The sequence below is a fragment of the Pleomorphomonas sp. T1.2MG-36 genome (assembly GCF_950100655.1).
Classification (GTDB): domain Bacteria; phylum Pseudomonadota; class Alphaproteobacteria; order Rhizobiales; family Pleomorphomonadaceae; genus Pleomorphomonas.
This window is the reverse complement of sequence record NZ_CATNLY010000012.1, coordinates 739,077-969,762: the sequence shown is the minus strand read 5'-3', so window position 1 is coordinate 969,762 and position 230,686 is coordinate 739,077. Positions and strand designations below refer to the sequence as shown.

At 64.6% G+C, this 230,686-nt stretch carries 193 protein-coding genes (2 of these 193 only partly in view); 84 read left to right on the top strand and 109 right to left on the bottom strand.

Features of this window, described 5'->3' with window-relative positions:
- Together QQZ18_RS11310 and QQZ18_RS11305 are read right to left on the bottom strand one after the other, a co-directional pair.
- Positions 1-598: the start of an ATP-binding cassette domain-containing protein gene (locus tag QQZ18_RS11310; protein ID WP_284540989.1), read on the bottom strand. 1,196 nt of this gene lie to the left of the window's left edge; 598 of the gene's 1,794 nt are visible here — the first part of the coding sequence; its start codon is at positions 596-598; its stop codon lies beyond the left edge, outside the window.
- On the bottom strand, positions 595-2,565 hold the full coding sequence (locus QQZ18_RS11305; protein ID WP_284540988.1) for a cysteine peptidase family C39 domain-containing protein: 1,971 nt from the start codon (positions 2,563-2,565) through the stop codon (positions 595-597). Before QQZ18_RS11305 ends, QQZ18_RS11310 begins: the two co-directional genes overlap by 4 nt.
- Before the next feature lie 203 nt (positions 2,566-2,768).
- Here QQZ18_RS11305 and QQZ18_RS11300 point away from each other — a divergent pair, with 203 nt between their 5' ends.
- From QQZ18_RS11300 to QQZ18_RS11245, 12 genes are all read left to right on the top strand, one after another.
- Positions 2,769-4,154, top strand: a complete 1,386-nt coding sequence (locus tag QQZ18_RS11300) for a tetratricopeptide repeat protein (RefSeq protein WP_284540987.1) — start codon at positions 2,769-2,771, stop codon at positions 4,152-4,154.
- Position 4,155: 1 nt separating this feature from the next.
- A complete protein-coding gene (locus QQZ18_RS11295) occupies positions 4,156-6,747 on the top strand; it encodes a FecR domain-containing protein (RefSeq protein ID WP_284540986.1) in 2,592 nt (863 codons plus the stop codon).
- On the top strand, positions 6,701-8,998 hold the full coding sequence (locus tag QQZ18_RS11290) for a CHASE2 domain-containing protein (protein WP_342398920.1): 2,298 nt from the start codon (positions 6,701-6,703) through the stop codon (positions 8,996-8,998). Before QQZ18_RS11295 ends, QQZ18_RS11290 begins: the two co-directional genes overlap by 47 nt.
- Positions 8,999-9,015: 17 nt before the next feature.
- Positions 9,016-10,278, top strand: a complete 1,263-nt coding sequence (locus tag QQZ18_RS11285; protein WP_284540984.1) for an NHLP bacteriocin system secretion protein — start codon at positions 9,016-9,018, stop codon at positions 10,276-10,278.
- Positions 10,275-12,449, top strand: coding sequence for an NHLP family bacteriocin export ABC transporter peptidase/permease/ATPase subunit (locus tag QQZ18_RS11280; protein ID WP_284540983.1), 2,175 nt, complete (start codon positions 10,275-10,277; stop codon positions 12,447-12,449). Before QQZ18_RS11285 ends, QQZ18_RS11280 begins: the two co-directional genes overlap by 4 nt.
- Positions 12,449-15,328 (top strand): NHLP bacteriocin export ABC transporter permease/ATPase subunit, encoded by a 2,880-nt coding sequence (locus QQZ18_RS11275; RefSeq protein ID WP_284540982.1) that lies wholly within the window; start codon positions 12,449-12,451, stop codon positions 15,326-15,328. Before QQZ18_RS11280 ends, QQZ18_RS11275 begins: the two co-directional genes overlap by 1 nt.
- Complete coding sequence (locus QQZ18_RS11270; RefSeq protein WP_284540981.1) at positions 15,328-15,873, top strand: cyclic nucleotide-binding domain-containing protein; 546 nt, start codon at positions 15,328-15,330, stop codon at positions 15,871-15,873. The genes QQZ18_RS11275 and QQZ18_RS11270 overlap by 1 nt, the downstream gene beginning before the upstream one ends.
- The gene (locus tag QQZ18_RS11265; RefSeq protein WP_284540980.1) at positions 15,870-16,211 is read left to right on the top strand and encodes a DUF3307 domain-containing protein; all 342 of its coding nucleotides are present in this window, start codon (positions 15,870-15,872) and stop codon (positions 16,209-16,211) included. Before QQZ18_RS11270 ends, QQZ18_RS11265 begins: the two co-directional genes overlap by 4 nt.
- Before the next feature lie 105 nt (positions 16,212-16,316).
- The gene (locus QQZ18_RS11260) at positions 16,317-17,351 is read left to right on the top strand and encodes a helix-turn-helix domain-containing protein (protein ID WP_284540979.1); all 1,035 of its coding nucleotides are present in this window, start codon (positions 16,317-16,319) and stop codon (positions 17,349-17,351) included.
- Between the two features lie 137 nt (positions 17,352-17,488).
- Positions 17,489-18,547 carry a GNAT family N-acetyltransferase gene (locus QQZ18_RS11255; RefSeq protein WP_284540978.1) on the top strand — a complete coding sequence of 353 codons (1,059 nt, stop codon included), beginning with the start codon at positions 17,489-17,491 and terminating at the stop codon, positions 18,545-18,547.
- 97 nt (positions 18,548-18,644) lie between these two features.
- A complete protein-coding gene (locus QQZ18_RS11250) occupies positions 18,645-18,941 on the top strand; it encodes a Nif11-like leader peptide family natural product precursor (protein WP_284540977.1) in 297 nt (98 codons plus the stop codon).
- Positions 18,942-19,179: 238 nt separating this feature from the next.
- Positions 19,180-19,461, top strand: a complete 282-nt coding sequence (locus QQZ18_RS11245; RefSeq protein ID WP_284540976.1) for a Nif11-like leader peptide family RiPP precursor — start codon at positions 19,180-19,182, stop codon at positions 19,459-19,461.
- A gap of 335 nt (positions 19,462-19,796) precedes the next feature.
- Here the strand turns inward: QQZ18_RS11245 and QQZ18_RS11240 are convergent, their stop codons facing one another.
- Positions 19,797-20,522 (bottom strand): cyclic nucleotide-binding domain-containing protein, encoded by a 726-nt coding sequence (locus QQZ18_RS11240; RefSeq protein ID WP_284540975.1) that lies wholly within the window; start codon positions 20,520-20,522, stop codon positions 19,797-19,799.
- Between the two features lie 171 nt (positions 20,523-20,693).
- Here QQZ18_RS11240 and QQZ18_RS11235 point away from each other — a divergent pair, with 171 nt between their 5' ends.
- The 18 genes from QQZ18_RS11235 to QQZ18_RS11150 all read left to right on the top strand — a co-directional run bounded on the left by QQZ18_RS11235 (position 20,694) and on the right by QQZ18_RS11150 (position 44,002).
- Positions 20,694-23,429 carry a nitrate/nitrite transporter gene (locus QQZ18_RS11235; protein ID WP_284540974.1) on the top strand — a complete coding sequence of 912 codons (2,736 nt, stop codon included), beginning with the start codon at positions 20,694-20,696 and terminating at the stop codon, positions 23,427-23,429.
- A gap of 20 nt (positions 23,430-23,449) precedes the next feature.
- On the top strand, positions 23,450-27,193 hold the full coding sequence (locus QQZ18_RS11230) for a nitrate reductase subunit alpha (protein ID WP_284540973.1): 3,744 nt from the start codon (positions 23,450-23,452) through the stop codon (positions 27,191-27,193).
- Positions 27,194-27,196: 3 nt separating this feature from the next.
- Positions 27,197-28,723, top strand: a complete 1,527-nt coding sequence (gene narH / locus QQZ18_RS11225; protein ID WP_284540972.1) for a nitrate reductase subunit beta — start codon at positions 27,197-27,199, stop codon at positions 28,721-28,723.
- Positions 28,723-29,400 (top strand): nitrate reductase molybdenum cofactor assembly chaperone, encoded by a 678-nt coding sequence (narJ, locus tag QQZ18_RS11220; RefSeq protein WP_284540971.1) that lies wholly within the window; start codon positions 28,723-28,725, stop codon positions 29,398-29,400. The genes narH and narJ overlap by 1 nt, the downstream gene beginning before the upstream one ends.
- The gene (gene narI / locus QQZ18_RS11215; RefSeq protein WP_284540970.1) at positions 29,393-30,130 is read left to right on the top strand and encodes a respiratory nitrate reductase subunit gamma; all 738 of its coding nucleotides are present in this window, start codon (positions 29,393-29,395) and stop codon (positions 30,128-30,130) included. Before narJ ends, narI begins: the two co-directional genes overlap by 8 nt.
- 5 nt (positions 30,131-30,135) lie before the next feature.
- Entirely contained in the window at positions 30,136-31,032 is an 897-nt protein-coding gene (locus QQZ18_RS11210; RefSeq protein WP_284540969.1) for a peptidylprolyl isomerase, read from the top strand.
- A gap of 7 nt (positions 31,033-31,039) precedes the next feature.
- The gene (locus tag QQZ18_RS11205) at positions 31,040-31,330 is read left to right on the top strand and encodes a hypothetical protein (RefSeq protein ID WP_284540968.1); all 291 of its coding nucleotides are present in this window, start codon (positions 31,040-31,042) and stop codon (positions 31,328-31,330) included.
- Positions 31,327-32,580, top strand: coding sequence for a molybdopterin molybdotransferase MoeA (locus tag QQZ18_RS11200; RefSeq protein ID WP_284540967.1), 1,254 nt, complete (start codon positions 31,327-31,329; stop codon positions 32,578-32,580). The genes QQZ18_RS11205 and QQZ18_RS11200 overlap by 4 nt, the downstream gene beginning before the upstream one ends.
- Positions 32,577-33,575 (top strand): GTP 3',8-cyclase MoaA, encoded by a 999-nt coding sequence (moaA, locus tag QQZ18_RS11195; RefSeq protein ID WP_284540966.1) that lies wholly within the window; start codon positions 32,577-32,579, stop codon positions 33,573-33,575. The genes QQZ18_RS11200 and moaA overlap by 4 nt, the downstream gene beginning before the upstream one ends.
- A 300-nt stretch (positions 33,576-33,875) precedes the next feature.
- Positions 33,876-34,583, top strand: a complete 708-nt coding sequence (locus QQZ18_RS11190; RefSeq protein ID WP_284540965.1) for a helix-turn-helix domain-containing protein — start codon at positions 33,876-33,878, stop codon at positions 34,581-34,583.
- Positions 34,580-36,166, top strand: coding sequence for an ABC transporter substrate-binding protein (locus tag QQZ18_RS11185; protein ID WP_284540963.1), 1,587 nt, complete (start codon positions 34,580-34,582; stop codon positions 36,164-36,166). Before QQZ18_RS11190 ends, QQZ18_RS11185 begins: the two co-directional genes overlap by 4 nt.
- Positions 36,167-36,222: 56 nt before the next feature.
- Positions 36,223-37,248, top strand: coding sequence for an ABC transporter permease (locus tag QQZ18_RS11180; RefSeq protein ID WP_284540961.1), 1,026 nt, complete (start codon positions 36,223-36,225; stop codon positions 37,246-37,248).
- Positions 37,245-38,078, top strand: coding sequence for an ABC transporter permease (locus QQZ18_RS11175; protein ID WP_284540960.1), 834 nt, complete (start codon positions 37,245-37,247; stop codon positions 38,076-38,078). Before QQZ18_RS11180 ends, QQZ18_RS11175 begins: the two co-directional genes overlap by 4 nt.
- The gene (locus QQZ18_RS11170) at positions 38,075-38,965 is read left to right on the top strand and encodes an ABC transporter ATP-binding protein (protein WP_284540959.1); all 891 of its coding nucleotides are present in this window, start codon (positions 38,075-38,077) and stop codon (positions 38,963-38,965) included. Before QQZ18_RS11175 ends, QQZ18_RS11170 begins: the two co-directional genes overlap by 4 nt.
- Positions 38,962-39,774 carry an ABC transporter ATP-binding protein gene (locus QQZ18_RS11165; protein ID WP_284540958.1) on the top strand — a complete coding sequence of 271 codons (813 nt, stop codon included), beginning with the start codon at positions 38,962-38,964 and terminating at the stop codon, positions 39,772-39,774. The genes QQZ18_RS11170 and QQZ18_RS11165 overlap by 4 nt, the downstream gene beginning before the upstream one ends.
- On the top strand, positions 39,761-40,273 hold the full coding sequence (locus QQZ18_RS11160; RefSeq protein ID WP_284540956.1) for a GAF domain-containing protein: 513 nt from the start codon (positions 39,761-39,763) through the stop codon (positions 40,271-40,273). The genes QQZ18_RS11165 and QQZ18_RS11160 overlap by 14 nt, the downstream gene beginning before the upstream one ends.
- Positions 40,266-42,335 carry a hydantoinase/oxoprolinase family protein gene (locus QQZ18_RS11155; protein WP_284540955.1) on the top strand — a complete coding sequence of 690 codons (2,070 nt, stop codon included), beginning with the start codon at positions 40,266-40,268 and terminating at the stop codon, positions 42,333-42,335. Before QQZ18_RS11160 ends, QQZ18_RS11155 begins: the two co-directional genes overlap by 8 nt.
- A 17-nt stretch (positions 42,336-42,352) precedes the next feature.
- Positions 42,353-44,002, top strand: a complete 1,650-nt coding sequence (locus QQZ18_RS11150) for a hydantoinase B/oxoprolinase family protein (protein ID WP_284540954.1) — start codon at positions 42,353-42,355, stop codon at positions 44,000-44,002.
- A 51-nt stretch (positions 44,003-44,053) separates the two neighbouring features.
- Here QQZ18_RS11150 and QQZ18_RS11145 read toward each other — a convergent pair whose 3' ends face one another.
- From QQZ18_RS11145 to QQZ18_RS11125, 5 genes are all read right to left on the bottom strand, one after another.
- Positions 44,054-45,151, bottom strand: a complete 1,098-nt coding sequence (locus tag QQZ18_RS11145; protein ID WP_284540953.1) for an ABC transporter ATP-binding protein — start codon at positions 45,149-45,151, stop codon at positions 44,054-44,056.
- A gap of 73 nt (positions 45,152-45,224) precedes the next feature.
- On the bottom strand, positions 45,225-46,235 hold the full coding sequence (locus QQZ18_RS11140) for an aldo/keto reductase (RefSeq protein WP_284540952.1): 1,011 nt from the start codon (positions 46,233-46,235) through the stop codon (positions 45,225-45,227).
- 17 nt (positions 46,236-46,252) lie between these two features.
- Positions 46,253-47,353 carry a carbohydrate ABC transporter permease gene (locus QQZ18_RS11135; protein WP_284540951.1) on the bottom strand — a complete coding sequence of 367 codons (1,101 nt, stop codon included), beginning with the start codon at positions 47,351-47,353 and terminating at the stop codon, positions 46,253-46,255.
- Complete coding sequence (locus QQZ18_RS11130; RefSeq protein WP_284540950.1) at positions 47,353-48,444, bottom strand: carbohydrate ABC transporter permease; 1,092 nt, start codon at positions 48,442-48,444, stop codon at positions 47,353-47,355. The genes QQZ18_RS11135 and QQZ18_RS11130 overlap by 1 nt, the downstream gene beginning before the upstream one ends.
- 112 nt (positions 48,445-48,556) lie before the next feature.
- Entirely contained in the window at positions 48,557-49,891 is a 1,335-nt protein-coding gene (locus QQZ18_RS11125) for an ABC transporter substrate-binding protein (RefSeq protein ID WP_284540949.1), read from the bottom strand.
- Between the two features lie 274 nt (positions 49,892-50,165).
- On the opposite strand from QQZ18_RS11125, the gene QQZ18_RS11120 reads away from it, so the two are divergent.
- Positions 50,166-51,185 (top strand): LacI family DNA-binding transcriptional regulator, encoded by a 1,020-nt coding sequence (locus QQZ18_RS11120; RefSeq protein WP_284540948.1) that lies wholly within the window; start codon positions 50,166-50,168, stop codon positions 51,183-51,185.
- 152 nt (positions 51,186-51,337) lie between these two features.
- Positions 51,338-51,937, top strand: a complete 600-nt coding sequence (locus QQZ18_RS11115) for a class I SAM-dependent methyltransferase (protein WP_284540947.1) — start codon at positions 51,338-51,340, stop codon at positions 51,935-51,937.
- 57 nt (positions 51,938-51,994) lie between these two features.
- Here the strand turns inward: QQZ18_RS11115 and QQZ18_RS11110 are convergent, their stop codons facing one another.
- From QQZ18_RS11110 to dsbD, 3 genes are read right to left on the bottom strand one after another with little or no spacing between them, the layout of a single operon-like run.
- Positions 51,995-52,615, bottom strand: a complete 621-nt coding sequence (locus QQZ18_RS11110) for a L,D-transpeptidase (protein WP_284540946.1) — start codon at positions 52,613-52,615, stop codon at positions 51,995-51,997.
- Positions 52,612-53,241 carry a DsbA family protein gene (locus QQZ18_RS11105; protein WP_284540945.1) on the bottom strand — a complete coding sequence of 210 codons (630 nt, stop codon included), beginning with the start codon at positions 53,239-53,241 and terminating at the stop codon, positions 52,612-52,614. Before QQZ18_RS11105 ends, QQZ18_RS11110 begins: the two co-directional genes overlap by 4 nt.
- A 21-nt stretch (positions 53,242-53,262) precedes the next feature.
- Entirely contained in the window at positions 53,263-55,017 is a 1,755-nt protein-coding gene (gene dsbD / locus QQZ18_RS11100) for a protein-disulfide reductase DsbD (RefSeq protein WP_284540944.1), read from the bottom strand.
- Positions 55,018-55,135: 118 nt separating this feature from the next.
- On the opposite strand from dsbD, the gene QQZ18_RS11095 reads away from it, so the two are divergent.
- On the top strand, positions 55,136-55,798 hold the full coding sequence (locus tag QQZ18_RS11095) for a response regulator (RefSeq protein WP_284540943.1): 663 nt from the start codon (positions 55,136-55,138) through the stop codon (positions 55,796-55,798).
- Positions 55,795-57,156, top strand: coding sequence for a sensor histidine kinase (locus tag QQZ18_RS11090; RefSeq protein WP_284540942.1), 1,362 nt, complete (start codon positions 55,795-55,797; stop codon positions 57,154-57,156). The genes QQZ18_RS11095 and QQZ18_RS11090 overlap by 4 nt, the downstream gene beginning before the upstream one ends.
- Positions 57,157-57,337: 181 nt before the next feature.
- On the opposite strand, the gene QQZ18_RS11085 is transcribed toward QQZ18_RS11090, so the two are convergent.
- The 10 genes from QQZ18_RS11085 to QQZ18_RS11040 form a co-directional block, all read right to left on the bottom strand.
- Positions 57,338-58,912 (bottom strand): FGGY-family carbohydrate kinase, encoded by a 1,575-nt coding sequence (locus QQZ18_RS11085; protein ID WP_284540940.1) that lies wholly within the window; start codon positions 58,910-58,912, stop codon positions 57,338-57,340.
- 514 nt (positions 58,913-59,426) lie between these two features.
- Positions 59,427-60,503 carry a DUF917 domain-containing protein gene (locus QQZ18_RS11080; RefSeq protein WP_284540938.1) on the bottom strand — a complete coding sequence of 359 codons (1,077 nt, stop codon included), beginning with the start codon at positions 60,501-60,503 and terminating at the stop codon, positions 59,427-59,429.
- 4 nt (positions 60,504-60,507) lie between these two features.
- Positions 60,508-61,617, bottom strand: a complete 1,110-nt coding sequence (locus QQZ18_RS11075) for a DUF917 domain-containing protein (protein ID WP_284540937.1) — start codon at positions 61,615-61,617, stop codon at positions 60,508-60,510.
- Positions 61,607-63,154 (bottom strand): hydantoinase/oxoprolinase family protein, encoded by a 1,548-nt coding sequence (locus tag QQZ18_RS11070; protein ID WP_284540935.1) that lies wholly within the window; start codon positions 63,152-63,154, stop codon positions 61,607-61,609. Before QQZ18_RS11070 ends, QQZ18_RS11075 begins: the two co-directional genes overlap by 11 nt.
- Before the next feature lie 3 nt (positions 63,155-63,157).
- Positions 63,158-64,063: an ATP-binding cassette domain-containing protein gene (locus tag QQZ18_RS11065; RefSeq protein WP_284540934.1), complete on the bottom strand. Its 906-nt coding sequence runs from the start codon at positions 64,061-64,063 to the stop codon at positions 63,158-63,160.
- Positions 64,060-64,905: an ABC transporter ATP-binding protein gene (locus QQZ18_RS11060; RefSeq protein WP_284540933.1), complete on the bottom strand. Its 846-nt coding sequence runs from the start codon at positions 64,903-64,905 to the stop codon at positions 64,060-64,062. The genes QQZ18_RS11065 and QQZ18_RS11060 overlap by 4 nt, the downstream gene beginning before the upstream one ends.
- Positions 64,902-65,789, bottom strand: a complete 888-nt coding sequence (locus QQZ18_RS11055; RefSeq protein ID WP_284540932.1) for an ABC transporter permease — start codon at positions 65,787-65,789, stop codon at positions 64,902-64,904. Before QQZ18_RS11055 ends, QQZ18_RS11060 begins: the two co-directional genes overlap by 4 nt.
- A complete protein-coding gene (locus QQZ18_RS11050; protein ID WP_284540931.1) occupies positions 65,786-66,811 on the bottom strand; it encodes an ABC transporter permease in 1,026 nt (341 codons plus the stop codon). The genes QQZ18_RS11055 and QQZ18_RS11050 overlap by 4 nt, the downstream gene beginning before the upstream one ends.
- Positions 66,812-66,949: 138 nt before the next feature.
- Positions 66,950-68,515, bottom strand: coding sequence for an ABC transporter substrate-binding protein (locus tag QQZ18_RS11045; RefSeq protein WP_284540930.1), 1,566 nt, complete (start codon positions 68,513-68,515; stop codon positions 66,950-66,952).
- A gap of 207 nt (positions 68,516-68,722) precedes the next feature.
- Entirely contained in the window at positions 68,723-71,080 is a 2,358-nt protein-coding gene (locus QQZ18_RS11040; RefSeq protein WP_284540929.1) for a helix-turn-helix transcriptional regulator, read from the bottom strand.
- Positions 71,081-71,451: 371 nt separating this feature from the next.
- On the opposite strand from QQZ18_RS11040, the gene QQZ18_RS11035 reads away from it, so the two are divergent.
- Genes QQZ18_RS11035 through QQZ18_RS11020 form a run of 4 tightly spaced genes read left to right on the top strand, consistent with a single transcriptional unit; the run spans position 71,452 to position 74,651 of the window.
- Positions 71,452-72,261 (top strand): UDP-2,3-diacylglucosamine diphosphatase, encoded by an 810-nt coding sequence (locus tag QQZ18_RS11035; protein ID WP_284540928.1) that lies wholly within the window; start codon positions 71,452-71,454, stop codon positions 72,259-72,261.
- Complete coding sequence (locus tag QQZ18_RS11030) at positions 72,258-73,400, top strand: ceramide glucosyltransferase (protein WP_284540927.1); 1,143 nt, start codon at positions 72,258-72,260, stop codon at positions 73,398-73,400. The genes QQZ18_RS11035 and QQZ18_RS11030 overlap by 4 nt, the downstream gene beginning before the upstream one ends.
- On the top strand, positions 73,393-73,971 hold the full coding sequence (locus tag QQZ18_RS11025; protein ID WP_284540926.1) for a DedA family protein: 579 nt from the start codon (positions 73,393-73,395) through the stop codon (positions 73,969-73,971). The genes QQZ18_RS11030 and QQZ18_RS11025 overlap by 8 nt, the downstream gene beginning before the upstream one ends.
- The gene (locus tag QQZ18_RS11020; RefSeq protein WP_284540925.1) at positions 73,968-74,651 is read left to right on the top strand and encodes a glycosyltransferase family 2 protein; all 684 of its coding nucleotides are present in this window, start codon (positions 73,968-73,970) and stop codon (positions 74,649-74,651) included. Before QQZ18_RS11025 ends, QQZ18_RS11020 begins: the two co-directional genes overlap by 4 nt.
- A 45-nt stretch (positions 74,652-74,696) precedes the next feature.
- Here the strand turns inward: QQZ18_RS11020 and QQZ18_RS11015 are convergent, their stop codons facing one another.
- From QQZ18_RS11015 to QQZ18_RS10985, 7 genes are all read right to left on the bottom strand, one after another.
- A complete protein-coding gene (locus QQZ18_RS11015; protein WP_284541032.1) occupies positions 74,697-75,749 on the bottom strand; it encodes an AI-2E family transporter in 1,053 nt (350 codons plus the stop codon).
- A gap of 257 nt (positions 75,750-76,006) precedes the next feature.
- Positions 76,007-76,600: a nucleoside 2-deoxyribosyltransferase gene (locus tag QQZ18_RS11010; RefSeq protein ID WP_284540924.1), complete on the bottom strand. Its 594-nt coding sequence runs from the start codon at positions 76,598-76,600 to the stop codon at positions 76,007-76,009.
- Positions 76,597-77,178, bottom strand: coding sequence for an AAA family ATPase (locus QQZ18_RS11005; protein ID WP_284540923.1), 582 nt, complete (start codon positions 77,176-77,178; stop codon positions 76,597-76,599). Before QQZ18_RS11005 ends, QQZ18_RS11010 begins: the two co-directional genes overlap by 4 nt.
- A 110-nt stretch (positions 77,179-77,288) precedes the next feature.
- Positions 77,289-78,044, bottom strand: coding sequence for an ABC transporter permease (locus QQZ18_RS11000; protein WP_284540922.1), 756 nt, complete (start codon positions 78,042-78,044; stop codon positions 77,289-77,291).
- Positions 78,041-78,793 (bottom strand): ABC transporter permease, encoded by a 753-nt coding sequence (locus tag QQZ18_RS10995; RefSeq protein ID WP_284540921.1) that lies wholly within the window; start codon positions 78,791-78,793, stop codon positions 78,041-78,043. Before QQZ18_RS10995 ends, QQZ18_RS11000 begins: the two co-directional genes overlap by 4 nt.
- The gene (locus QQZ18_RS10990; protein ID WP_284540920.1) at positions 78,790-79,569 is read right to left on the bottom strand and encodes an ABC transporter ATP-binding protein; all 780 of its coding nucleotides are present in this window, start codon (positions 79,567-79,569) and stop codon (positions 78,790-78,792) included. The genes QQZ18_RS10995 and QQZ18_RS10990 overlap by 4 nt, the downstream gene beginning before the upstream one ends.
- Before the next feature lie 237 nt (positions 79,570-79,806).
- A complete protein-coding gene (locus QQZ18_RS10985) occupies positions 79,807-80,760 on the bottom strand; it encodes an ABC transporter substrate-binding protein (RefSeq protein ID WP_284540919.1) in 954 nt (317 codons plus the stop codon).
- 195 nt (positions 80,761-80,955) lie between these two features.
- Between QQZ18_RS10985 and QQZ18_RS10980 the strand changes: the two genes are divergently transcribed.
- Positions 80,956-81,873, top strand: a complete 918-nt coding sequence (locus tag QQZ18_RS10980) for a MurR/RpiR family transcriptional regulator (protein ID WP_284540918.1) — start codon at positions 80,956-80,958, stop codon at positions 81,871-81,873.
- A 7-nt stretch (positions 81,874-81,880) separates the two neighbouring features.
- On the opposite strand, the gene QQZ18_RS10975 is transcribed toward QQZ18_RS10980, so the two are convergent.
- The 7 genes from QQZ18_RS10975 to QQZ18_RS10945 all read right to left on the bottom strand — a co-directional run bounded on the left by QQZ18_RS10975 (position 81,881) and on the right by QQZ18_RS10945 (position 88,593).
- Entirely contained in the window at positions 81,881-82,636 is a 756-nt protein-coding gene (locus tag QQZ18_RS10975) for a phosphodiesterase (RefSeq protein ID WP_284540917.1), read from the bottom strand.
- Between the two features lie 10 nt (positions 82,637-82,646).
- Positions 82,647-83,462, bottom strand: a complete 816-nt coding sequence (locus QQZ18_RS10970; protein WP_446728628.1) for an inositol monophosphatase family protein — start codon at positions 83,460-83,462, stop codon at positions 82,647-82,649.
- Positions 83,459-84,511 carry a LacI family DNA-binding transcriptional regulator gene (locus tag QQZ18_RS10965; RefSeq protein ID WP_284540916.1) on the bottom strand — a complete coding sequence of 351 codons (1,053 nt, stop codon included), beginning with the start codon at positions 84,509-84,511 and terminating at the stop codon, positions 83,459-83,461. The genes QQZ18_RS10970 and QQZ18_RS10965 overlap by 4 nt, the downstream gene beginning before the upstream one ends.
- A 9-nt stretch (positions 84,512-84,520) precedes the next feature.
- The gene (locus QQZ18_RS10960; protein ID WP_284540915.1) at positions 84,521-85,375 is read right to left on the bottom strand and encodes an ABC transporter permease; all 855 of its coding nucleotides are present in this window, start codon (positions 85,373-85,375) and stop codon (positions 84,521-84,523) included.
- Positions 85,372-86,190, bottom strand: a complete 819-nt coding sequence (locus QQZ18_RS10955; protein ID WP_284540914.1) for an ABC transporter permease — start codon at positions 86,188-86,190, stop codon at positions 85,372-85,374. The genes QQZ18_RS10960 and QQZ18_RS10955 overlap by 4 nt, the downstream gene beginning before the upstream one ends.
- A gap of 72 nt (positions 86,191-86,262) precedes the next feature.
- On the bottom strand, positions 86,263-87,402 hold the full coding sequence (locus QQZ18_RS10950; protein ID WP_284540913.1) for an ABC transporter substrate-binding protein: 1,140 nt from the start codon (positions 87,400-87,402) through the stop codon (positions 86,263-86,265).
- 36 nt (positions 87,403-87,438) lie between these two features.
- Entirely contained in the window at positions 87,439-88,593 is a 1,155-nt protein-coding gene (locus QQZ18_RS10945) for an ABC transporter ATP-binding protein (protein ID WP_284540912.1), read from the bottom strand.
- A gap of 303 nt (positions 88,594-88,896) precedes the next feature.
- Between QQZ18_RS10945 and QQZ18_RS10940 the strand changes: the two genes are divergently transcribed.
- A complete protein-coding gene (locus tag QQZ18_RS10940; protein ID WP_284540911.1) occupies positions 88,897-89,862 on the top strand; it encodes a glutathione S-transferase family protein in 966 nt (321 codons plus the stop codon).
- 75 nt (positions 89,863-89,937) lie between these two features.
- Here the strand turns inward: QQZ18_RS10940 and QQZ18_RS10935 are convergent, their stop codons facing one another.
- The 5 genes from QQZ18_RS10935 to QQZ18_RS10915 form a co-directional block, all read right to left on the bottom strand.
- Positions 89,938-90,228, bottom strand: a complete 291-nt coding sequence (locus tag QQZ18_RS10935; RefSeq protein ID WP_284540910.1) for a copper-binding protein — start codon at positions 90,226-90,228, stop codon at positions 89,938-89,940.
- A 4-nt stretch (positions 90,229-90,232) separates the two neighbouring features.
- Positions 90,233-93,406, bottom strand: a complete 3,174-nt coding sequence (locus tag QQZ18_RS10930) for an efflux RND transporter permease subunit (RefSeq protein WP_284540909.1) — start codon at positions 93,404-93,406, stop codon at positions 90,233-90,235.
- Positions 93,407-93,411: 5 nt separating this feature from the next.
- Positions 93,412-94,692, bottom strand: coding sequence for an efflux RND transporter periplasmic adaptor subunit (locus QQZ18_RS10925; RefSeq protein WP_284540908.1), 1,281 nt, complete (start codon positions 94,690-94,692; stop codon positions 93,412-93,414).
- On the bottom strand, positions 94,692-95,945 hold the full coding sequence (locus QQZ18_RS10920) for a TolC family protein (RefSeq protein ID WP_284540907.1): 1,254 nt from the start codon (positions 95,943-95,945) through the stop codon (positions 94,692-94,694). The genes QQZ18_RS10925 and QQZ18_RS10920 overlap by 1 nt, the downstream gene beginning before the upstream one ends.
- 213 nt (positions 95,946-96,158) lie before the next feature.
- Entirely contained in the window at positions 96,159-96,551 is a 393-nt protein-coding gene (locus QQZ18_RS10915; RefSeq protein ID WP_284540906.1) for a hypothetical protein, read from the bottom strand.
- Positions 96,552-96,742: 191 nt separating this feature from the next.
- On the opposite strand from QQZ18_RS10915, the gene QQZ18_RS10910 reads away from it, so the two are divergent.
- Positions 96,743-97,648 carry a DUF72 domain-containing protein gene (locus QQZ18_RS10910; RefSeq protein WP_284540905.1) on the top strand — a complete coding sequence of 302 codons (906 nt, stop codon included), beginning with the start codon at positions 96,743-96,745 and terminating at the stop codon, positions 97,646-97,648.
- 292 nt (positions 97,649-97,940) lie between these two features.
- Here the strand turns inward: QQZ18_RS10910 and QQZ18_RS10905 are convergent, their stop codons facing one another.
- Complete coding sequence (locus QQZ18_RS10905) at positions 97,941-98,288, bottom strand: hypothetical protein (protein WP_284540904.1); 348 nt, start codon at positions 98,286-98,288, stop codon at positions 97,941-97,943.
- A 412-nt stretch (positions 98,289-98,700) separates the two neighbouring features.
- Here QQZ18_RS10905 and QQZ18_RS10895 point away from each other — a divergent pair, with 412 nt between their 5' ends.
- Entirely contained in the window at positions 98,701-99,003 is a 303-nt protein-coding gene (locus tag QQZ18_RS10895) for a general stress protein (protein WP_446728627.1), read from the top strand.
- A 148-nt stretch (positions 99,004-99,151) separates the two neighbouring features.
- Here the strand turns inward: QQZ18_RS10895 and treZ are convergent, their stop codons facing one another.
- Together treZ and glgX are read right to left on the bottom strand one after the other, a co-directional pair.
- Positions 99,152-100,936: a malto-oligosyltrehalose trehalohydrolase gene (gene treZ, locus QQZ18_RS10890; RefSeq protein ID WP_284540903.1), complete on the bottom strand. Its 1,785-nt coding sequence runs from the start codon at positions 100,934-100,936 to the stop codon at positions 99,152-99,154.
- A gap of 80 nt (positions 100,937-101,016) precedes the next feature.
- A complete protein-coding gene (gene glgX, locus QQZ18_RS10885; protein WP_284540902.1) occupies positions 101,017-103,137 on the bottom strand; it encodes a glycogen debranching protein GlgX in 2,121 nt (706 codons plus the stop codon).
- Positions 103,138-103,663: 526 nt separating this feature from the next.
- Between glgX and QQZ18_RS10880 the strand changes: the two genes are divergently transcribed.
- From QQZ18_RS10880 to QQZ18_RS10845, 8 genes are all read left to right on the top strand, one after another.
- Positions 103,664-104,701, top strand: coding sequence for an NAD(P)-dependent alcohol dehydrogenase (locus QQZ18_RS10880; protein ID WP_284541029.1), 1,038 nt, complete (start codon positions 103,664-103,666; stop codon positions 104,699-104,701).
- A gap of 377 nt (positions 104,702-105,078) precedes the next feature.
- The gene (gene xylB, locus QQZ18_RS10875; protein WP_284540901.1) at positions 105,079-106,569 is read left to right on the top strand and encodes a xylulokinase; all 1,491 of its coding nucleotides are present in this window, start codon (positions 105,079-105,081) and stop codon (positions 106,567-106,569) included.
- A 54-nt stretch (positions 106,570-106,623) separates the two neighbouring features.
- The gene (locus tag QQZ18_RS10870) at positions 106,624-108,126 is read left to right on the top strand and encodes a sugar ABC transporter ATP-binding protein (protein WP_284540900.1); all 1,503 of its coding nucleotides are present in this window, start codon (positions 106,624-106,626) and stop codon (positions 108,124-108,126) included.
- A 91-nt stretch (positions 108,127-108,217) separates the two neighbouring features.
- A complete protein-coding gene (locus tag QQZ18_RS10865) occupies positions 108,218-109,225 on the top strand; it encodes an ABC transporter permease (RefSeq protein WP_284540899.1) in 1,008 nt (335 codons plus the stop codon).
- 80 nt (positions 109,226-109,305) lie between these two features.
- Positions 109,306-110,262 (top strand): sugar ABC transporter substrate-binding protein, encoded by a 957-nt coding sequence (locus tag QQZ18_RS10860; protein ID WP_284540898.1) that lies wholly within the window; start codon positions 109,306-109,308, stop codon positions 110,260-110,262.
- 163 nt (positions 110,263-110,425) lie between these two features.
- Positions 110,426-111,136: a 3-keto-5-aminohexanoate cleavage protein gene (locus QQZ18_RS10855; protein ID WP_284540897.1), complete on the top strand. Its 711-nt coding sequence runs from the start codon at positions 110,426-110,428 to the stop codon at positions 111,134-111,136.
- A gap of 64 nt (positions 111,137-111,200) precedes the next feature.
- Positions 111,201-111,617 carry a VOC family protein gene (locus tag QQZ18_RS10850; RefSeq protein ID WP_284540896.1) on the top strand — a complete coding sequence of 139 codons (417 nt, stop codon included), beginning with the start codon at positions 111,201-111,203 and terminating at the stop codon, positions 111,615-111,617.
- Positions 111,618-111,708: 91 nt separating this feature from the next.
- Positions 111,709-112,707 carry a Gfo/Idh/MocA family protein gene (locus QQZ18_RS10845; RefSeq protein WP_284540895.1) on the top strand — a complete coding sequence of 333 codons (999 nt, stop codon included), beginning with the start codon at positions 111,709-111,711 and terminating at the stop codon, positions 112,705-112,707.
- Between the two features lie 75 nt (positions 112,708-112,782).
- Here the strand turns inward: QQZ18_RS10845 and QQZ18_RS10840 are convergent, their stop codons facing one another.
- The 3 genes from QQZ18_RS10840 to QQZ18_RS10830 form a co-directional block, all read right to left on the bottom strand.
- Positions 112,783-114,132 (bottom strand): gluconate:H+ symporter, encoded by a 1,350-nt coding sequence (locus QQZ18_RS10840; protein WP_284540894.1) that lies wholly within the window; start codon positions 114,130-114,132, stop codon positions 112,783-112,785.
- 218 nt (positions 114,133-114,350) lie between these two features.
- On the bottom strand, positions 114,351-116,327 hold the full coding sequence (locus QQZ18_RS10835; protein WP_284540893.1) for a YjhG/YagF family D-xylonate dehydratase: 1,977 nt from the start codon (positions 116,325-116,327) through the stop codon (positions 114,351-114,353).
- Positions 116,328-116,354: 27 nt separating this feature from the next.
- Positions 116,355-117,263 carry a dihydrodipicolinate synthase family protein gene (locus QQZ18_RS10830; protein WP_284540892.1) on the bottom strand — a complete coding sequence of 303 codons (909 nt, stop codon included), beginning with the start codon at positions 117,261-117,263 and terminating at the stop codon, positions 116,355-116,357.
- 329 nt (positions 117,264-117,592) lie between these two features.
- On the opposite strand from QQZ18_RS10830, the gene QQZ18_RS10825 reads away from it, so the two are divergent.
- A complete protein-coding gene (locus QQZ18_RS10825) occupies positions 117,593-118,345 on the top strand; it encodes an IclR family transcriptional regulator (RefSeq protein WP_284540891.1) in 753 nt (250 codons plus the stop codon).
- Between the two features lie 99 nt (positions 118,346-118,444).
- Here QQZ18_RS10825 and QQZ18_RS10820 read toward each other — a convergent pair whose 3' ends face one another.
- The 5 genes from QQZ18_RS10820 to QQZ18_RS10800 form a co-directional block, all read right to left on the bottom strand.
- On the bottom strand, positions 118,445-119,032 hold the full coding sequence (locus QQZ18_RS10820) for an NADPH-dependent FMN reductase (RefSeq protein WP_284540890.1): 588 nt from the start codon (positions 119,030-119,032) through the stop codon (positions 118,445-118,447).
- 261 nt (positions 119,033-119,293) lie between these two features.
- Positions 119,294-121,114 (bottom strand): phosphogluconate dehydratase, encoded by a 1,821-nt coding sequence (gene edd, locus QQZ18_RS10815; RefSeq protein ID WP_284540889.1) that lies wholly within the window; start codon positions 121,112-121,114, stop codon positions 119,294-119,296.
- Positions 121,111-121,623, bottom strand: a complete 513-nt coding sequence (locus QQZ18_RS10810) for a gluconokinase (RefSeq protein ID WP_284540888.1) — start codon at positions 121,621-121,623, stop codon at positions 121,111-121,113. Before QQZ18_RS10810 ends, edd begins: the two co-directional genes overlap by 4 nt.
- Positions 121,624-121,643: 20 nt before the next feature.
- Positions 121,644-124,007, bottom strand: coding sequence for a GH36-type glycosyl hydrolase domain-containing protein (locus QQZ18_RS10805; protein ID WP_284540887.1), 2,364 nt, complete (start codon positions 124,005-124,007; stop codon positions 121,644-121,646).
- 50 nt (positions 124,008-124,057) lie between these two features.
- Positions 124,058-125,065, bottom strand: coding sequence for a LacI family DNA-binding transcriptional regulator (locus tag QQZ18_RS10800; protein WP_284540886.1), 1,008 nt, complete (start codon positions 125,063-125,065; stop codon positions 124,058-124,060).
- A gap of 242 nt (positions 125,066-125,307) precedes the next feature.
- On the opposite strand from QQZ18_RS10800, the gene QQZ18_RS10795 reads away from it, so the two are divergent.
- From QQZ18_RS10795 to QQZ18_RS10780, 4 genes are all read left to right on the top strand, one after another.
- Positions 125,308-126,549: an ABC transporter substrate-binding protein gene (locus QQZ18_RS10795; protein WP_284540885.1), complete on the top strand. Its 1,242-nt coding sequence runs from the start codon at positions 125,308-125,310 to the stop codon at positions 126,547-126,549.
- Between the two features lie 61 nt (positions 126,550-126,610).
- Positions 126,611-127,507: a carbohydrate ABC transporter permease gene (locus tag QQZ18_RS10790; RefSeq protein ID WP_284540884.1), complete on the top strand. Its 897-nt coding sequence runs from the start codon at positions 126,611-126,613 to the stop codon at positions 127,505-127,507.
- Positions 127,507-128,403: a carbohydrate ABC transporter permease gene (locus tag QQZ18_RS10785; RefSeq protein WP_284540883.1), complete on the top strand. Its 897-nt coding sequence runs from the start codon at positions 127,507-127,509 to the stop codon at positions 128,401-128,403. Before QQZ18_RS10790 ends, QQZ18_RS10785 begins: the two co-directional genes overlap by 1 nt.
- Positions 128,404-128,406: 3 nt before the next feature.
- Positions 128,407-129,486 (top strand): ABC transporter ATP-binding protein, encoded by a 1,080-nt coding sequence (locus QQZ18_RS10780; RefSeq protein ID WP_284540882.1) that lies wholly within the window; start codon positions 128,407-128,409, stop codon positions 129,484-129,486.
- Positions 129,487-129,558: 72 nt separating this feature from the next.
- Here QQZ18_RS10780 and QQZ18_RS10775 read toward each other — a convergent pair whose 3' ends face one another.
- Positions 129,559-130,401 (bottom strand): IclR family transcriptional regulator, encoded by an 843-nt coding sequence (locus tag QQZ18_RS10775; RefSeq protein WP_284540881.1) that lies wholly within the window; start codon positions 130,399-130,401, stop codon positions 129,559-129,561.
- Between the two features lie 316 nt (positions 130,402-130,717).
- Between QQZ18_RS10775 and QQZ18_RS10770 the strand changes: the two genes are divergently transcribed.
- The 4 genes from QQZ18_RS10770 (at position 130,718) to QQZ18_RS10755 (ending at position 134,428) form a co-directional block, all read left to right on the top strand.
- Positions 130,718-131,518, top strand: coding sequence for an HpcH/HpaI aldolase family protein (locus QQZ18_RS10770; RefSeq protein WP_284540879.1), 801 nt, complete (start codon positions 130,718-130,720; stop codon positions 131,516-131,518).
- A gap of 161 nt (positions 131,519-131,679) precedes the next feature.
- A complete protein-coding gene (locus QQZ18_RS10765) occupies positions 131,680-132,498 on the top strand; it encodes an SDR family oxidoreductase (RefSeq protein ID WP_284540878.1) in 819 nt (272 codons plus the stop codon).
- Positions 132,499-132,656: 158 nt separating this feature from the next.
- Entirely contained in the window at positions 132,657-133,331 is a 675-nt protein-coding gene (locus QQZ18_RS10760; RefSeq protein WP_284540877.1) for an RraA family protein, read from the top strand.
- 194 nt (positions 133,332-133,525) lie between these two features.
- Positions 133,526-134,428 carry a dihydrodipicolinate synthase family protein gene (locus QQZ18_RS10755; protein ID WP_284540876.1) on the top strand — a complete coding sequence of 301 codons (903 nt, stop codon included), beginning with the start codon at positions 133,526-133,528 and terminating at the stop codon, positions 134,426-134,428.
- Here QQZ18_RS10755 and QQZ18_RS10750 read toward each other — a convergent pair.
- The 4 genes from QQZ18_RS10750 to QQZ18_RS10735 all read right to left on the bottom strand — a co-directional run bounded on the left by QQZ18_RS10750 (position 134,421) and on the right by QQZ18_RS10735 (position 137,433).
- Positions 134,421-135,152 (bottom strand): amino acid ABC transporter ATP-binding protein, encoded by a 732-nt coding sequence (locus QQZ18_RS10750; protein ID WP_284540875.1) that lies wholly within the window; start codon positions 135,150-135,152, stop codon positions 134,421-134,423. The genes QQZ18_RS10755 and QQZ18_RS10750 overlap by 8 nt on opposite strands.
- Positions 135,133-135,789 carry an amino acid ABC transporter permease gene (locus QQZ18_RS10745; protein WP_284540874.1) on the bottom strand — a complete coding sequence of 219 codons (657 nt, stop codon included), beginning with the start codon at positions 135,787-135,789 and terminating at the stop codon, positions 135,133-135,135. Before QQZ18_RS10745 ends, QQZ18_RS10750 begins: the two co-directional genes overlap by 20 nt.
- Complete coding sequence (locus QQZ18_RS10740) at positions 135,786-136,508, bottom strand: amino acid ABC transporter permease (protein ID WP_284540873.1); 723 nt, start codon at positions 136,506-136,508, stop codon at positions 135,786-135,788. Before QQZ18_RS10740 ends, QQZ18_RS10745 begins: the two co-directional genes overlap by 4 nt.
- A 103-nt stretch (positions 136,509-136,611) precedes the next feature.
- On the bottom strand, positions 136,612-137,433 hold the full coding sequence (locus tag QQZ18_RS10735; RefSeq protein ID WP_284540872.1) for a transporter substrate-binding domain-containing protein: 822 nt from the start codon (positions 137,431-137,433) through the stop codon (positions 136,612-136,614).
- Positions 137,434-138,053: 620 nt separating this feature from the next.
- Between QQZ18_RS10735 and QQZ18_RS10730 the strand changes: the two genes are divergently transcribed.
- From QQZ18_RS10730 to QQZ18_RS10720, 3 genes are all read left to right on the top strand, one after another.
- Positions 138,054-139,652 carry an FGGY-family carbohydrate kinase gene (locus QQZ18_RS10730; protein WP_284540871.1) on the top strand — a complete coding sequence of 533 codons (1,599 nt, stop codon included), beginning with the start codon at positions 138,054-138,056 and terminating at the stop codon, positions 139,650-139,652.
- A 25-nt stretch (positions 139,653-139,677) separates the two neighbouring features.
- On the top strand, positions 139,678-141,327 hold the full coding sequence (locus QQZ18_RS10725; protein WP_284540870.1) for a signal transduction protein: 1,650 nt from the start codon (positions 139,678-139,680) through the stop codon (positions 141,325-141,327).
- Positions 141,328-141,513: 186 nt separating this feature from the next.
- Entirely contained in the window at positions 141,514-142,512 is a 999-nt protein-coding gene (locus tag QQZ18_RS10720) for a LacI family DNA-binding transcriptional regulator (protein ID WP_284540869.1), read from the top strand.
- A 19-nt stretch (positions 142,513-142,531) separates the two neighbouring features.
- Here QQZ18_RS10720 and QQZ18_RS10715 read toward each other — a convergent pair whose 3' ends face one another.
- The 5 genes from QQZ18_RS10715 to QQZ18_RS10695 form a co-directional block, all read right to left on the bottom strand.
- A complete protein-coding gene (locus tag QQZ18_RS10715) occupies positions 142,532-143,632 on the bottom strand; it encodes an ABC transporter ATP-binding protein (RefSeq protein WP_342398919.1) in 1,101 nt (366 codons plus the stop codon).
- Positions 143,632-146,211 (bottom strand): GH116 family glycosyl-hydrolase, encoded by a 2,580-nt coding sequence (locus QQZ18_RS10710; RefSeq protein ID WP_284540868.1) that lies wholly within the window; start codon positions 146,209-146,211, stop codon positions 143,632-143,634. The genes QQZ18_RS10715 and QQZ18_RS10710 overlap by 1 nt, the downstream gene beginning before the upstream one ends.
- A 21-nt stretch (positions 146,212-146,232) precedes the next feature.
- Positions 146,233-147,084, bottom strand: a complete 852-nt coding sequence (locus QQZ18_RS10705; protein ID WP_284540867.1) for a carbohydrate ABC transporter permease — start codon at positions 147,082-147,084, stop codon at positions 146,233-146,235.
- Positions 147,081-147,992: a carbohydrate ABC transporter permease gene (locus QQZ18_RS10700; protein ID WP_284540866.1), complete on the bottom strand. Its 912-nt coding sequence runs from the start codon at positions 147,990-147,992 to the stop codon at positions 147,081-147,083. Before QQZ18_RS10700 ends, QQZ18_RS10705 begins: the two co-directional genes overlap by 4 nt.
- A gap of 118 nt (positions 147,993-148,110) precedes the next feature.
- Positions 148,111-149,391 (bottom strand): ABC transporter substrate-binding protein, encoded by a 1,281-nt coding sequence (locus tag QQZ18_RS10695; RefSeq protein WP_284540865.1) that lies wholly within the window; start codon positions 149,389-149,391, stop codon positions 148,111-148,113.
- A 178-nt stretch (positions 149,392-149,569) separates the two neighbouring features.
- On the opposite strand from QQZ18_RS10695, the gene QQZ18_RS10690 reads away from it, so the two are divergent.
- Complete coding sequence (locus tag QQZ18_RS10690; RefSeq protein ID WP_284540864.1) at positions 149,570-150,577, top strand: LacI family DNA-binding transcriptional regulator; 1,008 nt, start codon at positions 149,570-149,572, stop codon at positions 150,575-150,577.
- 24 nt (positions 150,578-150,601) lie between these two features.
- On the opposite strand, the gene QQZ18_RS10685 is transcribed toward QQZ18_RS10690, so the two are convergent.
- The 6 genes from QQZ18_RS10685 to QQZ18_RS10660 all read right to left on the bottom strand — a co-directional run bounded on the left by QQZ18_RS10685 (position 150,602) and on the right by QQZ18_RS10660 (position 158,145).
- Positions 150,602-151,663, bottom strand: a complete 1,062-nt coding sequence (locus tag QQZ18_RS10685) for an ABC transporter ATP-binding protein (protein WP_284540863.1) — start codon at positions 151,661-151,663, stop codon at positions 150,602-150,604.
- A 22-nt stretch (positions 151,664-151,685) separates the two neighbouring features.
- Complete coding sequence (locus QQZ18_RS10680) at positions 151,686-153,794, bottom strand: ADP-ribosylglycohydrolase family protein (RefSeq protein ID WP_284540862.1); 2,109 nt, start codon at positions 153,792-153,794, stop codon at positions 151,686-151,688.
- Between the two features lie 36 nt (positions 153,795-153,830).
- Positions 153,831-154,664, bottom strand: a complete 834-nt coding sequence (locus QQZ18_RS10675) for a carbohydrate ABC transporter permease (RefSeq protein ID WP_284540861.1) — start codon at positions 154,662-154,664, stop codon at positions 153,831-153,833.
- A complete protein-coding gene (locus tag QQZ18_RS10670) occupies positions 154,661-155,506 on the bottom strand; it encodes a carbohydrate ABC transporter permease (protein WP_284540860.1) in 846 nt (281 codons plus the stop codon). Before QQZ18_RS10670 ends, QQZ18_RS10675 begins: the two co-directional genes overlap by 4 nt.
- A gap of 150 nt (positions 155,507-155,656) precedes the next feature.
- On the bottom strand, positions 155,657-156,976 hold the full coding sequence (locus QQZ18_RS10665) for an ABC transporter substrate-binding protein (RefSeq protein ID WP_284540859.1): 1,320 nt from the start codon (positions 156,974-156,976) through the stop codon (positions 155,657-155,659).
- Between the two features lie 167 nt (positions 156,977-157,143).
- A complete protein-coding gene (locus tag QQZ18_RS10660; protein ID WP_284540858.1) occupies positions 157,144-158,145 on the bottom strand; it encodes a LacI family DNA-binding transcriptional regulator in 1,002 nt (333 codons plus the stop codon).
- A gap of 197 nt (positions 158,146-158,342) precedes the next feature.
- Here QQZ18_RS10660 and QQZ18_RS10655 point away from each other — a divergent pair, with 197 nt between their 5' ends.
- Positions 158,343-158,615: a PepSY domain-containing protein gene (locus tag QQZ18_RS10655; RefSeq protein ID WP_284540857.1), complete on the top strand. Its 273-nt coding sequence runs from the start codon at positions 158,343-158,345 to the stop codon at positions 158,613-158,615.
- 65 nt (positions 158,616-158,680) lie between these two features.
- Here the strand turns inward: QQZ18_RS10655 and QQZ18_RS10650 are convergent, their stop codons facing one another.
- Together QQZ18_RS10650 and QQZ18_RS10645 are read right to left on the bottom strand one after the other, a co-directional pair.
- On the bottom strand, positions 158,681-158,968 hold the full coding sequence (locus QQZ18_RS10650; protein WP_284540856.1) for a DUF2934 domain-containing protein: 288 nt from the start codon (positions 158,966-158,968) through the stop codon (positions 158,681-158,683).
- A gap of 166 nt (positions 158,969-159,134) precedes the next feature.
- The gene (locus QQZ18_RS10645; RefSeq protein WP_284540855.1) at positions 159,135-160,154 is read right to left on the bottom strand and encodes a substrate-binding domain-containing protein; all 1,020 of its coding nucleotides are present in this window, start codon (positions 160,152-160,154) and stop codon (positions 159,135-159,137) included.
- Positions 160,155-160,439: 285 nt separating this feature from the next.
- Here QQZ18_RS10645 and QQZ18_RS10640 point away from each other — a divergent pair, with 285 nt between their 5' ends.
- Together QQZ18_RS10640 and pgmB are read left to right on the top strand one after the other, a co-directional pair.
- Positions 160,440-161,594, top strand: a complete 1,155-nt coding sequence (locus tag QQZ18_RS10640) for an amidase family protein (RefSeq protein WP_284540854.1) — start codon at positions 160,440-160,442, stop codon at positions 161,592-161,594.
- 84 nt (positions 161,595-161,678) lie between these two features.
- A complete protein-coding gene (pgmB, locus tag QQZ18_RS10635) occupies positions 161,679-164,678 on the top strand; it encodes a beta-phosphoglucomutase (protein WP_284540853.1) in 3,000 nt (999 codons plus the stop codon).
- Between the two features lie 48 nt (positions 164,679-164,726).
- On the opposite strand, the gene QQZ18_RS10630 is transcribed toward pgmB, so the two are convergent.
- From QQZ18_RS10630 to QQZ18_RS10610, 5 genes are all read right to left on the bottom strand, one after another.
- Positions 164,727-166,208 (bottom strand): sensor histidine kinase, encoded by a 1,482-nt coding sequence (locus QQZ18_RS10630; protein WP_284540852.1) that lies wholly within the window; start codon positions 166,206-166,208, stop codon positions 164,727-164,729.
- Positions 166,205-166,495, bottom strand: a complete 291-nt coding sequence (locus QQZ18_RS10625; protein WP_371875408.1) for a circadian clock KaiB family protein — start codon at positions 166,493-166,495, stop codon at positions 166,205-166,207. Before QQZ18_RS10625 ends, QQZ18_RS10630 begins: the two co-directional genes overlap by 4 nt.
- 6 nt (positions 166,496-166,501) lie before the next feature.
- Complete coding sequence (kaiC, locus tag QQZ18_RS10620) at positions 166,502-168,193, bottom strand: circadian clock protein KaiC (RefSeq protein WP_284540851.1); 1,692 nt, start codon at positions 168,191-168,193, stop codon at positions 166,502-166,504.
- A 279-nt stretch (positions 168,194-168,472) separates the two neighbouring features.
- Positions 168,473-168,646, bottom strand: a complete 174-nt coding sequence (locus QQZ18_RS10615) for a hypothetical protein (RefSeq protein WP_284540850.1) — start codon at positions 168,644-168,646, stop codon at positions 168,473-168,475.
- A gap of 52 nt (positions 168,647-168,698) precedes the next feature.
- Positions 168,699-169,712 carry a LysR family transcriptional regulator gene (locus QQZ18_RS10610; protein ID WP_284540849.1) on the bottom strand — a complete coding sequence of 338 codons (1,014 nt, stop codon included), beginning with the start codon at positions 169,710-169,712 and terminating at the stop codon, positions 168,699-168,701.
- Positions 169,713-170,005: 293 nt separating this feature from the next.
- Here QQZ18_RS10610 and QQZ18_RS10605 point away from each other — a divergent pair, with 293 nt between their 5' ends.
- Both QQZ18_RS10605 and QQZ18_RS10600 read left to right on the top strand, forming a co-directional pair.
- Positions 170,006-171,055: a GNAT family N-acetyltransferase gene (locus QQZ18_RS10605; protein ID WP_284540848.1), complete on the top strand. Its 1,050-nt coding sequence runs from the start codon at positions 170,006-170,008 to the stop codon at positions 171,053-171,055.
- Positions 171,052-171,291, top strand: a complete 240-nt coding sequence (locus QQZ18_RS10600) for a hypothetical protein (RefSeq protein ID WP_284540847.1) — start codon at positions 171,052-171,054, stop codon at positions 171,289-171,291. Before QQZ18_RS10605 ends, QQZ18_RS10600 begins: the two co-directional genes overlap by 4 nt.
- Positions 171,292-171,306: 15 nt before the next feature.
- On the opposite strand, the gene QQZ18_RS10595 is transcribed toward QQZ18_RS10600, so the two are convergent.
- The 3 genes from QQZ18_RS10595 to QQZ18_RS10585 form a co-directional block, all read right to left on the bottom strand.
- Positions 171,307-171,738 (bottom strand): helix-turn-helix domain-containing protein, encoded by a 432-nt coding sequence (locus tag QQZ18_RS10595; RefSeq protein WP_284540846.1) that lies wholly within the window; start codon positions 171,736-171,738, stop codon positions 171,307-171,309.
- A 318-nt stretch (positions 171,739-172,056) separates the two neighbouring features.
- Complete coding sequence (locus tag QQZ18_RS10590; protein ID WP_284540845.1) at positions 172,057-173,331, bottom strand: glycoside hydrolase family 130 protein; 1,275 nt, start codon at positions 173,329-173,331, stop codon at positions 172,057-172,059.
- Positions 173,328-175,616 (bottom strand): glycosyltransferase family 4 protein, encoded by a 2,289-nt coding sequence (locus tag QQZ18_RS10585; RefSeq protein ID WP_284540844.1) that lies wholly within the window; start codon positions 175,614-175,616, stop codon positions 173,328-173,330. The genes QQZ18_RS10590 and QQZ18_RS10585 overlap by 4 nt, the downstream gene beginning before the upstream one ends.
- A 586-nt stretch (positions 175,617-176,202) precedes the next feature.
- Here QQZ18_RS10585 and QQZ18_RS10580 point away from each other — a divergent pair.
- Positions 176,203-178,590 (top strand): methyl-accepting chemotaxis protein, encoded by a 2,388-nt coding sequence (locus tag QQZ18_RS10580; protein WP_284540843.1) that lies wholly within the window; start codon positions 176,203-176,205, stop codon positions 178,588-178,590.
- A gap of 250 nt (positions 178,591-178,840) precedes the next feature.
- Here the strand turns inward: QQZ18_RS10580 and QQZ18_RS10575 are convergent, their stop codons facing one another.
- The 6 genes from QQZ18_RS10575 to iolG all read right to left on the bottom strand — a co-directional run bounded on the left by QQZ18_RS10575 (position 178,841) and on the right by iolG (position 187,321).
- Positions 178,841-180,385 carry a CoA-acylating methylmalonate-semialdehyde dehydrogenase gene (locus QQZ18_RS10575; protein WP_284540842.1) on the bottom strand — a complete coding sequence of 515 codons (1,545 nt, stop codon included), beginning with the start codon at positions 180,383-180,385 and terminating at the stop codon, positions 178,841-178,843.
- Between the two features lie 81 nt (positions 180,386-180,466).
- Positions 180,467-181,294, bottom strand: a complete 828-nt coding sequence (iolB, locus tag QQZ18_RS10570; RefSeq protein WP_284540841.1) for a 5-deoxy-glucuronate isomerase — start codon at positions 181,292-181,294, stop codon at positions 180,467-180,469.
- 25 nt (positions 181,295-181,319) lie between these two features.
- Positions 181,320-183,173 (bottom strand): 3D-(3,5/4)-trihydroxycyclohexane-1,2-dione acylhydrolase (decyclizing), encoded by a 1,854-nt coding sequence (iolD, locus tag QQZ18_RS10565; protein ID WP_284540840.1) that lies wholly within the window; start codon positions 183,171-183,173, stop codon positions 181,320-181,322.
- Between the two features lie 74 nt (positions 183,174-183,247).
- Positions 183,248-185,179, bottom strand: coding sequence for a bifunctional 5-dehydro-2-deoxygluconokinase/5-dehydro-2-deoxyphosphogluconate aldolase (locus tag QQZ18_RS10560; protein ID WP_284540839.1), 1,932 nt, complete (start codon positions 185,177-185,179; stop codon positions 183,248-183,250).
- 154 nt (positions 185,180-185,333) lie between these two features.
- Entirely contained in the window at positions 185,334-186,197 is an 864-nt protein-coding gene (locus QQZ18_RS10555; protein ID WP_284540838.1) for a MurR/RpiR family transcriptional regulator, read from the bottom strand.
- A gap of 128 nt (positions 186,198-186,325) precedes the next feature.
- Positions 186,326-187,321 carry an inositol 2-dehydrogenase gene (gene iolG, locus QQZ18_RS10550; protein WP_284540837.1) on the bottom strand — a complete coding sequence of 332 codons (996 nt, stop codon included), beginning with the start codon at positions 187,319-187,321 and terminating at the stop codon, positions 186,326-186,328.
- Positions 187,322-187,898: 577 nt separating this feature from the next.
- Here iolG and QQZ18_RS10545 point away from each other — a divergent pair.
- Entirely contained in the window at positions 187,899-188,795 is an 897-nt protein-coding gene (locus QQZ18_RS10545; protein WP_284540836.1) for a MurR/RpiR family transcriptional regulator, read from the top strand.
- A gap of 284 nt (positions 188,796-189,079) precedes the next feature.
- Positions 189,080-189,961 carry a myo-inosose-2 dehydratase gene (iolE, locus tag QQZ18_RS10540; protein WP_284540835.1) on the top strand — a complete coding sequence of 294 codons (882 nt, stop codon included), beginning with the start codon at positions 189,080-189,082 and terminating at the stop codon, positions 189,959-189,961.
- A gap of 189 nt (positions 189,962-190,150) precedes the next feature.
- Here the strand turns inward: iolE and QQZ18_RS10535 are convergent, their stop codons facing one another.
- From QQZ18_RS10535 to QQZ18_RS10485, 11 genes are all read right to left on the bottom strand, one after another.
- On the bottom strand, positions 190,151-191,155 hold the full coding sequence (locus QQZ18_RS10535; RefSeq protein ID WP_284540834.1) for a Gfo/Idh/MocA family oxidoreductase: 1,005 nt from the start codon (positions 191,153-191,155) through the stop codon (positions 190,151-190,153).
- A gap of 219 nt (positions 191,156-191,374) precedes the next feature.
- The gene (locus tag QQZ18_RS10530) at positions 191,375-192,340 is read right to left on the bottom strand and encodes a sugar ABC transporter substrate-binding protein (RefSeq protein WP_284540833.1); all 966 of its coding nucleotides are present in this window, start codon (positions 192,338-192,340) and stop codon (positions 191,375-191,377) included.
- A 136-nt stretch (positions 192,341-192,476) separates the two neighbouring features.
- Positions 192,477-193,490, bottom strand: a complete 1,014-nt coding sequence (locus QQZ18_RS10525; RefSeq protein ID WP_284540831.1) for an ABC transporter permease — start codon at positions 193,488-193,490, stop codon at positions 192,477-192,479.
- Positions 193,491-193,551: 61 nt separating this feature from the next.
- Positions 193,552-195,063: a sugar ABC transporter ATP-binding protein gene (locus QQZ18_RS10520; protein ID WP_284540829.1), complete on the bottom strand. Its 1,512-nt coding sequence runs from the start codon at positions 195,061-195,063 to the stop codon at positions 193,552-193,554.
- Between the two features lie 548 nt (positions 195,064-195,611).
- Complete coding sequence (locus QQZ18_RS10515) at positions 195,612-196,451, bottom strand: metal ABC transporter permease (RefSeq protein WP_284540827.1); 840 nt, start codon at positions 196,449-196,451, stop codon at positions 195,612-195,614.
- On the bottom strand, positions 196,448-197,308 hold the full coding sequence (locus QQZ18_RS10510; protein ID WP_284540825.1) for a metal ABC transporter permease: 861 nt from the start codon (positions 197,306-197,308) through the stop codon (positions 196,448-196,450). The genes QQZ18_RS10515 and QQZ18_RS10510 overlap by 4 nt, the downstream gene beginning before the upstream one ends.
- Positions 197,305-198,201 carry a manganese/iron ABC transporter ATP-binding protein gene (locus QQZ18_RS10505; protein WP_284540823.1) on the bottom strand — a complete coding sequence of 299 codons (897 nt, stop codon included), beginning with the start codon at positions 198,199-198,201 and terminating at the stop codon, positions 197,305-197,307. The genes QQZ18_RS10510 and QQZ18_RS10505 overlap by 4 nt, the downstream gene beginning before the upstream one ends.
- A gap of 42 nt (positions 198,202-198,243) precedes the next feature.
- Positions 198,244-199,089, bottom strand: a complete 846-nt coding sequence (locus QQZ18_RS10500; RefSeq protein WP_446728637.1) for a metal ABC transporter substrate-binding protein — start codon at positions 199,087-199,089, stop codon at positions 198,244-198,246.
- Positions 199,090-199,408: 319 nt separating this feature from the next.
- A complete protein-coding gene (locus tag QQZ18_RS10495) occupies positions 199,409-200,065 on the bottom strand; it encodes a methionine ABC transporter permease (RefSeq protein WP_284540819.1) in 657 nt (218 codons plus the stop codon).
- Complete coding sequence (locus QQZ18_RS10490) at positions 200,046-201,137, bottom strand: methionine ABC transporter ATP-binding protein (RefSeq protein WP_446728636.1); 1,092 nt, start codon at positions 201,135-201,137, stop codon at positions 200,046-200,048. Before QQZ18_RS10490 ends, QQZ18_RS10495 begins: the two co-directional genes overlap by 20 nt.
- Before the next feature lie 113 nt (positions 201,138-201,250).
- Positions 201,251-202,090 carry a MetQ/NlpA family ABC transporter substrate-binding protein gene (locus QQZ18_RS10485; protein WP_284540802.1) on the bottom strand — a complete coding sequence of 280 codons (840 nt, stop codon included), beginning with the start codon at positions 202,088-202,090 and terminating at the stop codon, positions 201,251-201,253.
- Positions 202,091-202,384: 294 nt separating this feature from the next.
- On the opposite strand from QQZ18_RS10485, the gene QQZ18_RS10480 reads away from it, so the two are divergent.
- A complete protein-coding gene (locus QQZ18_RS10480; RefSeq protein WP_284540800.1) occupies positions 202,385-203,704 on the top strand; it encodes an NAD(P)/FAD-dependent oxidoreductase in 1,320 nt (439 codons plus the stop codon).
- A 16-nt stretch (positions 203,705-203,720) separates the two neighbouring features.
- On the opposite strand, the gene QQZ18_RS10475 is transcribed toward QQZ18_RS10480, so the two are convergent.
- The 5 genes from QQZ18_RS10475 to QQZ18_RS10455 all read right to left on the bottom strand — a co-directional run bounded on the left by QQZ18_RS10475 (position 203,721) and on the right by QQZ18_RS10455 (position 211,503).
- Positions 203,721-204,209, bottom strand: a complete 489-nt coding sequence (locus tag QQZ18_RS10475; RefSeq protein WP_284540798.1) for a GFA family protein — start codon at positions 204,207-204,209, stop codon at positions 203,721-203,723.
- A 109-nt stretch (positions 204,210-204,318) separates the two neighbouring features.
- Positions 204,319-205,248 carry an aldo/keto reductase gene (locus tag QQZ18_RS10470; protein ID WP_284540796.1) on the bottom strand — a complete coding sequence of 310 codons (930 nt, stop codon included), beginning with the start codon at positions 205,246-205,248 and terminating at the stop codon, positions 204,319-204,321.
- Positions 205,249-205,464: 216 nt separating this feature from the next.
- Positions 205,465-208,611 (bottom strand): efflux RND transporter permease subunit, encoded by a 3,147-nt coding sequence (locus QQZ18_RS10465; protein WP_284540794.1) that lies wholly within the window; start codon positions 208,609-208,611, stop codon positions 205,465-205,467.
- Entirely contained in the window at positions 208,608-209,759 is a 1,152-nt protein-coding gene (locus QQZ18_RS10460; RefSeq protein ID WP_284540792.1) for an efflux RND transporter periplasmic adaptor subunit, read from the bottom strand. The genes QQZ18_RS10465 and QQZ18_RS10460 overlap by 4 nt, the downstream gene beginning before the upstream one ends.
- Positions 209,760-210,051: 292 nt before the next feature.
- The gene (locus QQZ18_RS10455) at positions 210,052-211,503 is read right to left on the bottom strand and encodes a 4Fe-4S binding protein (protein ID WP_284540790.1); all 1,452 of its coding nucleotides are present in this window, start codon (positions 211,501-211,503) and stop codon (positions 210,052-210,054) included.
- Positions 211,504-211,767: 264 nt separating this feature from the next.
- Between QQZ18_RS10455 and QQZ18_RS10450 the strand changes: the two genes are divergently transcribed.
- From QQZ18_RS10450 to QQZ18_RS10430, 5 genes are all read left to right on the top strand, one after another.
- The gene (locus QQZ18_RS10450; protein WP_284540788.1) at positions 211,768-212,310 is read left to right on the top strand and encodes an iron transporter; all 543 of its coding nucleotides are present in this window, start codon (positions 211,768-211,770) and stop codon (positions 212,308-212,310) included.
- A 52-nt stretch (positions 212,311-212,362) separates the two neighbouring features.
- Positions 212,363-212,671 (top strand): cupredoxin domain-containing protein, encoded by a 309-nt coding sequence (locus QQZ18_RS10445; protein ID WP_284541027.1) that lies wholly within the window; start codon positions 212,363-212,365, stop codon positions 212,669-212,671.
- Positions 212,672-212,709: 38 nt separating this feature from the next.
- The gene (locus tag QQZ18_RS10440) at positions 212,710-213,546 is read left to right on the top strand and encodes an FTR1 family iron permease (RefSeq protein WP_284540786.1); all 837 of its coding nucleotides are present in this window, start codon (positions 212,710-212,712) and stop codon (positions 213,544-213,546) included.
- 280 nt (positions 213,547-213,826) lie between these two features.
- Positions 213,827-213,973, top strand: coding sequence for a hypothetical protein (locus tag QQZ18_RS10435; protein ID WP_165790838.1), 147 nt, complete (start codon positions 213,827-213,829; stop codon positions 213,971-213,973).
- 88 nt (positions 213,974-214,061) lie between these two features.
- A complete protein-coding gene (locus tag QQZ18_RS10430) occupies positions 214,062-214,277 on the top strand; it encodes a hypothetical protein (RefSeq protein ID WP_284540783.1) in 216 nt (71 codons plus the stop codon).
- 74 nt (positions 214,278-214,351) lie between these two features.
- Here the strand turns inward: QQZ18_RS10430 and QQZ18_RS10425 are convergent, their stop codons facing one another.
- Positions 214,352-215,419, bottom strand: coding sequence for a zinc-binding metallopeptidase family protein (locus tag QQZ18_RS10425; protein WP_284540781.1), 1,068 nt, complete (start codon positions 215,417-215,419; stop codon positions 214,352-214,354).
- Between the two features lie 417 nt (positions 215,420-215,836).
- On the opposite strand from QQZ18_RS10425, the gene QQZ18_RS10420 reads away from it, so the two are divergent.
- From QQZ18_RS10420 to QQZ18_RS10405, 4 genes are all read left to right on the top strand, one after another.
- The gene (locus QQZ18_RS10420; RefSeq protein ID WP_284540779.1) at positions 215,837-215,998 is read left to right on the top strand and encodes a DUF1328 domain-containing protein; all 162 of its coding nucleotides are present in this window, start codon (positions 215,837-215,839) and stop codon (positions 215,996-215,998) included.
- A gap of 120 nt (positions 215,999-216,118) precedes the next feature.
- The gene (locus QQZ18_RS10415) at positions 216,119-217,627 is read left to right on the top strand and encodes a sensor histidine kinase (RefSeq protein ID WP_284540777.1); all 1,509 of its coding nucleotides are present in this window, start codon (positions 216,119-216,121) and stop codon (positions 217,625-217,627) included.
- A gap of 29 nt (positions 217,628-217,656) precedes the next feature.
- Positions 217,657-218,070 carry a response regulator gene (locus QQZ18_RS10410; protein WP_284541026.1) on the top strand — a complete coding sequence of 138 codons (414 nt, stop codon included), beginning with the start codon at positions 217,657-217,659 and terminating at the stop codon, positions 218,068-218,070.
- Positions 218,071-219,126, top strand: coding sequence for a sensor histidine kinase (locus QQZ18_RS10405; RefSeq protein ID WP_284540775.1), 1,056 nt, complete (start codon positions 218,071-218,073; stop codon positions 219,124-219,126).
- Between the two features lie 21 nt (positions 219,127-219,147).
- Here QQZ18_RS10405 and QQZ18_RS10400 read toward each other — a convergent pair whose 3' ends face one another.
- On the bottom strand, positions 219,148-219,546 hold the full coding sequence (locus QQZ18_RS10400; RefSeq protein WP_284540773.1) for a hypothetical protein: 399 nt from the start codon (positions 219,544-219,546) through the stop codon (positions 219,148-219,150).
- The gene (locus tag QQZ18_RS10395) at positions 219,543-220,145 is read right to left on the bottom strand and encodes a hypothetical protein (protein WP_284540771.1); all 603 of its coding nucleotides are present in this window, start codon (positions 220,143-220,145) and stop codon (positions 219,543-219,545) included. The genes QQZ18_RS10400 and QQZ18_RS10395 overlap by 4 nt, the downstream gene beginning before the upstream one ends.
- Positions 220,146-220,321: 176 nt before the next feature.
- Between QQZ18_RS10395 and QQZ18_RS10390 the strand changes: the two genes are divergently transcribed.
- Positions 220,322-221,443 (top strand): AI-2E family transporter, encoded by a 1,122-nt coding sequence (locus tag QQZ18_RS10390; RefSeq protein WP_284540769.1) that lies wholly within the window; start codon positions 220,322-220,324, stop codon positions 221,441-221,443.
- Positions 221,444-221,511: 68 nt separating this feature from the next.
- On the opposite strand, the gene QQZ18_RS10385 is transcribed toward QQZ18_RS10390, so the two are convergent.
- Both QQZ18_RS10385 and QQZ18_RS10380 read right to left on the bottom strand, forming a co-directional pair.
- Positions 221,512-222,015, bottom strand: coding sequence for a sigma-70 family RNA polymerase sigma factor (locus QQZ18_RS10385; protein ID WP_284540767.1), 504 nt, complete (start codon positions 222,013-222,015; stop codon positions 221,512-221,514).
- Positions 222,012-222,221 (bottom strand): NepR family anti-sigma factor, encoded by a 210-nt coding sequence (locus tag QQZ18_RS10380; RefSeq protein WP_284540765.1) that lies wholly within the window; start codon positions 222,219-222,221, stop codon positions 222,012-222,014. Before QQZ18_RS10380 ends, QQZ18_RS10385 begins: the two co-directional genes overlap by 4 nt.
- A 221-nt stretch (positions 222,222-222,442) precedes the next feature.
- Here QQZ18_RS10380 and QQZ18_RS10375 point away from each other — a divergent pair, with 221 nt between their 5' ends.
- Positions 222,443-223,246, top strand: coding sequence for a response regulator (locus QQZ18_RS10375; RefSeq protein ID WP_284540763.1), 804 nt, complete (start codon positions 222,443-222,445; stop codon positions 223,244-223,246).
- A gap of 57 nt (positions 223,247-223,303) precedes the next feature.
- Positions 223,304-224,695: a sensor histidine kinase gene (locus QQZ18_RS10370; RefSeq protein ID WP_284540761.1), complete on the top strand. Its 1,392-nt coding sequence runs from the start codon at positions 223,304-223,306 to the stop codon at positions 224,693-224,695.
- On the opposite strand, the gene QQZ18_RS10365 is transcribed toward QQZ18_RS10370, so the two are convergent.
- The 5 genes from QQZ18_RS10365 to rhaS form a co-directional block, all read right to left on the bottom strand.
- Positions 224,671-226,041, bottom strand: coding sequence for an FGGY-family carbohydrate kinase (locus QQZ18_RS10365; protein ID WP_284540760.1), 1,371 nt, complete (start codon positions 226,039-226,041; stop codon positions 224,671-224,673). The two genes, QQZ18_RS10370 and QQZ18_RS10365, sit on opposite strands and share 25 nt — an antisense overlap.
- Positions 226,042-226,064: 23 nt before the next feature.
- Entirely contained in the window at positions 226,065-227,081 is a 1,017-nt protein-coding gene (locus QQZ18_RS10360) for an ABC transporter permease (RefSeq protein ID WP_284540758.1), read from the bottom strand.
- On the bottom strand, positions 227,078-228,058 hold the full coding sequence (locus QQZ18_RS10355; protein ID WP_284541025.1) for an ABC transporter permease: 981 nt from the start codon (positions 228,056-228,058) through the stop codon (positions 227,078-227,080). The genes QQZ18_RS10360 and QQZ18_RS10355 overlap by 4 nt, the downstream gene beginning before the upstream one ends.
- Before the next feature lie 55 nt (positions 228,059-228,113).
- The gene (locus QQZ18_RS10350) at positions 228,114-229,646 is read right to left on the bottom strand and encodes a sugar ABC transporter ATP-binding protein (RefSeq protein WP_284540756.1); all 1,533 of its coding nucleotides are present in this window, start codon (positions 229,644-229,646) and stop codon (positions 228,114-228,116) included.
- Positions 229,647-229,983: 337 nt separating this feature from the next.
- A protein-coding gene (gene rhaS, locus QQZ18_RS10345) for a rhamnose ABC transporter substrate-binding protein (RefSeq protein ID WP_284540754.1) crosses the window boundary here: on the bottom strand, positions 229,984-230,686 show its 3' portion. It continues 293 nt past the right edge of the window; 703 of the gene's 996 nt are visible here — the last part of the coding sequence; its start codon lies off the right edge, out of view; it ends in the stop codon at positions 229,984-229,986.

Sequence of the window (230,686 nt, the reverse complement as noted above, 5' to 3'; positions counted from 1 at the left end):
TCGCGCCGGCGGTGATCCGCCGCAATGCTCGGGCCGCTGCGAGGGCGCTCCCGAGCGCTTGTTTCAACTGAAAGACCTGGCTTCGGGCGTCGCTTGAAAGATCGTCCGGGGCAGCCGGAGGCGGTGGCGAGCGCAGCATGCGATCCCATAACCGGGCGTGGATGCGCAGGCTCTCGTCGCGTCTCAGCCGGTTTTCGCTTCGCCGCGAGGCGATAAAAAGCAGCATCGCACCAACGATCAGGCCACCGCGCGTGACGTCGCTCGGAGCCTGAAACAGCAGAAAAGGCAGCAGCGCGAGGTAAGTCGGAACTCCGCAGAGCACAATGTCCGCCAGATGGGCCGGGTAGGGTGTCGCGGGACGCCAGCGGGCGATCCACGATCGAAGCGAAAGCCTGCCAACGGGCGCCGTGGGGTACACCATGTCGATGCGGTCGGCGCGCTCGGGAATCGCCCTTCGCAACCTGCCGTGACGAAACAGCCTCGCTCCGTCCGCCATGCGGATCACCAGTGGACCGGCATCCTCGCATTGCTTCGGAGGCGTCTTGAAACGCACCCTTCGGAAGCGGACTCGCTCGTTCGGAACGTCCTCGCCGCTCATGCCATGTCTCCCAGCTCAATGGGGCGATCGGCAAAGCGAAGAAGATCGAGGTTCTTGGTCGTCACCACGATGGCCAGCCCGCGTTTGACGAGATTGGCGAGGATGGAGCCGGCAAGGTCCGTCTCGACGTTGTCCAAGGCTCCATCGAGGACCAGAACGGCGGGGGATCGGCAAAGAGCCCGTGCGATCATCAGCCGCCGAATCTGTCCGCCACTCAAGCGGGGTTGGTCGTTCTTGAGAATGAAGTCCAGCCCGCCGCGAGGGGCGACCACGGCGTCCATCGCCACCGCTTCAAGGGCTGATCGCATGGCTCGGTCGTCGATGTTCGGAGTTCCGAGGGACAGGTTGTGCCGCAGCGTTCCCGGCACCAGGAAGCGTTGATGGTCGATGAGAACCGCCGAGCCGGAGAGATGAACATAGCCGGATGTCGGCTCCATCAGTCCGGCCGCGAGGCGGGCGAACGTCGTCGCCCCTGCGCCGGGTGCGCCATGGGCAATGGCAACCTCGCCGGTGCCGAGACCGAGCGACAGCCCCGAGACGATGGGAAAGGCCATGCCGGCCGGCGACCACCCGGCATCGTCCATGATAAGGCGTGCGGCCGATGGCGCAGTCGGTGGGAGGGACTGCCTCGGTGTCGGCTCGGGCGGGGGATCGGACAGGCGCAGCATGGCGTCCTTGAGGCGACGGATGCTCAGAGTGGAGGACGCGACATGGAGCATGGCGCTGCTCGCCATCGCGATGATGAGACCGAACAGGAGGTCGTTGGCGCTCGCCAGACCCCACGCCGAAAGGCTGATCGGCAGGGCGATCTTGCAAAGATCGAGCATCACGACGAACGCGTCCGCGACGTCGTGCTCTTCGGCGGCTTTCAGGGCGTTTGAAGCCTCTCGCGCGTGGGTTCCGGCGAGCCATGAGAAAAGGAAGTCGGTGCCGCGTCCTATCCTGTACCAGGCCGATTCCACCAGATAGCTCTCGGTCAGCGCACGGACCGGCATGGCGTTCCTGCCGAAGCGGGCGGCGTAGCCGTAGCGACGGAAAGAGGTGCGCAGGATTGCGCCAACCTGAAGGATGGAAAGCGCCGCAATTGGAAGGGCCTGGATGGGCGCTGCCAACGCGGAAAGAGCAAGGAACAAAGCGGTCCAGATAAGCGCCAGCCCGGCGTTGGGGGTGCCGTTTTGCTGCAACGCCCGCAAAGCGGCGAGAAAGACCAACGTTCTATCCGGTCTCGCCTCGAGATAGTGGAGATCGGGTGTCCTGCTGAGGTGCGCCATGACGTGTCGCCGCGCCGCGTTCGTCGCACCAAAGGCGAGAAGGGCGGCAAGAAGAAAGGCGACGATCAGGCTTGCGGCCGACAGAGCCAGCGGCACGGCGAAGAGCGCGGTGCCGTCAGCTGTCCCCGACAGCGCCCGAAAGCCCACCGAGGTCAGGGCTCCGCTGATCGCGGCCAGAACGCCAGCAAACGAAAACATGGCCATCTCTGGCCTGAAAGCGGCGATCATGGAGCGAACGAGCGAGAAGGGCCGCCCTCGCCGTTTTGCCTTGTCTGGCATCAGTCGGAGAACGATGCCGGTGAAGTCGCGGGAAAACTCTTCGCGCGTCATCGTCATGGGGCCGGCGGACGGATCGTTCAGATAAACGGCGTCCTTCGTGATCTTCTCGACGACGGCGAAGTGGATGAACCGCATATGGGCGATCAGCGGCAGGCCGAGCGCTTCCAGGTCGGAAGGTTCGGCCCGGCGCGCGCTTGTCGTAAATCCCTCGTCCTCGGCGATCTGGCGTAGCTGCCGCAAGGTCGACCCGAGCAACGTCGAACTGGCGCGCTGCCGCAGCTCTCCGAGAGAGAGATGGACACCATGGTGTCCAAGAAGAATCCCAAGCGCAGCAAGGCCGCATTCCGCGTGCTCGCCCTGACGAATGTCTGGCGTTTGCGTTGTCCGGCGTGGCGATGAGCGAAGCGAGAATCCCATTTGGGCGGTGACACGAAGCCCCAGTTGATGCCGCCGCAATAGCCGACGGCGGCCCCCAATGGCAGCGCAAAGCGCCCCTTGGGACAAAATGCAATCAATTTGGGACGGAAGGGCATCTCGTAAGTCGTTGATTTCGCGTCAAGTCGCCGAGCTTCATGCTAGAGGGACGGGACGCTATAGGTAGTTTCAGTGATCCCATGTTCATGAAGATGATTTCTCGAGGCAGACGCCCCGCGCTTTTTGCCGTTTTTGCGCTCCTGGCGGTGGCATCGACGGTCCACGTCGCCAGCGCGGCATCCGACGATCGCAATCGTCCGCCGCGCGCTTCGGCGGGCGAGGTGGTCAAGATCGAAGAGCGGCGCACGGCGCTGTTCCAGGTCATGCTCGACCACCCCGACAACCTGGACGCGGCGTTCGAATACGCAGCCCTGTCCTCCCAGGTCGGCGATCTCGAAGGGGCGATCGCCACCCTCGAACGCATGCTGATTTTCGCTCCGGGCCTTCCGCGCCTGCAACTGGAACTCGGCGTTCTTTACTTCCGGCTGGGCGCCTATGAAGCCGCCCGCGGCTACTTCGAGGCGGCCGTTGCCGCGCCGAACGTACCGGCCGAGGTGCGCCAGAAGGTCGCGACCTATCTGGAAGCCATCGACCAGAAGAGCGACGGGATCGGCTTCTCGGGATCCTACACCATCGGCACGCGCTATCAGACCAACGCGAACGGCGGTCCGACGTCGTCGCTGGTCAACTTGAGAGGACTGAACTACGAGCTGTCCGAAGACGCGCGAAGCTCGCCGGATGTGAATCTCTTCGCCAGCGGAGAATTCCGCTCCGTCTTCGACCTTCCGGCTCAGGGCGTGGAGTTCAAGCTCAACGGTCAGGGGCACACCGAGTTCTACCGGGATCGGTCGGACCTCAATCTCGGCCTTCTCGAAATGACCGCCGGTCCATCGTTCGATCTCAACCGGTTCGGGCTCGAGGGGTACTCGCTGGATCTGTATGGCGTGGGGGCGGGTGCCGTGCTGTCCGGCGAGCCGTTTCTTGGCTCCTACGGCGGCGGCGCATTGCTCGGTGCGAGGCCGAGCACCGACGCCTACTACGGCTTGCGGGGGGAGTACCGCCGCGAAACCTTCTTCAACTCCGACGACCATCCGACCATGGCCGAGAAAAGCGGCGACCACTTCCAGGTTCAGATGGCGGCGACCTATCGGCTCAGCCCCTCGGTCAGCGCCGGACTTGCCGGCATTGCCGACCGCTTCAACGCCGAGGTGGCCTACAACACCTATTGGCAGCTTGGTGGCGTCGCAGGCTTGTCCTTCGATTACGCCTCGCCGATCGAGGCTCTGCCCGGCGCCTGGAATCTCGCGCTGTCCAGCCAACTGTCCCGCCGCGTCTATGACGCCGCCGATCCCATGGTCAGCACCGACAGCCAGGACACGATCAAATGGGGCGTCAACCTCATCCAGACGATTCCGATCGAGACGGATCTCGCCGCTCAATTGCAGGCAGGCTACCAGCACGCCTGGTCCAACTACGATACGTCCAAGTCCGATAATTTCTTCCTAAGCATTGGTTTGAAAAAGGTTTTCTGACATGGCTCCGTCAAAGAACTATCTCGTCGCGGTCGGGGTCGCGCTCTGCATCGCCACGCCGTTGGAGAATGCCCGCGCCGCGACGCGGGTTGGCGTCACCTCTGCCGTCAACCCCGCCGCCGAGGCGCAGCGCCCGGGTGGCGCGGCGAAGACCATCACGCTCGGCGACGAGGTGATCCACAATCAGGTGATCAACACCAGCGGCGAAGGCCTGGTGCAGATTCTCCTGGCCGATGGAACCACGTTTACCGTGGGGCCGAACTCCCGCCTGACCATCGACAGTTTCGTCTACGACCCGCAGGCCGGAACGGCCAAGGTTTCCGCCAGCCTCTCCAAGGGCTTCATGCGCTTCATCGGCGGACGGACGTCGAAGACCCCCGGCGGCGCGACCATCAACACCCCGATCGGCACGGCCGGCATTCGCGGCGCCGTCGTCGATATCGACCTTGGCAAGATGGGCCAGCAATCCGGAGACAAGGGGAAAGGGAACGGAAAGGCGCGAAACGGTGGGAGCGACGGCGGAACCTCGGCTCCGCCCCATGTGTCGCTGATTTTCGGCCACGAGGTGACGCTGACGGCGGGCGGGGTCAGCAACAGGCTCTTCAAGGCCGGATACTCGGTCGTCGTCGATGGCGGGCAGGCCCAGGTCATCCGCACGCCGCCATCCTTCGTGCGTACCGTGCAGGACCAGCTTGCCGGGCACCCCGGCACGACCGGCGGCGCCACCAAGCCCCCGAGCGACCAGACCGTTCGCAACAGCGGCGTCGACCAGCACAACTCCGGCAGTCCCCTCGTCTCGAACATTCCGGTGCCGCTTCCTCGCCCGGACAAGCTTCCCGAAAAGATCGTGGAAACCGCGCAGACGGATTCCGTCGAACGCGCCGCCGAAAAGGCCTCGGAAACGCCGGGAACGCGCGCAGTCGCCATACGCGCCCTGACCTCCCGCGATCCCGCTGACGGTGGTGGCAACGGCATTCTCGGTGGCTCGCCCGAAACGGATCGCCAGGGGTCGTTGACTGGCGCTGCCGGCTCGAACGGGACGGCATCACTGAACGACGGCACCACGCTGACCCTGCCGGTCTATGCCGACGGTGCTTTCTCGAGGCAGGCCATCAGCGGCGTCGCCTATGGCGGCTCGACCTATTCCGGCTTCGGCTATGCGGGCCTGGAGGGCTTCAGGGCCTACATGCTGACCAATGGCAGCGACCCGCTCTATGTCATTGCCGGAACGCCGACAGCGAACGTTTCCAACGCCTTTCTCTCCTCGGGTACGCGCCGTTACTCACTGACGGCGGACGCCCTGAGCGGTTTGACGACGGGGGACGGGGCGGCAATCCCCTTTGCCTATGGGCCTGGTTTGTCGGGCGTCGACATGAGCGGTGCCCAGTCGAGCGATTTCCTGGTCGCGGGAACGCCGGCCAACAGCAATCCGGACGTTAAGGCCAAGGGGCTTCAGGCCTGGCTGGTGATCGACGGAACGGGAGCCGGGCAGAAAAGCGCGATCGGAGCGACGACCGGCAGCATCGAACTGTTGGGAGACGACGTTTCCTACGGGTTCGTCGGCAAGCGCGGCGGCAGCCAGAGGCTCGACGCCACCGACGGCAGCGTTTCCTATTCCGGCACGGTGACCAGTGCTGCCGGCGCCGGGGGCGGAACGTCGGTCTTCGGATCGAACGGACAAAATCTCGTTCTGACCAATGATCTCGACAACGCGAGCGCCAAGTTCAAGGACAGGCCCAACTACGGCATGTCCCTTCCGATCGGCACGACGAACTTCGCGACGGCGCACGTGGCCAATCTCGCTTCGACAGATCAGACCGTCAGCCGCAGCTACGATGGCAAGACCCTCACCGGTTACAACTCCGTTGCCATGTCGACGGACGGAACCGTCTCCCTGAAAGCGGGCACGACCCGCATGACGTTCAACGGAGGTGACGGCACCTTCAACGCGAACTTCAAGCAGTTCGACGACGATGGAAACCTCTATAACGACGAGATCGGCTTTAGCGACGACTACGGTGGCGCCGTCTACCTCGACGATGCCGCCTTCGCGGCCTCCGGCTCCAACAATCGTTCCTATGTCGTCAACTCGGAACTCGCCCCGGTCAAGATCTTCGACGGTGGCACTTCCGCCAAGCTGTGCGACTGCTCCTATTTGAGCTGGGGCTGGTGGGGACAGGCCGACACCGGGGATGGCTCGATCATCTCGGCGCACCTGGGCAACTGGGTGATCGGCGACGTCACGGCCAATCTCGACATGCCCGCCTCGGGAACCGCCACCTATTCCGGGCACGCGGTTGGAACGGTTCTGGATGGCGGCAGCCAGTATGTCGCGACCGGCAACATGGCGGCCTCCGTCGATTTCGGGTCCCGTACGGGCAGCGTGGCGATCAGCGATTTTGATGGGCGCAACTTCGGTAGCAATGTTTCCTTCCCCGGTTCCTCCACCTTCACGGGCACGAACGGGAGCACCTCGCTGACCGGCTCGTTCGTGAACGGCAACGGATTGGCCGCCGAGGGGATGATCGGCGCCTTCACCACCTCGGATGGTGGCTGGTCGGCCTCCGGCATCTTCGCTGGAGACAGAAACTGATGTCTCCGATATCCGGTGGCAGGATCGAATGACGCAGGTCTCGGGGCAAGGGGCGGCGCGCCCATCGTCACTGAGCCGGTTGACCCTCGTGGCGGGCTCTCTGGTGCTTGCGATATGCCTCATCGCAATGCGCACGTGGCCGGCCGCCACCGAGGTTCTGACGAACCAGCTGTTCGATGGCTATCAGCGGCTTCTGCCGAGGGAGGCGACGGAGCCCCCGGTGGTTGTGGTCGACATCGACGAGGCCTCCATTGCCGAACTCGGCCAATGGCCGTGGTCGCGACGGGTCATCGCGACCATCGTCGATCGGCTGCATGCGCTCGGAGCGGCCGCCATCGGCTTCGACATCGTGTTTTCGGAGCCCGATCGCCTGTCCTTGAGCCGGGCGGTCGACGACCTGCGCCAACGAGGTGCGGTCGTCAGCCTGCCGTCTGGAGCGGAGGAGCTCGACAGCGATGCCGATCTCGCAAGGGCATTGGCAGAGGCCAACGCGGCCGTCGGGCTCGCCTTGACGGACGAGGGGCGCGACACGCCACCGAAGCCCAAAGCCGGCTTCGCCTTCGGAGGTACCGATCCGCGCCAGTATCTGACGCATTTCCACGGCGCCATACGCAACATCGAGCCTTTGCAGACGTCAGCCACCGGGGCGGGATTCTTCTCGTTCGCAACCAGCCGGGACAACGTGATCCGCGCCATGCCGCTGGCGGCGGTGGCGGGCGACGAGATCTTTCCTGCCCTCAGCGTGGAGACGCTGCGGATCGCCCAGGGCGCCTCGGGCTTCGTGATCCGCACCAGCGATGCGAGCGGTCAGGGTGGCGGCGGCAATCCGGCCATGGTGGACTTGCGCGTCGGGGAGCTGACCGTTCCCACCGACTCCGACGGCCGCATGCGCGTCTACTACTCCGGAATGCCGAACATGTCCGTGATCCGGGCGGCCGACCTCGCCACGGACCGGATGAGCGCCGAAGCGTCGGCGGCGGTCATGGGGCGGATCGTTCTGATCGGCACCAGCGCGGTTGGGTTGCGCGACATTGTCGCCACGCCCATCGCGTCGGCCATGCCGGGTGTGAACGTCCACGCCGAAATCATCGACCAGATCGTATCGGGCTCCTTCCTGAAGGAGCCGGACTGGGCCGAAGGCGCAACCTTGCTTGCCGCGTTCCTCTCGGGGCTGATCCTGATCGGGGTTGCCAGCCGAAGCGGAGCCTTGTTCAGCACGCTCGCTTTTCTGCTCCTGTCGGCCGCGCTTGTGGCCGCATCCTGGCTTGCCTTCGCCAAGGGGCAATACCTGCTGGATCCGGTGGGGCCGACGTTGACGCTGCTGGTCGTCTTTCTCGTCCTCATCCCGTTGCGCCTTGCGCTGGAGAACCGCGAGAAGCGGTTCGTCAAGAACGCCTTCGGGCGCTATCTCGCCCCGGCCCTGGTCGAGCGTCTCGCCAACGAACCGCGCGCCTTGCAGCTCGGCGGCGAAACCCGGCGCGTGACGGTGCTCTTTTCGGATATTCGCGGCTTCACGACGCTGTCGGAGGGGATGGACCCGCAAGCGCTGACGGGCCTCATCAACAACATCCTGACGCCGCTGACCGACGTGCTGCTGAAAGGCGAGGCAACGATCGACAAGTATATCGGCGATGCGATCATGGCGTTCTGGAATGCGCCGCTCGACATTGACCGGCACGAGGAGAAGGCCTGCCGCGCCGCGCTCGCCATGCTCGGCGTCGTCGACACGCTCAACCGCTCGCGATCGGAACCGATCCGCATCGGCATCGGCCTCAACACAGGCGAGGCCTGCGTCGGCAATCTGGGTTCGGCGCAGCGCTTCAGCTATTCGGCACTGGGCGATAGCGTCAACCTTGCCTCGCGCATCGAAAGCCTGACGAAGCTCTACGGCGTGGACATCGCCATCAGCGAGTTCACCCGTCAGGCGGTTCCCGATTTCGCCTTCCTCGAACTGGATCTCGTCCGCGTCAAGGGCAGGTCGGCGCCGGTTCGCCTTCATGCCCTTCTGGGCGACGAGACCTTGGCGCGCCAGCCAGAGTTCATCGCTCTGCAAGAGCAGCACGACGAGTTCATCCGCCTCTATCGCCGGGGAAGTTTCATCGCCGCTCGCGCGCGCCTTGGCGTGCTGCGCGGCATCGCTCCTCCGACGATCGGCGCCCTTTACGAGATCTATGCCGAACGCCTTGCTTCCCTTCTCGCCGAGCCCCCCGGCGAGGCCTGGGACGGCGTCTATGTCGCACGCTCCAAGTAGCTCGGAACCGCTGGATCATGTCCGCTCAGAACAAGAACCTATATCGGCAGGAAGCGCTGGACCGGTTGTCGTCTCCCGAACAACTGGACGAAGCCATCGTCATCACCAGTCCAGGCGGCTGGATGGCGCTCGCCGGGGTCGTCGTGCTGCTTGCGACCTTCATTGTCTGGGGTTTCACGGCGAGCATTCCCACCCGCATTTCCGGTCAAGGCATTCTGATTTACGGCGGCGGCCAGATGGTCGATGCGATCGCTGCGGCATCCGGACCGCTGACGCACCGGCACGTCGAGCTCGGCGACCGGGTTCGCCAGGGCGATGTGTTGGCCGAAATCAGCCAGCCGGACATATCGACCCGCCTGGAAATGGCCAAGGCGCAGGCCAGTGCGGCTCGCCAGGCGATGGACGCCTTGCGCGGCGAGCAGAAGGTTCTGGGCGTTGCGAGGCTGGAAAACGCCGACGCCCGCAAGGCGGCCCTCGAGGCGCAGATCCGCGCCGCCGAGCAACGCCAGGAGGCCTATCGCAAGTTTGTCGAAAACCAGGAGAAGCTGGCGGCGTCCGGCGTCACGACCGCGAGCGCCGTCCAGCAGGCCCGAGAGCAGCTCTCGGGCGCCAGCCTCGACATTGCCACGGCTCGCACCGGCTTGCTGACGCTCACGGCAGAGCAACTGGCCAGCCGGTCGGAGGACGAGCGCCGGTTGTTCGAACAGGAGCAGAAGGTTCTCGCGGCCGAAGCCGAGGTCCGGCAGCTCGACATGCAGCTGTCGACATTCGGCAAGATCACCAGCCCCACGGACGGCATCCTGGTCGAGTGGAAGGCGCCCTTCGGCGCCTACACGCCGGCTGGAACCCGCATCGCATCGGTGGCAAGCGGCGACGGGTCGCTGCAGTTCATGCTTTACGTCCCCCCCGCGCAGGGCAAGCGGGTGAAGGTCGGCATGCCGGTTCATATCGAACTCGGCGGCATGCAGAAGGAGGAATGGGGCACGCTCGTCGGTCGCGTTAAGTCGGTGTCGGATTTTCCCGCCACCCACGAAGGCATGCAGGCAATCCTGCAGAACGACGCCCTGGTCAGCCGGTTCTCGAAGGAGGGGGCGCCGTTCGCCGTCCAGGTCGAGCTTGAGCGGGACGCGGCGACCGCCAGCGGCTACCGCTGGTCCGGCGGCACAGGGGCGCTGGCCAACCTGAGCCCGGGCACGACCGGAACCGCCAAGGTTACCGTCGACAGCCGCAAGCCCGCTTCCTTCCTCATGCCCTTCCTGAAGAAGGCGGCCGGCCTATGATCGGAGCACTGGCTCTTGGCTCGTCAGCGGGTGCCCGCGCTCGCAGGAAAGCTCGGGCAACACCACAGATCCTCCAGATCGAAGCCGTCGAATGTGGGGCGACGTGCCTTTCGATCATCCTTGCCCATCATGGCCGGTGGGTGACGCTTGAAGAAATGCGCGTTGCCGCCGGCGTCTCGCGCGACGGAACCAAGGCAAGCAATCTTCTGAAAGCCGCCCGTAGCTACGGCTTGAAAGCAAAGGGCTTCCGCAAGGAGGTCGGCAATCTGGCCGATGTTCCGTGGCCGGCCATATTGCACTGGAATTTCAATCATTTCGTCGTTCTGGAGGGCATTCGGGGGAAAAAGGTCCATATCAATGATCCCGCGTCCGGTCGCCGAACGGTGTCGATCGACGAGCTTGCGGAGGCCTTCACCGGCGTGGTGCTCGCCTTCGAACCATCGGAGGACTTCAGGTCCGCAGGAGAGCCGCCGCTCGCCCTGCCTCTGATGCTGGAACGCCTCAGGGGATCGAAGAAGGGGCTGCTCTTCGTTCTTCTTGCCTCGCTGGCCCTTGTGGTGCCCGGCGTGGCCGTTCCCGTCTTCACGCGCGCATTCATCGATACGATCCTGATCGCGCAGCAGGAGGATTGGCTGCTGCCCTTCGCGCTGGCCTTGCTTGTCATTCTGGCGTTGCGCGGGTTTGCCACCGCGCTGCAGCAGACCGGCCTCAGGCGGCTGGAGATGAAGCAGGTTGTCGTGCCGTCGAGCAAGCTTCTCTGGCACATGCTTCTCCTGCCGGCCGAGTTCTACGCCCAGCGCCACCCCGGCGAACTGTCCGGCCGGCTCAGCGCGAACGAACGGGTCGCCGACCTTCTGTCCGGCCGCCTGTCGTCGGCGGTCTTCAACCTGATCAGCCTGTTCGCCTACGCGGCCATCATGTGGATGATGAACCCACTCCTTGCCGGATGGATGTTCGCCATTCAGCTGCTCTACGGCGTGGTCATCCATCAGGGTGGCAAGGTCCAGCGGACGCAAAGCACCAAGCTCGGCGTGGAAATGGGCAGCTTGCTCGCCGCCACGCTAGGACCGATCCGGGCCATCGAGACCCTGAAGGCTTCCAACATGGAGGCTCAGGCCTATCGTCGATGGACGGGACTGCACAGCAAGGTGCTCGGCACCAGGGCGCGGCTGGCTCAGGCGCAGACCCTGATCAATGCCATCCCCGGCCTGATCCAGGCGCTTGCCAACGTTCTCGTTCTGGTGGTCGGCGCCATCAGTGTCATGAACGGCCACATGTCGCTCGGCACCCTGGTCGCCTTCCAGGGGCTTGTCAGAAACTTCAACGCGCCGATGCTCGAACTCGTCGGCCTTGCCGGCCAGATCCAGGCCATCCGCGCCGATCTGATCAAGATCGCCGACATCAATCGTGCCAAGCGCATCGCCGAGGGCGATCCCTCGGTCGTGCCAGCCTCAAGCCGCGTCGAACTCGATGGCATCAGCTTCGGGTACTCCCCGCTCGACACGCCGCTCATCCAGGACTTTTCGCTGCAGCTGAAGCCCGGCGCCCGCGTCGCCCTCGTTGGCGGATCGGGCAGCGGCAAGACCACCGTCGGTCGGATGATCGCCGGCCTGCAGCAGCCGTGGAGCGGAGAGATCCGCATTGGCGGCGTCAACGCCCAGAGGCTCACCCAGGCGCGCCGGTCCCAGGTGATCGGCTACGTCGACCAGGAGGTCTTTCTGTTCGAGGGAACGGTCCGCGACAACCTGACGCTCTGGGATGACACGATTCCACAGGATGCGCTGATCTCCGCCCTCTCGGACGCAGCCATCCTCGATGACGTGCTGATGAGGCCGGGGCAGCTCGACGCGCGGGTTGCCGAGGGCGGTCTGAACTTTTCCGGCGGGCAGCGCCAGAGACTGGAACTGGCGCGGGTCCTCAGCGCCAATCCCTCCCTCATCGTTCTCGACGAAGCCACGGCCGCGCTCGATCCGGTGACGGAAAAGCAGATCGACGACAACCTGCGTCGACGTGGCTGCGGCTGTCTCATCATCGCCCACCGGCTCAGCACGGTTCGCGACTGCGACGAGATCGTCGTCATGAGCCGCGGCCGCATCGTCGAGCGGGGCGACCACGACACGTTGATGCGGCTCAACGACGAATATGCCGGGCTGGTGCGGGGGGGCGCCTGATGCACCAGAACGCGGAAACCATCAAGTCGGACGAGACGCTGTCGCACATCATCGAGGGCGGTGGGAACAGGCCGTTGGCGCTCGACGCGGGCCATGCCGCCTACCGGCTACTCCGGGGCTATGCCGACATCTTCGTGCTCGACCGTGTCGGCGAAGCGCGCCGCCATCTCTTCCGCATGGAGAAGGGTGGGGTGCTATTCTCGGTGGCAGGCGCATCGGATGGGCGCCTGGTCGCCATCGGCGGACTCGGCTCCTGTTTCGAGCGGATCGGCATCGACGCGGCGCTGGCGAAGACGCCGGCCGTCGGCGAGTGGGTGCGTTGCATGAACGGGGCGCTCGGCGGTTCGCGCGACTGGCCGACCCGGTTGATCGAGGCGGATGTCGTCGACCTTCAGCCGGGCGAGACCTGCTCGGCCGCCGCCGGCGGTTTCGCCTTGGTCGTTGCCGAGGAACCCGCTTTCAGCTGGAGCGGTCGCATCCTGGAGGCTGGCACGCCCTTCCCGGTCGCCGCGCCGGGGCAGTTGGCGGCCAGGGCCAGTGGCAGGCTGCGCCCGATAGTCACTCCGTCCGTCGGGGACATGGCCGAAGGGCTCGCCAACCTCTCTCGCATGACGGTGGAGGCCGTTCTCGCCGGATTCGAAACCGAGCGCATGGAGGCGAGCCGGCGGCAGGACATCCAGGCGACTTCATCGGTTGGCCGGTTTTCGGAGGCGCTCGGCACGCTGGCCAAGCTGGGCAGTGGCGGGGCCTCCATTCACAACCCCTGGCATGCCGCGATCGCCGCGGCAATGAAGTCCCTCGGTTGCCCGTTGCGGAACCTTCCGGACGACACGCGGCGAAAGCTGGCGGACGCACGGGCGTTCGAGCCGATCCTGCGCGACCTGCTGCTCGATTACCGCGACGTCATCCTGAAAGACGGGTGGTGGACGCGCGACGGCCTGCCGATGCTGGCGGAGACCGCCGAGGGAGTCCCCATCGCTCTGGTGCCCACGCGGCGCGGCGGCTTTCTGGCCGTCGGTCCAGATGGCAGCCGCAAGGTGGATGCGGCGGTCGCCGTCACGCTTCGACAGAAGGTCCTTCAACTCTATCCGTTGCTGGCGGACAGGCGGCTTGGCTTTGGGGATCTCGCTCGCTTTGCCACGAGAGGGATGGGAGCGGAGGCGCGACTTGTTATCGTCACCTCCATGCTGGCTGCGGCGACCATGGCCTTGCTGCCGATCGCCACGGGAGTTCTGTTCGACACGGTCGTGCCGCTCAACGATCGTTCGGGCCTGTGGCAGGTCGCGCTGCTGCTCGTCGCGGCGGCACTCGGACAATCGATATTCGAGCTGACGCGCGCCATGACGGTGGAGCGGATCGAGGCCACGCTGGACGCTCGGTTGCAGGCGGCGATCGTCTTGCGCCTCTTCCGGCTACCCGCCAGTTTCTTCCAGCGCTATGCGGTGGGCGAACTCGGGCATCGGACACTTGGCCTGCAGGAGGTACGCCAGCTTCTGACCGGATCGACGCTTGCCGGCGTCTTCGGACTGATCGGCACGGTGTCGGGCCTTGTCACCATGGGCTTCATCAACTGGCGCCTGACCCTTTTCGCGCTCGCCCCCATTCTGGTCACGGTTGCCATATCGGGCTGGATCGCCCGCCGGCAGCTGCTGCACGAACGGGCTCGGTTCGAGCGTCGGGGTGGAAGCTTCCTGCTTCAGATCCTGGTCGGGTTGCCCAAGCTCAGGGCGGCGGCGGCGGAAATGCGCGCCTTTGCCGAGTGGACATGGCGAACCGTGCACGAACGTCACGCACTGGAGCAGTCGCGGCGCTGGCAGGGCTGGCAAATGGTCGGCGTCGCCGTTCTTGGCCCCCTGTCGCTGCTGTTCCTGTTCGGCTGCGTTCTCTTCGTCATGAAGTCGGAAACCGCGAGCGCCGCCCTGGAGGCGATGGTCGTGGGTAGCGGTGCCGCCGACGAAGCCGCCAGCCTTTCCACCGGCATGTTCGTGGCCTTCATTACGGCGTTCGGGCAGGTGTCGGCCGCCCTCACCGGAACGATCACCGCGGTATCGGAACTGCTCACCATCAACCCGCTGATGGCGCGGACCATGCCGATCGTCGAGGCGGAGCCGGAGATCTCCCGCGAGCGGGAGGCGCCGGGGCGGCTGTCGGGAGAGATTGCCTTCAATCGCGTGCATTTCCGCTATTCGCCCGACGGTCCGCTGATCCTGCGCGACGTCAGCTTCCACATCCGTCCTGGGGAATACATCGGCATCGTCGGAGAGTCGGGGAGCGGCAAGTCGACGATCATGCGTCTTCTTCTGGGCTTCGAGACGCCGGAGGAGGGCGGGCTGCTGTTCGACGGCAAGCCGTCGGATCGGCTCGACCCAACCCTGCTCCGCAAGGAGATCGGCGTCGTGCTGCAGAACGGCCGCATCACGCCGGGCTCGATCTACGAGAATATCGCCGGCGCCTCGGGGCTCGGCCTGGAAGCGGCCTGGGCTGCGGCAAGGCTGGTCGCGCTCGCCCCCGATGTCGAGGCCATGCCCATGGGCATGCACACGGTCCTCAGCGATGGCGGCGGAGCGCTCTCGGGCGGGCAGAGGCAGCGGATCCTGCTCGCCCGCGCTCTGGTCAACGAGCCCAAGATCCTGCTTCTCGACGAGGCGACCAGCGCTCTCGACAACCGGACCCAGAGCGTGGTGACCGATACCCTGGCCCGTTTGCAGGTGACGCGGATCGTCATCGCGCACCGCCTGTCCACCATCCGCGAGGTCGACCGGATACTGGTCATGGACAAGGGACGCCTCGTCGAAAGCGGTAGCTACGACCAGCTGATCGAGGCTGGTGGGCTTTTTCACGCGCTCGCTAGGCGCCAACTTCTGGAGAACGAGGCCTGATGCGCAAAGTGCTTTACATCCTTGGGCAGCTCGACGACGAGGATATCGAGTGGATGGCCCGCAAGGGCCGGCGGTTCTCCGCGTCCGCCGGGCAGGTTCTGATCTCCGAGGGGCAGCAGGTGAGCGACCTTTTCTTCGTCCTGTCGGGCGAAGTGGCGGTGACGGTTTCCGGCGTCGGAGAGGTCGCGCGGCTAGGCCGCGGCGAGGTGGTGGGCGAAATGTCTCTGGTCGACTCGGCACCGCCATCCGCCACCGTCGAGGCCACCGATGGCGCCTTCATTCTCGCCGTGGACAAGCGGGACCTGCAGGCCCGGCTGAACGAAAACCCGGCCTTTTGTGGACGCTTCTACAAGGCGCTGGCGATCTTTCTCGCCGATCGCTTGCGCAACACCACCCAAAGGATGAACTCGCGCACCGGGCTCAAGGCGGGAGCGGTGATGGAAGACGAGCTGGATGATGGCATTCTCGATACGATATCGCTGGCCGGCGCCCGCTTCGAGCATATGCTGACCCGCCTGTCTCGCAGCGAGGAGCACACGACATGATGGCGGAGGGTTTTCTCGTTTCCCTGGCACTGCTGATCTTCGGTCATGCGCTCGGGGACTACCCGCTGCAGAACGATTTCATGGCGCGCGGCAAGAACTGGAAGACGCCGGTTCCGGGCGTGCCCTGGTTCTACCTGCTGGGCGCCCATTCCGTCATCCACGGCGGTTTGGCGGGGCTGGCGACGAATTCTCCCATTGTCGGAATTCTGGAGACAATCGCTCATTTTTTCATTGACTCCCTCAAGAACAAAGGGATTATTTCTATTCACGGGGACCAAGCGCTACACATTGCATGCAAGGTAGTATGGGCGGCGATGATGGTCGGCGGCTGGCTCTGAAAACGCGTTTTTTCTTGAATCTCCCGTTACTCGCATTTCTTGACGCTTGGGCAGAACGTTGGTTGTCCTCGCGAAGAAGCAGAATACCTGTAGAGAGCGACCCAGGTGACCGACAATCAAATTGAATACCAGTTGATCCGGTCGTCGGACTTGAGCCACGAAGAAAACTACGAACGTTGGCGGATCGGCGTGTCCAGTCTGTTCGATGCCGTTCCGGCGACGGAGGGGCTCGACGGATTCAGGGCCGACCTTGCCAGCTACAATCTCGGGCACTTCCTGATCGGAAGGTCGTCGGCGGTCGCCCAGCGTTTCCATCGCTCGAACGAGCTGGTGGCCGCGACGGGTGTCGATCACCTGCTGATCCAGCTCTATGTGAGCGGTCAGTGCGCCTACAACGCCGATGGCGGGCTGGCGAAGGGCGCCGCCGGGGACATCGTCTGTTTCGACCTCAGCCGGCCGATGCGCAGCCACACCACGGACATGGACATCGTCAGTCTGATCCTGCCGCGCGCGATGATCCGCCTGATGCCCCGGGTCATAGACGGGCTGCACGGTGCGCGGCTGGATGGCACCTCCACGCTGGGCATCCTGCTCGGCGAGCACTTGATGACGATGGCCAAGCTGGCCCCTCAACTTGCCGGACCGGACGGAAAGCTGGCGGCGGATGTGGCGTCCGTGCTGGTGTCGAGCGGGCTTTCGGCCGCCGTGGCCGCCGAGCGCGGTACGCTCATGGATGCCAACCTTCAAACGATTCAGGTCTTCATCGAGCGCAATCTGACCAACCCGGCCCTCTCGACGGAAATGATCATGCGCCAGTTCGCCCTGTCGCGCTCGGCCCTCTATCGCCTGTTCGAGCCGCTTGGCGGCATCGCCGACTATATCCGGGAGCGGCGGTTGAAGCTGGCTCTCCTGAAGCTGGCCTCGGTCGGGACCTCGCGGGGATCGGTGGCAAAGCTCGCCTATGCGACCGGTTTTGCCAGCGAGAACGCATTCTCCCGCGCCTTTCAGCAATATTTCGGGCTTCGTCCGAGCGAGGCGATCCGCAATGCCCGGGAGGGCATCCGTCTGAAAGCCGATATCGGTTTTCAAGAGAGCAACTGGATGCAGGCCTGGCTCGACAAACTGCACGCCAAAGCCTGAATGGCGAGTGAGGCGAAGCCTCTGCCGACATCCTATCCCAAACTCCGCCGATATCGTCCCAAGGGGTGGGGCGGCGCTTTATTTCCAGCCTGAATACAGGCACATAGCCTGTAGGACACGATGGAGAAAGGCGCGGCATGCTCGCGGCAGCAGAGATCCAGACGCCCGTCGAACGAGAGGCGGAACAGGCGGCGATACATTCGAGAGCGTCGTTTCCGGTGCTCAAGGGAAATGCCGGACTGTTCGCCTCGTTCACGTTCGGACAGGTCGGCGGCTGGCTGGAGCCGGTACCGGATCACGCCATCGCGGTCGGCCTCATTGCCGGGGCGCGTCCGGTCGGGCTTGCGCTCGGCACCCTGTTGCCCGGAAGAACGCAGGCCGAGCTGCTGTCGGTTGCCGTTGCGCCGGCCGAGCGCAGACGGGGGCTTGGCAGGCGTCTCCTCGAGGCGTGGCAGTCGGAGGCGCGCGAGCGTGGGGCTATCGAATGGCGGACGAGCTATAACGCGTCCATGCCTGGGCGTGCGGCTCTGGAAGCCTTGCTGGCGAGAGCTGGCTGGACGACTTCACATGCGAGCGGCCTAGTCGTCGTTGGCTGTGTTGGGAAAATGGTCGATGAGGTTGGCACCTGGCCCGGCGTGGCCGGACGTCTTGCCTTGCCTCGGTCGTATTCCTTTGATCCTCTGGAGCTGGGTGCCACCGACATCGAAGCTGTCGAGCGATACCTCTCGGATCCCGAGGCCTCGGACATGCTGGGCCCGATCCGTCAGGCGGAGCGATTGGCCCTCGATTTCAGCGTCGCCATTCGTCGCGACGGCCATCTGGTCGGATGGCTGCTCGCCGCTGAAACGAACCGCCCCCTTCTGGGCATGACTTCCGATGCGCCGGCGATCCGTTACCTCGAGGCCTATCTCGATCCGGCCTATCGGCAGGGCGGCATCATGGTCGGGGCCTATTACCACTGTTATTCGAGGCAGATGGCGCTTCTTGGCCGGGATTCCATCGCGATCTACTATACCAGCCACGACAGTCGCCCCCGCATGGCCGCCCTGACTCTTCGCCGGTTCGCGCCCATCGCCGAGCGTGTCGAAACGATCCTCAGTGCCTCCCGTCGGCTGCCTGTCCCCTTCCAGAGCCCGCCTCCAAACGGGCGCGCTGCTTTTCGAATGCCGGATGGAAGTCATTCCGGAAGCATCTAGGGTGTAGATCTGGATGTAGCTCTCATCTGATCGATAGATGAGATGTACATTTCTATATTGGTCGCATTTTGCAGGGTAAGAAACGTGGATTTATTACGTGAGTATTGAATCGCTTAGGAAGTTCTATGAAAGCGTTCGTTCCGATCCCGAGCTCGAGGCGCTCGCCACGAGCGCGCTGGAGGACGGTCCGGAGGCTCTCATTGTCTTGGGCTTGCTGAAGGGCTTTGAGTTCACGGAGGAGGAGCTGTCGATCGCCATGTCGCGCGGTTCGATTTTGGCGGATGGCGAGCTTGCGGACGAGGACCTCGATCTTGTCGCGGGTGGTGGGCACACCGCTTGCGAGCATTTTGCCGATAAGCAGCATGGCAAGGCAAGACCATCGTCTTCGAGCTGACCTATCTCCGATTGCCGCCACTTGGCCACCCCTTTGGACGCGGGTCTGGTCACTGGTGGCAGAGCACATGATCGTCGGCCCTGGTCTGGGAACGGACGGAGCGGTGGTACTGACCGCCATTTCCGATTCCAAGGGGTCGACGTTCGCCACAGCCGCGCTTTCGTGCGGCGAGTTGAGACGAGTCCGCCGATATGGACGAGCAGCGGACGCCCCCCTGTCAAACGGAGAGGATGACATCATGAGCATGCAGGCGTTGGAGCAGTTCTACGACAAGGTTCGGGCAAGCGAGGCGCTGGAGGCCGAGGCCACGGCGGCGATGCAGGTGGGAGCGGCCGCGGTCGTTGCCCTTGGTGCCCGTGAAGGATTCAGCTTCACGGCGGAAGAACTCGCAGCAGGGTTGGAGAAGATCTCCGGTGGTGCGGAGCTGTCGGAAAAGGATCTCGATCTGGTTGCCGGCGGCATTCCCAACTTCCATTCTGCCTATAAGGAATCGTACCATGGAAAGAAGATCTTCTCATAGTTGAGGCGGGCTAGGCGAAGGCATGGCCTGCTGTCGAAAGATATGTCCAGTGGTGGCGCTTCGGCCCCCAAAAAGCTCCACCGTTGGAAACGTGTCTTTCGCTGAAACCGTGACTGCCGACGTAGCCAATTGATGCGATTTTCGTTGATCGCGTAGGAGGCTCGCGGTTGCGAGATGCTTCGAAGGTATCCCCAACAAGAAAAGCCCCGGTGAGCTCAACGGCTCACCGGGTTTTTGTTTGGTCATCACATCTCGATTGAAAATGTCCCAAGCTCCTGCGGCTTGGACCGGCGTTGCGCTCCATCTTGACCGTGCGTGTCGCCCCGCAGGCCACCTCAGGTATTCGGCACAGGTCCAAGCTCCCGACCGTCGATCAGCGGGTCGGGAACGCACTCCTTCGCCAACCGCTCGGCGTCGTCAATCCAGATGGTCTGGCCGTCGATTCGAATGCCGTGCGCCTCTAGACTGGAGAGGACGCGCGAAAAGGACTCGCGTGTGACCCCGAGTTCCGAGGCGATGAGGTTCTTCTCGTAGGGCAGCACGGCCTTTTCCGGGGTTCCCTGCCGCTCCGACAGTGTCAGCAAGTAACAGCCGACCCGCTGAGCCGCCGAGCGCAGCTTGAGGTTCTTGATCTGTCTCACCATGCGACGGAACTGGGTGGAGAGGCTGCCGATCACCGAGTTGGCCAGCACCGGATCGGACGCAACCAGGTCGCGGAAGGCGCGGGCGGGAATGAGGAGGAATGTGGACTGTTCGGGCACTCGCGCACGCATCAGATAGGGTGCGTCGGTGACGACGGCGGCCGGGATGATCAGATCGGGCGGCGACACCACTTCGACCAGCACCTCGCGTCCGCTGGTTGATCGGCCGAACAGCTGAACCGACCCGGACATGACCACGATCTGGAAGTTCGGGGTATCCCCTTGTTCGAACAGCATGCTGCCGGCCGGAACCGTGTGCAGCAACGTGCTTTCCATGATCTGACGGCGGTGACAGTCGCTGAGACCACGCAGGATTGGCAGTTCCTCGGGCTTCATGGCAGCGGGCAGCGGACGATCCATTTCGGTTCACTAATCCTAAAGATTGATCTGTAGACGACTAGCATGTGATGTATATCACGTCTGCAGTTGTTCTGCGTCAAAGAAGGGCGCGGCCAATTCGGCCAAGGTCGCGGTGGGAAGGGCGACCCTCATGCGTTATTTTGTTAGCGCCTAAGTTGTCGGAGGACTGCTATGCAAGTCTTGGGGCGTGATGGGGCAGCGCGTGCGCTCGGTATGAGCACGGTCGCGTTTACGGTGTGTTTCGCCGTCTGGACAATCTTCGCTATCATCGGCATTCAGCTCCGCGAGGAGTTGCAGCTGTCAGAAGCCCAGTTCGGACTCCTGGTCGGTACGCCGATCCTTACGGGATCGCTGATCCGCATCCTGTTGGGGATCTGGACCGATCTCTACGGCGGCCGTCTGGTGTTCACGCTTAACATGCTGGCGGCTGCGGTTGCCACCTACCTGCTCACCTATGCCACGACCTATCCGGCGCTTCTTCTCGCCGCCCTCGGCGTCGGCATTGCCGGCGGTTCCTTTTCCATCGGCGTTGCCTACGTTTCACGCTTCTTCCCGCCCGAGCGGCAAGGCATCGCGCTTGGCATCTTCGGTGCCGGCAACGTCGGCGCCGCGGTCACCAAGCTCCTGGCACCGCTGGTGCTCGTCGCATTCGGCTGGCATGCCGTGGCTGAGGTGTGGGCGGCGGCGCTGGCCGCGATGGCGGTCCTGTTCTTCGTGACGACCAAGGACGATCCGGTCATCCGGCAGCGCCGGCTGAGCGGCGAGCGCCCGAAGAGCGCGCTTCTGGAACTTGCGCCGCTCCGCAACGTGCAGGTCTGGCGCTTCTCGCTCTACTATTTCTTCGTCTTCGGTGCCTTCGTCGCCCTGTCGCTGTGGCTGCCGCAGTATCTGGTGCGCGTCTACGGCCTCGATATCGAGACGGCTGGCGTGATCGCGGCCTGCTTCTCGATCCCCGCCAGCCTGTTCCGCGCCTATGGTGGCCATCTGTCCGATACCTACGGCGCCCGTCGCGTCCTCTACTGGACCTTCCTCGTCTCGATCGTCGCCACCTTCATCCTGTCCTATCCGGCCGCCGACTACGTGATCCAGGGCGTCCATGGAGACATCCGGTTCCACCTCGGCATGGGCCTCGTCGGCTTCACCGTGACCGTGTTCATCCTGGGTTTCTTCATGGCCCTCGGCAAGGCGGCGGTCTACAAGCACATTCCCGTCTACTATCCCAATCACGTCGGCGCGGTCGGCGGCCTCGTCGGCATGATCGGCGGTCTCGGCGGCTTTCTGCTGCCCATCCTGTTCGGCGTGCTGCTCGACCTGACGGGCCTCTGGACGTCCTGCTTCATGGCGCTGTTCGTCATCGTCGCGGTGTCGCTCATATGGATGCACTTCACGATCCGCCAGATGGAGCGGGCCGCTGCCGGGCCGGTGCTCGCCGCGCTGCCGCCGTTCCCCGAAATGCTGGACATGCCGAGGCCCGTCGCGGCTGTCGCGCCCAGCAAGGCCGTGCTCACCGATTGGCGGCCGGAGGACGAGACCTTCTGGCACGCGACCGGTCGCCGCATTGCCCAGCGGAATCTCTGGTTGTCGATCCCCTCGCTGCTGCTCAGCTTCGCCATCTGGCAGGTCTGGTCGGTGGTGGTCAGCAAGCTGCCGCTCGTCGGCTTCAACCTCACCACCGACCAGCTGTTCTGGCTGGCGGCGCTGCCCGGCCTGTCCGGCGCGACCTTGCGCATCTTCTACTCCTTCATGGTGCCGATTTTCGGCGGTCGTCTCTGGACGACGCTGACCACATGGTCGCTGGTCATCCCGGCGGTGGGCATCGGCTATGCGGTCCAGAACCCCGAGACGCCCTATGTGGTGCTGCTCATCCTCGCGCTATGCTGCGGCTTCGGCGGCGGCAACTTCGCGTCGTCCATGGCCAACATCTCCTTCTTCTTCCCGAGGGCGGAGAAGGGCAATGCGATGGCGCTCAACGCCGGTCTTGGCAATCTCGGCGTGTCCGTCGTCCAGTTCGTCGTTCCGCTGGTCATCACCATGGGGATGTTCGGCAAGCTCGGCGGCGAGCCGGCCATGGTGAGCACACCATCCGGCTCGGCGCCGCTCTGGCTCCAGAACGCCGGCTTCTTCTTCGTGCCGTTCATTGCCCTCTCGGCCTTCGCGTCGTGGTTTGGCATGAATGACATCGCTTCGGCCAAGGCGTCTTTCTCCGAACAGGCGGTGATCTTCGAGCGGCGGCACAACTGGATCATGTGCTGGCTCTACACCGGCACCTTCGGCTCGTTCATCGGCTATTCCGCCGGTTTCCCGCTGCTCTCCAAGATGCTGTTCCCTGAGGTCAACGCGCTGGCCTACGCCTTCCTCGGCCCGCTCGTCGGCGCACTTGCCCGCTCGGGAACCGGCTGGCTGGCCGATCGGCAGGGTGGCGCCCGCGTCACCGTCTGGGTGTTCGCGCTGATGATGGCCGGAACGGCCGGCGTCCTCTGGTTCATCGGCATCAAGGATCAGCCGGGGGCATTCTGGGGCTTCTTCGTGTCGTTCCTGGTGCTGTTCTTTGCGACCGGCGTCGGCAATGCCTCGACCTTCCAGATGATTCCGGCCATCTCGGCGCGTGAGATGATGCGCCTGATGCCGGACGCCGATCCGGAGACGCGGCGCCTTCAGGCCGAGAAGGAGAGCGCGGCCATCACCGGCTTCACGTCGGCCATCGCCGCGTTCGGTGCCTTCTTCATTCCCAAGGGCTTCGGAACCTCCATCGCGCTGACCGGCGGCGCCGAAGCGGCCCTGTGGTCGTTCATGGTCTTCTACGTCACCTGCCTCGTGATCACCTGGGGCGTCTACGCGCGCCGGGGCGGTCTTCTCTACGAAGTCGAGCGCCAGCGGCGGTCCGCGGTCGCTTCTGCCACCCGCTAATTCCACGAAAGGCGAGAACAATGTCGCATTTTCTCGATCGCCTGACCTTCTTCCGCAAGACCGTCGAGCCCTTCTCGGACAATCATGGCATTGTCACCAACGAAGACCGGTCCTGGGAGGACGGCTATCGCAAGCGCTGGCAGCACGACAAGATCGTCCGCTCGACACATGGCGTGAACTGCACCGGCTCGTGCTCCTGGAAGATCTACGTCAAGGGCGGCATCGTCACCTGGGAGACCCAGCAGACCGACTATCCGCGCACCCGTGCCGACCTGCCGAACCACGAGCCGCGCGGCTGCGCCCGTGGCGCGTCCTACAGCTGGTATCTCTATTCCGGCGCCCGGGTGAAGCATCCCATGGTGCGCGGCCGCCTGCTACGGCTGTGGCGCGAGGCGCGCAAGACCCTGTCGCCCGTCGCCGCATGGGCCTCGATCGTCGGCGATGCCGAGAAGCGGCGGTCCTACACCTCGATCCGCGGCCACGGCGGGCTGGTGCGGGCGACGTGGGACGAGGTCAACGAGATCATCGCCGCCGCCAACGCCCATACCATCAAGGCGCACGGCCCCGACCGCGTCGTCGGCTTCTCGCCCATTCCGGCCATGTCGATGATCTCCTATGCGGCCGGCGCCCGCTATCTGTCGCTGATCGGCGGCGTCTGCCTGTCGTTCTACGACTGGTACTGCGACCTGCCGCCCGCCTCACCCCAGACCTGGGGCGAGCAGACCGACGTGCCGGAAAGCGCCGACTGGTACAACGCCGGCTTCCTGATCCTCTGGGGTTCCAACGTGCCGCAGACGCGCACGCCCGACGCCCATTTCTACACCGAGGTTCGCTACAAGGGCACCAAGAGCGCCGTCGTCAGCCCCGACTATGCCGAGGCGACCAAGTTCGCCGACATCTGGCTCGCCCCCAAGCAGGGCACCGACGCCGCGCTGGCGCTGGCCATGGGCCACGTCATCCTCAGGGAGTTCCATCTCGACCGTCGCGTCGCCTATTTCGACGACTATGCGCGCCGCTACTCCGACATGCCCTTCCTCGTCCGTATGGAGGAGAAGAACGGGCGTCTCATTCCGGAGCGCATGCTGCGCGCTTCCGAACTGCCCGGAGGCCTTGGCGAGACCAATAATCCCGAGTGGAAGACGGTGGCGATCGACGAGGCCACCGGCGATCTGGTCGCGCCGCTCGGTTCCATCGGCTATCGCTGGGGCGAGAGCGGCCGCTGGAATCTCGAGGACAAGGACGGCGCCGGCCGGAATGTTCACCTGAGGCTGACGCTGGCGGACACCGACCATCAGATCGTCGCCGTCGACTTCCCCTATTTCGGTGGCAGGGCCAGCGAGCACTTCGTCTCGACCAGCCACGGCGACATCCTGACGCGGAACGTTCCGGTCCGCGAGATCGCCATGGCCGATGGATCGAAGGTGAAGGTTGCCACCGTCTACGACCTGATGATGGCCAACTACGGCCTCGATCGCGGCTTCGGCGGCGATTTCGTCGCCCGCACCTATGATCAGGACGTGCCGTTCACCCCGGCCTGGGCCGAGAAGATCACCGGCGTCAAGCGCGACGCCATCGTCACCGTCGCCCGCGAGTTCGCCGAGAACGCCGAGAAAACCAACGGCCGCTCAATGGTTATCCTCGGCGCCGGCATCAACCATTGGTACCACATGGACATGGCTTACCGGGGGATCATCAATCTCCTGGTGTTCTGCGGCGCCATCGGCCAGTCGGGCGGCGGTTGGTCGCACTATGTCGGCCAGGAAAAGCTCCGGCCGCAGACCGGCTGGGCACCGCTCGCCTTCGGTCTCGACTGGGCGCGACCGTCCCGCCAGCAGAATTCGACGTCCTTCTTCTACGCTCACACCGACCAGTGGCGCTATGAGAGCCTGACGGCGGCCGAGATCCTGTCGCCGACGGCGCCCAAGGGCGAGTGGGAAAACAGCTTCATCGACTACAACGTCCGCGCCGAGCGCATGGGCTGGCTGCCGTCGGCGCCGCAGCTCAAGCAGAACCCGCTCGCCATTGCCGCCGCCGCCAGGGCCGCCGGCCTTGAGGTGAAGGATTACGTCGCCAAGGCCGTTAAGTCGGGCGAGCTCAACCTCTCCTGCGAGGACCCGGACGATCCTGCCAACTGGCCGCGCAATCTGTTCGTCTGGCGGTCGAACCTCCTGGGTTCGTCCGGCAAGGGGCACGAGTATTTCCTGAAACACCTGCTCGGCACCAAGCATGGCGTGATGGGCAAGGATCTCGGTACCGAAGGCGCGGTGCTCAACAAGGAAGTCGTCTGGCACGACACGGCGCCGGAGGGGAAGCTCGACCTGTTGGTGACGCTCGATTTCCGCATGTCGACCACCTGCGTCTACTCGGACATCGTGCTGCCGACCGCCACCTGGTACGAGAAGAACGACCTCAACACCTCCGACATGCACCCCTTCATCCATCCGCTGTCCGCCGCCGTCGATCCGGCCTGGGAAGCGCGCTCGGACTGGGAGATCTACAAGGGGCTCGCCAAGGCCTTCTCGGCCATCGCGCCGGAAGTGCTTGGTGTCGAGGAGGATGTCGTCCTCACGCCCATCCAGCACGACAGCCCCGGCGAGATCGCGCAAGCCTTCGACGTTGCCGACTGGAAGCGCGGCGAGATCGACCCGATCCCCGGACGGACCATGCCGGCGGTCAGCGTCGTCAAGCGCGATTATCCGCACATCTTCGAGCGGTTCACCGCCCTCGGCCCGCTGATGACCGACGTCGGCAACGGCGGCAAGGGCATCGCCTGGAAGACCGAACACGAGGTGGAGGCGCTCGGCGCGCTCAACGGCGTGCATCGTGACGGAGCCGCCAAGGGCCTGCCGAAGATCGACACCGACATCGACGCCACCGAGGTGGTGCTGATGCTCGCCCCCGAGACCAACGGCGAGGTGGCCGTCAAGGCCTGGGAAGCGCTCGGCAAGGTCACCGGCCGCGAGCACGCCCATCTCGCCCTGCCGAAGGAAGACGAGAAGATCCGCTTCCGCGACATCCAGGCGCAACCGCGCAAGATCATCTCCTCACCCACCTGGTCGGGCATCGAGAGCGAGAAGGTCTGCTACAACGCCGGCTACACCAACGTTCACGAGCTGATCCCCTGGCGGACCCTGACCGGCCGGCAGCAGCTCTATCAGGATCACCTGTGGATGCGGGCGTTCGGCGAGAGCTTCGTCACCTGGAAGCCGCCGGTCGACCTTAAGGCCATCGCCCGTCTTGGCGAGCACAAGAGCAACGGCGAAAAGGAGATCGCCCTCAACTTCATCACGCCGCACCAGAAGTGGGGCATCCACTCTACCTATACCGACAACCTTCTGATGCTGACGCTCAATCGCGGCGGCCCGGTGGTCTGGATATCGGAAACCGATGCCCGCTCGGCCGGCATCGTCGACAACGACTGGGTGGAGGTGTTCAACGCCAACGGGGCGCTGACGGCTCGCGCGGTGGTCTCCCAGCGCGTCAATCCGGGCATGATGATGATGTATCACGCCCAGGAAAAGATCATCAACACGCCGGGATCGGAGCTGACGGGCAACCGGGGCGGCATCCATAACTCGGTGACACGCACAGTGCTGAAGCCGACCCACATGATCGGCGGCTACGCCCAGCAATCCTACGGCTTCAACTACTACGGCACCGTCGGTTCCAACCGCGACGAGTTCGTCGTCATCCGCAAGATGTCCAAGGTCGACTGGCTGGAAGAGCCGCTCGCCGCTGGCGTCCCGGCTGCTCAGGAGGTTTGAGACATGAAGATCCGTGCCCAGATCGCCATGGTGCTGAACCTCGACAAGTGCATCGGCTGTCACACCTGTTCGGTCACTTGCAAGAACGTCTGGACCAGCCGCGAAGGCGTCGAATACGCCTGGTTCAACAACGTCGAGACCAAGCCCGGCATCGGCTACCCGCGCGAGTGGGAAAACCAGAACCGCTGGAACGGCGGCTGGCGTCGCAAGAAGAACGGCAAGATCGAGCCGAGGATCGGCGCCAAGTGGCGGGTTCTGGCCAACATCTTCGCCAACCCCGACCTGCCGGAGATCGACGACTACTACGAGCCGTTCACCTTCGACTACGAACATCTGCACAACGCCAAGGAATCCAAGGCCTTCCCGACAGCCCGTCCGCGCTCGGCCATCACTGGCGAGCGGATGGAGAAGATCGAGTGGGGACCGAACTGGGAGGAAATCCTCGGCGGCGAGTTCGCCAAGCGATCGCAGGACATCAACTTCGAGGGCGTCCAGAAGGACATCTACGGTGAGTTCGAAAACACCTTCATGATGTACCTGCCGCGCCTCTGCGAGCACTGCCTCAACCCGGCCTGCGCCGCCTCCTGTCCGTCGGGCGCCATCTACAAGCGCGAGGAGGACGGTATCGTCCTGATCGACCAGGACAAGTGCCGCGGCTGGCGCATGTGCGTCTCCGGCTGCCCCTACAAGAAGATCTATTACAACTGGTCCTCGGGCAAATCCGAGAAGTGCATCTTCTGCTACCCGCGCATCGAGGCCGGCCAGCCGACGGTCTGCTCGGAGACCTGCGTCGGCCGCATCCGCTATCTCGGCGTACTGCTTTACGATGCCGATCGCATCGAGGCCGCCGCCTCGACCGAAAACGAGCAGGACCTCTACGAGGAGCAACTGAAGCTGTTCCTCGACCCGAAAGACCCGGCGGTGATCGCCCAGGCGCGAGCCGACGGCGTACCGGAGGCGTGGATCGAGGCGGCGCGCAAATCGCCGATCTGGAAGATGGCGATGGAGTGGAAGGTCGCCTTCCCGCTGCATCCCGAATATCGCACGCTGCCGATGGTCTGGTACGTGCCGCCGCTGTCGCCCATCCAGTCGGCGGCGGCCGCTGGCCGGATCGGCGAGACGAACGGCATGCCGGACGTCCGCAGCCTGCGCATTCCCGTCCGTTACCTCGCCAACCTCCTGACCGCCGGCAAGGAAGAGCCGGTGACGCTCGCCCTCGAACGCATGCTGGCCATGCGGGCCTACATGCGCGGCAAGACGGTCGACGGCTTCGTCGACGAGACGCTCGCCGCCAGCGTCGGCCTGTCGGGCGCGACCATCGAGGACATGTATCAGGTGATGGCGATCGCCAACTATGAAGACCGCTTCGTCATCCCGACCAACCATCGCGAGACCAATGACGACGCTCTCAGCCTGCGCGGCTCCTGCGGCTTCTCGTTCGGCAACGGCTGCTCGGGTGGCGACACCGACGTCAACCTGTTCTCGACCGCCAAGTTGAAGAAGGCCAAGAACCCGATGGAGGTGCTGTGATGTCCAACACGTTGAGGGCACTGTCGGCACTTCTCGCCTACCCGACTGAAGATCTGCGGGCGGCGGTCGCAGACATCGGCGCCGTGCTGGTTGACGAAGGGATGGTATCGGCGCACGAGCGCTCCGACCTTTGGCCGCTGCTCGCCGAACTCCGCAATGACGACCTCTATGAGCTGCAAGAGCGTTACGTCGAGCTGTTCGACCGTTCCCGCTCCCTGACGCTCAATCTGTTCGAGCACGTGCACGGCGAAAGCCGCGACCGTGGCCAGGCCATGGTGGATCTCGCCGCGCTCTACGAGCGGGGCGGGCTGACCATGACGGCGAACGAGCTGCCGGACTATCTGCCTCTCCTCCTCGAATATGCGTCGACACGCCCCGTCGGCGAGGCGCGCCAACTGCTCTCCGACATCGCGCCGATCGTCGCCGCCCTGCGCGAGCGCCTTGTCAGCCGTGGTTCGGCCTATGCCGGCGTGTTCGGCGCGTTGCTCGCCCTTTCGGACAGCGCGAATGCCGAACCGGCGGACCTTGCCGAACCCACCGATATCGACGCCGACTGGGCCGAGGATCCGGTCGCCTTCGGGCCGGAAGCCGCGCCCGGCTGCTCGTCCGACCGCACCATGAGCCGCATCCGCGCCGCCCGGCGCGATGCGCGTGCTGAGGAGACCAACCATGTCTGAGTACATCAACAGCGCACTCTTCGGCTGGTACCCCTACGTCTGTCTCACCGTGTTCGCGCTCGGCAGCCTGATCCGCTTCGACCGCGAGCAGTACACCTGGAAGACCGGCTCGTCGCAGCTCCTGCGCCGGCGTCAGCTGTTCTGGGGATCCAACCTGTTCCATGTCGGCATCCTGATCATCTTCGGCGGCCATTTCGTCGGCCTTCTGACGCCGGTCTGGGTGTTCGATGCACTTGGCATCAGCCACACCTTCAAGCAGATCCTGGCCATGACGGTCGGCGGCATCGCCGGTGTCGCCTGCTTTGCCGGCATCGCGCTGCTTGCGCACCGCCGGCTGTTCGACCCGCGCATCCGCAACACCTCCAGCTTCTCCGACATCGCCATCCTCCTGCTGCTCTGGGCGCAGCTGACGCTCGGCCTGTCGTCGATCTTCGTGTCGGCGAACAACCTCGACGGCCACGAGATGGTGAAGCTGATGGCCTGGGCTCAGGGCATCGTCACCGCCCAGCCTTCGGCGGCGGCCTATCTCGCCGACGTCCACTGGATCTTCAAGACCCACATCCTGCTCGGTCTGACGATCTTCCTGGTGTTTCCGTTCACTCGTCTCGTGCACGTCTGGAGCGCGCCCATCTGGTACCTGGGCAGGACCGGCTATCAGGTGGTGCGCACGCGCCGCGACCTCAGGGCCGGCGTGGCGAGCCGCTCCGTTCCGCGCTCGGCGGGGGAGTGACGGATATGGTCGCCATCGACGTCGATCATCGCCACAAGCAAGGCGCTCAGCCCGAGCCTGCGGCCGCCGACAAGGCCGGCCGGAAGGAGCCTCGTGGCTCCCGTCCGACCGTCCCCAGGATTACCGTCGATGGCGTGGTGATCGACCGCAAGGCTGTCGCCGCGGAGATGCAGAACCACCCCGGAGACAATCCCGCCGAAGCCCTTCGCGAGGCGGCAACGGCCCTCATCGTGCGTCAGGTGCTGCTTGCCGAGGCGCATCGCCTCGGCATCGTCGCCGCGCCGGAAGCCGATGCCGAGGGGCGCCGCGAGACCGAGGATGACGCCCTCATCAGACTACTCTTCGCCAGGGAGGTCCCCGTTCCCTCCGCCGACGAGGATACGCTGCGCCGCTATTACGACAACAACCGCAGGCGGTTCGTGACGCCGCCGCTTTATGCCGCCAGCCACATTCTGTTCGCCGCCCGTCGGGACGACGAAGCCGCTTTCGCGGCGGCGCGCGACAAGGCGGCAGCCCTTCGCGAACAGCTCGTCCGGCAGCCGCAGCGCTTTGCCGAGTTCGCAGAGGGGCTCTCGGACTGTCCGTCGGCCAAGGTCGGAGGATCCCTCGGGCAGATCAGCCTCGGCGAAACGACGCCGGAGTTCGAGACCGCGCTGGTTTCGCTGTCGCCGGAAGACCTCTCCGACCCGGTCGAGACGCGCTATGGCGTCCACCTCATTCGGCTCGATCGCAAGATCGAAGGGGAGCAGCTTCCCTTCGAGGCGGTGAAGGATCGCATCGCCGATTATCTCGCCGAGCGCGTCGAGCGACGGGCCAGTGCCCAATACATCTCCCAACTGATCGGTCGGGCGCATATCGACGGGTTCGATCTCGCCGGTTCCGTCCAACCGCTCGTCCAGTGAGGACGACATGCTTGGCAAGCTGATTGACGATCTCGACGATCCGGACGTCGTGCTCGACCTCGTCGCCGCTCTCGATGCGCCCGATCTCCTTGCCCGCATCGGCCGGGCCGCCGAAGCGGAGGGACTGACGCCATCGGCCTATCTCGCCGCATCGGTTCGAACCTTCGTCGACGAGGCGTCGGATGACATCTGGCTTCAGCTTGTCGGCATCATGAATCGGGCGGAAGACCCGAGCCTTGCGGCGATGCGCGCCATCCTCGAAGCCGTGCTTCCGGCGGGCGAGGGAGTGACGACATGACCTTTCACGTGACCGACGCCTTCCGGCCCGTCACCTTGGGCATGCAGTCCTTCGAAGCCGCTCGCCTTGAGGCTCTGCGTCTCGTCGGTCCGGTCGACCGCAGCGAAACGGTGCCGCTCGGTGAAGCGCTCGGGCGCGTTCTCGCCGAGACGGTGGTTGCCCCGCGCGATCTTCCCGCCTTCGATCAGGCAGCCATGGATGGCTACGCGGTCCGCTTTGCCGATGTCGCCGCGGGTCCGCTTCGTGTCGATGGGGTGACGCATGCCGGCGATGCGCCGGCCCGCCTGACGCCCAACTGCGCCCATCGCATCATGACCGGAGCGAGCCTGCCGGCTGGAGCGGACACGGTCGTTCCTTATGAGGAAACGACCATCGTCCACGATGGTGTGGCGATGCTGGGCTCCTCCCAGCCCGAAGGAAACGTCCGCAAGGCGGGCGAGGATATCGCGCGCGGCCAGATGGTGCTGGCAAAGGGTCGGCGCCTGGCATGGCCGGAGATTGCCGCCCTGGCGGCGCTCGGCATCGGCTCCGTGCGGGTGACCACACCCGTCCGGGTGTCCATAGTGACCACCGGCGCGGAGCTCCGAAGCTCCGGCGAAGCCTTGCCGGCGGCGGGCATCTACGATTCCAACGGTCCCATGCTGATGGCCCTGCTGGCCGGCCGCGGCGTCGACGTGACCAGGACCACGGTGGGCGACAACTATGACGCCCTGGTCGAGCGGCTCGCCCATGCCAGCCGCCAGTCCGATCTCGTCGTCACCTCGGCCGGCATGTCTGCGGGCGACCGCGATCTGGTACGCGCCGCCCTGGCCGCGGTCGGCGGGACGCTCACCATATCCTCGGTCGCCATCAAGCCGGGAAAGCCACTTGCCCTTGGCGCGATCGGCGCCGCCGCCTTCGTCGGGCTGCCGGGCAATCCTCAGGCGGCGGCGTTCTCCGCCCTGGCCTTCGTGCGGCCGATGATCGCCGCCCTCTCGGGTCGGCCCCGGATCCTGCCCGTCACGGCCCTGTCCGCCTTTGCCATCGGTCGCCCGTCGGAGAAGACCGAGCTTCTCCCCGTCACTCTTGAGGCGAGCTCAGGCCGGCTCACGGCCCACCGTGTCGGGCAGCCGGGGTCGCACCGTCTGATGCCTCTCCTTGCTGCCGATGCCCTGGCGATCATCCCGGCCGCCGACACGCCCCTCAAAGCCGGCGACCGGCTCGAAGTGCTGCCTTTCCACGACCCGGAGTTCCAGGGAGTGCCGTCGTGACCTGTGCGCTGACCGATCGCTTTGGCCGCACCATCCGCTATCTTCGCTTGTCGGTGACCGACCGTTGCGATCTCCGCTGCGTCTATTGCATGGCCGAGGACATGCAGTTCGTGCCCAAGCGCGATCTGTTGACCCTGGAGGAGCTCGATCGGCTGGCATCGGCCTTCGTTGCCAGAGGCGTCAACAAGATCAGGATCACTGGCGGCGAACCACTGGTGCGCAAGGATATCTTGGCGCTGTTCCGGTCGCTGTCGCGGCATTTGCAGGGTGGGGCGCTGAAGGAGCTCACCCTCACCACCAATGGAACGCAGCTCGCCGGTCATGCCGAAGCGCTGGCCGCCGCCGGCGTCAAACGCGTCAACGTGTCGCTCGACACGCTCGATGCCGACCGCTTCCGGCTCCTCACGCGTCGTGGCCAGCTTGGCGCGGTGATGGACGGCCTCCGCGCGGCTCGGGAGGCCGGCCTCAAGATCAAGCTCAATGCCGTGGCCCTCAAGGGCATCACCGAGACGGAGATTTTCGACCTGATCGACTTCGCCCATGGCCACGGCATGGATCTGACGCTGATCGAGACCATGCCGCTCGGGGATGTCGGCGTCGACCGGACGGACCAGTATCTACCGCTGACCGAGTTGCGTCGCCTCATCGAGCGCCGCTTCACCCTTGTCGACACGCCCGAGCGCTCCGGCGGACCGGCTCGCTACACCCGCGTTGCCGAAACCGGCGGTCGTCTCGGCTTCATCACGCCGATGACGCACAATTTCTGCGATAGCTGCAACCGTGTCCGCGTCAGCGCCACTGGCGTTCTCTACACCTGCCTTGGCCAGGAGGAGCGCACCGACCTGCGATCGGCCCTGCGCGGCTCGGAAGGCGATGACCTTCTGAACGCCGCGATCGCGCGCGCCATCGAGCACAAGCCCAAGGGGCACGACTTCGCGATAGGTCCGGACGAACGGCCTTCCCTTCGTCGTCACATGTCGGCGCTTGGCGGCTGAACCACGCAAGCCCTCCGGCGCCTGGACCGTCCCTTCGGCCCCCGACCGCACGCTGCCGCCGGAGCATCGGACCGTTGCGCCGCCCGGCGGACGATGCCGCACAATGCGGCTCGATCGTCCGTCTGGTTGATGCGTGTTGCCTATAATATGCGCAATTCTACTGCATCGGGAGTGGGCGCGCGGCACCATCTCCACTCCGGACAATGACTTAGCAGATTTTAGTGAGCCTAAAAAACTGCCTTGACCGGGGCGCTCGTTCGGCTGGAAGATTTCACTATAACTAAAACCGGACGGGGCGGCATGTCAGTAAAGGACCAGACGGGTGACGACGGCGATTCCGTTGGCTCGCTCGGGCAGAAACTGCGGCGGAGGCGCAAGGAGCTCGGCCTGACCTTGAGCGAGGTCGCGGCGCGTTCGGGCTTCTCGAATGGTTTCATCTCCCAGATCGAGCGCGGTCTCACCATTCCGTCCCTGACGTCGCTGATCGCCGTCTGCGCCATCCTCCAGATGAAGGCGAGCGATTTCCTGTCCTCGCAGGCGACGCCCGAGCCATTCACCCGCCACAACGACCGCATCACCTTCGGTCTCGGCGGCCAGCAGAAGACCAGCGTCGTCTACGAGCGGTTGTCCGCGGCCTTCCCCGGCAATGTGCTGCGTTCGGTCATCATGCACGAGCCGCCCGGCTACCAGAGCGAGCGCTTTTCCCATGATGGCGAGGAGATCTTCTACATCGTCAGCGGCTCGCTGACGCTGGAGATCGACGGCGTCTCCACGGTGCTCAGCCAGGGCGACAGCGCACATTTCCCGTCGTCGCGCGTCCACGCCACCTGGAACCACACCGACCAGACCACGGTCGTGCTGCACACCTGCACCATTGACGTGTTTGGCGACGCTTACGCCGACCCGCCGGCGTCGGCCAGCGGCGAGGGGGCGATCGCCATCAACCGTGCCGCCAAACGGAAGCGATATTCAACAAAGCCAATCAAAAAAGAGGGGACCGCATCATGAACATGCCTGCAAGACTGCTAGCCGCATCCCTGCTGGCCAGCGCCGCGCTCGTCGGCGTCGCCTCGGCCGAAACGACGCTGCGCCTCGACGAGACGCCGATCGGCGAACTCGATCCGGCAAAGGCCACCGACTACGCCGACTCCATCCTGATGTTCAACGTCTACGACACGCTGGTCATCCCCAAGCAGGGCGAGGCCGGCTACCAGCCCTTCCTGGCCGAGAGCTGGACGCAGGAGGGCAACACCTTCACCTTCAAGCTGCGTTCCGACGTCAAGTTCCAGAGCGGCAACGCGCTGACCTCCGACGATGTCGTGTTCTCCTTCGATCGCATGATGGCGATCAAGAGCGGCTTCTCCTTCCTGTTCGACAATGTCGAGAAGGCCGAGGCGGTCGACGCGTCGACCGTCAAGTTCACCACCAAGTTCCCGTATGCGCCCTTCGTCGCGGCGCTGGTTCGCCTGCCGATCCTCGACAAGAAGCTGGTCTTGGAACACCTCGGTGATGGCGACGGCGAGATGAAGGATTGGGGGCAGGGCTGGCTCAACCTGCACACGGCTGGCTCAGGTGCTTACGCCGTCGTCTCGCACGACCCGCAGGCCGAGACCGTCATGGCCAAGAATGCGGGCTATTTCCTGGGCGTACCGGCGGCAGCGCCCGACAAGGTGCGTCTGCGCTACGGTCTGGAGGCGGCGACCGTCCGCACGCTGATCAGCCAGGGCGAGCACGACATCTCCTCGCAGTGGCTGCCGCCGGAGGTGCTGAAGTCGCTGTCCAAGGACGGTTTCAAGCTTCTGACCGAGTCCGGCACCGCCCAGCTCTACATCAAGCTCAACACCGCCAAGCCGCCCTTCGACGATCAGGAGTGCCGGCTCGCCATCGTCAACGCCTTCGACTACTCGACCGGCATCAAGATGGTGGCGGTGACCGACACCGTCTCGCAGGGCGCGCCGTCGACCGGCGCCATTCCCGTCGGCGGCATGGGCGCCGATCCCGAAGCGCCGGTCTTCAAGCAGGATCTCGACGCCGCCAAGGCCCATCTCGCCAAGTGCAAGTACAAGCCCGAGGACATGAACGTCGAGCTGTCCTGGATCGGCGAGGTTCCGCTCGAGGAGCGCTTCGCCCTGCTTCTCCAGGCCAACCTCAACCAGATCGGCGTCAAGTCCGAGATCAAGAAGGTTCCCTGGACGCTGTTCACCGAGCAGGTGACCAAGCCCGAGAACACGCCCAACGTCTCGCAGGTGTTCGTCGACACCATGGACGGCGATACCGATACGCTGCTCTACAGCATGTATCACTCCAGTGCCGGCGGCACCTGGATGTCGCCCGAGTATCTGAAGGACCCCGAGGTCGACAGCCTGCTGGACAAGGGGCGGGCGAGTGCCAGCGAAGCCGAGCGTAGCGAGATCTACAAGGCGCTCGACAAGCGGCTCATTGCGCTGGCGCCGACCGTCTACGCGCAGAACCAGAGGGCGGTGTTCGCCGCCTCGGACAAGGTGAGCGTCCCCGCCCTCGAGGATCCGGCCAAGGCGTTCCGCGTCGCCGCCTTCGGCTTCACGTTCCGCCTCATGGAAATGCATCCCTGACCGATGCCGGAGGCGGATCGTCGAATCCGCCTCCGCCCGTCCCGGAACCTATCGTCATGTCGCCAGTCGTTCGTCTGCTGATCAAGCGGATCGCCACGTCGTTCGTCGTGCTCGTCGGCGTCTCGCTTCTGATCTTCACCATCGCCCGTGTCATCCCGGGCGATCCCGCCCGCATCGCCCTCGGTCCGAACGCCTCCGCCGAGGCGGTGGAAGCCCTGCGCGACAAGCTGCACCTCAACGAGGCCTTCGTGGTGCAGTACGGCTACTTCATCGCGGATCTGGCGCGCGGCGACCTCGGCCAGTCGCTCTACTCCAACCGCCCCGTCACCGCCGATATCGCCGCCTACCTGCCGGCAACGCTGGAACTGGTGTTCTTCGCCGGCACGACGATGATCCTGATCGGCGTGCCGCTCGGCATGCTGGCCGCCCGCTATCGCGACCGGCCGCTCGATCACGGCATCCGCCTGTTCACCATGCTCGGCGTGTCGGCGCCCGATTTCGTCTGGGCTGTGATCCTGATGCTGATCTTCGCCTATTTTCTGCCGATCTTCCCAATCGCCGGGCGCATTTCCGACAGCTTCGCCGTACCGCCGGTCACCGGCTTTCTGACGATCGACAGCCTGATCGCCGGCGATTTCGCTGCCTTTGGCAACGTCCTGTGGCATCTGGCGCTGCCCGCCTTCGCCCTGTCCTTTGCAGGCATCGGCCAGTCCGCACGCCTTACCCGCGCCAACATGGTCGAGACCTACCGCAAGCCCTTCATCGAAATGGCAATGGCCTTCGGCTTCCCGCAGGGGCGGATTTCCCGCCGGTTCGCCTTCAAGCCGTCGATGATCCCGTCGCTGACGGTGATCGGCCTCGACCTCGCCTCCATGCTGGGCAACGCTTTCCTGGTCGAGCAGATCTTCGCCTGGCCGGGTCTGTCGCGCTACGGCGTGGCGGTCATCCTGCGCAAGGATCTCAACGCCATCGTCGGCACCGTGCTGATCATTTCGGCCATGTTCCTGATCGTCAACATCGTGGTCGATCTCCTGGTGGCGCTGATCAACCCGCGCATCCGCCTGTCCCAGAGGTCGTCATGAAGCGAGCGCTCTTCATCCTCCTGCGCAATCCGCTGTCCGTGCTCGGCCTGACGCTGGTGGGCCTCGTCGTGCTGGCGGCCGTCTTTGCCGACTATGTGGCGCCGTTTCCCGATCACAAGGGCGCCGTCGTCGACTTCCTCAACTTCAACAAGCCGCCGGAGTGGCCCTATCTGTTCGGCACCGATCTGGTCGGCCGCGACATCTTCAGCCGCATCCTGTTCGCCTACCGCATCTCGCTGACCCTTGGCGTCGTGGTGCTGGCGCTGGCCGTGCCGGTGGGCGTCACCGTGGGGCTCATTGCCGGCTACATCGGCGGACGGACCGAGTTCGTGCTGATGCGGCTCACCGACGTCTTCCTGTCCATTCCGCCCTTGGTGCTGGCGATGTCGATGATGGGCCTGCTGGAGCCGTCGCTGACCAACGGCATGATGGCGGTCACCGTCATGTGGTGGCCCTGGTATGCCCGCCTCGTCTACAACCTGACTCGATCCGAGCGCGAGGAGGGCTACGTGCTCGCCGCCGAGGTGATCGGTGCCTCGCGGCTGCATGTCATGTTCCGCGAGATCCTGCCGAACTGCGTGCCGTCGATCCTGACCAAGATGACGATCGACTTCGGCTTCGTCATCCTGATCGCCTCGTCGCTGTCCTTCCTGGGCCTCGGCGTTCAGCCGCCGACCCCGGACCTCGGGTCGATGGTGGCCGAAGGCGCGAAGTATCTGCCCGACAGCTGGTGGCTGACGGTCTTTCCGGGCCTGGCCATCCTGGTGGTGGTGTTCGGCTTCAACCTGATCGGCGACGCCCTGCGCGAAATCCTGGGGGTCGAGCAATGATCGCGCCCACGCTCGCCATCGATGACCTCCGGCTCGGTTTCCGGGGCTGGGCCGGCACGGTGGAGGTGCTGCACGGCATCTCGTTGCATATCGCCAAGGGCGAGCGCGTCGCGCTGGTCGGCGAAAGCGGGTCCGGCAAGTCGGTCACCGCGCGCCTTGTGCTGGGCCTCGTGCAGGAGCTGCGCGGCGCCCGGTTCTCCGGGCGCATGGCCTTCGAGGGGCGCGACCTCGGCGCACTGTCGCGCCGCGAGCGCGAGGCGCTCAGGGGCGACCGCATCTCGATGATCTTCCAGGATCCGACGTCGTCCCTCAACCCGGTCTACACCATCGACACCCAGTTTCACGAGGTGCTGCGGCGCGGCAATCCGGGCATTGGCGCGGCCGAGGCGCGGAAAAAGGCGATCGCGGCGCTTGCCGACGTTGCCATCGCCGATCCCGACCGGGTCCTGCGGTCCTATGCGTTCCAGCTGTCGGGCGGCATGAACCAGCGCGTGCTGATCGCCATGGCGCTCGCCAACAATCCCGCCCTGCTGCTCGCCGACGAACCCGGCACGGCTCTCGACGTCACGGTGCAGGCCCAGACGCTGGCTCTGATGCAATCCCTGGTGGCCCGACACGGCACGTCCATGCTGTTCATCTCGCACAACCTCGGCGTCGTCCGCGAGTTCGCCGACCGCGTCTATGTCATCTACAAAGGCCGCGTCGTCGAGCAGGGGCCGACCGAAGGGCTGTTCGATAACCCGCTCCATCCCTACACGCGGGCGCTGATGGCCGCCGTTCCCCGCATCACCGGCGAGGGCATCCCGGAAATCGACGAGGAGCAGACCGGCTTCTACGACCCGCTCGTCGCCCATCCCGGCTACTCGGAAGCGGAGCTCCGGCCATGAAGCCTCTTCTTCAGGTGTTCGAGGTCAGCAAGACGTTCGATGCCGGCGGCAAACCCGTGCGGGCGCTCGACGGCGTTTCCTTCAGCGTCTTCGCCGGCGAGTGCCTCGCCATCGTCGGCGAAAGCGGCTCGGGCAAGAGCACCATCGCCAACATCGTGCTCGGCATCTACCAGCCGACCTCGGGCGCGCTGCTGTTCCAGGACAAGGAGCTGCCCGACGTCCGGCCGCTGGCCCTCAAGCAGGCGATCCAGCTCGTCCAGCAGAACCCGCTGTCGTCGCTCAATCCGCGCCGCAGCGTCGGAGCGTCGATCCGCCTCGCCCTCGACGTCCACGGCATCGGCGACCGCGCCGGGCGCAAGGCGCGGGTCGGCGAACTTCTGGAAGAGGTCGGGCTGCCGGCCGACTATGCCAGCCGGTCGCCCGCCGCACTGTCCGGTGGCCAGCGCCAGCGCGTCGCCATCGCACGGGCGCTCGCCTGCCGATCGGAACTCCTGGTGCTCGACGAGCCGACCTCGGCGCTCGACGTGCTGGTTCAGGCCCGCGTGCTGAAGCTTCTGGTCGACATTCGTGAGGCACGCCGGCTGACCTACATCTTCATCACCCACGATCTCGCCGTGGTGCGCAACATCGCCGACCGCGTCGCGGTGTTCGAGAAAGGGCGGCTCGTCGAAATCGCACCGACCGCCGAGCTGTTCGCCGACCCCACGCATCCCTACACCCGCCGCCTGATCTCGGCGGTTCCCGTGACCAGCCGGCGCGAAGCGGAATTGCGCGACCGACTTCAGGAGCCTCTCGATGCCGACCTTTGACCACGACGCCTTCCTTGCTCGCCTCGCCGAGCCGGGCAACCAGCCACACGCGGCCTTCGAGGCCCTGAAGGACCTGGTGGTCGAAGAGGTCGGCGCCAAGCTGTTCACCGTCACCACGGTCGAGACGGGCACCATGCATTCGGAGCGCCTTTACTCCAACATGCCCGACGCCTATCCGGTCTATGGCCTCAAGCCCTACGAGGAAAACGACTGGACCGACGTGGTGCTGCGCGACAAGCGCACCTTCGTCGCCAACACGATCGGCGACATCGCCAAGGTGTTCTTCGACAGCGAGCTGATCCAGTCGCTGGGCTGCGAGTCCTGCATCAACGTGCCGCTCGTCGTCGACGGTCGGGTGATCGGCACGCTCAACTGCCTGCACGACGCCGGCTACTACACGCCGGACCGGGTCGCCGCCGCCGAGGCGTTGAAGCTGGCCGGCACGGTCTGCGTCCTGTTCAACTCCACGCTCAAGGCCGAGGAGGCCGCCCATGTCTGAGAAAACCTTGCGCGTTGCCACCGACGTCGGCGGTACCTTCACCGACCTCGTGGCCTTCGAGACCGATATCGCAAGCGGACGGTCGCGCATCGTCACCGCCAAGACCGACACGACGCCGCCGAACTTCGAGGCGGGCGTGCTCAACGTGTTGGCCAAGGGCGGGATCGATCCGGCGGCGGTCGACTTCCTTGCCCACGGCACCACCGTGGTGATCAACGCGCTGACTGAGCGCAAGGGCGGCAAGGTCGGCCTCGTCACCACGCTCGGCTTCCGCGACAGCCTGGAAATCGCCCGTGGCAACCGGCCGGATTTCTTCAACCTCTACTACGAGAAGCCGCCGGTGTTCGTGCCGCGCCATCTGCGCCGCGAACTGCCCGGCCGCATGACCTACAAGGGCATCGAGACCGAGCCGCTCGACCTCGCGCCGCTGGCCGCCATCGTCGCCGACTTCAAGGCCGAGGGCGTCGAGGCGGTGGCCATCTGCTTCCTGCATTCCTACGCCAATCCGGCTCACGAGCAGGCGGCGCAGGCCGAGATCGCCCGGCTGTGGCCGGAGGTGGCCACAGTGTCCTCGCACCAGATCAGCCGCGAATGGCGCGAGTACGAGCGCACCAGCACGGCCGTGATGTCGGCCTACGTTCAGCCCACTGCCGAGCGCTATCTGAAGCGGCTGGCGTCGGGCCTCGGGGAGCGCGGTTTCGGCGGCAGCCTTTACGTCATGCAGTCGAACTGCGGCGTCGACACGCTGGATAGCGTGTCGCGCATTCCGATCACCATGGTCGAATCCGGTCCGGCATCGGGCTTCTGGGGCGCCGCCGAACTCGGCAAGCTGATCGGCGAGCCGAACGTTCTGGCCCTCGACATCGGCGGTACCACCGCCAAGTGCTCGCTGATCGAGGACGGCAAGGTCCGGATCATGACCGACTACTGGATCGAGAAGAGCCGCACGTCCGCTGGCTATCCGATCATGGTGCCGGTGGTCGACCTCGTCGAGATCGGCAATGGCGGCGGCTCGATCGCCTGGGTCGACGATTTCGGCAAGCTGCACGTCGGGCCGCAGTCGGCCGGCGCCCAGCCGGGGCCGGCCGCCTACGGGCGCGGCGGCACCAGCGCCACCACCACCGATGCCAACCTTTGGCTTGGCCGCATCAACCGCGACTATTTCTGTGGCGGAGCGGTGACGGCCGACATGGGCGCGGCCAGCCTTGCCATGGTCGAGCTCGGCACCAAGTTGGGCGTTTCGGCTGACGAGGCGGCGCGCGGCATCATCCGCATCGCCAACAACAACATGGTCAACGCCCTGAAGCTGGTGTCGCTCAACCGGGGCTTCGACCCGCGCGACTTCTCGCTGGTCGCCTTCGGTGGCGGCGGCGCCATGCACGCGGTGGCGCTCGGCTGCGAACTCGGCGTCCGGAAGGTGGTCATTCCGGCCGGCGCCTCGGTGTTCTCCGCCTGGGGCATGATGATGTCGGACCTCCGGCGCGACTATTTCGTCACCCATCTCGCCGACCTCGGGCCGGGCGCGGCCGTCGAGATCGAGGCGCTGTTCAAGGAGGCGGAGGCCACGGCACTCGCGCAGTTCGCGAGCGAGGGCATCGCGGCCGACAAGGTCAGCTTCCTGCGCTACGGCAAGTTCCGCTATCAGAATCAGGAGCATACCACCGAGGTGCTGATCGACGGCGGTGCGGTGTCCGACGCGCGGCTCGGCGAGATCGAGGCCGCCTTCCACGAGGCCTACAAGCGCGAATACACCTATCGTCTCGATGCGCCCGTCGAGTTGGTCGGCATCCACATCGTCGCCTCGGCCGAGGTCGGCAAGCTGACCATGGAGGCGCGACCGCTGTCGAACGCTCCGGCGGCCAGCGCTCTCAAGGGCCGGCGCGCGGTCGACTATGCGCTTGAGGGCGTGCATCAGGCGGCCATCTATGACGGCGAGAAGCTGCTGCCGGGCATGCAGTTCGTCGGGCCGGTGATCATCGAGGACCCGGGCACCACCGTGGTGATCCACCCTGAAAACAGGGTGTCGATCGACGCCTACGGCAACATCCACATCGAACTCTGAGCGCGACGGAGCCAGCCATGACACACGACGATCCCATCACGCTCGAAATCATCCAGAACTCGCTGCAGGCGACGGCCGACGAAATGTTCGCCGCCATGCGCAAGACGGCGATGAGCTCGATCATCTATGAGGTGCTCGACATGGGCACCGGCATTCTCGACGCCAAGGGGCAGCTTGCCAGCTCGGGCGCCGGCATTCCCGGCTTCGTCGGCGTGCTCGACAAGTCGGTGAAGGTGCTGGTCGACAAGTTCGGCAAGCCCGGCGACGTCGAGCCGGGCGACGTGTTCATCACCAACGACCCCTATTACGGCGGCGTCACCCACCTCAACGATCTGGTGGTGGCAATGCCGGTGTTCGCCGGCGAGAAGCTGATCGCCTGGACGGCCAACATCGCCCACAACTCCGATGTCGGCGGCAAGTCGCCGGGCTCGCTGTCGGCCGATGCGACCGACATCTTCCAGGAAGGCCTACGTCTGCCGGCCATCAAGATGATCTCGAAGGGCGAGCCGATTGCCGGCATCTTCGACATCATCACCGTCAACTCGCGCATGCCGGACTACCTGCGGGGCGATCTCTGGGCCGCCATCGCCTCGGTGCGCATCGGCGCGCGCCGGCTGGCCGAACTGGCCGAGAAATACGGCGTAGAGACCTTCGAGAAGGCCATGGCCTCCTTCATGGACTATGGCGAGGAGGTGACGCTCAAGGAACTGGCCAAGCTGCCGCGCGGCACCTTCGAGCTGACCGAGGAGCAGGACGATGGCCGCCTGTTCAACGTCAAACTGACGATCTCCGAGAGCGAGTTCGTGGTCGATCTGCGCGACAACCCGCCCCAGGATGCCGGCCCCAACAACGCCAGCCGGGACGACGTCCTGGTATCGGTCCAGGTGATCTTCAAGGCGCTGACCGATCCCCTGTCGCCGGCCAACGAGGGCACCTTCCGGCCCCTGAAGGTGCTGACAACTGAGGGAACGACCTTCCACGCCAAGGAGCCGGCGGCCATCGGCTTCTATTACGAGATCGGTATCCGCGTCACCGACCTCATCTGGCGCTGTCTCGCGCCCCACGTGCCGCACAAGCTGCCGGCCGGCCACTTCTCGTCGATCGCCGGCACCTTCATCGGCGGCATCCACCCCGATACCGGGCGCCAGTACACCATCATCGAACCGCAGATCGGCGGATGGGGCGCGGCCGAGGGGCGCGACGGCAACAACGCCATCTTTTCGGCCGTGCATGGCGAGACTTACAACTGCCCGGCTGAGATATCGGAGGCCCGCAACGGCCTGATCGTCGACCGCATGGAACTCAACATCGCCGAGGGCGGCGAGGGCGAGTGGTGCGGCGGTCGCGGCATCCGCGTCGATTACCGCATCCGCCGTGACGACAGCTTCCTGACGCTCGGCTACACCCGTTCGCGCATTCTGCCGTGGGCGCTGAAGGGTGGCAACGAAGGCAGCGCCAACTACGCCATCGTCGCCAAGACCGACGGCACGCGGACGCGCTACGCCTACGGCTCGGGCATCCGCGTCGACGAGAACGACGTCATCGAGATCTACACCGCCACCGGTGGCGGCTTCGGCGACCCGAAACGCCGCGATCCCGCGAAGGTCGCCGCCGACATCAAGAACGGCTACATCACGGCGGAGCGGGCAAGGAAAGTGTTCGGATAGCGGTTGCAAACCGATGGGAATGGCCGTCGCCGGTGGCGGCGGTCGGTTCTGTCATTCGGGCACGAACCCGCGGGGGTAGGCGACGCCCTCGGCGCTGAACAGGTGGCAGTCGGTGCCGGAGAAGACGAACTGGCGCTGCTCGCCGGCCTTGACCGGCACGTCACCGTCGAGCACGGCGATCAGCGACGTCTCGTCGTCGCCGCGATGGGCCTGGACGATGGTCTGGTGGCCCAGCCGCTCGACGAAGGTGACGGTGACCGGCAGGCCGCCCTCGGTGCCGAGCTTGATGTGTTCGGGACGGATGCCGAGCGTCAGGTCCTCGCCGACGCTGGCGCCGGTGGAGGTCACCGCCACCTTGAGCGTCGGAACGCCGTCGCCGGCAACCGTGATGCCCTCGGCGTCGACCGCGCTGGACTTCACCTTCAGGAAGTTCATCTTGGGCGAGCCGATGAAGCCGGCGACGAACAGGTTCTGCGGCCGGTGGTAGAGTTCGAGCGGCGCGCCCACCTGCCGGACGTTGCCGGCCTCCAGCACGACGATCTTGTCGGCCAGCGTCATGGCCTCGACCTGATCGTGCGTCACGTAGACCATGGTGGAGCCGAGGTCCTCGTGCAGCTTGGCGATCTCGGCGCGGGTCGAGACGCGCAGGGCGGCATCGAGGTTGGACAGCGGCTCGTCGAACAGGAAGATCTTCGGCTCGCGGACGATGGCGCGGCCGATGGCGACGCGCTGGCGCTGGCCGCCCGACAACTGGCCGGGCTTGCGGTCCAGAAGATGCTCGATGTGCAGGATCTTGGCGGCCTTGTCGACCTTCTCGGCGATCTCGGTCTTGGAGAAGCCGGCGATCTCCAGCGCGAAGGCCATGTTGGCGTAGACCGACTTGTGCGGATAGAGCGCGTAGGACTGGAACACCATGGCGATGCCGCGGTCCTTGGGGGCGATGTCGTTGCACAACTTGTCGTCGATCAGGATCTCGCCGGAGGTGATCTCTTCGAGACCGGCGACCATTCTGAGCAGCGTCGACTTGCCGCAACCGGACGGACCGACGAAGACGACGAACTCGCCGTCGGCAATGTCGAGGTCCACCCCCTTGATGATCTCAACCCGTCCGAAGCTCTTGCGCACGTTGCGCATCGTGAGGCTGGCCATGCGGTACTCCCTTGCGGTGGCCTGACACCGGCGATTTCACTTCGCCGGAAGCCAGGCCGCTCCACGGTGTCGATCAGCGCGCTTCGAGGTTGACGGCACGAGCCGGGTAGGGCGACCGAACTGCCGAGGCGGCGGTCAGGGCTGCGATCTCCTCGGGGGCAAACTTCAGCTCGGTGGCGGCGAGGTTGGCGCGCAACTGCTCGACCGTGCGGGCGCCGATCACCACGGAGCTGACGGTCGGGCGGGCGAGAAGCCAGCCGAGCGACACCTGGGCCGGCGTGGCGCCCGGATGCGCGGCGGCCACCGCCTTGACCGCGTCCAGCGTCCGCCAGTTGGCATCCGTCGCCCGATGCGCCCAGGATTCCTCCCACTCGTCCGGTGTCGTGCCAATCCGGCCGGTCGTGGTGTCGGGGCGGGAGCCCTTCTGATACTTGCCGGTCAGGAAGCCGCCACCCAGCGGTCCCCACGGGACAATGCCGACGCCTTCCGATGCGCAGAGAGCCTCGAGTTCCGCCTCGATGCCGCGCTCGACCAGGGAGTACTGGTACTGGGCGGCGATGAAGCGCGCCCAGCCGTTACGGTCGCTGAGGCCGAGCGACTTCATCACCTGCCAGGCCATGAAGTTCGAGACGCCGATGTAGCGAACCTTGCCGGCCGCGACGAGGTCGTCGAAGGCGCGCAGCGACTCCTCGATCGGCGTCAGCGCGTCCCAGCCGTGCATGTAGTAGACGTCGACATAGTCGGTGCGCAGCCGGCGAAGGCTTGCCTCCAGCGCTTCGCAGATGTGACGGCGCGACAGCCCGACCTTGTTGGGATCGCTCCCCATCGGCCAGCGCGCCTTGGTGGCGATGACGGCGTCGGCGCGGCGGGCGCCGAGAGCCTTGCCGACGATCTCTTCGGCCCGGCCCCCTGCGTAGACATCGGCAAGGTCGAAATGATTGCCGCCCGCCTCGATGTAGGCGTCGATCAGCTTCGCGGCCTCGTTCTCCGGCGTGCCGCGATCGCTCGCCTCGCCGAATACCATGGTGCCGAGCGCCAGTTCGGAAACGAGGAGACCGGAATTGCCCAGGCGACGGTATTGCATCTTGAACCTCTTGAAAGTCACGATTTCACGGCGCCCGCGGTCAGGCCGCGAACGAAGTAGCGTTGCAGTGAGAAGAACACGGCCAGCGGCAGGATCATGGAAATGAAAGCGCCGGCGGTCAGGAGGTGCCAGTCGTTGCCGCGCGAGCCGACGATCTCGGCAAGGCGCATGGTCAGAACTTGCACATTGGGCTGGCTGCCGATGAAGATCAGCGACACCAGATAGTCGTTCCAGACCCACAGGAACTGGAAGATGGCGTAGGACGCGAGCGCCGGCCCAGCCAAGGGCAGGATGATCGAGCGGAAGATCTTGAGATGGCTGGCGCCGTCGACGGTGGCGGCCTCCAGAAGCTCGCGGGGCAGCGCGGCAATGAAGTTGTAGAGCAGGTAGATGGCGAGCGGCAGACCGAAGCCCGCGTGGGCGAGCCAGACGGCAAGGTAGGTGCCGTTCAGCCCGAGCCGTACATAGTCGCTGAGCACCGGCACCAGTGACACCTGCAACGGCACCACCATCAGCGCCACGACGATCGAGAAGATCAGCCGCCGGCCGGGAAACCTGACCCACGCAAAGCCGTAGGCGGCGAAGGCAGCCACCATCAGCGGCAGCAATACCGACGGCAAGGTGACCGCGAGGCTGTTCAGGAAGGCACCGGAAAGATCGTCACCGCGCAGCGTTTCCCTGGACCCGTCCTCGTGGGTGATCTCGTATTGCTTGCCGGTCAGCACGTTGGCGTAATTGTCGAGCGTGAGACGGGCCGTCATGGTCCAGCGCAGTTCCTCGACGCGGACGGTCCCGAGGCGCCGATTGCCGACCCAGGTGACACGCTGTCCGTCGTCGGTCTCGATGCCGGTGCGCAACTGGTCGAAGGTGCCGCTCACCCCGGCAAAGCTCATGACGCCGCTCCGGTCGAGGGACGGCTCCGGCTTGATGACCTCGACGACCTGCCAGGCGCGATGCGGGAATATCGTCCACCAGCCGCTGTTGCGGACGTCGTCGGGAGTCCGGAAGGACGATATCAGCAACCCGAGCGTCGGGATTAGCCACAGCATGCACAGCAGAATGAGGATCGGCGTAGCCAGACTGAAGCGGGCTCGCGACGGTTTGGTGAAGCGTGCCATCAGAGCGGCTCGTTCTTGTTGAAGTGGCGGATGTTGTAGATGATCACCGGCATGACGGCCGCCAGCAGGATGATGGCGATGGCCGACCCCAGACCGGCATTCCGATTGACGAAGTACTGGTTGTAGAATTGGGTGGCGATGACGTCGGTGCCGAACTGCCCGCCGGTCATCACCAGCACGATGTCGAAGATCTTCAAGGTGAAGATCACCACGGTTGCCGAAACCGCGATCAGCGTCGTCTTGATCGATGGAACGACGATCGAGAAGAAGATGCGCAGCTCGCTGGCGCCATCGATCCGCGCCGCCTCCAGCATGTCCATCGGTACCGCCTTGATGGCGGCGGAGAACAGCACCATGGCATAGCCGGTCTGAAGCCAGACGACGATGACGATCAGAAACAGGTTGTTCCAGGGCTGGAGCAGGGTGATCCAGGCCTGCGGTTCGCCGCCGAAGGCGACGACGATGGCATTGAGGAGACCGATCTGGGCTTCGCTGGGATCCTTGACGGCGTAGATGAACTTCCAGATGACGCCAGCGCCGACCAGAGAGATGGCCATCGGCATGAAGATGATGGTCTTGGCGAGTTTCTCATGCCGGCTGCGATCGGCGAACGCGGCGATCGCCAGACCCAGCAGAACCGTGAAGCCGGCGCCGAACACCAGCCACAGCAGGTTGTTGCGGAAGGTCACCAGCATGAACGGCTCGGTGAACACCGTCACGTAGTTGGCAAGGCCGACGAAAATGCTGCCGTCCCGGTTGAACAGGCTGGAATAGAAGGTGCGAGCCATCGGCAAGGCGACGAAGTAGCCGACCATGGCCACGCCGGGAACGATGAAGGGTAACGGTTGCAGCCGCCGTTCCCACCTGGGTGGCAGCTCCCGCAGGATGGCATCGACCGCTCCGTAGAGAATGGCAATGGCGACGGCGGCGCCGATGACGGCCAGAACGGCAACGAGAAGACGTGGCAGTTGGCTGTCGCGAACGAGGAAGAAGCCGAACCAGATCATCAACAGGGCAGCGGCGGCGACGGTGGGGGCGGCGATGAGCCGCAATGCTCCGCCGGGGCGTCCTCGCCCGAATGCGCTCGTCATCTCCGACATCCGGAAACCTCGTCAGGCAGACCCACACTGGCGTGGGGAGGATTGACGCGGGACCTGACGGTCCCGCGTCGTCGATCACGGTGAGGCTTGAACTGATCGGGGATCAGTTCTTCGGCCAGGAGGCGTCGATGTTCTTGAGGGCGGTGTCGAGATCTTCCGAACCGCTGATCCAGGCGGTCATTTCCTTCCAGAACGAACCGGCGCCGACTTCACCCGGCATCAGGTCCGAGCCGTCGAAACGGACTGCCGTGGCGTTGGCCAGGATCTCGGCGGCTCCACGATCGATGTCGTTGCCGTACCAGTCGAGCTTCGCGTCACTGTGCGGCGAGACGGTGCCGCCGGACGCAAGCCAGGTCTTGAGATGCTCACCACGGGCGAACCAGGCCATGACCGCGCGAACTTCCGGCCGATCGTTGAACATCGACCAGATGTCGCCACCGACGAGCACCGGCTTGCCATAGGCAGGGTCGATCCCCGGCAGATAGAAGAAGCTGTAGTCGACACCCGGCTTCAGGTCGCGATCCTTGGGGAAGAAGCTGGTGATGAAGTTGCCCTGCTTGTGCAGCCAGCACTTCGGGGGATCGGCGAACATCGGCGAAGGCGCGTCGCCGAACGATGTCGACACGATGGCCTTGGTGCCACCGTAGACCATGCCCTCGCCAAGGAAGATCGCACCGACCTGCTCGGCCGCCTTCTTCACCTGGGGCGAGGAGAACTTGAGTTCGCCGCTGGTCCAGGCGTCGTAGTCCGCCACGGAGGCGGTGCGCAGCATCATTTCCTCCAGCCAGTCGGTTGCCGGCCAACCGGTCGCCGCGCCGGACTCGATGCCGATGCACCAGGGCGTGTCGCCATCGTCGATGATCTGCTTTTCAAGCGCGACCATCTCGTCCCAGTTGGTCGGAACCTTGTAGCCCGCTTCCTCGAAAGGCTTCTTGGGGTACCAGACGAGGCTCTTGACGTTGACGCGCTCCCAGATGCCGACCAGCGTCGGTTTGCCGTCCGGGCCGGGCTTGGTGCCCATGTCGAGCCAGCTCTGCTGGTACTGGGCCTTGAGATAATCGGCGCCGAGGATGTTCCCGAGATCGATGAGCTTGCCGGTCTTGGAGAAGTTTCCCATCAGGCCGGGCTGCGGAAAGTCGACGAGGTCAGGGGTATTGCCGGCATCGACGCGGGTGGCGATGGTCGCCTCGAACTGTTTGGAGCTGGCGTACTGGATATCGATCCCGGTCAGCTCCTCGAAAGCCTTGATGTTCTGGTTGAACTTGACCTCGTCGGCATCGGCGAAAGCGCCGAAGGCCGTGACGACCGTTCCCTTGTACTTGCCGGCGAGCGCATCCGTCAGTTCCTGTGGCATTGCCGGATCGGCATGAGCGGGTGTTGCAAGCGCCGAAGCGGCCAGCAGAGCGCCGAAAACGAGAGTTTTGGGTGAAGCCGACATTGTATCCCTCCCTTGGTCATCGCCTCGATGGCCGCTTGAAAGCAGGCACGGCGATGGGTTCCGGCTCTATAGGCAAGCCGGCCCAAACATCGACGAGTGCGACGTGGCGTGGTTTGGGGGCGATGATCCCGTTTGGGCCGCTCACGCGACACAACTGGATGGTTTCCATCTCCGTCCCGAGTGGCTATATACCCTCGATGTCCATCGATGGTCAACGCAAAATGTCTATCGATGGACAAAGGTGGATATTGTGGCGAAATCAGTTGGAGTGGCGATGTCGACGATCAAGACCGTGGCCGAGCGCGCCGGCGTTTCCCTGAAAACGGTGTCGCGCGTGTTCAGTGCTCCGGACACGGTATCGGAGGCCATGCGTGCGCGCGTTCTGGAGGCTGCCGCGGAACTCGATTTCATTCCCGACCGACGAGCCCAGACCATGCGCTCCGGGCGCTCGGGCGTGATCGGTCTTCTGACCGATGTCGCGGCGTCGACGCCATGTTCCATCGACATCGTGCGGGGCGTCGAGGAAGCGCTGGCCGAGCGAGACATGTCGTTGCTGATCGGCAGCATGGAAAACCGGGCGGAGAGCTCCGATTCCATCTTGCGCAGCTTTCGCGCGGTTCGCGTCGAGGGGGTTATCTACGCGGCGACCTACCATCGCGAGATCCATGACTTTGCGCCGCTTCGGCTGCCGAGCGTCATGGTCAACTGTTTTTCGCACAGCCGCGATCTGCCGACCGTCATCCCCGATGAGGAAGGGGGCGGTTTCAGCGTCGGCGTTCATCTCATAGGCCTCGGCCACCGCCGGATCGCCTATCTGACCCTGTCGCCCAACATCGAGGCGACGCAACTGCGTCTTGCCGGCCTGAAGCGGGCCCTGCGCGAGGCCGGTCTCGACGAGCCGCCGGATCTCGCGGTAACCGGCCAGTCGCGCGCCGGTACCTTCGACCGGGAGGAAGCGTTTGGTGCGGCACGGCGCCTGCTCGACCGGCCCGATCGGCCGACAGCCGTCTTCTGCGGCAATGACGAGATGGCGATGCAGGTCTATCACGCCGCCGCCGAGCTCGGTCTGGTCATTCCGCGCGATCTCTCCGTCGTCGGCTTTGACGACCATCGGCTGTTCTCCGAGGGGCTGCGGCCAGCCTTGACCACCGTCGCATTACCCTACGTCCGGATGGGCAACGTCGCCGTCGGCGTGCTTCTCGATGAGAAGACGGATCCGTCCAAGCCGAAGACGCGGCTGATCGAGGGGCCTCTGGTCGTCAGGCAATCGACGGCAGCGCCGGGCGACGCCTGACGCAGCCGGCACGGCCATCGCGAATAACGATGGGCTTCCTGTCGGGCATTCCGCTTCATAGCGGATGTTGGCGCCGGATGCAGATGGACAGCTGCCGTATGGGACGGCATGCTGGCTCCGGATCATCTGACGCTAACGCAAGGACAACCTGAATGCCGTCGTGGGACGAGGAGTTCTCAAAACCGGGCTACCGCTATGGCACGGAGCCCAATGGCTTTCTCGTCGAGACGGCGCAACGCCTCCCGAAAGGCGCCCGTATCATCGCCGCCGGTGATGGCGAGGGGCGCAATGGCGTTTGGCTGGCGTCCCAGGGGCATCGCGTTCTGGCGCTGGACGCATCTGCCGTCGGTCTCGCCAAGGCGCGGGCGCTGGCCGAGGAGCGCGGCGTTTCGCTCGAAACGGCGGTCGTCGATCTCTCCGCCTATGTGCCCGAGGCGGAGACAGCCGACGCGGTGGTGCTGATCTACGTCCACATGCCGCCTGCCATACGCCGTGCCGCCCACCGCAATCTCATACGCGCGCTGAAGCCGGACGGACTGATCATCCTCGAAGCGTTCCACCGCGATCAGCTTGGCCGGTCGAGCGGCGGGCCGAGGGACATTGCGTTGCTGTTCGACTTGGCGCTTCTCGCCGAGGATTTCGGCCCCGACGTCCGCGCCATCCATAGCTTTGAAGGCGAGGTCGAGCTCGACGAAGGGCGCGGCCATGTCGGCAGGGGCGCAATCGTTCGCTTCGTCGGTGCCAAGGTCTAGCCGTTCTCCGCCGCCCAGGAGCCTCGCTCGATGAGCGGGGCTTGGTGGCGAGAAGGATCAAGCCCCCGCCTGGGGGACCGGCAGAACGATGACCGACGCGCCCGCGGGGACGCGATTGTAGAGATCGATGATGTCCTCGTTCATCAGGCGGATGCACCCCGACGACATGGCCTTTCCGATCGAGGCTGGTTCGTTGGTGCCGTGGATGCGGTAGAGCGTGTCCTTGCCTCCCTCGAACAGATAGAGGGCGCGAGCGCCGAGCGGGTTGCCTTCGCCGCCTTCCATGCCGCCGGCCCATTGGGCGTAGCGTTGGGGATCGCGGGCGATCATGTCTCGGGTCGGCGTCCAGCGCGGCCATTCCCGCTTGAAGGCCACCCTGGCTCTGCCTGACCACTCCATGCCGGCCTTGCCAACGCCGACGCCGTAGCGAAGCGCCATGCCATCTTCCTGCACCAGATAGAGATAGCGGTTTGCCGGATCGACGACGAGGGTGCCGGGAGTGGCGCCCGTCGGATCGGCGACCAGTTGGCGCCGGTACTGTGGTGGGGGAGTTGTGACCCCGGCGCCGGGACTTGCGGCGGAGACCGCCGGCAGAGGCGGCATGGCAGGCCCGTAGGGCGAGCTGACACAGGCGGCAAGCAAGAGCGGTGCAAAGGCGAGGATCAGAGCAAGTCTCATTGGGCGTCTCCTGCCTGGCGGCTGCGGGCTTCGGCGATCGCCTCGCGGAAACCATCGTAATCGAGGGTGGAGGCGAGGAGCGGCCCGATCAGGTAGGTCGGCGTGCCCTGGAGGCCGAGCGCGTCGGCCTGATCCATGTTGCGAGCGAGCAGTTCGGTGATCTCCTTCTTCCTGGTTTCGAGGTCGGTCTTGAGGCGCTGCATGTCGATGCCGGCCGTCGCAAGGGCCTGTTCCATGTCCTCTTGCGACACGGCGCGGCCGGAGATGGACATGAGAGCATGGTGAGCACGCTCGTAGGAGCCTTGGTAATGGGCGGCCAAGGCCATCCGGGCGCCATAGACCGAGGCCTGCGACAGGATCGGCCAGTCCTTGTAGACGAGGCGGATGTTGCCATCTTCGCGGACGGCACGGGCGAGGTCCGGCTCGGCCTTCTTGCAGAAGGGACAATTGTAGTCGGAGAAGGAGACGATGGTCAGGTCTCCCTTGGGGTTGCCGCCCACTGGGGCGGCGGGATCATGAAGAAGATCGTCGAGGCTCACCTCGGCGGCCAAGGCCGGCAAGCTTCCCATGCCGATGGCGGCAGCCAGCGCGGTGCCGGCTCCTGCGAGAAATGTGCGTCGTTGCATGGAAATCCTTTCGTGCGAGTCTCAGATAGCAAGGCGAGCGGTCAGATCGGCGGCATTGATGGCGCCGATGAGGCGAGAGCCGGGAATTTCCCGTCCATTGGCGTCGAGCAGGAACAAGGCCGGCGGCCCGATGACGCGAAAACGCGCCATCAGCTTCTCGGCCTCGGTGGTCTGGGCGGTGATGTCGACGGAAATGCGGGGCGTGCGCGCCAGGCGATCGCGGAGGCCGGGCTCGGCGAGGATCTTCTCATTGGACTTGCAGACCGTGCACCAGTCGGCGGTGAACAGAATGAGCACCGGTTTGCCGGCGGTTGCCTCGGCGGCGAAGGCTCGGTCGAAGTCGGCCGGCTGAGTCAGGCGCAACGTGACGGCCTGATCCGTTTCGCGTCCGGCGACGAAGGCGAGCGGGCGCAATGGATCGCCGCTGCCGCCCGCCGCGCCTACGATCAGCACCGCGCCATAAAGCGCTCCCGAGAGGCCGATCGCCTTGGAAAGCCGAGCGTTCCAGGGGCTTGCGCTGTCCAGCCGATCGAAGGCACCGAGGAATGTCGCGACGATGACGCCCCATGCGCCCCAAAGCGCCAACCCTGCCGGGAGCGGCAGGAGGCGTGCGACCAGCATGACGGCAACGCCGAGAAAGATCAGGCCGAAGAGGCGGTGAAAGCCGTCCAGCCAGGGGCCGGCCTTTGGCAGGAAGCGTGCGCCGAAGGTGCCGGCCAACACCAGCGGCAGGCCCATGCCGAGCCCAAGGGCGAATAGCGCCGCGCCGCCGCGTGCGGCATCGCCGCTGTCGATGGCGTAGAGCATGGCGGCGGCCAGCGGCGGGGTGACGCAAGGGCCGATCACCAACGCCGAACCGAAGCCGATGAGCGCCGCGCCGCCCAGCGAGCCGCCGCGCACGGGAAGGGCAGCGATCCGCGTGACGATGAACGACGGCAGCGCCAGCTCGAACAAGCCGAACATGGCGAGCGCCAGCGCAACGAAGATGGCGGCCGAAAGCCCCAGCACCAGCGGCGTCTGCAACAGGACCTGGAGATTGGCGCCGCTCCAGCCGGCGACGAGGCCGGCAAGGCCATAGGCCGAGGCCATAGCCAGAACGTAGGCGGCCGAAAGCGAGAAGCCGCGCCGGATCGAACGCTGTCCCGCTCCAACCAGAATGCCCGAGAGGATGGGGATCATCGGGAAGACGCAGGGCGTGAAGGCGAGTAGCAGCCCGAAGCCGACGAAGGCGGGAATGACGGCGAGACTGCCGCTCGACAGAGCCGTGCCGGCCTCCCGATCGACACTGCCTTGTGGCGCGTCCTGCGACGGGACAAGCGGATCGGCGGTGTCGGCCAGCAGCGAGGCGCGCGGCCGTTGGGTGACCACGAGCGAGGCGAGATCGACCTGGCTCCGGACCGGCGGGTAGCAGATGCCGGACTCGGCGCAGCCCTGATAGGTGACGTCCAGAACACCGCTTGGCGGCATGTCGGGCACCGTCAGCGCGACGACGTCGTGGTAGACCTCGACCTCACCGAAGTTGGGATCGTCCTTGGTTTCGCCTGGCGGTGGGGTCAGGGCGAGATCGCGACCATGGAGCGACGCCTTCAGGCTGTCGCGATAGAGATAGGCGCCCGGCGCCACCGTCCAGGCAAGGCGCAAAGCTCCCTCTCGGCTGGCGTTGAGCGTGAACACCTTGTCGGCCGGGGCCGGCGTTTCGGCCTTGGCGGCGAGCGGAAAAAGCACGAGCGGCAGCAGAAGGATGAAGAGCCATCTCGCCTTGATCGAAAAATTCATGCCGCCGGTCGCCTCGCTGATTCCACTGGACAAGACGCATAGTGTCGCCCGACCTTAAGCCAGCCTTAAGGCAGGCAAGGTCCATCGGGGCCAACGTGGTTGCCTGGGAAGGAGCGCGATGCGCATCTTGGTGGTCGAGGACGATCCGGTGCTGGCCGACGGGCTGAAGGTTGGACTGGGGTTGGCGGGCTCGACGGTCGACGTGGTGTTCACGGCGGCCGACGCGCGCGCTGCGCTCTCGGCCTCGCGGTTCGATGCGGTGGTGCTCGACCGCATGCTGCCCGATGGTGCCGGCCTCGACATTCTCGCCGATCTCAGGCGGCAGGGCGATGCGACGCCGGTGCTGCTGCTCACCGCCCTCGACGAGACGTCCGACCGGATCGCCGGTCTCGATGCCGGCGCCGACGACTATCTCGGCAAGCCCTTCGATCTGGACGAACTGGCCGCCCGGTTGCGCGCCATCGCCCGCCGCCGCGAGGGGCGGGCCGGTCCGTTGCTCGAGGCGGCCGGTATCGTGCTCGACCCCGCCACCTCCGTCGTGACGGTCGCGGGCAAGGCGGTGTCGCTGTCGCGTCGGGAGTTCGCCGTGCTCTCGGCGCTGATGGAGTGGCCCGGCGTCATCCGCTCGCGCACCGAACTGGAGGACCGTCTCTACGGCTGGCAGGAGGAGGTGGAAAGCAACGCCGTCGAGGTTCACATCCACAATCTGCGCGCCAAGGTCGGTCGGATGGCGATCGAAACCGTCCGGGGCCTCGGCTACCGGCTCAAGGCCGATCCATGACCTCGCTGCGCCGCCGCCTGTTCCTGCTGCTGATTTCCGCCACCGCGGCGATCTGGTTATGCGCGGTAGGCTGGATCTACTTCGAAAGCCGGGCCGAACTGGAGCATGTGCTCGATACCCGCCTGCAGGAGGCGGCGCGCATGGTCCATTCCATGGTGGCGAGCTCAAACCTGGAGACCCGTGGCGCGGCGGCCGTCACGACCGCCGAGTTCACTTACAACCGTCAACTGTCCTGCCAGGTCTGGTCGCTGAGCGGCCGGCTGCTTGCCAGGTCGGGAGGTGCGCCCGAGGGCAATCTGGCCGAGGAGATGGAGGGCTTTTCCGACCGCCGGGTGAATGGCGAGATGTGGCGCGTCTACACCGTGGTCGATTCCCTGCATGGCGTGCGGGTCGCCGTGGGCGATCGCATCGGTTTGCGGGCCCGGCTGGCGCGCGACCTGATCGTCGGACTCGTCGGGCCGGCGCTGATGGCGGTGCCGTTGCTCGGCCTGATGATCTGGGCCAGCCTCGGACGGGGACTGGCGCCGCTTCGCCGGATCGCCGGCGAGATAGCCGCCCGTAACGGCGATGACGTCAGTCCGGTGGCCGGCAAGGGCGCACCCGACGAGGTGCGGCCGCTGGTCGATGCGCTGAACGGCCTGTTCGCCAAGGTGGAGGCGGCGCGCCGCCACGAGAAGGAGATGACTGCCTTTGCCGCCCACGAGCTCAGGACGCCGCTCGCCGGCCTGAAGACGCAGGCGCAGGTAGCGCTGGCGGCCAGGGATGCGCCGACCCGGGATGGCGCGCTTCGGCAGATCATCGCCTCGGTCGACCGCGCCAGTCGTCTCGTCCGGCAGCTCTTGTCGCTGGCGCGGCTGGAGGCGCTGCCGGAAGTCGAGCCCGATGCCGGCAGGCTGGACCTCGGCGCTCTTGTGCGCGAGGTGGTCGGCGGCGTGCCGCATCGGCCGGACATGACCGTGACGATCGACGCGGCACTCGATGGACTGACAGTCCGGGCCGATCGCGACAGCCTATATCTCATCCTCCGCAACTTGGGCGAAAACGCCGCCGAACACACGACCCCACCCGGACGCATCGTCTGGACGGCGCTGCCGGACGGCCGCGGCCTCGCCATTGAAGACGAGGGTCCCGGCATCCCCGACGACGAACTCTCCGAGATCACGCGTCGGTTCTTTCGCGGACGTTACAAGAAGGGGGCAGGCAGCGGTCTCGGTCTGACCATCGCCGATCTGGGCGCCCGGCGGATCGGAGCGGCGCTGACTTTCGCCAACCGAACGGACGCCGACGGCCTGAGGGTGGAGGTCCGCTTCTCCAAGGCAGCCCTCGTCGATGCGGTCCCCGAGCGAACGATGCCCTGACCGGACCGGTCACCAGCCGGTCGGTGAACTCAAGCGCGTTCGGCTCTCTGGCCGCGCTGCGAAGTGGCCCGCTTTGCCGCGAGAGCAACTCCAGCAAAAGTGGGCACCGGTTTTGCGTCCGGAGTTGCGTAAGAATAAAGAGATAGAGCACGTTGGCGAACCAAGGTTCGCCGGGCGCGCTCTAGGAGCTGGAGCCATTGCTCGACAGCGGGCCGACACCGCGCATCGTCGCCCGCAGTGGCGCGAGGTCCGACAGCTCGCAATAGGCGCCGTATAGCCGCTGATAGCGCGCGGACCGCTCCGTGTCGGGGTGGAAAAGGCGCCGGGCGCGCGCGCCGAAGCGCCTCGCCCCGTCCTGGAAGTCGGCGACGACACCCGCTGCGACGGCTCCATGGATGGCCGCTCCGGTCGCCGTGGCGTGAGGGATCGTCGGCACTTCGATGTCCCGGCCGAGAATGTCCGCCATGATCGCCACGAGCAAGGGATTGGCTTCGGCCAGGCCTGACGTCATGACGACGCGCCGCATGTCGAGACCGCCGGCGGTGGCCAGATCCAGAACCTGGCGCGTTCCGTAGCAGAGCGCTTCCATCAGCGCCCGGTAGATGCCTGCCGCGGTGGTATCCAGGCCGAAGCCCATCAGAAGCCCGGATAGGCGCGAGTCGGCGTGGGGAACGCGATTCCCGTTCCACCAGTCGAGCCCGACAAGGTGGTTTTCGCCGGGGGCAAGCGTCGCCGCTTCGGCGTTGTAGGCGGCAAAACTGGCCGCGAGGTCGGCACCGCGCGGAAAGGTACGGACGAACCAGGCGAGGATATCGCCGAAGGCCGCCTGTCCAGCCTCGTAAAGCCACAGGTTGGGCAGGGAGCCGCCATGGGCCATGCCCTCCAGGCCGACCGGCAATGCAAGGCGCCGTTCGGCCAGAAAGAGATAGGCGGCCGACGTTCCGAGCGCGCCCACCACGGTGCCGTCGTCGACGGCGCCGACAGCCGGCAGAACCGCATGCGAGTCGATGATCGCCACCGCCACGGTTGCCGGTCCCTCGATGCCGGTCCGGCGTCGCCACTCCTGATTGAGCGCACCGGCCGGACTGCCGGCGGGCAGCGGCCGGGCGAGCCGGGCATCGAGGCCGGGCACAATATCGGAGGGATAGCCATCGGTGGCCGAGTATTGAGCCTTGTAGGCGGCAAAGCCGAGATTGCGGGCCTCGCAGCCGGTGAGCCGCAACACCATCCAGTCGCCCGCCTCGATGAATCGTTCGGACCGCGCCCAGATCTCCGGTGCCTCGTCCGCCAGTTGCGCTGCCTTGGCGAGCAGCCACTCGCCAGACACGCGCCCACCGAAGTCGTCGAGGTAGGCGCCGCCCGCGGCGTTGATTTCATCGGCGTAGCGTTGCGCGGCGCTGTGCTTCCAGAGCTTGACGTAGGCGTGTGGCTCGTTTGGCATCAGCTCCGACATCGGGGTGCCGTCCGCCATGGCCGGCAGCGGCGACGACGCGGTGAAGTCGATGCCGATCGCCAGGATCTGGCGCCCTTGCCCGAGGCGCTGCAGCACCTCCTCCGCAGCAGCGAGATAGTCGCCGGGATCCTGCAGGGCGAAGCCGGGCGGCAGAGGGGTGCCGTCGGCCAGCGTTCCGCTCATCACGCCGTGACGGTAGGAGGAGGCATGATGGTCGACGGCTGTGCCCGAGTCGGCGTCCATGAGCACGCCGCGTACCGATAGCGTCCCGAAATCGAGGCCGATGAGATACCGCACGCCCATGCCGCCACTCCCACAGTCGACACCAGAGCTCGGCCGGCGTCGCGAACTTTTATATACCCTGGTATGTCTGTGTATGATCAAAAGTCAACATGATTTTGTGTTTTTTTGTACATAAGTGGCGATGGAAATGCCGTTTGGCGCATGATCATTTGCGACCGTTGGCGATATGAGTTGATGGAGAGAAATTGGATGCCAGAAGCGGCAAGTATCCTGCGGGCTCGGCTACGTGTTGCCGGCCACCGTCGAGAAAGCCCATCTCGCATCGGCTCTGATATCGCCAGAGCCGGGGCCATGGTCGCCCGGATGTCCTGCGCTATGAAGATGCGAAGGGGGCGGTGGCAACGGCGTCTCGCTCGGCGGCGAGCTGAGCCTGCCTGCGCCGGCGGCAGTCGCAGGATAGAGCGGCGAGCCGATACGTCCGCACCAGGAGGCCGGCCGGAGGTTCCGGCCGGCGGGTTGGTCGTCTGTTGCTATGCCGCGTTGAACCGAAGCTCCAGCGGCGTCGCGTTCCCACTCAGGCAAGCGGTCGGTAGTCCACGTCGTAGCCGAAGTAGCGGGGGCCGACGAGACCGATGCCTTGCGGCGTGCGCCAGAGCGGGTTGCAAGGCAGCGCCAGCACCTTGAGGCGAAGACCGTAGCGAAGCGCATCGGCGGTGACGGGGTTGCCGCTTTCCGCCTCGAGGGCCGTGATCAGGTCGGGCGTCGTGACGATGATTTCGCCGTCGCGCTCGGCCACCAGGAACTCGTTCTGGAAATCGAGGCGGAAATCGTGCCCCTTCCACTCCTCGACACCCTCGAAGCGGGCCTTGCCACGGGCAAAGCCGCCCACGGTTCGCCGTTCGATGTCCTTGATGCGACCATGGAAGATGACCTGGGCGTCAAGCTCGTCGACAATCGCCGCAACGGGATCGCGATGGCCGGCCCGCGCTCCGCGCAGCGTCTCGCCGAGCTTGGCGGTCAGGCTGAGCGTGCCGCGCACCACGCACTTCTTGGCGGTGGCGCCGTCCATGGAATAGAAGGCGAGCAGGGCCGAGCCGCCCATTTCCACCGTGGCGGCGCGGGCCAGCCGCTCGGTCCAGGCGTTGGAGACGGTGTCGAGCACCAGCGAGTTGCCCTTGTCGTCGCAGAGCACCATCGGGGTCGCCTTGACGCCATACATGCCGAAGGTCTCCATCTGGAGCTCCGGAAAGGCGCGTCCCATACCGTCGCCGTCCACCAGCGGCAACCCGGTTTCGGCAGCCACGACGAAGGGGGTCGTGGAGTTGACGCCGCCGGCCTCGCCGCAGAGCACCGCGTCGATCTTGCGGCCGAGCAGTTCTTCAAGCTTGCGGAAGGCGATGATCAGTTCGCGGCCGGCCGGGATCTTCTCGGTCATCACCGTCGGCGCGCCCATCATGCACACCGGCACCACCAGGGCGTCGTCGGCGAGTTCGTCGACGTCGATGATCTTGACCGGTGCGTGCCGGCGGATCGCCTCCTGGGCCATCAGCTTGCCGACGTAGGGGTCGCCGCCGCCACCCGTGCCGAGAATGGCGCCGCCGGTGGCGATGTCTTCCATGTCCTCGACGTGAACGATGCGCTTGATCTTCATGGCTTCATCCTTGGATGGACGCTTGCGAGGCGACGATGGGCACGAAGGCGAGCTCGGGATAGCCGAAGGCCTTGGGGCCGACGACGTCGAGCGCCTTTTCCGTTTTCATGAGCGGATGGACCGGCAGGCCGAGCACGGCGACGCGCTGGCCATAGCGCAGCACCTCGGTGGTGATCGGTTCGCCAGTGTCGAGGTCGAGATTGACGATGAGATCGGGCACCATGACCTTCGGCTCGCCGTCGACCCATAGAACGAGATTCTCGTTCTGGATGGCGATGCGGGCCTCCGAGCCGGCAAAGTCGTCGATTCCGGTGAGGATGGCGTGGCCTCGGGCGAACCCGCCGGTCAGCTCGCGCCTGACGTCGGTGATCTTGCCCGTGAAATACAGGCCGCCGCCGGTCACCTTCAGCACGGCTTCGATGACGTTGCGCCGATCCTTCCGGGCGTCGAGCACGGTATGGCCGATCCTGAGCGCTTCGCTGACCGTGCCGGGCACGGCCGTGCGGCGAACGAACTCCATGGTCATCGGCGCCGAGGCGAGCCCGGCGGTGGCTCCCATGGCGACGGCGGCGTCGCGGGCAAAGCGCTCCAGCCAGAACATGTCGATCACCTTGCGAAAGACGACGACATTGCCCTTCTCGTCGGCGATGGCGGCCGGCGCCGGCGAAGCCCCGTAGATGAAGAAGGTCGTCATCTGCACTTCCGGGAACGCCCGTCCCATTCCGTCGCCGTCGATGACGGGCAGACCGGCATAGGCGGCGGCGATGATCGGCTCCAGGCTGTTCGATCCGCCGATCTCAGCCGAGATGAGGGCCGACATCCTGACGCCGGCCGCCTCCTCGACGGCGCGCATCGCGTGGTAGCACTCGTGCCCTTCCTCGAACTTCTCGATGCCGACCACGGGTGCGCCGATGCCGCCGACCTCTCCGACGAAGGCATCATCCGGCAGCGTGTTGAGATCGATGACCCGGATCTCGTGTCCGGACCGGATGAGCTCCCGTGCCCGCAGCATGCCGATGTAGGGATTGCCGCCACCGCCCGTGCCGAGCAGCGCCGCGCCGAGCGACAGCGGATGCAGGTCGCTCTCCTTTAGGAGATAGCCGCTAGACGACATGCAGCTCTCCCACGGCCTTGACGCGAACGCGGGTCGCGTTGCCGGGCAGGTAGGCGAGCGGAACGTCCTCGACGTCGACGATCTCGATGCTGTCGCGGGACGCTCCGGCGTTGACCGCCGCCTCGACCGCTTGCGTCTTGGCGTCGGCGAGGGCGGCGTCGCGCCCGATCTCGGCCAAGGCGTAGACGCGGTCGACCTCGCCCGACACCTGAGCGATGGCGGCGCCGACTGCGTTGGCCACGGCGAAGTGGTCGGGCTTGATCAGTTCAAGGCCGGCGATCGGCCTGTCGACCAGGATCGAGCCGCCACCGACGACGATCACCGGCAGCGGGTCCGGCGACAGGCGCGAGCGCTCGACGCAATCCTCCAGCATGGCGGCGATGCGCGCCTCGGTGGCGGCGATCAGTGACGGGGAGAGATGGGCCACTTTCGAGCGGTCGCCAAGGTCGTACTTGCCGGCGGCCACCACCACGTCCGAGGTGGTGAGCGTCTTGCCGCCGAAGATCAGGGCCTCGGAGATGATGCGATAGCCGACAGAGGTCGGGCCGACCTTGACCCCCTTGTCGGTCTCGACCACGTGCGAGCCGCCGCCAAGCCCGATCGAGAAGACGTCGGGCATGCGGAAGTTGGTGCGTACGCCGCCGACTTCGACGGCCACCGTCGCCTGACGGGGGAAGCCCTTCTGCAGCGAGCCGACGTCGGAGGTGGTGCCGCCGATATCGACGACGATGGCGTCCTTGACGCCCGACAGGAACGCCGCCCCGCGCATGGAGTTGGTCGGGCCGGAGGCGAAGGTCAGAACCGGGAACTTCTCGGCGAAGGCAGCCTCCATCAGCGTGCCGTCATTCTGGGTCAGGAAGAACTTGCCCTTGATGCCGGCCGAGGCGATGGCGTTGCGGAAAGCCTCGATCACCTCCCGCGACAGGTCGCGCAGGCAGGCGTTCATGATGGCGGCGTTCTCGCGTTCCAAGAGGCCGATCCGGCCGATCTCCGACGACAGCGTGATGTGAACGCCCGGGATCGCCTTCTCGAAGATCGCGGCCGCCTGCTTCTCGCACTCGTCGCTGACCGGTGAGAACACCGAGGTGATGGCGATGGTGTTGACGCCCTTGGCCTTGATGTCCTCGGCGATGCCGATCAGTTCCGCTTCGTCTAGGGGGGATATCTTGCGGCCGTCGAACTCGTTGCCGCCATGGGCGAGATAGCTGAGGTTGCCGATGGCGTCCCGGAGGTCCTCCGGCCAGTCGACCATCGGCGGCAGCGAGGCGGTCGCCGGCAGGCCGAGGCGGACGGCGGCGGTCTTTGCGAGGTCACGCCGTTGCACCACGGCATTGGTGAAGTGGGTGGTGCCGATCATCACCACGTCGATGTCGGCTGCAGCCTTGCCGGACGCCTTCAACACATCGGCGAGTGCGTTGACGACGCCGGACATGACGTCGGCCGTCGTTGCCGATTTGACGCCGGCAAGAACGCGCGCGCCATCCATCACGACGGCGTCCGTATTGGTGCCGCCGACGTCGATGCCAATTCTGATCATCTGTCAGGTCCTCTTGGGAACTTCGGTTGGTCTTTGGCTCTCCCTGAGGGCGAGCAGTTTTTCCGCCGTCGGAATTTCTCCGTCGATCAGTGGGATTTTGGGCCTCAGCGCTTCTTCCTCCGCCGAGATCACGGGCACGGAGGCAATGAGAAGGCGGGTGTAGTCGTGCTCCGGATGCTCGAACACCTTGGCCGTCGGTCCACTCTCGACGATACGGCCGCGGTAGAGCACGCCGACCTCGTCGGCGAAGTTGCGCATCAGGCTGAGGTCGTGGGAGATGAACAGATAGGTGAGGTCGAGCTGCCGGCCGAGGCTGGTGAGCAGGTCGATCACCTTGGCCTGGACCGAGACGTCGAGGGCCGAGGTCGGCTCGTCGAGGACGACCAATTGCGGCGCGACGGCGAGCGCCCGTGCGATGGCGACGCGCTGCTTCTGACCGCCGGAGAGTTCGTGCGGATAGCGTTCGGCAAAATTGGCCGGCAATTGCACCATTTCGAGGAGTTCGGAGATGCGCCGCCGCCGGTCGGCTCTCGGATGGCCGTGCGCTTCGAGCGGCACGGCGATGGACTGGCCGATGGTCCGGCGCGGGTTGAGCGACGACCCCGGGTTCTGGAACACCATCTGCACCTGCCGCGAATGGGCGCGGGTGCCGAGCGTGCCGGTAATGTTGGTTCCCGAAAGCAGGACGTCGCCGCCGGTGGGCGTGAGAAGGCCCATGATCAGCCGGGCGATCGTCGACTTTCCCGAACCGCTCTCGCCGGCAAGGCCATAGACCCCGCCGCGCCGGATGGAAAACGACACGTGATCGACGGCGGTCACCTCTCCGGCCCGGCTGCCGAAGGCGTTGTAGACGGGGAAGGTCTTGGCGAGATCGACGATCTCGAGAAGGGGGCTTTGGCGGGCGTTCATGGCGCGGCCTCCACCGATAGGGTCGGCCGGGCGCCGGTGAGGCGCGGCACCGCGTCGATCAGCGATCGCGTGTAGTCCACCTTCGGCGAAGCGAACAGGTCGGCTGTCGGCGCTTCCTCGACCACCACGCCCTTGTGCATGACGTAGACATAGTCCGAGGTCTCGCGCACCACGCCGAGATTGTGGGTGATCATCAGCAGCGCGAGGCCCCGTTCTTCGACCAGATCCTTGAGCAGCTTCAGGATCTGGGCCTGGGTGGTGACGTCGAGCGCCGTGCCCGGCTCGTCGGCGATGAGCAGGCGCGGTTCCGACAGCAGGGCCATGGCGATCAGGACACGCTGCCGCATGCCGCCCGACAGCATGATGGGGTAGGAGCGGGCCACGCGCTCCGGTTCCCGCATCCGCACCTGGGCCAGCACCTCCAGGACGCGCTGCATGCGCTCGCGCCCCGACCGCGAACGGCCCAGCCGCCTGTCGGCGTATTTCAGGATCGTCGACATCTGGTCGGCGATGGTGAAGACGGGATTGAGCGAGCTCATCGGGTCCTGGAACACCATGGACATGTCGGTGCCCGTGAGCTTCAGGCGCTCGCGCCGTGGCATGGTCAGGAGATCGCGGCCGTCATAGAGAATGGTACCGGAACTGATGCCGGCCGGCGGCATGTGCAGGAGGCCCATGATCGACTTCATGGTCACCGTCTTGCCGGATCCGCTTTCGCCGACGAGCGCCACATGGCTCCTGGCGGGGACGTCGAGGTTGACCCCGCGCAGGACCGGTTGCGTGCGGCCGTAGGTCGTGAACTCGACCGACAGGTCGCGAACGGAGAGCAGGGCTTCGCTCATCGCACGTTCTCCACGTCGTAGAGGTCGCGCAAGCCGTCACCGAGCAGGTTGAACCCGAGGGCGATGAACAGGATGGCGCAGCCGGGCAGCACCGATTCCCACCAGTAGTCGGGCAGGAAGGCCGAGCCAGAAGCGACCATGGTTCCGAGGTCGGGGGTCGGCGGCTGGATGCCGAGGCCGAGGAAGGACAGGGAGGCGCCGACCAGAATGACGAAGCCGCAGTCGAGCGAGGTCTTCACCGCGATGGCCGAGACGCAGTTGGGCAGGATTTCGCGGAACAGGATGTGGAACTTGCTCGCGCCGAGGGTTTCCGCCGCCTCGACGAACTCGCGCCCCCTGAGCTGACGGGTGATCGAGTAGATGAGGCGGGTATGCCAGGTCCACCACAGGGCCGCGATGGCCAGCATGGAGTTGATGAGGTCGGGCGACAGCACCGCCGCCACCGCCAGCGCCATGACCAATGGCGGAATGGCAAGGGCGATGTCGGTGAACCGCATGATTGCGATTTCAGTCCAGCCACCGAAGTAGCCGGCCGTCAGGCCGAGGATGGTGCCGATCGGGATGGCCGTGCCGAGCACGACCACGGCCAGCAGCAGCGACACGCGGAAGCCGAAAATGACGCGGGTGAAGATGTCGCGGCCGACGTTGTCGGTGCCGAACCAATAGTCCGCCGACGGCGGCAGATGGCGGGCGCGGAAGTTGACCACGGCGCCAACGTGATCGGGGTAGGGCGTGATCCAGGGCGCCAGAAGGGCGGCCAGGACGCAGACGGTCACGATGACGAGGCCGATCATCGCCGTGGGATTGCGCGAGAACCGATACCAGCTCTGGTAGGCGCTGGAGAGGCGCGGCGCGTCTTCGCGAAGAACCATTTCGTCGCTCATTGCCGGCTCCCACGAATGCGCACGCGCGGATCGACGAGGCCGACCAAAAGGTCGATGACGAGGTTGACCAGAACGAAGAACACGCCGGAAACCATCACCACGCCCATGACGGCGTTGAGGTCCTTCTGGAGAATGGTGCGGATGCCATAGGCGGCCATGCCGGGCCATGCGAACACCAGCTCGACCACGAAGGCGTTGCCGATCAGCGACGCGAATTCGAGGCCGAGAATGGTGAGCGGCGGCACGAAGCTCGGACGCAGCATGTATTTGCAGACGCGGATCCATTCGGGCACGCCGAAGGCGCGGCTCGCCTCGATGTAGTCCTGGCTCGACACGTCGATCATCGAGGAACGGGTGATGCGCGCCATCTGGCCCATGGTGGCGGCTGCGAGCGCGATGGCCGGCAGCAGCAGGTAGCGCAACCCTTCGAGGAAGGCATCGGGGCGGCCGGCGATCAGCGAGTCGATCAGCACCAAGCCGGTGTGGGACGGCGCGAAGTCGAAGTTGGGCGGTAGACGGCCGGTTGTCGGCAGGATGTGCAGCACGTAGCCGGCAAGAATCTGCAGAAGCAGCGCCAGGAAAAAGCTCGGCGTCACCGCCGAGAAGATGGCGACGATCCGGACCACGTTGTCGGGCCAGCGATCCTTCCAGTAGGCGGCGACGACGCCAAGCGGCACGCCTAGCACCATGGCGATGAAGACGGTTGCCAGCACCAGCTCAAGCGTCGCGGCGAACGTGTCGCGGATATCGTCGTTGACGGGTCTTTCGGTGAGCAGTGAACGGCCGAGGTCGCCATGGGCCAAGCCGACGATGAACAGCCCGTACTGCTCGACGATCGGTCGATCGAGACCGAGTTTCTGTTGAAGATCGGCGACCTGCTCCTGCGTCGCCGTCGGTCCTAGCGCCATGCGGGCCGGATCGCCCGGAACGGCGCGGGCGATGATGAAGATCACCATCGACAGCCCGATCAGAACCAGCAGCGACCACAGGACGCGCCGCAGGATAAAACGAAGGAATTCCAAGGAGCGATCTCCAGGGCCTCGGGAAATGGGGCCGGCGCGATGTTCGGTTTTCGCACCGGCCCAACGGTCGCGGAAGCAGGGGGCACTTCCGCGAACTCACGAGACGGGCGTCAGGAGCCCGTCAGTTGCCCGGCTCGCCTACTGGCAGGTCCAGCTATACTTGGTGAAGTCGTAGTCGAAGGACTGCATCGGCACCGCCTTGAACCCGTCGAGGCACTTGTCCATGGCGTGCTGCACCGTCTGGGTCTGCAGGAACACGTCGGCCTGCAGGTCGACCAGCTTGTGCTGAAGCGTCTTGTAGAGCGTCGCCTGTTCCGCCTTGTCGGTCGTGGCGCGCGCGTCGTCGATCAGCCTGTCCACCTCCGGGTCCTGCAACCATTCCATGGACGCCCAGGTGCCGGCGGCCTTGGAGTGATACTGCGTGAAGAACATGGAGTCCGGCGAGGGGTAGGTCGGCGAGAAGAAGATCTGGTTGACAGCCGGAGTCGTCTCGACCTTGCTCGCGAGTTCGGTGATGCGGTTCCAGGGATCGGCCTGCTGCTTCACGACAAACCCGAGCTGTTCGAGATTGGCCTGCATCAGCAGGCTGATTTCTTCCTCGAACTTGGTGCCGGCGACGTAGCCGAGGGTGATCGGTATCTTCTGCCCGGCATACTTGGACTTGGCGATCTCCGCCTTGGCGGCTTCGATATCGTACTTGGGAGCCGGCAGATCGCCGGCGTAGAAATCGGCAAAGTTCTTCGGCAGCGGACCGTTGAGTTCGCCGCCCGGCACGATGACGTCCCGGATGGTTGCGTAATCAGTCGCAAGCGCGATGGCCTTGCGGATATGCAGGTCGTCGGTCGGAGCCACCTTGGAGTTGAGCTTGAGATAGAAGGCGGTCGGAGTGTCCTCGGCGACGATCTTGAAGCGCCCCATGGCTTCGAGAGCCTTGTAGGTCTCCGGCGACTGGTACTGCGAGGACATGGTCAACTCGCCCGACGCGGCCAGCGAGCGCACGGTGGCTTCGTCGTTGGTGATGATCCAGCGCACCTCGTCGATCGGTCCGGCACCGAACCCCTTGTAGTAGTCGGGGTTGCGGGCAATGGTCATCTGCGAGCCGCGGTCCCAGCTCGTCAGCGTATAGGCGCCGGCTCCGGCGACGTGGGTGGCAAGATAGGTCTGGCCGTCGTCGTTGCCGAGATTGGCTTCGACCACCTTGGAATTCAGCACCATGATCGCAGGCACCGTCGACAGGAACGGCGCGAAGGTCTTCGACAGCGTGAACTTCACCGTATGATCGTCAACGGCGGTCACCGCGCCAGGCTTCAGAACATCGGCGAACAGATTGGCCGGCCCCTGGTTGATCTTCAGGAGGCGCTCGACCGAGTAGACGACGTCGGCGGCCGTGACGGGGGTGCCATCGGAGAACTTGGCATCGGCGCGCAGCTTGAAGATGACTTCCTTGGTATCGGGGGAGACCGTCCAGCTTTCGGCAAGCTCCGGAACGAGGTTGCCGGCCGGGTCGACGTTGACGAGGCCGTCGTAAAGGTTCACCGCCGCCATGTAGTCGGTGTAGTCGGAGATCTTGGCCGGGTCGATCGTGCCGAAGATCTGCACGGTGTTCATGGTGACGACCGTCTTGGCCTGGGTTGCGCCGCCAGCCAGCCCCGAGGCGGCGGCGGCAACAAGGACTGTCGAAAGAATGCGGGACTTGCGGTTCATTGGTTGGGACCCCTCTTGCTGGTTTTGAGCCGCCGCTGGTTGTCGGACCGGGCAACAGGGCCCCATCCTTGGTCGCGGTCGTTTCGGACGTTTCTCGCCTCTTGACTTGTGACGATGTTGCGAAAGCCGAGAACGGTTCTCAAGTGACCAGACGGATAGGTTTTGCGCAAAATGGTATAGGTCTTGGGTCTCGGGCGTGTCGATCAGTTAGCTGACGAGCCCAAGCGCACGGGCGGCGGCGATCGCTTCCTTGCGTCGGCGGCAGCCGAGCTTGCGGTAGACGTTGCCGAGGTGGAACTTCACCGTCGGCTCCGAAATCTGCAGCATCTTGGCGACGAACTTGTTGGAGGCGCCCTCGGTGACCATGATCAGCACCTTGGTCTCCTGGCGCGACAGGCCGTTGCGGGTCCCGAGGCCCGAATTGCCGAGGCCGAAATCGCGCAGGCGGCGCAACACCTGGCGCGCCTCGCTCACAGTGGACAGGAAATCGGCGATACGGCGGTTGGCGAGCAGGTCGGCGAGGAACACCAGTTCCTCCGACAGCGAGCCGACGCAGCCGTTGTGTGCCGCCGTCTCGAACGTCGCCTGAAGTTGGGCGCGCGCCCGGCTGAGATCGCGCTGCCGTTTGAAAACATAGGCGCTCCAGATCTGCACGCCGATCCGCTGACGCGCCGTGAGCGCCAAATTGGCTTCGATCGCGGCGAGGCACTCGACGAGCTCGGCCCGCGTCGGCGTTTCGAAGACCATGTGCCGGAGCCAGCAGAGCGCGACGGCGATCTCGTCGCGATGGCTGAGGCGGGCGAGCAGGCGGGCATTCGAGGCGACGGCCTGCGTCACCGTCGTCGGCAGCTGGGCAAGCCGGTCGGCGGCTTCGCGCCACCGGTTGCCGTTCTGCATCACCGTCACTTCCCGGCTGTCGATCATCATCTGGAACTGGCGATTCTGGACCTGGTAAACGCGCCAGCGGTCGAGAAAGGAGCGGGCGGCGATGATCGAATAGCGTCGCGACAGGGCCTGGCTGCCGTATTGCAGCGCGAACTCGACGAGGGTCGGCCAGATTTCGCCATGCGAGAACAGCTCAAGATCCCGATTGAGAAACAGGATCAGCGCCTCGTCGTTGCCCGCTTCGTAGCCGACGCATCCCTTGAGAAGCTTGAGGAGAAGCCGGTCGTGAGGACTGTCGAAACCGAGACTGGCGATGTCGCGCTCGGCCTCGTCCGCCCATTCGCCGGCGGAATTGGCGTCACCTGCCATCAGGCGCATGATGGCGAGATGCAACGAGATGTAGAAGGCGAGCAGGCTGGCCCCGGCAATCCGGTAGTGGCGCAGCGCCCTCTCGGCCACATCGTCCGCTTCGGCAAATCGACGCGAGCGGAGGTAAAATTCGAGGATGGCGTTGTAGATGCTGCCCCTCAGAAGATGGGCCTCGAGCGGCAGGTCGGCCAGGATGGCAAAGGCGAGGTGCAGGAGTTCGTCGGTGAGAGGGATGTCCTCATAAATCAGCATGACGAGGCGAAAGCTGCGGAACTCCACCGAGTAGCGTTTGCGATCGCCGAGGACCCGGGCCGGATCGAGCGTCTCGCTGCCGAAGCGGTCGGCCAGCAAACGCCGGGCGAGGGAAACCTCGCCGTGTTTCAGCGCCTGCAAGGCCCGACAGAAGGCAACGGTATCGCTCTGGTGGCTCGCCTCATCGGGAAAGCCGGCGAGAACCGCGTCAAAGGCTTCCGCGCCGTGAAAATAGAGGAAGTACCAGCTGTGTTCGGCTTCCAGCAGGCGCTCGGCCGCGTCGAACTCGCCGGCCCTTTGCATGTCGAGGATGGTTTCGGTGGCGGACCCCAGCTCCCGGCTCGCCTCGGCCAATGCCGCTCGCAGATCGGGGTCGGCGATGCGGCGGCCCTGTTCGGACACGAGCGCATCGGCGAGCGGAGTATAGAGCGCGGTGCCCCCGATCGTCCAGGCGCCGGAAGCATCGAGGCGGGCGAGTGGATGAGGCGGCGCGACATCGGCCACCCTGCGTCCTGCGAGCATCATGGCAAGACGGACGAGCGTCTTGGCCGGCAGTTCGGCCAGGATCTCGTCGGCTATGAAGCGCATGAGGACGGCCGGCTCGATGGAACGGACGCCGCCCGCGTCGATCAGCAGCGGCCAGCCGCCGGTCGTTGCCGCGACCTCCGTCCCCTTCGCCTCGCCGAAGGCGGCAGTCATTTCCTCGGTCTGGTAGAGAAGCGCCGCGTCGGGCAGCCGGTATGCGGCGCCGAAGGCGACGAGCCGATCGAGGCCGGGTAGCCGGCTTGCCGGGCGCTTGGCGAGCACCAACTGGCCACCGCCGGCGAGGTCGCTCAGCGGCTCGACAAGAGCATTGGATGGTACGTCCCAGAGGCGAAGCCGATCGGACGCCTCGGGCGGGCGGCCGTCTCGTGCGATGGGAGCTTTCTCGGCCACGGCAAGATCGGCCAGCAGACGGGACTTCCCCATGCCGGCCATGGCCTCGACCAGGACCAGCGGCTCGTCACGCGCCTCGACGAGGCCAAGCAGGCGCTGCTTCCTGATGTCGCAGATGTTCAAGCTGGGGCTCCCGTCCTGTCCGGAGGCGCAAGAAAGAACATGTTCGCCCGCAGGGCAAGGCATCTTCCTGCTGGTCGATCACATCCATTTCATCGAAGGAGGACGTCCGTTGCAGTTGGGTGCCGCAATGTCACCGTATTGCAACAATCATAGTCTCGGTCACGAGTTGGTCAGTGAGCATAGTATTGCAGATTTGCGGCGGTGGAATTGTATTCCCCCGGTCTGGCTGAATATTCCTGTGTGCTTAGTGGGCGTGCGGGGCTTGGATCGTCGATTCCGGTGGAACCGTCATCATCCTGCAAAGTTTCTTTGGCGGGTAATCAGCCGATCTTCTGTCTATCGGGAAGATGCAGGAACTGAAGGAGAGCGCCTTGTCCAACCCGGCCCCCAAGAAGGCACCGATCCGCCGCCACCGCACTCTGTTTCTCTCCGACCTGCACCTCGGTGCGATTGGAGCGCGCGCCGATTTGGTTCTCCGCTTCCTTGAGCACAACCGGGCCGACACCTACATGCTCGTCGGTGACATTCTCGACGCCGGCGTGCCGTTCTCCCTGGCGCGTCCCACGGCCTGCGACGCGGTGATCGAGCACCTTCGCCGACGGCATTCGGAAGGAGCCAGGCTCATTTATCTCATTGGAAATCACGATCCGGCGCCATCTCTCGTTCCGAGCGGACGACGTCTGCCGGTCGAGGCCTGTGATGAGGTTGTTCATGTCGCGGCCGATGGCCGGCGATATCTGGTGGTCCACGGCCACCATCAGGACCGGGCTTTCATCCGCAGCCATCTTCTGACGCGCATCGGCACCTATCTGGAGAGTCTTGCCCGCCTGATCTGCGCGGCCGTGGTGCCGAGCGAGGACTGTCGCGCACCGGTCTGGGGCGGGAAGATCGACAGAGCGTTCGCAGCGGTCAACACCGCGCTTCACTTCGGACGAGGGCATGAGCGTCGTTTGGTCGACCTGGCTCGCCAACGCGGCATCGACGGCGTAATTTGCGGCCACTATCATATGGCTGGCCTGCATGACCGCCACGGTCTCCTCTATGCCAATTGTGGCGACTGGGTTACAAGCATGACTTGTCTATCCGAGGACTACAATGGTCGTTTGCATCTGGTCGATGGCCGGGCCTTGTCGGCAGTCGGCTCAGGCCTCCGTACTGAAGCCCAGGTGGCCCACGCATGACAGAAGCCGTGATCGTTCTTGCCGCAGCCTTGCTAGCCGCCCATCTCCTCACCGTCAGCCTCTATCTCTTTCGCTTGCGTCGGCGGTCGTCACGGAAAGGTACCATCGGCACGCCGCGGGTGACGCTGTTGCGCCCTGTCTGCGGTCGGGAGGCGTTCGACAGGGAAACGCTGGCGAGCTCGTTCGCCCAGGATTATCCCGACTATGAGGTCATCTTCTGCGCTCCCTCGGAGGACGATCCGTCGGTGCCGCTGCTTCGCGAACTGATCGCCGAGCATCCGAACCGACCGGCCCGTCTTTTCGTCGGCGAACGGCGGATTACCCGCAATCCCAAGCTCAACAACCTCTGGGCCGGCTGGCAGGCGGCCGAGACCGATTGGGTCTGCATGGCCGACAGCAATCTGCGCCTGCCGCCCGATTATCTCAGCACCGTCGTTGCGTCCTGGGACGAGGAGACCGGCCTCGTCTCATCGCCACCGGTGGGCGAGCGCCCCGAAGGTCTGGCCGGCTCGCTGGAATGCGCCTTTCTCAACGGCAATCAGGCGCGCCTGCAACTTGCCTCCGACAGTCTCGGCAACGGCTTTGCTCAAGGCAAGACGCTGTTCTGGAATCGCAAGATGCTGAACGAGGCCGGTGGGCTGGAAGCTCTCGGCCGATACCTCGCCGAGGATGTCAACGCGACCAAGCTGGTGCATGCCGCCGGTCTCAAGGTGCGGCTGACGCCTCTGCCCTTTGCCCAGCCGATCGGCCGGCGATCGCTTCGTGACGTTTGGAATCGCCAACTGCGCTGGAGCCGCGTCCGCCGCGATGGCTTCCCGCTGTTGTTCGCCGTCGAACCGCTCAACGGCCCCATGGTTCCGTTCGCTCTGGCGGCGGTCGCCGCTGCGCGGCTTGACATGTCCGTGGTGTTGCTGCCGGCCATCGCCGTGATCTGGTATGGCGCCGAACTGATCCTGATGCGGCGCGCCGGATGGCCCTCGGCCTGGCGCGACATCCTGGCTTTGCCGCTCCGGGACCTGCTGTTGCCGGCCCTGTGGCTGGCAACCTTCCTGAAGCGCGACATCGAATGGCGCGGCAATGCCATTTCGCCGCACGGTTCCGACGAGCCCATGACACCGGTCCTGGTGGACCATGATTGAGCACGCCGAGCTCGTCTCGATGATGTCGAGCTATGGCTTGTGGGTGCTGACGCCTCTTGCCGTCCTTGAGGGGCCGATCGTCACGGTCATTGCCGGCTATCTGGCCAGCCTGTCGATCCTCAGTCTCTGGCTGATCGTTCCGTGCGTTATCATCGCCGATATCGTCGGCGATTGCCTGATGTATCTGCTCGGCCGGCTGGCGCTCGGCAGTCTCAGCCCCAGATGGCGCGACCGTTTGGGCCTGTCGCGACGGCGGCTTTTCCATCTGATGCGCGGCTTCCGCCGCAACGGAACCCGGATCCTCGTCGCGGCCAAGCTGACCCACGCCGCCGGTTTCGCGGCCCTGACGGCCGCCGGCGCGGCCCGCATGCCGTTCATGGAGTTCCTTGTCGCCAACACCTTGGCGAGCATCCCGAAAAGCCTGTTCTTCGTGGTTCTCGGCTACCTGTTCGGCAGTGCCTACGAAACCATAGCCAAGTGGTTGTCGGGCGAGGCGGCGTTGATAATGCTGGCGCTTGTCCTCGGCCTGTTCACCATCATCTATCTTCGGCGCAGACGAGTTCGCCGATGACCGGCCAGAGCTTCACGTGCCTCATTCCGGCATTCAACGAGGCGGAGCGCCTTCCCGGCGTCCTCGCCGCCGTGGTCGGCCACCCGAGCTTCGAACGGGTCGTGGTCGTCGACGACGGCTCGACCGACGGTACCGGCGATGTCGCCTTGCGACACGGCGCCGAGCTGCTTCGCGCGCCGAGCAACGGCGGCAAGACGCGCGCGCTTCGCCTCGGTCTCGAAACCGTTCGCACGAGTCATGTGGTGCTGATCGATGCCGACCTTCTCGGATTGACGCCGGCCGTCATCAGTTCGCTGATCACGCCGGTGGCGGCGGGGACCGCCTACGCTTCGGTCTCCTTGCGCGGCAATGCGCCCTGGGTTTGGCGGCGCATCGGCATCGACTACATTTCCGGCGAGCGCGTACTGCCGATGGCGCTGATCGCCGATCGCTTGGATTCGCTGGATCGTCTCCGCCGGTTCGGCTTCGAGGTTTTCCTCAACGAGCTTCTCGTCGCGACGGGGAGGCCGATCGCCATCGTCCAGTGGCCGGATGTCGCAAGCCCCGCCAAGGCCGCCAAGCGCGGCCTCTGGCGCGGCTTGCTCGCCGATGCGGGCATGCTCGCCGACATCGCCCGCACCATCGGCGTCATGGGCTTCGTCGGCCAGATCCGTCAGTTGCGCCGATTGGCGGCGTCGTGACCGTGGCGTTCCGTCTTTGACGACGCCGTCCTTCAAGCGGGGCGGCTATTCCAAGGACGATCTGTCCGACGCCATGGACCAGACCGTGATGAACAGGGCTGCGATCAGCGGGCCGACGATGAACCCGTTGACGCCGATGAGCGTGATGCCGCCGAGCGTGGAGATGAGGATCACGTAGTCCGGCATCCGCGCGCCTTTTCCCACCAGCGGAGGCCGCAGGAGGTTGTCGACCAGCCCGATGACCAGCACGCCCGCCGCGATCAGTGCCACGCCTTTGGCAACCTCTCCCGACAGCAGAAGATAGCCGGCGGCGGGAACCCAGACCGCGGCCGCGCCGATCACCGGCAGCAGGGAGAAGAGCGCCATGACGACGCCCCACAGGAGTGCGCCGTTGAGGCCCAGAAGCCAGAACACGATCCCGCCGATCGCCCCCTGAATGATGGCGATCACCACATTGCCTTTGACGGTTGCCGTGATCACGTCCGAGAACTTCTTCAGAAACCGGTCCGTCTGTTGATCTGCCAGCGGGCTCGCCTTTCGAATGGCAACCGACAGTCCGGCGCCGTCGCGAAAAAGGAAGAAGAGAAGATAGAGCATCACGCCGCCGACGACGATCAGCTGGGCTGCTCCCTGGCCGATGCCGAGGGCCTGCGGGGCGGCCCATTGGGTGACCTGTCCCAGGATCGAGTTGAAGCGCTGCTGCAGCTCGTCCACCGAGCCAAGAGTGATGTGGTCGAAGGCTTCGAGGAGAAAGGAGGGCGACACCGCTCGAATGCGCTCCTCCAGCGAGGCCAGGTCTATGTTGTGCGAGGAGAGCCAATTGTAGACGTTCGAAATCTCGCGCGCGACCGCCGTGAAGACGAATGCGGCGGGGACGAGAACGACGAAGACGCAGGCGAGAACGCTGATTCCGGCGGCGATGTTCCGGTGCGGATGCAGCCGAAGAGCGATGGCTCTGTGGAACGGATGAAACAGGACGGCGAGGACGACCGCCCACAGGATCGCGCCGTAGAAGGGGAGCACCAGCCAAATGAACGCGACCGACGAGAGTACCAACAGCACGACGAAGCTTGCCTGCTGAACCCGTCTTTCCTGCATCGTGCGTCCTCGGTTTCGGTTGCCTCCGGGGCATGACCGAAAGGTTGATCGGTTGGTGGCGCCATGCCCGCCCAGCCGCATTGCCGATTGCCGTGAAGAAGGATCACGAAAGAAAAGGATAGACGCTCGATCCGGACAACACAAGGATTGGGCGGGGCGGCTTGGCAACGGGCGATTGCGCGACGAAATAGGCATGGCGGCGCCCATGTCGACGCCGCCACGCTTTCTCTATCGCTCGGACACCTCAAGCGAGGCGTTCAGGCCGGAACGGCCAGCCCGAAACGAACGGCCGCCGCCCTGAGACAGTCCTCGAAGGCGGAAAGGTCCGACCAGATGCGGTCCTGTTCGACCTGCCGCCGGACGAGGATGCCGCCGAGCGTCTCGATGCCGCCGTCGATCATCAGATTGTCCGCCATGCCGTGATCCTCGACCATCATGCCGTCGGGGCCACGCGTTGCGCCGTCTGCCGCCTTGGCGATGGCCCCCTGGTAGTAGTCGTCCCTGAGGCGCTCGAAATAGGGGCGTATGGTGTTGGTGTAGCCATACGCCGCCCGGCCGAGCGCGCACATGAAGCCGAGTTCGAACGCGGTGCCGATGTCGGCCGAGATGCCCCTGAACGGCGTCAGGTTGGCGATGATCAGGTCCGACGCCCGCATGGCCTTCTCATTGGCGAGACTGATGCGGTGGCCGAACTCGAACAGCGACAGCCCTGTCGGGTCGAGTTCGTCCTCGGCAATGCCGTTGGGCAGGAAGCCGTAGGCGAGGGCGAGGTCATTCTTGGCGGCGATGATCGCCGCGCCTTCGGTGAGGAACACCTCCGGCCCGGCGAGATAGGCGCGCGGCCGGCTCACGTCAGCCTCCCGTCGGAGAGCGCCTTCATGATCCAGTCCTTGTATTTCTGCTCCTTGTCCTTGATCTCGGGGACGACCTTCGATGCCTCGGACATGAAGAACAGATAGTCGCGGCCCATCTCCTGGCCGCGCCGGGTATGCATGTCGAGCGCCACGTCCGGGATTTCCGGCAGATTGTCGCCGAGCTCGATGGAACGCTTCGCCCAGTTGACCATGTCGTCGGAGGTGCGGTCCTTCTCGCTCTTGGTCAGGACGCGGATAGCGTGGGCGGCGAACAGGAAGCGATCACCGGCCGGGCGCGGATAGCGCTTGTGCTGCTGGTAGAGCGTCTCGATCAGGACGGGCGCATTGGGATTGCCGAAACCGATGTCCTCCACCGCCATCACGCAGAGGCGCGACCACATCATCTCCTCCATTTCCGGGCTGGTGATGAACATCTCCCAGCCGAGGAGCAGAACGTTGTCGGTCATGCCCCGCCTCGTGCATTTCTGCAGGGCGGAGATGACCTCGTCGGCAAAGAAGCCGTGCTCGGTTGTGGTGCGCTGCCACGGATCGGGGGGCTGCTGAACCTTGACCATCTTGTCTGTCCTTTCACTGTCTTGATGCGGGAGGTCAAACCGCCCGCGGTTCGATCCAGCGCCCGTTGTGTCAAAGCGGTGTCCGGATGATCTTTGGTCGCGCCGGATGGCTAGGTCCAGCGACGGAGAACGCGACGCTCGGCGGCAAGCGCCAAGCCGAAACAGGCCACCGAGGTGATGGTGGCGATCAGGGAGGTGGCGAGCGCCCGCTCGGTATCGAACTCGCCGGCTGCCTTGCGGAACATGTAGCCCAGGCCGTCGGTCCCCATCAGGAACTCGGCAACGACGGCGGCGAGGACGGCTTCGGGCGCGGTCAGGCGGAAGGCCAGCATCAGGTTGGGCACCGCCGACGGCAACACCAAGCGGGTGAACCGCTGAAATCGCGAACCGCCGAACACGCGGAACAGGTCGTCGCTGCCCGGCGGCAGGGCCCTGAGGCCGGCGCCGACGTAAACGAAGGCGGGGAAGAAACAGATCAACGAAACGATGGCGACCACCGTCCTGACGTCATAGCCGAGAAGGCGGGCGATGATCGGGATCAGCGTCACCACCGGGATCGATGTGAAGATCAGGCCGAGCGGGGTCAGCAGGCCGTTCAGGATGCGCGACGACCAGCTGAGTATCGCCAGGCCCGCCCCCAGCAGGAAGCCGAGCAGCAGACCGACGACGGCGACGAGAAAGGTCCGCCCGGCCGGTTCGGCATAACTCAGCGGGTCGCCGACGAAATCCTTGGCGACCGCCAGCGGGCCCGGCAGCACGATGGACGAAAGGCCCGTCGCCGAAACCCAGATTTGCCAGCCCGCCACGATCAGCGCCACGGCCCAGTAGCGGCGCAGCAGATTGGCGATGGAGACGACGGCGATCATCGCATGCGCTCCTGTATGAGGCGTTCCGCGAGGCTGAACAGGGCGAACATCGCGAGCGACGCAACGGCCGTGATCAGCACGGCGCTCCAAAGGAGCGGAATCTGGAAGTTCTGCATGGCCGAGACGATCAGGAGGCCGAGGCCGCGCGAGGCGCCGAACCACTCGCCGATGATGGCGCCGATGAAGGCGATCGGCACCGACAGTTTCATGGCGGATGCAATGGCCGGCAGCGCCGACGGCAAGTCGAGCCTCAGCGTGACCGAAAGCCGGCTCGCGCCCAGCACGGCGAACAGGTCGCGATGCGAGGCGCTTGCCGTGGACAGCCCCGAAGTCGCGGCGACGTAGAAGATGTAGCCGACGCCGAGGCCCGAAATGATGGGCGGTGTCGCATCGGCGCTGGCCAGCACGATCAACAGCGGTGCCAGCGCGATCGACGGAATGGCATGGATGACGGCGACCAGCCGGTCGAGACCGGGGCGGACCGGCGCGATCAGGTGGCTGGCAAGCGCCAGGATGAGGCCGCCAGAAGCGCCGCAAAGGTAGCCTATGGCGACCGACGTGAAGCTTGCGGCGGCGGCCCGACCGAACAGCGGCAACTTGGCGGGCGTCGTCAGGAAGGCCAGCACGGTCGACAATGGCGGCCAGGTGAGGCCGGCGAGGCGATAGGTGCCGATCACCTCCCAGGCAATCAGGAACAGCGATATGCCGATCAATCCCAGCACGAAGGACTGGCTGCGGGCGGAGGTCATGCGGGCGCTCCTTCCGGCTCCAGTGCTTCGGTCAGCCTGTCGACCAGATCGTGGAATGCCGGCTCGCGCATCACGGCCGGCGCACGCGGGCGAGCGAAGGGAGCCGGCAGGTCGAGGATGACCCGGCCCGGCCGCCCGCTCATCACGACCACGCGGTCGGCGAGAAACAGGGCTTCGTCGACGGAATGGGTGACCAGAAGCGTCGTGATGCGGTGGCGGCTCCAGATGCGCTGCAACTCGACGTTCATCTGCCGGCGCGTGACGGCATCAAGGGCGCCGAACGGTTCGTCGAGCAGCAGCACTTCGGGCTCCAGCACCAGGGCGCGGGCGATGGAGGCGCGCTGGCGCATGCCGCCCGACAGTTGCTTGGGGCGGGCCTTCTCGAAACCGGCCAGACCGACCAGGGCAATCAGGTCCTTGACCCGCGCCTTGTCGACCGATCGTCCGGCCAGATGGAAGGGCAGGGCGACGTTGGCCTCGATGTCGAGCCAGGGCAGCAGCGCGTGATCCTGGAACGCCACGCCTAGCCGATGGCTTTGGCAAAGCTCGGCCGGTGCCTTGCCCTCGATGGTGACGCGACCGGCCGTCGCCCCTTCCAGCGCGGCCACGAGACGAAGGATCGTGCTCTTGCCGCAACCGGACGGCCCGAGCAGGGCGACGAACTCGCCAGGAGCAATGGTCAGGTCGATATCGACCAGCGCCGTCAGCTCCTGCCCGTCGCCGAGGCGGAAGGTCTTGCTGACGCGATCGATGCGAATGGCGGGCTTGTCGGACATGGATGCCTGCGATCTGCGAACGCCCTCGTCGGCCCCTAGTGGTTCGACCGAGACATTTGCATCCGCTTGATACTGGCCTCAGAGCAAATGTCTCGGTCAAGAGAACCACTAGCAAGTTATTGGGCTTGTGGAGCTTTTGAATTTGACATTTGAGCGAGCGCTCTATGTCAGGCGGGACTCAAATGTCAAATTCGCTCCACTAGGGCGGGCCGGCGGGGTGTCGTTGACGGGACGTGTTCAGCTGGCGGCGAGCGCCTCTTCGAGCGGGCCGAGATCGATCAGATCCTTGGCCGGCGGCACGTCCTTGTGTCCGGACAGGCGAGCAACCTCCGCCATCGGGCCGTCCACCAGGGCCGGATCGAACCAGAACAGCTTGTCGGAGCCCGCCGCCTTGGTCAGGGGAATCTGCAGTTCGTTCTGGCGGATCTGCTGGTCCATATCGAGCCCGAGATCGGCGCCGAACTTGTTGACCGCCAGATCGGCCGCGACCTTGGGATCCCTAGCGTTTTCCTTCCAGCCTTTGATGTAGGCCTTGAAGTAGCTGACGATGGCCGCGCGGTTTTCCTTGACGAAGGACTTGTGCGCGACCAGCACGCCACCGGGCGCCTTGTAGCCGAGCGTATCCTGCAAGGTGACGAAGAAGTCTTTGCCCTCGACCATGCCCATTTTCTCCAGCGTGATCGGCTGGTTGGTGGCAAAGCAGAAATAGGCGTCGCCGTCTCCGGCCAGCAGCGGCTCCGGCGAGAAGCCGGTGGGAACCATGGTGTACTCAAGCGGCAGGCCGGCGTTGCGCAGGATGATCTCGACGATGGTCTTGTTGGCGGGAGTCTGGCCGAGAATGCGGGCCCCCACGAGGTCCTTGGGTTCGCGTACGGGCTTCTTGGCAAGCGAGAGCAGGGCCGCCGGGCTGGTCGGGAAGGCCGAGGCCAGGATGACCAGATCGTTGTTCTTCTCGTAGGCGTCGATGAATGGCAGCCAGTCGCTGGCGGCGAACTGCGCCTTGCCCGATTCCAGCACGACGAGCGGGTCGGGGGCATTCGGTCCGCCGGGGCTGTAGCTAAAGTCTATTCCCTCGGCGGCGTAATATCCGTTCTCCAGGGCGATCCATACGCCGGCGTGCTCGACATTGGGTACCCAGCCCATGGCGAGCTTGAGCGGTGTGGCGGCGAAGGCCACGGAAGCCGGCAGCATTGTTGCAAGGCCGGCAGCCGCGGACGCGCGCAGGAGTTGGCGGCGGCTCAACATCGGCGAAAAGACAGGGTCGGCAGGCATCGAAAAGCGTCCTTTCCTTGAAGGCAGACTGGCGGCGGCAAGCGAATTGTATTTTTTGTTACATCCAAGGCTAGCATATGTTACTAAAACTCCAAGCACGATGAAAAGGCAACCATGCCGCAATTTCAGTCAAACCCTCTTGGGCGTTTGCCGGACACCACGGCCGTTGCCCGGCGCATTGCCGACAAGTATGGCGACATGACCGGAGCCGTGCGGCGGTTCGCCGACCTCGTGAAGGCCGAACCTCTCAAGGTGGCGCGCATGAGCATTCACGAGGCCGTCGTGGGCGCCGACGTGTCGGTGGCCACCGCCAACCGCTTCGCGCGTCTTATCGGCTTTTCCGGCTATGCCGAGTTCCGCGCCGAGCTCATCCGGGGCTTTGAGAAGCTGTTCGAGCCGGTCGATGCGATGAAACGGCATCGGGCCGAGGCGGGCAGCGCCTTCGAAGTGCTGGAGGCGTCGCTCAGGGAGGATATCGCCAACATCGAGGCGACGCTGCGCTCCCTCGATCCGGCAGCGACCGAACGGGCCGTCGACATGATCGCGCGGGCCGAGAAAGTGTTCGTGCTGGGCTTTGAAAACGCCGCCCAGCTTGCGGGAATGCTCGCCTGCGGGCTGGAGATGACGGGCATTCCGACGCGCAGCCCCGAAAACGGCGGCGGCATGGTCGGCGTGGCGCGGCAGCTGTTCAAATATGGTCCGAAGGATCTGCTGATCCCGATCGCCTTCTCACTCTACATGCGCGACACCATCGTGATGACGCGCTACGCGAGGCGGGCCGGCATCCCCGTTCTGGCCATCACCGACTTTCTCGATTCCCCGCTGGTCCCGCTGGCGGATCAGACCCTTTTCGTGACCGCCTACCACTCCATGCATCCGCCGTCCGATACGGCGATCCTCGCGCTGATCGAGGCTTTGATCGCCGCCGTTGCGCGCCAGCGGCCGGGGGCGCCCGAGGTGGCGGAAAAGTTCGCGAGCTTCGCCTATCCCTGGATGCGCAGCACCGGTCCCGATTGGTCGCCGGAGGAATAGAGCCGGCTCAGGCCGGGCCGACTTCCTGGGCATGAACGACGATGTCCGCCCCATCGATCAGGATCACGTTGTAGGCGGGCGTCTCGAAGCCGACGGCAAAGTCCTTGGCGCCGAACAGCGGCGCGGTCTGGTGGTTGGTGCCGCGCCCGGTGCTGATGGCCATGCCGTTCCAGGTTCCGGAGCACAGGCGATGCACGTGCCCGGCGAAGATGTGGCGGACGTTGCCGTGGCGGGCGAGAACGCCCGCGAAGGCCTTGGGGTCGGCAAGCTTCACCGCGTCGAGCGGCGGCATGCCGATATCGAACGGCGGGTGGTGCATGAAGACGAGTATGGGGGCGGGTGCCTCGCCGAGCTGCCGGTCGAGCCAGGCTAGACGACGTTCGCAAAGCCGACCCGCGACGGCACCCTCGTCGAGCGTGTCGAGGAACAGGCACGAAACGGGGCTCGTCCGCACGACCGACTGAATGAAGCCCTCCTCGGCCGGCGCATCCGGAAAAACGGCCCGAAAAGCCGCGCGGTCGTCATGGTTGCCGAGCAGCAGGCGAGACGGCGCAGCCAGGGGCGCCAGAAGCTCGGCGAGCAACCGATAGGAGGCTGGCGAGCCGTCGTCGGAAAGGTCGCCGGTGAACACGACGAGGTCGGCATCGGCGTGATGGCGGTTGATGTCGGCGATCACCTTGGCGAGGTTGGCCGCCGGGTCCAGCCCGCAGATCGGCTTGCCATCCCCACGCAGATGCGGATCGGTGATCTGGATCAGCTTCATGGTCATGTCCTCAGGAGATGCGCTGGCAGGCTCGGGCGATCAGTTCCCTGAGCGGCCGGGCAACCTGGGGCGCGGCGGCCAACACCGGCCCGCCTTGAAGAAGGGATCGTCCTTCGCCTGGGAACTCGGCGGTAAAGCCGCCGGCCTCGCGGACCATCAGCAGAGCGGCGAGGCAGTCCCAGGCGTTGATATGCGGCTCGTAATAGGCACAGAGACGTCCGGCGGCGACCTCGGCGATCGACAGCGCGCCGGAGCCGGAGCGAACGAACATGCCGCCGCTCTCGAGCAGCGCATGGAGCACGGCGGATATCTCAAGCGCGGCGACGCGATGACTGGCGCCAAGGCCTACGAGGCCGGTACCGAGGCTGGCCTGCCCGTCGACCCGGATCGTATCGCCGTTGAGGCGGGCGCCTTCGCCCGAGACGGCCTCATAGAGGTCGCCCGTCACCGGGGCCAGGATCAGGCCGAAGCGTGTTTGCTCATGTTCATCGGACAGCGCGATCGAAATGCACCAGTTCGGCAGGCCGTGGACGAAGCAACTGGTGCCGTCGATCGGATCCACGGTCCAGCGCCAGCCGGATCGGCTATCCTGGAGACCGTATTCCTCGCCCAGAAAGCCGTCGTCCGGGAAGGTGGCGGCGACGGACGAGCGGATCAGTTCCTCGACGGCCCGGTCGGCGATGGAGACGACGTCCTGCCCATTGAGCTTGGCGTCGATGGCAAGATGCGCGCGGTCGGCAAAGTGCCCCAGCGCCAACCGGCCGGCCTCGCCGATGATGTTGCGGGCGAGATCGAGACGCATGCGGACGTCATATGGGATATTCACGGTAGAGGTCCTCCATCGGCCGCTGGCCGGAAGGTGTCGCGGATCATTAGCCGGGCCTCGATACGCAGGCTTACAGGCGGGGTGGACGGATTGGCGGCCCGATTCTCCAGCAGCGCCACCGCCCGTTCGGCCAGATCCAGCGGGTCCTGCCGGAAGGTGGAGAGGCGATAGCCGAGCCAGGCGGCCTCCGGCAGGTCGTCGAAGCCGACCACAGCCACATCCTCCGGGACGCGCAGGCCGAGCCGGGTCTTCACGTGGTCGATCAGCGCAAAGGCGACGAGGTCGTTGACGGCGAACATCGCGCTCGGCCTCTCGTCTGTCGAGAACAGGCGTTCGGCCGCTAGAAGCCCGCCCGCGTAGTCCGTGTCCGGTCCTCGCGCCACGGCGACAACGGCCCCCAGCCGGCGCGCCTCGGCGACGAACGCCTGTTCGCGCTCGACGATGGCCGGCGTGCCGCTTTCCGAGCCGGCAAAGGCCAGGCGCCGGTGCCCGGCCCGGATGAACGCTGCGGCAAGCGCACGCGCGGCGGCGGCATTGTCGGTCTGGACGAGGTCGATTTCCGGTGCCTCGCGGCCGATGGCGACGAGCGGCAGGCCGTTCGACCGGGCGAGCTCGATGAAGGAGGACGGTGGCGAGCCCGACAGCACAATCACGGCTTCGGCGCGGTGGCCGAACAGCGTGCGCTGGGCCGCCTCGGTCTCCTCTGTCGTCTCGCCGGCGTTGATGAGCACCGGCACCGAGCCACGGCGGATCAGTACGGCGGCCAGCGCCGCGGTCAGGTGGGCGCGAAAGCCGACCTCCGGCTTGGTGGCAACCAGGCCGACGATGCGGCTGCGATTGGCGAGCAACCCTCTGGCGAGGTCGTTGACCTGATAGCCGAGACGGGTGGCGGCCTCCATGATCTTCTCGCGCGTTTCCGGCGCAACGGAAGCGCCGGGCGTAAAGGCGCGCGAGACGGCCGACCGCGATACGCCCGCGAGTTCGGCGACGTCGCGTGCGCTCACGAAGCGGGGTGGGGGCTGGGCTTTGCCGTTGAGAGTGTCGGTCATGGCGGAAGCCTACTGTCCTACCTTGGCGAGAACATCCGCGCGGAGGAACTTCTCCACCACCAGCATGAAGGCGATGGACGGGACGAGCAGCAGCAGCGCGGTGATCGAGGCGACTTGGTAGTTGCCGCCGGCTCCTGCCGAATAGAGCAGGAGCGGCAGCGTCGTCACATCCGGCGCGCCGACGAAGTAGCTGCCGGTGAACTCGTCGAGCGACTCCAGGAAGACGAAGATGGCGCTTGCCATCAAGCCGGGCGCGGCGAGCGGCAGCGTCACGTCGGCGAAGGCCTTGAGGCCGGAGGCGCCGAGGTTGCGGGCGGCGAGTTCCAGATCTCGGTCGACGGCGGAGAACGCGGCGGCGGCGATCCAGACCGCATAGACGAGGCCATGCGTCACGTGCACCAGCACGACGCCAAGGACGGTGCCGTTGAGGCCGATCTCGTAGAACAGCCTTGCGATGTTGACGTAGACGGGCAGGTTGGGAAACGCCTGCGGCAGCAGGAAGGCGAGCAACACAAGGCCCCTCAGCGGCAGCTTTAGGCGGGCGAGCGCATAGCCGGCGGGAATGGCGAGCGCCAGCGACCCCGCCACGGTGAACAGCGCGATGCCGATCGAGGCGACGAGCGATTGCAGTGCGTTGCCGCGCGGTGCGAACACCCGGCTCCAGTAGCTGAAGCCGTAATCGACCGGCAGCGTATGCGGGAAGTACCACCGCTCGGCCACCGTCCAGACCAGCATGTTGAGAAGCGGCCCGAAGATGACGAAGGCCAGCGCTCCGAGAACGGCCGCGCGCGGTAGCCACCAGAGGAAGCCACTGAGGGAATCGAACCCACGCGGCACGGCCGGGGACGTGGATGTCGCGCTCATCGGCCCTGCCTCATGTTGATGCGGAGATAGAACCAGGCCGCGACGGCGCTGATCGCCAGCGAGATCAGACCGAGCGCATTGGCGACGCCATAGTCGCGGTAGGTGCTGAGGCGGAAGGCGATGTCGGCGGTGATCATGGTCGGCGCCTGGGCGTTGATCATCAGCGGCACGGACAGCACGCCCATCATCGTGACGAAGGACAAGACGAGGCCGACCAGCAGCGTGGTCGTCACCTGCGGCACGACGATCTCGATGAGAATGCGAAGCCTGGAGGCGCCGAGGTTGCGAGCCGCTTCGATGGTGCCTCGGTCGAGCGAGGCCATGGCGCCGGCCACCATCAGCGCCACGAAGGGCGTCTGCTTCCAGACGAAGGCGATGACGATCCCACGCCAGTCGAGATAGCTGGTGGCGGAAAGCGGATCGATGAGTCCGAGCGCGATGAGCGTCGAGTTCAGGAGGCCGCTCTTGGCAAGGAAGGTGCGCAGGATCTGCCCGACGACGATGAACGGGATGAACATTGGCCAGCGATAGAGCCAGCGCAGGATGGCGACGGCGGTGGGGTTCTCGCCGAGTGTGAGATAGCCGCCAATGGCGATGGCGAGACCGCCGGTCAGGAGGGCCGAGAGGGCAACGATCACCGTCGTGAAGACGATGTCCTGAGTATAGAGATCGTAGGCCTTAGCGAAGTTGCCGAGGCCGTAGGCCCCGTCCACTTCGAAGGCGCCGATCACCGAAGCGGCGAGCGGCAGCATGAAGAGCAGGAGGATGACGACCAGTGCCGGCGAGACCAGCACCGGGCCGAGAAGACGTGCCATCGGCTTGTCCGGAAAGCATTGGTGAAGAAGGCCGCCCCGCCGGGCAGGGCGGCCTCATGGATTGGTGGCGGCTCAGTTGGCGACCTTGGCTTCGTAGGCTTCGAGGATGGCCGTGTTGTACGGGGCAAGCGGGAAGGGCTTGCCCTTCTCGGCGAGATCGGCCGGCGTGATGTCGACGAACAGCTTGTTCCAGGTGGCGTCGTCCAGCTCGGCCTTGACCTTGTCGGCGTCGATGCCCGGATACCAGTTGAACTTCTTGACGATGCCCTCGGCCTGCACCTTCGGCGAGGTGGCCAGCTCGACGAACTTCTCGGCAAGTTCCTTGTTCGGCGCCTTGGCCGGGATGACGTAGTGCATCGGCTGGCCGGGCATGCCGGGGGCGGGAAGCAGCAGCTTCAGCTCGGGCGGCAAGCGGCCGTCGGCCTGCCAGGAGTAGAACATGTCCACCCACACCGGTCCCAGGGCGATTTCGCCGCGCGACAGGAGATCCAGCGTGCCGGCATTGCCCGGTGTCAGCGTGGCCGACTCGGTGAACGCCTTGAGGCTTTCGAAGGCGTCATCCCACTTGGCTTCCTCGGCCTTGTCGAACGGGCCGTACATCAGCTTCTGGGCATCGCTGCCCGAGAAGGCGTAGACCCAGCCCATCACGAAGCTGACGCCCGAGGCGCCGCCCTTGATGCCGTTGTAGCCGAACTGACCGGGATGGGCCTTCGCCCACTCGGCGATCTCGGCGTAGCTCTTGGGCGGGTTGGGAACCAGCGAAGGGTTGTAGGCGATGGCAGTCTGGCTGTTGAACATCGGCATGACGTAGCCCTTGACCTCGGTGCCCAGGGCATTGTCGGCGTTGGCGCGCGTCACCAGCTTGCCGGTGGCGATCTTGTCCCGGTAGGCCTCGAGATAGCCGGCCTGCACCATCGGGCCGGCGAACTTCTCGTGGACGACCGCGACGTCGGTGTCCCAGGTGGCAGTGCCGGCCTTGGCCTGGGCGTCGAAGCGCTCGACGATCTTCTGCGAGCCGGCGTCGCCGGGACCGGTGCCGACGGCGCGGACGGTGTTGCCCGGATTCTGCTGTTCGAACAGCGGGGCCAGGTAATCGTTGATGTAGTCGACCATGTTCTGGTCGCCGGCGGTGATCACGGTCAGCTCGGCGGCGCCGGCCGGCGAAGCCACGATGGCAAGCGCCATCGTCGAGTTGAGCAACAGCTTGTTCATGACGCGTCTCCGATTTCGATCGTCAGATCTTGGATGTCAGGCAATCAGTCTTTCCCGAACCGGCGAGCGCTCGTCGGCAGCGGATGGCGGGGTGCCGGCCGGCGCACAGGCCGGTGCGGCAAACAGGAAGAGGCCACTTGTGGGGACCCGAACGAGCACGTCGCTGCCGGGGGGCAGGGCTTCGGGACCGTCGACGAGCACCGAGCCCTCGCCGATGCGAACCGTGTGGCGCCACTCGCCGCCGGGATAGACGACGGCTTCGATGCGCCCGATCAGGTCGACGGCGTTGGCATCGTCAGGACGCTTCTCGTCGAGGGGCCTGAGTTGCAGCCGCTCGGAACGGAAGCGCGCTTCGATCTTGCCGCTAGGCGGGGCGGGGCGATCGAGCAGAAGGCTGGCCGCCCTGTTGAGCGGCCCGGCGGCGATGTCGACACGATGCCCGGAGCAGGAGGCGTCGAGATGGATGACATTCTCGGCGCCCATGAAGGCGGCGACGAAGGCCGACGCCGGGCGCGTGTAGATGTCCTGGGGTGTCCCGAGTTGGGCTATGCGCCCCTTGTCCAGGATGACGATGCGGTCGGCCATCACCATGGCTTCCTCGCGATCGTGGGTGACATGAATGGTGGTGATGCCGAGCCGCTGCTGCAGGGCGCGGATTTCGTGGCGCACGGTCAGGCGGATACGGGCGTCGAGGTTGGACAGCGGCTCGTCGAGAAGCAGGATGTCCGGGTCGACGGCCAGGGCGCGGCCGAGTGCGACACGCTGACGCTGGCCGCCGGACAGCTCCGAAGGCTTGCGCCCGCCGAGCCCTTCCAGACCGAGCAATGCTTCCATCTCGGCGACGCGGGCGGCGATCGCTTCGCGACGCCAGCCCTTGAGGCGAAGGCCGTAGCCGATGTTGCGCGCCGCCGTCATGTGCGGCCAGAGAGCGTAGGACTGGAACACCATGGCCATGCCGCGCTTGTCGGGCGGCAGGCGGGTGACATCGCGCCCTCCGACGTGGATACGGCCGGCGCTGGGGAAGGCAAAGCCGGCGATGGTGCGAAGAAGCGTCGTCTTACCGCAGCCCGAGGCCCCGAGCAGCGCCACGAACTCGCCCTTGCCGATCGAGAGGTCGATGCTTTCGAGCACCTTCGTTCGGCTGTAGCCGGCGTCGATGCCCTGAAGGCCGAGGTAGGCGTCTTCGCTCATTGTCCATGCGCTTGCACAGCTGTGCAAACGTCCCCGCAAGCAGTTCTGTCTTGGACATTGCGATAGACGCCGATCGTTACAGGCCGATGACAGGGAGCGTGAGGCGCGGCGGCAGACGGCGTCCGTCGCCCGGCGAGCGGGCGATCCTGTGCGCTTTCGGAGTGGGTGGCGCCGGCACGTTTCCCGCGATAGCCTGTGCACGCCGCTCGGCGGAACCTCGGTTGCGACGGGCGGTTACGGTCACCATATCGCATCGATCATCGCGCCCGTGCCCCTCGGCCGCCAACCAGACAGGAGACCTCCATGCTCGTCGACGGCAAATGGACAGCCGATTGGAAGCCGGTTGAAAAGACCGACGAAAAGGGCGGCTTCGTCCGCCAGACCTCCAGCTTTCGCAACTGGGTGACGCCCGACGGGAAAGCCGGCCCCACCGGCGAAGCGGGCTTTGCCGCGGAGGCGGGCCGCTATCACCTCTATGTCGCGCTGATCTGCCCCTGGGCTTCGCGAACGCTGATCGGCCGCAAGTTGAAGGGGCTTGAGGACGTCATCTCGCTGTCGATCGTCGAGCCCGCCATTTCCGACGAGGGCTGGCGTTTCGGCGACTATCCCGGCGCCACCGCCGACACGGTCAACGGCGCCACCTACCTTCATCAGGTCTACACCAAGGCCGATCCCCACTTCACCGGCCGCGCCACCGTACCGGTGCTGTGGGACAAGAAGCTTGGCACCATCGTCAACAACGAGTCGGCCGACATCCTGAGGATGCTCAACTCCGGCTTCGGCGATCTCGCCACGTCGGACCTCGATCTCTATCCGGCCGATCTCGCGGCGGAGATCGATGCGCTCAACGACCGCATCTATCCGCGTCTCAACAATGGTGTCTATCGAGCGGGCTTTGCCACCAGACAGGTGGCCTATGACGAGGCTTTCGCCGACGTGTTCGACATGCTCGATGAGCTGGAAGCCCGGCTCGCCGACGGACGGCCTTTCCTCCATGGCGACCGGTTTACCGAAACGGACGTTCGGCTGTTCGTGACGCTGATCCGCTTCGATGCGGCCTACCACGGCCTTTTCAAGTGCAACCTGCGGCGCATTGCCGACTATCCCGGCCTCAGCGGCTACCTGAAACGCGCCCTCGATTTCCCGGGCGTCCGGGACACCGTCAGCATCGACCACATCAAACGCGGCTATTACTCGATGAAGGCGCTCAATCCGCAGCGCATCGTGCCGCTCGGCCCCGACCTCAGCGATCTGGGGCTTTCCGGTTAAGCCCGTCGCCACGACGTGCCCCACCGCCACCGAGACGCCCGCCCATGCCGTTTGTCGGCACGGGCGGGCTTTCCTTTACTTTGCCGGTGTCACGCTATCGACGGCGTAGATGCCTTCCGGCGTTTGCGCGACCGTGAAGGCAATGGTCTCGCCGGCTTTGAGCGCACCGAGATCGATGGAAGGCAGCACTGCGAAGTCCATCGTCATGCCGGGCCAGCCGAGCGCGTCGATCGGACCGTGTGTGAGGTTGAGGGTGCGGCCTGCCATGTCGATCGAGTTGATCTTGCCGGTGGTACCGGCATCGCCGGCAAGGGCGGTGGAGGCGACGGCAACGAGGATGGTCGCGGCGGCGAAGAGTTTCTTCATAGGATCAGTCCTTCAGGGTGACGGTGGTTGCGGGGAGGGCGACCGCCGCAGCGGCCGATGACGCGGTCCGAGTGAGACCGCGAGCTTTCACCAGCGCGTAGATCGCCGGGATGACGAGAAGCGTTAGAACGGTGGAGGAAATCATGCCGCCGATCATCGGCACGGCGATGCGCTGCATCACCTCCGAGCCGGTGCCGTGGCTCCACATGATCGGCAGGAGGCCGGCCATGATGGCCACCACGGTCATCATCTTAGGACGGACGCGCTCGACCGCGCCCTCCATGATAGCGGCATTGAGATCGTCGCGTGTCAGCGGCTGTCCCTCGGCCGCTCGCTTCGCCTTGATCGCCTCGAACGCGTGGTCGAGGTAGATCAGCATGACCACGCCCGTTTCGGCAGCGACGCCGGCGAGAGCGATAAAGCCGACGGCGACGGCCACCGACAGGTTGAAGCCGAGCAGGTCCATGTACCAGACGCCGCCGACCAGGGCGAAAGGCAGCGAGGCCATGACGATCAGCGTTTCGGTGATGCGGCGGAAGTTCATGTAGAGGAGGAGGAAGATCAGGGCGATGGTGACCGGCACCACCACCTTCAGCTTCTCCTTGGCCCGCTCCATGTATTCGAACTGGCCGCTCCAGGTGACGTAATAGCCCGGCGGCATCTTCACCTCGGCATCCACGGCCGTCTTGGCGTCGGCGACATAGCTGCCGATGTCGCGATCACGGATGTCGACGAAGATGTAGGCCGACAGCAACGCGTTCTCGGTGCGGATGGTCGCGGGGCCGCGCGCGAGGCGAACGTCGGCCAACTGGCCGAGCGGAATGGCGCCGCCTCCCTCGGGATGGATCAGCACGTCGCGGGCGATGGCGTCCGGATCGGACCTGAGGTCGCGCGGATAGCGCACGTTGACCGAGAAGCGCTCGCGGCCCTCGACGGTGGTGGTCACCATCTCGCCGCCGAGCGCGGTCAGGATCACCTCCTGCATGTCGCCGACGGTGAGTCCGTAGCGGGCGAGCTCGTCGCGCCTCGGCTCGATGTCGAGGTAGTAGCCGCCACCGATGCGCTCGGCATAGGCCGAGGTGGTGCCGGGCACCTTCTTCACCACCGCCTCGATCTTCTTGGCGATCCGCTCCATTTCACCGAGATCGCGGCCGAACACCTTGATGCCGATCGGCGTGCGGATGCCGGTGGAGAGCATGTCGGTGCGCGCCTTGAGCGGCATGGTCCAGGCGTTGGAAACGCCCGGCAATTGCAGCGCCTTGTCCATCTCCGCAATCAGGTCGTCGGTGGTGAGGCCCGGCCGCCATTCCTCCTGCGGTTTGAGGTTGATGACCGTCTCGAACATCTCCGTCGGCGCCGGATCGGTGGCTGTCGCGGCACGGCCCGCCTTGCCGTAGACGCTCGCCACCTCGGGGAAGCTCTTGATGATGCGGTCCTGCACCTGGATGAGCTCAGCCGCCTTGGTGATAGAAAGACCCGGCAGCGTCGTCGGCATGTAAAGGAGAGTGCCTTCGTTGAGCGCCGGCATGAACTCGCTGCCGAGCCGGCTCGCCGGGATCACCGAACCGCCGAGGATGACGAGCGCCAGGGCGATGGTCGGCACCTTCGCCCTTAGTACGAGGCGGATGATCGGCCGATAAAGCCAGATCAGCGCCCGGTTCACCGGGTTCTTCTGTTCCGGCAGGATGCGGCCGCGAACGAAGATCAGCATCAGCACCGGCACCAGCGTCACCGACAGGAAGGCCGCGCCGGCCATCGAGAAGGTCTTGGTGAAGGCGAGCGGCTTGAACAGCCGTCCTTCCTGATCCTCCAGCGCGAACACCGGCAGGAAGGAAACGGTGATCACCAGGAGGCTGAAGAACAGCGCCGGCCCGACCTCGACGGCGGCGTCGATCAGCGTCTGAACCCGCGATGCGCCGGGCGGCGCATGCTCCAGCCGCTTGTGGGCGTTCTCGATCATGACGATGGAGGCGTCGACCATGGCACCGACGGCAATGGCGATGCCGCCGAGGCTCATGATGTTGGACGTCATGCCCATGGCATTCATGATCATCACCGCGATCATCACGCCGATCGGCAAGGTGACGATGGCGACCAGCGCCGACCGCACATGCAGCAGGAAGACGATGCAGACCAGGGCGACGATGATGCTTTCCTCGATCAGCGTGCCCTTGAGGTTCTCGACCGCCTTCAGGATCAGTTCGGAGCGGTCGTAGACGGCCTCGATCGACACGCCGTCGGGCAGGCCCGAGGCGAGCTCGGCGATCTTCTCCTTGACGTTGTCGATCACCTTGAGGGCATTCTCGCCGGAGCGCTGCAGCACGATGCCGCTCACCACCTCGCCCTCGCCGTTGAGCTCGGTGAGGCCGCGCCGCTCGTCGGGGCCAATCTCGACGCGTGCGACGTCGCGAACCAGGACGGGCGTGCCGCCGTCGACCTTCAGCACGATGGTCTCGATGTCGGCCGGAGACTTTATGTAGCCGTGGCCGCGCACCACGAACTCGGTTTCGGCCATCTCGACGACGCGGCCGCCGACGTCCTGGTTGCTGGCGCGGATCGCCTGGCTGAGTTTGGATAGCGGAATGCCGTAGGCCTGCAGCTTCTGCGGGTCGACCACCACCTGATACTGCTGGACGAAGCCGCCGACGCTGGCCACCTCCGACACGCCGCCGGCCTTGGTCAGCTGATAGCGGAGGAACCAGTCCTGCAAGGTGCGAAGTTCGGCAAGCGTGCGGTCCTTCGCTTTCAGGACATACTGGTAGACCCAGCCGACGCCGGTGGCGTCCGGTCCCAGCGTTGGCGTCACGCCCTCGGGCAGGCGCTTGGCGGCAAAGCTCAGGTATTCGAGCACGCGCGAGCGCGCCCAGTAGATGTCCGTGCCATCCTCGAAGATGACGTAGACGAAGGAGGTGCCGAAGGAGGAGAAGCCGCGCACCACCTTGGATTTCGGCACAGACAGCATGGCGGTGGTGAGCGGATAGGTGACCTGGTCCTCGACGACCTGCGGCGCCTGGCCGGGGTAATCGGTGTAGAGGATCACCTGGGTATCGGAGAGGTCGGGCAGTGCGTCGAGCGGAATGCGTGCCACCGAATGGATGCCGGCCGCGACGAGCAGCACGGTGCCGATCAGCACGAAAACGACGTTTCGTGCCGACCAACGGATGAGACTGACGATCATGACGATTACTTCTCCCCGGCGTCGGCAGCGGCCGGCGCAAAGGCGCCGAGCGCCGAGCGCAGGTTGCTTTCGGAATCGATGAGGAAGTTGGCGCGGGTTACCACCTTCTCGCCGGCATCAAGTCCACCGTCGATGCGGATGTAGCCGTCGGCACGCGGGCCGGTCTTGACCTCGCGCGGCGCAAAGCGCCCGTCGCCGCTTTCGACCAGCACTACCTTGCGCGTGCCGCTATCGAGCACGGCCGAGTCAGGCACAGCAAGGGCGGGCAGGTCAGTTGCGGTGGCGAGATGGACGGTGCCGTAGAGGTTGGGCCGCAGCAAGCCACCCGGATTGGTAAGTTCGATGCGGACCTTGGCGGTGCGGCTTTCAGCGGCCAGTGTTGGATAGACGAAGTTGATAGTCCCCTTGAAACGTCGGTCGGGCATCGAGTTGATGGTGACTTCGGCCTGCTCGCCAATGTGGACGGCGGCGAGGTCCTGCTCGAAGACCTCGGCGAGCATCCATACCTGCGACAGATCGGCGATGCGGTAGAGCGTCTCGCCCGGCATGAAGCGCATGCCGCGCACGGCCAACTTCTCCAGCACGACGCCGTCCGCCTCTGCGCGGTAGGGCAGGGTCCGCATCGCCTTGCCCGTCGCCTTGAGGCGGGCGATCTCCTCATCGGCAATGCCGAGGTTCTTCAACCGTGCCAGTGCCGCCTGAGCCAACCCGGCGTCGCCCCGGGCGGACAGATATTCCTCCTGCGCCAGCACGAGTTCGGGGCTGTAGACCTCCATCAGTACGTCGCCGCGACGAACCGTGGCGCCGGTGGTGTCGGCGACGAGGCGCTCGACCCAGGCTTCGAAGCGCGGGGCCACTTGGTACTCGTTGCGCTCGTCGACCGCGACCGCGCCGACCGCCCTGACCGAGCGGCTCATCGCCCTGAGAGCTGCGGGTTCGGTTCGGACGCCGAGTGTCTGGATCTTGTCGGCGCTGACGGCGACGGTGCCGGAAGTATCCTCATCGGCATAAACCGGCACATAGGCCATGCCCATGGCGTCCTTTTTCGGCACCGGCGAGGTGTCCGGCAGACCCATGGGGTTGCGATAGTAGAGCACGCGGCGAGCACCCGGCACGGGGACGGCCGGTGTCGGCTCGGTTGCCGGCGTTGCCGCGACAGGTGCTGCCGGAGCGGCGCCATGCCCGGCGTGATCCGATTGCGCCAGGGCCTCGATGGCGAGCGGCGAGCCGACGGCGACAAGGGACGTCACCACGGCAACGGCGGCCAACAGATGTGATCTCGTCATCAGAAATCCTCCCCGACGATGCGTTCGATCTCGGCGAGCGCGAGCTGTTCCTTGAAGGTGGCTTCGATGTTGTCGACGAGCGCTCGGCGCAGTGCCTGTTCGGCGGCAAGAACGGTCGGAAAGTCGGCTTTGCCGAGCGCATAGGCCTTGGTCGAGGAACTGAGGGCGATGCGGGCCTGCGGCAACGTGGTGCCGGCAATGGTCTTCCGTCGGGTACCGAGCGCGCCGAGCTCTGAAATGGCCGAGTGGATATCGGCATCGTTGTCGAGCCGCAGGGCGTCGAGCCTGACGCGCGCGGCCGCTGCCTTGGCCGCTGCTTCTCGTTGCTCGGCACGCTTGGCGTCCCATTGCAGAGGGACGGAGAACTCGACCATTACCTCGACGCTGTCGAACCGGTCGTTCTGACGCATGGCGCCAAGGCCGAGCTCGACACCGGGCAGGAAGTTCCGTTCGGCAAGACGCTGTTCGCTTTTGGCGGCCTCGACGTCGGCAAGTCCCATGCGAGCCTGGGGCGAGCCGGCATTTGCCCGGGCGACCAGATCCGCGGCCCGAATAGTCTTCAGCGGAGGAATGGCGCGGGGCGATGGGCGAGCGGCGAGCGGCGCGTCGGCGCCACGCCCCAACAGGCGGTTGAGGCGGGCGGCGGCGGTCTCCTTCTCTGCGGCGAGGCGAGCGACATCGGCGCGAAGGGACCCGGCCTCGCTTTGGGCGCCGGTGACATCGGCGAGCGAAGCCGCATTCTCGGCGTAGCGGGCGCGGGCAATGTCGGACAGGCGATCGAAAGTGGCGACGAGCTTGCGTGTCTCATCGAGTGCCAGATGCGCCGAATGATATTCGGCATAGGCGACCTTCACGCGATAGGCGACCTGCGTCTCGACATCCCTCGCCGAAGCCGTCGCCTTGCGCGCCTCCCAGTCGGCGATCTCGCGCTTCAATGCCGTCTGGCCCCAGAGGGGCAGCATCTGGCGGATCTGATAGGTCTCCTGAGCAAGGGAGCCGAGATCGTCGCGTGGGCTTGTCAGCTCGATCTTGATCTTGGGGTCATCCCAGGCACCGGCGTAGCCGATGCGCTCTCGCGCCGCGTCGGCATCAAGGGTCGCAGCGGCGACATCCGGATTCATCCTGCGGGCGGTTGCCAGGAGATCGGCAAGTTCGGATTTCGGTTCGGCGGCCTGCGCGCCGAAGGCGAGAAGGCCCGCAATCGGTACGGCGAGCCAAGCCCCGATGGTTCGGGGAAAAGCAGGTAAAAACATGGGACTAGAAGCTTTCCGCCAGCATCGGTCGATGACGATGCCGGCCTTGCTGCCCTGTCGATCCGCCAGCAAAGACGGTCCCGAAGGGCGTTGAACAGGCGTCGCGACGGCGCGACGCTACGGTTCGGCAAGGAAAACGACAGCTATGGGAGAGAGCGCTCCGCTACCGGCCACCGGGGTGGCAAGGGCGGAAGCCTGCGCGATCCATGACTGTCAGGCGGAAGAGCTTGGTGGCCGAAGGCTTGGGTCCGGGGCACGCCCCAGCAAGAGCTCAGTCGGGCCCACCGCCAACGTCAGTCCTTCCGACACGACCGAAGCGGGCAGAAGGGCAGCGAACACGCCGGTCGGCAGATCGGCGCAGATGCTGCCAATCATGCAGGGCGCACTACCTTGATGGTCCGATAGATCGCAAGCGCCGTCGGTGTTTTTGACGCCGTGCGCAGCGTGCGTCATGGAGCCCATATCCGGGCCGCAGCTGGCGTCCGAAGCGACGGTGGAAAAGGAGGTCGAAGGCCCCATGGTGGGAACAGGCATGACGGCAACGAACAGCATCGCCAGCACATAGAGGCCGGCGATCACCAATCGCGCTGTTTTTCCGAAGGCCATGCCGCCCCTCGCTCTGAAACATCAAATCCTTATCTTCTCGGTCAGCTTAAGGTCAACAACGTGGAATCCCATAGCGCGACGGCTTCCGGTACCGCCGCGCAAGGTTGGTCTGTCATTGCTCTCTCAAAATCCTCCGCGAGGAACCCGTCGCTCGAACCGGGCGTTTCGTCCGGTACACTCTCGGAGGCGGCATGTTTTCCAAGGACGGCACCATTCGCATCGGCATATCCGGATGGACCTATTCGCCCTGGCGCGGTCGCTTCTATCCGAAAGGGCTGCGGCAAAGCCGAGAACTCGCCTATGCCGCGTCCCGCTTCTCGGCGCTGGAAATCAACGGGACATTCTATGGTTTGCAGAAGCCGCGCGTTTTCGACCGATGGGCATCGGAAACGCCGGACAACTTCATCTTTGCCGTCAAGGGACCGCGCTTCATAACTCACGTGAAGCGCTTGAAGGACGTCGAGGCGCCGCTCGCCAACTTCTTTGCGTCGGGGCCGTTGCGGCTCGGTTCGAAGCTTGGTCCCATACTCTGGCAGCTTCCGCCAAGCTTTGCCTTGGACATCGAGCGGATGCGTGCCTTTCTGACCCTGTTGCCCAGAGATACCGACGCCGCTGCCGACTTGGCCCTTCGCCATGACGATCACATACGCAATTCGGACGAAACGCGGCCAGTCATGCAAGCCATCCGGTACGCGTTGGAGATACGGCACGACAGCTTTCGCAATCCGGCTTTCATCGAACTCCTGCGCGAGCAGGACGTCGCCTTGGTGTGCGCCGATACTGTCGAATGGCCCCGCCTGATGGATGTGACCTCCGACTTCGTCTACTGCCGGCTGCACGGATCGCGCGACCTATACCGGTCCGGATATGACGCCGCCGAGCGCCGACGTTGGGCTCGCCGCGTTGCCGCCTGGGCCAGGGGCGAGGCGATGGACGACGGCGAGTTCGCAGGGAATGTCAAAGCACCGGACAGGCCGCGCGAGGTCTTCCTGTTCTTCGACAACACCGATGGGCTGCGCGCTCCCGACGATGCTCTCGCGATGATGGAAGAACTCGGCGTCGAGTGGCGGCCTGCCGATGATCGCCTGTTGATCTGACGGGAATCGCCGAGGTCGCGACATCGAGTGTGGCAAACGGCGTTTTCACCGCAAGCCCGGACCTCCGAGATCGTATATCAACGCTGGTGGCTTTGCCGCGAGATCGAGTTGGTGCGCCCCACCGTCATCGTCGCCACGATGGGTTCGGCACTGGCGGAATGCTTCGTTGCCGACGAGCGCGGGGCCGATGTTCTTCGGCAACCGGCACGGGCTTTATGCTCGTCCGACGACATGCGTCCTGGACGAAGCGCGGCGGCGATCGGCAAGCAAACGACCTTCATAGCTTCGACGCCTAGCTCTTCCCTGCGGTTTTGGGCAAGGTGGACGGCACGCTGATGGAAACCGGGTCGCTGGCCGGGAAACTGTCCTCCAGCCCTTCCTCCAACTGCTCCTCCAGTATGTCGCGATCCTGGGCTTCTCGGGCGTCGTTCGTGGTCGGAATCTCGTCCCGCTGTCCCGAGGATACGGCCTCGCAGACGGCCTTCATCGCCTCCTTGGCACGGTCGGTCGGGTCTTGCTCCGTCAGGCCCTTCTCCGCAGGCGGCAGCGCTATGGTGACGACGGTGTTGTCGACCATGCTGAACTCGACGCGGTATTGGCCATCCTCGAGCGGCGTCACTTCTTTCACCTTGATCGTCATCACGGCCTCCTTCGGCTGACTGGCGACGGTTCCACGGGGACGCGCTTATTTCAGTGCGCAATCCACTATGACGAAACGGTTCCGACATCCTCGTGGTTCCATCAAGGCGGCAATGACAGTCGCAAGCAACGGTGCCGGCTCCCGCTCTCCGATGCCATATACGTGTGAGTAGAGTGTGGAGTTTAGAATTATATAAATCGAAGCGTAACTAGTATTTGTTTTTAGTATAAGTATGTTCAAAAATCGACAACAATTGTATCGCGCTAAATTACATATATTTATAGCGCGGTTCGCTTGGTTATGTTTGCGTAAGGTGACGATTTAGAGCGCGCAGAATGCGGAACAATTGGCTGCATTCGGGGTTGTGGGTGGCTAGCAGAAGGACGGCACGATCCCATCAAGGAGAAAAGCGATGCCTAATCGACAGAGCAACACTGGCGACACCTCCCGTCGTGGATTTGCATCGATGGACGAAGACAAGCAGCGGGAGATCGCCGCTCAGGGTGGGCGCGAGTCCGGCGGAAACTTCAAGAACGATCCGGAACGCGCCTCCGAAGCCGGCCGCAAGGGCGGTCAGGAATCCGGCGGCAACTTCAAGAACGACCCCGGGCGCGCGGCTGAAGCCGGTCGCAAGGGCGGTCAGGAGTCCGGTGGCAACTTCAAGAACGACCCCGAGCGTGCGGCCGAAGCCGGTCGCAAGGGCGGTCAGCACTAATCTGCCATCATCTCGGGTATTTCACGGCCTCCTGAAAAGGGGGCCGTGATTGCTTTTGGCCACTCGCGGGTCTCCGCCCCCGTCTCGCTTTTAGCGTTGCTTGACCGGACGGGCAGTAGGATAGGACAAGCTCTGCGGCGATGGCGCTTCACGTCAGCCAATATAGAACCGTGTAAGGGCCGAGAGCATCCTCCGAGAACGTGCCTTCGCACCATAGGGGAACGATGTCCCGCCATTCGCCTGTCTGCGGCGTCGCGCCGAGATTGGCGGCAAGGTTGAGGTGGGCGCCGTCGGCAAGCTTCCAGCGAACCTGAAACGCTCGCTGCCCCAATATCTCCGCCGAGCCGCTGTTGCCTTCGATCCCGACGAGGCGAGGCGTGAGGGCCGTTGCCCTCGCCTGGAGCAGGTCCTTGTAGAGCGTGAGCATCTCGGCGGCCTCCGGCGATGTCCGCTCGCTCCAATCGAGCTTGCATCCGAGAAACGCGCTCTCGCTCATCGGGTCGATATGCCTGTGTGTCGCGGCCAAGGGAAAGTCCTTGAGCTCCTCCGCTCGGCTTCTGCGGATGGCATTGCCCAGTTCCTTGATATCGGAGAAGAAACAGAAGGGTGTCGTGGCACCCCATTCCTCCCCCATGAACAGCATGGGGATCTGCGGCGACAGCAGATAAAGCGCTGCCAGCATCCGGGCCGCCTCGCGCGGCACCAGATGGCTGATGCGCTCGCCCGCCGGCCGGTTGCCGGTATGGTCGTGGTTCTGGATGAAAGATACGAACGCCGTCGGCGGCAGAAATGCGCTCGGCTCGCCGTGGACCCGGTTTTCTCGCGCCAGATACTCGCCCTGCCACGCGAAGCCCTCGGCAAACGCCCTTGCCACGAGGTCGATGCGCTCGGCATAGGGCTGGTAGTAGGCTTGGCCTTCCCCGGTCATCAATGCATGTAGCGAGTGGTGCAGGTCGTCGTTCCACTGCGCCGTATAGAGCCACGGCGTTCCGTCGTCGCGGCGCCGTAGCCAGCTCGCCTGGTTGTGGGAGTTCTCGGCGATGAGATGGATGTGGCGGCCGTCGCTTGCCGCGCGGGTCTGTTCGGCCAGGTCCTGGATCAGGTGTTTGGGGCCGCTGTCTTCGATGGCATGCAGCGCATCGAAGCGCAGGCCGTCGAAGCGATACTCGTTGATCCAGAATCTGGCGTTGGCGAGAACGAGGTCCCTCACCACAGTGGCGTTTTCGCCATCGATGTTGAGCCCCGGTCCCCACGGCGTTTCCTTGTCGTTGAGGATGGGCGCGTAGAGCGGGATGTAGTTCCCCTTCGGCCCGAAGTGATTGTAGACGACGTCCAGCATGACCATCATGCCGAGCTCATGGGCGCGATTGATCAGGGCTTTTAGGTCTTCCGGGCGGCCGTAGGACGCGTCGGGGGCAAACATGTAGACGCCGTCGTATCCCCAGTTCCAGCGCCCCGCGAAATCGGCGAGCGGCATGATCTGCAAGGCGGTGATACCGAGCTCTACGAGCTCCTCAAGCTTGTCCGCCGCTGCCCGGAAGGTGCCTTCCGGCGTGAACGTGCCAATATGCACTTCATAGAAGACGCACTCCTCCCAGGGGCGGCCGCGCCATCCGAGGTCGGTCCATTCGAACGCCAGCGGGTCAATGACCTCGCTCGGACCGTCGACGTCCTCCGGCTGATATCGGGAGGCGGGGTCCGGCACCTTCTTGCCGTCCGGCAGGCAGAACATGTATCGGCTGCCGTGGTTCACGCCGGGTACTTCCACTTCGTACCATCCGCGCACATCCTGCTGCATCGGCAGCGACCAGCCGTCGACTTCCAGCTCGACCGACGGAACGAGCGGTGCCCATAGACGAAATCGAACGCCGTCCGGCGTCATCTGGGTGCCGAACTTCATTTCCTGTTCGCGGCGAATGGTGCGAAGCTGCAAGACAAGTCTCCTCGGAAACTGGCGAAACGAGCTGTGTCGTGGACCGGCACGGCTACGGCGAGCGAAGAGGATGCCTTGTCTCAGGCATCCGGCCCGTCTGTTGGGGAAGCGGCATCAGGAACGGACTCGGCCTGACTTTGTTCCCGCCATTCCGCCAGCACGAGGGTGCGTGCCGGCATGGTGAAGGTGGTCTCACTGCCGAGCCGAACATCCTCGAGTTCGGTGTCCGTGGCAAGGATCACGCCCCAATCTCCCGGCTGCCCCGTAGGAATCTTGAAGCTGACCGCGACGTGCGAGGCATTCAGCATGATCAGCAGGGGGGCTTCGCTCTCCAGGACCGGGGCAAGGCGCAGCGTCAGGCATTTGGAATGCGGATTTTCCCAATCCTCCTCGGTCATCCGTTCGCCGTGGTTGTTGAACCAGACGACGTCGGGCTGTCCCATCTCGTTGCGGGCACCGGTCAGAAACTCCGGCCGCGACAGGGCGGAGTGGTTCCTGCGAAGATCGGCGAGCCGCGCCACGAACTTCGGCAGTTCCGGATCGTCGTTCGACCAGTTGACCCAGCCGATTTCATTGTCCTGGCAGTAGGCGTTGTTGTTTCCACCCTGCGTGTTGGAGCACTCGTCGCCGGCGAGCACCATCGGGACGCCCTGGCTGAGGAACAGAGTGGCGAGCAGGTTGCGTTTCTGCCGGCGGCGCAGGGCGTTGATCGCCTCGTCATCGGTCTCGCCCTCGGCGCCGCAGTTCCAGCTCTTGTTGTCGTCGTGGCCGTCCCGGTTATCCTCTCCGTTGGCCTCGTTGTGCTTGTGGTTGTAGGTGACGAGATCATGCAGGGTGAAGCCGTCATGCGCCGTGATGAAGTTGACGCTCGACCATGGGCGGCGTCGTCCTTCGGCGAAAATGTCCTGCGAGGCCGCCACTCGGGTGGCAAAGCTCGGCAGCAGCCCCTCTTCGCCGCTCCAGAAGCCGCGCACCTTGTCGCGGTAGTCGCCATTCCATTCGGAAAAGCCCGGCGGAAATGACCCGAGCTGATAGCCGCCCGGTCCGATGTCCCAGGGTTCGGCGATCAGTTTCAGCCCACCCAGCAGCGGGTCCTGGAGAATGGCATTGAAAAAGGCGTGACCGGGGTCGAAGCCGCTAGGGCGCCGGCCGAGCGTCGTGGCGAGATCGAAGCGGAAGCCGTCGATGCCATAGACCGACGCCCACATGCGCAGGCTGTCGAGCACCATCTGCAACACGCGCGGATGATCGGTGTTGAGCGCGTTTCCGCAGCCGGTGAGGTTGTCGTAGTAGCGTCCGTTGTCTGGCAGGAGGCGGTAATAGGACGCGTTGTCGATCCCCTTGAAGGACAGCATCGGTCCCAGGTGGTTGCCCTCGCAGGTGTGGTTGTAGACGACGTCGAGGATGATCTCGATGCCGGCCTGATGCAGCAGGTCGACGGCCTCTCCTATGGACTCCAGACCGTTGTCGCCGAGGTAGCGCTGTTCGGGGGCGAAAAAGCCAAGGGTATTGTAGCCCCAGTAGTTGGAGAGCCCGTTGTCGACGAGGTGCCGGTCCTGCAGGAAGGCGTGGATCGGCAGCAGTTCCAGCGAGGTGATGCCGAGGCCGACGAGGTAATCGACGAACTCCGGCTGGCCCAGTGCGGTGAACGTTCCGCGGATGGTCTTCGGCACCAACGGATGAAGCATGGTGAGACCGCGCGCGTGGCCTTCGTAGATGACCGTCTTCGCCCAGGATACGCGGGGATGCTGGGTGGTGGCCATCGGTGTGCCCGCGATCACGCGTGCCTTCGGCATGTAGGCGGCACTGTCGCGCTCGTCCATCAGCAGGTCGGCATCGTCACCAGCGCCGATCTGATAGCCGTAGAGAGTGTCGTTCCAGCGAATGTCGCCGACGAGTTGGCGGGCGTAGGGGTCGAGCAGCAGCTTGTTGGGGTTGAAGCGGTACCCGGCTTCGGGCGCCCACGGCCCATGGACGCGCCAGCCGTAGACTTGTCCGCGACCAACGCCGGGCAAGTAACAGTGCCAGACGCCATTGGTGCACTCGCGCAGGTCGATGCGCTCGGTTTCGGTGATGCCGAAGCGATCGAACAGGCAAAGCGTGACGCCGCTTGCGTTGTCGGAGAACAGAGCGAAGTTGGCACCTTTGTCATCGACCGTCACGCCCAAGGGAAAAGCCGAACCAGGCATCACTTTACGCATTCATGTTTTCTCCGGGCGCGAGGGAGCTGCCGTTGTCTTGTTGTGTGAGAGATCGCTATGGGTGCCGGAACGCCAGTCGTCCGACGATAGCTTGAAGCCCGTGACGGCGGTGCGGCGCCGCGATAGTCCATCGCGGTCTCCACGGATCACACGGTCGATTTTCCAGTGAAACGCCATTCAAGCAGGGCTCGGAAGGGTGATTTGGGAGACGTATTCGGTGGTTCGTGAAACTGACCGGGGCGGGATTGGTTCCGCTGCATGGTCGAACTCGGGATGTGCGTGGACGTGGCCCAACGGATCGAGCTTTTTGACGAGTGGGTGCAATTCATCGGAGCGGACCGGGGGAATTCCCGGCCCGCTTGTGGCTTTGGAACTCGTCCAGGTTTCAAAATGTAAAATAATGCACACAGATTTGTTGAATTGGCTTAGCGGGATTAGGTTCCGGCGCCCATACTCCCTTCCATGATGAGCCGCGCAAGCCCGTCCGAGAATGTAGGTCAGCGGCTCGGGAGGAAATGCTATGAAGGTGAAAGCCGTCGTTCTCGAGGGCGTTGGCGAGATTCGTCTCCGCGACATCGAGCTTCCTGGGTCTCTTGAGCCTGCATCGGACGAGGTCCGGGTCGCCATCAAGGCGGTGGGCATCTGCGGCAGCGATGTTCACTATCTGAAGCACGGCCGTATCGGCGACTTCATCGTCAACGAGCCGATGGTGCTCGGTCATGAAGCCTCGGGCGTCGTGACGGCGGTTGGCGCCAAGGTCTCCCACCTCAAGGTCGGCGACCGCGTCTGCATGGAGCCCGGCATTCCCGACTTCGGCTCGCGCCAGACGCTGGAAGGCCATTACAACCTCGATCCGGCCGTGCGCTTCTGGGCGACGCCGCCGATCCACGGCTGCCTGACGCCGGAAGTGGTTCATCCGGCGGCGCTGACCTACAAGCTGCCCGACAACGTGTCGTTCGCCGAGGGCGCCATGGTCGAGCCGCTGGCGATCGGCGTCTACGCCGCCGCCAAGGGCGCCATCCGTCCCGGCGACATCGCCGTGGTGGCCGGTGCCGGTACCATCGGCATGATGGTGGCCTTCGCCGCGCTCGCTTCGGGCTGCTCGGAAGTGATCGTCAGCGACGTCGCCAAGGCCAAGCTCGACATCATCGCCAAGGTGCCCGGCGTCATCGCCGTCGACCTGACGCGCGAAAAGCTTGCCGACGTGGTCGCCCGGCGGACGGCCGGCAAGGGCGCCGACCTGTTCTTCGAGGCGAGCGGCGCTCCCAAGGCCTTCGACGACATGCTGGACGTGGTGACGCAGGGTGGCCGGGTGGTTCTGGTCGGCATGCCGCAGGATCGTGTTCCGCTCGACGTGGTGGCGCTTGAGGTCAAGGAAATCAGCCTGACCGGCATCTTCCGCTACGCCAACGTCTGGGACCGCACGCTGGCGCTGCTTGGTTCGGGCAAGATCGACGTCAAGCCGCTGATCTCGGCGAGCTATCCGTTCGACAAGTCGATCGAGGCCTTCGAACGGGCTGCCCAGCAGAACCCGTCGGACGTCAAGGTCCAGATCACGTTCTGAGCAAGACGGCGCGGGGTGCCTCGCGGGACTGCCTGACAAAGGTATGCATGATGAATGCAAGTTCCGGATGCAGGCACTCCCGACGCGGTCTGCTCCCCGATCATCGAGATGGTCTCGCCCGTTCGATGCGGGCGGAACCTTAATCGTTCGAAATTATCGCGCCGTAAGGCGCACCCGGTGGGCGAAGGGAAGGTCGTTCGCTCGGGCTCTATCGGACGATCGGGCGAGTCCTGTCGTCCAGAATATGTGGCCCGTCGGCAGGTTGTGAGGAACCGGCTGCGGGGGGTGGAGAAGAGCGATCGGCATGCCGGGCAGAGGAAGCCCGCCGGTTTCGCTTATCCGCCCGATCGACGCCGGATGGCGAGGGAGGGGATGTCATGTTCATCGGAGTAGACTGCGGTACGCAGGGAACCAAGGCGCTCGTCATCGACGACAGTGGACGGGTATGCGGTCGCGGTCATGCTGCCCATAGCCTGATCGAGCGCGACAGCGGCGCCCGCGAGCAGCATCCTTCGATCTGGGTCGACGCGATGGTTGCCGCCGTGCGCATGGCGCTGAAGGAAGCAGCCCTGCCGGCCGACGCGATCCGTTGCCTCGGCATTTCCGGCCAGCAGCATGGCCTCGCCGTGCTCGACGACAAGGGGGCGGTGATCCGTCCCGCCAAGCTCTGGTGCGATACCGAGACGGCGCCCAACAACGAGCGGATTGTCGCCGCCCTCGGTGGAGCGTCCGCCTGGTTCGACAAGGTCGGCATCATCCCTCTCACCGGCTACACCATCTCCAAGCTGGCCTTCCTCGCCGACCGCGAGCCGGACAACTTCGCCCGCATCGCCCACATCCTGCTGCCGCACGACTACCTCAACCACTGGCTCACCGGGCGCTTCGTGGCCGAATACGGCGACGCATCGGGCACCGGCTTCTTCGACGTGCGCAAGCGGGCCTGGGTGCCGGACGTGCTGTCCCTGATCGATCGCGACAGCGGCCATCTCGCCGCCGCCCTGCCGGAGCTCGTTGCGCCGGACGCCATCGTCGGCAAGCTGACGCCGGCCGCTGCCCAAGCGCTTGGCCTTACCACCAACTGCCTGGTGGCCGCCGGCGGTGGCGACAACATGATGGGCGCCATCGGCACCGGCAACGTACGCGAGGGGGTGGTCACCATCAGCCTCGGCACCTCGGCGACGGTTTTCTCCTATTCCGATACACCGGTTCTCGATCCGAGCGGCGCCGTCGCTCCCTTCTGCTCGTCGAGTGGTGGCTGGCTGCCGCTCGTCTGCACCATGAACGCTACCAACGTCACCTCCGGCGGCGCCCACCTGCTCGGGCGCGACATCGGCTTCGTTTCCGAAGCGCTGGAGGCGGCGGCGCCGGGTGCCGGCGGCATCACCATGCTGCCGTTCCTCAACGGCGAGCGCACGCCCGACCTGCCGACTGCTCGCGGGACCATCCTCGGCCTGTCCGCCGTCAACATGACGCCGGAAAACTTGATGCGGGCCATGGTCGAAGGCGTCACTTTCGGCGTGCTCGCCGGCCTTCATCGCATTCGCGGCGACAAGGCCGCCGAGCGGGTGTTCATGATCGGCGGCGGCGCACGCAGCAAGCCCTGGCGCCAGATGGTCGCCGACATGACGGGCGCCGAGATCGTCGTTCCCACTGGCGACGAGGCGGGGTGCCTTGGCGCGGCGATCCAGGCGATCTGGGCCTACGGTCGGTCCACCGGAGCCGGTGAGGATATCGCCGCCATCGCCGATCGCTGCGTCAGCCTCGATGCCGACAAGACGACGACGCCGGTTGCGAGCCGCAAGTCCGCCTACGACGAGGCCTTCGGGCTCTATCGGGGCCGGCTCGCCGACGTGCACGGCGTCAACTGACGAACGCCAAGCCGAACTCACATTTCGCTATCCGGTCGATCAAGGACCTATCCGATGCAGAAAACTCTTCTCGAGGTCAGAAACATAAGCAAGTCCTTTCCAGGCGTGAAAGCGCTCGAGGACGTCTGCTTTTCTGTGAAGGAAGGTTCGGTTCACGTGCTGTGCGGCGAAAACGGCGCCGGCAAGTCGACCCTGATGAAGATCATCAACGGCATTTACCAGCCCGATGGCGGCGAGACGCTGATCAAGGGCGAGAAGGTCGAGATCACCTCGCCAATCAAGGCGGGTGAGCTCGGAGTGTCGATGATCTTTCAGGAACTGAACTACACGCCTGAGATGACGATCGAGGAGAGCCTGTTCGCGGGGCGTTGGCCCAAGAAGCGGTTCGGTCGGATCGACTGGAAGACCATTCGGCAGAAGACGCTGCAACTGCTCAAGCAGGAAAACCTTTCCTACGATCCGGAGACCAAGCTTAAGGACCTGTCGATCTCCAATCTCCAGATGCTGGAAATCCTGAAGGCAATTTCGCGGGACGCCGATATCATCATCATGGACGAGCCTACCTCGTCCATCACGAACAAGGAAATCGAAATTCTCTTCGAGAAGATCGCCGACCTTCGCGCCCGCGGAAAGGGCATCGTCTACATCTCGCACAAGATGGACGAGATCTTCCGCATCGCCGACGAGATCTCGATCCTGCGCGACGGCAAGGTCATCGAAACCCGGCCGAAGGATCAGTTCGACATCGACTCGGTGATCGCCCTGATGGTCGGCCGCGCGCTCGGCCAGGGCTATCCGAAGGAAGAGGTTCCGATCGGCGAAGTCGTGCTCGACGTGGAGGACTTCAGCGGTCCGGCCGGATTCAGCAACGTCTCCTTCAACGTCAAGAAAGGCGAAATCCTCGGCTTTGCCGGTCTCGTCGGTGCTGGCCGCACGGAAGTGATGCGGGCGCTGTTCGGGCTCGACGAGCGGTTCGGCGGAACCGTCAAGGTTCACGGCGCACCCGTCAAGGTTCGCAACGTCCAGGACAGCATCCGCAATGGCGTCGTGATGCTGTCGGAGGACCGGCGCCGCTACGGCATCGTGCCGATCCGCGACGTCAAGGAGAACGTGACGCTCGCCTCGATGGACCAATTCTTCCAGAAGGGCCGCTTGAACGCGAGCAAGGAGAGAAACCGGGTCGAGGAGATCTGCAAGAAGATCAACGTGAAGATGGCGTCCATCGACGTACAGGTCAGTACCTTGAGCGGTGGAAACCAGCAAAAGGTCGTGCTGTCAAAGTGGATGCTGCAGGACCCGGATATTCTCATCCTTGATGAACCTACGCGCGGCATCGACGTCGGTGCGAAGTTCGAAATCTACAAGCTGATGACCAACCTCGTCAAAGAGGGAAAATCGATCATCATGGTTTCCTCCGAACTCCCGGAACTGATCGGCATGTGTGACCGCATGTACGTGATGGCCGAGGGGCGGATAACGGGCGAACTTGAGAGAGCCGAGTTCTCCCAGGAAGCAATCATGCGTTACGCGATGAACATGACCAGGAAAGCGGTCTGACCGCTGCGGTGAAACAAACAGTTAGCGCGTTTTCGGCAAGCCGGGGTTTGCCGGGAAGTGTTCCAGACGACGGGATGTAAAGGGGCGGAACATGAACAACCTGATGACAAGGGAGAAGTGGCAGACGATCAAGTCGCGATACTCCATTTACTTGGTCCTTATCGTGATGATCATCGTCTGCAATCTGCTGAACGAGAACTTCCTCTCGCCGCGAAACATCTCGAACATCTCGGCTCAGATTTCCGTCACGACGATCCTGGCTTTCGGTGAAACGATCCTGATCATCGGCGGCCTCCTGGACCTTTCCTGCGGCTCGGTGTTGGCGCTGGCCGGCGTCCTGTCGGTCTTTGTCTTCAAGGAGACCGGCTCGCTGTCCCTTGCCTTCGCCGTCGGCCTGCTCGTCGGCGTGCTCTGCAACTTCGTCAACGGCCTTCTCGTCCGACGCTTCAACATTCCGGCCTTCATCGCCACCCTGGCCATGATGACGGTGGCCCGCGGCATCGCGCTTCTCTTCACCAAGGGCCAGAACATCTACCAGATCGGCGATTATGTCTGGTTCGGACAGGGCAAGATCGGCTTCGTTCCGCTTCCGGTCTTCTTCATGATCATCGTCGGTCTCGTGACCTGGTACATCCTTGGGCACACCAGCTTCGGCCGCTCGCTCTATGCCGTGGGCGGCAACGAGGAGGCGGCCCGCGCCTCCGGCATCAACGTCGGCCGGATCAAGATCGGCGCCTACCTGATCAACGGTGCCTTCGTCGGCCTTGCCGGCATCCTGCTGATGGCCCGTACCAACGTCGGCGCTCCCAATGCCGGTCAGGGTTACGAGTTCGAGGCGCTTACCGCCGCCATCATCGGCGGAACCAGCTTCTCCGGCGGCCTCGGAACGGCCGGCGGAACCCTCGCCGGCGCCTTCATCGTCGGCTTCCTCAACAACATCATGAATTTGACCGGCGTCGACTCGTACCTGCAGCAAGTCATCAAGGGCGGCATCATTGCCCTGGCTGTCGGCTACGACATGTGGGCCAAGGTCAACCGCACCAGGAAGACCCTGGGTGCAGCCAAGCTACCGAATGAGCGAAAGGAGGCAAAAGCTTAGTGCGTTCGCTTTGGAGGAAACGCGGGGCCCATATCGATCGATAGCTGCCCCCTTAAGTAGATATCTTGGAGGAGATACAAATGAAGTTTCTGAAATCGATCCGTACCGTCACGGCCGTGGCCGCCCTTTGTCTGGCTGCGACGACGGTTGCTCAGGCCCAGAACTACAAGATCGCGTTCATCGCCCGCGCCCAGGCCGACTCCTTTGCCGCCTGGCTGGCCAACGGCATCATGGACGAAGTCAAGAAATACCCGGACATGACGGTCGACGTCATGGACGCCCAGGCCGACGACGCCAAGGAGAATGCGTTCATCGAAAACGCCGTCGCCAACAAGTACGACCTGATCATTGTTCAGCCGAACAACGGCGAAGCTCAGCGTCCCTATGTCGAGCAGGCCGTCAAGGATGGCGTCAAGGTCATCACGACGAACGCCCGCATCAAGGACATCCCCGGCTCGTCGTCGGTCGACGCCGATCCGTACGAGCAGGCTGCCGTGAACGCCCGTCTGGCGCTCACCCAGATCCCGCAGGGCGCCAATGTCGTCGTGCTGAACGGCCCGTCGGGCAACATGCATGCCGACATGCGCCGCGATGCCTGGCAGAAGGAGTTCTTCGACAAGCGCTCCGACGTCAAGATCGTCGGCGAGCAGATCGCGCACTGGAACAAAGAAGAAGCCATGCGCTTCATGGAAGACTGGGTGCAGGCCAACGACAAGATCGACGCCGTCGTTTCCATGAATGACAACATGGCCGCTGGTGCCCTGGAAGTCGTCAAGGACGATCCGAAGTTCGACAAGATGCTCGCCTACGGCGTTGACGGCACGGCTGAGGCCATGCTGCTGATCCAGTCCGGCCGCATGACGTCCACGGCGTTGCAGAACGCCTATGACCTCGCTGCCAAGAACATCAGCGTCGCCCATGACCTGCTGACCGGCAAGATCACCCAGATCGACACCGACATCGACTGCCCGCTGGTGACCAAGGACAACGTGGCTCAGTTCATCGAGATCCACAAGAAGTCGGGCGCCATCAAGTAATTGATGAAGTAATCGACAGACTGGGGCGGGACCGTCTTCCCGCCCCTTTTCGTTTGGATATCCCAGGAAATCGGGCTGCGGCCTTCCGGTATTGCTGACAGTTTGAGGTCACTTTCTCTGCTGAAAATGGCTGGATCGCCGTTTCGAGAGACTGGAGACCACGATGATCGTTCAAGCTTGCATCAATGGCGCGCGTCCTTTCGACTATCATCCGGCCCTGCCGCTGACGGTCGAGGCGATGGCTCGGGATAGCGCCGCCTGTGTCGCTGCTGGAGCGGCCGAGATTCACCTTCATGCTCGCGCCGCCGACGGTCGCGAAAGTCTCGCGGCCGTCGATGAGACGATCCGCCTTGTCCGACGCGCCTGTCCGGGAACGCTCCTCGGCGTGTCCACCGGTGCCTGGATCGAAAACGACCAGCGCCGGACGCGCGACTATATAGCCGCCTGGCGCGTGCTGCCGGACTACGCTTCGGTCAACCTCTCCGAGCCGGATGCCCCAGCGATCATCGGTCTTTTGCAAGGCATGGGCGTTGGCGTCGAAGCGGGCTTGGCGAGCATCGACGACGCCAAGCGGCTCGTTGCATTGCCTGAGTGCCGGCGCGTTCTTCGCATTCTGATCGAAATCGAAGAGCAGGAGATCCAGGCAGGCGAGGCCGTCGTCGATGGGATCGTGACGGTTCTCGGCGAAGCGGGATTGGCCCGGCCGATCCTCCTCCATGGGGCTGACGCGACCGTTTGGCACTTCGTCGAGTTGGCCCGTCAGCACCGGTGGTCCACTCGCGTCGGCCTGGAGGACGGTTGCCGCCGTGCAACGGGCGAGGTGGCCCGCGACAACGCTCAACTGGTGACGGACGCCGTCAGGATGATGGGGTAGTCTTGCGGGCGAGGAGACAGCGCCTCGCTCATGGACGGAGGGCGGCGCCAGACGAGGACCAAGCATGATTCTGCATCGAGGCCGCCTGATCGACCATATCCAGCTGAGGGCCAGGGATTTCCCCGCCACGGCGAAGTTCTACCGCGCGGTGCTCGGGGCTCTCGACTGCCCGCTTCTGGCGGACGACGATTGGCATATTGCCTGCGACGAGCTCTGGATCGACGCCTTGGGAGAGGACGAGAGCGAGGCGACGCACGTGCATCTGGCGTTTCAGGCGAACGACCAGGAGGCAGTCAAGCGGTTCTACCAGGCAGGACTCGCCGCCGGCGGTCGCGACAATGGCGGGCCGGGGATAAGGTCGTATCACCCCGGATATTACGCGGCCTTCCTGTTCGATCCGGACGGCAACAACGTCGAGGCCGTCTTCCAAGGCCCCGCCCCCCGCTCGGTGGCTTCCGTCGAGATCGACATCGGCGAATAGTCCCGCCTTCGTGAGCCTCGACCTTTTGTCAGATTAATGCGAGGCTCACCCCCGACAGATGCACTTTGAGGGGCGAAGGGAGAGACGGTTCATGGCCAAGCTACGTTGGGGCATTCTGGCGACGGGGTGGATCGCCGATCTCTTTGTGCAGGATCTGCTCGACAACGACATGGAAGTGACGGCGGTCGGCTCTCGGTCCATCGAGACGGCGGTCGCCTTCGCCACCAAGCACGGCATTCCCCGTTCGCACGGCAGTTACGAGGCGCTTGCCGCCGACCCGGAGGTCGACGTCGTCTATATCGCGACGCCGCACCCCTTCCATGCGAGCGCGGCCGAACTTTGCATTGCCGAAGGCAAGCATGTCCTGGTCGAGAAGTCCTTCACGCTGACCGGCGCGGAGGCCCGGCATTTGTTGGCTTTGTCCCGCGAGCATGACGTCGTCGTTCTCGAGGCCATGTGGACCCGCTTCCTGCCGCACATGGTCCGGCTGCGCGAGGCGCTGGCGAGCGGCATGATCGGCGAGATCCGCACGCTGGTGGCAACCCATACGCAGGATCTGCCCGACGATCCGAACCACCGTCTCAATGCGCTGGAACTCGGCGGCGGAGCATTGCTGGATCTCGGCATCTACCCAATCTCCTTTGCGTTCGACATTCTCGGACAGCCGAGGGAGGTGCTCGCGTCGGGGCGCCTGAAGGCGACCGGCGCCGACGCCGAGGTCTCGACCATATTCCGCTATGCGAACGGGGCCAGCGCGTTGACGGTGTCCGCCAGCGATGCCCCCGGCAGCAATCGCGCCGAGATCAACGGCACCGAGGGACACGTCGAGATCGACGGCGTCTGGTACGCGCCGACCGGCTTCCGGATTTACAACAGCGAGAAGAAGCTCCTCGAGGAGTTCAAGCCCGCCGCCATGAAAGGGCGCGGCATGCACTTCCAGGCCGTCGAGCTGGAGCGTCTTGTTGCCGCCGGCGAGCGGGTGAGTCCCATTCTGCCGCTGGAGCAAAGCGTCGCCATCATGGAAACGCTCGACGACATCAGGCGGCAGATCGGGGTGGTCTATCCCGGCGAAGCGAAGAAGCCCGGATGAGTCGAAGCTCGCCGGAACGAAAAGCGGCCGCGACACGGGGTGTCGCGGCCGCCGATTCTTTCGGGTGACTTGTCGTCAGCCGACGAAGCCCTCAAGGATGAGCACGCCGATCAGGCCGAGCACCGAGACGATGGTGGACAGAACCGTCCACGTCCCGAAGGTCTCCTTCATCGACAGGCCGAAGTACTCCTTGAACATCCAGAAGCCGGCGTCGTTGACGTGGCTGCAGATGGCCGAGCCGGCGCCGGTGGCCAGCGTCACCAGGGCGAGGTTGACGTTGTGCGTCGCCAGCATCGGGATGACCAGACCGGCCGTCGAGATGGCGGCCACGGTCGCCGAGCCCAGCGAGATGCGCAGCAGAGCGGCGACACCCCAGGCGAAGATCAGCGGCGAGGCGTTGGTGCCGGCGAACAGGTCGGCGACGTACTTGCCGACGCCGCCGTCGATCAGCACCTGCTTGAAGGCGCCGCCGCCGCCGATGATCAGCAGCATCATGCCGATGTGGCTGGCAGCCGAGGTGCAGGACGCCATGATGTCCTTGACCGGGATGCTGCGCTTGACGCCCATGGTCCACATGGCGAACAGCAGCGATACAACCATCGACACCGACGCGTCACCGACCAGACGGATGATGGCGAAGCCGGTATTGTCGGCAATGCCCGCTTCGCTGCGGATCACGGCGATGATGGCGGCGGCCGACATCATGATCACCGGCAGCATGGCCGTGAGCACCGAGATGCCGAAGGCAGGCGTCTTGTCGAGATCGAAGGTCTTGAAGGACCCGATGGCGTCGAGGTCGGCCTTCTTGGCAAAGCCCGACGGCACGATCCGCTTGGCGATGGCATTGTAGACCGGGCCGCCGATGATCACCGCCGGAATGGCGATCAGGATGCCATAGACCAGAACCTGGCCGATGTCGGCGCCGTATTCGCCGGCGATGACCGTCGGGCCGGGATGCGGCGGCAGGAAGGCATGGGTGGCCAGGAGCGCGGCGCACATCGGCACGCCGAGGTGCAGCGGCGACAGTTTCATCTGCTTGGCCATCGTCAGGACGATCGGCACCAGCAGCACGAGTCCGACTTCGAAGAACAGCGCGATGCCGATGATGAACGAGGCGACGACCACCGCCCACTGTACGTTCTTCTCGCCGAACTTCTCAATGAGCGTGACGGCGATGCGTTGGGCGCCGCCGGCGTCGGAGATCAGGCGACCCAGCATGGCGCCGAGGCCGAAGATCAGGGCGATATGACCGAGCGTGCCGCCAAGGCCGCTCTCGATGGACTTCACCACCTTGTCGAGCGGCAGACCAAGGGCCAGCGCGACGCAGAAGGAGACGATGATCAGCGAAACGAACGTGTTCAGTTTCAGTTTCATGATCAGCAGCAGCAACAGCACGATGCCGGCTACGACGATGACTAAAGGCATTTCCTCATCCCTTGGTTTGGCTTGCGTTGCCGGCCGGGCCGGCGAAGACAGCAGACCGCCCCCGCCGGAGCGGCTAGGTCGCCGCTCCGGTAGCTATGGTCCGCCGCGTTGTTCGGATGGACGACCGGCCCCCTCGGCCGCCGTGCCTTCCACATGCCGGCCCCGAGTGCCGGCAGTTTTATGGAGAAGAGACGCTGCCGCCCCTTCTCCGGTTTTAGTCAGTTCTTCTTGGCGGCCAGCGCTGCTCGGCCGGCTTCCAGCACTTCGATGATCCGGTCGGCGTCGTAGACGCAGCCCTGCCAGGTGCCGCCGCTCGCCGCCTGCAACGCCGCCCAGAGGCGGGTGTCGTCGGGCAGTTCGGCCTGCGGCGCCAGATCGGGGTGCGGCTGACGGGCAGCCAGAATGGCGGCGCCTTCCTCGGCACTGACCGGCTTATCCTCGGAGCCGAGGAAGTTCAGCGATCCGGTCAGCTTGCGGCAGTCGACCACCATCTCCACGACGTCGCCGTCGCGCAGCTTGCCGATGGGCCCGCCGGCCAGCGCTTCCGGTCCGACATGGCCGACGCAGGCGCCGGTGGACACGCCGGAGAAGCGGGCGTCGGTGATGAGCGCCACGTGCTTGCCGTAGGAGAGATGCTTCAGCGCGGAGGTGACCTGGTAGGTCTCTTCCATGCCGGTGCCGGACGGCCCCGCGCCGATCAGCACCATCAGATCGCCAGCGACGATCTTGCCGGACTTGATGGCGTGAATGGCATCGACCTCGGACACGAACACTTTGGCCTTGGCCTTGTGCCGATAGACGCCATCCTCGCCGATCACCGACGGATCGATGGCCGTCGACTTGATCACCGAACCTTCCGGCGCGATGTTGCCGATCGGGAAAGTGATGGTGGAGGTGAGGCCACGGGCAGCCGCCTTGGCGGGCGGCATGATCACGTCGTCGGGGCTGACGCCGTCCTGCTTCTCAAGCATGTCGCGGAAGCGGCGGCGGCGTTCGGAGGTTTCCCACCAATCGAGGTTGGCGCCGAGCGTTTCGCCGGTCACGGTGAGAACGTCGAGGTTGAGAAGCCCGAGCGCCCTGAGGTGCAGCATCACTTCCGGCACGCCGCCGGCCATGAAGGCGCGAACGGTGGGGTGATAGACCGGGCCGTTGGGGATGACGCTGACGAGGCGCGGCACGCGACGGTTCACCGCCGTCCAGTCGTCGACCGTCGGCATGGGGAGCCCGGCGGCGTGCGCGATGGCCGGCAGATGCAGCAGCAGGTTGGTCGAACCGCCGAAAGCGGCATGCACCACCATGGCGTTTTCGATCGCCTTCGACGTTACGATGTCCTTGGTGGTGATGCCGCGCTCTTCGAGCTGCAGCACCGCGCGTGCCGACTGGCGGGCAACTTCCAACCAGACCGGCTGGCCGGACGGAGACAGTGCAGAGTGCGGCAGGGCAAGGCCGAGACCCTCGGAGATGACCTGCGAAGTGCCGGCCGTGCCAAGGAACTGGCAACCGCCGCCGGCCGATGCGCAGGCACGGCAACCGAGCTCGCTGGCTTCGTCCAGCGTCAGCTCGCCATTGGCGAAACGGGCGCCGATGGTCTGAACCTTGCCGGCGTCCTCGCCCTTGGTCGGCATCAGCGTGGCGCCGCCGGGAACGAGAATGGTCGGCAGGTCGCGCTGGGAGGCCAGCGCCATCATCAGGGCCGGCAGGCCCTTGTCGCAGGCCGCGAGGCCGATGACCGCCTTGCGCACCGGCGTCGAGCGGATCAGCCGACGGAAGACGATGGCGGCGTCGTTGCGGTAGGGCAGGGAGTCGAACATGCCGGTGGTGCCCTGCGTGCGACCGTCACAGGGGTCGCTGACATAGGCGGCGTAGGGAACGCCTCCGGCCTTGGCCACCTCGCGCGCCGCCGCCTCGAACTGAAGCGGCGTCTCGTAGTGGCCCGTGTGCAAGCCGAGGGCGATCGGCTTGCCATCCTCGCCGCGGATGCCGCCGGTGACGCCGATGACCAGCACTTCCTTGCCGTTCAGCTTCTCCGGTTCCCAGCCCATGCCGGCGTTGAGGGTCATGCCGAAAATATCGCCGCTCGGGCGGTTGATCAGCATGTCCGGCGTCAGCGGCAGCTTGCCGGCGGGACCAGGAGCATTGGTTGCCGCGACATAGACGGCTTCGTTGCTCTCGTCGTAGATTTCCTTGATGGACATGGGCGCCTTCCTCCGACGGTTGGTTGATTATTTGACGAGACCGGCCTGCTTCAGCAGATCGGCGAGGCGGGCCAGCTTGTCGGCGGACAGCGGGCCGGCGGGCGGCAGGCAGTAGGTGGAGATGTCGAGGCCGGTGAGGCGCATCGCCTCCTTGACCACGTTCACGAAGGGCGTGTCGAGAGCGTACATCGACGGAAGGCGGATCAGGCGGCTGTGCAGTTCCACCGCCTTGGCGAAATCGCCGGCACGGAAAGCCTTGTAGATGCCGATGGAGAGTTCCGGCGCGAAGTTGCCGCTGGCCGAGATGACGCCTGCGCCGCCCAGCATCAGCGTGGTCAGCAGGTGGTCGTCATAGCCGGCAAGAACCTGGAAGCCGGGCTGAACGGCGCCGACGACGTTGATCATCTCGCGGATGTGGCCGATGGAATCGATGGTCTCCTTGATGCCGACGACATTGGACGCGGCCTCGACCACCGACTTCACGAAAGCCGGCGTCAGATCCTGACCGGTCAGGAAGGGGATGTTGTAGAGCAGAACCGGCAGCTTGGTGGCGGCGGCGATATCGGTGAAGTACTTGAGCAGCCGCGGCTCGGTGACCTTCCAGTAGGAGGGGTTGACCGCAACGATGCCGTCGGCGCCGATGGCTTCGGCGTGGACGCTCAGTTCAATGGCCTCGCGCGGGTTGTTGGAGCCGACGCCGATCAGCACCTTGGCGCGTCCAGCCGTCTGCTTCACCGCGAACTCGGCCACCGTCTTCCGCTCGGCGGTGGTCATCTGGGAGAACTCTCCGCCGGTGCCGCAGATGAAGAGGCCATCAACGCCGGCGGCGATCAGCTTCTCGATCACCAGCGCCTGGCCCTTCGGGTCGAAAGCGCCTGCCTCGGTGAAGATGGTCGACACTGGCGGAATGATGCCTTCGAAACGCGTTGCAGCCATTGGAAACTCCTGAACCTTACGTCTAGGCGTTCTACATTATAGAACGATGTTTTATAATGTCGTACGTTAACGACGGCTCGCGGACCGGTAAATCCGGGATGCTGTGTAGGCAAAGACCCGCATGATCAGGAGTTTCAGGGGCTTCCAATGGTTATGTTGTTGTCGCAAAACGGGAAATCGATATGCCGAGCAAGAGCGTCATTGCCGCGCTTGTCCGTCCCGATGGCGCCGATGTCGTCTTTCCGCTCTTGGATTGGTCTCGTCGGAGCACTAATCGAACTGAAATCAAGACTCGCAGGGTTCGGTCCTGCCGCTGGAGTTGTCGTGAGATGCCGCTGATTCAGGCTGTGGAGCGCGCCCTTAACATTCTCGAACTGTTCAGCGAGCAGAAGGTCGAGCTCAATCTGGCCGAGATCAGCCAGATGACGGGAATGCACAAAAGCACCCTCCATTCGCTTTTGAAGACCCTGCAAGCCCAAGGCTATATCGAGCAGACGGGTGCCAATGCTCCGTACCGCCTCGGCGTGAAGCTGCTCGAACGCGGGTATTTGGTGCAGCGATCGCGCGATTTCATCGCCGTCGCGCGTCCCTATCTCGAAAGCCTGTCGGAGCGAACCGGACAGACGGTCCACCTCGGCGTGCTCGACGGCAAGTCGGGCGTCTACGTCGACAAGGTCGAGGGAACGCGGTCGATCATCGTCTATTCCCGAATAGGGCGGCGCATGCCGATCCACACCACGGCCATCGGCAAGGTGCTGCTGGCCTTCCAGTCGCCAAGCTTCATCGGCAAGACGCTTGACGGCTATGACTTCTCAACGTCCACCGAGAACACCATCACCCAGCGGGACGTCTATGAAGCGGCACTCGCCAGGGTGAGGACGGATGGCTTCGCCGTCGACGAGCAGGAAAATGTCCGTGGTTGCCGGTGCGCTGCCGTCCCCATCTGGGGCCACGATCGCAAGCTGGTGGCCGCAATCTCCATATCGACGGTCGTCGAAAATGTGTCGATGGATGAGTTCAAGTCGTTCATCGAACAGCTGAAGACCACGGGCGCCAGCGTCTCGCACGACCTCGGCTACTGACCGGCGAAATGTGCATGCGAAATCGCCGGCCGCTCATTCGGCGGCCGGCGATCTTCGGGGTACAACTAAAGCGGGATCATCTTCACCGACGTTGAGGCGTCAGCCGGCTTTGGCCGCCTTTGTTGCCTTGGCCCACCAGACCAAATCGTCAAGGGCCGCCTTCGCGGACGGCAAAAGGTTGGCCTCGATATCCTCGACCGGCTTGTTCGCCCCCATCGGCGACACGGCCATGAAGTCGCCGCCGCCGATATGAACGGCGCTGCGGGTCGGCACCATCTGCAGCTCGATGCCGATCAGACGCAGATGCTCGATGGCGCGTCCGGCTCCCAGGCCGCCATAACCGATGGCGGTGAACGGCTTTCGATTCCACTCGACATAAGCCTGATCGAGAGCGTTCTTGAGAGCGCCCGTAATCGAGCGATTGTACTCGGCGACGACGAAAATGTAGCCATCGAAACGGGCGATGGTCTGCTGCCAGCGGATCGCTGCCGGATCCTCGCTGGGCATCCACAGGTTCGATGCCTTCTCGGCAAAGAACGGCAGGGCATAGTCGCGCAGGTCGACAAGCTCGACCTCCATGTCGTCTCGGGCTTGGGCTTGCTTGAGCATCCATTGTGCCGGCTTGTCGGCGAAGCGGGTCGGGCGCGTGGATCCGATGATAAGGGCGATCCGGGGCTTATGAGACATGGTGACCTCATCTATGTGCGTATTAATAGGTAAGGACCTTACAACTAGTACGCGCTCTTACAAGGGGCACCTTCGGGTATCGGCCAGCCCAAGGGAGCCGCCGGCCCACGGTCGCGTCAATCTGGCGGCAAGGCTGCGCTGAAAGCGGGCCGCGTTGCCGATCTTGAAAGGCCCCATCTTGGACGCCTGAGGCCATCGGGTCGAGATAGGCCACCGCGCAACGGCCCGACAAGGACTGGGCTTGTTGGCCGGGCAAGTCTCTCAGCCGAGAGCCGTCGCCCCCTCTTCAGCCGTGCCGACGGCTCGCCGCAGCACGCCGAACAGGCGCCTGTCGCTGCTTTCGTCGCTGGGCTCTGCCATAGCCTGTCGGCGGGTTTCCCACTCTTCCGGGGGAACGAGCACGTCGAGGCGGCCGGTTGCCACGTCAAGCCTGACCAGATCGCCATCTTGGACGCGCCCGATCGGTCCTCCACGCGAGGCTTCCGGCGTCACATGGATGGCCGCCGGCACCTTGCCGGAGGCGCCGGACATGCGGCCGTCGGTGACGAGCGCTACCTTGCGGCCTCGGTCCTGCAACAGGCCGAGCGCCGGGGTCAGCTTGTGCAACTCGGGCATGCCGTTGGCCTGCGGCCCCTGGAAGCGGACGATGGCGACGAAGTCCTCGTCGAGTCCTGCCTTGAAGGCGGCGAGAAAGGCTTCCTGCGAGGCGAAGACACGTGCCGGCGCCTCGACGGTCTGATGCTCGGCCGCGACGGCCGACGACTTGATCACCGCCCGCCCGAGGTTGCCGGTCAGGAGATTGATGCCGCCGGTCGATTGGAAGGGGGATGCAACCGACCGGACCACGGTCTCGTCGGCGCTGGCGAGGGGCGTTTCGGTAAAGACGAGCATCCCGGTGACGTCGAGCTGAGGCGTGCGTTCGTAAGGCGCCAGACCTGTGCCGAGCACGGTGAGAGCATCGTCGTGCAGCAGGCCGTCGCGCCTGAGTTCGCGCACCAGGAAGGGCACGCCGCCGGCATCGCGAAAGCCGTTGACGTCCGCCTTGCCGTTCGGATAGGCGCGCACCAGAAGCGGCGTCGCCGCTGAAAGGGCGGAGAAATCGTCCCAATCGACAATGAGGCCGGCGGCGCGGGCCATGGCGATCAGGTGAATGGTCAGGTTGGTCGAGCCGCCGGTGGCGCACAGGCCGACGATGCCGTTGACGAAGCTGCGGGCATCGAGCAGCCGGCCGATGGGTATGCTGTTCTCCCCCGTGCCGGCGATGGCGACAGCCCGGGCGACGGCAGCGCGGGTCAAGGCATCGCGCAGCGGTGTGTCCGGCGCAACGAAGGCCGACCCCGGCAGCATCAGCCCCATGATCTCCATCAGCATCTGGTTGGTGTTGGCGGTGCCGTAGAAGGTGCAGGTGCCGGGCGCGTGATAGGACTTGGCCTCCGCCTCCAGAAGGTCGGCGTCGGTTGCCAGGCCGGCGGCATAGGCCTGACGGACGGCATTCTTCTCGGCATTGCCGAGGCCGGTCGGCATGGGGCCGGAGGGAATGAACATCGTCGGCAGATGCCCGAAGGCCAGGGCGCCCATGACGAGGCCGGGGACGATCTTGTCGCAGATGCCCAGCATCAGCGCGGCGTCGAACATGTCGTGCGACAGGGCGACGCCCGTCGACATGGCGATGACGTCCCGCGAGAACAGGCTGAACTCCATGCCGGTGCGACCCTGCGTGATGCCGTCGCACATGGCCGGCGCGCCGCCGGCCACCTCGGCAACGGCCCCGAGCCGGCGCGCTTCGGCGCGGATCAGTTCCGGATAGCGTTCGTAGGGGCGGTGCGCCGAAAGCATGTCGTTGTAGGTGGTGACGATGCCGAGGTTGATCGCCTCCCCGCCGGCAAGCCGCTGCTTGTCGTCGGCCGGGCAGGCGGCAAAGCCGTGCGCGAGATTGGAGCAGGGCAGGCGATGGCGAGCCGGGCCTGCGGCACGGATCGCATCGCGCGCCCGTTCGATGCCGTCGAGATAGGCGGTGCGGCCCGTTCGGCTGCGTCGCTCGATACGCTCGGTGACGTCGGCGATGATGGAGCGGACGGTCATGTGCGTCTCTTTTCCTTGCTAGCCCCCGGCGCGTCGAGCCGCGCCATGATCTCGTCGACAACGGTCGCCGGCGGCGGCGCGATATCGACGACGATGGCATCCGTCGGTTCTTCCAGCGTGGCAAGCTGGCTCGCCAGAAGATTGGGGTTCATGTAGTGGCCCTTGCGCGCCTTGAGCCGGCCGGCGATCGTTTCGGCACTGCCCTTGAGGAAGGCGAAGACCACGTCGTCACCAGGCGACAGGACGTCGCGATAGGCCGCCTTCAGGGCCGAACAGGCGATCACGCGGCTTTCTCCGGCCGCCTTCCAGTCGTCGATGGCCTGTCGGAGCGCCTTCAGCCACGGCCAGCGGTCGTCGTCGGTCAGCGGAATGCCGGCCCGCATCTTGTCGACGTTGGCGGCGGGGTGGAAGTCGTCGGCATCGGAGAAGCCGCAGCCCAGGCGCTCGGCGAGCAACTCGCCGACCGTCGTCTTGCCGCTTCCCGACACGCCCATGACGATCACAATCATTGGTCTCTCCCTGCCGCGTTTCAGCGGGGGGCTTTCACCCTCACGTCATACATACGGCCGGCGTCGATGACGGCAAGCCTGCCGCCCTCAATGCGCTGACCATCGATCTCTACCACCTGCTCGGCGATGCCGTCATCGCGCGAGAACGTCACGTTGAACGTTGCGCCGCGAAGATGCCGGGTGAAGCCAAACGTCTGCCAGGACGAGGGCACCTGCGGCGCGATCACCGCGCCCTTGCCGTCGCCGCGCACGCCGCAGAGCTGCTCGATCACCATGCGGTAGACCCAGGCGACGGTGCCCGTGTTGAACAGGTTGCTGGAGCGGCCGGCGGTGCGGGGGAACTGGCGATAGGCGCCCCGATAGTAGTTGGGAATGTAGAGTGGCAGCTGACCGCGCGCGGCAATGTCCTCCCGGTCGGGGTTGGTCATCATGGCGCGCAGCACGTTGAAGCCTCGGTCGCCTTCGCCGACGTGATACAGCGAAGCGGCATAGAAGGCGGCGGCGTGGTTGTAGACGGCACCGTTCTCGGCCACGCCGGGCCATTTCTGGGTGAGGCGTCCGATATCCTCCCGCATGGCGGTGAACGAAGGCGCCTGGATTTCGACGCCATAGGGCGTGACCAGTTGTTCGTCGATGGCCTTCAGCATCCGCGTCTTGCGGTCCTCGTCGGCGGCGCCGCACAGAAGCGCCCAGCTCTGAGCGTTGAGGAAGATGCGGCCTTCCGTGTCGGTCGACACGCCGAAGACCACGCCGTCGTCGGTGATGCCGCGGCCATACCAGTCGCCATCCCAGAGGTGGCGGTTGATCCGTTCGACAAGAGCGTCCGCCTCTGCCTTCAGCCAACCGGCCGTATCTGCATCGCCTTCGGCGGCGCAGACCTCCGACCACAGCGACATGGCATGGCTCGACGCCTCGGCCAGCCAGCCGGAGACGCCCTTGCCCTTGTAGCCGACCATGTTCATTGGGTCGCACCAGTCGCCCTGCTCGATGTAGGGCAGTCCTCGTTCATCGACCGCCGCGGCGAGGAAGCGCAAGGCGCGCGTGACGTGCTCGCGGACGCTGGCCGGTGCGGGATCGTCGGTCCAGGCCACCATCTCGTCCAGGATCGAGTGGTCGCCGGTCTCGTCGAGGTAGGCCTTGGCGGTGATGACAAGCCAGACGCCATGGTCGGTATGCGGCACCTGGTTGATGAACTTCAGCTCGGCGTCGGGCCGCAGCAAGATGCCGTCGGGCATCTTGCCGCTCACATGCTGCTGGCTGACCGCGTGCAGGATGACGGCGCGCGCCGCTTCCGGCCGGATGAACAGCATGCCCAGCGCGTCTTGCAGGTAATTGCGGGTCTGGGGGTCGGTGGTCAGGCGGTTGGTATCGCCGTGGTAGAACACCTGGCGCGGCAGCCAGTGATTGACGACGTGGTTGAACGTTTCGTCCGGCGACTGGACGTTCAGGCAACTGCGGCCGCCATCGACCACGTAGGCATGGTAGTCCCGGCGAACCTGCTCGATGTCGCCATCGAGATATTTTGCCTTGAGCGCGGCGATTTCTGCCTCGTCCTTGGCCGGGCCGAACACGAAACGGAAGTCCTCGCTTTCACCACCGGCGATGGTCAGATCCCACTGCATGATGCAGGCCGGGATCTCATAATAGGCTTCGCCGTCACGAAGATGGCCGCCGTCGGCCAGTGCCGAGGGAGCATGCAGGCCGCCTTCGCCCTCGAAAGCCTGCTGCGCCACTTCGAAATGATCGGGGCGGCGGCTGGCGGCGAGGAAGGTGATGTCCTTGAGATGCTGGTTTTTGAAATACTGCTCGATCTTCTGATAGGGCGTGACCGAGGTGCAGAGCACGGCGTTGAGATCGGCGTCGAAGTGTCCGCCCAGGTTCATCCAGGACATGAAGCCGACCGGAAAGAACGGCACGAAGGACAGATTCTTCGGCGCGGTCATCGTGTTGGTGATCTTCACCGTCCAGAGCTCGGCGACGTCATCGACCGGCAGGACGAGGCAAAGCTCGACCCGAACGCCGTCCTTCTCGATCAGCCAGCGGATGTCGGACAGGCCCGGCTCGAAGGCGAAGCGGTCAAGCTGGGCGCGCACCGGTTCGTAAGGCGCTGAGAACAGCTCCCCCGTGTCGTTGTCGCGAACGTAGAAGAAGCGGCCGGGATGATTGGGATAATAGCTCTGCTCCGGCAGCATGAAGGTCGGCGCGGGAATGATCGGCGGGTGCGCGTATTTGCGCGGCTCCGGATCCATGTACTGGCTCACGGCATAGCCGCGGCTGTTCATCTGGATCATCATCCGGCGATTCCACAGGTAGCCGGCCGAGTTGGGCGCCAGCGTCGGGTCGTCCAGGTGGAACCGGGTTCCGTTGTCGATGAAGGAAGGCATTGAGGTCTCTCGGAAGGGATGGCCACACATGGGTCGGAGCGCGCGTCGATCTAGGAACGGAACGGTCCCGTCGATTGCCGCACGGAAAGTGAGGGCTCGAAGTGTTCCTGGTAGGGCAGTTCGAGGCCGTAGGTGAGGTTGAGGAGCTGATGGCAGGCCGACTGGCTCATCTCTTCGATCGGCGCATGGATCGTGCTGAGAGCCGGAGCGGTGTAGGGCGTGAACTCGACGTCGTCATAGCCGATGATGGACACGTCGCCCGGTACCGAAATGCCGCGTTTGTGCAGTTCGGCGATGAGCACCATCGCCACCTTGTCGTTGCCGCAGAAAACCGCCGAATAGTCGGCGCCCGAAGCCAGCAGCGCCGCGACGGCCTGCTCGCCGCCGGCATAGGAGAAGGCGCCTTCGATGATCCGCTCCGGGGCGACGGGATGCCCGAGCTTGGCCATCTCGTCGAGAAACGCATGGTGGCGCTCTCGGGCGTCCTGCGCCGAAAGCCGACCGGTGATGGTCGCCACGCGGGTATGCCCAAGTTCGACGAGGTGCCGGGCCGCCAGGCGGCCGCCGAGGTCGTGATCGATCGAGAAGGATCGGCCGACCAACTCTTCGGTGTGGTGGTTGATCACCACCACGTTGGGAAACTTCTCGGCGTATTTCGCCAGCTCGAACTCGCTCTGCAGGGAACTCGAAATCAGGATGCCGTCGCAGTCGCGATTGATGAGATAGTCGAGATGGGCGAGGCGGTCCTCGTTCGACTGCGCATCCTCGGCGTTGGCGAGGATCATATGCTTGCCGTGCAAGCGAAGCGCGCTTTCGATCGTTCGGATCATCATGTGGTAGTAGGGCCCTTCGAGCGACGGCACCCATACACCGATGAGGTCGGATCGGCGCGATGACAGCGATCGCGCCATGCTGTTCGGCCGGTAGTTGAGCTGCTCGATGGCCCGGGCAATCTTCTCAGCCGACTTGCGGGAAACGGAACCGGTTCCAGAAATGTATCGCGAAACGGTTCCGGACCCCACGCCGGCCAGCTTTGCCACGTCCTTTACCGTCGCCATTTCGGAACTCCGATCACCCAATCTCCCAGCACAATAGCAATTATCCTTTTGTTTTTAAATGAGAGAAAATCGATACCCACCGATTGCGCATTTCTCCTGCCCTTCTTTTCTCGCAAGGTGCATTGACAAAATCAAGCCTCTTAGTTCAAAAATGGAACCGATCCCACTTTTGGATCAGGAGCCCTTGTCATCCAAGGTCGGGCCGGCCGGAACGCCTTGGCGCTACCCGTTTGGGAGGAATCATGATCGGAATGAAGCAAATGGTCGCCGTGTCGGCGATCGCCATTGCGGCGGCGACGGGAGTCGCGAAGGCGGAGGAGCCGCTGAATGCCGAAGTCATCCATTGGTGGACGTCCGGTGGCGAGTCCGCCGCCATCAAGGTGTTCGCCGATGCCTTCGATGCCGCTGGCGGCAAGTGGGTCGACAACGCGGTTGCCGGCGGCTCGGCCGCCCGTAGCGCCGCCATCAACCGCATCGTCGGTGGCGATCCCTCGACGGCCGCGCTGTTCAACACCTCGCGCCAGTATCACGAGATCATTGGCGAGGGTCTTCTCAACGACATCGATGAAGTCGCCAAGAAGAACAACTGGGACAAGGTTCTGCCGGCGCCGATCGCCAACGCAGTCAAGGTCGACGGCAAGTACTACGCCGCGCCGGTAAACATCCACATGCCCCTGTGGATCTGGTATTCCAACGCCGCCCTCAGCAAGGCCGGCGTCGAGAAGCCGCCGGAAACCATGGAAGAGTTCTTCGCCGCTCTCGACAAGCTCAAGGCGGCCGGCATCACCCCGCTCGCTCTCGGCGGCCAGCGCTGGCAGGAGAACTCGCTGTTCTCGGCGATGCTCACCAACGTCGGCGGCGGCGCCCTGTGGAAGTCCGTCTACGGCGACAAGGACGAAGCGGCGATCCGCTCGCCGGAGTTCCGCAAGGTCGTCGAAACCTTCATCAGCCTGAAGCCCTATGTCGACCAGGCCTCGCCGGGCCGCAACTGGAACGACACCACCGCGCTTCTCATCAAGAACGAGGCCGGCTTCCAGGTGATGGGCGACTGGGCCAAGGGCGAGTTCAAGCAGGCCAACAAGGAAATCGGCAAGGACTACGGCTGCATTCCGGGCCTTCGCCCCGACTCGCCCTACGTCCTCGGCGGCGACGTCTTCGTCTTCCCGAAGACCGATGACGCCGAGAAGGTGAAGGCTCAGCATCTGCTGGTCGAGACCATGACCAATCCCGACGTGCAGGTGAAGTTCAACAACCTCAAGGGGTCGATCCCGATCCGCGCCGACGTCGATGTGTCGAGCCTCGACGCCTGCGCCCAGCTCGGCATGAAGATCATGTCCGATCCGGCCCGCCAGGCTCCCGATGCGTCCCAGATGATGGAAGAGTCCGTGTACGGCTCCGTGCAGGACATCGTCACCGAACTCTGGAACTCGCCGATGACCGTCGATCAGGCCGTCGAGCGCTTCGAGAAGGCCCTCAAGGGCTGATCTGCTGCAAGATGCGGGAAGACGGTCGTCCGTCTTCCCGTCATTTCCTAGGGAGGAGCACGTGGGAGCCGAACTTTCCCGGCATGTGAAGCGCAACCTGGTTGCCTACATCGCCCTGCTGCCGATGGCCTTTGTCGTCATCTTCGCCTATCTCGGCACCATGGCCTGGTCGGTCCGGCTGTCGTTCTCGAGCTCGAAGCTGCTGCCGAGGTACGACTTCGTCGGCGCTGCCCAGTACCTCACCCTGTTCGATACGCCGCGCTGGATGACCTCGCTGGGCAACCTCGCGATCATCGCCTTCTTCTTTCTGCTGATCTGCTTTCTGCTCGGCACCCTCCTGGCGATCTTCATCGACCAGAATGTCCGCGGCGAAAGCCTGTTCCGCACCGTGTTCCTCTACCCCTACGCCATGTCCTTCGTGGTGGCGGGTCTCGTCTGGCAGTGGGTCCTCAATCCGGATCTCGGCATCCAGCACACCATGCATGGCTTCGGCTTCACGAGCTTCGTTCTCGACTGGGTGGTCAACCCGAAGATGGTGCTCTACGCCATCATCCTGGCCACCGTCTGGCACGGCGCCGGCCTCGTCATGGCGCTGATCCTCGCCGGTTTGCGCGGCGTCGATACCGAGATCTGGCGGGCAACCCGCATCGACGGCATCCCCGCCTGGCGCGTCTACGTTTCGATCGTCCTGCCGATGCTTCGGCCGATGATCATCACCTCGCTGGTGCTGCTGTCGATCAGCATCGTCAAGATGTACGACGTCGTCGTCGCCATGACCAATGGCGGTCCCGGCACGGCCAGCGAAGTGCCGGCCAAGTTCATCATGGACAATCTGTTCGAGCGCGCCAACATCGGCCTCGCCACGGCAGCGTCCACGGTGATGCTCGTCACGGTTCTCCTGGTCATGGCGCCCGTCATCTACTCCCAGTACTTCCGCAAGAGTGGGAGGATGTCCTGATGTCTCAGGCAAAATCGGCTACCGTCCGCAAGCGTCCGCTCACCTACCAGGAAGTCTGGGGACGCGTCGGCATCTACAGCTTCCTTGGCGTATTGGCGCTGTTCTTCCTGCTGCCGCTCTACGTGATGCTCGTCACGTCGTTCAAGAGCATGGAGGAAATACGTCTCGGCCTGATCTTCTCGCTGCCGCAGCAGTTCAGCATCGATGCCTGGGTGAAGGCATGGACGTCGGCCTGTACGGGCCTTGAGTGCACCGGCCTCCAGGTCGGCTTCGGCAATTCCGTGAAGATCCTGGTGCCGAGCGTCGCCTTTTCCATTCTGTTTGGCGCCCTCAACGGCTACGCGCTGTCCTTTTGGAAGGTGAAGGGCGCCAACGTCCTGTTCGCCTGCCTGCTGCTCGGCTCGTTCGTCCCCTATCAGGTGTTCATCTACCCACTGGTCCGCTTCTACGCCCAGACCGGCATCTATGGGTCGCTGCCCGCCATCGTCATCACGCACATCATCTTCGGCATGCCGGTGATGACGCTTCTGTTCCGCAACTACTATTCGGGCCTGCCGGTCGAGCTGTTCAAGGCGGCGCGCATCGATGGCGCCGGATTCTGGAAGATCTTCGTCTCGATCATCCTGCCGATGTCGATCCCGATCGCCATCGTCGCCGTGATCATGCAGGTGACCGCCATCTGGAACGACTTCCTGCTCGGCCTCGTCTTCGCGGGTCGCGACAACCTGCCGATGACTGTCCAGCTCAACAACATCGTCAACACCACCACCGGCGAGCGCGCCTACAACGTCAACATGGCGGCAACCGTGCTCACGTCGCTGGTTCCACTCGCCGTCTATCTGGTGTCCGGCCGTTGGTTCGTGCGCGGCATCGCCTCCGGTGCCGTGAAGGGTTAAGCCATGAGTTCAGTCTCTCTGCAAAATCTGGAAATCAGCTACGGCAACGTGGCGATCGTCAAAAGCCTCGACCTGACGATCCAGGACGGCGAGTTCCTTGTCCTTCTTGGTCCTTCCGGCTGCGGCAAGTCGACGTTGCTGAGCGCCATCGGTGGGCTCGTCGACGTCAGCGGCGGCCGCATTCTATTCAACGACAAGGATGTCACCTGGACCGATCCCAAGGATCGCGGCATCGGCATGGTGTTCCAGTCCTACGCGCTCTATCCGACGATGAGCGTCGAGCGAAACCTGTCCTTCGGGCTGCGCATCGCCGGCATCGACCGCGCGATCATCGAGAAGAAGGTGAAGTGGGCGGCGGAGCTCCTGCAGATCACCCACTTGCTCGACCGCAAGCCATCGGCCCTCTCCGGCGGTCAGCGACAGCGCGTCGCCATCGGCCGCGCCTTGGTGCGCGACGCCGATATCTTCCTGTTCGACGAGCCGCTCAGCAATCTCGACGCCAAGCTCCGGGCCGAATTGCGCCTTGAGATCAAGAAGCTGCATAAGACGCTGAAGTCGACCATGATCTACGTGACCCACGACCAGATCGAGGCACTGACGCTGGCCGATCGCATCGCCGTCATGAAGGACGGCATCATCCAGCAGCTCGACACGCCGCTCAACGTCTACAACAAGCCGGCCAACGAGTTCGTCGGCAGCTTCCTCGGCTCGCCGGCCATGAACAAGGTCGAGGGGCAGTTCGTCGCGGAGGGTGAGCGCCTGTTCTTCGCCGCCGGTGCGTTTCGCCTGGACGTCAGCCGCTACCCCTTTGCGCAGGCGGTGGAAAGCGGACGAAAGGTCGTGCTCGGTCTCAGGCCGGAACACATCCTGCCCGCCAAGGACGGTGCTCAGGTCATTGAAGGAAAGGTATCGCTGATCGAGCCGATGGGCAGCAGCATTCTGGCCTGGTCCACGTTCGACGGCGTCAGCCTGTCGCATCTCGTGGGGCAGGACGACGGCTGCGAGGCGGACCGCACCTTCCCCGTCAACATCGACGTCCAGAAGGCGTCCTTCTTCGATGTGGATACCGGCTGGCGGCTCTGAAGCGCTCGCCAGCAGGCGCCGGCTTATGAAGTATCGTGCCGACCGGATGGAAACATCCGGTCGGCACGCGATTTAGCGAGGATTGTATCCCGACAGGCGCGAGATCTCGTCGGCGGTGGCCATGACCAGCGGTGCAAAGGAGAAGAGCCTGTCGTCGGTCATCCGGCTCGCCGGGCCGGACGCGCTGACGGCTGCGAACACGCGGCCCGTGACGTTGCGAATCGGCGCCGCGATGCAGCGGATCAGCGGCTGGTGCTCGGCGTTGTCTATGGAATAGCCGCGCTGGCGTGTCGCCTCGAGATCGGCGGCCAGAACATCCGGATCGGTAATCGAGTTCGGCGTGAACGGGCGCAGGCCACCGCGCACGATCTTGGCCAAGACTGCACTGTCCTGGTAGGCAAGCACCGCTTTCCCGACGCCCGTGCAGTAGGCCGGCGATATCGAGAGCGCGGTCGTCCAGTTCACGCGGCCACTGCCCGGCTCGATGTGCTCCACCGATATGACGTTCGTTCCGTCGAACACGCAGAGGTGCGAGTCCTCGCCTGTCGTGTCCATCAGTCTCTGCACCAGATGGCGAGATCGCGAGAATATGTCGAGGTTGGCGAGCACGATGCTGCCGAGCTCGAACAGGCGGATGCCCATGCGATAGCGATCGCGCTCGTGGTCCTGCTCGAGGAGCTTGACCTCTCTCAACGATGTGACCAGCCGATGGGCGGTCGTCTTGGGTATGCCGCACCGCACGGCGATGTCGTTGAGCGTCAGCGATTGCTCGTAGACCGAGAAGCAGTCCAGCACGGCCATGAGCTTCTGCATCGACTTCAGCGAACCGCGATCGTCGCTTCTCTTCTTCTGCGCGCTCGCGCCGGTGGTCGGCTCGGCTGTCTTGTCGTGTCGTTCGGCTGTGGTTTTCATCATGTCGTTCCGTTGCCCACGGGCTTTCAATGATCCCGCGTGGGATCGCGTGTCATAGCGTTAAATCGTAGCGAGCCCGATTGACAAGAGATAACCCGCGTTCTAGAAGATTATTCCGAATAGCGGAATGAAAATCCGTAATGGGGATGCTCGGTATCGGTCTCCAGAACGGGTTTCAGGCGCGGTTCCAGGCGACACGAACTCCCCCAGTCCAGCCGTTTGCGAACCGAAGGTAAGCAATGCGGTCCAGTTGTGTGACATGTAGTTCTCAGCTGGGCAGAAATTGTGCACGTTATGAATCGAGCCGATGGAGGAAAATGTGAGCGGATCGAACAAGCAGCGGGATGAGCTTAATGAAAAGCTGCGCTCAAACAAGACGACCTATGGTGTAACGCTCTATAGCGGTAGCTGTGCCGGTGTTGAAATCGCTGCCAACTGGGGCCTGGACTTCGCCTTCATTGATGCGGAGCACACGCCGGTCAATATTGACTCGCACATGGAGAAGCTCGTTCTGGCCGCTCGGGTCGGCGGCATCGCGCCGCTGGTGCGGGTTCGCGGCACCAATGAATGGGACATTCGCAAGACGCTGGAGATCGGCGCCGCCGGCGTGATCATTCCGCAGGTCGGGTCGGCCGCCGAGGCGCGGCAGATCGTTCGTGCCGCCAAGTTCCCGCCGCTTGGTCGGCGCGGAGGAGACGCTTCGGTTCGCTCCGCCGGATTCGCTGGCCCGGGATTCCAGTGGTCGAGCTACATGGAGAGCGAGAATAACAACACGCTCGTCATCCCCATGGCGGAAAGCTACGAGTTCTTCGACAACATTGATGAGATTCTAGATGTCGAGGGCATCGATGTCATCAATTTCGGGCCTGCCGATTACTCGATCTCCCGGCGCATCTCGATCGACTATTCAATGTCGAACCCCGAGGTTAACGACAAGCTCGACGAACTCATCGAGAAGTGCCATGCCCGCGGAATCAAGGTGATGGCGCCCTGCATCCCGCCCGACAAGGAAAGCGCCCAGCGCCTCGCCCAGAAGGGTGTCGACATGATCATCATGGGCAACGACATCATGTTCCTCAATCAGGGCTTCCGCGCCGTCCGCGCCGCGCTCGACGGCTGATCGCCGGCACTGTCTTCCGAAATATGGAACGCGAGGTCCAGCCAATTGGCGGGAGCGGCCGGAAAGGCTGCTCCCGAAGGGCCCCCTCGTCTCCTGCCGAGGGGCGGGCCGAAATCCGATCGCGGCAATGATCATCAGAAAAATCAACAGGATAGTCTCAAATGACGGAACTCTTTAGCGTGAAGGACCGCGTGGCGGTCGTGACCGGCGGCCTTGGCCAGCTTGGAACGCAGTTCAGCAAGTCGCTGGCCGAGGCCGGCGCCAAGGTGGCGATCTTCAGCCGGCGCAGCTTCAGCCGCGAGCAGATCGCGGAGAAGTTTCCGGGTCTTGAGGATCGTATTCGCGTTTATGTGGCGAGCGTTACCGACAAGGTCGCGCTGCAGCAGGCGACCGAGCAGCTGATTGCCGATTGGGGCGTTCCGCACATACTGGTGAACAACGCCGGCATCGACTCCAAGCCGTCGGGATCGGCCGATCAGAACAGCCCCTTCGAGATCTATCCCCAGGAGTACTGGAACGAGATCATCGATACCAACCTGACCGGCGTGATGCTGTGCTGCCAGGTCATCGGGTCTCCCATGGCGGCGGCCGGGCGCGGCTCGATCATCAACGTCGGCTCGATCTACGGCATGGTGTCACCCAACCAGGCCCTGTACGCCTACAGGGAGAAGCGTGATGGAAAGCCGTTCATCAAGGCGATCTCCTACGCGGCCTCCAAGTCGGCATTGCTCAACCTGACGCGCTACCTCGGCACCTACTGGGCGACCAAGAAGGTCCGCGTCAACCTGATCTCGTTCGGCGGCGTCAAAACGGCGAACTTCGACAAGGAGTTCATCGAAGCCTTCCTGGAGCGCGTGCCGATGCGCCGGCAGGCCGAAATCGACGAGTACAACGGTGTCATCCAGTTCCTCGCATCGGACGCCTCGTCCTACATGACCGGCTCCAATGTCGTGGTCGACGGCGGCTTCACCGCCTGGTGAGCCCGTCCGCGGCAAGCCGCGGGGTCGCCGTTCTCCCCCCGAGGGCGGAAGGATACTCCCACGTCTGGCGATGCCCGACGATCCTCCCGTCTTGACGACCCCGCGGCGATTGCCGTGGCCGATCTGCTGCGGTCGAGTTTCTTCAAGGGTAAAAGATCATGACGAAGTTCAATTATGACGACACCGATTGGGATGCGATCAAGCGCTTGTCGAAGTGGTATTCGGGCGATGTGCACGACAGCCTCGAGCAACTCGGCGGTCGCGGCTACCTGCCGGGCATTTCCCTGCAGGGGGCGTTGAAGGCTGGCGAGGTGGTCTGCGGGCCGGCGGTGACGGTCCAGTTCGCACCGAGCCAGCGCCGCAATCAGCCGCAGGACGTCTATCACAATGCCATCGACAACGTGCCCAAGGGCGGCATCCTCGTGGTGGATTCGAGCTGTGCCGAAGGCTCGTGCTCGGGCGAACTGATGTCGACCGGCGCCAAGACGGCCGGCGCGGTGGCCACCATCGTCAACGGCACTGTGCGCGACCTGGCCCAGGTGAGGGCGCTCGGCTATCCGCTGTTCGGGCGCGCGCCCAGCCCGGTTTCGGTCTCCGGCAAGATGGAGCCTAGGGCTTCGCAGGTCGAGCTGGTGATCGGCGGCATCTCCGTTGCGCCGGGCGACGTCATCTTCGCCGACGTCGATGGCGTCGTCGTCATACCCAAGGCCATGGTCAAGGCCGTTGCCGACAAGGCGGACGAAGTCGGCGCCATGGAGGGGGCTGCTCGCGACCGTATCCTGAAGGGCGAGCGTTTGCAGTCTATCTGGCCGGTTGCCTCCACCTACAATTGAAGGCGCCGACGGCGCCTGACCCCGGCCATGCTGTTGCCTTGAACCACAAAAACAATCCCGTATATTGAGCCAGCAACGACAAGCGTCAGCGAGGCTGGGGTCATGCCCCAGCCTCGATTTTTGATGCGTCGGGAGGGTGGTTCCTGTCGCCGGCGGGAGCCGGAGTGGCGTCCGCCGAATGGAATTGCGACAAAATGCGAGTATCCCGGGGTTCTCTTCCGTCGGGCGTTCTTGCCCCTTTGACGACGCCGTTCGACAGTCAGGGCGAGATCGATGAAGCCGCCTTCAGGGCGGAGGTCGAGTGGCTGGTGGCCGGCGGGGTTGACGGCGTGGTCATCGGCGGCAGCACCGGCGAGGGCTATGCCCTGTCGCCGGGCGAGCTGGAGCGACTCGTTGGCCTGACATTCGATGTCGTTTCCGATGGCGTTCAAGTCGTCGCCGGGATCATCGCCGACAGTTCGCGGGCAGCCGCTTCCATCGCCACCGGTCTCGATCGTTTTCCGCTGACGGCGATACAGGTCACGCCGCCCCACTACATCTTTGCTCCAGACGATGACGGGATGGTCGATTTCTATACGGCCGTCGCGAACGCGACGTCGGCGCCCGTGGTGATCTACAACGTCATTCCCTGGCTGCAGCTCAGCCCCGTTCTGGTGGGGCGCATCATGGACGCCCACCCCAGGGTGATCGGGGTGAAGCACAGCCAGAAAAAACTCGATTCCTATCGCGATCTGGTCGATTGCGTCGGCGCCGACCGGGTGTTCGCCGCGATCGACAACCGCCTGGCCGATTGCTACGCCATCGGCGCCGCCGGCTCGATCGCCGCCATCAGCGCCGCCGTGCCGTCTGCGAGCGTCCGTCTCCGCCGGGCGGTCCGTGCCGGAGATGTCGCTGCCGCCGGCGAACTGGCCGCCTTTCTGGAGGCCGTCTGGCAAAGTCTCGACGGGCCCAACCTGCCGGCTCGCGTCAAGGCGGCTCAAGCGGCGCAGGGAATGGCATCCGGTTACGCTCGGGCGCCGATGCGTGGGGTGTCCGAGGTGGAGCGGGCTGCCATCGCCGAAGCCTTGCGAAGGCTGCCCGTTCTCGGAGCTACTTGAGGTCGGGGGCGATGAAGCTTCTGAGCTCCGGCGTCTTCGGCGCCGAGAAGAGCTCCTTCGACGGCCCTTCCTCCCAGATCTGACCCTTGTACATGAACACCGTGCGATTGGCGACCTGACGGGCGAAGCCCATTTCGTGCGTGACCAGGATCATGGTCATGCCCGCTTCCGCCAGTTCGGCGATGGTCTTGAGCACCTCACCGGTCAACTGCGGATCGAGCGCCGAGGTCACCTCGTCGAACAGCATGACTTTCGGCTTCATGGCGAGCGATCGCGCGATGGCGACGCGCTGCTGCTGGCCGCCGGACAGTTCGTCCGGATAGGCGCCGGCCTTGTCCGCAAGGCCGACCTGCTTCAGCACCGCCTGGGCCGTCTCCCATGCATCCTCCTTCTTCACCTTCTTGACGATGCGCGGCGCCAGCATGATGTTCTCGGCGACGTTGAGGTGAGGGAAGAGGTTGTAGCTCTGGAACACCATGCCGACCTCCTTGCGAAGGCCGCGGAGGTTGTGGGTTCCGGGCGTGATCGTGTGCCCGGCGATGTCGATGCTGCCCCCCTGGATGGGTTCCAGGCCGTTGATGCAGCGCAGCATCGTGCTCTTGCCGGATCCGCTCTGACCGATGACGGCGACGACATCCCGAGTTTCGACGGCAAGGTTGATCCCGTCCAGTACGCAAAGCGCGCCATAGAATTTCTTGATGTCGTTAAGTTGAACTGCGGGCACGTTTGCCTCCCTGGAGGTACTCGCTGTAATAGGACAGTGGATAGCAGATGATGAAGTACATGGCGCCAACAGTCAGGAAGACCTCGAACGGCTGGAATGTCATGTTGTTGAGCAGTTGCCCGGCACGTGTAAGCTCGACGAAGCTGATCAGTGCGGTCACCGAGGTGTTCTTGACGATCTGCACCAGGAAGCCGACGGTCGGCCCAAGGGAGATACGGAAGGCCTGCGGCAGGATGACGTAGCGCAGCTTCTGCGGCGTCGACATCGCGAGGGCATCTGCGGCTTCCCATTGTTGCTTGGGTATCGCCTCGATGCAGCCGCGCCAGATGTCGGCCAGGAAGGCCGTGGCATAGAGCGTCAGGGAGATGACGGCGGCGGCCAGCGGCGGGAAGTAGTAGCCGAGGAAGCTGAGCCCGTAGTAGGCCAGGAACAGCAGGATCAGCAGTGGCGTCGCCTGGACGAGTTCGATGTAGCCGGCAATCAGGATCCGGACCGGTTTCGGACCGAGCACCCGCAGCAGCGCGAAGATCAGGCTGAAGAAGCCGGCCGCGACGAATGTCGAGGCGGACAGGATCAGGGTCCACAACGCTCCGTGGAGCAGGATGGGCAGGCTGGAAAAGCCGAACGACTGGATCATGCTTGAACCCTTTCCTGGCCCTGCGAGAGAGGGGCGGCGATCCGGAAACGCGCCGGGTCCTTGCGGTGGAACAGCCAGAGCGAGATCAGCCAGTAGGTAAGGCGGAAGATGAAGGTCAGCGTCACGTAGATGGCGCCGGCCACCAGGAACGTCTCCAGGCTGCGGAACGTCAGGGACTCGACCTTGGAGGCGGCGAGCGTCAGCTCGCTGGCGGAGATGGCGCATACCACCGAACTGCCGAGCAGGGTCAGGGTCAGTTGGCCGGTGAGGGCGGGAAACACCACCTTGAGCGCGGGGACGATCACGACGTAGCGAATGGTTTGCAGCCGCGTCAGCCCGAGCGCCAACCCGGCTTCGATCTGCGATCTGGGGATGGCCAGGAAGCCGGCCCGGAAGATCTCAGCGGAATAGGCGCCGAGATTGAAGGATATGGCGATGATCGCCGAGCTGTCGGCCGAAAGCCTCACGCCGATGTAGGGCAACCCGAAGAAGAACAGGAAAACCTGGACCAGCAGCGGCGTATTGCGGATGATCTCAATGTAGGCGACGGCGATGCGGTCGAGCCAGCGCGGGCCCTCGACCCGGATGATGGCGACCGTGAGGCCGATGATGAGGCCGAACACGATACCCTGTCCCGACAGGAGTATCGTGTTGATCGTGCCATCCACGAACTCCGGCGCTCGGTCCAGAACGGGACCGAAATGCATTTGATATGCCATGTTGAACCTGCGAACGAAAAGCTAGACGGGAGCCCGGCCTGTCACGGCCGGGCAAGAGGTCGTCAGCGGCGGTAGCGGTCCGACCACCGCCGCCCGAGCGATCTCAGAAGGTCGGAAGCTTGCCGCCGGGGATCGGGACGCCGACCCACTTTTCATGCAAGGCACCGAGGCGCCCGGTCACTTCCTCGTAGTAGATGAAGTTGTTGAGCCACTGGTGCAGTTGGGTGGCATCCTTGCGCACGGCCATCGACCAGTAGAGCGTGAACAACGGAACCTCGGACTTCACTTCGAGATCTTCAAGGTTGCGCTTCTTGATGACGTCGCCGGCCACGGTGGCGACGGCGGCGGTGGCGTCCACTTGGCCGGAGATGAGGGCCTGCATGGCAAGGGCATCGTCGTCAAAACGGACGACTTCGAGGCCCTCGACGCCGAGGGCGCTGACCGCCACGTCCTGCGTGCTGCCCTTGGGGACCGACACGCGCTTGTTGGCGAGATCCTCGATCTTGGTCAGTGGCATGCTCTTCTTTGCCACGAAGCGCATTTCATAGGCGCCGTAAGGATTGGTCATCAGGAACAGCTTGGCGCGCTCCGGCGTCGCCGTCATGTGGGCGATCAGCATGTCGACGCGGCCGGACTCCAGGGCCGCTGCCCGCGAGGCATTGTTGACCGGAACCAGCTCGAGTTCGACCTTGAGGTTCTGGGCGACGTCGCGGGCGAGGTCGACGAGGAAGCCGTCAGTGTTGCCGCTGCTGTCCACGGTGTCGTAAGGGGGGATGCCGGTCAGGACGCCAACCGTGATCTTTCCCTTGGCGTCGATGTCGCCGATGCTCTGCGCCGCGGCAGGTCCCGCGCTCATCGCGGCGAACGCGGCGGCCATCATGGTGCCTCCAACCATGGCGCCAAGGCATTTCAGCACACTTCTCATCTTGATAACCTCCCTCAGGTTTCATCGTCCATGCGTTTCAGTCGGCAATTCCTCGGAGCCGTTGGACCAGATGCTGGATCGATGCGGCTAGAATAAGTTCTGATTATCGGATGTCAATTCCGAAAAACGGAATTGGAGATTTTTGAGCTTGGGGAATGGCCGATGACAACGGTCGGTTAGGCAGGCTGGAAAAGGTACATCTCTGACGGGAAAACGGTTCCAGTTGTCTCGCGGGCGGTCGACCCTGAGGAAAACGCCTCATGCGATTCGGAAATCCATTCCGTTCCGGAATCGCCACCAAAGAAATCCTCCTTCCACCTCGCTGCCGCCGCTCTCTGTGGGTGCGAGGACGGAAGAATTGCCTGCCCGGATGTCTTGGCGTCGTCTTTCCGTGCCGGCGATATGGCCGGTGCCATTTGCGTTCGCGGCCCCCGCCACGCAAGGCCCACAGATCGTGGTGCCCATGCATCCAGAACGCGCCCTTGGCAGGCGACAGGCTCATGCCCGCTGCCCTCAAGGTCCATTCGACTTTCGTCGCATTCCGAAAAGCGCGGCTTGCGGGGCGGTCGTCTTTGAGCATATTTCAATGCTACCACGAGGTAGCAAGTAAGGTTGTCAGCGTGACCAATCTCTCATCTCCGCTTTTCGTCGGAATTGACGTCGGCTCGGCCAGCGTCCGGGCCGGCATTTACGACGCGGCGGGCCACCGCTTGGCCTTCAGGGTCCGGCCGATCCGCCAGTTCCACCCCAAGCCGCTCTTCGTCGAGCAGTCCTCGGCCGATATCTGGGACAATGCCTGCATCGCCGTGCGGGAGGCCGTCGCGGCGGCGGGCGTCGATCCCGCCGGAATCGTGGCCATCGGGGTGGATGCGACCTGCTCGCTGGTTGCCTCCGACGCCGACGGCCGACCGGTATCGGTGGCCGAGGACGGCGATCCCGCCCGCGACATCATCATGTGGATGGATCACCGCGCCGGTGCCGAAGCCGCTGCGATCAACGCCACCGGAGACCCCGCGCTCGCCTATGTCGGTGGCGAGGTTTCGATCGAGATGGAGCTGCCGAAGGTCCTTTGGCTGAAGCGGCATCTGCCGGAGCGTCACGCCCGGGTCGCCCGCTATCGGGACCTTGCCGACCATATGGTGTGGCGCATGACGGATGCCGATGTGGCGAGCGTCTGCACGTTGGCCTGCAAGTGGAACTATCTGGCCCACGAGGAGCGGTTCTCGGTGGCGATGCTGGCGGCGGTCGGCCTCTCCGAGCTGACCGACCTCGTCCCCGAACGGATCATGCCGCTCGGTTCGTCGGCCGGTCGTCTTGGCGCTGCGCCGGCGGCGGAACTCGGCCTTGCGCCGGGTATCGTTGTGGCGACGGGCATCATCGACGCTCACGCAGGCGGCCTTGCGCTGGTGGGTACGCAGCCCGACGGCACGCTGGCGCTGATCGGCGGCACATCGAACTGCCACATGGTGGCGAGCCGGGATCCGGTGATGGTGCCCGGTGTCTGGGGGCCTTACTTCGGCGCCATGATCCCGGGCTGGTGGCTAGGCGAGGGCGGGCAGAGCGCCGCCGGCGCATTGCTGGATTGGACGGTGCGCCAATCGCCGGCCTTCACGATGCAGGAGACGCGTGCCAGCGCAGAGAAACGCCATGTGTTCGACCTTCTCAACGAAGAGGTGGCGAAGCTCAGGGCAAGCGAGACATATCCCTCCGCCGGTCTGCACGTGCTGCCCGACCACCATGGCAATCGTTCGCCGCGCGCCGATCCAGAGGCCCGAGGCTCGGTCGTCGGTCTCACTCTGGAGGATGGCGTGCCGGCGTTGGCGCGTCTCTACCTGTCGACCATTGAGGCACTGGCCTACGGCACACGCCACATCATCGAAACCATGAACCGCGCCGGTCATCGTGTCGAACGCATCGTCATGTGCGGCGGCGGTACTCGCAATGCGCTGCTGATGGCCGAGCACGCCAACGCCATCGGTCTCGATATCAGCCTCGTCGAGGACGATGACGCCGTCACGCTGGGGGCCGTGCTCTTGGCGGCCGTTGCCTCGGGCACGTTCGTCGACGTCCCGGCGGCCGCCGCCGCCATGGTCCGCCCCGGCAGAGTCTACGCCGCCGATCCGGCTACGCGTGCCTTCCACGACGCAAAATACGCAGTCTTTCTCAAGCTTTACGACCAGCAGGCCGAATGCCGTGCCCTGATGGCCGACTTTCGCTGAACGCGGCGATCACAAGGAGGAAACAATGGGTATACATGTCACGTTGCCGGCGAGCCCGGCGCTGCTCAAGCCGGCCAAGAACGAGGTGCTGTTCGTCACCAACGCCGACCTGCGCGAGAGCGCCAACGTCGAGTGCTGGCCGGTCGAAGCCAAGTACGAGGCGCTGCTTACCAAGGCGTTGGCCTCGCTGGGCAAGACGGCAAAGCGCGCCCATCCGATCAAGGCCGACAAGGGGCACGGCTTCATCGCTAGCCAGCGCGAAGGATCGGACGTGTTCGCTTCGATCGATCCCGATGCGCCCGTGATCGTGCTGCTGACCGCCTGGCAGTACTCGCACCATATCGCGCCGTCGCTGGCCACCCATCGCGGCCCGGTGCTGCTGCTCGCCAACTTCGACGGCACCTGGCCGGGGCTCGTCGGCATGCTGTGCATGGCCGGTTCGCTGACGGCGCTTGGGCGGACCTATTCCCGCCTGTGGTCGGAGAGTTTCGACGATGCCTTCTTCCTGACCGGCCTGAAGTCATGGCTGGAGACGGGCAAGGTCGAGCACGACCTTTCCTATCTCACCGACATCACAGCCGCGCATCCGGTCATGAAGAGCGAGGCCGGCAAGATCGGCGCCGCCGTCGGTGCCTGGTCGCTCCGGCACAAGGAGATCCTCGGCCTGTTCGACACGCTGTGCATGGGCATGATGAACGGCGTCTTCCCGCAGAAGGCGCTTTGTGACATCGGCATGCCGGTCGAAAGCCTGTCGCAGGCCGACCTGCTGGTCGAGATGGCCAAGGTGCCCGATGCCCTGCGCGAGGAATGCGTCGCCTGGTACGAGAAGCGCGGCATGACCTTCAAGTTCGGCAAGAACCCCGCCCTTGAGCTGACGCGCGAGCAGGTCAAGGAGCAGGCGGCGATGATGATCGCCATGGCCCGCTACGTCGAGCGCTTCGGCCTGTCCTGCGTCGGCGTCCAGTACCAGCAGGGTCTCGCACGCTCCTGCGCCGCCTCCGACTTCGCCGAGGGTGCGATCGGCTCGACGGAGCGCTTCCCGATCCCGGCAGAGGATGGTCACATCATCCGCGACGGCAAGCCGATCACCTGCGCCAACGAAGTCGACATGGGCACGGCCATTCCGCAGACCATGATGTTCCGCCTGCTCGACAGCCTCGGTCTGCCGTCGGAGACGACGCTGCACGACATCCGCTGGGGCAGCGACTGGAATGGCGCGTTCGTCTGGGACTTCGAGATCTCTGGCGCGGTTCCCTTCGGCCATCTCAAGGGCGGCATCGCCGGCGCCACCGGCTATCGCCAGCCGGCGATGTACTTCCCTAAGGGTGGTTCGACCATCACCGGGCAGGGCAAGGCCGGGCGGCTTCTCTGGGCGCGCGCCCACTATGAGGGCACGTCGGTGATCATGCAGATCGGCACCGCCCATGCCGTCGAACTGCCGGAAGAGGAGTTCGAGCGGCGGCGCAAGGCCACCTGCTACGAGTGGCCGCTTCTGAACGCCGTGCTCGACGGCGTCGGGCGGGACGAGCTGATGGCCGGTCATCAGTCCAACCACATCAGCATCGCCTATGTCGACGAAGACAAGCTCGCCGACGTGCTCAAGGCCTTCGTCGCCCAGGCGATCACCCAGAACATCAAGGTACAGGTCGCGGGCGACGCGCGAAGCCTGCTCTGACGACAAAGGCTCCCGCGTCCATCTCGGTCGCGGGAGCCGTCCTCCGGATTCGCCTTTGCCGGAACAAGGAGTATAAGCGCCCTCAGTCCCGTCGGTGGCAAAGCCAGCCTGCGGACGTCCCGCGAGATGGAGCTTGGCGAGACAGTGGCGACACCTCCCGATCGGAACAGACCCGCCTCGACCCCAATGACGCTCGACGAGGTGGCGGCCGCCACCGGCTTCTCGCGGACGACCGTTCGCTTCGTCGTCAACGGCCAAGCCGAGCGCTTTCGCATCAAGCCCCAGACGCGCGAGCAGATTGAACTGTTCATCCGCGAGCATGGCATCGTCATCGATCGCACGGCGCGCAGCTTGCGCCTCAAGCGCTCGGATGCCGTCGGACTTGTGCTGCCCGACCTGGCGAACCCCTTCTTTGCCCATCTCACGGCGGCGCTGGAAGACCTCTGCCATGCCGCCGGGCTCGTGCTCCTCACCACTTCCTCGCACGACGATCCGGCAGGCGAGGCGAGGGCCGTCGCGCGCCTTCTGGAGCGCGGCGTGGATGGAATGGTGATCGCCCCATGCTCTCCGGTGGCCGCCATCCCCAAGGCCAGCGGCCGCAGGTCCTGCGCCGTCGTCATCGCCGACCGCGCTTTCCCCGGCCAGCCCTATCCGATGGTTGTGACGGACAACGAGGCTGCCGGCCGCCGGCTCACCGAAATCCTCCTCACGGAGCGTGGAGATGCCGTCTTCCTTGCCGCCAGCCGTTGGCTGCCCAGCGTGGAGGAGCGTATCCGCGGGTTTCTAGCCGCCTGCGCCGACCACGGGCTGGACGATGGCGAAGCCCGGATCTTCAGCTCGGATAGCGACGATGTCGCCGCCGGCCAGCGCCTGATGACCGAGGTCATGGCCAGCCGGGGCGGGTTGCCCAAGGCATTCGTCTGCTCGTCGCTTCTGGTTTTCGAGGGGGCGCTGGAGGCGGCCGGAGCACGGGACGGGTTGCCGCCGGGCATGCTGCTCGGAACGTTCGACCATCATCCGCTCCTCGACTTTCTGCCCAACCGGATCGTCTCCGCCCGGCAGGATGAAAAGGCGATCGCCGAGGCCATCTTCCAGTGTCTCGCCGATCAGATGGAGGGGAAACCGCCGCGCGCTGAACGGCTGGTGATCGACAGCCGGATCTGGCGCAACGGCGATCGCCCATGAGCGGAGCCGTCACCGAGGGTCAGGTGAGGTAATCGGACCGCCAGTCGTCGGTAGCGCCAACGGCGCGTCCTTCGCCATCGAAGATGTGAGCGAAGCGGGGATCGACCGCCACCGAGATGGCTTCCCCCGCCTCCACCCGGCTGATGCCGCGCAGCGACAGGGTGAACTCCTCGCCGTTCGCCGTCGTCGCGTGGACGATGGTGCCGGAGCCGAGCACTTCGGTGGTGTGCACCTTGGCCGTGAGCCCGTTCGGCTTCGGTTCTGCGTGTTCTGGGCGGATGCCGAGCGACACGTCGCTGCCGTCGGCAAGCGAGATCTTCCGGCCGGGCAGGACAACGGCCGTGCCATCGGCCAGGATGACGGCCGGCGTTTCCCCGGCGCGGAAGCGTCCCTTCAGGATGTTCATCGGCGGGGCGCCGAGGAAGCGGGCGACGAACAGGTTGTTGGGGCGTGCATACAGCTCCACCGGCGAGCCGACCTGCTCGATGCGTCCCTCGTTCAGCACGACGATCTGGTCGGCCATGGTCATCGCCTCCACCTGATCGTGCGTGACGTAGACCATGGTGGATTTCAGGCGCCGATGCAGGGCGATCAGCTCGCCGCGCATCTTGACGCGCAGTTCGGCATCGAGATTGGAAAGCGGCTCGTCGAACAGGAAGGCCTTGGGCTCCTTGACGATGGCTCGGCCGATGGCGACGCGCTGGCTCTGCCCGCCGGACAGCTGGTTCGGCCGGCGGGCGAGAAGATGGCCGATCTGCAGGATCTCCGCCGCCTTGGCGACGCGGCTGGCGATCTCCGCCTTGGCCATCCTCTGGTTCTCCAGCCCGAAGCGCAGGTTCTCCTCGACCGACATGTGCGGATAGAGCGCATAGGACTGGAACACCATGGCCATCCCACGCGCCGAGGGCACCAGATGGTCGCAACGGCTGCCATCGATGTGGATCTCGCCGGAGGTAACCTCCTCCAGGCCGGCCATCATCCGAAGCAGGGTCGACTTGCCGCAGCCCGACGGCCCGACCAGCACGGTGAACGAGCCGTCGGGTATGACCAGATCGATGCCGTGGATCACTTCGAGGGCCAGGAAGGATTTGCGAACGTCCTTGAGTTCGATCGCAGCCATTATTCTTCTCCGAGCAACTGAATATCGCCAGCCGCGAGTGGTTGCGGCAGGGTGTAGGCCTTTTCATCGACAAGCACTGTCGGAACCGCCAGCCTGCCGCCATCCACCGTGATCGAAAGCTTTGTGCCGGTCCGGCGCAGCGTGCCGAAACCTTCGCCGACCGACCAGAACAGCACGAAGTCGCCCGAGGCCTTCGGGGCAAAGCGGAGTTCGCCGGCAACGAGGTTGGCGCTCAGTCCCGAGAAGGCGTTGACGAGTTGCCAGGCCGACATGGAGCGGGCGTAGTAGGACCCGCATTCGATGTCGCTCCAGGGGTTCCGCTCGGCGCCGCTGTGGCGGGCGCGGGTGGCCCGGACGACGTCCATGCCCTCGTCGACAAGACCATGCATGATCATGTGCGAGGCGGACATGTACTCGATGCCGGTCCAGACCTCCTCGGCATAGGGCGCCGCGATCATCGGTTGACGGATGCCCTCTGGGTAGGTGGCGTTCAGCAGCCCGCCTTCGTCCTCGAAGGCGTAGTTGCGGCAAGGATTGAAGTGATCCGCAAGCGTTCGCCGGAAGTTGTTGGCATGGACGGACTTCAAGGCCGTCTGCACGTGATCGGCATCGAGGAAGGCCCCCAGGCCCGAGACCTCGGCGTGCCATGCGCCGAGAATTTGGTCGGAGATGCAGCCTTCGCCCATCTGGTATTTGATCTCGCCGAACTCTTCCGACCAGTAGACATCCATGAAACGGTCGGCCAGCACGCCGGCGTTGCGGCCGACGTCGAACGGCTCCAGGATCGACTTGTCGCCGGGGTCGATCTTCTGGATGTACCAGCGGCCGTTGAACAGCTCGCTGTCGATATAGTCGGCGCCGGCCTTGCCCATTCGCCGCGTCTCGGCTGCCAGTTCGGCTTCGCCGAGCGCCTCGGCCATCTCGGAGGCTGCGAACAGGGCAGCGACATAGATGGATCCCAGCCAGGAGTTCGGGCCGAACAGTTCCATGTCCAGTGTCTGATGCTGGCGGCCGGACAGGATGCCGGTCTTGTCCGGGTCCCAGCGATCGGGATTTTCGGCCGACCAGGCGTATTCAAGCGCTTTCCTGACCTTGGGCCACTGCCGGCGGAGCCAGTCGGTGTCGCCGGACAGTCTCCAGTCGCGGAAGGTCTTGACGATGGCGCCGAAATGGCCGTCGGCGCACGGACCGATGACGTCGAAACCCGACCCGAGTGGCAGTTTCTGGCGGAAGGTCAGGCCGCCGGACGGCAGCATGTTGTAGTTGAACTCGGTCTCCCGCAACGTCCGCTCCACGGCGGGAAACAGATGCGGCAAAGCCTGCTGATAGTTCCACACATGGGTACAGCTGCCCTCGCAGGAGCCATCGTGGGTATGCTGCCCCTCCCAGCCCCAGAGTTCGCCGCCTTCGAGCCGGATCACCGTTGCCGTGCGCAGCAGCGCCAAGGTCGCACTGGCCGCATCCTTGACCTCGACCGGCAGCGTCGAACCGAACAGGCTGTCGCGGAAGGCGAAGGTGCGGGCGGCGAGGTCGTCCCAGCGGGACAGCGCGTCTCGGGCGCTCGCCAGCGAGTTCGGCCACACGGTCGAATAGTAGTTGGTCCAGTTCGGCGTCGGCCGGTCTGGAATGGCGCCGTCCGGCTTCTCGCGATAGGCCCAGTAGACGTCCCCCTTCGGGAAGTTCCAGGAGATCACGAAGCGGACGCGCCTTTTTTCGCCGGGGGCCAGTGACAGGCGAACGCCCAGCGTCGCGTGTTCCGGCTGCGCGTACATGTGACGGCTGCGGGGGTGATCGTAGCGGCGCGTCGGCAGGCGACCCGGGCGGGCGAACTCCTTCCAGTAGACGGCGAGATCGTCGAACCACTGGCCGCGGAAATGGTAGTCGGTATGCTCGATGAAGGGGGCGTCGGTGGCGATGGTGAGATCGCCGCGCGCGGCTTCGGCAAGATCGGGGTCGGCCGAGGACAGATGGAGGGCATGCAGGCCGTCGCTCGATACGAAGCGGTGGTCGCCGCTGTTCGAGCCATAGTTGCCGAGCGTGCCGGCCAGCGTGTAGTCGAGCCGATCCTTGCTGGTGTTGACGATCTCGAACTCCAGCATCGCCACCGGCATCGACGAGTTGCGGTCGTCGTGAGGAATGAATGGCGAGAAGGCGGTCAGCCTCACGCGGCCGGGAAAGCGCTCGTCGGAGAACACGAGGTCGGCGGTGGGAAAACGGCCGTAGAAGTCGACCGACCGGAAGTGGGGAACGCCGGCCAGCGTCTGGCGATTGGCGCCATGCCCGAAGCCGTCGAACATCTTGCGCATGCCGGGCGCGCCGGCCGGATTGAGGTCGTAAGGACCGTTGAGCACGCGGGCATCGACGAGGGCGCCGTCGCGTTCGGCCTTGATGGCGAAATGCGAGTAGCCATTGTAGCTCTGCAGTGCGGGCCGGTTGCGGATCGACCAGTCGATGAGACGGCCGCTGCCGGAAATGGAGAACCCGCCCGTGCCGAGGCCGCCCAGCGGAAAGGCGATGTATCGGGTGCGCTCGCCTCGGTAATGGAAGTGCGGCTCGATGGTCTGAAGATCATCCCACATTGTTGTTCTTGTCCTTTGAGATCAGTTCTTGATGCCGCTCATCGTGATGCCTTCGATCACGAACTTCTGGGCGAAGAGGAAGAGGAGGACGACCGGCAGCACCGACATGCTCATGGCCGCCATGACCAGACTCAGGTTTCCCGAGCCTAGGTAGCCGCGCAGCACGTCCATGGCGACGGGCAGCGTCATGGACTCCTCGCGACCGAGCAGGATGCGGGCCTGGAAATAGTAGTTCCAGGTCTGGGTGAAGGTGATGATGCCGAGCGCCGACAAGGCCGGCCGCAGTTGCGGCAGCGAGATGCGCCGGAAGATCTTGAAATAGCCGGCCCCGTCCATCAGCGCCGCCTCTTCGAGCGCCTTCGGCTGGCTCATCATGAACTGCCGCATCAGGAAGACGCCGAAGCTCGACGTCAGATACATCAGCGCGAGGCCGACCGGCTGGTTGGTGAGACCCACGCGGGCATAGCCGAGGTAGATCGGCAGGATCGTCACCTGAGCCGGAAACATCAGACCGACCAGCAGGATGAAGAACAGCGTGTCGCGACCGCGAAACCTGAGCCGGGAGAAGGCAAAGGCGGCGAGCGTGCAGGTCACCAGCTGACCGACGGTGACGAGGCAGGCTATCAGCAGCGAGTTGGCATAGATGCGCAGGAAGGGAACGCGCGAGGCCAGCACCGCCTTGTAGTTGACCGGGTCGAGGCTGGGCGGCAGGAAACTGGGCGGCAGCTGGTAGGCCTGCGACACCGGCCGGAACGACATCGAGAACAGCCACAGAAAGGGCAGCAGCATGCCGATGGCCAGAATGCCGACGACGACGATGATGGCCCAGTCGATGCCGCGCCGGGCCGCTTGGGTTTGAAAGGCGCCGCTCATTGATGCACCCACTTTCGGGAAAGAATCTGCTGCAAGGCGGTGATGGCCAGGATGATCAGCGTCATCACCACCGAGATGGCGGCGGCGTAGCCGATCTGGAAACTGCCGAAGCCCTGCTCGACGATCAGGATCGACAGCGAGCGCGTGGCATCGCCCGGTCCGCCCTGCGTCAGGATGACGATGGACTCGTAGACCTGCAGCGCGCCGATCGAGGCGTAGACGATGGCGAAGAACACCACCGGCGAAATGTAGGGTAGGGTGATGCGGAAGAACCGCCGCCAGGCCGGCGTTCCATCCATGGCGGCGGCTTCCATCAGCGACTTCGGCACGCCTTGCAGCGCGGCGATGAAGATGATCATGAAGAAACCGGTGTTCTTCCACACGTCCACGATGATGATCGACGTCATGGCGACCGAGCTGTCCGTGAGCCAAGGCACGCCGGGCAGGCCGAAAAGCCGCAGGTAGTAGTTCGCCACGCCAAGGTCTTTGGCGAGGAAATAGCTCCAGACGATGGCAGCGAAGGCGATGGCGATCATCACCGGCAGGAAGAAGGCGAGCCGGAAGAAATAGAGCAGCCAGGCCGGCATCGCCCTGTTGAGCGCCACGGCCAGAAGCAGGCCGACGCTGACGTTGAAGGTCACCGCGAAGAAGGTGAACCGCAGCGTGTTCCAGAAGATCTGCAGCGAGCGCGGGTCGGAAAAGAAGCGGGTGTAGTTTTCAAGGCCGACCCATCGCGATCCGAGCATCGGATCGTAGAAGGAGAAGCTCAGGATGATCGTCAGCGCCACCGGCGCCAGGACGAAGGTGAGGTAGAGGACGGAGGTCGGCAGCACGAACAGATAGCCGGCGCGCGCCTGGGCGCGCTCCAGATCCGACGGGCGTCGTTTGGAAAGGGGGGCTGCGGTCACGGCAGGTCTCGATGGTCGCCGCCCATCGGCGCGCCATGGCGGCCGGTGAGCGGACGTTCGGGGAAGAAAGGGGAGGGGGGACCGCCGGCGCTGGCTCGCGGCGATCCCGGTGCGGTGGTCAGCCGCCCATTTGCGCTTTCAGTCGAGCGAAGGACTCGTTCATCTCGGCATCGGCCGCCTGGCAGCCGGCGGCGATGGTCTCCTGGCCGGACATCATTGCCGTGTAGTGGCGAATGAAGATCTTCTCGATTTCCTGGAAGTTGGCCGGCGAAGGCACTGCGTGGGCGAACGGCAGCGTCTCGTAGTAGAGGGAAGCGCTGGGCGGGAAGGCGAGGAAGGCTTCCGTCGACGCCGCCGACTTGCGACCGGGCACGCCGCCGCCGCGCTCGCCCTGCTCGCGCTGGGTTTCCTCGGAGGTCAGTTCGAGCACCAGCGCCTTGGCGAGATCGGGCTGTTCGGTCTTGGCGGCGATAGCGTAGGCGCCAAAGCCGATGATCGTGCCTTCCTCGGTTTTCTTCGGCGGGATGGCGATGTCCATGTTGACCTTGTTGGCCTTGGCATTCTGGACGATCCACTGGCCGCGGCTGATCATCGCCACCTGTCCGGCCACGAACTGGTTGTCCATGGTCTCGGCGCCGGGGATGGGAGACGCGCCATCGACATGGATGAGATCGTGCAGGAACTGCAGCGTCTCGGCCACCTTGGGGTCGAGCATGTTGGACGCCGTCCAGTCCTTGTTAAGAATGCCGGTGCCGTTGCTGAAGAACCAGGACTGCGCGGAGAAGTTCTGGTTGGGCACTTCGTAGCCGAACTGCGTCGTGTTGCCGGCGCTGTCCTTGACGGTCAGCTTCTTGGCGGCTTCGCGGAACTCGTCCCAGGTCCAGTCGCGCTTGGGATAGGCAATGCCAGCCTTGTCGAACAGATCACGGTTGTAGTTGACCATGATGTTGTTCCAGGTGATCGGAATGAAGTTGATCACTCCCTTGTAGGCGCAGTGCTCGAACAGGCTCGGCGCGAAGTCCGAGAAGCTGGGATTGGCCTTGATGAAGTCGTTGAGCGGCATGAACAAGCCGCGCGCCGCGAACGACTGGAAGGTCTCGATGGCGGTACCGTAGACGTCGGCCGGAGATCCCGAGGTGAACTGTCCGATGACCTTGGTGACGTAGTCGCCCCAGCCGGTCGAAATCGGATCGATCGACACGATGACCTCGACGTTGGGATACTTCTTGTTGAAGCGCGCGATGGCGTCCTTGATGCCGGCGAGTTCCGCGTCGCCCCCGAACGCCTGCAGGCGCAACGTGGCGGAAACGTCGGATTGGGCGAAGGCGCGCGACAGGCTGAGGCCGGCCGCCAGTGCGGCCGACGACAGCAACATGCCGCGGCGGGTGATGTTGGTCATATTCTCCTCCCTAATGTCCAGAGAGCTCCTCAGCTCTCCATGAACACGAAACGTTTCGTGTTCAAATTCGCCGAAATCGCCCGATTTACGGGTCAAATCGTCGTTTGATTGCGCGAAACGTTTCGTATAATGCATATTCCAGAAGCCGTGGCAAGACAGTTGATTCAGGAGAGCAAGCGTGCCGACGATCAAGGATGTGGCAAAACATGCGGGCGTCGCCATATCGACGGCCTCGGCGGCTATAAACCGCTCGGCACCGGTCAGCGAGGAGATCATCGCCAAGGTCGAGGAAGCGGTGCGGGCCATCGGCTATATTCCGCATGGCGCCGCCCAGAGCCTGCGGAGCGGTCACTCGCGCCTGATCGGCCTGATCGTGCCCAACATTTCCAACACGCACTTCTCGATCATTGCCCGTGTGGTGGAGAACATCTGCCTCAGGGCCGGCTACATGTCGGTGGTGTTCTCGACCGGCCAGGACGACGACCGCGAGAACCAGATCTTGCGCATGATGCGGCAGCAGCGGGTCGCTGGCTTGATCATCGTGCCGACCCAGTCGCACGCCGAGCATGGAAAGCGCCTGAAGGCGGAAATCCACGTTCCCTCTGTCTTGCTCGACATGCCGGTCGAAGGGCTGACCTACGACGTCGTCAAGCTGGACAACATCGCGGCGACGCGGCTCGCCACGGCGCATCTCATCGATCTCGGCCATCGGCGGATCGGGGCGATATGCGGCTTGCCGGGCCTGCTCACGAGCCAGGACCGCCTCGCCGGCTATCTCGAAGCCCATGCGGCCGCCGGTCTTCCGATCGACCCTCAACTACAGGTGCGCGGCGATTACATGCAGCCGCGGTCTTTCGAGGCGACACGGGAGTTGATGGCGCGGCCCGATCGCCCGACCGCGCTGGTATCCTTCTCCAACGAGATGAGCATCGGTGCGATGCTGGCGATCAAGGAAGGCGGGTTGCGGGTGCCCGACGACGTGTCGCTGGTCGGCGTCGACGATTTCTACTTCGCCGGCCTGCTCGATCCGCCGCCGACCGTCATCCGCGTGCCGATCCACGAAATGGCCGAACGCTCGATCCGTCTGCTGCTGGAGGAGATCGAGAGCAAGCGTCCGCCGATGGGCAAGTTCGAGGTTTTCCAGCCCGAACTGGTGGAACGGGCATCCTGCCGGCGGATCGGCTGATCGGCACGATCCGCCGGCATTGGTTCACTCGGGAAGACGGCGTTTCGTCTCGGCGTCGAACAGATGCAGCGGGCCGTCGTCGAACGACAGCCGAACGGCCTGCTGTTCGTGCAGCTCGACGCGGTCCCGGAACAGGCCGACCACCTCTTCGCCGCCGACGTCGAACACGGCATAGGTTTCCGAGCCCGTCGGTTCGACCACCTTGACGGTGGCCGGCAGGCCGCCGGCATCCGTCAGGCGGACGTTCTCCGGCCGTTTGCCGACCAGAACATGTCGCCCCTCTTCGAGACCGATTGGAAGGGAAGCGGCGACCGTGCCGCCGTTGTCGAGCACGATGCCGCTTCCCTGGCGCCGCCCGGGGAGGATGTTCATCGAGGGGGAGCCGATGAACTGGGCGACGAAGGTGTTTTCCGGCCGGTCGTAGAGTTCGATCGGCGCGCCCGCCTGCTCGACGCGACCGGCCTGCATGACCACGATGCGGTCGGCAAGCGTCATGGCCTCCACCTGGTCATGCGTCACGTAGACCGTGGTGGTGCCGAGCCGCCGATGCAGCGCCTTGATCTCGGCGCGCATGGAGACGCGCAGCTTGGCGTCGAGATTGGAGAGCGGCTCGTCGAACAGGAACACCTGCGGGTTCCGGACGATCGACCGGCCCATGGCGACGCGTTGCCGCTGGCCGCCGGACAACTGGCGCGGATAGCGGTCGAGCAGCGGGGTGAGGCCGAGGATGTCCGCCGCCGCCTTGACCTTCTGGTCCTTCTCGGCCGCCGGCGCTCCGGCCAGCGTCATCGAGAAGGCCATGTTCTGCGCCACCGTCATGTGCGGATAGAGGGCGTAGTTCTGGAACACCATCGATATGTCGCGCGCCTTCGGCGGCAGATCGTTGACCACCCGGCCGCCGATGGAGATGGTGCCGCCCGAGATGTCCTCAAGGCCGGCGATCATCCGGAGCAGCGTCGACTTGCCGCAACCGGACGGGCCGACCAGCACGACGAACTCGCCGTCGGCGATGTCCACGGACACGCCGTGGATCACCTTGGCCGCGCCGAAGTTCTTGACCGCCTCGTGGATCGAGACCGATGCCATTTTATCTTCTCCCTGTTCGGTCTCAGGCGGCCGAAATGCTGACGTAGTCGGTCGACAGCGCACCTTCATGAATGACGAGGCCGATGCCGCCGTCGGCAAAGGCCGTGTCGCTCTCGTCGCGAGCTTCAATACGCGTGCCCCCGGCCACGGCGGTGATGGTGCTGCCGCTGACGCGCACGTCCATCGGCATCGCCTTTTCAAAGGCGAAGTCGAACGGCGTCTCGGCGAGCACCGATACGGCCTCGTCGCGCACCTTGACGATCTGCAGCCGGCCGTCCCGAACGAGGCGGATACCGTAATAGCGACGAAGGCCCTGGACGCGCACCGCAAGGCCGCCGTAGCCGCCGAGATGCACCGTGAGGTCGGTCTTCACCCTGTAATCGGTCCATTCCCGCGTGCCGTGGCTGACCATGCCTTCGCCGACCGCCTGGGAAATGCGGAAGCTCGGCGGGAACAGCTTGGAGAAGAAGCTGACCCCGTTGACCCAGGCCATGCGCCAGAAGTCGCTATCCGCCTTTGGCCGGCGCAGCGTGACTTCCGGCGTGCCGTCCCAGCGCAACCAGTCGATGAGCACGCGACCGTCGGCCCGTTGGCCCTTGGTGGTGATGGCGATGCCGATTTCGCCGATCGGCTGACCGTCGAACTCCGGCAGGCGCCACTCGAGAACCGCTTCGGCACCCGGCAACAGCTGCACCGGCTTGCCGTCCACATCGAGGAGGCGGTCCTTTTCGCCGAAGACCTTCAACGTCAGGCGGACGTCGACGGCACCCGAGTTGTCCTTCGGCGCGACCACGCGCGCACGCACCGTCTGACCGGGATAGACGGTCGGCGTCGCCATCAACTCGTAGGTGCGCATTTCCGTGACAGCGGGCGGCGCGAAGGTCGGCGTCGTCGCGGCGGCCACCTGGCCCGGCGCCAAGGCCGTGTAGGCTACCTCCAGCGCCCGGCCGTCGCCCAAGGCGCAGTTGCCGACCCGTAGCGCCGGGTTGGCGTTCGTCCTCGAGTCCGGCCGGAAGCCCTGGACGCTGCCCGGCAGCGAGAAGTGGAAGCGGGCGCCATCCTTGGGCAAGGGAAGAGGCGCCTCGCCGGCCAGCCGGAGACCGAGGTTTGCGACGTAATAGGCGATGCGCACGGCGTCGTTGATGCCGTTGCCGCCGTCGGCCGATGAGATCAGCAGACGGTCGGCGACCGGGCCGCGCCAGTCGGGGCCGGCCTCGATGCCGTCGAGGCCGAGCATCAGGCCGGAAAGGCAGCCGACGTTGCCGGCATTGCAGTCTGTGTCCCAGCCGGCGGTATTGACGATGCGCTGCGCCGCCTGGAAGTCGTGTGGTGCGTAGAGGATCGCCATGATCATCAGGGCATGGTTGGGCACGACATGGCAATTGCCGGGGAACTTGTCGTAGCCGTATGTGTCCTGGATGAGCTGCCGCGTCGTCAGCCAGTCGGGGTTCTCGGCGTGCCAGCGGCGGATGTCGGCGATCAACCGGGCGATCAGACAGTCCTTGGGAATGACCGAGAGACCGGTATCGATCAGGTGGTCGATATCCTTCGAGACGAAGGCTTCCGCCTCCATCGCCGCCCAGAGCGCGGCGGCGTGGACGGATTCGCCATCGTGGCTGACCTGACCGGCGGCGCGAGCCAGCCGGGCGGCGAGTTCAGGCTGGCCCGGCGCCACCATGGCCCAGCCGTCGATGAAGATCTGGGCGCCGATCTGCTCGGCCACCGTGACGCCGTTGGTGGCGATCGAGCCGGAATCGGGCGCCGAAATGCCGCGCTTGAGGTTGAGCCAGGCGGTGTGCTCGGTCGAGTTGCCGTTGCCTCCCCACCAGAGGATGGACCGGTGCTCGATCAGATAGTTGAGCCAGGACTTGCCGATATCTTCGGAAGAAAGGTCAGGCGAGACGCCGTAATCCTCAAGCGCTCTCAGGAAGGTGAAGGTGCCGGCGACGTCATCGTCGGTGACGACGAGATGCTGGCCGAGCCGCTCGTGGACGTAATAGTCGATGGGGCCGAGCTTCTCCATGATCTTGGCGTAGGTCCAGCCTTCGAAGGGGCGGCCGAGGTAGACGCCGATCAGCTTGCCAAGGACGCCGGCGTAGACGCGCTCGAGATAGTCGGAGGGAAGGGACATCGGAACTCTCCGGTAGGTGTTGCGGGTGGGCGCGGGTCAGCCTTTGACCGATCCGCCGGCCATGCCTTCGATGAAGCGGCGCTGCAGGGCGATGAACAGGACGATCACCGGCAGCACGATGATGAGAGCCGCCGCCATGATCTCACCCCAGTCGGAGGTGTACTGGCCGGACAGCAGGAAGAAGGAGACGACGGCGGTCAGCCGGTCGGTCCGTTGCAGGAAGGTCGTGGCGATCAGGAACTCGTTCCAGGAGTAGAGACCGATGATCAGCGCCACGGTGAGGATGCCGGGCGAGACGATCGGCAGCATCACCTTCGAAAACACCTGCCAGTGGGTGGCGCCGTCGATCAGCGCCGCTTCCTCGAGCTCCTTGGGAACGGCGAGGAAGTAGGTCCGGAGCAGCATCACCGCGAAGGGCGAGTAGATGGCCGTGTAAATCAGCGACACCGCGAAGACGTTGTTGATGAGCCCGAGCTTGGCGAAGCCGAAGTAGAGCGGGAACAGAAACAGCTGGATCGGGGCGGTGGTGGTGGCGAGCAGATAGAAGGTGACGATCTTCCAGCTCTTGATCTTGCGGCGCGCCAGCACGTAGGCGGTGAGCGAACCGGTGGAACAGACCAGAATGATGGTCATCGTCGCCAGCATCGCCGAGTTGAGCATGGTGGTGCCGAAGCGGGCGTCGTTCCAGGCCCGAACGAAGTTGTCCCAGCGATAGACTTCCGGCCAGGCGAGCGGGCTCTGGACGATCTGCGTCGCCGGCTTCAGCGAGTTGAGCACCAGGAGGGCGATCGGAAACAGCGTGATCAGCAGCAGGATCGCCAGAGCCGTGTAGGTGAGGACGAAGGTCGTCCGGCTTTCGATCAGCCTCATTGGTCGAACTCCTTCGCCTGCAGGCGGATGTAGACGGCGGTGGTCGCAAGGCCGAACAGGCTGATCACCACGGCCACGGCGGCGGCCTTGCCGACGGCGAGGTCGTAGAAGGCGCTGCGGTAGGCGAGCGTCGACAGGACTTCGCTCGAGAAGGCCGGGCCGCCCTGGGTCAGGATGTAGACGAAGTCGAACACCAGGAACGACCAGATGATGGTCATGATCATCATCAGCGTGATGGTCGGCCGGATGCCGGGCAGCAGCACATAGCGCAGCATCTGCCAGAAGCTCGCTCCCTCGATGCGGGCCGCTTCGATCTGCTCCTGCGGCACCTGTCGGAGGGCCGCGAAGAAAATGACGCAGAGGAAGCCCCACCAATGCCAGAGGTCGACGGCGGCGATGCCGTACAGGGCTGTCGACGGCTGCGTCAGCGGGTTGGGGACGGGAAAGCCGGCGCGCGTGACGAGGCCGGCGATGCCGGTGAGCGGCGAATAGATCATGCCCTGCCAGACACGAGCCGTGATGGCGGTGGCGATCACCATCGGCAGGAAGTAGATGACCTGGAAAAAGGCGCTGCCACGGCGGGCGATCAGCATCATGGTCGCGGCAAGCAACCCCATGGCGATGGGCACCGTGAGGAAAATGGCCGTCCAGATGATGTTGTTGCCCAGCGCCATCCAGAACACGCGATCGGCGAGGAGCAGCCGGAAGTTGGCTAGCCCGACGAACACCGGCATGCCGATGCCGTCCCAACGGCAGAAGGCGAGCGCGATGGTCAGCGCGGCGGGAATGAAGATGATGACGACGTTGATGAGCAACGTCGGGATCAGATAAAGGCGATGCATGGGGTGTCTCCGGCGAGCGGAAGCGGCCGATGCCGCTTCCATCCGTCGAGCTGGGGTATCACCCGGAACGGCAGGAGCCGGATTCCGGACGATGCGATCACGAGGGAGTGGAAGGGCGCACGTTTGCGAGAACGCACGCCACTCCGGGCGTTAGCGGGCCGGTACGGCCGGCACCTTGCCTTCCGCCTTTTCCTGCTGGAACGTGGCATCGAGCTGGGCGAGGTAATCGGCGACGGTCGCGCGGCCCAGCCAGACCTCTTCGATGCCGTTGATGAGCTGCGTATCCGTAGCCGGCGGCAGGAAGGTCCAGGACGTGTAGCCGTACTTGTTGTCGCCGACCGCGTCGGCCAGCGTCTTCATGGTGTCGGCATAGAGGGCCGGCACTTCGTCGCTGATCTTGACCATGCTGAGGTCTTCGAGCGGCGTGTTCCACTCGCCTTGCCAGACCGAGTTCATGGCGCCGTAGAATTCCGGCGAGAAGACGAAATCGATGGCGGCGGCGGCGCCATCGGGGTTCTGCGCGGCAGCGGCGATGGACAGGGTCGAGCCGACGCCCAGCGCATAGACCGGGGCACCGATGCCTTCGGCGCTCGGGAAGCCGACGAAGCCGCACTGGTCGGTCTTGTCCTTGAAATAGGACTGGATGTACTGGAAGTGCCAGGTGCCGCTCGGCAGCATGGGCGACTTTCCGGCGGCCATCTGAGCGAAGAACTGCTCGGTTTCGAGCGAGAAATAGTCCGGGCCGAAGTAGCCCTTCTGCCACCAGTCGTTCAGCTTGTTGATCGCCGCCACGAAGGGCTCGGCGGTCCAGGGGATCTCGCCCTTCAGCGCCTTGTAGACGTTTTCCGGCCCGGCGATCGAGTTGAGGACGATGGTGACGTAATGCTCGTTGTTGCCGCGCCAGCCGGCGTTGCCGGAGGCGAAGGGAACGAGCTTGGCCTTGAGCGCCTCGTCGGCCAAGGCCTCCATTTCGGCGATCGTGGTCGGAGCCTTCCAGCCGTTCTTCTCAAGCACGGCCTTGTTGTAGAACAGGCCGAGCGTCTCATAGGTCTTGGGCACGGCGTAGAGCTTGCCGTCGTACTTGCCCATTTCGAGGAACACCGGCAGGATCCGCTTGTTCCAGCCCAGTTTCTCGGCGTAGTCATCGAGGGCCAGCAGCTGGCCGGCGCGGGCCATCGGCGCCACGTAGCTCGGGCCGGCGGTATAGACGACATCCGGCCCGTTGCCGGACAGAAGGGCGACGCGCATCTGCTTGTCGAGTTCGGAGCCGCGATAGTCGATCGCCAGGCTGTAGTCCGGATGGGCAACGTTGAAGCCGGCCACCAGCACCTTGGCGATGGCCTCCTGCTGCGCCGGAGCGGCGCTTTCATACCACCACGTCACCGGCTTGCCGGCGGCGAAGGCCATGCGATTCATGAAAGGAACGAGAGACGCGCCCAGGCTTCCCGCGAGAAATGTCCGTCTGTCCATTGTGTCCTCCACCTTGTTGTTCTTCCCGGCTCGACGCGCTTGCTGTCTCGACTTCGTCGATCGCGCGATCCGGCTCCTCTTCCGGCCGGCTTTCAGGGCCGGCCGCTTCCCACCGGCAAACACCGACGGGCAAATTCTTCGTTCGAACGCGCCGCAAAGCCTGGGTTTCAGGCCGATGCGCGTTCGACAAGCTGAAAGCGGACCTCTTCCGTGGTCCCATGGGGTGGCCTCTGACCCCGCAGCCGCTGAAGCAGGGCCTCGGCCGCCAACTCGCCCATCCGTGCCTGGAACTGGCTGACCGTCGTCAGAGGCGGCGACACCAGACTCGCCGGTGAAATGTCGTCGAACCCGACCACCGCCACGTCCTCGGGAATGCGCAGCCCCCGATCGCGCAACGCCCGCATGACGCCGATCGCCATCAGGTCGTTGGCGGCGAAGATGGCAGTGGGCTCGTAGCCGCTTTCAAGAATGGATTGCGCGGCTGCGAAGCCGGCTTCCTCGCTGAAGGCTTCGGTGATGGTCACCGAGGGGACTGCGCCAGCCGTCGCCATGGCTTCACGGTAGCCTTCGACCCGCACGCGTTGCGGCCCCCCCGTGCCGGCCAGCATGGCGATCCGGCGATGGCCACGGCCGAGGAGGTAATCGACGACGGCATGGGCGGCCTCGTGGCTGTCGACATAAATATCGTCGATGGCGATATCGCCCCCCTTCTTGCGAGCCGATTCTATGCGCACCACCGGGACGCCCGCTTCGACCAGCGAGCGGAAATCCGTGGCCGTGAGGGTGAAGAAAACGCCGATGACGCCGTCGACTCGGCCTTGATGCGCCCAGTCGAGGAAATGACGTTCCCGGGCCGGGTCGCCGTCGGTGTTGACGGTTATGACGTCGTAGGCGCCTTCCTGCGCGACGGCCTGAACGCCACGGATCAGCACAGGATAGAAGGGGTTGGTGATGTCGGGGACGATGCAGGCGATGGTCATTGTCCGGCGCGTCTTGAGCGCCTGCGCAAAACGGTTCGGCGCATATCCGAGTGCCTTGGCTGCGTCGGTGATGCGCGTCCATGTGTCGGGTGACACCGTCGGCGCGCCGGTTCCGCTCAGCACCATGGACACAGCCGCTTGCGAGACGCCTGCCAGCTTGGCGACGTCTTTCTGCGTGGGACGCTTCATGGATTCGTTTCCGCCCGTAGTTTTATTATACGTATTAGTGATACGAATAATATAGCGGACGAAAACCGTCAAGCGGTGCTTCCGGAGAATTCGGTGGACACCGCAATCGGCCGGTCAATCACAAGATGTCCACACAAGGGAACAATCCTTCGCCCGGGGTGTTGGAGGCCATCCGTGAAATGCGAAAGGACCTGGCGATGAAAGGGATGATTGCCGCAATCGTGCTGGCTGCCGCCTTCGCGTCGGTCGGCCTGACCTTGGCCCAGGAGCCGCCGCCCGTGACGGCGCCGGTTCCCGGCGCGAACAGCTTCACAGAGGCGCAGGCCAAGGCCTGGATCGAGGGGGAGGGCTACACCAACGTTGCCGATCTCGTGCTGGGAACGGATGGTGTCTGGCGCGGCAGCGCGAGGCTGGATGATCTTCCCGCCCTGGTTCGGCTCGACTATCAGGGCAACGTCACCGAGCAGTGAGATGGGCTGGCCGAACCGCCTAGGAAGAGGCCGTGCCGGCCAGCGCGTCGGTCTAGATGAGATCGTCAGCTATTGGCTGGCTGAGACGCATCATCGGGTTTGGGGCGACGCGGAATCCGCTGCTCGCCCTGATCGGTGAGCGTCGGAAACTCGCCGGCATTCTCGACCGCTTCGATCGGCTCGCCATTGGTGCCTGTGTCGATGGGGAGTAGAGTCGACTCGTGGTTTTCCTCGACGGCAAGACTTTCGCGGGCGGTAAACCAATGCTGCTCGGCGCGGCCTTCCGGTCGCCCTTCCTCCTCCCAGAGCCGATAGGCTCGGGCACGGATTTCATCGTCGCGGTTGGCACCCATTTTCGGCTCCTTTTGCGTTCGCGAGTGAAACGTCGGAGGGGCGCAGAAGTTCCCGCTGGCTGCGGCAAAGGGGCGGCGATGGTGGAGTGCCGAAGTCTGCTTGGTCCGGCAGGCACGATCTTCAGCTTGCCGTTGTGACGCGAGCGGAAAAGCCGCATAAAGCAAGTCAGGCAGATCTGGGTGGCCGGGTGCTGTCGCGGAAGATCAGGTCCACCGGCCATACTTCCTGGCATTCGCTTGGGCTTTTGCCATCAATGAGGTCGGCCGCGATTTCGGCAATGCGTTCGCCGGCGCGATGGATGGACGAGAAGGTGGTGGTCAGCGGCGGGTGATGCGCCTCCGGCCGTATCGAGCTGATGCCGTCGTCATGGGCGATCACCGATATGTCGGAGCCTATCGCCAGCCCGCGGTCGCGAATGGCGCGGCAAGCGCCGATGGCCGAGAAGATGCTGGAACAGATGATGGCGGTCGGCGGGGTTGCGCTCGCCAGCATGTCGGCCGTCAGCCTATATCCGGCCTCGTCGGTCATGATGTCGGACCGGTTGAGGGCATCCGATGCCTCCAGCCCGGACCGAAGGAGGGCGGAACGCCAGCCGGCTTCGCGGTCGACGGCGAAGGCCTGGCGCACGTCGCCATTGACGAGGCCGATGTGCCGGTGACCGAGGCCCACGAGCAATTCGGCAGCTTGGCGGAAGGCGCCCTCGTTGTCGATGTCGAGAAAGGCGTATGGCAGCGCCGACTTGGTGCGGCCATGCACCACGCAGGGGATGCCGAGCTTGTCGAGCAGTGGAACACGCTGATCCTCGATGAGCGGGCTCGAGAGCACGACGGCATCCACCGAGCCTCTCTGGGCGAGGCGGCGATAGCTCGCCTCCGCAGTGTCCAGGCTCGCGCTGACCAGAATGTCCATCTGCCGCCGGGCCGCGCTGTTGGTGAGGCCGGACAGGAAGTCGGTAAACAAGGGATCGAGCAGCGGGTCCTTGTCGGAAGGGAAGACGACGCCGATCGCTCCCGAATGCCCGGTCGCCAGCCGATGGGCGCTGGCGTTCGGCGAGTAATCGAAGCGTCGCGCGGCCGCGAGAACCCGCTCCCGCGTCTCAGGGCTGACGTCCTGATAACCGTTGAGGGCGCGACTGACCGTGCTCTGGGAAAGCCCGAGGTGACCTGCCAGTTCCTTGAGGTTCATGAAAGCGCCGGTGGGTGTGCATAATAGGGCGCCTGTATAGCGCCCGAGCTCGGAATTGTACAGCGCGTCAAGATTACAAAAGCGCTTTCATATGGAAACAAATCTATTCAAATCAAAGGGGTAGAACTAATCCGATCCGACAAAAGTATTATAAATACGTTGGATAAATGATGGACTGTGGCGTGGATAAAAGCATTGACAGGCGGACGAGGGCGATGTTACGGGAACAAAAGCGCTTTTGAAGAGATCCGATCGGTGATCGGGCAGTATAGGGGAGGGGTGCCGATGAGCGCTCCCTTGTTGACGCTGGGCGACCTTGGCGCGCGTTTCGCACGGCGACCGGAAAGCGTTCTCGATCTGGCCGACGATATCGCCACCCGCTTTGCCGCGCTGGGCGATGCCCATGTTCCCGCCCCTCTCGGTGCTGCCGCTCGAAATCTCCTCGCCCGTTGTCCTGATCCGTCCGCTCTGCCGCTTTGGGGCGTGCCTTACGTTGTCGGCGCCAATATCGACGTGGCAGGGCTTCCAACTTCGGCTGGTCTGTCGGCGCTCGACTTCCTGCCCGATTTCGACGCCGTCCTCGTGGAGCGGCTGCGCGCTGCCGGCGCTCTCTTGGTCGGCAAAGTGCCAGCCGATCCTCTCGACCTTGATGCGCCGGCCTTCGGTTCGTCGGAAGCGGTCGCTGCCGGCCTTGCCGCCTTCGCTATCGCCAGCGACCGGGCCGACATCGCCGGCCACGGGGTGGTCGAGGTTCGGCCGACCCCGGGGCTGATTTCCCTGGATGGCCTCTTTGGCATTGCCCCGGAACTCGACGATGTCGCCATCCACGCGGTTGACGTAGCCGGCGGCGCGGCGGTGCGCACGATTATCGGATGGTCCGGACCGACGGGGCTCAGGGCGCCCAAGCGGTTCGCCCGGCTTGGCCTGCTCGGCGGCGACAAGTCCTCAATGGTGCGGGACATCGGCGAGCGGCTCGGCCTGAAGACTGTCGCTGTGGATGCGGCGCTCTTTGCCGAAGCCGCTGCCCTGATGGAAGACGATATATGGCTGGCCCAGCGGCTTGATGACGTGGCGACGGCCTTCGTCGAGCGGCCGGACCTGTTTCCTCCCCGCTGTCGGCGTCGCCTTTCCCTGGCGCTGGACTGTCCCGCTCGCCAACTCGTTCAGGCTCAGCGTTGCCTTTCGGCGCTGCGTCGGCAGATCGACGCGGCCTTCTCGGATATCGATCTGCTGTTCGTCCCGCCCGCATTCGGCTCGGCCACCTTCACCAGCGCATGCGGCCTCACCGCCGTCGTGCTGCCGGACGGCGGCGCGCTGGTCGGTGCCGGCGGAGATGACGACCGTCTCGCCGCCGCGGCAGCTACCCTCATCGTTCCCAACCCATCGAGGTCCACTCGTCCGATTGACATCCAGGCGTCATCGCCGTTGGCTCATCGGTAGCAGGACCGAAGCTTGACGTGTGCCGGCTGCTTGGTCCCGACGGGGCCGCGTACGCCGGTGTTCGACCATTCCAAGGAGACTGAAGTGACTGCGAATCCCGCCCCGACGCTCTCGTCGCTGCCCACCGATCCCTGGCGTCTGGTCGAGACCCGCTGGGATGCCGACGCCAGTCTGCTGCGCGAGACGCTGTTCGCGCTCGGCAATGGCCACATCGGTACCCGTGGCAGTCACGACGAGGCCTGGTTGGGCGAGGCCGATGCCAGCATGGAAGGGACCTACGTCAACGGCTTCTACGACACCGAGGCAATCCGCTATCCCGAGAATGCCTATGGCTTCGCGCGCATCAACGAGTTCATGCTCAACCTGCCCAACGCCAAGGGTGTCGAGATCGCCGTGAACGGCGAGCGCTTCAACCTCGCGACCGGTGCGATCCTCGCCTACGAACGCAGCCTCGATTTTCGCGAGGGCGTTCTGGTCCGCAGCGTAGACTGGAAGTCGCCGGCCGGCCGGCGGGTGCGCATCGTTTCCAAGCGGCTCGTCAGCTTGTCCCGCAGTGCCATTCTCTCCCAACAGGTAACCGTGACGCCGCTCGATGCCGACGCCAGCATCGAGTTCGTCGCCACGCTCAACAGCAGGGTGCAGGGGGGCGAGGAAAGCTTCGATCCCCGCCTTGGGTCCGGTGCCTCGGCCAGGGCGCTTAGCGTCGTGGAAGCCAACGCCGGCCCTGGTCGGTCGGTCCTGGTCTCGCGAACCCACAATAGCGGGCTGACGCTCAGGATCGAAACGCGGGTCGGTCTGGTCGGTGGTGACGCCGGTTCGAGCGAGGCGTCGGAGACGAACGGCGTCCTTTCCCAGCGGTTCGGCGTCTCGGCCAAGGCCGGCGAAACCGTCACACTGGAAAAGATGACCGCCATCGTCACCAGTCGCGACGCCCCGGCCGACGAACTGGCCGCCCGCGCCGACGAGGCACTGAATGGAGCGCTTGCCGTTGGCTTTACGGGTCTCGCCGACGAACAGCGCACCCGCCTTGCTGCCTTCTGGGAGAAGGCCGACATCGAGATCGAAGGGGACGACGCCCTGTCGCAGGGCCTCCACTTCAACCTCTATCACCTCTTCCAGTCGATCGGCCGCGATGGTCGCACCAACATCGCCGCCAAGGGGCTGACGGGGGAGGGCTATGAAGGCCACTCCTTCTGGGACACCGAGATCTATGTCCTGCCGGTCTTCCTGCGCACCATGCCTGAGCTGGCGCGCGCCGTGCTTCAGCACCGCATCGGCTATCTCGACAAGGCGCGTGCCCGCGCTCGCGATCTCGGCCACATCCGTGGCGCGCTCTACCCCTGGCGGACCATAACCGGCGAGGAATGCTCGGCCTATTTTCCGGCCGGAACGGCGCAATATCACATCAACGCCGACATCGCCTTCGCCATCAAGCAGTATGTCGAAGCCACCGGTGATCTATCCTTGCTCGCCGATGGCGCGGCCGAACTGGTGTTCGAAACGGCGCGCGTCTGGGCGGATCTCGCCCATCTCGTCGACGGTGCCTTCCATATCGACGAGGTGACGGGGCCGGACGAGTACACGGCCCTCGTCAACAACAACTTCTACACCAACGTGATGGCCAAGACCCATCTGGCCTTCGCGGCCGAGATTGCAGGATGGATGAACCGGGAGAAGCCCGAGGCGTTTGCCAGGCTCTCCGAGCGTATCGACCTTGCCGGTGAGGAGATCGCCCACTGGTCCGACGTTTCGGACCGGTTGCGGCTGCCCTACGACGACAAGCTTGGCATCCACGCTCAGGACGATGTCTTCCTGTCCCGCAAGGTGTGGGACTTTGCCGGCACGCCGGCCGAAAACTATCCGCTGCTCCTGCACTACCATCCGCTGGTGATCTACCGTCATCAGGTCTGCAAGCAGGCCGACGTGTTGCTCGCCCTGTTCCTGCGCGGCGAGCTGTTCTCCAAGGCCGTGAAGCGGCGCGACTTCGACTATTACGAAGCCATCACCACCCACGACTCCTCGCTCTCCACCTGCATCCACTCGATCATTGCCGCGGAAGTCGGGCTGGATGAGCGGGCCTATGAGTTCTTCATGGATGCCGCCCGCATGGACATCGACAACAGCCATGGCAACACGTTCCACGGCGTCCATACGGCGGCGATGGGCGGCACGTGGATGAGTGTCGTGCATGGCTTCGCCGGCCTGAGGGCGATCAAGGGCGAGCTTCACTTTGCGCCGTCGCTGCCGAAGAGCTGGAGCCGCTATCGCTTCCGCCTTGTCGATCATGGGCGGACGCTGGAAGTCGCCGTATCGGCGGCCGGCACGGAGTTCCGGCTCGTCGAGGGCGAGGCCATTCGCCTGTTCCATCGCGGCGAACCGGTTGACCTCTCGGCAGCCGAGCCGACGCGCCGTGTGGCCTTGCCGAAGATCTTCGATAAGAAGCCCTTCAAGGCCGTCGTCTTCGATCTCGACGGCGTCATCACCGACACCGCGCGTTTCCATCACCTCGCCTGGAAGCGGTTGGCCGACACGCTCGGCATCGGTTTCGATGACGAGCTTGCAGAGAGTCTCAAGGGCATCGATCGCCGCATGTCCTTGCAGATGATCCTCGACAAGGGGGGTGTCACGCTGGAGCCGGCCGAGTTCGACCGCCTCGCCGACATGAAGAACGTCTGGTACAAGGAACTTATCGGTACCATGACCCGGGATGACCTTCTGCCCGGCGCCCTCGATACGCTTGAAGCCGTGCGCGCCGCCGGTCTCAAGATCGGACTCGCATCGGTCAGCCAGAACGCCCCGGCCATTCTCGACCGGCTCGGCATTGCCGACATGTTCGATACGGTGGTCGATGCGCGCCTGCTGAAGCGGGGCAAGCCCGATCCGGAAATCTTCCTGAAGGCGGCGGCTCAACTCGGGGCCGATCCGGCCGACTGCCTCGGCGTCGAGGACGCGGTAGCCGGTGTCGCCTCGATCAAGGGGGCAGGCATGGCGGCGCTGGGGATCGGCAAGTCGTCGGTTCTGACCGAAGCCGACGCGATCATACCCAGCCTCGACGACTTCGTGCTCGCCGACTACGTCGCCTGAGGGGCATCGACATCGGGCGGCCGACGCCGTGCGGGCGTCGGCCGCCCTTTACGCCACGTCCGATACTGGAATCCGGATGCGGCAGATGACGCCTGTCGGCTCGAAGTCCAGCGTAGTGCCGCCATGTGGCGAGTAGGAGAGGCTCCGCGCGATGACGGTATGCCCGAAACCCTTGCGGGAGAAGGACTTCACCGGCGGTCCGTCCTTCTCCGTCCACGTTACCTCGACGTAGGGCGCATCCGTTTTGGGGTGAATTTCCAGGTCGATTGAGCCCGTTTCCGCCGATAGCGCCCCGTATTTGGTCGCGTTGGTTGCGAGTTCGTGGAAGATCAGGCCCAGCGCGATGGCGGCACGCGGATAGAGGCTGAGATCGGCGCCGGTGATGTTGATGCGGTCGCTGCTGGTTTCCGTATAGGGCGATACCTCGGCGCTGAAGATCTGGCGCAGCGACAGGCTCTCCCAGGAGGCGCCGGCGAGCAGGTTGTGGGTGGCCGCGAGGGCCTCGATGCGGCCGCTGAACGACCCTTGAAACCCTTCCAGCGTTTCCTCGCTGGCGGCCGTGCGTTTGCTGATCGACAGCACCAGCGCCAAGGTGTTCTTGACGCGATGGTCGAGCTCGCGCATCAGCAGATGCATCTGCCGCTCGTCCTTCTTGCGCTGGGAGAGGTCGACCAGGGTCAGCACGCAGCCTTCGGGCCCGTCGTCCGATATGTTGAGCGGCGCGGCGCTGACGAGAACGTCCCGCGCGCCGGGCGACATGGGAGCGAAGGCTTCGATGCTGCGAAGCGGCGTTCCGGAGAGCGAGGACTCGACCAGCTCGCCGATCTCCAGGATGCCGGTCGCATCGGGAAACTTGAGCGGAATTGCCGCATCGAGCCGTGTGCCCACCAGCTTCTCGGTCGACAGCGCCTCGGCGGCGAAGTTGGCGTGGGTGATGGTGAGCGTGCGGTCGCAGACGATGACCGCCTCGTTCGCCGAGGCGATGATCGCATTGGCGATCCGTTGCGCTCGCTCCGCCGCTTCGGCACGGACGCGTTCGGTCAGGTCGGAGAAGGTGACGGCAAAGCCGCGCACCGTTCCGAGATGCACGGGGCGGGCGGAAACGAGGTAGTTGCGTTCGACGCCTCGCTCAAGGAAGGACACCGAAACGGGCGCCGCATCGTGACTGTCGGGGCTGACCAGTCGGCCGATGAGTTGCGACGCCGGCCCGGGAAGGATCTCGGAGAGGAGCTTGCCCTTCAAGCGATCCCAGTCCTCGGCGAAGATCTGACGGAAGCGGGCATTCGAATAGAGAAGGCGTCCGGCGGAATCGACGGCGACCGCACCGGGCTCCATGGCCTCCATGAAGTTTCTGAACGCCGAGGCGTCGTCGCCGATGACGAGAACCTCGTCCTTGCCTTCCCCTCCGACCACCACGGCGTCCACACTGCCGTCGCGAATGGCGGCCAGCGTCTCCTCGGCCTCGGCCGCCCGCTGCCTGAGGTCGTCGATGAGGCTTTGCAGCGCCTGTTCCTGAGAGTTCCGCATCATTCGACCTTGAGGTTGATCAGAACCTTCTGCTCATCGGAAAGATCGCCGATAATCTTTCGGATGGGAATGGGCAACTCTCTGACGAGAGTGGGAATCGCCACGATCTTGTGCTCGCGGGCGAGTTGCGGGTTCTTCTTGAGGTCGATGACCTCAATTCGATACTTTCCAGGCAGATGTTCCCGGCAGATACGCTCGAGGTTCGAGATGGCTGCCAGGGACTTGGGGGTTTCGCCCGCAACATAAAGGATCAGCTTGCGCGTGGAGGCCTCTTCCGTCGACATCGACATTCCCTATCAGTTGCCGCGAGATCTGCGCATCTCGGCTTCATCCGTCTCAATTTGTGTGCGGCGATCCGTTTCCAATTGCACGAGCCCCTGCAGTTCGGCCTCGTCGGCTTCCAGTTCGGACCGTAGAACCTCGATTTGAGCCAGCGTGCGCCGCCGTCGCTGCTCGATCAAATGCTGAGCCTTCTCGGCCTCGATCTCGCGCCGCTGTTCCCGTCGCCGCTCTTCGGCCTCTGCTATGCGTCTCGCCGCCCCGGTCAGGGCTTGGCCTTGGCCAACGTAGGGCAACACGAGACGGATGCCATCCTCCTCCATCACGAACTCCCGCACCTGGTTGGAGTGGCGGAGGCCACGCGCCTTGAGCAGGTAGAGCTCTCGGTTGAACTCGCCGTTGGACTCGCGGTTGAGCAGCAGGATCCAGGCGTCCATCAGCGAGGAAAGTCCGGACTCGGTTTCGATCACCGTCTGCCCGCTCTGGGTGAGATGGGTCAGAACCCCGGTAATGCCTTCCGACTTCAGAAAGTCGACGATGCGCAGCAGCATGGCGTGCACTTCCGTCCGGTCCCCGGTTTCGGTGAAGGCCGACAAAGGATCGAGAACGAAGACATCCGGGCGGAATGCCAACGCTTCCCGCAGCATCAGCGCGAGATGCATTTCAAGGCTGTAGAACGTTGGGCGCGCCGCCACATATCTCAGCTTGTCATCGGCGATGTGCTTTCCGAGGTCGATGCCCAGCGAGCGCATGTTGCGAACCGTCTGGTCCTGCGACTCCTCGAAAGAGAAATAAAGGGCCTTCTGACCCGCTTTGCAGGCCGCGTCCACGAAGCACGCCGCAAGGGACGATTTTCCCGAGCCGGCCACGCCGGAAATGAGAATGCTCGACCCGCGATGAAAGCCGCCACCTCCCACCATGGCGTCGAGATCGGCGACGCCCGTGCTCACCCGCTCGTCGAATACCCGGTGATTGAGGCCGAGCGAGGAGACCGGCAGCACCGAGAAGCCGCCCTGATCGATCAGGAACGGGTACTCATTGGTTCCATGACTGGAGCCACGGTACTTCACGATCCGGAGCCGTCGCGTCGAAATCTGGTTTTGGACGCGGTGATCCAGCAGCAGGACGCAGTCCGAGACGTATTCCTCCAACCCCTGCCGGGTCAGCGCTCCGTCGCCCCGCTCGCCGGTGATGACCGTCGTGAGGCCGCGATCCTTCAGCCAGTCGAACAGGCGGCGGATTTCCGCACGCAGAACGGCCTGGTTGGTGAAGGCCGAAAAAAGGCTCTCGATCGTGTCGAGGACCACCCGTTTGGCACCGATGGAGTCGATGGCAAGTTCCAGACGCAGGAACAGTCCTTCGAGGTCGAAGTCGCCGATCTCAGCCACTTCCGACGGATCGACCGCGATGTGCTCGATGACCACCTTCTCTGTCTCGATCAGCACGTCAAGGTCGAAGCCGAGCGATGCCACGTTCTCGATAATATCGCTCGGGCGCTCCTCGAAGCTGACGAAAACGCCGGGCTCGTCGAGCTCACGCGCGCCATGAACAAGAAAGGTCGCTGCGAAAAGCGTCTTGCCGCACCCGGCGGTGCCGCAGACGAGCGTCGGCCGTCCCTTGGGAAGACCGCCGAGCGTGAGGTCGTCGAAGCCGGAGATGCCGGTGGGGGACTTGGCGAGGGATTTCGTCGAGAGGCGACTATCGGACATGTTTTACTCGCGAAGGGAAACGAAGCGAGGCGCAGTCCAATCCGTTAGGGCAAGAACAGGCTCGCCTACTTGCGAATTGGTCTCAGCTTTAACAGGCCTGCGGCTCGTCACAAAACGATTTCGGAAAATGGGCACTGGTCTTAAAGTGGGGCTGCCGAACGCCCCGCCAACAGGTTGGCACGCAATTATATTCAGGAAATGGAATGTGGTCGACCCGCAATCGACCCGCCGGCCTCGCCGAAGGACACGAACGCGGCCATACCCGCCGGACCCAAGGGCTCAGAAGGGGTCGGGTGGCGCGTTTTCCGGGGGTTGATGCTGTTCGGAGCGCTGCTTTTTAAGCTCCTGCTCGGCAGACATGAGGAGCATGACGAGTACCGAAGCTTCGAGGGCCTTTGCCGCTTCGATAAGGCGGGGCAGTTCGTGGCTGAGTGTCAAAGCTTTCTCATCCATCGCCATCTCCGAAGATGCTCGAGACGATGCGACATCGTCCTCGGTACCTGCCCTACAGCTTATGCTCGTCCTTGAAGCCGGAAAAGAGGGTGCCAAGCCCTCGCTTTGCCGCCAGACGATCGATCTCGTCCGGAGGGAGGTAATCCTCTCCGAACCAGGGGTATTTCTCCTGATCGAACGAAGCCTTGATCCAGTCGATGGTCTGCCTCATATGGCGAAATTCCACGATATCAGGATGATAGCAGAGCCAGATATCCCGCTTCAGCATGTATTCGCGGGCGACGTGGTGCAGCTTATGGGTCACCAGCCGGGCGTAGGTCGGCAGAGCCGTCACGCCGGCGCCATGCGTCGCGGCCAGGACCTGTGCCGACGCGGTGTTGACCCGCAAGGCGACGAAGCTGCGAGTGTCGTCTTCCGGCAGTTCGTCCTTGAGTGCCCCGCTCTGGATCTGAGGAGCGCTGATCTCGATGAAGCGGTGGCGGGGAATGTCCTGTGACGTCTCGATGATGCCATTGCGGGAGATGTAGTCGCCGGAGGCGAACAGGACGATGTGAAGCCAGCCGAGGCGGACCACCTTCAACTCCTCGTCCGCCGGCCGTTCGAGCTGGACCGCGATGTCCACCTCCAGTCCGGACACGTCGGGCACGCGCATGTCGTTGCGGAAATCGACCTGGATCCCCGGTGCGCGCTCGAACAGATCCACCAACCGGGGAACCAGCCAGAAGGCGCCGAGCCCTTCGGTGGCTCCCACCCGAACCGTGGCCCGAAGGCCGCGCTTGGAACGTGACGACAGGCGGGCAAGCGCGCGCGCCTGCTCTAGCATCGCCTGCGCCGTTTCCTCCACCTTGCGTCCTTCTTCGGTGAGTTCGACCCCCTTCGCCGAACGGGTCAGCAATACGGCGTTGATCTTGTGCTCGAGTGTTTCGATGCGGCGACGCAATGCGTTGACGGACACGCCGCTTTCCAACGACGCCGCCCGGAAGCTGGAGAGTCGCGCAACCAGCAGGAATACGCGGACGTCATCCCAGTTGATATCCAGTTCGGCCGGTCCATCACCGTGTTCCATCTACCTCACCACCCCGCGTCAAAATCGGATGCACGGAACAGCCTCCGAATTGGCTACGCTTAAATCCAGATTGAAATGGGATGTGCTCATTGAGAACGAGGGGAACAATGAATTCTCACGCTCGAAATTACGAACAAACACCCGATTTCTATTCGTCCCGCCACATTGATCGTATCGATTACTCGAAATACGGCCGGAACATTTCTGTCTTCAGCCCCTCCAGCGAAATTATTGCAGATCTCATGAGAAAAGCGACCCCTGAAATTCAAGGGGTTGCCAGTCTTGAAACCGTCATGCGCATCTACACGCGCAATCCCGACACCATCCTGGCCATCGGTCGCGGTCAGTGGCGCGAAAAGGCCGGCAACGGGCCTCTCGGCTTCGTTTGTCTCCTGTCTCTCAATCAGGATGGCCTCGATGCCCTCTTCGATGGTCGCATGGACACCGGTGCCCCTGCCGATCGCTTCATCGCCCGTCAATGGGAGAAGCCGGTCGCCATCTACTTTTGGGGCATCTACATCTCCCCGGCGATTGCCGGCGGCATCTCGCTCGTCATGGAGCGCCTGACATCGGACAAGTTCCGCGGTTTGCCGGTGTTTTGCAAGGCTGCCAACGACAAGGCCCGTCATCTGTTCGAGAGCATCGGCTTCACGATGGGCGCCCGGCACGGCGACACCTATGCCCCCGGTATCATGACCTGCCGCCGTCTGACCGACGAGGAGCGGCAGGACGAGTTCGATATGCCGCGCGCGCCCTACGATACCTGGCACCCTGGTGCCCCTGGCGTGACCGGCCGGCGCAATGCGGTCGGCATTACCGTCGTTCACGACGTCAACCAGCTTCTGATGGTCCATGCCATCCGGGCGGCCACCTACCTTGCAGAACAGTCCATTCCCTTCGCCGAGGATGTCGACGGCAACGACCTCACCGCGACGCACCTGCTCGGGTTCGTTGGTGACGAGCCGGCCGGCTGCCTGCGCATTCGCTACTTTGCGGGGTTCGTGAAACTGGAGCGGTTGGCCGTGTTGCCTCGCTTCCGCAAGAGCCGGCTGGCGTTGAAGCTGGTGAAGGCGGGCATCGAACTCTGCCGCACCAAGGGCTACACGCGCTTCTACGGCCAGACCGCGGCGAATGTCGCTCCCATCTGGCAGCACTTCGGTTTCGTCCTGCGCGAAGGCACGGGCATCAACTACCTGACCGACGAAACCTACTACGAGGCCGATCTTGTCGTTCCTCCGGCCGAGGACGCGCTGTCGCCGGACTCCGGCGCCGCCGTGCTCGTGCGGCCGGAAGGGCAGTGGAATCGGCCCGGCATCCTGGAAAGAATATCGGGTGATCAATGAGCGCTAAAATCGACGACCCCATAATGGACGAGCAGACCTATGCCGGTGACGTCCATCGTCCCATGAACATCCGGGCGATGATGACGATGATCGACTATCTGATGCCGCAGGCACGGGAAGTCAGCGTGTCCGCCGCTCTGCTGCTCGGCCTCGCCAACGCGGAACTCTCGGGCCTTCTGGCCCTCCAAACGGATCCGGACGTCGTCGATCTCGACGAGCGTCGACGTCGCCATTGAGCGTGTCGGTATCGTTCAGCCGTCGTGACTGGCACGCGACATGGAGATGACGAGATCGAGCAGGTGTCGGCGAACGGTCGGATCGCTGATGCCGAGGAAGGCGTTGTTGAGCTTGATGCCTTCCGAGCTCTTCACGAACTGATCGAACTCGTCGGGCGCCGAGGCGACCGCCCCACCCGTGTCTCGCCCCTCTTGGGCGTCATACGTGCTGGTCTCGAAGAAATACCCGATCGGTACGCCAAGATAGTTGGCTATCGCCAACAGCCGCCCGGCACCGACGCGGGTCGCCCCCTTCTCGTACTTCTGAACCTGCTGGAAGGTCACGCCGAGCGCCTGGCCGAGCTTTTCCTGCGAGATACCCAGGATCATGCGCCGCATGCGGATGCGAGTCCCGACGTGGACGTCGGCGGGGTTGGGGACTTTCTTCTTGGCGGTATCAGGCTCCATTCACGCACTCCCTACCAGCATCCGCGGTCCGGGCTGGGTTCTGTTCACGCGATTGCCATTGCCGTTCGAGGCTCGTCGCCATGGCGCAGCGGTTCGTCTGTGTCCTTTTACTTGGAACGGCGTCACATGCAAATGCGAGTAAACGCGACTCGGTTGTGCAGTTACCGCATTCTTCGAATACTTGTCGGAAATCGCAGCATCGGCATTAGAGGCAGGCATAATGTCCGAAAAACGTCGAAGACCATGCCTGCCGACAACAATGAAATGCGCCCGAAAGGGCGCATCCACTTTTCACGAAGGCAGTGACGGATGGCTTGATCATCCAAGCGAGGCTAGCAGGTCCTCGATCCCTATGCTGGCAAACCCCACCGCGCTGTCCGCGATGCCATAGGGAATGAAGAGACGCCCGGCATGGGCCATCGCCCCGCAGGTATAGACCACATTGGGCACATAACCTTCACGCTCGGCGTCGGACGGCGATAGCAGAGGCACGCGCGAGCGGCCAAGCACGCGGGCCGGGTCGTCCTTGTCGAGCAGCATGGCGCCGATCGCATACTTCCGCATGGGGCCAACGCCGTGCGTCAGCACGAGCCACCCCTCGTCGATTTCGATGGGCGATCCGCAGTTGCCGATCTGGAGAAGCTCCCAGGGGTGCAGCGGCCCGGCGATGCGCTCGCCTTCGCCCCATTCGAAAAGGTTGTCCGATCGGATGAGGAACAGGTTCTCGTTGTCTTGCCGCCCCAGCATCGTGTAGCTGTCGCCGATCTTGCGGGGGAACAGGGCCATGCCCTTGTTTCGGGCTGCCGGCCCAGACAGGGGCCTCAGCTCGAAGCGCCGGAAGTCGCGGGTAATCAAGAACTCCGAAGCGATCGCCTGACCGCTGAAGGCGGTGTAGGTGCCATACCAGAGAGAGCCCTCGTCGGGGTCGGTGAAGTGGACGAGACGCAGATCCTCGAGACCGTTTCGTTGAGCCGAGGTAACCGGCAGCAGCACGGTTTCGTCGAGCGGTCCCTCGCCCTCGCGGACGGCCCACACCCGTCCGTCCTCGCCGATCTCCGGCCTGGACGCGACGGCGAAGGGGCTGTCCTCGGTGAGTTGCAGATCGCCTTGATCGGAAAGGACCCCCTCGCGGAAGGTGATGGAGGAGATGTGCCCTTCCCCGACCGCCCTGAGCGATAGCAGGAAGCGCACCTCGCCCGGCGCCATGCCCGACTGGTCGGGATGCGGCACGACGCTGGGGTTCATCAGGGCCGCTGCCTCGAAGGAATACTCATGGCAGAAGTAAGCGCCGATCAGCAGTCGCTCGGCGTCGCGCAACGGTTCGACGAGGCCCAGGTGCGCGGCGATGGTTTCATAGCGTTCCTCGAAGAAATGGCGAACTTCGCGGTGCCGGGTCTCGAAGTCGGCCATAACCAGCGAAAGCTCGGCCTGGACGGTTCGATTGTCCATGGCCTGAACCGTATCGACAATCCGCCTCGCGCGCGCTTGCGAGGTGGGGTTTAGTCCTCTCGGCTCTCCCGCGAGCTGGAAGTTGCGGACAACCACTCGGCTGGCGTCGGGATAAAGGCGCTGGGGCAACAGACGCAGGGTCATCGGCCAATCCTCGCCACCACGCGTTCCGAGCGACCGTTGGCGAGTCGTTGGAGCTGCCGTATCGAGCGCACCGAGAACTGGAAGGCGAGGATCGATTCCGCTCCTTGATTGAGGTTGACGCGATCGACCTGCAATCCATCGTAGCAGCCGCCATTCGGGGTCGCGAGCCTGAGGCCCAGATCGTTGCGGCCATTGAACCAGTCGAAGGCCGCTTCGGCGTAGCGTTGCCAGCGGCTGTCGCCGGTGGCATCGAATGCCGCGGCCGACGCTTCGATCATCGCCCAGGCATCGACCGGCTGCTGGTCGAAGGGCAGGGGACGGCTGTAGAGCTTGCCGAAGCTTTCGGTCCCCACGGGCCGGAAGTGGCCGTCCGTATCGGTCTGGAGCTCGGCCAGCCAGTCGAGGGCCGCGATGCCATCTCTCACCATGTCGTCCTTGCCCAGCCACTGGCCGGCACGGATCAGCGCCTCCGGCAGACGGGCGTTGTCATAGGCCAGCACCGGCTCGAACCACAGCCAGTCGGGCCGCCGCTGTTCCCGCAGCAGGGCGTGCAGCCGGGCGGCAAAGGTATCGAGCAACAGGCGTGACGGGCGATGGCCCGGATAGACCGAGAGCCAACTGATCAGGCCCAGCATGGTGAAAGCAGCGGCCCGTGGGCTGGAGAGATGCGCGCTGGCCGGAATGATGCGGTCGGCGAGGCCGGTGGCCCAAAGCTTCAACCCGTGATCGTCGGTGCTCGCCACCACCCGGCCCAGCGACCAGACGGCCCGACCGTGGCTGTCCTCAGAACCGGTGTCTTCCAGCCAGTTCCGCTCGTAGCCCATGAAGTTACGGAAGGCGGCGCGGCCTTCATCCCATGCATAGTCGACAAAAGCAGCGCAGATGTCGGCAATGCGGGTGGCGCGTTCGGTCTCAATGCCTTCCGCCTTCAGCTCCACCGCCAGCATCATGGCGCGGGCGTTGTCGTCGAGGCAGTAGCCGTGGCGCCGATCGGGGATGGTCGACCGGCTATGCTGCAGCATGCCGCAGCCGTCCGTCATGCGGTCGACGGCGGCGAGCGTGGAGACGAGCGGAGCCCGTCGGCCGATCCTGAGGTTGCTGACCGGGGCCGGCATCCGCGCGCCGGAGCGGGCCTCCGCCAGCAGGTCGAGATAGGCGCGGCCGACGACCGGCCAGATCATCTGGCGACCGGCATCATAGGCAAAGGCGCGCAGACGATCGCGACGGCCGTTGTCGGTGAGCAGGTCGCCGATGGTCGAGGCGAGGGCCTTCGGGTCGCCGAAGGGGACCAGCGCGCCAACATCGTTGGCCAGCAGCTCGCGAGCGTGCCAGTAGGGCGTGGAGACGACCGCCTTGCCAAGGCCCACGGCGTAGGACAGGGTGCCGGAGGTGATCTGCGCCTCGTGCAGATAAGGCGTGACGTAGATGTCGGCCGCCGAAAGCCAGTCCTTCAGCACGGGCGCATCGACATACTCGTTGACGAACATCAGGTGGTCGGACATGCCGAGCGCATCGGCCTGGGCCTGCAGTTTTTCGCGGTAGGCTTCGCCTTCGCGGGCCACCAGATGCGGATGCGTCGCGCCGAGCACGACGTAGGTAAGGTCGGGGTGCGCCCGCACCAGTTCGGGCAGGGCATCGATCATGTTCTCGATGCCCTTGTTGGGCGACAGGAGACCGAAGGTCAAAGCCACCTTGCGTCCGTCCAGACCGAAGCTGTGCTTCTGGAACGCCGGATCGAGGAAGGGAACATCTGGAATGCCGTGCGGGATGACGGCGATCTTCTCGCTCGGGAAGTTCCAGTTGCGCGTCAGGATGGTGCGGCCCATTTCCGTCATGACCACCAGCCGGGCCGAGTGCTCGGCCAGTTGCTCCATCACCCGCCGCTGATCCGGGGTCGGGTCGGCCAGAACGGTGTGCAGCGTCGTCACGATGGGCGCGCGCAGGCGTTCGGTCAGCTTGAGCAGGTACTCGCCCGCCTGACCGCCGAAGATGCCGAACTCGTGCTGGATCGATACGGCGTCGGGATTGAGGGCGTTGATGTGGTCGGCCGCCGCCGCATAGTCGTCGGCCTCAAGCTGGCTGATCTCGTAGCCAACGGCGGGCGGATAGGCATGCTTCTGCCCATCGTCGGTGACGGCTACGGTCGTGATCTTGAGGTCGCCGTCTGTTGTCGCCAGCGCTTCGCGCAGGTCGGCGGTAAAGGTGGCGATGCCACACTTGCGAGGCGGAAAATTCCCGATGAGGGCTACATGGCTTACGGGTGGGGTAAGGTTGTCGCTGGTCATTGGCGGATCTCCCGAAATTGGCGGTCTCATCCACGGCAGGCGCGGATCGCTATTGGAAAGCATTGAAGGAAACGGAGCTAAGGCAAGGCCCCGCTCTCTTGCGTCTCGATCAGCATCGGCTCGGTATTCCAAACGGATGATGGTTGTTGACGGTCTAAAAGTATTTGTAATCAACAGGAAACGCGTAATAGGTCCCTTCGAGATGGGTAATGGCGGCACACGTTTCAAGTGATCGGAGGCCGGGAGCCGCGCATCGATTGCATTGATGTCCGGTTGGCTCCCCGCACTCCATGCTCATACTCCAAACGTCGATCGACCTCGTTCGGTTCCCGGCATGGGTACATTTTCAATGCCTTGGGCAGGCTGGCGGGCGGCTTGCAAAAACTAACGATTGGGAAACCGACGGCGTCTAGAGTGACGTAAATGAAATGTACGTACCTTTTATAATGGTTATCGATATAAATATTCCCTAATGTGTACGGCTTAGGCTTTCTAGGGAAATGGCCGCCGGACGCGAACGGGAGTGATGGGACGATAACGGCTCGGCTTGGCGCATGTCTGGCCGTCCGAATTGGGAGGAAGAACAATGAAGCGTGGAGAAGCGCTCGCCAGGCAGTCCATCAGTCGAAAAATCGCAGCAAGCCTCGTCTTGCTTGCCTTGATGGCGGCCGTGGTCGGCGGAGCTGGTGCATTCGGACTCAGCCGTCTGGGCGTCGCCCTGGACCTGACTTCGCGGTCGTCGGTCGCGGTCGCCGAGGTCGGTGGAGCGGTCGACGCCGTCAATCGCTTCATCGTGACCCGAAGTCCCGACGCTGCGGAAAGCGCTGGCGGTCTGCTTGACCGGGTAACCGCCGACATTGCCGCTCTTGGTGAAGCGGATGACCCGGCGCTGAAGTCGGCAGGCGAGGCCATCGGAGCCTTCAGGCAATCGATCGACGCGCTCGTCAAGGCTTCGGCTGACACTGCCACTGCCTGGGGGAACGCCGACAAGTCCGTTTCCGCCCTTCGCTGGGTCGCGCACAAGCTCCAGGCGGATGCGAAAATGAAGTCGCAGGAAATGGAACAACTCGCGGCGGCCGAGCAGGCGAAAGTGCGCGAAGCTTCCGAGTTCCTGGCGTTGGCCTATCAGGGGCAGGTGTTGGCCGTCAGGGCCCGGACATCGCTGGTCCGATACGTGTCGAGCCGCAACAATGCGGACATTGCCGCCGCGAAGGAGGCGGTCGATCAGGCGAAAGCCGCCATCGGCCGCATTTATGATTTTGCCAGTTCGGACGCCATCGGCGACCCGATGCGCCTGGCATCGAAGTCGATCAACGAGCTTGCCAAGATCATGGGTTCGATGGTGAGGGCGACCGATGCCACCGAAGTCGAGGGGCTGAGACTCCAGGCCGATTCCGGCATCGACACCTTTGTCGGGGGAACCGAAGCCGTCGTCGCGGCCGCCCGGGATCTTGGCAAGGCGGCGGAGGCTGCGGCCCAGCGGGCTGGCGAGGATCGGGCCAAAGCGAACACGACCTTCGACCAGGGAATCACCCTCAGCTATACCGCCGATAGCCTCACCATCCAGACGGCGGCTTACAAACTCGAACCGACCGCCGAAAACGAGGCCAGCGTCCAGTCCATGCTGGCCACCGCGGTCGAGACCGGCAAGGCCGTTGCCACCAGCGGACTGGCCGATCCCTCGGCCGATATCCAGAGTTTCGGCGCCGCCTTTGCCGATCTGGTCGTCGGCACCAAGGCTTTTGCCGCGGCGCGCGACGCATCGGCCCAGCATGCCGCCGCCGCGGTGTCGGCCATCCGCTCGGTCAGCGACCAGCATGCCGTCGCCGCTGCCAACAGCCGTACGTCCTCCTATGTCCTCATGGCGGTGATAACAGCGGCCACCCTGCTGCTGGCGCTTGCGGTAAGCATCGGAATGTCCAAGCTCGTGTCGAGGCCGATCGTCTCATTGACCCGCGCCATGGCGCGTCTCGCAAAGGGCGACACCGACGTCGATCTCGGCAACAACAGCCGGCGCGACGAAATCGGCGACATGCTGAGGGCCGTGCAGGTGTTCAGGGACAATGCCATCGAACGCCATCGCCTCGCCTCGGAAGCGGAATCCGAACAGTTGAAGAGAACGGCTCGGCAGGAGGCGATCGAAAGCCTTATCCAGGGCTTCCGCCAGGAGATTGCCACCATGCTCAGCTCCGTCTCGGGCAATGCCGACCAGATGGAGGAAACCGCGCATGCGCTCGCCTCGATTGCCGAGCAGGCAAGTTCCCGAGCCACCAGCGCCGCCGAGGCGTCGGGTGAGGCGTCGGTCAGCGTTCAGACGGTGGCGGCGGCGGCCGAGGAGCTTTCCGCTTCCATTGCCGAGATTGCTCGCCAGACGGAGAACGCCACCCTGGTCGCGCGTCGGGCATCGGAAGAGGCACGTCGTACCGACGCGACCATCGGCAGTCTGGCCGAGGCGGCCGAGCGGATCGGCAATGTGGTGACGCTGATCAAGGCCATCGCCGAGCAGACCAATCTTCTCGCTCTCAACGCCACCATCGAGGCGGCGCGCGCCGGCGAAGCGGGCAAGGGATTTGCCGTCGTCGCCTCGGAGGTCAAGAACCTTGCCGGTCAGACCGCCAGCGCCACCGAGGAGATCGCCACCCAGATTGCGGCCATCCAGGTTTCCACCGCCGAGGCGGTGACCGCCATCCGTTCGATTTCCGACATCATGGTCGACGTCGATCGTACCACCATGATCATTTCGAGCGCCGTCACCGAGCAGGGTACGGCGACGTCCGAGATTTCCAGCAATGCCCAGAGGGCGGCGGCCGGGACCCGGGCGGTCACGGAGGAAACGCAAGCTCTGACCCGGGTGGTGGGGGAAACGTCGCAGTCCGCGTCGGCGGTTTCGGCCGCATCCAACGACATGAACGAGCAGGCAGGCCGATTGAGGGACGCGGTCGAGGGCTTCATAGACCGCGTCATGGCGGCATAGGCGGATGGGGAACCGACGGGTGGGTGGCGAGTGAAAGCCACCGCGCCGGTCGATCGACCAACAAAGCCGCCCGAGAAACAGAAAGCCGTCCTGATCGGGCGGCTTTCACGTTTCAACGGTCGTCCGTCGGACTTGGACAAGGCTATGCCGGGGCACGAAAATGGCCGGCCCTTGGGGGAGGGCCGGCCTGCGCCGGAGGAGTGGCGCCTTTAGGGGGGAGGCGGTGGAGGAAGCCGCCGCCCCTCGTTGGTCAACTACGGGTCAGCGTGCCGTCCCAGGTGCTGACGGCCTTCTTGGCGTCTTCTTCGGAGAACCAGACGGATGTGACCGACTTGGTCTCGGTAAAGAAGGCGACGCCATCCTTGCCCAGCGTATGCAGGTCGCCGAAGAACGACTGCTTGTGGCCCGAGAAGGGGAAGATGGAGAAGGGAACGGGAATGCCGACATTGATGCCGACCATGCCGCCGTCCGTCCGCTTGGCGAACTCGCGGGCGTGGCGGCCCGACGTCGTGTAGATGCAGGAGCCGTTGGCGAAGCGGTTGGCGTTCATGATCGCCAGGCCCTCTTCGAAATCCTTGACGCGCTTGATCGACGTCACCGGTCCGAAGATCTCCTCGTCGCCGGCGTAGTTGCCGGGGCCGACGTGATCGAGAATGGTCGGGCCGACGAAATAGCCGCCCTCATAGCCGGGCACCTTGACGCCGCGACCGTCCAGCACCAGCGTCGCGCCTTCGTCGACGCCGCGCTGGATGGCCTTCTCGATCGACTCCTTCTGGCCCTGGGAAATGACCGGGCCGAGCTGCGATCCGGCGACATAGGCCGGGCCGAGCTTCAGTTCCTGGGCGAGCTTCTTGAACATGGCCACGAACTCGTCGGCGATGCTCTCCTGCACGCAAACGACGGGCAGCGCCATGCAGCGCTGGCCGGCGCAGCCATAGGTCGAGTTGATAATGCCGCGCACCGTGCGCTCCAGCACGCAGTCCTCGAGGACGAGGGCGTGGTTCTTGGCCTCGGTCAGGGCCTGGACGCGCTTGCCGTTGGCGGCGGCGGTCTTGTAGATGTGCAGGCCCACGGACGTCGAACCAACGAAGGCGACGCCCTTGATGGCCGGGTTCACGAGGAGGCTGTCGGCCTCGACGCGCGAACAGGTGACGAGGTTGACGACGCCCTTGGGCAAGCCGGCCTCGATCAGCAACTCCAGCATGCGGCTCGCCGTCTGCGGCACCATCGACGCGGCCTTGAGAACCACGGTGTTGCCGGTGGTGATGGCGAACGGGATCATCCAGCCCATGGGGATCATGGCGGGGAAGTTGTAGGGCGCAATGGCGGCGAAGACGCCGAGCGGCTCGCGGAACGAGACCGTGTCATAGCCGGTCGAGACGTTCATGCAGGTGTCGCCCTGCATCAGGTAATGGGTCGAGCAGGCGCATTCGACCACTTCGATCGCCTTGAGAACGTCGCCCTTGGCTTCCGACAGAACCTTGCCATTCTCCGTGGCGAGCAGTTCAGTCAGCTCGTCGAGATGGGCATCCAGCAACTGCTTGAAGCGGAACATCAACTGGATGCGCGTCGGGATCGGCGTATCGCGCCACGCCGGGAAGGCGCGCGCAGCGGCCTCGACGGCCGAGTCGACCTCTTCCTGCGTGCAGCAGGGTGCCTCGGCGATCTGCTTGCCGGTCGAAGGGTCCATCACCGGCATGTACTTGGTGGTCTTCGACACCCGCCACTCGTTGTCGACGAGGTACCTGAGACGCTCGACCTTGCCGAACTGGTGCTTCAGGATTTCCATGTTCATGATCTTCTCCGTAGGACTTGTCTCGGGATATCGGTCGCCTTCAAGCCGATGCTCGGGCGACGGGAACTCTTGCCGGTTTGGTCAGCGCGAAGCCGTCGGGGCGCCCAGCCCGGTGAACAGCCACTCGTGCGCCGGTTCGTTGTGGAATTTCCAGACCCGTTTCGGGCCGGCCATGACGTTGAGGTAGTAGTTGTCGTAGCCGTGGATGGTCGCCACCGGGTGGTAGCCTTTCGGCACCATGACGACGTCGCCGTCCTCGAGCAGCACGACCTCGTCGAGGCTGCGGTCGTCGGTGTAGACGCGCTGGAAGCCATAACCCTGCGGCGGGTTGAAGCGGTGGTAGTAGGTCTCCTCAAGATGGCTTTCCGCCGGAATGTCATCCTGGTCGTGCTTGTGGGGCGGGTAGCTGGAGGTGTTGCCGCCGGGCGTGATCACCTCGACCACCAGCAGCGCATGGGCCGAACCGTCGTTCTCCGGCATGATGTTGGTGACGAGCCGGGTGTTGGAGCCCTTGCCGCGCGTGATCTGCTCATGCGTGCCCGGCGGGATCAGCTTTGCCGGAAAGCCGGGGGCGCCGGGAGCCGAGCAGACCGCGACCTCGGCCTCCGTGGTGGCCGTTAGCTCGTAACGCCCGCCGGGTGGTACGTAGGCCGCCCAGGGCGCGCCATCGAACGGGCTCATCCGCTCGCCGATCTCGCCGAGGTCCTTGCCGTCGATGGCAAGGCGAACCTTGCCCGACACCAGCACCAGACAGACCTCGCGCTTGCCGGTATCCGCCACAAGGCCGCTGCCGGCCGCCAGACGATTGAGGGCAAACCCGACATAGGACCAGCCGGCGCTTTGCGGCGTCACTTCGCTGACCAGGCCATGGCCGGCTTTCGGCCGGACACGGAGATGAGAGTTGGGCATGGTATTCTCCTTCGCGTCGGCGGCCTCAGTCGAAGATGCGCTGGAGGCGCTTGGCGGCCTCGTAGGCCTCGCGCGCCCCGGCGACCTGCTTGCGCGGCGACGTCTCCGGCACCGCCACGTCCCACCAGTGTCCGCCGGCATCGGTGGTGACCAGCGGGTCCGTGTCGATGACGATCACCGTGGAGCGGTCTGCGGTCTTGGCCTTCGCCAGTTCCGTTTCAAGCTCGGAAATCGACGACACCTTGACGGCGATGGCTCCCATGCTTTCGGCATGGGCGCGGAAGTCGATATTCGGCTGGGCCTGCATGGCGCAGTCCTGCCAGAGGTTGTTGAAGTTGGCGCCGCCGGTGGCCATCTGCAGCCGATTGATGCAGCCGAAACCGTGATTGTCGAGCAGCACAACCGTCAGCCTCTGGCCGAGGCTGACCGATGTGGCGAGCTCGGAGTTCATCATCATGTAGGAGCCGTCGCCGACCATGACGACCACTTCCTTGTCGGGGTTGGCCATCTTGACGCCGATGCCGCCGGCAATCTCGTAGCCCATGCAGGAGAAGCCGTACTCCAGGTGATAGCTGCCCGGCACGGAAGGCACCCACAGCTTGTCAAGTTCGCCGGGCAGTCCGCCGGCGGCGCAGACGACCACCGTCTGAGGCCCGCCGAGCGTCCGCGCGACTGCGCCGATCACCTGCGCATCGGACGGCTTCTCGACGTTGGTCGGAGCCAGCGCCTTGTCGGCCTCTTGGAGCCACTTCGCCTTTTCGGCGGTGGCGCGTTCGGCAACGCGCGACGCCTTCCATCCGCCGAGGCCTTGCGACAACAGGCCAAGTCCCACCTTTGCGTCGGCAACCAGTGGCGCCGCATTGTGCTTGGTGGTGTCGTAGCTGGCGACGTTGAGGGCGACGATCTTGAGATCGCCGCTCTTGAACAGCGCCCACGAGCCGGTGGTGAAGTCCTGGAAGCGGGTGCCGATGGCCAGCACCAGATCGGCATCGGCGGCGAGCGCATTGGCCGCCGAGGTACCGGTGACACCGACGGCGCCAAGGGACAGCGGGTGCGTTTCGTCGATGGAGGACTTTCCGGCCTGCGTCACGGCGACGGGGATGTGGTGCTTTTCGGCGAAGGCGGCCAGCTCGGCCGAGGCCTCGGAGTAGAGCACGCCGCCACCGGCGATGATCATCGGATTCTTCGCCGACTTGAGGAGGGCGATGGCCGCGGCGAGTTCGGTCTCGTCGGGGCGGACGCGCCGCGGCGTCCATACCTTTTCCTCGAACAGGCTTTCGGGCCAGTCATAGGCTTCGGCCTGCACGTCCTGGCACATGGAGAGCGTCACCGGGCCGCACTCGGCCGGGTCGGTCAGCACGTGCATGGTCCGCTGCAAGGCGAGGATCAGCTGTTCCGGCCGCTGAATGCGATCGAAATAGCGGGAGACCGGACGGAAGCAGTCGTTGGCCGACACGGTGCCGTCCTGGAAGTCTTCCACCTGCTGCAACACCGGGTCAGGCCGGCGATTGGCGAAGATGTCGCCAGGCAGCAGCAGCAACGGCAGGCGATTGACGTGGGCGACGGCAGCGGCCGTCACCATGTTAAGCGCGCCGGGGCCGATCGAGGTGGTGCAGGCCATGAAGCGGCGGCGGAAGGACGCCTTGGCAAAGGCGATCGCCGACAGGGCCATCGCCTGCTCGTTATGGGCGCGCAGCGTCGGAAACCGGTCGCGAACCTGGTAGAGCGCCTCGCCCAGCCCGGCCACGTTGCCATGACCGAAGATGGCCCAGCAGCCGGCGAAGATCGGCAGCTTTTCTCCGTCGATGATGGTCTTCTGGTTGACGAGGAAACGTACCGTCGCCTGCGCCACCGTCAGTCGCACTGTCTTGCCTGCCATGTTCTTCCTCCCGAAGCGGGCGCCGTCGTCGTTGCGGCCGGCCCCTTCTCGTTTCTCTGTCAATCCGATGTCGATCAAGCCACCCGTGAGGCGTCCAGCGACAGCCAGACATCCACCAGGGCGCCGAACTTCCGCGCCATGTCGGCGATGGCTGCCTCGTCGTCGATCTCGCCGTTGAGCCAGCGCTTGGCGGCGTCGGCGAAGATGGTGCGGCCGACGGCGAACCCCTTGACGCAAGGCGCCGCCTTGGCAGCCGCGAATCCCTGCTTCAGCGCTTCGATCGGTGCCTCCAGTCCCAGGAGTACCACGCCGCGGCAATAGGGGTCGTTGCGCCTGATCACGCCATCGATCGCCCGCCACGCGGTCTCGGACGCCTGCGGTTCAAGCTTCCACCAGTCCGGCTTGAGACCGGCGGCATAGAGTTCGGTCAAGGCCCTGGCCACCGTGTCGTTTTCGATTGGCCCGACCTTGGAAGCGATGATCTCGACCAGAATTTCGCGACCGACCTTGCGCGCGGCCTCATAGGCGGTCAGGAGCTTGGCGGTCTGCTCGGCCTTGAGGTCGGCCGGATCGTCGGGATGATAGAAGCACAGCACCTTGATGCAGTGCTCAAGCGGCCACTCGACCAATCGGCCGCCGAGGTCTTGGCTGAACTCGAACTTGAGCGGTCGCGAGCCGGGCAGCTCGATCGGCTTGGCGACCCACAGCCCCTTGCCGGCCCCAGCGGCGAACAGCGCCTTGTGGCCGTACTTGTCGTCGAGAAGCATGCCGAAGCCGGGGCGACCGGCTGCCACACGCCGCGCCGCTTTTACGGCCAGCACCTTGAAATCGGGGATGCGCTTCAGCATCTCCGCGTCCTGCGCCAGATCCTCCATCTGGCTGCGGTGGTCGATGGCGAGGGCCATCAGCGTCGGATAGCTGCCACGACGGGTCGTCGCCCAGTGGATGTGGTTGAGGGACGGATCCTTGCGAAGTGCCCGCTCGCTGCTGCCGTGGGCAAGGAAGTGGCTGAGCTCCTCCCAGGTCGGATACTCCGGCGAGCAAAGAAGGCGCGACACCGCGAAGGCGCCGCAGGCGTTGGCCCAGGTGGCGCAAGTGGCGAGCGGTTCGCCCTTCAGCCATCCCCTCAGGAAGCCCGACATGAAGGCGTCACCGGCCCCGAGCACGTTGAACACCTCGATCGGGAAGCCCTTGCCGACGATGCCGTCCTCAAGATCGTCGGAAATCGGCCCGTCGTAGACGATGCAGCCCATGGCGCCGCGCTTCAGAACGATGGTCGCGCCGGCATTCATCGACCGGATCAACTTCAGCGACGCCAGGACGCTGTCGGCGCCTGTGGCGATCATGATCTCTTCTTCGGTACCGACGATCAGGTCGCAGTCGGCAAGCACGGTGCGCAGAAGCCCGGAGACGCGATCCGACTTGACGTAGCGTTCGAAGCCGGCGTCGTGGCCGGCGAGGCCCCAGAGGTTTGGCCGGTAGTCGATGTCGATCACCACCTTGGCGCCGTGCTTCTTGGCAAGCGCGATCGCCTTGCGCTGCGCCGCCTCGGAATGCGGGCGTGAGAAGTGCGTTCCGGTGACGACGATCGACCGGCTGCGGGCAATCAGCGCCTCGTCGACGTCATCCTCCGATAGCGCCATGTCGGCGCAGTCGGAGCGGTAGAAGATCATCGGCGACACGCCCTCGTCTTCCACGGCCAGCAGCACCAAGGCGGTCAGACGGTCCTTGTCGACGACGATGCCCGAGGTGTCCACGGTCTCGCGTGCGAGTTGCTCCAGGATGAAGCGCCCCATCTGCTCGTTGCCGACCCGCGTCACCAGCGCCGACCTGAGGCCGAGACGGGCGGTTCCGACGGAAATGTTGGCCGGGCATCCGCCGACCGATTTCGCGAAACTGCCGATGTCCTCAAGGCGGGTGCCGATCTGCTGACCGTAGAGGTCGACCGAGGCCCGGCCAATCGCAATGAGGTCGAGTGTCTTGGCCGCGCTGGGGGTGTCTGTCATTTTTTCCTCGCAGGGCTTTCGTCGTTACGCCATGTCGCGCTTTTGCAATAAGAATATACGTTCCGATCAAAAACGTCGATGAAATTATTGTTCTACTACCAACGTAGTATCCCGGAGCAGTGCGCGTTTTCGGCGCTCCGCCCAAGCGGGGTCGTCAATCCCACTGTTTTTTCTCGGCAACCGCCACACACAGCGCCAGGGCGAGCACCATCGATGCCGACAGCGGGCGGAAGCCTCCATAGTCCGCTTCGACAACTTCGAACCAAACGTTCGAAATTGCGGCGATAGGGGAGAATGGTGAGTCCGTCACTGAGACCAGCGGGACCCCCCGCTCCCGGAGGGCCCTGGCCTGTGCGACGGTTTCGGAGGCATAGGGCGAGAAACTGACGACGAGAGCGGCGTCATTGGGGCCGGCGAACTGCAGCAGGTCGCTGTCGACTCCCATCGGCGAACTCGCAAGTTCGCAGCGCAGTCCGAGCTTGCCGAAGGAATAGGCCATGTAGCTGACGATCGGAAACGAGCGGCGTCGTGCCAGGAGATAGATGGTCTCGCCGTCGGCAAGGACGGATGCCGCCGCCGAGAACACCTCGTGGCTGACGGATTGGAGCGCGCTTTCCATCGACCGGCGCCCGGCCGCGAAGAATCCCTCCAGCGTCTTGCCTGCGTCGTCGGTCGGGTCGACGCCGCGGCTCAGCGATTGAAGGCGCTCCTCGTACTCCGAATTGCGCTCGCGCATCCGGTCGCGAAAGAGGCGCTGCATCTCCACGAAGCCGTCGAAGCCGAAATGCTGGGCGAAGCGGATGATGGCCGACGGCGGTACGCCGGCATGTTTCGCGATCGAGGAAACCGTTCCGAAGGCGACTTCGTCGGGGCGGTCGAGGGCGAAAGCGGCGATCTGGAGGAGGCGTTTGGGCAGGGTTTTCTGCCGACGAACGATTTCCTCCTTCAGCGGCTGATAGCCGGTGAGCGCCGCCCGCGCGGGTTGGAGGTCGCCCGACTGGTTCGTTGGACTGGGCATACGGGGTCCCTTTGTGGCAGGGCCTTGCCAATGGGCGATTTCGACGCACGAGTCCGTCGAAGACGGCGGGTGCGAACATCCGGCCGAACCGGGGAAGACGGCCGGCGTCACCGCCGGCCGTCGGCCATTCAGTAGACGATCTCGACCTGCCGGCCTTCCTTCAGCGACTTCACCGCCGCATCGGCCATGGCGAGAGCCTTGAGGCCGTCCTCGCCCGAGGGATGCATCGGCTTGCCGGCCTCGAGCGCCTTGATGAAAGCGGCGATCTCGTTGGCGTAAGCCTGCGTGTAGCGGGTCATGAAGAAGTCCAGCAGAGGCTCGCGGCAATAGCCCTCGGCGTTCGCCACTTCGACGGTGGTGGCGCGCAGGTTTTCGGCGTGCACCATCCCCTTCGAGCCATGTACCTCGATGCGCTGGTCGTAGCCGTAGGTTGCACGGCGCGAGTTGGAGATCTGGGCGATCTTTCCGGACTTCGTGGTGAGAATGACAGAGCCGCTGTCGATGTCGCCGGCCTTGCCGATTTCGGGATCAACCAGACTCGACCCGACGGCGAACACCTTGACCGGATCCTCGCCGAGCAGGAAGGCCGCCATGTCGAAGTCATGGATGGTCATGTCGCGGAACATGCCGCCCGAGCGCGCCACATAGGTGGCCGGCGGCGGGGAGGGATCGCGCGAGGTGATGGACACCATTTCGACCGCGCCGATCTGGCCGGCGTCGATGCGGGCCCGCACTTCCATGAAGTTGGGATCGAAGCGCCGGTTGAAACCGATCATCAGCGCCGCCTTCTCCTTGGCGACGGTATCGAGGCACCGGCGCACGCGCGCGACATCGAGATCGATCGGCTTTTCGCAGAAGATCGCCTTCTTGGCGCGTGCCGCCTGCTCGATCATGTCGGCGTGCATGTCGGTCGGCGTGGTGATCAGGACCGCGTCGACGTCCTTGGCGTTCATGATCTCGTCGATCGTCCGCACCTGGGCGCCCGACGATTTCGAGATGAAGGCCGCTGCCTCGGGCAGGGCGTCGGCCACGGCCACCAGCTTCGCACCCGGGGTGGCGGCGACAGCGCCAGCATGTACCTTGCCGATGCGCCCGGCGCCCAGCAGTCCAAATCTCAGCGTCATGATTGAGCTCTCTCCCTCGACAGTTTCCGCCGGGGCATCGCGGATTTCCCCGCCGGCTGATTGCGTCTGCCCGTCGCCGCGCCAAAAGGTGAAAACGAGTCACAATCCCTTTCGGATTGGCCGTCGCAAGCCTGCTCCAACTCCTCCGCGCTGAGCTTTATGACGCGTTTTGTGGATGATATGGAACAGTCTATTTTCGAGATGGAATTTAAGTTCCATTTTATTGCCCCGTCAAGACCTTCCCGGCTCAATCGACCCGTCGCGGACATCCGGATCATTACCATTTGGTCGAAGGTGCCGGCTCGGGCGGTGTCGGAATTGCGAGTCCGCCCGCGTGCCGGGACGGGGTATTTCTGTTTTATTTTAAGTAGTTGGGTACAACTTCATGACCGGTTTCGTTGCCCGGTGGGAGAGCCGCTAGCCTGTAGGGATGAGCCGGCGCCGGCAACCGCATGGTGTAGCGTGCCGAAACGTCCGGCTGCCTCTTTGTCGATGCCAACAAAGGGTGGATAGGCTAACATCGGTTGGAACGATGGAACGGGCTTGAAACGTCCAATTCGACTGGAGCGATGTGGGGATGAGCGAAGAAGATAGCGAACCGATGGATTTCGAGGACGCCGAGGGTGTCGGGACGCCTCCGCAGGAGTTCCGGGCCTTGCGCGACATCATCGTCGAACGACGCGACAAGCTGCCGCGCCGGCTGGCGCAGGTGGCCGCCTATGCCGTCGAGTCGCCCGACGAGATCGCGTTTGGTACGGTGGCGAGCATAGCCACCGCCGCCAAGGTGCAGCCCTCGACTCTTGTTCGCTTCGCCAAGGCCATGGGATACAAGGGATTTTCGGAGCTCCAGGTCGTGTTTCAGGAGCGGTTGCGAGATCGCCCGACCAATTACGACGAGCGTCTCGATGCCTTCTCCACCCATTCGTCCGGTCGCCCCGTCACAGCGGCCATGCTGGACGGATTCGGCAAGGCTGCGATCCGTTCCGTCGAGCGTGTCTGCGAGCGCATCGATCCGGCCGTCATGGAAAAGGCCGCCCGCATTCTCGCCGATGCGGAAACCATCTATCTCCTGGCCCAGCGTCGTTCCTACCCCATCACTTCCTACATGGCCTACGCCTTCGGAAAGCTGGGAGTCCGTACCGTGCTGGTGGGGTCTCCCCTCGGCATCGACCGCGAGATCCTGAATTTCGCCGGTCCTCGCGACGCTGCCTTTGCCATCAGCTTCACGCCCTACGCATCCGCCACGGTCGATCACATGCGGCAGGTCGCTCTGCAGGGCGTGCCTCTGGTGGTGATTACCGACAGTCCGTTCAGTCCGCTGGTGCCGGAGAACGGCGCCTGGTTCGAGATCGTGGAGGCCGATTTCGAGGGATTCAGGTCGCTGGCGGCCACCCTTACGGTTGCCACGGCGCTGACAGTGTCGGTGGCCGACCTTCGTCGAGGTCGCGAGAAACAGAATTTACATACCGAATGAAATGAAATAGGGAATAATCAGATCAGAAATTGACGAGCCTTCGGGCTTGATCGTCGTCATGGATCGGATTGTTCCAACGTTTCCGGTTCGCGATCGACGCTTGTCCCTGGCGCTGAAGATTCGCTCTTGGAACGGAGCTGGGGCGGAATGCGTGTTCCATGGTCTTGTCGGGCGATGAGGATAGCCCGCGCGATGACCTGACGTCCGGTTCGGACGAAGCGTTTGGCAAACGACAGCCCGGTCGGCCGAAGGCCCGTGCCGGTGCGGATACTGGGAGAGAAGACATGATTCGCATTGGCGCCAACCCCATCTGCTGGTCGAACGACGATCTGTGGGAAATCGGCGGTGACATTCCAGTCGAGCAGTGCCTGACCGAAGCGCGCGACGCCGGCATTCAGGGCATGGAAAAGGGCCACAAGCTGCCTGAGGACGGGCCGGCGCTCAAGAAGCTGCTCGCCGACTACGGCATGGTCTTCGTCTCGGGCTGGTATTCCACTTTCCTGCTTGAGCGCGACGCCGATGCCGAGTTCGCGGCGGCTCAGAACGAGCTGAAGTGGCGCAAGGAAGCGGGCGCCGAGGTTCTCATCGTCTGCGAGTGCACGCGTACCGTTCACGGTACGAAGTCGGCGCCGCTGACCAGCCGTCCGGTGCTCACCGATGCCGAATGGGCCGTCTTCCTGCCGCGCATGACCCGTTTCGCCGAGCTGGTGAAGGGCTATGGCCTGCAGGTGGTCTATCACCATCACATGGGCACGGTCGTTCAGACGCCGGAAGAGGTCGACCGTTTCATGGCCGGCACCGGCCCGGCCGTGAAGCTTCTTCTCGATACCGGTCACATGACCTGGGGCGGCGGTGACGCCGTGGCCATGGCGCGCAAGTATGCCGACCGCATCGGTCACGTCCACACCAAGGATGTCCGCGCGCCGATCGCCAAGAAGGCGCTTGCCGAGGGCTGGTCCTTCCTCGATGCCGTTCTTGAGGGCGTCTATACGGTGCCGGGCGATGGGGCGATCGATTTCACCGGCGTGTTCAAGGCGCTGCCGAACTACTCGGGCTGGGTTGTGCTGGAAGCCGAGCAGGATCCCGAGAAGGCCAACCCGAAGAAATACGTCAACATGGGCATCGCCAACCTGAAGCGGTTCCTGGCGGAAGCCGGTCGTCTCTGACCAACCGTCCCTGCGCGGAACTGGCCCTCCGGAGCACGCCTCCGGAGGGCTTTTTGCTGGTCCTCAATGCTGCTTGGCATCCAAGGAGAATGCAGCGACCGCAAACGGTGCCGCCATGACAATGGCCCGGAGGCGGTGCCTCCGGGCCACAGGCAGAAGGGGCGAGTGCCTGCGCTTCGTGGGCCGGGCTCAGCCCACGCGCAGCGCTTCGCGCATGGCGCAGGCGAGCCGCGTCGCCTCTCGGGCGTCGGTGATGCTGCTCGGCGTCGGTCCGCCGGTCCGGACGGCATCGACGAAGGCACGCGCCTCGTGCAGGAAGGCGTCACCGAACCGCTCGAAGAAATCGACCTGACCTTCGATCTGACGATTGCCGCCGACTTCAAGCGTGACCGGGCGGCGCGGCACGCTCCGGCCGATGTCGAGCCCGCCACGCGTTCCTGAAATGGTCATCGTCGCTTCGTATCCGCGATGGGAAGTCCGCGAGACATGGAACGTCGCAACCTGTCCGCCCTTGAAGGTCACGGTGGCAAAGCCGTTGTCCACGTCGCCGCAGCCACCGAGGGCCGGATACATGACGCGGCTGCCGGCGGCGTTCACCGACGAGACCTCGGCTCCATCCAGCATCCAGCGAACGAGATCGATGTCGTGGATGCAGCAGTCGAGGAAGATGCCGCCGGACGTCGGCGCAAAGCGGACGAAGAATCCATCGGGATCGACGGGGTCCTCCGATCGACAGCTGATGGAGAAGACATCGCCGAGTTCGCCCTCGGCGATCCGGCGCTTGGCCTCGGCATAGGCCGGATCGAAGCGGCGCATGAAGCCGATCATCACCAACTGGTTGGGGCGCTTGGCGGCGACGGCGACCACCCGGTCGCAGTCGGCGGTTTCCAGGGCAAGGGGCTTTTCGCAGAAGACGTGCTTGCCCGCTTCGAGGGCAAGGATCAACTGGTCGGCATGCAGCGATGTCGGCGTCACCAGCCAGACGGCGTCGAGGCCGGGGTGGGCGAGTAGCTCGGGCAGGCCTGGGTAGGTCTTGATGCCCGGAAGCGTTGCCTCGGCCCAGGCGCGCTCTTCGGCGATCGGGCTCGCGGCTGCCACCAGCGAGGCGCCGGGGACGCGAAGGGCCAGGTTTTCGGCATGGCGGCGGCCGAGCCGGCCGAGACCAACGATGCCGATGCGGACGGAAGCGGACATGAGGACCTACCTCGAGATGGGCGCCGGACCGGGCGGCGATGGACCGGAGCGGTCGGCGCAATGTGGTTTGTTGCAGGTAATCGGAAAAACGATTCAGGACTGGCGTCGACAAAACGGCCAATCGGCTCCCGCCGCCGAAGCGACGGGGCCGAAAGTGACGAGGCGGCGCTGGCTGCCTCGTCCATATTTGCCGTCAGCACTCGTTCGGAGCGGTGAGGATCACTTGATCGAGGCGCGGAAGTCCAGGAGCTTCTGGGCGTTTTCCTTGGTGATCAAGGTGGCGCCGGAGTCGATGCGCTTGTCGATGGTCTTGCCGGCGATCGCTTCCAGCGCCTTCTCAACGCCGAGGCGACCCATGTCGTAGTTACCCTGGGCGATGGAGCCGTAGAGGTCGCCGGCCAGGATGGCCTTGAGGTTGTCGGCATTGGCGTCGACGCCGATGATCGGAACTTCCTTGCCGCTCTGCTTGAGGGCGCGCAAGGCACCCAGCGCCTCTTCGTCGTTGCCGGCGAACACGCCGGCGATGTCGGGCGTCGACTGCAGCACGTTCTGCGTCACCGTGTAGGCCTTCTCGCGGTCGGAGTAGGCCGGCTGGCGCGCGGCGATCTCGATGCCGGCGGCTTCCAGCACTTCCTTGGCGCCGTCGCAACGCTGGGTCATGCTCGGGTTGCCGGGAGCGCCATCGAGCAGCAATACCTTGTCGCCCTTCTTCAGCATCTTGAGCAGCGCCTCGCCACCCGCCTTGCCGGCGGCGATGTTATCGGTGCCGATGAAGGACGCGTAGTCGGTGAACTTCTCGGGCATGCCGGTATCGACCAGCAGGACCGGGATGCCGGCCTTGCGGACCTTGGTGATGACGTTGACGGCGGTATCGGGCTGCGACGGCGAGAAGATCAGGGCATCCGGCTTCTGGGCGAGAACGTCCTGAACCATGTTGATCTGCTGCTCGACGGCGTCTTCGGTCGGCGGCCCAAGCACGATGAGGTCGACGTTGTTCTTGTCGGCGGCAGCCTGGGCGCCGGCGGCGACGATCTTCCAATACTGGCTCGACAGCGTCTTGAGGACGACGGCGATCTTCACCTTCTCGGCGGCCGCGGCCGGGCTGCTGACAGCGGTGATCGCGGGCAGCGTTGCGACGGCGAAGGCACCGGCCATCAGAGCGGCGACGAAAGTTCTCCGGTTCATGCTCTCACTCCCAATAAGACTGGTTTGTTTTCCGAGCCTCGCATCTCCTCGTTGCGAGGTCTCGTTACGTCCGGTTCCTCGATCGGAACCAAGTCGTGGACGTAGGGCGGGTCGATCCGTCCGCTGAGGATGTGCCTCAGCGCCCGGATTTCAGGACATTCTGACGAAGGACGTCGACGGCCACGGCCACCACGATCACCGCGCCGATGGCGAAGGTCTGGAAGGCGCTATCGACGTTGAGAAGGTTGAGGCCGTTGCGAAGCACGGCGATCAGCAGCACACCGATGACGGTGTTGGCGATTGAGCCGACGCCGCCGAAGAAGCTGGCCCCGCCGATGATGACCGCCGCGATGGCGTCCGTTTCGTAGTCGAGGCCGGCCAGCGGATAGACGGCATTGACGCGTCCGGCAAGAACCAGTCCGGCGAGCGCGGCGGTGAGGCCGGAGATCGTGTAGACGAGGTTCAGGATGCTGTTGACCTTGATGCCGGACAGGCGCGCCGCTTCCTTGTTGCCGCCGACGGCATAGATGTATCGCCCGGTCGAGGTGCGGGTCAGGAAGAAGTACATGCCGATGTAGAGAATGGCGACCAGGATGAAGCTGACGGGGACCTGACCGATGGAGTTGTTGCCGAGATACTGAATCTCGTCGGGGAACATGCTGATCGGGGCGGCCGCGGTCACAAACAGGGCGATGCCGCGGGCCATTTTCTGCATGCCCAGTGTCGAGATGAACGGATGCGGCAGGCGCAGCTTGGTGAGCAGCAGGCCGTTGACGAGCCCGAGCAGCGCCCCCGAGCCGAGGCAGACCAGCATCGCGGGATACGGTCCCCAGCCCCAACGGTCGGAGGCGATGCCCATCATCATGGCCGACAGTGCCAGAACCGAGCCGACGGAGAGGTCGATGCCCGCCGTCAGGATCGCCAGGAACATGCCGATCGACACGATGGCGCTGACCGCCGCCTGCGAGGCGACGTTCATCAGGTTGTCCATGGTCAGGAAGCGGGGCGACAGCACGGTCATGACCGCGCAGAGCAGGATCAGGCTCAGCAGCACGCCGAGCTGATAGAGTTTTTCGGTCATGGCGGCGTTCTTGCCGGCGGCCTTTTCGGCCGGCAGCTTGCCGTTGTTGGTCAGGACGTCGTTGGACATCGGAAATTCCTCCCGCGGAGTAGGGTCCGGCAGCGCTGGCCGGGAAAGGCTGGTCTTGAGGTCAGGACGCCTGCTTGAAGCCGGAGGCGGCGTACATGATCCGCTCTTGCGTCGCTTCTTCCTGCGTCATCTCGCCGGTGATCTCGCCCTCGTGCATGACGAGGATGCGGTCGGCCATTCCCATCACCTCCTCCATTTCGGAGCAGATGATGATGACGCCGGCGCCATTTGCGACCAACTGGTTGATAAGCTTGTAGACTTCCACCTTGGCGCCCACGTCGATGCCGCGGGTCGGCTCATCGAAGATGAAGATCTTGGCGTTGGACAGCAGCCACTTGGCGATGACCACCTTCTGCTGGTTGCCGCCCGACAGCTTGCCCACCAGCATGTCCATGCCTGAGGTCTTGAGGCGCATTTCGGCGCAGACCTTCCTGGCTGTCTCCTTGATGCGACCGAGGCTCAGCCAGCCGGCCTTGCCGTACTTGTGCATCTTGACGATGGTCGCGTTGAAGGCGACGCTCTGGATCAGGATCAGGCCCTGTTCCTTGCGGTTCTCCGTCAGAAAGGCGATGCCGGCGTTGATGGAGTCGAGCGGCTGGCGGATTTTGACCGGTTTGCCGAACACCTCAATGGAGCCGGAATCATAGGGATCGGCACCTGTGATGGCGCGCGCCGTCTCCGTCCGTCCCGCGCCGACCAGTCCGGCAAACCCCAGGACCTCACCGGCTCGGAGGTCGAAGGAGATGTCGTGCAGCACGCCCTTCCTGTTGAGGTTTTTGACCGACAGGACGACGTCGCCCTGCGGCGCCGGCTCCTTCGGATACTTGTTCTGGATGCTGCGGCCGACCATCAGCTGGATGATGTCGGCGACTGAGCGCTCCTTCATGGCGAAGGACTCGATGGTGCGGCCGTCGCGCATCACCGTCACGGTGTCGCAGTTGTCGCGCACCTCGTCGAGGCGGTGCGAAATGAAGAGGATGGCGACGCCGCGCGCCTTCATTTGAGCCATCACGCGGAAAAGGTCATGCGCTTCCTTCTCACTGAGGCTGGACGTCGGCTCGTCCATGATGATCAGCTTGGCGTTGGACCAGACGGCGCGGCAGATTTCGACCATCTGCTGGTGACCGACGCCGAGCGTGCCGAGCCTGGCGGTGGGCGACACGGCGAGCCCGAGGTCGGCGAGCAGTTCGGCCGCCTTGGCGTTCATCTGGGCGCGATCGAGAACATTGAGCGCCGGTGCGAGATACATCTCGCGTCCCAAGAAGATATTCTCGGCGACGCTGAGATGCGGAATGAGGTTCAGTTCCTGATAGATGCAACCGATGCCGATGCCCATCGCCCGGCGCGGATCGAGTGATGTGTAGGTTACGCCGTCGAACTCGATCGTTCCGCCGTCCGGCGTATGAGCGCCGGTAAGCATCTTGATCAGGGTCGACTTGCCGGCACCGTTCTCGCCACAGATGCCGTGGATCTCGCCGGCACGCGCCTCGATGTCCACACCATCGAGTGCGACGACCCCGGGAAATTTCTTTGTTAAGCCTTTGACTCTCAGCAGGATTCCATCGGCGGCCATTTCCGATACCTCGGTTGCGGTGCTGAGCAGCAGGTCGCCGCGCCGCCCGGAAACCGGCTTCGCTGCCTGACCATCTTCTCCCCACCCATCAGCCGGTCGGCTCCCCGCGGACCGGCCTCCTCCCTTGCCTCATTCGGTCAGGAATGAAGCGACTGTTTTTTCGCTCAGAATGGAAGATTAGTTCCACTTCAGCCCGGGGACGTCAAGCCCCTTTCAGTTTGGCCTTGTCGCGAACTATGCAGCTCCTGATCGTTATCAGTGGGGTGTAATATGGGTAATTAATTGATTTAGAATGAGTATCGAAGTAGCGCGATCTCGTCATGGGTGCATAAGTGGTGGTGCATGTCATACTAACGTATGAAACGAACATTTCATATGTATAGACCTACAATCTGATTGGCTCGATCGCATGTGTCGAGGAAGTCGCGTTCCATCCATCGAATGGTACGTTCGTGCCGAACGGCGGGCTCGGCGTGCCGGAGGCGGTAAGGAAGAAGAGTCGGTTGGAGTTCGGGGCGCGCGCGCCACCATCTGACCTGAAGCGGCGCTCAGAGGGCCTGTTCCGCCCGTGCCGTCCGAACGATCGACGTCACGAAGGCTGCGACAAACACGAAGGCCATCAGGAGCACGATGGTCGGTGCCGGGGCGCTGTCAATAAAGAAGGACAGGTAGACGCCGAGGAGTGACGCCGCCACTGCCACGGCGGTGGCGACAGCGAGCATGGCGGCAAAGCGCCGGGTGACCAGAAAGGCGATAGCGCCTGGCGCGATTAGCATGGCGATGGCGAGGATGATGCCCACCGCCTGGAGGGCGCCGACGATGGTCAGCGAGATCAATGCCAGAAGACCGTAATGTAACAGCCCGACCGGCAGTCCGGAGGCTTTCGCCTGTGTGGGGTCGAAGGCGTGCAGCAGCAGGTCCTTCCATTTGGCGCCGATGATGCCGGTGGCAATGATGGCGATCGTCGCGGTGAACGCGACATCCCGCCAGGAGACACCGAGCATGTCGCCGAACAGGATGTGGTCGAGGTGCACCGTTGCCTGGACTTTGACGTGGAGGACGAGGCCCAGGCCGAACATGCCGGAGAACACGACGCCCATGACGGTGTCCTGTTTGATGCGGCTGTTATCCTTGAGAAAGCCGGTGGCGAGCGCGCAGAGCATGCCGGCCGTGAACGCGCCGACCGCATAGGGCAGGCCGACGATGTAGGCGACGACGACGCCGGGAAAGACGGCGTGCGAAATGGCGTCGCCCATCAGCGACCAGCCTTTCAAGACCAGGAAGCAGGACAACAGGGCCGTCGGCACCGCCACCAGCGCCGCGATGACCAGCGCGCGAACCATGAAGTCGAACTGGAATGGCGAAAGGAGCGTGTCGACGACGGTCATCTGGAGGTCTCCAGACTTCGCTCGGCGCGCCGCCGTGCAGCCAGCAGGCCATGGCGGGGCGCCAGCAGAAAGGCTGTGAGGAAGATCGTCGCCTGAAGGACGACGATGATGCCGCCAGTGGCGCCGTCGAGGAAATAGCTGGCGTAGGCGCCGACGAAACTGGTCAGCGTGCCGATCAGCACGGCGATGGCGATCAGGCGCGGGAAGCGGTCGGTGAGGAGGTAAGCCGTGGCGCCTGGCGTCACCACCATGGAGATGACCAGGAAGGCGCCGACGGTCTGGAGGGCAGCCACCGTCGATGCCGACAGCAAGGTGAAGAACATGATCTTGAGGGCGGTGGTATTGAGGCCGATCGAGCGGGCGTGCGTCTCGTCGAAGAAGGTCACCATCAGGTCCTTCCACTTGGCGAGCAGCACGACGAGCGAGACGAGGCCGATGAGCGCGAGTTGCAGGATGTCGGCCGGTGCGATCGCCAGCACGTTGCCGAGCACGATGGTCTGGATGTCCACCGACATCGGCGACAGCGACACCATGAACAGGCCCAGCCCGAAGAAGGAGGAGAAGATCAGGCCGATGATGGCATCCTCGCGCAGCTTGGTGCGCTGGTTGAGGAAGAGCATGGCGGCGGCTGCAAGTCCGCCGGCGAAGAAGGCGCCCAGCGAGAACGGCAGGCCGAGCATGTAGGCGCCGGCGACGCCGGGGACGATGGCGTGCGACAGCGCATCGCCGATCAGCGACCATCCCTTCAGCATCAGGTAGCAGGACAGGAAGGCGCAGACGCCGCCGACCAGCGCCGACACCCACATGGCATTGACCATGTAGTCGTAGGAAAAGGGTTCGAGCAGCGCGGCCATCATTCGGGCCCCTGCGAGCTGGCGTTCAGTCGGGTCGCTTTGCCGTCGCGCAGAACGAGAGCCCGCTCGTCGTCGGTGATGACGCCGACCGGATACGATCCGCCGTTGCGCTGCTCGCTGAGGATGAATTGACGGAGGGCACCGCCGAAGGTCACTTCGAGGTTGGCCTGGGTGAACACCTCGGCGGTCGGGCCGTAGGTCAGCACGGTGCCTTTGACCAGCACGGTGCGGTCGCAAAATTCCGGCACGCTGCCGAGATCGTGGGTCGACACCAGCATGACCCTGCCTTCCTCGCGCAGCTCCTTGAGCAGATCGATGATGGCGCCCTCGGTCTTGAGGTCGACCCCCGTGAATGGCTCGTCGAGCAGAATGACCCGGCTGTCCTGGGCGAGCGCCCGCGCCAGGAACACGCGCTTTCGCTGCCCGCCGGACAGCTCGCCGATTTGGCGCTTGCGAAACTCCGCCATGCCGACACGGGAGAGGGCGACGGCGACCGCTTCATGGTCGGCAGGGCGCGGCCGGCGCAGGAAGCCCATGCGACCGTAGCGGCCCATCATCACCACGTCCTCGACCAGGACTGGAAAGTTCCAGTCGACCTCTTCGCTCTGCGGCACGTAGGCGACCAGGTTCTGGCCGAGCGCCTCCGCCACCGGCATGCCGAAGATGGAAATGGAGCCACGCGCCAGCCGTACGAAGCCCATGATCGCCTTGAACAGCGTCGACTTGCCCGAGCCGTTGACGCCAACCAGCGCGGTGATGGTGCCTGACGGGGCCAGGAAACTGGCGTCGCGCATGGCTGTATGGCCGTTGCGATAGGTGATGGTTGCCGATCTCACCTCGATCCCCGCGCTGGCGGAGCCGGCGATCGTTCCTTGCTGGTCGGCCCTTTCGATCATTGGCGTGCTCTTTCAGCGGCAAATCTTGAGGCGGAGTTGGCGTCAGGGTGTCGCTGCCAATCCCTTGGCAATCGTCTCCGCCGTGACGCGCAGCAGGTCGAGATAGGTCGGCACGGGGCCGCCCTCTTCGCTGAGCGAGTCCACATGGAGCACGCCGCCGTATCGGGCGCCGGTTTCGCGAGCCACCTGTTCGGCCGGTTTGGAAGATACCGTGCTTTCGGAGAAGACGACGGCGATGCCGTGTTCACGCACCGCGTCGATCACTTTGCGGACCTGCTTCGGCGTGCCCTGGCTGTCAGCATTGATCGGCCAGAGATAGAGTTCGTTGAGCTCGAAGTCGCGGGCGAGATACGAGAAGGCTCCCTCGCTCGTCACCAGCCAGCGCCTGTCGGGCGGCAGGGCGGCCAGCTTCGCCCGAATGGGATCGATGGCCGCCGTGATCTTCGCCTTGTAGGCTTCGGCATTGGCCCGGTAGGTGTCGGCATTCGCCGGATCGTGCTGGGCGAAGGCGTCGCGGATGTTGTCGACATAGATCAGCGCCGAGGTCGGCGACATCCAGGCATGCGGATTGGGCTTGCCGGAATATGGCCCTTCGGCAATGCCGATCGGCGCGACGCCATCCGATACGGTGGCGCTTGGCACGTCCTGGAGGTTGCCGAAGAACTTCTCGAACCAAAGTTCGAGATTGAGCCCGTTCCACAGGATCAGCTTGGCGCCTTGCGCCCGTTGAATGTCGCCGGGCGTCGGCTGGTAATTGTGAATTTCGGCACCGGGCTTGGTGATCGACTCGACGATGGCGGCATCGCCGGCCACGTTCTTCGCCATGTCGGCGATGACGGTAAAGGTCGTCACCGCCTTGAACTTCTCCTCGGCGCTGGCCCCCGTCATAGAGAGCGTCTGAGCCAGGATGGCGGCGAGCGCCAGCCTGAACCAGTCTCGCGTGTTTCGGAACCGCAGGCCGCGCATGCTTCGATCTCCTGTAGGCTGATCTCGAATGTGTAGCCTAGGCATCATATGCAATTGCGAGGCGTTTGCAAATACAAACTTAAGCACGCCGAAACGCACCGCCTCGTCGAAGGACGCGGCGATCTCGGCGATCGGCGTGGATGGGTGCTCGATACGGCTCGGCAGGCGCCGCCGAGCTCGGATTCGGGGCGGACTGGTAGGCATGAGATGGCGGAGAGCTTGGCGCTACCCGTTGTCCGCGTCAGGCGCGATGGTCGAGCCGGGCGACCAATCGGTCTCCCAGCCACTGAATGCCCGACACCAATATGATCAGCACGGCGACGACGGCGACCATGACGCCGGTCTCGAAGCGCTGATAGCCGTAGCGGATGGCAAGATCGCCGAGGCCGCCGGCCCCGATCGCACCGGCCATGGCCGAGGCGCCGACCAGCGTCACCAGCGTCACGGTGAACCCGGCGACGATGCCCGGCAGCGCCTCCGGCACCAGCACTTCGCGCACGATGGTCCAGCGGTTGCCGCCCATGGCGCGCGCCGCCTCGATCAGACCGGGATCGACCTCGCGCAGCGACACTTCGGCGACGCGGGCATAGTAGGGCGCCGCGGCGATGGCCAGCGGCACGATGGCCGCTGCCGTGCCGAGCGACGTGCCGACGAGAAGCCGGGTCAGCGGGATCAGGGCCACCAGAAGAATGATGAAGGGCACCGAGCGGAAACCGTTGATCACCCAGCCAAGCGCGCGATTGACGACGAGGCTTTCGGCGATGCCGCCCCGGTCGGTGGCGACAAGAATCAGGGCCAGCGGCAGGCCGGCGACGAAGGAGATGACGCCGGAGGCCAGCGTCATGACAACCGTCTCCCAGATCGACTGGAGCAACAGGTTAAACAGGACGGGAGACATGGCCAAGCACCTCGACGCGGGCATTGATGGACCGGAGATAGGCGGTGGCCTCGTCGACGAGGCCGGCCGGCTCGCGCGGGACGGTCAGGAAGAAGCGGGCAACCGGCTGGTCGTGAATGTGGTCGATGCCACCATGGAGAAAGTGCACCGACGACGGCAGATGCTCCAGCAGGTCGACGAACAGTCCGTCACCGAGGGCGGGATCGGTCAGATCGACGCCAAGCACCGTTTCGCGCCCGTCGGGGGTGAACCGCGAGGCGATATGCGCCGGTAGCTGCGGCCGCACGCCGGACAGGAGGCTCTGCGTCAGCTCCGTCTTCGGGTCGGAGAAGACCTGCCAGACCTCTCCTTCTTCGACGATGCGGCCGGCTTCCAGCACCGCCACGCGATCGCCGATGGTCCGCACCACTTCCATCTCATGGGTGATGAGGACGACGGTGACGCCCAGCTTGCGATTGATGTCCTTGAGAAGCGTCAGGATGGCGCGCGTGGTCTCGGGGTCGAGGGCGGATGTCGCCTCGTCGGAGAGCAGCAGGGCAGGTCGTGCGGAGAGCGCCCGGGCGATGCCGACGCGCTGCTTCTGCCCACCCGACAGCGCCGATGGATAGGAGCCGGCCTTGTCGGAGAGGCCAACGAGATCGAGCAGCTCCAAGGCGCGCGTGCGTCGTTCTGCCTTAGCCCAGCCGGCGATCTTCAAGGGCAGGGCGACGTTGTCCACCACCGTCTTGGCGGACATCAGGTTGAAGTGCTGGAAGATCATGCCGATCTTGCGGCGGATCGGCTGCAGCTCGCCTTCGCTGAGGCCGACGATATCGCGTCCTTCGATCTCGATGCAGCCGCTATCGGGGCGTTCGAGGCCATTGAGGCAGCGGATCAGCGTCGACTTGCCGGCGCCGGAGCGGCCGATGATGCCGAGGATTTCGCCGCGTCGCACGGTGAGCGACAAATCGTCGAGGGCGCGTGTCGGACCGAAGCTGCGGCTGACGCCGGACAATGCGACGACCGGCACCTCCGGAACGCCGGTTGCGGGGTCCACGGCCGCGAAGGCTGTGGCGGACGGCTGCGAGTTCACGTTTCTTCCAGTCATGTCTCGTCCGGAGGGGCACCGCGACCGGGCTCCCCCGATGAACGCGATCCGGCGGAAAACCGCCGGATCGCTTCTTCAACGGCTTTCTGTCCCTTGGGTCAATAGGCGGCGACGCCAGTGCCCTTGTAGACATCGTCGAAGACGGCCTTGACGGTCGGGTTCTGGTAGGCGGCGACGAGCTTCACGACCCAGGGCTCCTTGGCGTCGGCCTGGCGCACGGCAATGAAGTTCCGGTAGGGATTGTCGGCGATCGCTTCCTGGGCGATGCGGTTGTCGGCGGTCAGGCCAGCCTTCAGCGCCCAGTCGGTGTTGACCACCGCGCCATCGAGGTCGTCGATGGCCCGGCCGACCACGCCGGCGTCGAGTTCCTTGATCTCGAGATTCTTGGGGTTTTCGGCGATGTCGGCGACCGTGGCGAGAATGCCGGTTCCGTCCTTCAGCTTGATGAGGCCCTGCTGCTCCAGCACCTTGAGAGCGCGGCCCTCGTTGGACGGGTCGTTCGGCACGCCGATGCTGGCGCCTTCCTTGAGGTCGGCAACCTTGGTGTGGGTCTTGGAATAGAGGCCGATCGGCCACAGGCCGGTGTAGCCGGCAACGACGATATGATAGCCGTTCTGCTGGATCTGGTTGTCGAGATAGGGCTTGTGCTGGAAGGCGTTGGCGTCGATTTCGCCGCGTTCGAGCGCCTCGTTCGGCTGGGTGTAGTCATTGAAGGTGACCAGCTCCAGCGTCAGGCCGACCTTCTCCGCCTCGGCCGCCGCTGCCCGCCAGACGTCTTCATCCTCGCCCGCCATGATGCCGACCTTGACCGACGTCTTGTCGGCTGCGAACGCCGCCATCGTGCCGAGACCGGCGACGGACGCAAGCGCCGCGGCGCCGGCAAGGGCGGCGAGGCCCGCGCGACGAGTAAGGGAGGTGGTGAGGAGCGTCTTGGTCATCTCGTAGGTTCCTGTTCGCTGTCCGGCAGTCGGACGTCAGAACGACGGCGTCGTCTTCGCTTGAGACTATGGCAGATGCCGCTTATCACGGCGACGCTGTGCACAGCGCTTGTGCAATGTGCCTGCGAAAAGTTCTGCCAATATGTTGGTGCAATCCGGATGAATTTTCTATGGCGCAAGATGTGACGAGCGCCAAGCGCCACGACCGGCGGCCGCAGCCGGACTATTGTGCGGCCACCCAACAAAACCGATGCCGCCACGCGCGCCACGTGGCCGGCCGCCAGCGAGGACATCATGGTCGCCATCAGGCTGCTTCCGGAAAACGACACCACCAACGGCTGGTCGGCCGTGTTGCCGCCGCGCGCGTCGAAGCCGCGCCTTGCCGAGACGGTCGTGGCGGACTGGGCGATCATCGGCGCCGGCTATGCCGGCCTTGCCGCCGCGCGTCGTCTTGCCGAGCATCGCCCGGGCGATCGGATCGTCATTCTGGAGGCCGGGACCGCGGGCGAGGGCGCGCAGGGCCGCAATGCCGGCTTTGCCATCGACCTGCCGCATAACGTCACCTCGTCGATGGCCGAGCTCGACGAGACCGCTCGCTATAAGCGCCTCTACAGGGCCGCCATCGACCATCTCGATGGCGTGATCAAGGCGCATGACATCGATTGCGACTGGGCGCAGGACGGCCGTTATCACGCTGCGGTATCGGAAGGGGCGGTGCAATCGGTGCTGAAGCCGCTTGTCGCCGAACTCGACCGGTCGGCGGAGGACCATCGTTGGGTCGATCGCCAAACGCTCGCCGACGAGATCGGGACCGACTATTACGCGGCCGCCGTGTTCACGCCCGGTGGCTACCTCGTCAATCCCGCGGCGCTGTCGCGCGGCCTCGCCGACAGCCTGCCCGACAACGTGACGCTTTACGAAACGACGCCTGTGGTCCGCTTCGAGCCGGGCGCGCCGTCGCGTCTCGTCACGCCGGAGGGCGAGGTGAAGGCGCGCCAGGTCGTCATTGCCGTCAACGGCTTCGCCGACCGCTTCGGTTACTTCCGGCATCGCCTCCTGAGTTTTGCCGCCCATGCCAGCCTGACGCGTCCGCTGACCGATGCCGAGATCGCCAAGCTGCAAGGGAAGGCGCGCTGGGGTCTGACGCCGGCCAACGCCTTCGCCGGCATCACCATGCGCCGGACAGCCGACAATCGCATTCTCGTCCGTCAGAACGTCAGCTTCCGGCCAGGGCTTCGCGCCGACGACGCCGAGCGGTCGCGCGTCGCGGTCGACCACAAGCGCCTGTTCGATCAGCGCTTCCCCGGCCTGTCCGACGTCACAATCGCCCACACCTGGACCGGCTACATCTGCTTGTCGAGAAATGGTGCTCCGGGGTTCGGCGAGGTGGCGCCGGGCGTCTGGGCGTCGGTTTGCCAGAACGCGGTCGGCATGACCAAGGGCACCATCGGCGGCCTGCTCCTGGCCGACAAGGCAGTCGGGGTGAAGAACCCGCTGATCGCCGACATCGAGGCGGTGTCCGGGCCGGCCTGGATCCCGCCGCGCCCCGCGCTCGACATCGGCGTCCGCACCCGCTTTGCCTTCGAGCTTTGGCGCTCGCGCGCCGAGGCCTGAGCTCCGTTCGCTACCGTCAGGATCGGTGTGGCGGCCAGACCTCGGTGTCATGATCGGGGTGCTGGTGATTGCTGCTGCTGATCCGGTGCAGCATGTCGGGATTGCCGGCATAGGTCGGCAGGTCGCCGGGTACCTGCGGCAGGCCGGCATACCAGGACACGCGGCTCTCGTTGCCATACTGGTTTTCTGGAGGCACGCGATCGGGGTCGTCGAGGGTGCCTGCCAGCACGCCAAACTCGCCATCGTCGGGATAGTCGAAACTCATCGGCGTTCCGCAAGCGCTGCAGAAGCCCCGGCGCCCGACATCCGAGCTCATGAAATAGCTGAGGGCGCCCCGCGTCAGGCGGAAAGCCGACTTGGGTATCGGGCAGATCACCGCAAATGGACCGCCCACGGCCTTCTGGCACATGCGGCAATGACAAACATGCACATTTCGCGGTTGCTGATCGAGTACGTAACGGACGGCGCCACACTGGCAGCCGCCTGTGATGCGAAACTGGCTCATTGGCTTGCCCCGAGACCGGTGAAACGCTGCGGGGGAGTGTTGCCGCATTGGCGGCGATGATCAAGCCGTCGGCAAGGCCATGGCAGCGCGACTTCCGGCGCAGACGGTCTCAGGCCGCATCGACCGCTCGGTGGGGATGGACCGGTCCCCGCCCGCTGCCGAGCGCCGGCAGCAGCTTGCTGATGTCGGAGAAATCCCGTGCCGACAGGCTGATCTCCGTTGCCTTGGCGACGGCCGAGAGCTCGTCGGCATCGCGGACACTGACCGCCAGGGCGGCCACGCCCGGCCAGCTCAGCGTCCAGGCCGCCGCCACGGCGGCCGGATTGGAGTGTCGGCGTATGGCGATGATCCGGAGCAGCCGTTGCATCGATTCCAGGCTGTCGCCGGCTTCAGCCGATCCGATGACGGCGAACGAATGACTGGCGATGACCACCGGCGTCGGCTGGCGCCGCCACAGCAGTTCGCCATCGCTGACGCGACGGTCGAAGAGCGACATCTCGACGTGGACGGCATCGCAGATGCCGATCCGCTCGGCGCGCTCAAGACTGGCGCTGTCGGGCGCGACCAGTCCCAGGCTTCGCACGAGCCCGCTTTGCCGCAGATCGAGGAGCACGGACCAAGCGTCCTCGAACAGCGCGTCGGAGGTAGCGGCGAGATGGAGCTTGACCAGATCCGCCGTCTCGATGGCGAGGCGGGCGAGCGACCGCTCAAGTTGTCGGCGCAGCCGGCGCGGCTCGAAGGTCGGGCGCAATTGCGCCTGCCGGGAGCGTCCGTCCCAGTCGAATCCGACGGCCAGCGCGACAAAGGGGCGGTCACCGGACGGCAATGCCGCAAGGGCGCTGCCGACATGCCGCTCGATCTCGCCGCGTTCGAAGATGGCATCGGTATCGATCCAGTTGATGCCGAGTTCGAGCGCCCGGCGAATGGCTTCGCCAGTCCGGCTTGCGTCGGCCCCTAAAGCCGCCGTGCCAAGCCCGATCCGCGATAGCTGCAAGCCGCCGATGGCGGCCGGTCTGCCTGGCGTGCTCCCTTCGGACATGTTCCCTCTCGGATGACTGCCATGGCGGCGATGCCAGCGTCCGAAAAGGCTAACCAATGTCGGAAGGGATCATCAGGGCTGGTTTTTCCTTTTTCTGCCGATCGTCGGAACGATATGCCGCTTGTACGCCGCTTTGCCGCAAACCGCTTGCGCATGGTGCGTTTCGGTGGATCGGGTGTGCGGCGGCCGGCGTCTTGCTCTCCTATGTAGAAGACCTCAAGCCTCTTTCGCTCGACCTTGATCCTTCCCCTTGCCGGCCGTGATCCGGCGGACGGTGACGAACAGCAGCGGGACGAAGAACACGCCGAGCACGGTGGCCGAGATCATGCCGCCCATCACACCGATGCCGATGGAATTCTGCGCCGCCGAACCGGCGCCGGTGGCCCGGGCGAGCGGCGTCACGCCCAGCACGAAGGCAAGCGACGTCATGACGATTGGCCTGAGGCGCAGGCGGGCAGCCTCGACCACCGCGTCTACCGCCGTACTGCCGCGTTCCATCAGGTCCTTGGCGAACTCGACGATCAGAATGGCGTTCTTGGCGGTGAGACCTATTGTGGTGAGCAGTCCCACCTTGAAATAGACGTCGTTCGACTGGCCGAACAGCTGGGCGAAGGCGAGCGCGCCGAACACGCCGACCGGTACCGCCAAGAGCACCGAGAAGGGGATCGACCAACTCTCGTAGAGCGCGGCGAGGCACAGGAAGACCACCACAAGCGAGACCGCGTAGAGCAGCATTTCCTGCGAACCGGCCAGACGCTCCTGATAGGAAAGGCCGGACCAGGCCGCCGTATAGCCGCCGTCGAGCTCCGCCACCAACGTTTCGGCTGCCGTCATGGCATCGCCGGAGCTGACGCCACTGGCCGCCGTTCCATCGAGGGCGATGGCCGCCGTTCCGTTGAAGCGGGCAAGCGACGGCGAGCCCTTCACCCATTCCGTGCTGACGAAGGCGGAGAATGGCACCATCTCGCCGCTGCTGTTTCGGGCGTACCAGCGATCGATGTCGCCCGGTTGCATGCGAAAGGGCGTGTCGCCCTGCACGTACACCGGCTTGATCTCTCCATGGTAGATGAAGTCGTTGACGTTCGAGCCTGAGAACACGGTGGTGATCAGGCTGTTGATGCCGGACAGGTCGACCCCGAGCGCACCGGCCTTGTTCCGGTCGATATTGATCTTGAGCTGGGACTCCTGGGTGCGGCTATTGCCGCGCAGATTGGCGATTGATGCGTTGGTCGCCGTCTTGTCGGCCATCTCGTTGGCGGCGGCGTTGAGCGCGTCGCGGCCCGCGTTGCCGCTGTCCTGGAGGTACATCGAGAAGCCGCTGGTCTGGCCGAGGCCCTGGATGGCGGGCGGCGCCAGCACGAACACCTCAGCATCCCGGATCGTCCGGAAGTGGGCCGAAGCGCGCGCGGCGACCGCGCTCGCCGATAGACGGCTGTCGGTTCGTTGGTCGAAGTCCTTCAGGCGGGCGAACCCCATGGCGCTGTTCTCGCCGCTGCCGCCGAAGCCGAAGCCCAGCGTCATGAACACGCTCTCTATCGCGTCTTTCTCGTCGTTGAGAAAATAGTCCTGTACCTTGTCGATCACCGCCTGGGTGCGGGCGGCGTTGGCGCCGGCCGGCAGCGTGATCATCGTCATCAGGACGCCTTGATCCTCCTCGGGCACGAACGACGTCGGCAGCTTGCTGTAGAGGCCGTAGGAACCTGCGATCAGCGCGAGGAAAACGGCGAACATTCGCGCGGGACGCACGACTATCCGGCCGACCATGCCGGAATAGCCGTTCGTCAAGCGCGCGAAGCCGCGATCGAACCAGCCGAACCAGCGGTGAAGAGGCCCCTCGTGGCTGGGCTTCAACATGAGCGCGCAAAGAGCCGGAGTCAGGATGACGGCGGCCAGCACCGACAACAGCATGGCGCTGGCGATCGTGACCGAGAACTGTCTGTAGATGACGCCGACCGAGCCGGAAAAGAACGCCATCGGAATGAACACGGCGGTCAAGACCAGCGCAATGCCGATCAGCGCACCGGTAATTTCGCCCATCGATTTCTCGGTCGCTTCACGCGCCGGCAGTTTCTCGTCGCGCATGATGCGCTCGACATTCTCGACCACGACGATGGCGTCGTCGACGAGCAGGCCGATCGCCAGAACCATGGCGAACATGGTCAGCATGTTGATCGAGTAGCCGAGGGCGGCAAGCACGCCGAAGGTTCCGAGCAACACCACCGGTACGGCGATCATCGGGATCAGTGTGGCGCGGATGTTCTGCAGGAAGAGAAGCAGCACCAGGAAGACGAGAACGATGGCCTCGATCAGCGTCTCCACCACCTTTTCGATGGAGAGCTCGACAAAGGGCGTCGTCTCGTAGGAGTAGGCGACCTCCACCCCCTCGGGCAGCGAGTCCTTGAGGCTGTCGAGTTCGGCGTGGACGAGTTCGGCCGTGTTCAGGGCATTGGCGCCGGATGCGAGCTGGACGCCGAAACCGGCTGCCGGCATGCCGTTGAAGCTTGTCCGCTGGCCGTAGCTCTCAAGACCGATCTCGACGCGGGCCACATCGGACAGGCGCACGACGGAACCGTCGCCGGTGGTCTTCAGGCTGATGCGCTTGAACTCGTCGACCGACGTCATTTGCGACTGCGCGACGATGCTGGCCTTGAGCTGCTGTCCCTTGACGACGGGTGAGGCCCCGATGAAGCCGGCGGCCACTTGGGCATTCTGCGCCTTTATGGCGGCGGTCACGTCGCTCGGCACCAGCTGGTATTTCAGCATCGCCCCGGGATCGAGCCAGATGCGCATGGCATACCCGGCCCCGAAGGACTGTACGCCACCGACGCCGTCGAGTCGCTCGATGCGATCCTCGATCTGGCTGGACATGATGTCGGACAGTTCGTCCGAACTGTAGCGGCCGTCGCGGGAGATGATGTTGCCGATCATCAGAATGCCGGACGGCGACCGATTGACGCGAACGCCGGCATCCCGCACGGCATCGGGCAGTTGCGACTCGACACGCGAAAGCTTGTTCTGCACCTCCACTTGAGCCAGTTCGGGATTAGTCCCGTTGGCAAAGGTGAGTTCGATCGAGGCGGATCCGGTGCTTGACGACGACTCCATGTAAAGAAGGCCGTCGAGCCCGGTCATGGCGCTTTCGATCTTCTTGGTGACCGAGTTCTCGACCGCTTCGGCGGTGGCGCCAGAGTATGTGGCCGAGATGCGGACCGTCACCGGCGCGATATCGGGGTATTGCGAGATCGACAGCGAATAGATGCCCATCACACCGGCGAGCAGCGTGGCGATGGCCAAGACGATGGCAAATACCGGCCGGGCAATGAAGAAGCTGGCGAGCGCGTTGCGCGGCGAGGTGAGGCTCATTTGCCGCTCTCCGCCTTCAAATCCTGATCGACGACGCCGTCCTCGTCGATGGTCGCCTCGACGGGGACGACGTCGGCCCCGGCCGAGACCTTCTGAAAGCCGTCGACGATCAGCCGATCGCCCGGGGAGGCGCCGTCGGTGACGATCCAGTTGTTGCCTGAGGTGCCCGCCGTCGTGATGCGTTTGGTCTCGGCCTTGTTGGCGGCCGACACGACGTAGATCGTCGCGACTCCGTCGTCGCCGCGCGTCACCGCGCGTTGCGGCACCAGGAAGGCGTTGTTGAGCGTGCCGAGATCGACGCTGGCCTGAACGAACATGCCGGGCAGCAGGATTCGCTGGCTGTTCGGGAAGGTGGCGCGAAGGGTGAAGGTTCCGGTGGTTTCGCTGACCACCGGCTCTGCGAGCGAGACCACGCCCGTTTCCGCATAGGCCTTGCCATTCTCGAGCGTCAGCCTCACCGCAGGCGGCTTGCCGAGGTCCTGGCCCAGCCGTCCGCTATCCACATCTTCGCGGATGCGCAGGAGGTTGGCGCTGGAGTCGACGAGATCGACGTTGATGGGATCGATCTGACGGATGGTGGCGAGCGCGGCGGTCTGGTTCTCGGTGACGAGCGCGCCGACGCTGACCGAAGATACTCCGATCAGACCGTCGATCGGAGCGCGGATGGTGGCGTTCTCGAGGTTTATGCGTGCCGTTTCCAGATCGGCCCGGGCGGCCTCCTCAGAGGCCTCGGCTTGAAGGAGGGTCGAGCGGGAATCGTCGACCGTCTGGGCGGCGACCGCGTTGCTCTCGCCAAGTTTGGAGTAGCGGTCGAAGGCGGTTTGGGCACCGGCCGTCGCCGCCTCGGCCTTCTTTACGGCAGCTGCCGCGGCGGCGTAGGCGGCCTTGAACTTGGCATCTTCGAGTTCGTAGAGCACGTCGCCGGCCTTGACCACGCGTCCTTCCTTGAACGCAATCTTCCGGACGATGCCGTTCACCTGCGGACGGATTTCCGCGGTGGCCAACGCGATGATGCGGCCCGGCAGTTCCATGGTGCGCGGCACGCTTGTCGGTTGGAGCGTTATGGTGCCGACCTCAGCCTTGCCGGCCGGCGGCGGCCCGGATGGTCCGCTCGGCTGGCACGCGCCAACGAGGGCAAGCAAGAGCAATAGGCCGCCGCATCTTCCGATATTGCGTATGGTCATCGTAGCCCAGCCTTGAGTTCTGCGATCAAAACGCTTGGAAACACGTCTTAGGACGATAGTCGTAGGCGGGATCAATAGTTTCCCGCACTTTGCCAAGTCAACGTCTTGCTGGAGCGTAATTGTAACCGGATATGGAATTGTCGCAAGCTGGAAACGAAAGTGCCCAATGACTTGCAGGTATGACAAAAATTGTCCCGGATGATCGACAAGTTCATCCGGGACATCAACGAAAACCTGACATCGACGCTGAGGGCGTTTACAGCCCGAAGATGGCCGGCCACCAACCGAAACCGACGAACAGACTGCCTGCGATGCCCGGAATGAGGGGCACCCAGCGTCTGGAGAGCGGCAGTCCCTGACGGCGCAGAATGCGGTCGCCGAGCCAGATGCTCCAGACGACGCCGATCAGGAACAGGCCGCCGCGGATCGCGTGCACGCCGTCCATGCCGACGAAGGTGTAGCGCAACGGCGTCAGCAGCTCGGCGCCGAGACCGATGATCAGGCTCATCAACGCCACCGGCGCGTATTGATAGCCGAGTTCGGTGAATACCTGACCGAACCCGCCATCGGCGCCGAGCCGACGGGCGATCATGGCGCCGACGGCCGTCAGACTGGCGAGAACAGCGGTAAGGATCGCCATGGTGCCGAGCATGAAGCCGACGATCATGATGAAGTCGAGCCAGAGGAAGGTTTCGGCACGGGCCGGGTGCACGCTCATCAGCCATGACGGGCCGATGCGGGTGATCCAGTCGATGTGATTCTGGAGCGCCCATACGCCAAGCTCTTGGCGCATCGCCTGATACTGCGGCAGCACCAGCCACAGGAAGCCGCCGAGCGCCACGCCGGTGTCGAGGAACAGGAACCAAGCCTCGGCCGGATTGGCGCGGTGGTCGCGGATTTCCTCCACTTCGACGCCCGGTCGCCGCAGATCGAGCCGGATGCTGCCGGCCGCTTTCGGATTGACGCAGCGGAAGCACTCGATGCAATGGCGGCTCTCGACCTTGCGTGGCAGGTCGATCATGGTCGGGCAGGCGCCGCGTTCGGTATAGGCGTCGCCGCCGCTGAGCCGGACCTTGGGCGTGAACTGGACGGCGCCCAGCCGGGAGTAGAGGCCCAGGACGCGGCCGATCGGGCAGAGATGACGGCACCAGACGCGTTTGTTGCGGCCGTAGAGGCCGCCGATGGCGATGGCGAGCAGCATGGTGCCGCCGAACAGTCCGGCAGCCGCTTCGGGATGGTCGCGCACACCGATCGTCTGGCCGTAGAGCGTCATGATGATGAAGCTGAGGGCCGGCGTGCCCTCCCACTTGATCCAGGCAGGGATGGCGCGCTGAAGACCGTATTTGTTGGCCAGTTCGGAGGCGGCGCCCATCGGGCAGAGCGTCCCGCACCACAGGCGGCCGAGCACGATCACCGACAGGAAAACCAGCGGAAACCAGATGCCCCAGAGAAGATAGCGCAGAAACAGCGTCGGGTTGGAGAGGATGCCGCTTTCGGCGGGCGGATCGGGCAGCAGGACCGGCAGGCCGATGACCACCAGAAACACGCCGAACATCAGCACCTGGACCCAACCGAAGTGCCGGCGCCAGCGGACGAACAGTGCCTCGACCTTGCGGGTGAAGGGGCTGCGCGAAGCGGTGCCCTCGGCTTCGATCATGGTTCTCACGGCCGGGCCGACAAAGTCGTCGCCACGGACAAGCCTATTCATCGATGCGTCCCTCCGACACCGGTTCCGAGTGGTGCCGCTTCACCCGTCCGTAAAGGACACCGAGATGCTAACTGCTCGCAATTGCATCTCGCATCAAGCTGGTGGTTTCCCTCATGAAATCTGGAGGATGCACACCCGCCAAAATTTCAGGTGAAATCAGCGGCTTGCGCTGAGCGACATCGCTATCCGGAGTTTCCCTACGGTTGACGCGGGTGTCGGGCTGAAAATACTCATGACAATCATTTGCAAAAACGGGGCAACAAAATGCGTATCCTGAACGGACTGGTCCTGACCTCGGCGGTCATCGGCTTTGCGACGAGCGCCTATGCGCTCGAGTATCCGATTGGCGAGCCGCAGTTCGGCGGCGGCATGGAAGTGGCTGCCGTCTATCTGCAGCCGATCGAGATGGAGCCGGCCGGCATGATGCTGGCCGCCGACAAGGCGGACATCCACCTCGAGGCCGACATTCACGCGACCAAGGACAACGTCAACGGCTTCGCCAATGGCGACTGGGTTCCCTATCTCGAGATCACCTACGAGCTGACCAAGGACGGCAAGACCGTGTCGAAGGGGCCGTTCATGGGCATGGTCGCCTCGGACGGTCCGCATTACGGCGACAACGTCAAGCTGGACGGCCCCGGCGTCTACCAGCTCACCTACCGCATCGCTCCGCCCGCCAGCAGTGGCCACATGGCGATGTTCGGCCGCCACGTCGACAAGGAAACCGGCGTCGCGCCCTGGTTCGAGCCCTTCGAGGCCAAGTACGAGTTCACCTACGCCGGCACGGGGAAGAAGGGTGGTTACTGAGCCCCTCCTCAGCACGACGCACCGGCGGCGGCTTTGCCAGGCCGCCGGTTGCCTGCTCGTGGTCCTCGCGGCGACCGCTCCGGCCGCCGCCGAGGACGATCCGGTGTTCCGCATCGAGTTCAACGACGGAACCATGACGCCGGCCCGCATCGAGGTGCCGGCCGATACCCGTTTCGAGCTCCAGCTGGTCAATCTCGGCAAGACGCCGGCCGAGTTCGAGAGCGTGCCGCTCCGCAAGGAGAAGGTGATCGGTCCGGGCGTCACCACCTCCATGGTGATCAAGTATCTCGATCCGGGCGAGTATTCCTTCTTCGACGACTTCCACCCGGAAGCGCCGCCCGCCGTCCTCATCGCCAAGTGAGCGGGCGGGCGTGACGTCCCAAGACGAGGTCTAGTTCTATGTTCGGCTCCATAGCCTTCGTGGTCTGGCGCGAGAGCGTCGAGGCGTTGCTGGTCATCGGCATCCTGGATGCATGGCTGCGCGCCGAGGCGCGCGATACCGGTCGCGCCCGGATGTTCCTGTGGGGTGGCGTGGTCGCCGGCCTCGCCTTCGCCGGCGTTCTGGCCGGGCTGCTGGTGCGGCTTGGCGAAGCCATCTCCGAGGAGGCGCAGCTCACCTACACGACGGTCGTCGTGCTGGTCGCCGCCGCGCTCATCCTGCAGATGGTGTTCTGGATGCGCAAGCACGGCCGATCGATGAAGCGCGATCTGGAGGCGCAACTCTCCATCGCCGTCGTCCGCCGGTCGTGGTGGGGCGTTTTCGTTCTGGCGCTGGTCGCCGTCGCCCGCGAGGGCAGCGAAACGGTGATCTTCCTGTACGGCATCCTGTCCTCGGGGGCGGCCGGCGATCTCTTCTCAGGTGTCGGCGCCGGCCTGTTCGGCTTTGTTCTGGCGCTCCTGAGCTACGGCCTTCTTCAGGCCGGCAGCCGCGTTCTCTCCTGGCGCCTGTTCTTCCGCATCACCGAAGTCATGCTGCTGTTCCTTGCCTGTGCGCTTCTGATGACCGGCATCGATGGCCTGATCGATCTGGAAGTCCTGCCGCGCCTGTCGCGCCGCCTCTGGGATAGCGGCTGGCTGCTCTCCGACGGCAATGCCACCGGTGGCTTCATCTCGGCGCTGACCGGTTATCGGGCCACGCCCAACCTGATGGAACTCCTGGTCTTCGTCGGTTACTGGGCCTTGGTGCTGTTGGTGATCCTGCGCCCGAGACGGTCGGCCGCGCCGACGGTCGCCTGATCTCACATCGCGTCGTTTCGACCATCTCAACCCCGGCGCTCCGAAAGGAACGCCGGGCTTGTTGCTTTGCGTGCCCCATACTCTCGGGTGTCTTGCTCGGGCGTGGTCAGTTCCGCGCCAGCGCCGACGCTCAGGATACAGGCGGGGATACCGCGAATATTTCACGACGAAGGGAACCAAGGGGGCGACCGAAGTGTTTTCTCTACGAGGGTCGGGAATTTGCCGAGCTTCACTCGCTACGCCGGGTCATTCGGTCCGGTGACCAAGTTGGGGAGACGTCATGAACCGTCAGATACTCGTTGCCGTCATTGTTCTGCTTGCCGCCGGTGTTGGCGTGCTCGGTTATCAACTCTACGAAGAGAAGAAGCAGCCGGACGGTGTCGAGATCTCGATCGGTGAAAATGGCGTGTCGGTCGAAGGAAAGTGACCCTGGCGAAACTCGCCTGTCCCCGTCCGCAATCGGCATCGCCGTCTGACCAAAGGTCCGATGGCCGTTGCAAGAAGAGGATCAAGCCATGGCCGCTCTTGCCCTCGCTGACCAAGCAGCCCTTTCCCATCTTCCGGCGATGACGGGTCCCGAAGTGACGACCCTGGCCGCGCAGTTTCTGGCGTTGGCTCCGCTGATCGCCGCCGTTATCCTGTTGGTGGCCGCCCTGTCCGCCGGCGGACGTCGGCTTCCGGCTGCCGAGATCGTTCCGCGCCGGTCGCGCAATCGGAAAATCGGGGGATGACCTTCGTGCCTTCCATGCTTCGCCCATAGCCCGGTTCCCTTGGAGCCGGGCTTTTTTGTGGGCGTTTCATGCGGCTACCACCCGCCTCGCGATACCACGAGCGCGTGAACGAACTTCAGCTTTGACAAGATGTCTTCCGAGAGGACGAACGGGTAGAAGTCTCGCTGCCCCAGCGACCGGTTGATCTCGTTGATCGCAACGGTGAGCGGCGGCCAGGCGTCGGCGATCGCGGAAAAGTCCTGCTGGCGATAGGGTGAGAAGTCGACCTCAAGGTCGAGCCGCTCCGAGTTCGCCACGCGCGGCGACACAACGAGGCCAAGCGCATGCGCCGTTTCCAGCGCGTCCACCATATGAATGTAGTGGGCGAAGGTTTCCGCGAAATCTTCCCACGGATGGCAGGCGGCATAGGAACTGACGAACCGGTTCTGCCAGTCGACCGGCGGCCCATCGCGGTAGTTTCGCTCAAGCGCTTCGGCATAATCCTGCCGTTCGTCGCCGAACAGGGCACGAAACGCGTCGAGGCGGCCGCCGTTGCGGACAAGTCGATCCCAGTAATAGTGGCCGATCTCGTGCCGGAAATGGCCGAGCAGGGTCCGATAGGGTTCGCCGAGACGGACGCGACGGCTTTCCCGGGCTGCGTCGTCAGCTTCGGCGATGGCCAGCGTTATGATCCCGTCGGCATGTCCTGTCATGACCGGTGTGACGGCGCCGTCCGGCCCGACCTCGTCGGCCAGGAAATCGAAAGCGAGGCCCGCTTCGGCATCTTCGGCCTTGTCGGGCGCCGGCAGGCCCCAGGCGAGAAGCGAATAGAAGAGGTGGCGCTCGGCCGACACGATGCGGCGAAAGGCTTCGATCGTCTTGCCGTCGTCGAGAGCGGGAATGGTCCGGTTGTGCCGGCAGGCCGGGCATCGCTGTCCGGCTTGCTCCGCGGGAAGCAGCCAGTTGCAGGCGGCCGCCTCGGCATTGGCGCAGAAGGCGAAGCGCGCGCCGCTGGCTGGAGAAACCCAGGCGTCGCCCGAGGGCTCGAGAGCCGTCATGCGCGATTGTGCGGGAACGTAGCCGATCCGCCTGTTGCAGGCCACGCAGGCGTCATTGTCGAAATGGACGGTGTTGCCGCAGGCATCGCAGGAAAAGAGTCGCATTGCTGTCTCCACCGGGACCACCGGACCGTCTGTCGGCACAAAACCGCCGGCCTTCTGTGAAGACCGGCGGCGAAGATCGAACCCAATCTGCACGAGCGGCCTGCCGGCCGGTCCGGCGGCCACCTCAGCGATAGAGGAGGGCGATCAGGATGATGATCGGAATGGGAACGCCGAGAAACCAGAGAAGTATGCTTCGCATGGTACCTGCTCCATTGCTGGGGTGAACCGAATGCCCGGCCGGGACAGCTCTCGTCCGCGGGCTTCGACGAGTACAACGCCCAATCTTCTTGCCGGTTCCTGACGCCGTGCGCGGCGTCTTCCTCGCAATGGACGAAACGAGACATCCGATATGGCCGGAACCGTCCTCGCGATCCTGCGTTGTTCCATCCGAAAGCGCATCGGATGGAGTTGTTTGCCATGCTTTATTGGTCTCTCGTCTTTCTTGTTGTCGCCCTGGTCGCCGCCGTCTTCGGCTTTTCCGGCATCGCAGCCGCCTCGGCAGGCATTGCCAGGGTCCTGTTCGGCCTGTTCCTCATCCTGTTCGTGGTGAGTTTCGTCTTCCAACTGCTCCAGGCTTGACGACTTGCCCAGTGCTTTTGTGTCCTGCGAGGGAGCGGTCACTAGAATGGAACTTGTAGTTTTCCGCCTCGCAGGCAGTATGCATCGATTGTTTCAGTGTGGGCGGGGGGGCGCTGGCATATGGTGAGATGGGGTGCCGGCCGGCTCGTCGGCTATAGCCTTCTGTTCCTGGCGGGCGGGGCGGTCGTCTTGTTGATGATCGTCTCGGCCGCCTTCATCTTTTCCTCCCGTTCGCAACTGCATGGAACTGAATCGCTGAAGGCGGCCCGTGTCGACCGCCTGATTCTGGAGTTCATCTCGGACCTGGTCGACGCGGAAACCGCCCAACGCGGCTTCATCATCACGAAAAAGGAAGCCTTTCTTCAACCCTACGAGAACGCGCTGTCGCAGTTCGCCAAGGATGCCGCCGATCTGAGGCTGCGGGCCGCGGAGGTCGACGAAGGCAAGGCCATCGCGCCCGAGCCCGTGGAAGAGCTGATCAGGCTCGGTCAGGCCAAAATGGATCTTGTCGGGCACAATCTGGCGGAGTTCCGGGCTGGAAACCTCGACGAGTTGCGATTGGTCATCGCTTCCGACAAGGGGCGCGTACTGATGGACCAGATCCGTCAGAAAGGGGCGGATATCCGCGAGATTGCCGTGGCCGTGCGCATCGCCCGCGCCGCCGCCATGCGCGATACCGCCACCATGCTGAGGACCATGATCAGTCTCGGCGTCGCCATGATCGTCGTGCTGACGGCCGGCGCCACGATGATCATGATCCGCCATCTCAGGCAGATCGATGAGGCCCGGCAGGAGCTCATCGAGATCAATCAGGAGCTGGAGTCGCGCGTTCGGGAGCGCACCGAAGCGGTGATGCGCACCAATGACGAGCTGCAGCGCTACGCCTACATCGTCAGCCACGATCTCAGGGCTCCGCTCGTCAACATCATGGGCTTCACGTCCGAGCTGGAATCCGCCACCGAGAAGCTTACCACCTACGTTCGGAAAACCAGCGAAGACGCCAACGATCTCGACCGGGCCGACGCCCTTCTTGCCGTCGACGAGGACATACCGGAAGCGCTTGGCTTCATTCGCTCCTCAATGAAGCGCATGGATAGCCTCATCAACGAGATCCTGAAGCTGTCCCGTGCCGGCCGCCGCGTGCTCGAACCGGTTCCGCTGGATACGCAGAGCCTCGTTTCCGAGTGCATAGATTCCATTCGCCAGCGTTTCGACGAGGCGGGAGCTGAAGTTCGCATCGAGGGCCGGCTGCCGGACGTCGTTTCGGATCGCTCGGCCTTGCAACAGGTCTTCACGAACTTGCTCGACAACGCGACCAAGTATCTGAAGGATGGACGCTCGGGGCAAATCACTGTACGCGGTCGCCTCGAACGCGGATCGGCTGTGTTCGAGGTGGAAGACAATGGCCGTGGCGTTGCCGAGGCTGATTTCGAGCGTATCTTCGAGCTGTTTCGACGTGCGGGCGTTCAGGACAAGCCGGGAGACGGCATTGGTCTGGCGCATACCCGCATGCTTGCTCGCCGCCTTGGCGGCGACGTCTCCGTCAAGAGCGACGGTGAGACAGGGACGACGTTCATCGTGACGATCGCCCGTGACCTTGTATTGCGTATGGGGAGAAACGAAGCGTGAGCAAAGAGCCCAAGCCCGTGGCGATCATCATGATCGAAGATGATGAGGGGCATGCCCGTCTCATCGAGAAGAACATTCGGCGCGCCGGCGTCACCAACGAGATCATCTCGTTCCGCGATGGTACCACCGGCGTCAACTATCTGCTTGGTTCCGACGGATCGGGCCTGGTCGCCATCGGCCGGCCATCGCTCGTGCTGCTCGACCTCAATCTCCCGGACATGACCGGCATCGACATTCTTGCGCGCCTCAAGGCCAACGAGCACACGCGCCGCACGCCGGTGATCGTCCTCACCACCACCGACGACGCGCGCGAGATTCAGCGCTGCTACGATCTGGGCGCCAACGTCTACATTACCAAGCCTCTCAACTACGAGAGCTTCGCCAACGCCATCCGCCAGCTAGGCCTGTTCCTCTCGGTGATGCAGATTCCGGAGCTGGATTGAATGCCGTACGGAACCGATCTCAAGGAGTCCATCAAGGTTCTGCATGTCGAGGACGATCTCGCCCTTGCCGCGCTGGTCCGCAAGGCTCTGGCCCGACGAGGTCATGAGACGGTTCATGTGACGACGGGTGACGAGGCGTTGAAGATCATCGCCTCCGGTGGCGTCGACATTGTCGCCCTCGACCACACGCTTGCCGCCGAGACCGGTCTCGATATCCTGACGCGCATCGGCCCGCGCAGCGCCCGGCCGCCGGTGGTCTATGTCACCGGCTCCATGGACGCCCGACTGGCCATCGAGGCCCTCAAGCAGGGCGCCGACGATTACGTGATCAAGGACACCTCACAGGAGTTTTTCGATCTGTTGATCGCCGCGCTTGAGCAGGCTTTCGAGCGCTGGCGTCTCAAGAATGCGCAGGCCCGCGATCAGCAGCTGATCCGCGAAGCGCGCGACCGCGCCGAAATGCTTTTGAAGGAAGTCAATCATCGAGTCGCCAACTCGCTGGGGCTGGTCGCGGCCATGGTCCGCATGCAGGCGGCCGCCGTCAGCGATCCTCACGCCAGACACGCCCTTGAGGAGACGCAAAGCCGTATCTCCGCCGTCGCCGGGGTTCATCGCCACCTCTACACGTCCGACAACATAGGCGAAGTCGATATCGGCGCCTATCTTCGGCACCTTGTCGGCGAGCTTTCGGCATCGCTCGCGGGCGGAGGCGCGCTCCGCATGGTCAAGACGGATCTCCTCCCCATCGCTCTGCCGACAGACAAGGCGGTGACGCTCGGTGTCATGGTCGGAGAGCTGGTGACCAACGCTTTCAAGTATGCCTATCCGCCGGAGACCACTGGAGAAATCCGCGTTCATTCCCGCAAGTCCGAGAATGGCCGACTGCAGGTCTGCGTCGACGACGACGGCATCGGCTTTGACGGAACGGGGCCGGCGCAAGGGACGGGGATCGGCTCCAAGGTTCTGCGGGCCATGGCGCGCAATCTCGATGCCGAGGTCTCCTATTCCGATCTCGCTCCGGGCACCTCGGTCTGCATCGAGTTCCCTCTCGGCTGACCTCCGCCGCGCAAGGCTTTTTTAGCGGCGGAAGGCGTTACGCGCCAGCCAGAAGCCGACGCCCGCCACTCCGATGACCGCGGCCAATCGAGTATGTCGCGCAGCCATCGAAGCCGCCGTCGGGACGAAGGCGACCGCAGCGCTGGAAGCGATGGCGGATTTCAACTCTCGCTGCGTTCTGTTGAGCACTTGCCGTGCAACAAGAAGCGCAATCAAGGCCAGCACCATCAGAGAACCGGCGACGATCAGCGCGGCGATCTCCGGATCGAAGCGGCGGGAAAGCGCGATGTGCCCAGCCAATGCGGCAAATCCGATCGCCAGGATCGTCATCATGGCCGCGATCATCGCGGCAACGACGGCAAAGCCGCCGCGCCGCTTGATCCGAGGCACATCAATGCCGAGGAGACGCGCGAGCATCATGCGCGCGAACTGCCACGCGAGGCGAGACCGAGAAGCAGGCCCACACCCATTGCGATGGCCATGGCCGTCACTGGACGTCTGGCAGCCGCATCGGCGATGCCGTCGATGCTTTCCTTGCCGAGCGAGCTGGCACCGCTGAGGGCTGCACCGATGTGGTCGGCCGTGTCGGCGCCGGTCGCCTTGACCGTTTCCACGGCCTCGGATGCCTTGGTGCCGGTCTTGGCCGCGAATTCGTCCATGATACGTTTCATCTGACTAAGCGCCTCCTGCGCCGCTACTGCCACGTCGCCTGCCTTGCCAGCGAGATCGCTGCCGGCTGCGCCGAGGTCCTCTTTGATTTTTCGGGCATTTTCGGCGACGACCCTGGCGCCGCTGGATTCGGACGCACCGAATTCCTCGCGCACTTCGTTCGCCGCGTCTTCCACGGCCGCCTTGGCCGAAGACATCGCTGCGCCGGCGTCCTTCTTGATCTTGTCGGTCGCGCCCGAGCCGGTCTTCGGGGCCGAGGGGTCAGGAGTGAGCATGGCTTGATCCTTTCTTCTCTGTGGCAAGATAGCCCGGCAAATCGAGGCTATGTCGGCCTTGCTCCAAACGGGCATCTGGCAAAACAACGCCCGATATTGCGTCGGGTTCCTCGCAATTCGCCCAGCGCCTCCGTTGCGTCACCCATCTGGCGCCGCACAGTCGCGCGGAACCGGACGGTCACTGGCGCATTGGTGAGGGATACTGCGCCACATCCCGCCGGATGCGGTCTTCAGGTGACGGAGCGCTTTCCTTGAAATACATCGCCCACCGGCCTCCCCTCGACCGGCACCTGCAAGGCGGACGCCCGTCGCCGGACGACGGGACCTCGTCGGAGACGCGCCGGGCTTTGACCGAGCTGTCGATCATCGGGCTGTTCGTGCTGGGGCTGCTGGTGGCGTTGCACGCCGCCGCCTCTCTAGTGATGCCCATGGTGGCGGCCGTCATCGTCGGCAGCGTCATCGCCCATGCCGGCGACCGTGGTGCGCGCATCGGCATCTCGCCGATGGTGGCCGGCCTCGCTCTCACCGCCGTGCTGGGTGCCGGCATGTTTCTCTTGATCGAAGCGGTGGCCGAGCCGGTCACGTCGCTGATCGAACGATTGCCGCAGGTCCTGCCGCGTCTCGTTGCCGCCTTCGGCGAGCTGCTGGCCCCCTTCACGACGCTGCAGGCGCGCCTCACCGGCGGCAGCATGGGCTCGGACAATGGAATGGCCAGCCTGGAGAAGATGCTCGGATCGATGGATTTCGGCCTGGTTGCCGGCTTTGTCGGCGGATTGACACCGGCCTTCGGCGAATTCCTGATCTTCCTCGCCACCCTTGTGTTCTATGTGGCCGGACGAGCCCAGCTCAGGCGCCAGTCGATCCTTGCTTTTGGTGGTCGGGAGGAGCGCCTTGCCGCCATCCGCATCTTCAACGCGACGGAGGCTTCACTGACCCGCTATTTCGGAACGGCCTCGGTGATCTATGCCAGCGTCGGTACCGCAACCGGCCTGATCGCCCTGACGGCGGGACTGCCGGCGCCGATCCTTTGGGGGCTGTTCGCCTTCGCCATGAGCTTCGTGCCGTTTCTGGGGCCGGCCGTCGTGTCGTTGGCCATCGCCTCCAGCGGTCTGCTGCTCGACTACAGTCTGTTGTCGGTCATCTGGCCGGTTGGCGCCTTCATGTTCGTTCATCTCGTCTGCGAAAATGCGGTCGTCCCGGCGGTGTTGGGGCGTCGCTTCGAGATCAATCCATTTCTCGTTTTCGTGGCGATCATCTTCTGGACTTGGATGTGGGGCGCCATCGGCGCGGTCCTGGCGGTGCCGCTGTTGCTGATAGCCCGTACGATCCGCAGCGAGTTCAAGGCCGAGACCCGCGCAACGCTTCCGTCCTGACGCAAACGAAACGGCCGGCGCGTTTTGCGAGCCGGCCGCCGATGAAGAGAAGGAAAACTACGGGAGGATCAGAGGTCACCCGCGTTCCGAATCGCCATGAGTTGCATGAGTTTCTGGCGCGCCCTGTTGACGCGGCTCTTGATGGTTCCTACGGCGCATCCGCAGATCTCCGCCGCCTCTTCGCAGGAAAAGCCCGAGGCGCCAACGAGGATAAGCGCTTCGCGCTGGTCATCGGGCAGTTTCTCAAGGGCCGAGCGAAAATCGGCCAGATCGAGATGACCGTCCTGGGCGGGCGCCGAGACCAGCCGGGCCGCCGCCTCGCCATCGCTGTCCTGCACTTCGCGCCGGGCCTTGCGATACTGGCTGAAATAGGTGTTGCGCATGATGGTGAACAGCCAGGCCCTGAGACTGGTGCCCGGAATGAAGCTGGCATGTGCGCCCCATGCCTTCATCACCGTTTCCTGCACGAGATCGTCGGCATGATCGTGGCTGCCGGACAAGGAAATGGCGAAGGCGCGCAATGACGGAAGCTCCGCCAGGAGAGCGGTCTTGAAGGCCGCGACAGCTGTCATTGATCGCCACCCCCGTCGGTACGTCCCGACTGGCCCTCTCGCTCCTTTCTTTCGGCTTTTTCGAGTTGGTCGAGCAGCATGGTCAGCTTTTCGGGAATGGGTTCCGAAAGGATCGAACCGTAAAGCTTCTTTAGCTGGTCACCGAGATGGGCTTGGATCGGCGGCTCTAGGGCAGGGCGCTCTGACGTTTCTTTTTTATCTGACATGGCGGCTCTTTCAGGACGACTTCAAGACAACAGTCCTATCGACGATCTCGCGGCGAAGGCTGCACATTCGCATCTTGTGCTGAACGCGGATGATTGGCTCCGGTTCCGATCATGCGATAAAAATAATCATGGGGAGGGGGAACCGGTTATCCTCTCCGGCGTTTTTATGCAGAACAGTTCTCTTTTGTTGATTGCCCGTCCAGGCGTTGGAAAGGTTTCTCATGTCTATCACGGCCTTGATCGCACCGCAGCTTCCCCTTCTCCGTCGCTATGCGCGGGCACTGAGCGGCAGCCAGGCGAGTGGCGATAGTCACGTCGTGGCCATGCTGGAACAACTGGTGGCCGACCCCGATGGTTTCGATCCGTCGCTCGATCCGCGGCTCGGCGTCTACAAGCTTTTCTCGTCGGTCTGGAACGCCAACCCCATGAACTACATGCGGCTGGACGAACTTGGCGAACGCCCGGCGGCCGATCGTCGCCTTGACGCCATCACGCCGCTGCCCAGGCAAGCATTCCTTCTCACCGCCATGGAAGGGTTTTCTCCCTTCGACGCGTCGCGCATTCTCGATGTGGGGCCGGAAGCCTTCTCGGCCTTGCTGTCGGAAGCCGCGCGCCAGATCGGCGAGCAGGTTGCGTCGCGCGTTCTCGTCATCGAGGATGAGCCGTTGATCGCCATGGATCTCGAAGGCTTGGTCGAGGGGCTGGGCCATACCGTGGTCGGCAACGCGCGCACGCGGGATGAGGCGGTTGCTATGGCCCGACGCGAGCGGCCGGGCCTGATCCTGGCTGACATTCGTCTTGCCGACGGTTCCTCGGGTCTCGATGCGGTCAACGACATCCTCACCAGCTTCGAGGTGCCGGTCATCTTCATAACCGCCTATCCGGAGTCGTTGTTGACGGGCGAGCGGCCCGAGCCAACCTTCCTCATAGCGAAGCCATTCCGCGAGGAGATGGTGAAGGCGGTGATCTCCCAGGCTTTGTTCTTCGACAAGGTTGCCTCGCTGCGACTGAAGGACAGCGCCTGACGTTGATCGGCCACAGGTGAACTTCCCGATCGTCGGCCGTCTGACGCGGAGGGCAAGGTGCAGCCCGATGAGCTCGAGACACTCAAGACGCTGGCGAGAGTCATGACCGTTGCCGCCTGCGCCTCAGTGTCGGCGGGCCTCGTGACGTATCTTTTTCGCATGCGCCAACGTGCCGGCGGGTTGATGGGCACATCCGCGTTGTTGTGCGTCTTTGTCCTGGCTATCGCCGTCGGGGCCATCGGCCGCCTCTTGCCTGGTACAGCCGGTGGCGGCCTTCCCGTCCTGCTGGAAACGGTGACCGCCGCCATCGCTTTCGTCGTCGGAATTGCCGTCTGGCCGATGATCCCGAGGCTTGTCGGTCAACCGACCCGACAGGAGGCCAACGAAGCTACCGCGCTGCTCGTCGAAGGGCAGGCGGCGAACCGAAGACTGATCGATCAGTTGAGCGACCTCAATCGCGATCTCGAAAGCCGGGTTGCCGGGCGCACCGCCGAGCTGGAAACCGTCCGTCATCGGTTCGAGATGGCACTTGAAGGATCCGACATCTCGATCATGGAGCTCGATGCCGACCTCCTGTTCACTTGGGTGCACAATCCGCCTCGCCCGCTCACCCAGGTCGACGTCCTGGGGCGCCGGCCGGGCGATCTCCTGCCACCTGCCGAAGCGGCCGAGTTCGTCGGTATCGCACGGCGCGTCCTGGCCGGCAGTCCGCCGGAGCGATTTGAGATTACCTTCGTTCTGGCCGGGCAGCAGCGCTGGTTTGAAGGCTTTATCGAGCCGGTCTCGGCGGATGGACGCATCACTGGCGTGCTGGCGGCAGCCATCGATGTTTCCCGCTACAAGGAACACGAGCGCGAGATGCGTGACATCCTGCGCGAACTCACCCACCGTTCCAAGAATCTTCTGGCAGTGGTGCAGGGCATAGCGCGGCAAAGCGCCGAGGGCTGTCCCGAGGCCGCCGGCTTCCTGGCTCCCTTCAGTGGCCGCCTTCTGGCCCTTTCAGCGGCCCACGAGTTGCTGGTGCAGAACGGCTGGCGCGGCATCCTGCTCGATGAAGTGGTGACCCGCGCCTGGGCCGACGTTGAGGGAACGGCAAGCATCCGCGTCGAACTGGATGGTCCGCGCGTCCTGCTCGGCCCGGATGTCGCGCAGAACGTCATGCTCGGGGCGCACGAACTGGTCGTGGCGGCCGCCGAGGCCGAACGCCCTCCCGAGCGCACTGTCGTGTCGTGGGCGATGTTGCCGGATGGGGGCTTTCGCCTGGAATGGCGCATGGTTGGGGCGTCTTCGATCGAGGTCAGCGCCTTCGGCCAGCTTCTGCTGCGCACGGTCATCCCAGTCGTCCTGGATGGCGAGGTGACGGCGCTCGATCTTTCTCCGGCGGGCTTCGCCTACGGAGTGAGGGGGCGTGTCGGCCCGCAGCTTCAGCCCGCCCAGCGCTCCGCGTAGCTTTCGAGACCCGAGAGATTGAAGACACCGCCGACCGGCCGGTCGGGCGGCAGATTGGGGCGCCCGCCTTGGCCGAGAGCCAGCATGGCCGCCCCTGTCGAGGTGCCCGTGGTTCCCGAGGCGATGGCGACCTGCCGCTTCGTGAGCCGCTGCAAGGCTTCGGCGAACAGCGCATCGCGGCCGAACGGACCCTCGATGATGATCGGACCGGCCGCCCCGGCCACGGCCATGGCCGCCCGCGCCACCAATGCCAGATAGAGGCTCACCGCCGCCGTGCGCACGCCGCCCGGGAGCGAGGCGGGGTCCGTGCTCCATTCGCCCTTTCCATCCGGGAATGGGCCGCAGCCCGGCACGAACGTCGGGCGAACCATCACGCCACCGTCGATCACCGCGCGAATGTCGTCCTGTGTCGGCTTCTGGGGGCGTCCACCTGTCAGCAGGTCGAACTCCCTCCCGCCCATGAAGCGCGCCGATGGTACCGGATTGCCGAAGGCATCGACATTGCACAGGCCGTCGCGGCGGGCATCGAGGGCCGACGCGTCGCCGCCGACGGCGAGAACGATCACCCAGGTTCCGGTGGAAAGCACCGTGAACGGCGGCTGGCGGCCGAGCAGATGCGGCAGCAGCGAAGCATTGGAATCGTGGATGCCACAATAGACCGGCGTATCGGAAGAAAGGCCCGTTCGTGCGGCGATTTCCGCCGTCACCGTGCCGAGACGGTCGAAAGCCGAGCACAGGGGGGCGAACAATCTGCTCCAGCCTTCTGCCTTGGCGAACGACGAGTAGCCGCGTTTCTCCGGCGCCCACAGGTCGGTGTGGACGCCGAGGGAGGTTCGCTCGCTGGCCAGTATGCCGGTGAACCGGAACGCCCAGTACTGCGGGTAGGGGAGGATGGCCGTCACCTTCGCGAAGGCGTCCGGGAAGGTTCTCGCCTGCCAGAAAATCTGCGCACCGGCGTTGAGGCCGCCGGGCAGGCGCGGCGTGAAACTCTCGGCAAACGACGGGCGGGCAACGAGATAGTCGCCTTCCAGCGCATCCGGCCCATGGAACTCGTAGTCGAGGATCGGCAGGGCCAACCGATCGCCGGCCAGCAGCGCGAACGTGGCGCCGTGGGTGGTGAACGAGAGAGCGTCGATCCTTTGGCTCGACGACGCCTCCTTCAGCGTGTCGAGAAAGAAGGTCCACATGCCCTCCACGTCGAAATGGGGATAGGGGGGAGCGTCGACGACGGCATTTGGCCGGGTGCGGACGAAAACGTCCTCACCGGTCCCAAGGTCGTGGACCACCACCTTGACGTTGGTCTTGCCCACGTCGAGAACCGCGATGAACCTCGGCGTCGTCGACATCTCTTCCTCCTTGTCGGCAACTCTCACCGGGCGGCGCGGCGCCGGTAGTTGATCCGCTGCACGACCAGCGGCAGGGCGATCACCAGGATCAGCATCAAGCCCATGAAGATGCTCATGACGATGCCGGGCACGTTGAGCAGCCCGAGGCCGAAGGTGACGAGGCCCATGACGAAGGCGGCGATCACCACGCCGAGGATGTTGCCCGTGCCGCCGTTGATGCCGACGCCGCCGAGAACGGCCATCGTCACCGCATCGAGCTCCCAGCCCACCGCGATCGACGGACGGGTCGAGCCGAGGCGCGAGGTCAGCATCACCGAGGCGAGGCCGGCGGCGACGCCGGTCATGAGGAAGACGATGAACTTGATGCGTCGCACCTTGATGCCCGAGAAGCTGGCGGCCAGGGCATTGTTGCCGACGGCATAGACCTGCCGGCCGAAGACGGTCTTGTGCAGCACGATGCCGGCGACGACCGCCAGGCCAAGGAAGGTGACGAACTCGATCGAGAAGATCCAGAAGGCATACCCTTGCCCGAACACGGCGAAGTCGGCCGGATAGTTCTTGTAGACCTGGTCGCCGAGCACGACGTAGGCGATGCCGCGATAAAGGCTCATGGTACCGATGGTGGCGACGATGGCCGGCAGGCCGAGCCTCGCCACCAGGAATCCGTTGAACAGGCCGCAGCCAAGCCCCACGCCGAGACCGACGAGGAACAGCACTGGGGTGCCGGCCCCCGCTTCCGCGGCGGCGCCCATGGCGGTCGAGGCCAGCGCGATGATCGAGGCCACCGAGAGGTCGATCTCGCCGGTGATGATCACGAAGGTCATGGCCAGCGCCAGGATGGCCTTTTCCGTAAAGTTGAACGTCGCGTCGGAGAGGTTCCACGGATCGAGGAAGTAGGGCGAGGCCAGCGAGTTGGCGATGGCGATGGCGATCGCCACGGCGAGCAGCAGCGTCTCCCAGCTCTTCAGCGCCCGCTTGAGCGGACTGTCGAGGCGGTCGGGAATATGGCGCGGCGTGAGGGCGGCGGATTGATCGCTCATAGCGGAAGCTCCTTGCGGCGCAGGATGACCCGGCCCTTGACGCGTTCGCCGCGAGCATTGATGACGACGGCGGTGATGATGATCGCGCCCGAAATCGCCATCTGCCAGAACGGCGAGATGCCGATCACCGGCAGCGCGTTCTTGATGATGCCGAGGAACAACGCGCCCAGCACGACGCCGCCGACCGTGCCGACGCCGCCGATGGTCGAGACGCCGCCGATGACGCAGGCGGCGATGGTGTCGAGCTCGAAGCCGGAGGCGACGTCGACGTAGGCGACGGCGTAGCGCGAAACCCAGAGATAGCCGCAGAGCCCGGCGACGGAGCCCGAAAGCACGAAGGCCAGGAAGCGCGTCTTGCCGATGTCGATGCCCGCGTAGACGGCGGCGACCGCATTGCCGCCGGTGGCGTAGAAGGCGCGGCCGAGACCGGTGCGAGTGAACAGGATGGCGGCAAGCACGATTGCAAGGATCCCGACCCAGGACAGAACCGGCAGGCCCAGGATCAGCGTGCGCGGCAACTCTAGGAAGGCCGGCGACATTTCGTGGGCGTTGACCCAGGCGCCGCCGGACTCGACGAAGGCGAGGCCGCGAAAGATGGTCATGGTGCCGAGCGTCACCACGATGGCCGGAATGTCGAGCCACCAGACAAGGAAGCCGTTGATGGCGCCGAGCAGCATGCCCATGCCGATGGCGACCAGGATCAGCGCCACCACCGGCAAGCCGGGGGCGAGATGGTTCAGCATGGCAACCGTCATGCCGGTGAGGGCCACGTTGGCGGCCACCGAAAGGTCGATCGACTTGGTCAGGATGACGGCCGACTGGCCGAGCGCCATCATGATCAGGATCGATGTGTCGTTGAACACGCCGGCGAGGTTGCGGGGAGTCGAGAAGGCGGGAAAGCGGGCGGTGATGGCGACGAGCAGCAGGAGGCAGGCCAGCACCAGGAGCGCTTCGCGCCGCGCGAGAAGGCTGCGGATGGTGTTCATCGGAAAAGCTCCGGAGCGGGAATGGCGGGGCGAATGAGGCGGCAGGTCACGCGGCGGCCTCCTTGTTGCCGGTTGCCGAGCGCACCAGCGCTTCCGGCGTCAGGCCCTCGCGCTCGAAGACGCCGGCCATCCGTCCTTCGCGCATGACGATGACGCGGTCGCTCATGCCGAGGATTTCCGGGATCTCGCTCGACACCATGATCACGGCGAGTCCTTCGACGGCGAGCTGGCTCATGAAGGCATGGACGGCGGCCTTTGAGCCGATATCGATGCCCTTGGTCGGCTCGTCGAGGATGATGACTTTCGGCAGCGTGGCCAGCCACTTGCCGATCACCACCTTCTGTTGGTTGCCGCCCGACAGCGTGCCGACCGGCTGACTGAGCGAGGCGGCTCTGAGGTCGAGCCGTTCGGCATACTTGCGGGCGAGGTCGAACTCCTCGGCCATGCGCAGGAAGTTGCGGCGGCTGGTGACCCTCAGCGACGGCAGGGAGATGTTGGAGACGATCGACATGGCCGTGATGGCGCCATGCCGGCCGCGCTCTTCCGGCACGTAGACGATGCCGGCGTCGATGGCGTCCGACGGCGACCGCACGGCGATCGGTTTGCCCGACAGCGTCACCGTTCCTGCCGATGGACGGGTGACGCCGAACAGGGCTTGGCAGAACTCTGAGCGGCCGGCCCCGACCAGCCCGTAGAGACCGAGGATTTCGCCGCGCCTCAGCTCCAGCGACACCCGATCGAACTCGGTGGGATGGCAGTAGCCGTCGACCTTCAGCACCACGTCGCCGATCTCGGCCGGAAGCTTCGGGAAGGTCTGCGTCACGTCGCGGCCGACCATCAGCTTGACGAGATCGTTGTGCGACACTTCGTCGAGCCGGCCGGCGCCCACTTGGCGACCGTCGCGGAAAACGGCGAAATACTCGCAAATCTGCCAGACTTCCTCGAACTTGTGGCTGATGAACAGGATGGCCTTCCCGGCCTTCTTCAGCCTGTCGATGATGCCGAACAGTTCCTCCACCTCCTTGTAGGAGAGGGCGGCGGTCGGCTCGTCCATGATGACGATGCGAGCGTCGATCGACAGGGCGCGGGCGATCGCCACGAGATGGCGCTGCGCGATTGAGAGATCCTTGAGGCGCGTGCGTGTCGAGATCGGCGCGTCGATGCCATGCAGGATGGCGGCGGCGCGCGCATGCATCGCCGCCCAGTCGATCAGGCCATAGCGATTGCGCGGCTGGTGACCGATGTAGATGTTCTCGGCCACCGTCAGTTCGTCGAACAGCACCGTTTCCTGATGAATGGCGGTGATGCCGAGGTCCTGAGCCGCCTCGGCGGTCGGCAGATCGACCTTCTTGCCGTCGATCTCGATGGTGCCGCCATCGGGCTGGTAGATGCCGGTCAGAATCTTGACCAGCGTCGACTTGCCGGCGCCATTCTCGCCGATCAGCGCGGTGACGTGGCCGGGCCGAAGCTCGAGTGCCACATCCGACAGCGCCTTGACGCCGGGAAAGGTCTTGGAGATGCCCACCATCTTCAGGATGGGCTCTGTCGTGGATGTGTCCGTGGAAGGCATGGCGTTCATCGGCGCTTTTTTGCTGCTGGAGCCTGGAACCCGTGTCGCAATCGGTGCGGCCGTCGTCGTGACGGCAATCACTCCGGGACGACCGGCTGAGATCGGGTCGACGGAACTGCCCTCATCCTGTTCCTTCCCCACAAGGGGGAGGGGAGCCTGCCGGATCAGCCGATTGCGCTGGAGGGAGGCGCGCCGGGTTGGACGACGGAAGCCGTAGGGAGGGAGTCCCGATCAGCGAAGGCCGCGTCCCCTCCGCCTTGTGGGGGAGGGACAGGAAAAGGAGTCCGTTTGGGGTATCAGGTCCGGACCCGGCCGAAACCGGGCCCGGATAGCTCGAGCCGGATGATCAGAAGATCTTGGCGAATTCCTCGACGTTGCCGGCATCGTAGACGAACGGATCGGCCATGGCCGCTTCGTTGTTGGCGTCGAGCTTGATCTTGCCCATGCGGCCGATGGAGATCTCGGCGTCCGGCTTGGCCTCGGCCTTGCCGGCCTTCAGCTCGTAGGCGATGTAGGTCGCCGAGTAGCCGAGGTCGATCGGATTCCAGATGGCGAAGGCCTTGGACGAGCCAGCCTTGACGTGGCCGGCCATCTCCGACGGCAGGCCAAGGCCGGTGACGTTGACCTTGCCGACGAGGCCGGCGTCCTCAACGGCCTGGGCGGCGGCGACGATGCCGACCGACGTCGGGGCGATGATCGCCTTCAGGTTGGGATACTTGGCGATCAGGCCCTGCGTCTCGCGGTAGGACTTGTCGGCGAGGTCGTCGCCGTAGACCGTGTCGACGAGATTGACGTTGGCGTAGTTCGGCAGGACCTTCTTCATCTCCTCGATCCAGATGTTCTGGTTGGTCGCCGTCGAGGCGGCCGAGAGGATGGCGACATCGCCCTTTTCCGAGCCGAGCCCGTCGGAGGCCAGCTTCACGCACATGTTGCCGATCAGCGGGTTGGACGACGGGTTGAGGTGCATCAGGCGGCCTTCCGGCGCAACGCCCGAGTCCCAGGAGATGACGGTGATGCCGCGCTGCATGGCCTTTTTCAGGGCCGGCACC

Excerpts from the sequence above, each read along its gene's own strand:
- QQZ18_RS11305 (WP_284540988.1), bottom strand. The coding sequence starts at position 2,565 with ATGGGATTCTCGCTTCGCTCATCGCCACGCCGGACAACGCAAACGCCA.
- QQZ18_RS11300 (WP_284540987.1), top strand. The coding sequence starts at position 2,769 with ATGAAGATGATTTCTCGAGGCAGACGCCCCGCGCTTTTTGCCGTTTTT.
- QQZ18_RS11295 (WP_284540986.1), top strand. The coding sequence starts at position 4,156 with ATGGCTCCGTCAAAGAACTATCTCGTCGCGGTCGGGGTCGCGCTCTGC.
- QQZ18_RS11290 (WP_342398920.1), top strand. The coding sequence starts at position 6,701 with ATGGTGGCTGGTCGGCCTCCGGCATCTTCGCTGGAGACAGAAACTGAT.
- QQZ18_RS11285 (WP_284540984.1), top strand. The coding sequence starts at position 9,016 with ATGTCCGCTCAGAACAAGAACCTATATCGGCAGGAAGCGCTGGACCGG.
- QQZ18_RS11280 (WP_284540983.1), top strand. The coding sequence starts at position 10,275 with ATGATCGGAGCACTGGCTCTTGGCTCGTCAGCGGGTGCCCGCGCTCGC.
- QQZ18_RS11275 (WP_284540982.1), top strand. The coding sequence starts at position 12,449 with ATGCACCAGAACGCGGAAACCATCAAGTCGGACGAGACGCTGTCGCAC.
- QQZ18_RS11270 (WP_284540981.1), top strand. The coding sequence starts at position 15,328 with ATGCGCAAAGTGCTTTACATCCTTGGGCAGCTCGACGACGAGGATATC.
- QQZ18_RS11265 (WP_284540980.1), top strand. The coding sequence starts at position 15,870 with ATGATGGCGGAGGGTTTTCTCGTTTCCCTGGCACTGCTGATCTTCGGT.
- QQZ18_RS11255 (WP_284540978.1), top strand. The coding sequence starts at position 17,489 with ATGCTCGCGGCAGCAGAGATCCAGACGCCCGTCGAACGAGAGGCGGAA.
- QQZ18_RS11245 (WP_284540976.1), top strand. The coding sequence starts at position 19,180 with ATGAGCATGCAGGCGTTGGAGCAGTTCTACGACAAGGTTCGGGCAAGC.
- QQZ18_RS11240 (WP_284540975.1), bottom strand. The coding sequence starts at position 20,522 with ATGGATCGTCCGCTGCCCGCTGCCATGAAGCCCGAGGAACTGCCAATC.
- QQZ18_RS11235 (WP_284540974.1), top strand. The coding sequence starts at position 20,694 with ATGCAAGTCTTGGGGCGTGATGGGGCAGCGCGTGCGCTCGGTATGAGC.
- QQZ18_RS11230 (WP_284540973.1), top strand. The coding sequence starts at position 23,450 with ATGTCGCATTTTCTCGATCGCCTGACCTTCTTCCGCAAGACCGTCGAG.
- narH (WP_284540972.1), top strand. The coding sequence starts at position 27,197 with ATGAAGATCCGTGCCCAGATCGCCATGGTGCTGAACCTCGACAAGTGC.
- narJ (WP_284540971.1), top strand. The coding sequence starts at position 28,723 with ATGTCCAACACGTTGAGGGCACTGTCGGCACTTCTCGCCTACCCGACT.
- narI (WP_284540970.1), top strand. The coding sequence starts at position 29,393 with ATGTCTGAGTACATCAACAGCGCACTCTTCGGCTGGTACCCCTACGTC.
- QQZ18_RS11210 (WP_284540969.1), top strand. The coding sequence starts at position 30,136 with ATGGTCGCCATCGACGTCGATCATCGCCACAAGCAAGGCGCTCAGCCC.
- QQZ18_RS11205 (WP_284540968.1), top strand. The coding sequence starts at position 31,040 with ATGCTTGGCAAGCTGATTGACGATCTCGACGATCCGGACGTCGTGCTC.
- QQZ18_RS11200 (WP_284540967.1), top strand. The coding sequence starts at position 31,327 with ATGACCTTTCACGTGACCGACGCCTTCCGGCCCGTCACCTTGGGCATG.
- QQZ18_RS11190 (WP_284540965.1), top strand. The coding sequence starts at position 33,876 with ATGTCAGTAAAGGACCAGACGGGTGACGACGGCGATTCCGTTGGCTCG.
- QQZ18_RS11185 (WP_284540963.1), top strand. The coding sequence starts at position 34,580 with ATGAACATGCCTGCAAGACTGCTAGCCGCATCCCTGCTGGCCAGCGCC.
- QQZ18_RS11180 (WP_284540961.1), top strand. The coding sequence starts at position 36,223 with ATGTCGCCAGTCGTTCGTCTGCTGATCAAGCGGATCGCCACGTCGTTC.
- QQZ18_RS11175 (WP_284540960.1), top strand. The coding sequence starts at position 37,245 with ATGAAGCGAGCGCTCTTCATCCTCCTGCGCAATCCGCTGTCCGTGCTC.
- QQZ18_RS11170 (WP_284540959.1), top strand. The coding sequence starts at position 38,075 with ATGATCGCGCCCACGCTCGCCATCGATGACCTCCGGCTCGGTTTCCGG.
- QQZ18_RS11165 (WP_284540958.1), top strand. The coding sequence starts at position 38,962 with ATGAAGCCTCTTCTTCAGGTGTTCGAGGTCAGCAAGACGTTCGATGCC.
- QQZ18_RS11160 (WP_284540956.1), top strand. The coding sequence starts at position 39,761 with ATGCCGACCTTTGACCACGACGCCTTCCTTGCTCGCCTCGCCGAGCCG.
- QQZ18_RS11155 (WP_284540955.1), top strand. The coding sequence starts at position 40,266 with ATGTCTGAGAAAACCTTGCGCGTTGCCACCGACGTCGGCGGTACCTTC.
- QQZ18_RS11150 (WP_284540954.1), top strand. The coding sequence starts at position 42,353 with ATGACACACGACGATCCCATCACGCTCGAAATCATCCAGAACTCGCTG.
- QQZ18_RS11145 (WP_284540953.1), bottom strand. The coding sequence starts at position 45,151 with ATGGCCAGCCTCACGATGCGCAACGTGCGCAAGAGCTTCGGACGGGTT.
- QQZ18_RS11140 (WP_284540952.1), bottom strand. The coding sequence starts at position 46,235 with ATGCAATACCGTCGCCTGGGCAATTCCGGTCTCCTCGTTTCCGAACTG.
- QQZ18_RS11135 (WP_284540951.1), bottom strand. The coding sequence starts at position 47,353 with ATGGCACGCTTCACCAAACCGTCGCGAGCCCGCTTCAGTCTGGCTACG.
- QQZ18_RS11130 (WP_284540950.1), bottom strand. The coding sequence starts at position 48,444 with ATGACGAGCGCATTCGGGCGAGGACGCCCCGGCGGAGCATTGCGGCTC.
- QQZ18_RS11125 (WP_284540949.1), bottom strand. The coding sequence starts at position 49,891 with ATGTCGGCTTCACCCAAAACTCTCGTTTTCGGCGCTCTGCTGGCCGCT.
- QQZ18_RS11120 (WP_284540948.1), top strand. The coding sequence starts at position 50,166 with ATGTCGACGATCAAGACCGTGGCCGAGCGCGCCGGCGTTTCCCTGAAA.
- QQZ18_RS11115 (WP_284540947.1), top strand. The coding sequence starts at position 51,338 with ATGCCGTCGTGGGACGAGGAGTTCTCAAAACCGGGCTACCGCTATGGC.
- QQZ18_RS11110 (WP_284540946.1), bottom strand. The coding sequence starts at position 52,615 with ATGAGACTTGCTCTGATCCTCGCCTTTGCACCGCTCTTGCTTGCCGCC.
- QQZ18_RS11105 (WP_284540945.1), bottom strand. The coding sequence starts at position 53,241 with ATGCAACGACGCACATTTCTCGCAGGAGCCGGCACCGCGCTGGCTGCC.
- dsbD (WP_284540944.1), bottom strand. The coding sequence starts at position 55,017 with ATGAATTTTTCGATCAAGGCGAGATGGCTCTTCATCCTTCTGCTGCCG.
- QQZ18_RS11095 (WP_284540943.1), top strand. The coding sequence starts at position 55,136 with ATGCGCATCTTGGTGGTCGAGGACGATCCGGTGCTGGCCGACGGGCTG.
- QQZ18_RS11090 (WP_284540942.1), top strand. The coding sequence starts at position 55,795 with ATGACCTCGCTGCGCCGCCGCCTGTTCCTGCTGCTGATTTCCGCCACC.
- QQZ18_RS11085 (WP_284540940.1), bottom strand. The coding sequence starts at position 58,912 with ATGGGCGTGCGGTATCTCATCGGCCTCGATTTCGGGACGCTATCGGTA.
- QQZ18_RS11080 (WP_284540938.1), bottom strand. The coding sequence starts at position 60,503 with ATGAAGATCAAGCGCATCGTTCACGTCGAGGACATGGAAGACATCGCC.
- QQZ18_RS11075 (WP_284540937.1), bottom strand. The coding sequence starts at position 61,617 with ATGTCGTCTAGCGGCTATCTCCTAAAGGAGAGCGACCTGCATCCGCTG.
- QQZ18_RS11070 (WP_284540935.1), bottom strand. The coding sequence starts at position 63,154 with ATGATCAGAATTGGCATCGACGTCGGCGGCACCAATACGGACGCCGTC.
- QQZ18_RS11065 (WP_284540934.1), bottom strand. The coding sequence starts at position 64,063 with ATGAACGCCCGCCAAAGCCCCCTTCTCGAGATCGTCGATCTCGCCAAG.
- QQZ18_RS11060 (WP_284540933.1), bottom strand. The coding sequence starts at position 64,905 with ATGAGCGAAGCCCTGCTCTCCGTTCGCGACCTGTCGGTCGAGTTCACG.
- QQZ18_RS11055 (WP_284540932.1), bottom strand. The coding sequence starts at position 65,789 with ATGAGCGACGAAATGGTTCTTCGCGAAGACGCGCCGCGCCTCTCCAGC.
- QQZ18_RS11045 (WP_284540930.1), bottom strand. The coding sequence starts at position 68,515 with ATGAACCGCAAGTCCCGCATTCTTTCGACAGTCCTTGTTGCCGCCGCC.
- QQZ18_RS11030 (WP_284540927.1), top strand. The coding sequence starts at position 72,258 with ATGACAGAAGCCGTGATCGTTCTTGCCGCAGCCTTGCTAGCCGCCCAT.
- QQZ18_RS11025 (WP_284540926.1), top strand. The coding sequence starts at position 73,393 with ATGATTGAGCACGCCGAGCTCGTCTCGATGATGTCGAGCTATGGCTTG.
- QQZ18_RS11020 (WP_284540925.1), top strand. The coding sequence starts at position 73,968 with ATGACCGGCCAGAGCTTCACGTGCCTCATTCCGGCATTCAACGAGGCG.
- QQZ18_RS11015 (WP_284541032.1), bottom strand. The coding sequence starts at position 75,749 with ATGCAGGAAAGACGGGTTCAGCAGGCAAGCTTCGTCGTGCTGTTGGTA.
- QQZ18_RS11005 (WP_284540923.1), bottom strand. The coding sequence starts at position 77,178 with ATGGTCAAGGTTCAGCAGCCCCCCGATCCGTGGCAGCGCACCACAACC.
- QQZ18_RS11000 (WP_284540922.1), bottom strand. The coding sequence starts at position 78,044 with ATGATCGCCGTCGTCTCCATCGCCAATCTGCTGCGCCGCTACTGGGCC.
- QQZ18_RS10995 (WP_284540921.1), bottom strand. The coding sequence starts at position 78,793 with ATGACCTCCGCCCGCAGCCAGTCCTTCGTGCTGGGATTGATCGGCATA.
- QQZ18_RS10990 (WP_284540920.1), bottom strand. The coding sequence starts at position 79,569 with ATGTCCGACAAGCCCGCCATTCGCATCGATCGCGTCAGCAAGACCTTC.
- QQZ18_RS10985 (WP_284540919.1), bottom strand. The coding sequence starts at position 80,760 with ATGCTGCCGGCTTCCGTGGCCTTCGCCGCCACACCGCTCAAGCTCGCC.
- QQZ18_RS10980 (WP_284540918.1), top strand. The coding sequence starts at position 80,956 with ATGCCGCAATTTCAGTCAAACCCTCTTGGGCGTTTGCCGGACACCACG.
- QQZ18_RS10975 (WP_284540917.1), bottom strand. The coding sequence starts at position 82,636 with ATGAAGCTGATCCAGATCACCGATCCGCATCTGCGTGGGGATGGCAAG.
- QQZ18_RS10965 (WP_284540916.1), bottom strand. The coding sequence starts at position 84,511 with ATGACCGACACTCTCAACGGCAAAGCCCAGCCCCCACCCCGCTTCGTG.
- QQZ18_RS10960 (WP_284540915.1), bottom strand. The coding sequence starts at position 85,375 with ATGAGCGCGACATCCACGTCCCCGGCCGTGCCGCGTGGGTTCGATTCC.
- QQZ18_RS10955 (WP_284540914.1), bottom strand. The coding sequence starts at position 86,190 with ATGGCACGTCTTCTCGGCCCGGTGCTGGTCTCGCCGGCACTGGTCGTC.
- QQZ18_RS10950 (WP_284540913.1), bottom strand. The coding sequence starts at position 87,402 with ATGAACAAGCTGTTGCTCAACTCGACGATGGCGCTTGCCATCGTGGCT.
- QQZ18_RS10945 (WP_284540912.1), bottom strand. The coding sequence starts at position 88,593 with ATGAGCGAAGACGCCTACCTCGGCCTTCAGGGCATCGACGCCGGCTAC.
- QQZ18_RS10940 (WP_284540911.1), top strand. The coding sequence starts at position 88,897 with ATGCTCGTCGACGGCAAATGGACAGCCGATTGGAAGCCGGTTGAAAAG.
- QQZ18_RS10935 (WP_284540910.1), bottom strand. The coding sequence starts at position 90,228 with ATGAAGAAACTCTTCGCCGCCGCGACCATCCTCGTTGCCGTCGCCTCC.
- QQZ18_RS10930 (WP_284540909.1), bottom strand. The coding sequence starts at position 93,406 with ATGATCGTCAGTCTCATCCGTTGGTCGGCACGAAACGTCGTTTTCGTG.
- QQZ18_RS10925 (WP_284540908.1), bottom strand. The coding sequence starts at position 94,692 with ATGACGAGATCACATCTGTTGGCCGCCGTTGCCGTGGTGACGTCCCTT.
- QQZ18_RS10920 (WP_284540907.1), bottom strand. The coding sequence starts at position 95,945 with ATGTTTTTACCTGCTTTTCCCCGAACCATCGGGGCTTGGCTCGCCGTA.
- QQZ18_RS10915 (WP_284540906.1), bottom strand. The coding sequence starts at position 96,551 with ATGGCCTTCGGAAAAACAGCGCGATTGGTGATCGCCGGCCTCTATGTG.
- QQZ18_RS10910 (WP_284540905.1), top strand. The coding sequence starts at position 96,743 with ATGTTTTCCAAGGACGGCACCATTCGCATCGGCATATCCGGATGGACC.
- QQZ18_RS10905 (WP_284540904.1), bottom strand. The coding sequence starts at position 98,288 with ATGACGATCAAGGTGAAAGAAGTGACGCCGCTCGAGGATGGCCAATAC.
- QQZ18_RS10895 (WP_446728627.1), top strand. The coding sequence starts at position 98,701 with ATGCCTAATCGACAGAGCAACACTGGCGACACCTCCCGTCGTGGATTT.
- glgX (WP_284540902.1), bottom strand. The coding sequence starts at position 103,137 with ATGCGTAAAGTGATGCCTGGTTCGGCTTTTCCCTTGGGCGTGACGGTC.
- xylB (WP_284540901.1), top strand. The coding sequence starts at position 105,079 with ATGTTCATCGGAGTAGACTGCGGTACGCAGGGAACCAAGGCGCTCGTC.
- QQZ18_RS10870 (WP_284540900.1), top strand. The coding sequence starts at position 106,624 with ATGCAGAAAACTCTTCTCGAGGTCAGAAACATAAGCAAGTCCTTTCCA.
- QQZ18_RS10865 (WP_284540899.1), top strand. The coding sequence starts at position 108,218 with ATGAACAACCTGATGACAAGGGAGAAGTGGCAGACGATCAAGTCGCGA.
- QQZ18_RS10860 (WP_284540898.1), top strand. The coding sequence starts at position 109,306 with ATGAAGTTTCTGAAATCGATCCGTACCGTCACGGCCGTGGCCGCCCTT.
- QQZ18_RS10855 (WP_284540897.1), top strand. The coding sequence starts at position 110,426 with ATGATCGTTCAAGCTTGCATCAATGGCGCGCGTCCTTTCGACTATCAT.
- QQZ18_RS10850 (WP_284540896.1), top strand. The coding sequence starts at position 111,201 with ATGATTCTGCATCGAGGCCGCCTGATCGACCATATCCAGCTGAGGGCC.
- QQZ18_RS10845 (WP_284540895.1), top strand. The coding sequence starts at position 111,709 with ATGGCCAAGCTACGTTGGGGCATTCTGGCGACGGGGTGGATCGCCGAT.
- QQZ18_RS10840 (WP_284540894.1), bottom strand. The coding sequence starts at position 114,132 with ATGCCTTTAGTCATCGTCGTAGCCGGCATCGTGCTGTTGCTGCTGCTG.
- QQZ18_RS10835 (WP_284540893.1), bottom strand. The coding sequence starts at position 116,327 with ATGTCCATCAAGGAAATCTACGACGAGAGCAACGAAGCCGTCTATGTC.
- QQZ18_RS10830 (WP_284540892.1), bottom strand. The coding sequence starts at position 117,263 with ATGGCTGCAACGCGTTTCGAAGGCATCATTCCGCCAGTGTCGACCATC.
- QQZ18_RS10825 (WP_284540891.1), top strand. The coding sequence starts at position 117,593 with ATGCCGCTGATTCAGGCTGTGGAGCGCGCCCTTAACATTCTCGAACTG.
- QQZ18_RS10820 (WP_284540890.1), bottom strand. The coding sequence starts at position 119,032 with ATGTCTCATAAGCCCCGGATCGCCCTTATCATCGGATCCACGCGCCCG.
- edd (WP_284540889.1), bottom strand. The coding sequence starts at position 121,114 with ATGACCGTCCGCTCCATCATCGCCGACGTCACCGAGCGTATCGAGCGA.
- QQZ18_RS10810 (WP_284540888.1), bottom strand. The coding sequence starts at position 121,623 with ATGATTGTGATCGTCATGGGCGTGTCGGGAAGCGGCAAGACGACGGTC.
- QQZ18_RS10805 (WP_284540887.1), bottom strand. The coding sequence starts at position 124,007 with ATGCCTTCCTTCATCGACAACGGAACCCGGTTCCACCTGGACGACCCG.
- QQZ18_RS10800 (WP_284540886.1), bottom strand. The coding sequence starts at position 125,065 with ATGGCGACGGTAAAGGACGTGGCAAAGCTGGCCGGCGTGGGGTCCGGA.
- QQZ18_RS10795 (WP_284540885.1), top strand. The coding sequence starts at position 125,308 with ATGATCGGAATGAAGCAAATGGTCGCCGTGTCGGCGATCGCCATTGCG.
- QQZ18_RS10785 (WP_284540883.1), top strand. The coding sequence starts at position 127,507 with ATGTCTCAGGCAAAATCGGCTACCGTCCGCAAGCGTCCGCTCACCTAC.
- QQZ18_RS10780 (WP_284540882.1), top strand. The coding sequence starts at position 128,407 with ATGAGTTCAGTCTCTCTGCAAAATCTGGAAATCAGCTACGGCAACGTG.
- QQZ18_RS10775 (WP_284540881.1), bottom strand. The coding sequence starts at position 130,401 with ATGATGAAAACCACAGCCGAACGACACGACAAGACAGCCGAGCCGACC.
- QQZ18_RS10765 (WP_284540878.1), top strand. The coding sequence starts at position 131,680 with ATGACGGAACTCTTTAGCGTGAAGGACCGCGTGGCGGTCGTGACCGGC.
- QQZ18_RS10760 (WP_284540877.1), top strand. The coding sequence starts at position 132,657 with ATGACGAAGTTCAATTATGACGACACCGATTGGGATGCGATCAAGCGC.
- QQZ18_RS10755 (WP_284540876.1), top strand. The coding sequence starts at position 133,526 with ATGCGAGTATCCCGGGGTTCTCTTCCGTCGGGCGTTCTTGCCCCTTTG.
- QQZ18_RS10745 (WP_284540874.1), bottom strand. The coding sequence starts at position 135,789 with ATGATCCAGTCGTTCGGCTTTTCCAGCCTGCCCATCCTGCTCCACGGA.
- QQZ18_RS10740 (WP_284540873.1), bottom strand. The coding sequence starts at position 136,508 with ATGGCATATCAAATGCATTTCGGTCCCGTTCTGGACCGAGCGCCGGAG.
- QQZ18_RS10735 (WP_284540872.1), bottom strand. The coding sequence starts at position 137,433 with ATGAGAAGTGTGCTGAAATGCCTTGGCGCCATGGTTGGAGGCACCATG.
- QQZ18_RS10725 (WP_284540870.1), top strand. The coding sequence starts at position 139,678 with ATGGGTATACATGTCACGTTGCCGGCGAGCCCGGCGCTGCTCAAGCCG.
- QQZ18_RS10720 (WP_284540869.1), top strand. The coding sequence starts at position 141,514 with ATGACGCTCGACGAGGTGGCGGCCGCCACCGGCTTCTCGCGGACGACC.
- QQZ18_RS10715 (WP_342398919.1), bottom strand. The coding sequence starts at position 143,632 with ATGGCTGCGATCGAACTCAAGGACGTTCGCAAATCCTTCCTGGCCCTC.
- QQZ18_RS10710 (WP_284540868.1), bottom strand. The coding sequence starts at position 146,211 with ATGTGGGATGATCTTCAGACCATCGAGCCGCACTTCCATTACCGAGGC.
- QQZ18_RS10705 (WP_284540867.1), bottom strand. The coding sequence starts at position 147,084 with ATGAGCGGCGCCTTTCAAACCCAAGCGGCCCGGCGCGGCATCGACTGG.
- QQZ18_RS10695 (WP_284540865.1), bottom strand. The coding sequence starts at position 149,391 with ATGACCAACATCACCCGCCGCGGCATGTTGCTGTCGTCGGCCGCACTG.
- QQZ18_RS10685 (WP_284540863.1), bottom strand. The coding sequence starts at position 151,663 with ATGGCATCGGTCTCGATCCACGAGGCGGTCAAGAACTTCGGCGCGGCC.
- QQZ18_RS10680 (WP_284540862.1), bottom strand. The coding sequence starts at position 153,794 with ATGTCCCTTCCCTCCGACTATCTCGAGCGCGTCTACGCCGGCGTCCTT.
- QQZ18_RS10675 (WP_284540861.1), bottom strand. The coding sequence starts at position 154,664 with ATGAGGCTGATCGAAAGCCGGACGACCTTCGTCCTCACCTACACGGCT.
- QQZ18_RS10670 (WP_284540860.1), bottom strand. The coding sequence starts at position 155,506 with ATGCATCGCCTTTATCTGATCCCGACGTTGCTCATCAACGTCGTCATC.
- QQZ18_RS10665 (WP_284540859.1), bottom strand. The coding sequence starts at position 156,976 with ATGGACAGACGGACATTTCTCGCGGGAAGCCTGGGCGCGTCTCTCGTT.
- QQZ18_RS10660 (WP_284540858.1), bottom strand. The coding sequence starts at position 158,145 with ATGAAGCGTCCCACGCAGAAAGACGTCGCCAAGCTGGCAGGCGTCTCG.
- QQZ18_RS10655 (WP_284540857.1), top strand. The coding sequence starts at position 158,343 with ATGAAAGGGATGATTGCCGCAATCGTGCTGGCTGCCGCCTTCGCGTCG.
- QQZ18_RS10650 (WP_284540856.1), bottom strand. The coding sequence starts at position 158,968 with ATGGGTGCCAACCGCGACGATGAAATCCGTGCCCGAGCCTATCGGCTC.
- QQZ18_RS10645 (WP_284540855.1), bottom strand. The coding sequence starts at position 160,154 with ATGAACCTCAAGGAACTGGCAGGTCACCTCGGGCTTTCCCAGAGCACG.
- QQZ18_RS10640 (WP_284540854.1), top strand. The coding sequence starts at position 160,440 with ATGAGCGCTCCCTTGTTGACGCTGGGCGACCTTGGCGCGCGTTTCGCA.
- QQZ18_RS10630 (WP_284540852.1), bottom strand. The coding sequence starts at position 166,208 with ATGATGCGGAACTCTCAGGAACAGGCGCTGCAAAGCCTCATCGACGAC.
- QQZ18_RS10625 (WP_371875408.1), bottom strand. The coding sequence starts at position 166,495 with ATGTCGATGTCGACGGAAGAGGCCTCCACGCGCAAGCTGATCCTTTAT.
- kaiC (WP_284540851.1), bottom strand. The coding sequence starts at position 168,193 with ATGTCCGATAGTCGCCTCTCGACGAAATCCCTCGCCAAGTCCCCCACC.
- QQZ18_RS10615 (WP_284540850.1), bottom strand. The coding sequence starts at position 168,646 with ATGGATGAGAAAGCTTTGACACTCAGCCACGAACTGCCCCGCCTTATC.
- QQZ18_RS10610 (WP_284540849.1), bottom strand. The coding sequence starts at position 169,712 with ATGGAACACGGTGATGGACCGGCCGAACTGGATATCAACTGGGATGAC.
- QQZ18_RS10605 (WP_284540848.1), top strand. The coding sequence starts at position 170,006 with ATGCGCATCTACACGCGCAATCCCGACACCATCCTGGCCATCGGTCGC.
- QQZ18_RS10600 (WP_284540847.1), top strand. The coding sequence starts at position 171,052 with ATGAGCGCTAAAATCGACGACCCCATAATGGACGAGCAGACCTATGCC.
- QQZ18_RS10595 (WP_284540846.1), bottom strand. The coding sequence starts at position 171,738 with ATGGAGCCTGATACCGCCAAGAAGAAAGTCCCCAACCCCGCCGACGTC.
- QQZ18_RS10590 (WP_284540845.1), bottom strand. The coding sequence starts at position 173,331 with ATGACCCTGCGTCTGTTGCCCCAGCGCCTTTATCCCGACGCCAGCCGA.
- QQZ18_RS10585 (WP_284540844.1), bottom strand. The coding sequence starts at position 175,616 with ATGACCAGCGACAACCTTACCCCACCCGTAAGCCATGTAGCCCTCATC.
- QQZ18_RS10580 (WP_284540843.1), top strand. The coding sequence starts at position 176,203 with ATGAAGCGTGGAGAAGCGCTCGCCAGGCAGTCCATCAGTCGAAAAATC.
- QQZ18_RS10575 (WP_284540842.1), bottom strand. The coding sequence starts at position 180,385 with ATGAACATGGAAATCCTGAAGCACCAGTTCGGCAAGGTCGAGCGTCTC.
- iolB (WP_284540841.1), bottom strand. The coding sequence starts at position 181,294 with ATGCCCAACTCTCATCTCCGTGTCCGGCCGAAAGCCGGCCATGGCCTG.
- iolD (WP_284540840.1), bottom strand. The coding sequence starts at position 183,173 with ATGGCAGGCAAGACAGTGCGACTGACGGTGGCGCAGGCGACGGTACGT.
- QQZ18_RS10560 (WP_284540839.1), bottom strand. The coding sequence starts at position 185,179 with ATGACAGACACCCCCAGCGCGGCCAAGACACTCGACCTCATTGCGATT.
- QQZ18_RS10555 (WP_284540838.1), bottom strand. The coding sequence starts at position 186,197 with ATGCCCAGTCCAACGAACCAGTCGGGCGACCTCCAACCCGCGCGGGCG.
- iolG (WP_284540837.1), bottom strand. The coding sequence starts at position 187,321 with ATGACGCTGAGATTTGGACTGCTGGGCGCCGGGCGCATCGGCAAGGTA.
- QQZ18_RS10545 (WP_284540836.1), top strand. The coding sequence starts at position 187,899 with ATGAGCGAAGAAGATAGCGAACCGATGGATTTCGAGGACGCCGAGGGT.
- iolE (WP_284540835.1), top strand. The coding sequence starts at position 189,080 with ATGATTCGCATTGGCGCCAACCCCATCTGCTGGTCGAACGACGATCTG.
- QQZ18_RS10535 (WP_284540834.1), bottom strand. The coding sequence starts at position 191,155 with ATGTCCGCTTCCGTCCGCATCGGCATCGTTGGTCTCGGCCGGCTCGGC.
- QQZ18_RS10530 (WP_284540833.1), bottom strand. The coding sequence starts at position 192,340 with ATGAACCGGAGAACTTTCGTCGCCGCTCTGATGGCCGGTGCCTTCGCC.
- QQZ18_RS10525 (WP_284540831.1), bottom strand. The coding sequence starts at position 193,490 with ATGTCCAACGACGTCCTGACCAACAACGGCAAGCTGCCGGCCGAAAAG.
- QQZ18_RS10520 (WP_284540829.1), bottom strand. The coding sequence starts at position 195,063 with ATGGCCGCCGATGGAATCCTGCTGAGAGTCAAAGGCTTAACAAAGAAA.
- QQZ18_RS10515 (WP_284540827.1), bottom strand. The coding sequence starts at position 196,451 with ATGACCGTCGTCGACACGCTCCTTTCGCCATTCCAGTTCGACTTCATG.
- QQZ18_RS10510 (WP_284540825.1), bottom strand. The coding sequence starts at position 197,308 with ATGATGGCCGCGCTGCTCGAACCCTTTTCCTACGACTACATGGTCAAT.
- QQZ18_RS10505 (WP_284540823.1), bottom strand. The coding sequence starts at position 198,201 with ATGATCGAAAGGGCCGACCAGCAAGGAACGATCGCCGGCTCCGCCAGC.
- QQZ18_RS10500 (WP_446728637.1), bottom strand. The coding sequence starts at position 199,089 with ATGACGGGGGCCAGCGCCGAGGAGAAGTTCAAGGCGGTGACGACCTTT.
- QQZ18_RS10495 (WP_284540819.1), bottom strand. The coding sequence starts at position 200,065 with ATGTCTCCCGTCCTGTTTAACCTGTTGCTCCAGTCGATCTGGGAGACG.
- QQZ18_RS10485 (WP_284540802.1), bottom strand. The coding sequence starts at position 202,090 with ATGACCAAGACGCTCCTCACCACCTCCCTTACTCGTCGCGCGGGCCTC.
- QQZ18_RS10480 (WP_284540800.1), top strand. The coding sequence starts at position 202,385 with ATGGTCGCCATCAGGCTGCTTCCGGAAAACGACACCACCAACGGCTGG.
- QQZ18_RS10475 (WP_284540798.1), bottom strand. The coding sequence starts at position 204,209 with ATGAGCCAGTTTCGCATCACAGGCGGCTGCCAGTGTGGCGCCGTCCGT.
- QQZ18_RS10470 (WP_284540796.1), bottom strand. The coding sequence starts at position 205,248 with ATGTCCGAAGGGAGCACGCCAGGCAGACCGGCCGCCATCGGCGGCTTG.
- QQZ18_RS10465 (WP_284540794.1), bottom strand. The coding sequence starts at position 208,611 with ATGAGCCTCACCTCGCCGCGCAACGCGCTCGCCAGCTTCTTCATTGCC.
- QQZ18_RS10455 (WP_284540790.1), bottom strand. The coding sequence starts at position 211,503 with ATGAATAGGCTTGTCCGTGGCGACGACTTTGTCGGCCCGGCCGTGAGA.
- QQZ18_RS10450 (WP_284540788.1), top strand. The coding sequence starts at position 211,768 with ATGCGTATCCTGAACGGACTGGTCCTGACCTCGGCGGTCATCGGCTTT.
- QQZ18_RS10440 (WP_284540786.1), top strand. The coding sequence starts at position 212,710 with ATGTTCGGCTCCATAGCCTTCGTGGTCTGGCGCGAGAGCGTCGAGGCG.
- QQZ18_RS10435 (WP_165790838.1), top strand. The coding sequence starts at position 213,827 with ATGAACCGTCAGATACTCGTTGCCGTCATTGTTCTGCTTGCCGCCGGT.
- QQZ18_RS10430 (WP_284540783.1), top strand. The coding sequence starts at position 214,062 with ATGGCCGCTCTTGCCCTCGCTGACCAAGCAGCCCTTTCCCATCTTCCG.
- QQZ18_RS10425 (WP_284540781.1), bottom strand. The coding sequence starts at position 215,419 with ATGCGACTCTTTTCCTGCGATGCCTGCGGCAACACCGTCCATTTCGAC.
- QQZ18_RS10420 (WP_284540779.1), top strand. The coding sequence starts at position 215,837 with ATGCTTTATTGGTCTCTCGTCTTTCTTGTTGTCGCCCTGGTCGCCGCC.
- QQZ18_RS10415 (WP_284540777.1), top strand. The coding sequence starts at position 216,119 with ATGGTGAGATGGGGTGCCGGCCGGCTCGTCGGCTATAGCCTTCTGTTC.
- QQZ18_RS10410 (WP_284541026.1), top strand. The coding sequence starts at position 217,657 with ATGATCGAAGATGATGAGGGGCATGCCCGTCTCATCGAGAAGAACATT.
- QQZ18_RS10405 (WP_284540775.1), top strand. The coding sequence starts at position 218,071 with ATGCCGTACGGAACCGATCTCAAGGAGTCCATCAAGGTTCTGCATGTC.
- QQZ18_RS10400 (WP_284540773.1), bottom strand. The coding sequence starts at position 219,546 with ATGATGCTCGCGCGTCTCCTCGGCATTGATGTGCCTCGGATCAAGCGG.
- QQZ18_RS10395 (WP_284540771.1), bottom strand. The coding sequence starts at position 220,145 with ATGCCCGTTTGGAGCAAGGCCGACATAGCCTCGATTTGCCGGGCTATC.
- QQZ18_RS10385 (WP_284540767.1), bottom strand. The coding sequence starts at position 222,015 with ATGACAGCTGTCGCGGCCTTCAAGACCGCTCTCCTGGCGGAGCTTCCG.
- QQZ18_RS10380 (WP_284540765.1), bottom strand. The coding sequence starts at position 222,221 with ATGTCAGATAAAAAAGAAACGTCAGAGCGCCCTGCCCTAGAGCCGCCG.
- QQZ18_RS10375 (WP_284540763.1), top strand. The coding sequence starts at position 222,443 with ATGTCTATCACGGCCTTGATCGCACCGCAGCTTCCCCTTCTCCGTCGC.
- QQZ18_RS10365 (WP_284540760.1), bottom strand. The coding sequence starts at position 226,041 with ATGTCGACGACGCCGAGGTTCATCGCGGTTCTCGACGTGGGCAAGACC.
- QQZ18_RS10360 (WP_284540758.1), bottom strand. The coding sequence starts at position 227,081 with ATGAGCGATCAATCCGCCGCCCTCACGCCGCGCCATATTCCCGACCGC.
- QQZ18_RS10350 (WP_284540756.1), bottom strand. The coding sequence starts at position 229,646 with ATGAACGCCATGCCTTCCACGGACACATCCACGACAGAGCCCATCCTG.